We start from the raw sequence: 182028 nt of genomic DNA on the forward strand, positions 1-182028 counted from the left end.
TACGCATGGCACGCGGGCTGTTTCTATCCGCGCACCCGTGTGGGGTGCGACCAGCGCCAGGTGATCCTTGAGACCTATCAGGATCTGTTTCTATCCGCGCACCCGTGTGGGGTGCGACCGTGCCGCGTTGTCGCGCCGTTCGGTCGGGATGTCGTTTCTATCCGCGCACCCGTGTGGGGTGCGACCGGTGGCTTCCACCTGGCGCGCGGCTACGGTACCGACGTTTCTATCCGCGCACCCGTGTGGGGTGCGACGCCGGGCGCGCTGCACGTGCATGCGGTCCACGTAGTTTCTATCCGCGCACCCGTGTGGGGTGCGACCAGGCGTGCCCGAACCTGATCGCTGATCGTGAAGGGTTTCTATCCGCGCACCCGTGTGGGGTGCGACCGGCCCAGCGTGGCGTTGTAGGCGTGCAGGATGGAGTTTCTATCCGCGCACCCGTGTGGGGTGCGACCGTCGGGCAGCGTGTAGATGGCGGTGCTCTCGCGGGTTTCTATCCGCGCACCCGTGTGGGGTGCGACCCTGCTGGCCAAACTGGCCCACGACATCCGTCTGGTTTCTATCCGCGCACCCGTGTGGGGTGCGACCGGCCGCCGCTTACATCGCCGAACGCGAACAGGAGGTTTCTATCCGCGCACCCGTGTGGGGTGCGACGTGCTGACTGGGTGCGAACTGCGCCATTGTAGGGTTTCTATCCGCGCACCCGTGTGGGGTGCGACGAGATATAGGCTGGTGCGAGTCACGATGTGCGTCCGGTTTCTATCCGCGCACCCGTGTGGGGTGCGACGTCGTTGGTGCGGTCGATGGGCGTGGACATGTAGTTTCTATCCGCGCACCCGTGTGGGGTGCGACCACCGCATCTCGCGCTCCGAGCGCATCCGCATGCAGTTTCTATCCGCGCACCCGTGTGGGGTGCGACGTCACCTCAGGCAACACCGGCATCGTCTCGGAGGTTTCTATCCGCGCACCCGTGTGGGGTGCGACGCCAAGTACGCGGAAAATACAAGTGTTTCAAGTGTTTCTATCCGCGCACCCGTGTGGGGTGCGACGCGTTGTCGTAGGCGGTGCGCTCCGTCGTGACGCTGTTTCTATCCGCGCACCCGTGTGGGGTGCGACCCACAGCGCATTGGCACCACTGGCATCGGTGTTGGTGTTTCTATCCGCGCACCCGTGTGGGGTGCGACTGCAGGATGCGATCCTTGGCAGTGGCGCCAAGGGCGTTTCTATCCGCGCACCCGTGTGGGGTGCGACCACCTGCAGCTCGCGCCAGCCGCGCTGCCAGGCGGTGTTTCTATCCGCGCACCCGTGTGGGGTGCGACGCAGGATGCGATCCTGGGCAGTGGCGCCAAGGGCGTTTCTATCCGCGCACCCGTGTGGGGTGCGACCGTCGTGGCAAGCCTCCCCCCTTCCGAAAGCAGCCGTTTCTATCCGCGCACCCGTGTGGGGTGCGACCTGTTCCCAGCGCTTCACCGAAGCTTTATAGATGTTTCTATCCGCGCACCCGTGTGGGGTGCGACCCGGCGTAGCCGCGCGATTCGATGGTGCGGCGGAAGTTTCTATCCGCGCACCCGTGTGGGGTGCGACACCATTGGCCGATGCGTTGGCGCACTGCACGATGTTTCTATCCGCGCACCCGTGTGGGGTGCGACCGGGCGGTCGGCCGGCGTCAGCGCGTTGTCGTCGTTTCTATCCGCGCACCCGTGTGGGGTGCGACCCGGAGCCAGGCCCAACAGGTGCATGCACTCGTAGTTTCTATCCGCGCACCCGTGTGGGGTGCGACGTCCTGATGTCAGCGATACATAGGCCGAGGTGATGGCGTTTCTATCCGCGCACCCGTGTGGGGTGCGACTCCTTAGAACGAGGCGATGGCGCAAACCAGGGTGTTTCTATCCGCGCACCCGTGTGGGGTGCGACCCGGTGCCGGCGCGAACGAACAATTTGCGTCTCAATGTTTCTATCCGCGCACCCGTGTGGGGTGCGACCCGTAGCGGCGGCGCATCAGTTCGTCTCGAAACAAGGTTTCTATCCGCGCACCCGTGTGGGGTGCGACATCAGGCTCCAGGCGATGTCAGCGGGTCGGCGGTATGTTTCTATCCGCGCACCCGTGTGGGGTGCGACCTGCCCAGTGACGCAGAGGCCGCCGCTTACATCGCAGTTTCTATCCGCGCACCCGTGTGGGGTGCGACCAGGCGGAAAGGTACAGCCTGGGCTAGTCAAACGTTTCTATCCGCGCACCCGTGTGGGGTGCGACGAGCTGCGCCAATGTGTCGCGCGGCGCGGCTTCGTGTTTCTATCCGCGCACCCGTGTGGGGTGCGACTTCAGGGATCAGCCACGCGCCAGCGCAAGACTGGTTTCTATCCGCGCACCCGTGTGGGGTGCGACCCTTCCTGATGTGCACCGACATTTCCGAATCAGGGAGTTTCTATCCGCGCACCCGTGTGGGGTGCGACCTGAGGGCAAAATTTTTTGCCCATGAGCATAGATGTTTCTATCCGCGCACCCGTGTGGGGTGCGACTGCCATCGCGGATATCAAGCGCTGTGCAGGTGGAGTTTCTATCCGCGCACCCGTGTGGGGTGCGACCGCGCACCGCTGCCATCTGATATCAAACACAGCGTTTCTATCCGCGCACCCGTGTGGGGTGCGACCTGCAGAGTTTTTGAGATATCGGTGAGTCCGTCCTGTTTCTATCCGCGCACCCGTGTGGGGTGCGACCTGGCCTTGCGCCATGATCGATGCGGTCGCAGAGCGTTTCTATCCGCGCACCCGTGTGGGGTGCGACCTTCTTTCTCGAACCCCGCCAGCACCAAAGCTGCCGTTTCTATCCGCGCACCCGTGTGGGGTGCGACGGTCTTCCCACACTTCGGCCAGGCGGTCATTAATGTTTCTATCCGCGCACCCGTGTGGGGTGCGACTGCTCCAGCACCACGGGCATGGATTCATTGGAGAGTTTCTATCCGCGCACCCGTGTGGGGTGCGACGTGAGGCGGTTGGCTCCATTGCCGTTGCAGTGGTGTTTCTATCCGCGCACCCGTGTGGGGTGCGACCACTATGGCTTTTGATGGCATTTCATGGCCTAGAGGTTTCTATCCGCGCACCCGTGTGGGGTGCGACCCGCTTTATCCTAAAGTCTTGTTTGCCAAGACGGAAAACACCTGTTTGCGCGAAAAGCTTTCAAAGTAAGGTTCTCCGGGCTCTTCATGTGGGATGGGTTGGCAACATTCCTTCCACATCAGTTGCTTGCTGCAGCGCGATCCGAACGGGAGTTTCGCGTTCGCTAGAGGTTCGCAGTTTTCAAAGAACCAGTGGACCTTCCAGATCGAGTGTTGGCTTTGCGCCGATATGCTCGATTTTTCCCCGCCAATGGCTTCCCAGGTAGTAGAAGCGAAGGCTGTCCAGCTCGGGCTCGATGGTATCCATCAGCCGTTGCCTGATGCTCACCCATTGCGCTGGCTCGACATTCAGCTCGAATACCGAGAACTGCACGCGCTGCCCATAGTCCCGGCAGGCTTTGGCGACACGACGAAGCCGCTTTTGACCGCCATCGCTGCTGGTGCTCACATCGTAACTAACCAATACCAGCATGGCGGTCACTTCCAGAGGAAGGGAGGGTAGGCATCCAGATCACCGCGAAGATGGCGGGCCAATAGCTGGGCTTGTGTATAGGGCACCAGGCCGATGTCCACTTTCTCATCCAGAAATGAATGCAACAACTGCTCACGCTTACGCTCCTGGTAGGCGACAAGCACCTTCTTTCTGGCATCGTCTTTGAGCAATACGGCGCCATTATCCAGGTAGCGAAAATCGCGCTCAGCCAGTTGCTTGCGGTTGATCAGTGTAAGCGCGAGACGGTCGCCCAGGAGCGGGCGGAAGTTCTCTGCCATGTCCAGTGCAAGGCTGGGACGGCCAGGCCTGTCTCTATGAAGAAAGCCTACCGCTGGGTCTAGTCCCACCGTTTCCAATGCCGAGCGGCAGTCGTGGGTGATCAGGGTGTAGAGAAAAGACAGCACCGCGTTGCACGCATCCTTGGGTGGACGCCGGCTGCGCCCGTGAAAGCGCATGCGAGCTGAGCCCACACGAATGAGCTGATCGAACGCGCCGAAATAGATGCGTGCGGCGTCACCTTCGAGTCCGCGCAGGCTATCGGTGTCGGTTTCGCGCATCATGCGTTTGGGAATGCGCGTGAGACGTTCCACTGCTTGTTCGAGCGCCGGTTGGTCATCCAACTTTCCGGCATAGTCACGCAGGCCGCGTGCGAGTACGGCGCGCTGGCCGTGCAGTTTTCCTACAAGCATGTGCCGCACCAGTGTGGCGCAGTGCCCTGGCTGGTCGCTACAGCGATATTGCCTGCGCCGAAGCAAGACGTTACCCGATACCGGTCCTTCCACGCGGGCGAGGAAGCGCCCATGTTCGGTGAGGTAGCTGATACTGATGCCTTGTTCGGCACAAAACGCCATCAGTTGCGGTGAGATGGACATGCGCCCGATGCACACCAGGCTTTCCAGCATGTGCGCTGGAATCCGTCCGCGCTCTTCCCGGTCGACGCGCATGACGATATTGGCGCCGTCCTTGTGCAGCCAGGCGCCGTCGGTCGTGGCATAAAGGGTGTTGAGTTGACGTCGCACCTTAGTCCTCCAACTGGTCCTGCAGCCACTGGGCCACATGGTGGCCTCGACTCGCCCACTTGGGCTGGCACAGGTCGATGAGCGAGCAGGCATCGCAGCGGCGCGCGTCGTAGTCAGCGATGGGTGTATGTGCGCTTGCGAGCATGGCGCGAGTTTCACCGATGGTGGCTTCAGTGAGTTTCCGCAATGCCGGGTCGAAGCACACATCCTTGCGCCGTCGCGTCTGGCCGTAGAACAGCGCGCCCGCAGGTACCTCCTGGCCAAGCATGTGTTCCAGGCAAAGCGCCTGGGCGCATAGTTGTACTTCGTCGGCACGGTGCCTTTTAGGCCGTCCCCGCTTGTACTCGACAGGAAATGCCTGCTCCCTGCCATTGCCGGCATGAAATTCGACCACATCGGCGACGCCAGTGATGCCCAGCTCCGGCTGGAGCAAGGGCATGGCCGAGACGGTGCGAACGTTTTTGCGCGTTTCGCGCCGGTAACTGTCGGCGCGCTCGTGCAGCAGCCGGCCTTCGGCCGTGTGGCGGCTCTCGGCCCACTGGCGCTCGATGTGGATCAACGCACATTGGCGCGGACAGTACAAAAAGTGCTGGAGGGCGGAGATGGGGATCAGTTCGTCATCCATGACTTCGCCCTCCATGGCGATCAGATCAACTCTTTCACGCTGACGCCGCTGGGGATGCGCTCGCGTTCTATGCTGACGCGATAGTCGTCGAACGCGCGGGCGGGTGCATCGGACGAAGCGTCTTTACGCTCGACGGTCACTGCGTCGAAAAGTACATGAGCCGGCGCATTGCCCATCACGTTTTCGTGCTCGAACACTATCAGTTTGCGAGCCGCCATCTCGCCACGCGCCGCGGAGCGGTCATGCTCGAACAGGTTGCTCAGCGCGCGCCAGAACAGCGCGAGGTCGTCATCGGAAAAGCCGGTGCGTTCGGCGAGCTTGGCCGAGATGAAGCCGTGGGCGCGATAAAGACCATAGGGAAGGATGTGCTTGCGGCCCATGGTGCGCTCTTTTTCCAGATCGCGTTCGTTGGTGACGGCTACTCGTGTGATGGCGATTTCCATCGGCAGCACCGGCTCGATGGAGCTGGCAAAGCCCATCTGGACCGGGCCTCGCACCTGGCCGGCGTTGATCTCGGTGGTCATGACGGCGCCGAAGGCACGTACGTCGAAGAAGTTCTTGCACATCCACGCGGTCAGTTCGCGCGCCTTGGCCTCGTCCTTGGGCAGTTTCTTGGGTTGTGGCTCGATGTCCAGCGCGGCATAAGCCAGCTTGTGCTGGTTGTTGAGAACGGATTTTTCCTGCATGTAGATTGCATGGCCCGACTCGCCTTCCTTCTCCAGCGAAACGTAGTTGCGGATCTTGCGTTTGAGCGCGACGTCGGTGACCAGACCGCGATTGGTTTCCGGGTCCAGGCGGGGCAGGTTGCCGGCATCCGGGTCACCGTTGGGGTTGCCGTTGATGACGTCGAACAGATAGACGAATTCGTAGCGGTGGGTAATGGCGCTCATGCAATCTCTCCTTCGGATTCGGTGGCATCCTGCTCTTCGTTGCGGGCGAAGCGGGCCTGGGTCTGGTGGTAGTAGCCGATGGCGAACTGGCCTTGCGCTTCAATGCCAAGGCTGCGTGGAAAATGCGGGCCAAGCAGGTCGATGATCTGACCCAGCTCCTTTTCCAGCTTCACGGCCAGGCCGGCTTTATCCTTGCGCAGCTTGCTCAGGTGACTTTGTGTATTGCGCAAAAGCACCGGGAAAATGCTTGCCGGCGTGGCCGATGCGGCGCCGTAATAGCGGTCGCGAATGGTGGCGTTTATCTGCGAGCCCAGCGCGGCGCGCTGCACGTTTTCCAGTGTGGAAAAAAGCCGTCCCAGCAAATAGCCGGGCTCGGTGTTGTTCGTATCGAGACTCATGGGCGGTTCCCCTTTGTCGGTGGACTTTCCTTGTTCTTTGCCAAGACGCGCGTTACGCGCCAGAACGCCTTTGCACAGCGCCACGCGCAGTGGCGAGATGTTTCCGTCGGCGCGAAAACGCATGACGATGGCGGCGAGCACGCTTCGCGGATAGCGGGAACCGGTGAGGATGGCGCGCGCCAGCTCGCCGGCCAGCAGCGGAGAGACGTCCTCCTCCTTGGGTTTGCCCGCGTACTGGGGGGCGGTCTGCAGCGCCAGGTATCGAGGCGTCGGTTCGCGTCGCCATGCCGTCGGCACCAGCGCCAGGTCCTGGTAATGATCGGCCAGCCGCTTGGCGAACATGGCCAGGGAGCCGGTTTCCCAGAAGCGGATCGACAGGCGCGAGGCATTGGGTGCCAGGCCCAGCACGAAGATGCGGGTGCCGTCGCGCAGGTGCTCGCCCAGCTCCTTCAATGGCCGCATCTGGCGTACCTGCTGGAGTACTTGGTGCAATCGCTGCGTGGCCTGTTCGTCGGTTTCACCGGTGCCAAAGAGCGCTGCCAGCACGGCCTCGGCCGCCTCCGCTTCGGCCGGTTTGGCCGCCTGTGCCCAGAACACCACCGTGGTATCGCCGATCTGCATGCGCTGCTGGTTTGAAGCCTCGCGTCGCAACAGGTGATTCAGCACGGTGGTGTAGGCGAAGGCTGCCTGCACCGACACCGGCGCGTTTTCCCCCTGCTGTTTGCCGTAGGAGGTGAAGGCATCCAGGTTGAACGAGACAATCGAAGCGCCGGAACTTTGCGCCCCATTGACCCCCTTGATGGCCGGGTGCAGGCGTGCCAAGGGCGCTTGCTCGCCGGTGACCAGGCAGAGTCCTGCGGGGCTATCGGTCGATGCGGCCTGCTGCTGACTCCAGAGCGCGCGTGCGGTAGGCCTGTCGTGAAGGAATCGCGACTCGCCGGCCAGGCGGAACACCAGATTGGCGTCCAGCATGTTTTCGCCTTGCTCGACGAAGTGCGGATTTTCCTCGAACTGCTGGGGCGTCCAGCGTTCGAGAAAGGCCAGCAGAGCCTTCAGGCCGGCGTCGTCGCTGGTGGCAAGGGTGTGCTGGTGCATTCGCTTGAAGGCTTCATGCTCCTGCGCGCAGCGTTTGCTGCTGGCACTGACACCGAGTACGTAGCTGGTTTTGTCCCAGAGAAAGTTTGGCTTCACTGCCACGGTGCGCTTTTCGGGTTGCGGCACACTGAGCTGGCGTGGCTGCGGGTTCTTGCCACTCTGGTGATGCAGGTCGATCACGTCGGTGACATGACCTTGTGCATCCAGTTCGATGGCATAGCCGATCTTTTCCCGGCTGTAACCGGGTCGGGGAATGTCGGTATCGGGTGTGTCCAGCAGGCGTTGGTAGTACTCGTAAAGGGCGGTCAGGATCATGACCGCACCTGCTCGTCGTTGAAGGCGGGCACCGCGATCAGACCGTCGCGCATGTGGGCGCGGAAGAAGCGCGGCTCCATGCCGTTGGCAAAGTCGATATCGTGCAGCATCCAGCCCAGGTCGCGTTCGCCGTGCAGTGCAGGGTCGATGCCCGGCATGGCGGTGTCGTCGTCGATCAGGGCGAAGCTGGCCGCAAACTCGCGCGTGCCCATGCAGGGCTGCTGGAAGCACTGTCCGCGCCGGGCGCGACGGTTGAAGATGTCCAGGTGCTTGCCTTCCGTGTCGTCATTGCCGGCGCGAGCGGTGCGCTCAAAGTGCGCACCGATGACGTAACCCACGTCGCGCAGCACGGTGGATGCGCGTTGCTGACGGTGCTCCTCGACGTAGCTGACCAGAGCCTCGGTGCGGCCGGCCTTGATCGCCTTGCCGACACTGGCGGCCGAGAGCTTGTTGCCGACCTCGTTGCGCCGGATCGACTCGAAGCGGATGGGTTTGAGCACCTGGATGCTGTCGATGACCCAGCGAATGGCCGGCTTCCAGTGGATGGCTTCCAGGACGCCGCGTGCCGCCGATGGTGTGATCACATCGTAGGACACGCGTTCGACCTTCATCTCAGGTCGCGTGAAAAGCGCCCGTTCGCCCCAGATGTGGAGTTTGACACCGTAACTCATCCTTGTTCTCCCACCAACTTGAATCTCGGTTGATTGGCGCCCTCCAGAAAATCCAGAGGGCGCCTATTCCTTGTCATATTTGCTAGTAACTCACAAGTTTCTATCCACGTTTTCACAGCAGCGTTGTGATCAACTTTCCTAGCCAAGGCGAACCGACAACTAGTGCTATGAGAACGACTATCCAGAGCCACGCTGAGGGCTTATCGTGACTTTCAATGCTCAAGTTTAATCGCATTGAATAGCTAGACTTTTGCTCCTTCTGGGGCTCGCCCATGTCCGTGTCCTCGAGTCTGGATAGAGCGATACTAAAATTTCTTCTTGTGAGTTACAAGAAAAATAACTCATCTCATAGAACCAGTTGCTCCCCCGCTAGAAACTGCGGATTGTCCCAATGCAGCCCGAACCGGGGGTCGTACAGCCGCGGGTTGACCAGTTGCACGAACTGTTCGCCGTAACGCTCTGGCGCAATCGGCTCAATAGCATGGGCCTGCCAAAGCGCGTCGTAGGCCTTCTGGGGCACCTGCACCAGGCGCGTTTGCAGCTTGCGGGCGGCTGCCGGAGCGAAGGCCAGATCGCGCAGCACGCACTCAACGTCCGGGTCGCGTTCGCCGCTTTCCCAATCAAACGGCACGATGACCGGCCGCATGCCGGTCTTGATGATCTGGAACTGCTGGGCCAGGGTTTCGAAGGGAAGCCCCTCGTACGAGCAGCGCTGGATCATGCCGAGCAGGTCGCCGTCGTCCAGGGCGGCGTCACCCAAGCGGAAATACAGCTCCTGGAAGTAGGCGTGGACGGCGTCCAGCGACAGCAGGTCATCGCGGTAGGTTGGTTCGATGGCCTGGAAGGCTTTGGCGAATACCTGCAGTTGTCGCGGTGGCGCCCAGTCAGCATTGCCGGGACGAAACACCTGCACTTCGCTGGCCTCGACCGGCCATGTGCCCTCGCGGTTGCAGCGGCCTGCGGCCTGGGCAATGGCATCAAGGCCGGCTTCGGCGCGTAGCACCGTCGGTAGCGATATATCGACACCGGCTTCTATCAGGCTGGTGCTGATCAGGCGGCACGGCTGACCTTCATGCAGGCGCTGTCGAATGCACTTGAGCATCGCACTGCGATGCTGCGCGGTCATGAAAGTGGACAGATGGCATGCGCCGTCCTCTGCTTCGATGCGTTCAAACAGGTGCCGTGCGTGGCGGCGATTGTTGACGATGCACAGTACCTGCTTCCGCCCGCGCAATTGTTGTTCGAGCTGGACGTCGTCCAGCGTGCCGACATGCCGCGTGCTGACACGCCTGAACTGTCGGTACAGCGTGGGTGGGTCGGGGGCCAGTTCATGCACGTTGCCAAGCCCGCCCTTCAGGCCCTGGTCCTCGCGCAGGACGGGCTGGGTGGCCGTGCAGAGCACGATGCTGGCGCGATAGTTGAGCGCAAGTTCATCCAATAGGGCGGTGCAGGGGCGTAGCAAATCCAGTGGTAGCGTCTGCGCTTCGTCCAGGATGACCACGCTGTTGGCGATATGGTGCAGCTTGCGGCAGCGCGAGGGGCGGTCGGCGAACAGGCTTTCGAAGAACTGCACGGCGGTGGTAACGACCACCGGCGCATCCCAGTTCTGCATGGCCAGTTGCCGTTTTTCCTTCGATTGGCGCTCGATGTGCGAGTCATCGAAGGCGCTGTGGTGTTCCAGCACGGCGTCTTCGCCGAGCGCGCCGAAGGCGTCGCGGAAAACCTGCGCGTTCTGCTCGATGATGCTGGTGAAGGGGATCACGTAGATCACCCGGTCCATGCCGTGCGTAATGGCATGATCAAGGGCGAATGCCAGCGATGACAGGGTCTTGCCGCCTCCTGTAGGGACGGTCAGTGAAAACAGGCCGCGATCTCGGGTGGCCTGGGCACGGACATGACCAAGTATCTGGTGGCGCCTGCGCTTGATCTCGGTATCCGGGGTGAATCGTGGCTGGCCGAGATAGACATCGAGGTTTTCACGCAGTGCCTGCAGGCTTGGACCATGACCCACGGGGCGCGGCGCCTCGCCTTCCAGCGTCCGATAGAAGTTGTCGGTATCGATGAAGTCGGCATCGACAAGGCATGAAAAGATCATGCGCGCCAGCAAGGTAAGCTGGAACATCGCGCGTGATGGCCGTGGCGTGAAATGCCTCGGCAGGCTGAGTGTGCTGGGCAGGTCGATTTCCTGTTGCCAGTCGTCGAGCAGGAGAGGCAAGCCAGCCAGGTAATCGCAGGACAGTCGTTTGCTTAGCGCAGGGCGGTTTTCGCCGTTGATTCCATTGGCCAGACCGGCGTGATGGCCGGCAATGCCGTAGGCCAGCAGGTGCCCGTAGAGCGGATAACGATCGCGAGCGATTACAGCGCCCCACGTGGCGTGGTCCACTTTGGGAATCTCGCCGCGAAGCCGGTCCTGAAACCGCTGTGTGTATTTGCCAAGGTCGTGCAGACGGCCAGCCACGCGGGCCAGTTCCTCGCCGCCAAACGGAGCGGCAAAGGCGGCCGCGTAATCGCCGACCTGGATCAGGTGGTCTCGTAGCCGTTGCCAGTCACTGCGATCGCCGCGAGGCGACGAATGGGCATAGAAATCCATGTGCGTCCTTTCCCTGGGCTTTTTTTCGCTGATTCATTTCAGTCTCGCTTAAAGCTTAAGCACATTTGTTCTCATATGTTGAGCCAACGGTGGGCAGTCCTCTTCCGCCCTTGACCTGCGCGCGCTTCACCCCATGTATCGAAAACGTCACAATGGGGCGTTTTCATCTATGGCCTGTCCCGGTTGAGAGGGGGTGGTGCCGGCGCCGCGTGGGTTTCACGCCGGCTGCGGGCAGCGCGAGACGGGGCGGGCGCTTGCCTGCATCTGCGCCACGCACGAGAGGTTTTATCGATGTCCAAGACTCCGAAGATCATCTACACGCTGACCGACGAAGCGCCGTTCCTGGCCACGCAGTCGCTGCTGCCCATCATTGATGCGTTCACCGATTCGGCAGGTGTGGCGGTGGAGACGCGGGACATCTCGCTGGCCGGTCGCATTCTGTCGCAGTTCCCTGATGTACTGGCTGAGAATCAGCGCGTGTCGGACGATCTGGCCGAGCTGGGCCAGCTGGCGACCACGCCGGAAGCCAACATCATCAAGCTGCCCAACATCAGCGCCTCGGTGCCGCAGATGAAGGCGGCCATCGCCGAGCTGCAGAAACAGGGCTACCCGCTGCCCGATTACCCGGACGAGCCCAAGAGCGATGAGGAAAAAGACGTTCGCGCTCGCTATGACAAGGTCAAGGGCAGCGCGGTGAACCCGGTGCTGCGCGAGGGCAATTCCGATCGTCGCGCGCCGGCCTCGGTGAAAAGCTATGCACGCAAGCATCCGCATCGCATGGGTGCGTGGAGTGCCGATTCCAAATCGCACGTGGCCAGCATGAGCGAGGGCGATTTCTTCGGCAGCGAAAAGTCGGCCACGCTGGCCGAGCCGGGCAGCCTGAAGATCACCCTGCATGGCACCGACGGCTCGACCAAGGTGCTGAAGGACAAGGTGCCGGTGCTGGCCGGCGAGGTGGTCGATGCGGCTACGCTCAGCCGCAAGGCGCTGGCCTCGTTCATCGATGCGCAGATCGCCGATGCCAAGGAGCAGGGCGTGCTGTTCTCGGTGCATTTGAAGGCCACCATGATGAAGGTGTCCGACCCGATCATCTTTGGCGAGGTGGTCAACCGCTTCTACAAGGATGTGCTGGGCAAGCATGCCGAAGCGCTCAAGTCGGTCGGCTTCAGCCCCAACAACGGCATTGGCGACCTGTACGCGCGCATCAAGGATCTGCCCGAAGACCAGCGGAAGGCGATCACCAGCGACATCAATGCCGAGTACACGCAGCGCCCGAAGCTGGCGATGGTCAATTCGGACAAGGGCATCACCAACCTGCACGTGCCCAGCGACGTGATCATCGACGCCTCGATGCCGGCGATGATTCGCGATTCGGGAAAGATGTGGAACGCCTCCAACGAGCGCCAGGACGCCAAGGCGGTGATTCCCGATCGCAGCTATGCCGGCGTGTACCAGGCGGTGATCGAGGACTGCAAGGCCAACGGCGCGTTCGATCCGGCCACCATGGGCTCGGTGCCCAACGTCGGCCTGATGGCGCAGAAGGCCGAGGAATACGGCTCGCACGACAAGACCTTCCAGATGCCCACCGACGGTACCGTGAAGGTCACCGATGAGGCCGGCAAGGTGATCTTCGAGCACGCCGTGGAAGAGGGCGATATCTGGCGCATGTGCCAGGTCAAGGATGATCCCATCCGCGACTGGGTGAAGCTGGCCGTCAGCCGCGCGCGCGATTCGGATACGCCGGCGGTATTCTGGCTGGACGAGAACCGCGCCCACGACGCGCAGCTGATCACCAAGGTGAAAACCTATCTGGCCGATCATGACACCGATGGCCTGGACATCCGCATTCTGGCACCGGTGCAGGCCACCACGTTCTCGCTGGAGCGCATCCGCAAGGGCCAGGACACCATCTCGGTGACCGGCAACGTGCTGCGCGATTACCTCACCGACCTGTTCCCGATCATGGAGCTGGGCACCAGCGCCAAGATGCTGTCCATTGTGCCGCTGATGGCCGGCGGCGGCCTGTTCGAAACCGGTGCCGGCGGCAGCGCACCCAAGCACGTGCAGCAGTTCGTCGAGGAAAACCATCTGCGTTGGGATTCGCTGGGTGAGTTCCTGGCCCTGGCTGCCTCGCTCGATCACCTGGGCAAGACCTACGACAACGCCCGCGCCAAGCTGCTGGCCGACGCGCTGGACAAGGCCAATGGCCAGTTCCTGGACAACAACAAGTCGCCGTCGCGCAAGGTCGGCGAGCTGGACAATCGCGGCAGCCACTTCTATCTGGCCATGTATTGGGCGCAGGCACTGGCCGCACAGGACGACGATGCCGAGATGAAGCAGGTGTTCGGCAAGCTGGCCAAGACGCTGACCGAGAACGAAGCCAGGATCGTCGACGAGCTCAACGCCGTGCAGGGCAAGCCGGTGGATATCGATGGTTACTACCACGCCGATCTGGAGCGCGTGTCCAAGGCCATGCGTCCCAGCCAGACCTTGAACGACGCGCTGGCAACGCTGTCGCGCTCGGTGTAACGCGCTGCAGCTGATAGCCCGGCGCATATGCCGAGCTTTCATGTGACGGGCCGCCTTGAGCGGCCCGTTGCGTTTGTGCGTCAGGTTTTCGTGAGAGTGGGGCATGCAGGCGCTTTACTGGCGTGCTGTGCCGTGCCGCGGCGTTGCGCCTGGATGGTTGATTGCTGGTCTGTCGTGCGGGGTTGAGGGCGTCGTCTCTACCCATCCCCAGCCCTCCCCTGCGAGCAGGGGAGGGAGTCAGGGCCGAGAGGGGCTCTCTGCGGTGGCGCACCGGGGCAAGAAGGGCGCGGGTGATCGTTTGCCTGTCTGTGGTGTGAGGTTGAGGGGCACCTTCACCCCACCCCAGCCCTCCCCTGCGAGCAGGGGAGGGGGTCAGGGCTGCGGTCGGGCTCAAACTCCCCACGTCCACGTCCACGTCCACGTCCAAAGACCAAAGACCACTCCTCCCCCTGCTTGCAGGGGGAGGTTGGGAGGGGGTGAATGCTTGCGACGGTCTGTGTGTTCAGCCGGCTCACTACCTTTCCCCAAGCTCGCTTCAGGCTGTGGCGAGCCGGTGCATTTGCGAGGTCAATTGACGCGCTGCGGCAAGGCTGCCTGCCAAGCATGCGCTACATTGCGCGCTGTTGATCACGCCGAAGTGGAGAGGGAGATGAACAAGCGAACCCGTGCCGGCCTGCGTCTGGTCGGCGTGCTCGCGATGGGCCTTGCCGCGCCGTTGGCGCTGGCGGCGGCCTCCGCGTCACAGCCATGGATGAACCCCAAGTTTTCGCCGGACAAGCGCGCCGATCTGCTGGTGTCGAAGATGACCCAGGCCGAGAAGCTGCACATGATCCGCAGTTACTTCGGCAGCCCCGGTGGCCCGAAGGGCTTCCCGATGCCCAAGGGGGCGCTGGGTTCGGCAGGCTACGTGCCGGCCATTCCGCGCCTTGGCATTCCCGCGCTGCAGGAAAGCGACGCCGGTATGGGCGTGGCCAATCCGCACGGCGCACGCCCAGGCGATGGTGCCACCTCGTTGCCCTCGGGCCTGGCCACAGCCGCTACCTGGACGCCGCAGATCGCCTACAAGGGCGGCAAGATGATTGGCCACGAGGCTTGGAGCAAGGGTTTCAATATCCTGCTGGCCGGCGGTATCGATCTGGTGCGCGATCCGCGCAACGGGCGCAACTTCGAGTACGCCGGTGAAGATCCGCTGCTGGCGGGCGAAATGGTGGGCAGCTTCATCAAGGGCATCCAGAGCCAGCACGTCATTTCGACCATCAAGCATTACGCGGTCAACGACCAAGAAACCGCGCGTACAACTGTCAGCGCTGTCATCAGCAAGAAGGCGATGCGCGAGTCGGATCTGCTGGCCTTTGAAATTGCGATTGCCAAGGGTGATCCGGGCTCGGTGATGTGCTCGTACAACAAGGTCAACGGTGACTGGGCCTGCGAGAACAAGTACCTGCTCACCGATGTGCTGAAGGACGACTGGAAGTATCCGGGCTTTGTCATGTCCGACTGGGGCGGCACGCACAGCTCGGCCAAGGCGGTCAATGCCGGTCTGGATCAGGAGTCGGCGGGCGAGCAGTTCGACGACAAGGAATGGTTCGACAAGCCGCTGAAGCAGGACCTGGCCGATGGCAAGGTCAGCGAGAAGCGTCTGGACGACATGGTCCACCGCATCCTGCGCTCGATGTTCGCGGTGGGTCTGTTCGAGCATCCGCCGACCAAGCAGCCAGTGAATCGTGCGGCCGACAAGCGCGTCGCCCAGCACACACTGGAAGCCGGTGCCGTGCTGCTGCGCAACGAGCACGACACGCTCCCGCTCGCCAGCTCCACGGCCAGCGTGGCGGTGATCGGCGCGCATGCCGACAAGGGCGTGCTGGCCGGTGGTGGTTCGTCGGTGGTGGTGCCGTGGGGCGGCAACGCCGTACCGGGCCTGAAGCCGACCGAATGGCCGGGTCCGATCATGTATCAGCGCTCGGCGCCGATGGCGGCCATTGCCAGCATTGTCGGCAAGAGCAAGGTGCATTTCGCCGAGGGCGACGACATTGCCAAGGCGGTGGCTTTGGCCAAGCGCTCGAAGGTGGCCGTGGTGTTCGCGCAGAAGTGGGCGGGCGAATCTTTCGACTGGGTCAACCTGAAGCTCGATGACAACCAGGACCAGCTGATCGAGGCTGTGGCCAAGGCCAACCCCAACACCATCGTGGTGCTGGAAACCAACGGCCCGGTCGATATGCCGTGGCTGGACCAGGTCGGGGCCGTGCTGGAAGCCTGGTATCCGGGCAGCGGTGGTGGTCCTGCCATTGCCAATATCCTGTTTGGCAAGGTCAATCCGTCCGGTCGCCTGCCGGTGACCTGGCCGCGCAGCCTGGATCAGCTGCCGCGCAAGGATCTGCCCGGCGCCGGTGGCCATGGCACGCCTGACAAGAGCGTGGACTACAACATCGAAGGTGCTGATGTCGGCTACCGCTGGTTCATCGCCAAGGACAAGCAGCCGCTGTTCTCGTTCGGCTATGGCCTGAGCTACACGCAGTTCTCGCATGGCACGCCGAAGGTGGCCGCGCACGGGCACCAGGTGAAGGTGACTGTGCCGGTGCAAAACACCGGCAAGCGCGCCGGCGCCGATGTGGTGCAGGTGTACGTGAAGGCGCCGGGCGCCGATGCGCCGCACCTGGCGGGCTTCGACAAGGTATCGCTGAAGGCTGGTGCCAGCCAGGGCGTGACCGTGTCGCTGCATCCCAAACTGCTGGCCGAGTTTGATACGGCCAGTGATGACTGGCGCATCGCGGGCGGCGACTATCAGGTCTATGTCGGCAGCGATGCCGAGCACCTGGGGCAGCCAGTGAACGTGCATCTGGCTGCGGGCAAGCTGGCGCCGTAAGCGCTTGGGCGGGAGAGGGCTGAGGCGCTTTCTCGCTGTGTGGGGTGCAAGGCTTCACCCCCTCCCAGCCTCCCCCTGCGAGCAGGGGGAGGGGTTGTTAGTACCGAGGTGCTAGGGCTATGTCGCCGTGGCGGGTGGCTTATCGGCTGTTCCTCCACTGCCCGCGACGATTGGCGCATCGTTGGTGGCGACTATCAGGTCCATGTCGGCAGCGATGCCGAGCATCTGGGGCAGCCAGTGAACGTGCATCTGGCGGCGGGCGAGCTGGCGCCATAAGCGCTTGGGCGGGAGAGGGCTGAGGCGCTTTCTCGCTGTGTGGGGTGAGGCAAGGCTTCACCCCCTCCCAGCCTCCCCCTGCGAGCAGGGGGAGGGGTTTGATCGGTGGTTGGCTAGAGCGCCTGTACGGTGAACGCTTTCCCTGCGAGGAGCGTGATCGGTGTCGAGTTCGCTACTGGCGCAGTGTCTCCCTCCCCTGCTGGCAGGGGAGGGTTGGGGTGGGGTCGAAGCTTGCCAGGCAAGGTGATGCTTACCTCATCGACATGGCATTTCTTCGCCGACTCCGTATTGCAAAAAGCCGATGCCCCCGGTTGCTGAGGGCTGCAGGCATTTAGCCAAGCGCTATGTTGCAAGCGCCGGTGATCAAGCGCCGCCGCTGGCGCTGTTCAGTGCCTCGATGTCGCCTTCGTCCAGCTTCAGCTGGGTCGATTCGATCAGCTGTTCGAGCTGCTCCAGGCTGGTTGCGCTGGCAATAGGTGCGGTGATGCCGGGCCGGGCCATCAGCCAGGCCAGGGCCACTTGCACCGGCTGGGTGTCATGGCGCTTGGCCACATCGTCCAGCGCCCGCAACACACGCTTGCCGTGCGCGTTCATGTATTTGCCGACCATGCCCTTGCGCTGGCGACCTTCCAGATCGTCGTCGCTGCGGTATTTGCCGGTCAGAAAGCCGGCGGCGAGCGAGAAATAGCTGATCACACCCACTTTCCGCTCGCGGATCAGTGGTTCCAGGTCGGCCTCATAACCGGCGCGCTCAAGCAGGTTGTATTCCGGCTGCAGCGCCTCGTAGCGTGGCAGGTCTTCGCGCTCGGCAATATCCAGTGCTTCGTTGAGCTGTCTGGCGCTGAAGTTGGAGGCGCCGATCACGCGCACCTTGCCCTGTTCGATCAGCTCACCGTACGCGGCCAGGGTTTCGGCCTGCGGCGTGTTCTCGTCGAAGGCGTGCGACTGGTACAGGTCGATATGGTCGGTTTGCAGACGCTTGAGCGAGTCATCCACCGCAGCGCGGATGTTGTCGGCCGATAGCCCCGGGTGTGGCTCCCACTTGCCCACCTTGGTGGCCAGCACGATCTTGTCGCGCTTGCCGCTCTGGGCCAGCCATTTGCCGAGGATGGTTTCCGACTCGCCACCCTGGTTGCCGTCGGCCCAGCGCGAATACACGTCAGCGGTGTCGATCAGGTTGAAACCGGCATCGACGAACCGGTCCAGCAGCTCGAATGAGCGCTTCTCGTCGGCTGTCCAGCCGAATACATTGCCGCCGAAGGCCAGCGGGGCTACCGAGAGCTCGGATTTTCCAATCGTGCGCATGTCCATGGGGTGCCTCGTACATCCATCAGGGGAGGGCGCGTGGCGCCACAAGAGCTTCGATGAAAACAGCCGGCGTACCAGCGCACGCTGAATACATCGGCGCCACGCCGGTGTTGCGGGTGCACACGCGCTATCATGCGCGCGGCGGGTCAACATGGAAGACCCGCGCTTCCTTCGGACAGCGACCTATTTTTCGCGTCCGCCATGCTTCATTTATGTCGGGGTACCCATGACTTCAACCGCCATCCTGATCGACGGCGCCTTTTTTCTCGCCCGTTTTCGCAAGGTTTATGCCGATCGCGACGTCAATGACGCGCGCGCCGTGGCCAAGACCGCCTTTTCCATGGCCATCGAGCACATCAAGGCGCTGGACCGCCCCAAGGAAGCGCTTTACCGCATCTTCTTCTACGACTGCGCACCGATGGACAAGCGCTTCCAGCGCCCCATCAGCGGTGAGTGGATCGACTACAGCACCAGCCCCATGGCCGGCTTCCGCCGTGATCTGCACGACCAGCTGCGCCGCCAGCGCAAGATGGCGCTGCGCCTGGGCCGGCTGGCCGATCGCGGCGGCGAGTGGCAGCTCAAGCGCCACGTCTACGCGCCTTTGCACAACGCCGACATGGAGTGGGAAGACCTGCGCGATGAGCACTTCGAGCTGGACATGCGCCAGACCCAGGTCGACATGAAGATCGGCATCGACATCGCCTCGCTGGCGCACAAGCGCCTGGTCGACCAGATTGTGCTGGTGGCCGGCGATGCCGACTTCATTCCGGCCGCCAAGCTGGCGCGCCGCGAAGGTATCGACTTCATTCTCGATCCGATGTGGCAGGGCATTTCCAACGACCTGCATGAGCACATCGACGGTCTGCAGTCGGTGTGCCCTCGCCCCTACTGAGGGTGCCACCGCGAAGTGGCCGACTTCACGGCCGCTTCGCACCCGCATGGTAAATTGCCATGCGTGGGGAGAGCCGATTTGCGGCGTGGCACCAGGTGCGGCGCTGGAGGGATACCTAGCGATGAGACGAGTGATGCTTGCCGCGCTGGCCTGTGCTTTGGCCGGTTGTGGCCATGCGAAAAGCCAGGGCAGTGCCGAACACAAGGACGCGATGGCGGCTGCCGACAGCTCGGTGGCCGGTACCACGTCCGTGGCGGCGATGGCGAGTACGGCGCCGCTGGATCAGCCCGACGAAGTGGTGCCGCCGATGAGCGCGGCGCAGATGTCCGACCAGAAGCTCGATGACGTGCTGGCCGGTGCCTGGCGCCCGGCGTCGGACAAGGCGCGCGATACCTATCGGCACCCGCGCAAGACGCTGGCGTTCTTCGGTATCCGCCCGGACATGACGGTGATCGAGATCACCCCGGGGGGCGGCTGGTATGCGCGCATCCTGGCACCGCTGCTGCGCGACAACGGCCAGTACATCGCCGCCATCACCTCGCCAGTGTCCAGTGACTTTGCCGCCCGGCAGGCGTCGTCACTGCGCAAGCTGTTTGCCAGCCAGCCAAAGGTGTTCGGCAAGGCGCAGATTGCCCAGTTCGATCCGGCCACGCCCAATCTGGGCGCGCCTGATAGCGCCGACATGGTGCTGACCTTCCGCAATGTGCACAACTGGGTGCAGGCCGATCACGCAAAGGCCATGTTCAAGGCCTTCTACAATGTGCTCAAGCCCGGCGGCGTGCTGGGCGTGGTCGATCACCGCGCCGCGCAGGGTGCCAGCCTGGCCGACGTCAAGGGCAGTGGTTACCTGCCGCAGCCCTATGTGGTGAAACTGGCCACACAGGCTGGCTTCCAGCTGGACGGCAGCAGCGAGGTCAACGCCAACCCGAAGGACACCAAGGATTATCCCAAGGGTGTGTGGACCTTGCCGCCGACGCTGACGCTCGGCGACAAGGACAAGGCCAAATACCAGGCCATTGGCGAGTCCGATCGCATGACGCTGCGCTTTGTGAAGCCTGATACGGCGGCGCCCGCCGAAGCCGACAGCAGCGACGGCGCGTCGTCCTAGCCGCAGACAGCGTGTCAGGCACCAGGGCCGCGTAGCACGCGGCTTTGGCCCGGTTGCAGACCGTCCAGCGCATAGCCGCCCACGCTCGTGCGTATCAGGCGCAGCGTGGGCAGGCCAACGGCGGCGGTCATGCGGCGGATCTGTCGGTTGCGGCCCTCGCGCAGCGTGATGCTCAGCCACGCCGTTGGCACCGTCTTGCGAAAACGCACGGGCGGATCACGTGGCCACAGGTTTTCCGGTTCACCAGACAACGCTTGCACCTGCGCGGGCAGGGTCGGGCCGTCCTTCAGTGTCACGCCCTGGCGAAGTGCGTCCAGCGCGGCTTGGTCCGGAGTGCCTTCCACCTGCACCAGATAGGTCTTGGGCTGTTTGTGCTTCGGATCGGTAAGCCGGTGCGCCAGCGCTCCATCATTGGTCAGCAGCAACAGGCCTTCGCTGTCATGATCCAGGCGTCCAGCCGCATAGACGTCTGGAATGGTGATGTGGTCAGCCAGCGTCGGGCGTCCGTCCTTGTCACGGAATTGGCATAGCACGCCATAGGGCTTGTTCAGCGCCAGCAAGATCCGTTGCGAGGGCGCCGGGGCGGGCTTCCCGATCTGGCGTCGCCGGGGCGGACGTGCAGGCGCTGGCCGGCGTGGTGGCATCAGGCGTCCAGGCCGAAGAACACGCGTGCGGTGGCGGTGGTGTGTGCGGCGGTTTGCTCCGGCGTTTCGTTGCGATCGCGCGCCAGCTCCTCGCAGATGTGCTTTAAGAACATCGGCTCGTTGCGTCGATGCGACGGCTTGGGCCGTACCGTGCGCGGCAGCAGGTACGGCGAGTCGGTTTCGATCATCAGCCGCCCGCTGGGGATATCGCGCACAAACTCGCGCAAATGCGTGCCGCGGCGCTCGTCACACAGCCAGCCGGTAATGCCGATATGGCAGTCCAGGTCCAGGTAGTCGTACAGCGCCTCGCGCGTGTCGGTAAAGCAGTGCACCACAGCGGCCGGCAACTGGTCGCGGAAGGTCTTGAGCACGTCGCGAAAATCCGCATGCGCTTCGCGCTGATGCAGGAACACCGGCTTGCGCTTTTCCACCGCGATGGCCAGCTGCGCCTCGAACGCCTTGATCTGCACATCGCGGGGCGAGTAGTTGCGAAAGTAATCCAGCCCCATCTCGCCGACCGCGCACACTTGCGGTTCATCGGCCAGCTCGCGCAGCAGCATGTCGGTGTCGGCGTGATAGTCGATGGCGTGGTGCGGATGCACACCGGCGGTGGCGAATAGCCGTCCCGGATGCGCCCGCGCCAGCTCCAGCGCTTTCACACTGCCCTCGTGACTGGCGCCGGTGACCACGATTTCGGCGACGTTATGTTCGGCCGCGCGGGTCAGCACGTCGTTGAGATCGTGATCGAAACTTTCGTGGGTGAGGTTGGCGCCGATGTCGACAAGCTGCATGGGGTGGGGCGTCTTTTCGGGTGGGACAAGCGAGGTATTTTCGCAGTTTGGGGTGGGGTGTGCGAAGGGGTGTTGGTTTCCTTCTCTTTAAGGGCGGGGGCGTCGACTGGCTGGCATCGGTGATGCCAGGGGTTCCGAAAGCCTGCCGGCTTCCGGGTAACTTCTCTTTGCGTGCCAAAGAGAAGTCACCAAGAGAAAGCCCCTCCCACGGCGCCCTCCGGGTTCGCGAGCGTATTCCGGGAGTGCGCCGACAGCGCGTCCTGCGCTGACGACGCACCGGCCGGCGTCCCTGCCGGCCACCCTGCGGGCCTGATCCTCCCTACGCTCGCCGCCTGCGAACGGGAGTGGGGGCACACCGCAGCGTGGCCGATGAGTCGTCGTACTTTGGCTAGAACCATCGTCCTTCATGTACAGGTTAGCCACTGGAGATTGGGCTTCGACTGGCTGGCATCTGCGATGCCAGAGGTTCCGAAAGCCTGCCGGCTTCCGGGTAACTTCTCTTTGCGTGCCCAAAGAGAAGTCACCAAGAGAAAGGGCACCCGCCTACGGCGCCCTTCGGGTTCGCGAGCGCATTCCGGGGGTGCGCCGACAGCGCGTCCTGCGCTGACGACGCACTGGCCGGCGTCCCTGCCGGCCACCCTGCGGGCCTGATCCTCCACACTCTCGCCGCCTGCGAACGGGAGTGGGGGCACACCGCAGCGTGGTCGATGAGTCACCGCCAGCTGGCTAGAGCCACCTTTCCCTTTTCGTGGCAGTGGGCGCTGGCTGAAAAGGCCCGCAGGGTGGCTCGCAAGGAGGCGAGCCACTGGGTCGTCAGGGCAGGACGCCCTGTCGGCCAAGCCCGGCCAGCGACCACGGACCTTGCGCGCATTGTGCGCAAGGTGACACGAGGGGTGCATTCTTTTGGTTCGGTTTTCTTGTGCACGCAAGAAAATGAACCCGGCGGCCGGCAGGCCGTCGGAACCCCTGGCGCCTAATGGCGCCAGCCAGTCAAAGCGAATCCTTCAATATAGGACAGCCATTTCCCAGTTGCGCACAAGCATCATGGGCATGCCCACCCAAACCCAACAAACCTCCACCCGCTGTACCATTCCACCCCCATGAGCGCCCCGCATTTCCCCATCACCGACCTGTTGCCGCAGATCAGCACTGCGCTGGCCGAGGGCACGCGTCTGGTGCTGGAGGCGCCGCCGGGGGCGGGCAAGACCACGCAGGTGCCGCTGGCCTTGCTGGAGGCGCCATGGCTGTACGGGCAGCGCATCATCATGCTCGAACCGCGGCGGCTGGCCGCGCGGGCGGCGGCCGAGTTCATGGCGCGGCAATTGGGTGAAGAGGTAGGCCGGCGGGTGGGTTATCGCATCCGCTTCGAGTCCCGGGTCAGTGAGGCGACGCGTATCGAGGTGGTCACCGAAGGCATCCTGACGCGCATGCTGCAGGATGATCCGGAGCTTGCCGGTATCGGGTTGCTGATCTTCGACGAATTTCACGAACGCCACCTGGCCGGCGATCTAGGCGCGGCGCTGGCGCTGGATGTGCAGGGCGCGCTGCGCGAGGATCTTCGCGTGCTGGTGATGTCGGCTACGCTCGACGGCGAGCGCATTGCGCGCTGGCTGGATGCGCCGCGGCTGACCTCGCCCGGGCGCAGTTTTCCGGTGCGCATGGCCTATCCGCCGGCGCGCACGCAGGAAAGTCTGGAGGCCCACCTGGCACGTGTGACGCGGCAGGCGCTGGAAGAAAATGCCGGTGACGTGCTGGTGTTTTTGCCCGGTCGTCGCGAGATTGCACGCGCGCAGAAAGTGCTGGAGGCGCAGCTGGACCCCCACATCGAGGTGTTGCCGCTGCATGGTGAGTTGTCGCTGGCCGAGCAGCGCGCCGCACTGGCGCCGGGCGATGCGCAGAGCCGGCGTGTGGTGCTGGCAACCAACGTGGCCGAATCCAGCGTCACGTTGCCCGGCGTGCGCGCGGTGATCGATGCCGGCCTGGCGCGTGAGCCGCGCTTTGATCCCAACTCCGGTTTCACGCGGCTGGAAACGGTCACTATTTCGCAGGCTTCGGCCGATCAGCGCGCCGGTCGTGCTGGACGTGTGGCCGAAGGCACGGCGTATCGCCTGTGGCCGGAAAGCCGCCGGCTGGAGGCCTCGCGCATGCCGGAAATCGCGCAGGCCGAACTCTCCGGCCTGGCGCTGGAGCTGGCGGCCTGGGGGGACGCGGACCTGCCGTGGCTGGACGGGCCGCCCAGCGGTGCGCTGGCACAGGGGCGCGACTTGCTGCAGCGCCTGGGCGCGCTGGATAGCGACGCTCGCATCACCGCGTTGGGGCGGCGCATGCGCAAGCTGGGCGCCACGCCGCGTCTGGCCGCCGCGGTCGCGCAAGCGCCCGAGTTGATGCTGGCACTGATGGCCGATCTGCTGGCCATGCTGGATGCGCGCTCGCCGCTGCGTGGCGCCGATGCCTTCAACGATGATTTCCGCGTGCGGGTGGCCGCCTTGCATGCCTGGCGCGACGGCGGTGCGCGTAGCGCGCGTATGCATGGGGGCGATGCCGGCGCGCTGGCGGCGATCGAGCAGGCCGCGCGTGGCTGGCGTCGGCGGTTGAATGTCCGCAGCGCAGCCACCGGCACGCCGGATAGCCATCGCATCGGTGATCTGCTGCTGCACGCCTTCCCTGATCGCATTGCGCGCCAGCTCGATGGCCAGCCGTTGCGCTATCAGCTGAGCAATGGCCGTGGTGCAAGGTTGCACGAGCAGACCGCCTTGCTGGGCGAGCCCTGGTTGGTGGTGCTGGATCTGCAGCAGGCGCAGGGTGACAGTCTGATCCGTGCCGCGGCGCCGTTTGATCCGGCAGTGCTGGAGCGCGAGTTTGCCGCGCGCTTTCGGCGTGAGCGTGCGGTGCGGTGGAACGAAGCGCGTGCCGCGGTGGAGGCTTTCGAGGAGCAGCGCTTCGATGCGCTGCTGCTGTCGCGCCGCAGTGTGCCGGTCGGCGCCGAGGACGCCTTGCCGGCCCTGCTTTCGCGTATTCGCGAGCGCGGCCTGGACGTGTTGCCCTGGAGCGAGGCGGCGCGCCGCCTGCGTACCCGAGTGCAGGCGCTGGCCTCGTGGATGCCAGAAGCTGGTCTGCCGGACTTTTCCGAAGTGGCCTTGCTCGATTCGCTGGAAACCTGGCTGGCGCCGTATCTGGCCGGTGTGCGCAAGCTCGATGCGCTGGCGCCGGGCAAGCTATCGGAAGCCCTGGCCGCGCATCTGGATTACGCGCAGCGCCAGTTGCTCGACGCGCAGGCGCCCGAGGCGCTGAGTGTGCCCAGCGGCATGAGCCGCAGACTCGACTATGCCCCGGACCAGCCGCCGGTACTGGCAGTAAAGCTGCAGGAGCTGTTTGGCCTGGCCGACACCCCGCGTATTGCCGGGGGGCGCGTGCCGGTGACATTGCACCTGTTGTCACCGGCGGGCCGGCCGATGCAGGTCACGCAAGACCTGGCCGGTTTCTGGGAGCGCACCTATCCAGAAGTGAAAAAGGAACTCAAAGGGCGCTATCCCAAGCACCCCTGGCCGGATGATCCGTGGTCGGCCACACCCACGCACCGCGCCAAGCGACGCGGCACTTGAGCACGGTGTCGCAAGCTTAGTGCGGGGTCTTGCCGACCGTGCTCGGCACGGCCCCAAGGCGCTTTTTCTCGTGCTTGGCGGCGCGCTTTTCCTTCAGCGTCATGGCCGGTTTCTTCTTCTCGCTGCGTTTTGAATCCAGTCCCTTGCTCATGTCGCCCACCCACCGCTGTTGAGGTAAGCGCGAGTGTGCGCTTTTGCGTTGATGCTGGCGCAATGGCTCATGCCAAGATTCAGCTGGCGTTGGGTTTCGTCGGCCGGTGGGCCAAGCGATTGCCCACCGGCCGATGCGCGCTTAATGCGCGTGCTTGCCTGCAGGGCGGGCAGCCTCGGGCATGGCGGTGATAAAGCTGCCGGCGTTACCGGGAAATTCCACCGGGCTGGCAAAGCCATTGGCTGACACCGCACTGACGCCGAAGAAGCTGTTGTCGATGACGATGTCCTTCAGCGTGGCCTGTGTCGCGTTGCCGACCCAGCGATGGTGCTGCCACTGCGGCGCGGTGGTCTGGCGCCACCATACGCGGTAGCCGGCGGCGCCCGGGGAGGCGGTCCAGTGGATATGTGTATCCGGCTCTACTGCGCCCTTGATGCTGACATCGGTCGGCGGCGCCGGCGCCCATGCCATCGCCGCCATGCTGATCAGGTTGAGCCGGGTGACCTGCGCCAGATAGTCAAAATCCACACCGTCGATCACATCACCGTAGTGGATGCCATGTTCGGTACGCAGGTCCTGATGCTGGCGGGTGTAGTTCTCGTGCGCCTCGGTCACGCGAACGGCGGGGTAGCCGGCGGCCAGGAATGGCACCTGATCGCCGCCGCGTCCGTAGCGATCGGTGCGGTAGATCATCATCACGTGGAAGTTGGTGAGGTAGCGCTGGGCCAGGTCGGCCATGAAGCGCGCCACGTTGCGAGAGGGCGAGTCCACTTCGCCGCCGAAATAGCGCCGATAGGCGGCCTGCTTGGCCGTTTCCGTGCTCTTGGTGCCCTCGGAAAACACGCGCACGTGGGTGTTGTCGACCACGCCATCGATACCATGCGTGTTGCCGATGATGTCGTTGTTGAAATCGCTCTCGACCTGCCAGTGCTGCGCGCGCGCGTAACTTGCCATCAGTTTGCCGCCGTACAGGCCTTGCTCCTCGCCGGACAGCGAGGCGTAGACCACGGTGGCCGGGAACCTGTATTTGGACAGCACGCGGGCGGCCTCGATCACCGCGGCGGTGCCCGAACCATCATCGTCGGCCCCGGGGGCATCGGCGGTCTTGTTCATCACATCGGTGACGCGCGAGTCCAGATGCGCGGTGATGATGATCACGCGGTTGGGATCAGTTGTACCGCGCTGGATCGCGACCACATTCTCGATCCTGGTCGGTGTCGGCAGGCGCTCGCCGGTCACGGTGTGATGCGGCGTGACGATGGTCAGGCAGCCACCGCAGTCGGCGGAGATGGCTTCGAAGCGCGATTTCACCCAGTGCCGCGCGGCGCCGATGCCGCGCGTCCTGGAGGTGGTGGACGACATGGTGTGACGGGTACCGAAACCGACCAGCCTGGCGATGGTGGCATGCAGCTGGCTGGGCTGGACCTGGGCGGCAATGTGGCGCAACACCGGGTGCTCGGTGGGCGGCGGTGCAGGCGTTGGCGCATCGTCCTGGGCAACCACCGTGCCGGCGGTGCTTGCTGCCAATAGGATGCCGAGCAGGGTATGGCGCATGGACATGAATCTCCCCCGGGTGTGATCGATGTACTCACGATCATGACCGAAAAGCTTCATGCAATTGAAGTACCGTTCGCGCCAGCCGCGGAGGCCGGCGATGCGATCTTGGTCACAAAAGGCGCCTTGCGGCGTCGCGCCTGCTCAGGCCGTGATGGCGGACGGTGGCGGGGGCGGGCGTTGTCACGCATAGTAGTGCGGACAGGGACAGCACGCGCACGGCGTTACGGCGCTGGCGTGAATTAAAGCAATCACGATCGTCCGGCAGCGGGGAGGCTGAGTGGAATTGACGACGCATTCGCTGCGTCCTCAGATCGAGCGCATGCAGCGTGCCTGGCGGCGTTCGCCGGTGCCACGCTTTCTGGCCTGGTGGGGTGGCGAGCTGGCCGCCTGCTTGCCGACGCGCTGGCGTCAGGCCTGGCTGCGTGGACGATGCTGGCGCTATCTGCGCCTTGAGGCTTCGCACTGGCAGTTGTGGGCGCCGGCCGGTGATGTGCCGTTGCTGGAGCAGTCGCTTAATTCGGCGCCGGCGCTGCAGCAGGCGGCGCTGGCCGAAGCTTGTAGCGACGTGGATGCGGCCGATCTTCGCCTGATGCTGTGGCTGGCGCCTACGCAGGTGTTGCGTCGTCGCTTGCTGTTGCCAGAGGCCGCGTTGGAGCGTCTGAACCAGGTGGTCGGTTTCGAGATGGACCGGCAGACACCATTCCGCGCCCAGGATGTGTATTTCGACGTGCGCGAGGATGTCGGCCCCGCGCCCGATGGGCAGGTGGCGGTGGAGCTGGTGGTGACGCCACGCGTGCCGCTGGATGACGCCCTCGCACGACTGGCGGCGATGCAGGTAAAGGTGGATGCGGTCGACACCGTGATCGACGGCCGCCGCCTGGGTGTCAATCTGCTGCCGCCGGCGCAGCGGCCGCGACGCGCGCATCCGTGGCGGCGTCGCAACGGCTGGCTGGCGCTGGCGGTGCTGGTGCTGATCGTCGCCTGCATGGCGCAGTGGGTGCATAATCGTCGCCAGGTATTGGCGCAGATGCAGACCCAGGTCGATACGCTGCGCACCCAGGCGCGACAGGTGGCCACGTTGCGCCGTCGGTTGTCCGAGCGGGCGCAGGCAGCTGGCTTTCTGGCTCAGCGAAAGGCACGCTCGCCCACCGTGCTGGCGGTACTGGCCGACCTCAGCCAGCGCATTCCCACCGATACCTGGCTGGAGCGTTTTTCGGTCAGCGATGACGGTCGTGTCGGTCTGCAGGGGCAAGGTCCACAGGCAGCCGGACTGATCGAGCGCGTGAAAGCCTCGCCGTTGCTCGACGAACCCCAGATCCAGGGCTCCATCCAGAGCGATCCGCGCACGCACAAGGAGCGCTTCTTCATCGCCGCCCAACTGCATGACGCAGGTGCCGCCAAGGGAGGCGCCAATGCGCATGGGTCGCACTGAGCAGCGCCTGGCCGCCATCGGCCTGGCCCTGTTGACGCTGGCGCTGGCTTATCTGGCGCTGGTGCACTGGTGGTTCGTGGCGCCGCAGCAGGCCATCTCGGCGCAAATGCGCAGCCTGCGCGAGGATCAGCATCACTATCGCGCACTGATCGCGCAAAAGCCCATGCTGCAGCGGCGTCTGGCGGCGCTGGCCCAGGGCCAGGCGCGTTCCAGCGCGTTTTTGCCCGAGAACGATCCTTCGGCCGCTTCGGCCGGCCTGATGCAACATGTGGTGCAGGCGGTCAAACAGGTGGGTGGGGCCTGTGAGGTAACGCAGAAAATGCCCATCAACAGCGGTGACGACGATGGCGGCAAGCAGCCAGCCTACGTCGCCGTGACGGTGAACATCAGCCTGCGCTGCGGCATGCATCCGCTGAGCCAGCTTCTGTACCGGCTGGAATACGGCACGCCGGATCTTTTCGTGACCAATTTCAGCGCCTATCGCAACCCGACGCCGCGTGCCGATGGCAGCCTGCAGCCGCTGGAGGTGCAGTTCGCGCTCACCGGCTACGTGCGGCCCGCCGCCGGCGGCGCCAAGCACGCGTCGGAGGCTGCGCCATGAGGGCCGCCGATCACCGTCGTCTGACGCCTTGGCTGGCCATGGTCGTGGCCCTGGTACTAGCCTTGTTGGTGGCGTTGGTGCTGGGGTGGGGCCAGCAGGTCAGCTGGGACCGGGCACCGGTTGAGCCGGCCACGGGGGCACATAAGCCAGTCGCTTCCCGCGCCGCCACGTCGCCACCGCCGACCCGTTTCGCCGCCGCCTGGGAGCATCCGCTGTTCAGCGCCGACCGGCAGCCGCACGAGGCCACCGGTGGCAACGGTGAACATGTCAGTCTGGGCGATCTGGTGCTGACCGGCATCATCCTTACACCGGGCCTGCACATGGCACTGATGCACGATGCTCACGGCGACAAGGATGTGCGCGTGCGCGAAGGCGAAACCCTGCCCGACAGCGCCTGGCGGCTTAAGTCGCTGGCGGCCCGGCATGCCGTGTTCGTTGGCGGCGGACCGCGCACCGAACTGACCCTGAAGGTGGCCCATGCCGATGCCAGCGCGGGCCCGAAAGGCGACGCCGGACAATCGGCACCACCGCCGGTTCGTCCAGCGTCTGCCAGCAGCCCACCGGACGAGCACTTGCACCGTCCCGACGGCCATCCGCGGCCAAGCCGTGGCAAGGCCGATGCCGTGCTGCGTCCGCCGCGTCAGGGGCAATCACCGGCCGCATCCGGCGGCGCGTCAGTCACCGAACAGGCCCGGCAGGCCCGGCTCAAGCGACTGACCAAGCAATACCAGCAGCGCCATGGCCAGCAGGCCAAGGCGCATGCCAAGGGAGAGCACTGAAGATCATGCGTCACCTTTCCAGCATTCTGCTCAGCGCAGCCGTGGTCGTCCTGGCCGGCTGCTCGACCCTGCCGCAACCGCGCGATGATGGCGAGCTGCAACGCGAGGCCGTGGCTGGCACCCACTCGCCGCCTCCGCCGCCGATGAAGCTGCGCCAGCCGGCCGCGACCACGCCCGGCCAGGGTGGCCGCAGTGGCGAGGTACAGCGCGGCAGCGGCGTGTTCGTGCATGGTCAGCCGGCCGCGCGGCAGGCGGCGCAGGGCAAGGGCGCGGTGGTGTTCAATTTCGAGGATCAGCCCGTGCAGGCGGTGGTCAAGGCCATCCTGGGTGATTTCCTGCACGAGAGCTACGCCATTTCGCCGGACGTGAAAGGCACGGTCACCTTTTCCACCGCGCAGCCGGTGACGCGTCAGCAGGCGCTGCCGATTCTGGAAACACTGCTGTCCTGGACCGACAACGCCCTGGTCAACAAGGGCGGACGCTACGTGGTGCTGCCGTCAAAGAATGCGGTGGCCGGCAACCTGGTGCCCAGCCTGGGCGCGCAGCCGCCGCAGGCCGGCTTGCAGGCGCGGCTGTTCACGCTGCACTACATCGGCGCCAAGCAGATGCAGAAGCTGCTCAAGCCGTTTGCGCGCGATGCCTCCTTCCTGCTGGTCGACCCTGGCAGCAACACGCTGGTGATGTCCGGCACGCCACAGGAGCTGGCCAACTATCAGCGCACCATTCGCACCTTCGATGTGGACTGGCTCAAGGGCATGTCGGTGGGCGTGTACAACCTGCAGCGCGCGCACGTCGATGAACTGCTGCCGCAGCTGGAAAAGCTGTTTGGCCCCAAGGCCGACACGCCGATGGCCGGCATGCTGCGTTTCTTGCCGATCGAGCGCACCAACGCCATCGTCGTGATCAGCCCGCAGCCGGATTATCTGGACGAAGTGCACCAGTGGATCGAGCGCATTGACCGGGGTGGCGGCAACCAGCCGCAGCTGTACGTGTACGACGTGAAGAACGTGCAGGCCTCGGATCTGTCCGACTATCTCAACCAGATCTACAACGGCACCAAGCCGCAGTCCGATCAGGGCCAGGATCAGGGCGGACAGGTGGGGCCGGGTCTTACCTCCCATAGCATCGGCAGCGAGGACTCGAACGGCGATAGCACCAGCAAAAGCAGCAGTGGACTGGGTTCGGACACCAACGGCAGCAGTGACCGGGTGCAGTTGCCCCGCCGCCATGACTCGCAGAGTCGGCGCTCCGATGCCCAGGGAAGTGGCTCCCAGACGGGCATTCGCATCACCGCGGTCGATTCCAACAACCAACTGTTGGTGCGCTGTCGGCCGTCGCAATGGGCCGATATCCAGTCGGCCATCAAGCGTCTGGACACGGTGCCGCTGCAGGTGCAGATCGAGACGCGCATCCTGGAGGTCAAGCTCACCGGTGAGTTCAGCTTCGGCGTGCAGTGGTATCTGGAAGGCCTGATCGGCGGCACCGACAGTGGCAACACGCGCTCGTGGGGACAGCCGGGCAACGAGCAGGCCGGCGCGCTGGGCGGTGGCGGCACGGCGTTCAACAGCACCAACAGTGCCTTCTATTATTCGTTCATCAACAGCAACCTGCAGGCCGCGGTGCGCGCCATCGAGACCAGCGCCAACACCAAGATCCTGTCCGCGCCCTCGCTGGTGGTGATGAACAATCAGGAGGCCAAGATCCAGGTTGGCACGCAGGTGCCGGTCAACCAGACCTACATCACCAGCGGCATCAGCACCGGTTCCACCGGTGGCATCCAGAACCTTGGCAGCGTGGATTACAAGGACACCGGCGTGATCCTGGATGTACGCCCGCGTGTCAATCCCGGTGGTCTGGTCTATCTCACGCTGGACCAGGTGGTCAGCAAGCCCGGCGTCAAGGACCAGTTCGGCAACTTCCCCATCGACAAGCGCGAACTGGCCACGCAGATTGCCGTGCAGAGCGGCCAGACCGTATTGCTGGGGGGCCTGATCCAGCAGGACGAGGGCACCACCGATACCGGTATCCCCGGGCTGAACCATATTCCGGTGCTGGGCCGGCTGTTTGGCACTACCAGCCGCCACCGCAACCGCACCGAATTGCTGGTGCTGATTACCCCGCGGGTCATCAGTGACAGCGATGATGCGCGCACCATTACCGATGAATATCAGCGCAAGTTCGAGTCGCTGGCGCCCTTGCGTGGGCAGCAGCACGCCCATAAGACCGACAACAGGCAGTAGACTGTCGATGAACTAACCAGACTGGGGCTTGTCCCAGCCTGAAGGCGAGGCGCGCTCCAAGGGGGACGCGCGCCGCGGCGCCGGCATTGCTATGCTGGGCTGCGCGGGGCCGCCGCCGGTGGCTTCGATCGACACTCACCTCAAAACATATTTGGGAAAAGGTAAACGTATGTCCGTAGAACGCATGGTAGTGCTGGCCGCCGCGGCTGGCTTGTCCCTGGCGGCCGTGATGCCGGCGCAGGCGCAGCAGTCGCTCGGCGGCAACGCGGTGCCGGGCGTGTGCATGATGTCGCGCCAGGAAGTGATCGGTACTTCCAAGGTCGGGCAGGCCGCTGATGCGCGCCTCAAGCAGCTGGCCGAAAATGCCCGCCAGCAGCTGGACAAGGATCGTGAGCCGCTGCGCAAGGATATCCAGGCCTTCCAGTCCAAGGCCGGCTCCATGAGCGAGGCCGAGCGCAAGAAGCAGGGCCAGGCGCTGCAGGAGCGCATGCAGCACTTCCAGCAGAAGGCGCACGATCTGGGCGAGCGCGTGCAGCTGACGCGTGGCAAGGTGATGCAGCGCATCGGCAACGACGCCGAGCCGGTGGTGCAGCAGGTCTACAAGCAGCATCACTGCGGCCTGCTGCTGGATCGCGACTCGGTGCTCGGCGGCAACATGAGCCACGACATCACCGACGACGTGGTCAAGGGCCTGAACGCGAAGACCAAGACGATCTCGTTCAACCTCGAGCCGCTGCCGAAGAACAACGGCAAGTAAGCAAGCGCACGATGTCACAGCGGCGCGGGCCTTGCGGGCTCGCTCGCCGTTGAGGCATCAAGCGACAAGGGCCGCCGCGGTACTTCCGCGGCGGCCCTTGTTGCATCTGCAGGGAGCGCTCAGGCCGCGTCGGCGCGGCGGAAGGTCACCACCAGCACATCGCGCCAGGCCGGCTGCGTGGCATCGTGCGGCTCCACCGCGGTCACGCCGTGGTACACGCGATGGTCGTCGACCAGCGCCGCGTCGAACGGGTGGGTCAGCGTGAAGCTGCCCAGCGGCGTGTCGGCATCGCGATGGATGGTGGTGGTGCCCGAATCGATATTGTGGCGATCGATCAGCAGTACCAGCACGTAATCCACGCCGTCGCGGTGCATGCCTTCGGGCGTGGGCTGCCCCGGTTCACCCGGCCGCGCCTCGATACGGAACTGATGCACCTCCACGTGCCAGCGCGGCACCTCGGGCGCCAGCGCGCCGAACAGTCCGTGCGCGTAGCGCAGGATGGTCGCCAGACTCTGCCCCGAGCGCAGCGCCGGCTCGATCGGCTCGTACCAGCGTTCGATACCGCCGTTGAGGCGGTTGTAGTCCAGGCTCTGGTAATGCGGCTGGCGTGGCTGCTCCACCGTGCCGCTGTCATTGTCCACCGAGAACACCGCGTGGCGCCGGCGTCGGTAGCGCCCGCGGTCGGCCATGTAGGCGTCCACATACAGGTCGTTCCAGCTGTCAGTGAACGCGTTCCAGTCGTCCAGCGAGCCACATTCGGCCAGCGCCGCGCGCATGCGCGCGCCCTCCACGAACGCAAAGCCCTGCTCGCGCAGCGTGGTTTCCAGGTCGTCGGTGGCGTGCTCGATGGCGGACATGCGTGAGGCCGAGTGAAAGAGGTGGTGAGGGCAATATGGGGCGTACGCCACTCGCTTTCGAGGGCTTGCGATCCATCTTGCGCGGATACGGTGAGGTAGCAGTTGCCGCAGATCAATAAGTGATCCAGGCGACGCACTTAAGGTGAGCGTGTCTGAATTGGACGAGGCGGTCGGGTGAGTCGCAGGATGAAAATTACCGGTGTGCATGGCCGGCACATGTCACTCGCGATCCGGCGCACTCCTTGCCGTGGCTCGCGGCTGGGATTATCGCCAGGCGCCAACAAATGCGGCAGCCTGATGGCGTGCACGAGTCGCATGGCCGAGTGGTCTTGGATGCGTCGCGGTGCCTCCTGGCGTTTGTCCAGAGGGGATAGTGGTGAGCCTGGAGAAGCGGCATGAACGGTCCGCAGCCACGTATCCCCGTGTTGACCACGCGTCTTTCCGGCGATGCCGACGAAGGTGGGCGTCTGGATGCCGTGCTCAGCGCCGAGGATCTTCGGCGGCTGGAGGGCATTGCCAGTGTGCTGGAGCTGCCGGCGCGCAACCGCTTGATCTACGACCAGGGGCAGGCGGCCGAGGCGCTTTATTTCATCCAGCGCGGCATGGTCGCCACCAGTGTGCACGATGGCGACGGCAGCCGGCAGATCCTGGGGTTTCTGCGCTCGGGTGACCTGTTCGGGCTGGCCGAGCAGGGGCGTTACATCAGCGCGGCGCGCACGCTGACCCCGGCGCGGCTTTTCTGCCTTCCGCTGGCGCCGCTGCAAAAGTTGCTGCTGACCGACGCCCGACTGCAGCTGCACTTTCTGACCAAGGCCGCGCACGACCTTCGCATGGCGCAGCGACAGATGATCGTGCTGGGTCGGCACAGCGTGCATCGCCGCTTGGCGGCGTTCCTGCTGGAATTTCTGCGCCACGATGACATCTACGATGCCGCCGAGCAGCGCATTCGCCTGCCGATGAGCCGTACCGACATGGCCGATTATCTGGCCACCACGCCCGAGAGCGTGGCGCGTGCCTTCGCCGCCATGGAACGCGAGGGATGGATTCGCCGGTATGGGCCCAAGTCGATCCAGGTGCTGGATTTGCCGGCACTGATTCACGCGGCCAGCGTGTAGCCGAGCAAACCGCCGGGCAAATTTGATGTGTGTCAGTGCGCCCTGCGCGGGCCACTGCTAAAAGTGCGCGTTCGCCCCGCACGACTCCGCACGCACGCCATGCCGCATCAGTTGCCTGTTATCCAACGCTACCTTCGACCTGGGTGTTGTGACGCATGCGCGGCACCGGCATGCGCGCGTCTTGCGGGGCGCGGTTCGGGTCATGATGGCAGGGAGGTCGCACGCCGGTGTCGATGGCACAGCCGTTGAGTGAGCACACGGCACATCACGGCCGTCTTTTGCAGCTGGCACCGGGCGCACGCTTGTACCGCCAGGGCGAGGCCTGTGCGCATTACTTCATGGTGCTGGAGGGCTGGGTGGTGCAGTCCATGGTCACGCGCGACGGCGCCGTGCAGATTCTGGACTTTGCCGTGCCAGGTCACGTGCTGGGTCTGGCTTCCGCGACCGGACCGATGCGCCACACCGCGCAATGTTTGACGAAAGTTCGCGTGCGGGCGCATGCCAGCGCGCAGTTACCGCACATGCTGGGCAAGGACGCGCGCATCGGCCATCTGCTGTTGCAGGCGGCGTGCCTTAACGAGGCGCGCGCGCACCATCGTCTGGTGCACCTGGGTCTTCGCGATGCGCGCCAGCGTGTGGCGCAGCTGCTGGTGGACCTGTACGTACGTGTGACCGGGCACGCGCCTGTTCGTGCCGGCGACAGCATGGTGCTGCCGCTGACCCAGCGCCACATCGCGCAGGCCACGGGCCTTTCCGGCGAGCATGTAAACCGTACCCTGCGCCGGTTGCGCGAGCAGGGCGTGCTGCATTTCACCAAGCATCGCCTGCATGTACTCGATCCGCAGGCGCTGTGGGCGGTGGCCGGCCACGCCTGAGGCGTCGCCGGTCATGTATCGGCTTGTCTTACGAGCGCATGCCGATGCCGCGCTTGAGCAGCCACATGCCGAACGCGCTGAGCACCACAGCGAAGAACAGCATCACCGCATAGGCGACGCCGATATTGACGTCGGAGATGCCGAGCACGCCGTAGCGGAAGCCGTTGACCATGTACAGGATCGGATTGGCCAGCGAGATCGTGTGCCAGGGCTCGCCGATCTGGCTGATCGAGAAGAACACGCCGCCCAGGTAAGTGAGCGGGGCCAGCACGAAGGTCGGGATGATGGCGATATCGTCGAACTTCTTGGCAAATACCGCGTTCACGAAGCCGGCCAGGGCAAACACCATCGAGGTCAGCATCGCCGTGGTCAGGGTGATCAGCGGATGCGCGATGTGCAGGTGTGTGAACAGCAGCGCGATCAGCATCACCACCACGCCCAAGGTCAGGCCGCGCACCATGGCGCCAATGATGTAGCCGGCCAGAATCACCCAGCTGGGCATCGGCGAGACCAGCATTTCCTCGACAAAACGCTGGAACTTGGCGCCGAAGAAGGAGCTGGTGATGTTGCCGTAGCTGTTGTTGATGACGCTCATCATCACCAGTCCCGGCGCGAGGTAGGCCATGTAGGCGAAGCCGTGCACGGTGCCCATGTGGCTGCCGATTACGGCGCCGAAGATGATGAAGTACAGCGTCGAGGTGATCGCCGGCGGAATCAGCGTCTGCGACCAGATGCGCACGATGCGCATCACTTCGCGGCGCACGATGGTACCCAGCGCAACCATGTTCAGGGCGGCATTGCTGCTCATGCGCGGGCCTCCTTGTTGTTGTTCTCGACCAGACGCACGAAAAGCTCCTCCAGACGGTTGGCCTTGTTGCGCATGGATGTGACAGTGACGTTGATCTCGGTCAGTGCGGTAAACAGCGAGTTCAGATCATGGCCGCGGGCCATGTCCGCCTCCAGCGTGTGATCGTCCATGCGGCGCACCTTGATGCCGGTGACCTGCGGCAGCGATTCGGGCAGTACGCTGGTGTCCAGCACGAAGGTTTCCACGTCCAGCTTGGACAGCAGCGCCTTCATGGTGGTGTTCTCGACAATGCGGCCGTGATCGATGATGGCGATGTTGCGGCACAGCTGCTCGGCTTCTTCCAGATAGTGCGTGGTCAGGATCACCGTGGTACCGGCTGCGTTGATGCCGGTGACGAACTGCCACATCGAGCGGCGGATCTCGATATCCACGCCGGCGGTGGGCTCATCCAGAATCAGCAGCTTGGGCTCGTTCATCATCGCGCGGGCGATCATCAGGCGCCGCTTCATGCCGCCGGAGAGCATGCGCGCGGGCTGGTCGCGCTTTTCCCACAGGCGCAGTTCCTTCAGGTACTTCTCGGCGCGCTGCACCGCGATGCTGCGCGGAATGCCGTAGAAGCCAGCCGCGTTCACGCAGATGTCGAACGGCTTCTCGAACTGGTTGAAGTTGATTTCCTGCGGCACCAGGCCAATCAGCTTCATGGCCTCGCTGCGGTTTTCGCGGATGGACACGCCAAACACGCGGGCATCGCCGCCGCTGGGATTGACCAGCGAGGAGATAATGCCGATCAGCGTGGACTTGCCGGCACCATTGGGGCCAAGCAGGGCGAAAAAGTCGCCCGGTGCCACACGCAGCGAGACGCCCTGCAGCGCCTGCGTGCCGGAGCTGTAGGTTTTGCGGAGGTCATCAACCTCCAGCGCGGGGGTATCGGTCATAAGTGGCTTGTATCCAGAGTAGGCACAGGCGCGGCGCGCCGTGGGGCACGAAGCGCGGCGGGGACTGCATAAGTACAAGACGCCCAGCATCGGGGCGCACACGCCCGGTTTCAACGCGCGTGGTAGCCTTTTATTATAACCGGCCGGGCATGAGCGCCTTCATGTGCGGCCCAGAACTGACTGTTTCGTTGCCGATTACCTGCCTTATGCCCGAGCGTTTCAACCTGCGTCTTGCCGACAGTTTCATGCTGGCGCCCACCGTGCGTCACCTGGTGTTCGAGCGTGAGGACGGCCAGCCGTTCGCGTTCAACCCAGGCCAGTTCCTGCAGGTGCACTTTGCCTATGACGATGGCAAACCCACCAAGCGCAGTTACTCGGTGGCCACCGTCTCCGAGGACACCACCATCGAGCGCGTGGAGATTGCCGTCAGCTACGTGGAGGGCGGCGCCGCCACCAAGCTGCTGGGTGAGCTCGAGCACGGCCAGAGTGTGGAAGCCAGCGGACCGTACGGACGCTTTTGCCTGATGCCCAACGATGCCAACCAGCGCTACATTCTGGTGGCCACCGGCACCGGCGTTACGCCGTATCGCGCCATGCTGCCGGGCCTGGCCAAAGTGATGGCCGAGCGCGACGTGAAAGTGGTGCTGCTGTACGGCGCCCGCAACGAGGCCGAGCTCTTGTACGGCGAGGAATTCGAGGCCTTTGCCCGCCAGCATGCCAACTTCACCTTCCACGCCTGCTTAAGCCGCGGCGCACGCCCGGACCCGCGCGAAAGCGATCGCTTAGGCTACGTGCAGAGCGTGCTGCCGGAACTGGCACCCGATGCCGAAGGCGATATCGCCTACCTGTGCGGCAACCCGAACATGGTCGATGCCAGCTTCACTGCACTGAAGGAAGCCGGCCTGCCGGTGGCGCACATCCGCCGCGAGAAATACATCTCCTCGCGCTGACGCCTGCCGCTACGCAAGCCGCCATAAAAAAAGCCCGCCAACCGGCGGGCTTTTTGGTAGCCGGACGTCTGGCTTACTTTCCGCCCATGGCGCCCATCTTGCCCTTCAGGCACGAGGGCATGTGCCCCGAGGCCATCTGCTCCTTGGCCAGCTTCTGCATGTGCTGCTGAATCTCGTCGCGGTGTGCCTTCAGGAACGCGATGTTGTGCGCGCTGGCGGCGGGCGCCTCGTGATCCTTGAAGTACTCCGGGTGCTCCTGCTGCATCTGCCCGGCTGCGGCCTGCATCAGCGCCGCCATGCCCAGCACCATCTGCCGCGCGGTCAGGTTGTGGCGGGCCAGCATCGGCTTCACGCCCGGCTGTGCCTGGTACATCGACACCATCTTGTCCAACGACATGTCCTTGCCGCCCTGCGACATCACGCCGATCATGCTGAGGTTGCACGGATCCTTGGCAATGTCGTCCTGCGCAGCCAGGTACTTGTCCAGGAAGCCCTCGTTCAACTGAAAGTTCTGCACCGCCTTCAGGTCGGCCATCTGCTGTGCCGGCGGCGCGGCAAAGGCGGCCGGCGCGGCCAGCGCGGCGGCGAGCACAAGGCCCAGGGAAAGTCGTGTCATCAGGCGCATGGGTTGGGTTCCTTGTAATAGGTGGAGGCGCTAGCACCAGTACTCGTTCGGCGATCGCGCGACGGGCAGTCCGGGATGGCTGGCTTACAGCTTGCCATTTTTTGCTGGCGGGTGCGTTCATGGAAACGCGGGTCAATGATCAGCGGCGGCTACCGACCCAAAGCAGTCGTTTACGTCGTTGCGACAAAGGGAGCTATGAGCAGCGGGGCAACCCCGCGATGCTAAATCGTCTGACGCGTCTCACGCTATCGCACACAGCTCTCGCCCGGAACGATAAGGCCCTAGCCGATCAGGCTGGCGCCCGATCCGGTAACCTAATCTAGGAATCCAAAGCGAACCGCTACTAACAGCTGGGGACGTCGGGCCTTGAGTAATTCTGAAAATTCCAAGCTGGATCTTCACCTTCCGAGGCCGGCGATCAAGGCCGCCGCGATCCCTCGGCTTGGATACGAGTATCAGGATCTGGCTGGGATCGAGGTTCTGCTTAGACAGTATCGAGATCCAGCATTATTCAACTGGGTAAAGCTAGAGGCTGACGATAGTCAATTCAAGGCCCTCGACGATGTCGTTGCGGAAAGAGTCGACGGAACTTATGAATTTGTGCAGGTCAAGTTCACTGTCGACTCCGGGCGGTACGAACTGGACTGGGACTGGCTACTTCATAAGTCCAAGAACGGCACGTCTATGCTAGCCAAATGGGCAAAGTCGTTCGCTCGCGTGGCTGCAATGGGGACGATTCATTCTGCATGTTTGAAGACAAATCGCCCTCCATCCAGTGAGTTTCAAAAGTCCCTTATCGGCAACCGGGTTTCCCTTGAGAGGCTCGACAAGAACTTGCGGAAATCGCTAGAGGCCGAATGTGGCGGTGCTGCCGAGGCGAAACTCTTCTTCGACTCGTTCGACTTCTTGGGTGAACGGCCGGGATTCGATGAATACGAGCGACAGCTTCGTGACCAGATCGTGCCCGCAGACACCGATCCACTGGGTTGGTTCTATTTCCGGCACCACGTGAGAACGTGGGCGACGAGTAAGGATCAGCCCTCCCCCGGAGGAAAAATCCTGCGTGAGCACGTAGCGCAGGTAATCAACAAGCGGCGCCCCCAGCCACTACGTCAAGACTTTGTTGTCCCTGACGGCTACCTGCCTCCGAGTAGTACGTTCTACGAGACGATCCGAGGCCGGCTTAAAGATAACAATCCCCTCACTGTCCTGTGGGGTACGCCGGGTCGCGGTAAGAGCACATTTCTCAGTCATTTGACACTGCAGCTACAAGAGGAAGGCGCCGTCGTCCTGCGTCACCACTACTTCCTTCCGGCTGAGGATTCTGTATCTGATCGAACGTCGTTTACCGACATCGTTTCATCTCTCCTTGAACAGCTTCGTACGCAACACTCGGACGCTATGGATGGCGTATCCGAAGATGATCGAGAATTTCGGCGATCAATGGGAACGGCAGCTGAGAACCTAGCTAGAGAGGGCAAGCGCCTCTACATCGTTATCGATGGCCTTGATCACGTATGGCGTGACAACAAACGGGTGGATCAGCTAAATCATCTTTTCAACGAGCTCCTTCCGGTACCGCCGAATCTTAGCCTTATCGTTGGTACACAACGCGTTCCAGATGAGCAACTGCCAAGCAAGCTGCTAACACTCGTAACAGATGACGACTGGCAGGAAATTCCAGCTATGGAACAAGCTGTAGTCCATTGCTGGCTTAGTCACCTTGACCACGCCAGGCCGCTCCTGCTTCGCTTTGACCCTACCCCGGAACGCCGAAGTGAGTTGATAAGTGAGATTGCGGATGCGTTGTTCCAAATTAGCCAAGGGCATCCCCTGCATCTCATTTATGCCTACGAACAGTTGGTTCGATCCGGAACCGCTGTTTCGGCAGATGATGTGAATGCGCTGGACCCTTGTCCGGATGGTGATATTCGAACCTATTACAAAGGCCTTTGGGTCCGCCTAAGCGCGACCGCAAAGAACGCGCTGCACATGCTTGCCGGGTCGGGCTTCTATTGGCCCAGTCTGGGCATAAGACAGGTGCTTGGCGATTTCAGCGAGATCGATCACCTTCTCGAACCACGACGCTTCGGCATGGTGCCATTTCATTCGAGCGTGTTCGCATGGGTTCGGGAACGACCAGATCATGAGGAATCGCACGTTGCGCTCCTTCCCAAGATCGTTGCCTGGCTCGAGAGCGATGCACCCGAGTATTGGCGATGGGGCTGGCTATGGCTAACCAAGGCGCGGGCAGGCGACTTCGCCGACTTGCTTGCAGGAACGAATCGCGACTGGGTGATTGACTCTATGTCGAGCGGTTGGCCTTCGGAGCAAATTGAAGACATTCTGGCCGCGGCCGAAGAGAAGTGTTTTCTCGAAGGAGATCTTCCGGGGACTGTAAGGCGTCGCAGTCTAAAAATCCGAGTGTCGAATGGCCGAGGTTATCAGGCCCGAGACTTCCCACTATTTCTGGCAACTGCGCTGGCGGTTTCTGGGAACCGCCAGCAAACATACAATGCTATCGACGCACCATATGTGCTGTCTGACGCCGAGGTCGGTGCTATCGCGCGATTCGGTCCGAGCGACTTGCAAACAGAAACACTGCCAGAGAGCCTCAGTGAGCTTGCTCGCCGGATAAACACTTGGATCGCATTGCGCCATCGGCCACATGGAGAATTTACCAAGCTCATCGACCAGCTAATTTCTGTCAGTGCTCTAATGGAGGCTTCTGATGTTAACCGAGTTCTGCTTTTCATTCTCAGTTTCAAAGCACCGGAGCCATTCGTCGGCAAGTTAGTTAGCGCTTTGGGGAATGCTCGAAACCTGGCCGGGCTACAGCTTGTCATCAGCAGACTTGAGGGCGATTCTTGGGCGAAGCAACGAGCTCGTGTACTTGACGAGATCATAAGATTTACCGGCTTCAGTGGAACAGACGCACGCCAATTGATATCTGGCGCGGATGGATCGATATCCCCTTTTGCGGCGTATTGGTTCATCAGTCGGGGCCACGATTTACCATCTAAAGTTTGCCATGCCGATGTGCCAGCGGGACTAATTCGAGACCGTTACTCTTACGGGTTGCACCAAGAGCTGACCTGCTTTTTCTGCGAATCGTTTTGGTCTGCACTCTATGTAGCTTTGCGTGCAGCGGGCGCAGAGTACACGTTGATTCCACAGGATCTCGGAGGAGACCCCGGGTGGGCTCGTCTCGGTCTAAAAAAACTTGAGGAAATTGCGTCAAAGATCGCTACCGGCTTAACTACGCCGGATTTTGCGGCGGTGTATGACGGGTCCGCAGACCTCGCGCCCGTGGTGCACGGACCGTCGCCGAAGGAGGACTACTCGCAGTACATCGCCTTTTGCGAAGCGCTTCGTCGGATCTCTATCGACCTGCATCTAGTTACCAGCAATGGCGGCCGAGTAGCTGAGTTTACCCTCAGATCGGTTAGGCGTTCCCTACACTGGTCCGACGAAATTTGGGTGGCTCGCACAAGCGAATCTCGCATGCCAATTCTCGAGCCCGCCGCTGCCGCGGTGATGTTGGCGGATGAGGCCACTAAGCTCCAATTGACGGTCGTCGAATTTAACGAAAGATCGGAGCGATGGACGCTCTTGGCTGATGTGGCGAGACTTTATGGCGATACTAAACAGTCAGCATATTTGCGCCACGCAGCAGAATGTTTAGTTGGGTACGGATGGAGAAAGGATCTGGGTGCGCTTGAGGTCTTGGACGCTATCTCGACGGTGCACATGAAGGATGCGTCAACCACTCGCGACTGGCTAGAAACGGTGACGCCGATTGTCAATGTCATTACTGAGTTCACGGACGGCGATGAGACAAACCATGTCAGGTCAGAACTGATTGAAGTTGTAAGCAAACGGCTCCCGAGGTTTTTGCCAGCTCTTTTTGATCATCATATTGAGGCAGACGAGCACTCCTACGCAGATGAATGCTTCATCGAGTTCGTCGAGTCAATGGATCTCGAGCTGGAGGAGTCGAGGTCCATCGCTCGTACACTCGTCGACGCAAGAACGTTGAATGCGCTTGAGAAGCGCGCGGCAGGCGATGGCGTTGCACGGCGCCTTTTCGATGATCAGATAGCGTTTCTCGGTGGTCGCCCATCTCTTCCTAGGCGATACGAGGCGGACAATTCAGAAACCCGCCACGACAGTTCTCAAGAGCAAGACCCAACGTCGTTCGGTCCGGACGCATTTCCCGATGTTGTATCTGCAGCGGACGTCCTTGATTACAAGGAGCGGGGCGGGTTCATAGTTGCGTGGCTCAATCACTGTCGAGACCAAGGATTGGCAACGCGAGCGCTGCACAGCATTGGTGCCTACTTCGATAGTTCCGAGTCCACGTATGGTGCCGACATGGTCCTTGATGAGGCATTTCGAATCAGCCTAGAGGTTGAGGGTAAGGATGCGGCATATCCGTGGCTCGTAAAGGCCCACATTCACCGTCATGGGTGGCAGAGTTGGTACACGTCTGAGAAGGAGGCGTTGGCCCGACTCGAGCAAGCCGCCACGCACTACGCCGATCGCTGGTTTTCCTATATCCGCGACACGTCTTTACCAGCTCCCTATTTTCGGCGTCGTCGACACGGGCTAGTCATCGGCTACAAATATCTGGTGCGGTTCCTCGTCTTGGCTGGTCAGGTAGAGATCGCGAGGGACGTAACCAACGCGTTTGTGACGAACCTTGTCGAGGAAGTAAGAGAGCAGCCCATTCCGAGTACGCCCTGGTTCAAGCCCAATTCGGCTGAATTTCCGATGGGTTTCACGATGCTTCTCAAGAGATTGAAGTGGCCTGTGCCAATGGCTCGTTTCCGGGTTGCCAGGGAAATTCGGGGACTGTTGGAGAATGAGACAACGAGACCAACGGCTACGGCTGCTTTGCTGGATCATCTTGAGAACAGCAGGTATGAGTCAGAAACGTGCGAGATCCTCAACGTACTGATGCTTACGTCAGATGAAGCTCGCCCACCGCACAGCGTTGTCACGTCTCGAATCAAGCATCCCTCTATCCTTGCTGACTGCTTGCTTGAGCGCATGTATGGCCCCGGAGAGGCTAAGGGTGGCTGGGCTCGAACCTATTCCAACCAAGCGCCTGTTGATTTTGAGCCGAGCGACTATTTTGAGGAGCACAAGACAGCGCACGTACCACCGGTGTACCGCAATCATTTGGAGAAACTCCAGAGCCAGAGCGGATTCCCATTTGCTAAGCAGTGGGCATTTGAATGGGAAGCTATTTGCGAGTCACTTGGCACGCATTACACCCGCTATCCGTACTTCTTTGGCGACGTCGCTGAAGTTCGAGCGGGTTTAATGGGTCAGTACTGGCAAAGAATTCATGAAGCGTATCTCTCCGCCTATTTGAGAACGCTAGCGTTTGCCGTTTGCGAGTTGGGCTTACCGCAGCACTTTGCCGAGGGACTATGCTTCGAGATGATCCATGGAATCGACGGACTTCACGATCTGAATCCAATTTCGCGTCCGGCTTGGTTGGGTGATTTTCCCGAGCGAGCCTGCGTTGCCGAGGACGATTTAGAAGCTATCGCTCGTGATTTCATTAACCACGCCGAGTTCGACGGGCTGCGTCTCGTCTCGCTTACTACGCCAATCGCCTTCACTACAGCCAACTACGCCCGGCTTGAAATTAGCTCACATTTCGTATCACCGGATTTTGTGCCGAAACCCGACCCGTCCTTGCACGAGATGCCGCGTAATCTCCTGTGCGAAAGGTTCAAGCTTGAAGGGTGTTTGTCAGAACTGCCTCTTGAAGTGATCGAGACGAATGGTTTGTCTGGAACCGAATTTTCAGTCTGCGTCGAGCTAACACCGATTCCGTTTGGCTCTTGGCAAGGAGATTTTGTCGACTCCCCGTAATCTTGATCCAGGCATAACTGGAGGTCTCCGGGCAAACTAGCCCCAAGGAGACCGAAGATGCGCAAGAGCAAGTTCACCGAGAGTCAGATCGTCGCGACGCTGAAGCAGGTCGAAGGCGGCCGTCAGGTTAAGGACGTGTGCCGCGAGCTTGGTATATCGGACGCGACGTACTACGTGTGGAAGTCCAAGTACGGCGGGATGGAAGCGTCCGACATACAGCGGCTGCGCGACGTCGAGGCGGAGCACGCCAAGCTCAAGCGGATGTATGCCGAGCTGGCGATGGAGAACCACGCGCTGAAGGATCTCATCGCAAAAAAGCTGTAGACCCGGCGCACAAGCGCCCGCTGCTGACGTGGTTGATGGATCACCACGGCTGGAGCGAGCGTCGGGCTTGTTCGGCGATGGGACTGTCGCGATCAACGGCGCGTTACCGCCGCCGACCGGATCGGGACGAGAACGTGATTGCGCTGCTCGCTGAACTGGCGGAGCGGTTTCCAGAGCGCGGCTTCGGCAAGCTGTTTCAGCTGATCCGGCGCCGCGGCCTGGTGTGGAACCACAAGAGGGTGTGGCGCGTGTATTGCCTGATGCAACTCAATCGCCGCCGACGCGGCAAAAAGCGTGTACCGAACCGGCGTCCGATGCCCTTGGTGGCTGGCGAGCAGATCAACGCTAGCTGGTCGATCGACTTCATGTCCGACGCCCTGTGGGACGGGCGGCGCTTCCGGACGTTCAACGTGATTGACGACTTCAGTCGCGAAGCACTGGCCGTCGAGGTCGACCTCAACCTGCCCGCCACGCGTGTCATCCGCACGCTAGAGCGGATTGCGGCCTGGCGCGGCTATCCGGCCAAGCTTCGCCTGGACAACGGGCCGGAATTCATCGCACTGGCGCTGGCCGAATGGGCCGAGCGCAAAGGCATCATTCTGGACTTCATCGAGCCGGGCAGGCCCATGCAAAACGGCTTCATCGAGCGTTTCAACGGCAGTTTCCGGCGTGGCGTGCTCGACATGTACATCTTCCGCACACTCACCGAAGTACGTGAGCACGCGGAACGGTGGCTGGCCGACTACAACAACGAGATTCCCCACGACAGCCTCGACGGGCTCACGCCCGTCGAATTCCGACTTCAGAACGACCCGGCAACCTCTAATTTAGCTTGGCACTGATTTACGGGGAGTCGACAATTTGTTCAGCGCTGGGCTGAGAGTTCCCGAGCCCCGCGTGACCCCGGGTACAATTCGGTGCACTGGAGAGGCGACCGAACTAGTAGGACCTGAGGAAGTTGTCCTCTCGAGGACGGTGACTTGGAATGACCACTGGCGCCCTAACTATCCAAAGTGGGGCAACACAAGATGCGGAGTCGCCGCACTCATGGATTCCGACGCCCTCAATGCTGCGCAGGAAAGACTCGGCCGAAAGCTCGGCTGGTTCGTAACCTTGACTACTTGGCAGCGTGAAACCGAGTGGAAGGAATATTCGCCTCGCCGCAAGTTCGCGTACTTCATGGACGCCTAAACGTAGGCAAGGACACTTCGAAGTATCGGCAAGAATCGCGATCAAATATGTCGTTAAGAGGCTCGCAGTTCCCTTGGTACGAGAACAATTGTTGATACTTTCTCAAGTGTGTCGGGTTAGAGGCGACATGCACTAGGCTTTGAGTAGTGCGACGCTTTTGTCGTGAGCGTAACGGGCCAAATCAGATCGGACGTCCGCTTTTGGCCGATAGCGGACGTGGTACTCATCTACCAGCGGCAGATCTGATTAGTCGTGCTCTTGGCCGCGTCGCGGGCTACTCAAGATTTAGGCTCTGTCCGGCGCTGCAGGAGATAGCGTGTGTCCGGGGCACCCGCCTAGCTCTATTCGGCGCGACCCCAGGACTACCCCTGCACCTGCACGCGCGCCACCTGCGAACGCACTGATAGCACGTGTTTCCGCAGCTGCTCGACCTCGGCTGGCTCAATAAACGAGCCCTGGAGCGCCGCTATCGCAAGGTCGTACAACTGGAAAAGGTCCAGTTCCACGCCGTTCACTACCACTTCAGGCGGCTGAAGCAACCCCGCAGCAAGTAGTGCGTTGTAGATGGCGAGCACCGTGGCTGGCTCCCGCATACCCTCAAGGGATAACGCGGCGAAGGCTCGCAGCACGGAAGCATGGCCTGCCCACAACTGCAGTAGCTCGGCGGCATTGCGCTGAAACGCGTCGGAATCCGGTTCGCCTCCAGCTTTGGGAAGGACAGTCCGCAGGTGCTCCGTCGACCGCTGTCGTGCCCACAGCAGCCGCGTCCACCCGGGAACCTCCGGATCGATACGCCGAATGTCGACGCGGGTACGGGGGTATATCTGAGTTACGGCCTCCAGCGAAGCCTCCAGGCCACCCCGTGACGCAGGCGATCGCTCCGCATTGACGAGTTCGATGATGACCAAGTCGCCGTCGGATTCTCGATGCGCAACAGCGTCGAAGCGCGTATCAAGACCCGGGAACGCAACCTCGAACGAAACGGAATATCCCTCGCGCTCGTACTCGCGTCCGATCAGGCGCAGCTGCAGATCCTCGTAATCGCGCTTCACCACAGTGCCCACCCCGTCGACATATGCTGTTCCACCTTCACTGCTGTGGCGTGGTTTGCCGGTACAGCGGCGGCCCACGTGCCGGCCGCGATGTGGGCTGCCTTCACCAGCTCGAACGCCGCCCCAACGGGGACGACCACGCCAGCTCCAGACACGGGGGGAATGCGCTCCGCAAGCACCCGCAGCACGTCTTTGTCGTTGAGCAGCACAGGCGGGTTCATGCCATCGATCGTGTGCTTGATCCCGTTGTCAACGTCGATGTACTGCAAGGTGGCGGGGAAGAAGAACAGTTTGACGGTCGTGCGACCGGGGTATGGGCCGCCCACCCATGGGGGCAGCTTAGCGGCAACCGCCGCGCTCGCCGCGGCGTACACAATTGCCTTCCACGCGTGCTTCTTCGCGGACGTGCCATTGACTGACGACGGTTTGCCCACAGCCACAAAGGTAAGCGGCAACGACATAGCTTCGACTCCTGGCAGTGTTCGTGCGCCCGCTGAGCGACCTGAGCGCCCCCCGCGACCACCGTACCGCTCCCCACCGTTCCGCTCAAGGAGAGAGCCATCGCGACGCCGGTTTCGGTAAAACGGCTTGTGGACAAGGGAGACGCAGTATCGGAGCGGCGCGCCAAATTTTCCTTGGGCACACCGCGCTCTCTTTAGCGCTGCGTGGCATAGACTGATGTGCTGGCAGTGCCGAAGCCATCGTGCAGGCGTCGACCGAGGTCCGCTTCCGACCCAAAGCGGTCATTCTTGGCGTAAGCCGCGAAATATAGGCAGACTGCGACGACATCGGCTCATTGCACGGTTCAGGAGGAACCTGCCATGTATCTCAAACAAATCGAAGCCAAGAACTTCAGGTTGCTGCACGACGTCCAGTTGCTTCTGGAGGATCAAGCCACCGTTATCGTCGGACGCAATAACAGCGGCAAGACATCCTTAACGGAAGTGATGAAGCGCCTTCTGTCTGATGCCTCTCCCTCTTTTTCCTTGGAGGACTTCTCGTTCTGCTGCTACGACCAGTTCTGGAATTCCCATCTTCGAAAATCCGAGGGTGAGGACGAGGCGGAGATAAGGAAGATATTGCCTGTAATAGAAGTGCGCCTTCATTTTTCGTATGAACAGGACGAGCACCTTGGCCTCCTCAGCGAGTTGATTGTCGACCTCGAGCCCGAATGTACGCAGGCATTGGCCGTCGTCCGGTACGCACTCAAGGACGGGAAGCTGCCCGAACTGTTTGGAGACTTTGCGGAGACGGACGAGGACGCAAGACCAGACTTCTTTCGCCTCCTCCGCGACCGGATTCCCGCGCTTTACGAAACAACATTCGTCGCCGTCGATCCAAACGATGCGACCAACGAGAAGGTCATCGAACGGTCGACGCTGAGGAAACTATGCCTCGGCGGCTTCATCAGCGCACAGCGGGGGCTGGATGATGCAAGCCAAAAAGAGCGCGTGGTTATCGGCAAGGTGCTCGAAAACCTGTTCTCGACAGCCAAAAGCAACACCGACGACACGGACAACCACGCCATCGCCGAGGAGCTTGAGGTTGCGGTTAAGTCCATCCAAGAAAAGATGGGCGATGACTTCAACGAGAAGCTCGACCAACTGCTTCCCGCGCTGTCGCTATTCGGTTATCCGGGGCTCAATGATTCCAAGCTCCTGACCGAAACGACTCTCGACGTCGCCAAGCTCCTGACCAACCACACAAAAGTCCGGTATACCGGATCCGATGGGATTCATCTTCCCGAGGCCTATAACGGCTTGGGAACGCGCAACATCATTCTGATCCTTCTGCAGCTCCGGGAGTTCTTCAAGCTCTATCTTGCGATGGAGCCCAGGCCCTCGGTGCACCTTGTTTTCATTGAGGAGCCCGAGGTCCACCTGCACCCGCAAATGCAGGAAGTCTTCATCCGCAAGATCACGGAGATCGCATCGGCGTTCAACGAAGAAACCGGCGAATCGTGGCCCGTGCAGTTTGTCGTTTCGACCCACTCGTCACATGTCGCCAATGAGGCTCACTTCGAGACGATCCGGTACTTCCTGGCTTCCGCGGACGATAACGGCGCCATGAGCACCAAGGTCAAGGATCTGAGGAAGGGGCTTGCTGGAAAGCCTGAACCAGACCGCAGCTTCCTGCATCAGTACATGACCCTTACCCGGTGTGATCTCTTCTTCGCGGACAAGGCAATCCTTGTTGAGGGCACAACCGAAAGACTGTTGCTCCCAAGGATCATCCGAATGCTAGACAGAGACCTCGCGGAGGGAAAGAAGCTTAGTAGCCGGTATCTCTCCGTCGTCGAGGTTGGCGGCGCATACGCGCACATATTCTTCGACCTCGTCAACTTCCTTGAACTTCGGACCTTAGTCATCACCGACCTCGACAGCGTAAAGTCCAACGGTGCCGGGAAATTCGTCGCCTGCCAGGTGTCGCAGGGACAGAAGACGAGCAACGCCTGCCTGAAATCTTGGTACAGCAACAAAGACATCACTCCGGCGGAACTGTTAGCGGTCGGGGATGCCGCCAAGACCAAAAGTCGGCTGCGGCTTACTTACCAGTGTCCCGAAGCAGAGGCGGGACCTTGCGGCCGCAGCTTCGAAGACGCGTTCATGCTGGCCAACCCTGAGCTTTTCCCGTTGCCAGGGCCTAGCGATGAGGAGAAGGAAACCCAGGCGTGGGAAAGAGCGAGAGAGGAGAAGAAGTCCGCATTCGCACTTACGCATGCCCTATCGGAGAACGATTGGAACATCCCGCGCTACATCCGCTGCGGGTTGGCATGGCTCGCCGAAGGCGATCCGTCCCCTGTGCCCATCCCTCCTGGCGATGTTGGAGCGGCGGCATGAGTGCGGTGCCCGAGGCTAGCCCTGCACTGATTGCCGCACGGGAAGCGGAAGCGCTTGTCGCACAAAGCCTGCAGGATCATCGCAATTTCCTGCTCGAAGCCGGCGCCGGTGCGGGCAAAACCTATTCGCTGGTGGAAGCACTCAAGTACCTCATCGAGCATGAGGGCCCCAAGCTGCGCAGGAACCACCAGCGCATCGCCTGCATCACCTACACCAATGCGGCCACGGCAGTCATCAATAGCCGTATCGACAGCAACCCACTGGTCGTCGTCGACACCATCCACGCTTTCTGTTGGTCGCTGGTCAGGAGATTCCAGCCAGCGCTGAGGCCACTGATCGCGGTCATGCTGGAATGGGAAGAGAAGTTGGCCGAGGCTGACGGAATCGGTAGTCGGATCGTCGAATATGAACTCGGCCACCGCCGCGTCACCGCCGACGCCGTCACCTTGCACCACGACGACGTCCTAAGACTGATGGTCTCGCTGCTCCCGAACGTGAAGTTCCAGGCGCTTCTCGCGCAACAATACCCGTTCGTATTGATAGACGAGTACCAGGACACGGACGCCGCGGTAATGACCGGCATGAGTAAGCATCTGCTCGGACGCGCAACCGGCCCGATGATCGGTCTGTTCGGCGACCACTGGCAGCGCATCTACGACAAGACATGCGGCCACGTCACCCATGAAGCACTGACGGAGATCGGCAAGAAGGCGAACTTCCGCTCAGCGACCAGGATAGTCGATGTCCTGAACAGGATGAGGCCAGAGTTGCCACAAGCGGTAATGGACGAGGGTTTCGTTGGCTCGGCAATGGCGTTTCACACCAATGCCTGGCAAGGCGAGCGTCGATCCGGAGCGGGAGGCGGGCACTGGAGAGGCGATCTACCTGCCGATGTCGCCCATGCCTATTTGGCAACGCTAATCAAGAAGCTGGAAGGGGACGGTTGGGACCTGACTCCCCCGCGAACCAAGGTACTCATGCTCACCCATAACGTCTTGGCTTCGGAGCAGGGCTACGATTCGATCAGCAAGATCTTTTCCTATACGGATCAGTACATCAAGAAGGAAGATCCGCTTATAGCGTTCTTTTGCGACGTGCTCGAACCCGCTTGCACGGCTTTCCATCACAAGCGGTTCGGAGAAATGTTCTCGTTGCTGGGCGGGCCGGCGCCTGCCGTCTCTTCGCATGCGGACAAGTTCGCATGGTCCTCATCGATGGACGGCCTCATCAGGATCAGACTCGACGGGACCATAGGCCAAGTACTGGACTACATGCTCAAGCATGCGCGTCCGCAACTGCCAGACGCTTTGCTCGATGCGGTTCACGAGGCCGATGAATGGAATGGCGAAGAGGGGGGGGAGCCGCCACGCCGGGTCCGGCAGCTCCGGCAATTGCGGGATGTTCCCTACAAGGAAGTCATCGCCCTAGACAGGTTTATCGACGGCCATACTCCGTTCGCAACTAAGCACAGCGTGAAGGGTGACGAGTTCGAAAACGTCCTGATCGTTCTAGGGCGTGGCTGGAATAAGTACAACTTCGACCAATTCCTGCAGTGGTCGGCTGAGGGAGCCCCGGCCGGCAAGCAGGATGCATTCGAGAGGAACCGCAACTTGTTCTATGTGTGCTGTTCCCGCCCGACAACACGCTTGGCGCTGATCTTCACGCAGGAGCTTTCCGACGCCTCATTGGCGGTGCTCGACAACTGGTTCGACGGCGCAATGGAGCCCGCTCCTGCGCCACAGGAGGACTGACCACACAAAAAGGGGACTGAGGGAATTAAGTTTTTTCGAGCGACTGCTTCTGGCCGATTTCGGCCGTCTGCCGTTTGTGCTCTGCCGTATCTAGGGATAGAGAAGTGCCGCGTCATCGGCCTGTGAGCCTGACATGTGTGTCGGCGTGTGCCTGACGCGCTGTCGGATCAGACCTGACTCGGCGGCAGTGTCAGTGTGGCGTTGTGAGCGCTCGGCGTATGTAGGGCTAAGCCGATTCAAGAGGTAAGAGATGAGACGTTGCTTGCGGAGGGCAGCTGCTCTTAGTGCCTGGGTGCGGCATAGATCCGTGCCTACCAAACTCGTGCTCAGCGCTTTGCTTTTGCCTTCAATTGGCTTGCCATCTTTCGTTGATCTGCCGGCGACATGTTCGAAACGGCAAGAATGATATCTGCGAGCACGTCGGTGTCTGCCAGCAGCCAGGCCAACGGTACTCCAAGCTCCTTGGCGAGCTTGCCGGCCGTCGCGAAGTCAGGTTCAGAAGTTCCTAGTTCGTACCTTGTCACCCTGCTGGACACGACATCCTCCGAGAGCCCAATCCTCCTGCCCAGCTCGCGCTGAGAGATGTCCAATGCCAAGCGCGACTGCCTCAAGCGCTTGGTAAACATACTGCGAGGATCTGTTCGTGACATGAGCCTTGGAGAGTCATTCCTATGTGTACAGGATGACTTCCTGAGCCCTGAAATGTATGCTACATTATCTGTAGCATCAGTAAAGCGGCGCTGTTGTCGCAGTGATCGAACCGCCGCACGCCGACTTATGTACCTGGGCCTCGCTGCTTGCAGCGGCGCGTCGTTTTGCCCTTAGCGCTACATTTAATGTAGCTAATGATTGCTAGACGCCCGCTTTACAAGCGGGACCTGGGTGTATGCGAGGAACGGTGGGGAGGGGCGGTGACAGTGAGCAGGGCGAAGTAGCGATGTCGTCGATGGGGTTCTGCTCAGGCAGATCTAGCCCATGTCATGGCTGGCCTCGGAATCACCGAATCGGCAGGCCTAAAAAGCTAATCAAGGGGAGGGAGCGCAGCATGCGGACAAACACGTTACGAAGGTCCTTTTTTGTCACCACATTCGTGGTCGCCGTCGGAACCAGCGGGTGGGCGAGCGCGCAGGACACGGTTACAACCAAGGAACAGGGCAGGGCGCCAGCCGCGGGCACACAGAGCCATCCGCCCAGTGATGCACCGGCAGCGGCCTCATCGGCGCCGACGAATCTGCAGGTGATCACCGTCACCGGCACACGCATTCGCGGTGGGGTGACGCCATCGCCGGTGATCCGCATCGGCAGCGAGCAGATCAAGCAGGAGGGCTTCGCGGACCTGGGCGAGGTCATCCGCAGCGTGCCGCAGAATTTCTCCGGTGGGCAGAATCCCGGCATTGCGGCGGGCGCCACCGGCGGCGGGCAGGGTAACCAGAACATTACCGGCGGTTCGGGCCTGAATCTGCGCGGGCTGGGGCAGGATGCATCGCTCACGCTACTCAATGGCCGGCGCATGTCCTACGGCGGGTTCACGCAGATGGTGGATATCAGCGCCATCCCGGTGGAAGCCGTGCAACGCATCGAGATTGTGGCCGATGGCGCGTCGGCGATTTATGGCTCCGATGCCGTCGGCGGTGTGGGCAACGTGATACTGCGCCGGGATTTCAACGGCGTGACCGCAAAAGCGCGCTACGGTAGTGCCTCCGATGGCGGGCTGACCACACATGAGTACACGCTGGTGGGCGGCACCACGTGGTCCACGGGCGGGTTGATCGCGACATGGAAGCAAAGCAAGAACGATCCGATCTACGCCAGCCAGCGCGACTACGCCAAGCGCATGTACGCGCCTTCCACGTTGTACCAGGAAGGGCGCTTGCGCAGTGGCTTGCTCAGCCTGCATCAGTCGCTGGGGGATAGCGCCGAGTTGCGTCTGGATACCTTTCACACCCGGCGCGACATCTTCACCGACCAGGGCAACGCCACCAACTACGAGCACAACGCACCGAAGACGATCACCTCGCTGGTGTCGCCCAATCTGGATGTCTATCTGCCCGGTGACTGGACCATGTCCCTCGGCGGAAGTTGGGGGCGCGAGCACACCGATGTGCGCTACACCGTGGTGACGCCCGCCACCGGCCTGTCCACGCTCTCGCGCACCGGCTATCGCAACCGAAGCCGCGACTACGAGCTGGGCGCTGAGGGGCCGCTGTTTTCACTGCCCGGTGGCGAGACGCGGCTCGCCGTGGGGCTGGGTTACCGCAGCAATGCCTTTCAGGATCGCAACCTGATAAGCGGCTACACGCAGGTCGACGGCAAGGTGAGCAGTCGCTTCGCCTATGCCGAACTCAACATGCCGTTGATCGGGCCGGATCAGGGTGTGTCCGGCGCGCGGCGGTTCGAGCTGACCGGGGCCATCCGTGGTGAGGATTACGACAGCTTTGGTGGTGTCACCACCCCCAAGTTGGGGCTGCTCTACAGCCCCAATGCCGACCTGACGTTGAAGGCCTCGTGGGGCAAGTCGTTCAAGGTGCCCACGCTGTCGCAGCAGTACCTGACGCGCGATGCCTATCTGTTTCCTGCCGCCGCGCTGGGCGGGTCCGGCTACGCCCCGGACGCCACGGTGCTCTATCTCACCGGCGGCAACCCGAACCTCAAGCCGGAGCGGGCGCGCACCTGGAGTGCTTCGCTTGCCTTTCATCCCGAGGCGGTGAGCGGTCTGGAGGCACAGCTGAGCTGGTTCAGCGTGGACTACACCGACCGGGTGGTGCAGCCATTGGTGCCTGCCCAGGCCCTGAGCAACCCCGCGTTCGCCCCGTTTATTCAGCAGGCGCCTTCGGCGGCAGCGTTGGCACAGCTGCTACAGGGCTTTCGGTTTACCAATGCCACCGGGGTGCCCTACGACCCCGACAAGGTGGTGGCGGTGGCGCCCAATCTCTTCATGAACACCTCGCGGCAACGCGCCCGGGGGCTGGATGCCTCTGGCTCGTATCGGTTTGATTTGGCGGCGGGGCGCTTCACGCTGCGCGGCTCGGCCAGCTGGTTGCACAGCACGCAGAAAAATTCATCGGAGCAGCCTTCCTACGACCTGGCCGGCACATTGTTTTACCCCGCCAAGCTCAACAGCCGCGTGGGCGTGGTATGGCAGCGCGGTGGCTTCACGGCCTCGCTGTTTGGCAACTACAAGAGCGGGGTGACCAATACCGCCGATGGCAGCAAGGGGGCTTCGTTCACCACCTTCGATACCACGCTGCGTTACGACACCGGAGCAAGTGGCGATGCCTGGTCAGACGTGGCACTGGAGCTGTCCGTGCAGAACGTTCTCAATCGCGCCCCGCCGCTGTACGCGGTCACCTCGCGCACCTACGCGCCGTATGACTCGACCAACTACTCGGCGATCGGGCGCTATCTCAGCCTCTCCGTGTCCAAGCACTGGTGATGTCAGGCCGTCCACTGGCCCGCGCATCGCGGCGCGGGCGAAGGAGCGAGATCATGCGGTTTATGCGTTTACACGCGGTCGCCAGGCGGGTGCTGTTTGCATTTGCCTTGGTGACTGGCCTTACCGTCACCCAGCCAACGTGGGCGGTGTCGCCACGCCAGCTGGTGGACATGGCCGACTTCAGCCACCCGATGGTGTCGCCGGATGGCATGCGGGTAGCCTTTCGAATTACGCGGGCTTCCATCGCTCGCAATACCTACACTTCCACCTGGTATGTGCAGCCGATGGATGCGGCCACGCCGCCGCGCCGAGTGGGTGCAGGTGGTGTGCCCCTGCGGGACTCGGCAGGTATCGCGCTACCGGCCAGGGTTGCCTGGTCACCCGATGGGCGCTGGATCTATTACCGCGCACGCTTGAATGGACGGGTCGATGTGTGGCGTGCGGCCACCGATGGGCAGGGTGCGCAGCGCATGTCCACGGGTGACGCCAATGTGCGCGCATTCGCCTTGGCTGATGACGGCAAAGTGTTGACGTACAGCGTGGGTCCCACGCGCGACGCTGTCGCCGATGCCGAGCAGGCCGAGTACGACCAGGGTATTCGTGTCGATCGCTCCACGCCCTTGGGGCAGCCGTTGTTCCGATCGGGGTTCACGGGCGGCCGGTTGGCCACGCAACGTCTGGGGTTGATGTTCAACCGCGTGGCGTTGACGGCCCATATCCCCGATCGCTGGGAAGCCGTGGACCTGGCCAGCGGCAAGGTGCGTGATCTTGCGCATGCCGCACACGCCAAGCCGTCGCTGACGGTGGCGGACATCGTCAAACGGGTACCCCACGCGTGGAAGCTGGCGCAAGACCCTGCAAGCGGGCGTATTGCCGTGCTGACGCGAACGAAAGCTGCGACCGACCACCCACGTATCGGTCTGCTGATGTTGCCAAGCTTGCGTGCGAAGAACGTGGTCCCGTGCACGGCGGCGGCATGTACCGGCAAGGCGCTGAGTGACATCAAGTGGAGGCCGAACAGCGACGAAGTGATCTTCACGGTGACGCCTTACGACAACGGCTTTGGGCAATCGATCTATCGCTGGAATGTCCAGACTGGCGGCGTGCACCGGGTAGCGTTTTCCAAGGGCTTGCTTGCCGGCGAACGGCGTTGGGTACCGGGGCAGTGTGGTGTGTCTCGCACGGCGTTGGCGTGCGTGACGGCTACCGCCGCCCGTCCGCCGCGACTGGAGCGCATCGATCTGCGCACGGGCCAGCGAACGGTGATGTTCGATCCCAACAGGGTGCTGGCGGGTGATCTTGCCGATATCCATGCGCGGGTGCTGCGCTGGACCGATGCCAAAGGCCGAACATTGACCGGACAGTTCTATCCCGCGCACCGTGCCGGCAAGAGGCCACCACCGTTGTTCGTTACCTACTACCGATGCATGGGGTTCGCCCGTGGCGGTCCGGGAGATGAGTGGCCGTTGGCGAGCATGGCGGAGCAGGGGGTCTCCACGCTTTGTATCAATGCGCCGTCATTCTCGCCCAACGCGCGGCAGCGCTACGAGTTGGGACAAGCGGCCGTGGAGAGCGCCGTGCGGCAGCTGGCATCGGAAGGCCAAATCGACACGAACCGCGTAGGCATGGGCGGGCTCAGCTTTGGTAGCGAGGTGACCATGTGGGCGCTCATTCACTCGCATGCGATTGCCGCCGCGTCGATGGCATCGCCGACCACGTCGAAGCTGTACTACCTGCTGGGGCGCAATATCGGCAAACCCTTTCTTTCGTTGTTGCGATCCAACTGGCAGCTGGGCTCACCGGGTCAGACACCTAGGCAGTGGCGGCAGATTGCACCGACCTTGAATCTGGACAAGATTCACGCCCCGATACTGATGCAGTTTCCCGAGCAGGAGTACATGTTCTCGCTTGGCTATGCCATCCCGCTGATGCTCAGCCATCGTGCGGACCTGTACGTGTTTCCCAATGAGCCACACAACAAGTTTCAGCCTCGGCACAAGCTGGCGGTGTACGAACGGAACCTGGATTGGTTCCGGTTCTGGCTGCAGGGCTACGAGGACCCGGCGCCTTCCAAGCGCACACAGTACAAGCGCTGGCAGGCGATGCGAGAGGCTCTTCACCCGAGTGCGCATTGAAGAGCGCACCACCTAGGGTTGGTGGCGCACCCAGTTTTCGACCATGCACAGGTCGAACACCCTCAGGAAGGATTGGTCACGCGCTGGCAGGGGCGTAGCCAGAAAAGTACGGAGGGCGCGCTCATCCAACAGGCCCTGCGACCGCAGTCGGCCCGATAGAAGAAAGTCGGCAATCTGCGCCTTGTTGCGTTCGTAAACGGCACCCAGGTAGCTCATGTAGGTGGCCTTGCTCTGGCGGTTTGCCACGCTGGGCGGCAACAGGGTGGCGAACGCGGCTCGCGCGACCGCGCGGTTCCTGCCACCGTCGATCCACATCCAGCTGGGCGTGCGCAGACATGCCTCCATGACGGGCTGCGATAACAGCGGAAAGCGTAGCGGATGCTTGGTGCCGCGTGATGCCTGATCCTGGAACAGCTGGTTCCCGGCCAGATCGAAAATGCGCTCTCTGTCGCCGGGTAGCGCGTTGGCGGGCGCCGCAAACCATGGGTGCGCTTGCGGCTTCATGGATGCCACATCGGCGGCAAGGAACGTCGGGTCTGGATGGAAGGCGGAGGGTGGTGGCCGCCGCCGCTTGGCCAATGTGAGGCGCGCCGCCTTCCATAGGGTGCACTGATGCATATCGGCCAAGTCCCTTATGGCGGTAACAGCGCCCCTGAGGCCTTTCGTCTTCCACGCGTCAGCGGCGGGGGCCGCCGTGCGCAGATAGCAGAACACCGAGTCACCACCACCGCCCGAGTAATAGGCGGTGGCATCATGGCGTTCGGCGACCGCAGCCATGGTCTGGTCCACGGCGTATTGCAACGGGCCCACTGCCGGGGCTACGGAATCCGGGGCGGGCGCGAACTCGAAGCGCGCCTGGTCGAACGTCAGTTGTTCGGTATAAAGCGGAACCCCAAGTTGCGAGGCCATGGCACGGGCGTATGGCTGTTCATCCACGCCAGGCACCGGCGTGGTCAGGTTGCAGCAAATGATCCGGGCATTGCGATGGCGCAGGCATGCCGCGACGATGGATGAGTCCAGGCCACCTGATAACTCCAGCAACAGGGTGTCGTCCATCGCCGTCCACGCCTGCACGGCATTTTGGATGGCGCGACGCACCTGAGTCGCTGCGTCACGAAGGTTGTCGTAACGATGCTCGGGGCCAACGAAATCCCAAGGTGACCATAGCGGCCGTGTCGAGATATCGCCCCTGTTGATGCTCAGCGTGCAGCCGGGCAGCAGTTCGCGTACGTCGGCGAGTCCGGTGCGTGATGTCTTGATGCCGGGGTAGCCAAGGCGCTGGGCGATGAAGTCCCAGTCGATGCGCTGCTGGTACAACCGCGCGTCGACAGCCAGAGAGATATCGGAGGTGATGAAGCCGCCGCCCTCGCTGATGGCGTGGATGCACGACACATTGCCCGCGGCGGCAGGTGAGCGCGTCACCGTAATAGCATCCGGCTCAGGCGCATCGGGCTGGAGCAGGAGATAAGAACCCCAGAAGCGTTCCAGAATGCGCCTGCGAAGCTGCGCGGGTTCCTCTTCGAGGAATGCCGAGCCACTATCGACAGCCGCTCCATCCCTCGTGAAAAGGTGGCCCAGGAGCAGACCGCCGCCAGGCAGCGACAGCGTGGGCATGTGCTGCGTGACGAACAACGTCATCGCGCCTAACCGGTACCGCGCGCACAGGCCCTTCGTCTGCAGTGCGGCATAGAGGTGGGAAAAGGCCTCATCAACGTCGAGGCCGTCAGGGGGCAGGATGGCGAGGTAATGGCCGCGCATCAGATCACCCGTATCGGTGTATGGGCCAGCGCGTGCCCCAAGGCATCATTGAGAATCACGGTGCCGTGTTGCACCCAGCAATGCGCGGAGAACGGGTCCGCCGTCACGCCGAAGACCAGTTCGGCACGCACGTTGCGCCGCGCCAGAAACTTGGCCAGGGAGAGCGAGTCGAGAAGGCAGCAGGTGTCTATGGGCACGTACAATCGAGCGCGGCGGAAAATGGCCACTGCTTGCGTAATCTGCGTTTCGGTGCGCATCGGAGCGTCGGACGTATGTCTTTCGCGATAGTCCGCCAGCTTGCCGAGAATCGACTTCAGGCTCCGCGCTTTCAGTTGCAGCTGCGTGGAGACAACGATGGCCGTGGTCTCTGCCACCTCCACCACGCTTGCGCGCTGCGCGTGCATCATCGCGTCTTCAACGGCGCTGCTCATAGGCATTGTTACTTCCATGCGCGGCACGTCTTCGCTGTCGTCCGGCGCGTTGATCAGGATGTGTTGTTCGACCAACTTGCGAAGGCTGTTGTCCTGAGGAGGTCGGCCTTCCAGGTAATTGGTTAGAGCCGACTCCAGCGGCGGTGAAAGGCGGAAGTAGCGGTCGTTCTGGATATCGAGGAAGACCAAGTGATCATCAATCGTGCAGAACGACAAGTCACGATGTAGTCCAAGGCGCGTCATGTGCATCACTCCAAAAAAGAAGGCGCGCCTTTCGGCGCGCCTTGTGAGTCATGCGTCGGAGATGCCTTCCATCGGAACAGCACCGAAGTTTTCGGTGATCCCTGACAGCCCCTTGGTCTCGACGCTTGCAACGCCAAGCTCGATCACGTCTTCCGACGCGTTGGTGTGAATGTCGTCGTTGGTGTTCATGTCAGTCTCCTACTGTTGGCGTCATGGCAGCTCCATGACAGCGTCAACGTAGGATAAAAAATCTTTAATTATCAAATGATTGACTGATAATTAAACGTGCAGTGTGACGCCCGTCACGCCGTAGGCCGGCTGTGTGCGGGCTGTCGTTAGGGAGGTTTTGGAGGGGAAAGGTCAGTTACCGAAGCAATCATTGATGCCACGCTATGAGCAACTAACCCAGCTTCAAGCGCAAAGCCGGAATCGGCCAACAGGGGACAGCCGAGGTCTCAATCAAGAAGCAGTCATCGGACGAGCGTGTTGGCTAGATAACGGCGACAGAAGACGCGCCGGTCTAGTGAAATGCAAGGGGCAGCTGGTTCTGGCTATACTGGCTAGCGCAACAGGGGTCGAGTGCCGCAAAGTTACCGAAAAGTCAGAGGCGTGCCTTCTTCTAGCTGGCGCGGCGATATAAGTATATACAGGCCCACGGGGCCGTATATTCAGTGGTTATTGGGATGGAATCTGCGGAAAAGCGAATGCAAATATCTAAACCCACGATTCCATTAATACTTGTATTGACCGCAGTCTTGGTTGCATTCATTGCGATCATTGCGGCCGCTATCCGCCCGCTTACCAGCTTGGAAAACACCCTTCTTTGGGTGATTGCCCTGGCGCTAAGTTTTGTTGGCTCGTTCTATATCGGAAAGGAATCGGCTACGAGCGCGGCAAGGGAAATCATAAGGCCTCACGCGCGGTCGGCATTCCGGAGACTGTTTTCACTGTATCAGAGCTTATCAAGAGTCGGAATTGAGATATCAAAATCTAAGGACCCGCAGTCTCACGCAATTACCCTTGCCCGAATGGAGGCAATAGTTGTTGAGCAGCTTGCAACAGCAGACGATGCACTTGAAGACTGGTGCGATATCGTCCCAGATGAGGTTGAAGAGTTGCGCAGTAGGTTTGCCAGCCCTAGGGATGTCGAGGTGAAAAAGTGAGCGAGACTATAAGATCCAAGGTCGCACGCGTCCTAAATTCCAGAGAGATTGTGATTGCCGCAGGATCAGAACATGGCGTGAAGGCGGGCATGTATTTTGATGTCCTTGACCCTAAGGGCGAGGATATACGCGACCCGGATACCTTAGAGGTACTTGGATCCATAGATCGTCCAAAAGTACGGGTAGTGGTCACGAAGGTTCAGGAAAGATTGGCAGTGGCCTCTACGTTCAAAAAGGCGAAAATCAATGTTGGTGGGTCGGGCGAAGCATGGCCTTCGCTAAACTCTCTTGGTGCGCTTAGTCGATCATTAATGCCACCGAAGTACGTTACGAAGTACGAGACATTGAAAACCAACGAGAAGACTTGGGAAGACCTGAAGGAATCTGAAAGCTACGTAAAAACGGGCGACCCCGTTATTGAAGTGCAACAGGAAGTTGATCCGAGTGAAGTTGAAGAAATTAGCTAACGGTTCATTGCAACCAGCTGCTCCCAATGAACGGCGGCCTTGAGCTAGCGCAGCCAACTCAAAGGCGTCCGCTCAATGAGGGGCTGATGTAGATCCCGGCTATTCGGTAAGCGGATGGAGGATCTGAGAAAGAAACGGGAACTCCTGGAGACAGACGGCGTTGATCTGTCGCCGCAACACCGCATCGCCAGTCGCATGTTCTCCAAGGCAAAGATAGTAGTTCTTGCCGTGATGCTTTGCATAAATCAGCCACTCGCCGGTGAGCGCCGAATCCTGGACGAGCCTCTCCCAGTTGCTCACGACCGCGTCATATGCGATCCGCTCGCAGTCTTTCGCTGACAGGAATCTCTCCTTCCCGGAAGCCTCCGCTTCGGCTACCTGCTGCTCAAGCCACGGAAGGCCGTTCCTATGCATCCCCTTGCGTAGATTTCGCGCCATAGACGAAAGCCCATCCTGGAGATAGTGCTTGTGCCACAGCCCCTTGAGCGGGACGCGATCAAACTGTGTTTCGGACTTGAGGTTGCTTGCCCCACGGACCCCTTCCAACACTTCGATCTCTCGAACAACTTTGGCAGGATTTTGCGTGCGAGATTGCGCGCCTCCGAACAGGCCGAGCAAGAGCAAGAGGCTGTACCGCCCACGGGCGACTCGCTCCAGCCCGATAGACTCGCCGAAACGAAGTAGCTCTGGCGCCATGTCAGTGCCATCGGGTTGCCTTGCCGTGAACCAAAGAGTTCGCTCGGTCATATGGGTCCTGACGCGATGTCGTCCAGTTCCCCTACTGTAAGCGCGGAGAGCCCGGTGTGCATGCGTGACGACGCTCTGGTATTGGCAGCACCGCATCGGAGCAGAGGGCCACATGCTTGGTCCTTGCCGCTACATGCTGCCGTCCGCTTCGGGTCGTTCGCACCCGTCGAAGAACGGGGTCAGGTTCGGTTCCTGCAATGTCCGCTTTGGGTCGTTAGCTGCCAATCAATATCGGTAGCTCTTAGTGAAAGTCATCCATGCGCTGACTGAGCAGGTTCGCGATGCGTGGGGCGACTTGCTTGCGGTATTCATGGTAGCTGCGAAGCGCGGACTTCAACGCTGGAATATCGCTTGTCTGCCAGTAGGCCAGCAGCGGAGCCAGTTCTTCGCGGGCTTGCGTCAGTAGGTCTTGCTTGGCGCGGCGGATGGGGGCCAGCTGGTCGTTGGTTTGGCGAATGGCGCGTTGTAACGAGTGATGCGCGGTGGCGCGGGCGATGGCATCAAACAGCTGCCATGTTCGCTTGACCGGGTCGCCGTTGACGGACATCTCCGATATTCGACGCCTGTGGTCCACAGGTGCCAAATCCATGTCGCAGGCCATAAGCAGCAGGCGTTCCATCCAGTCGTAGAGATCGCTTAACGCGAACTCGTTGAGCATGGGGACATGAAGTCCGTCGCGCGCGTGGTCAGCCAACAGTCCTTCACCCAACAGACGGTACAGGGCCATTCGAACCGGGGTAGGGCTGGTGTCGAATTGAGAGGCGAGCGTGGCAGGATCGATGCGCTGGCCGGGGCTGTAAAGGCCCGACCGAAGGCCGCATTTGACCTGTCGATATACCAACATGCTTTTTGACTGGGCGGGGCTCATCGCGTGACTCCATGTCTGCGGATAACACCCTGTTCAAGAATGCGTCTCATGCAGGGTGTCACACAAACCAGCCTAATCGCTCTTTTTTGACTTAACCGCGAACTTCGTCACTTTCCTCTTCGCTATGGCGTATTGCTGTTTCCTCAGTCGAAGCAGTCGATGTCCTGACTTCCGTCGAGGAGTGCCTTACGTCCTCGTCCTCTTTAACACGCGTATAGCCGCGCGTTGTCCAGGCGGCGATCACGGTGCCGGCGACCATCAGCAGGGCGGCAAGGAGGAAGGCGGCGCCGGGCAGGTGCCAGGGCGATTGTGGCGCGATGGAAAAGGCGAATACCTGGGTGAACACCAGTGGGCCGAAGATGCCGGCGAAGCTGCCCAGGCTGGTGACCGCGCCTTGCAGGCGGCCTTGCTCGCGGGCGCTGACTTCGTGCGACATGATCGCCTGCATGGGCGGGGCGGAAAGGCCCCACAACGCCATCAGCGGAATCGCCAGCAGGAACACCCAGCCGATGCTGGCCAGGCCCATCAGCGCGAACGAGCCAACGCCGCAAAGCATGCCCCACAGCAATACGCGCCGCTCGCCGAAAATGGGCGTCAGGCGGCCGGTGAGCAGCGCTTGCACCAGGCCATCGCAGGCGCCCACCAACATCAACACGAAACCCACCGCCTGCGTGCCCCAGCCGTAGCGGTAGTCGCCGTACAGCACGAAGGTGGTCTGCAGCACATAGTGCGCCAGATAGACCAGGAACATCACCGCGGCCAGCCCCAGCACACGTGGGTAGCGGCGCAGCAGCTTGAGCGCGCCCAGCGGGTGCGCGCTGTGGAACTCGAAGCGGGGCGTGCGCTGCTCGCGTGGCAGCGATTCGGGCAGGATGAAAAAGCCGTACAGGAAATTGCAGGCCGCCAGCGCGGCGGCGGCCCAGAACGGCAGCCGCAGGTCGATGTGTCCCAGCCAGCCACCCAGGCCCGGACCCAGGATGAAGCCCAGCCCGAACGCGGCGCCCAGCATGCCGAACGCGCCCGAGCGCTTCTCGGCCGGCGTGATGTCGGCAATGTAGGCATTGGCGGTGGTGAAGCTGGCCGCGGTCATGCCCAGGATGACACGGCCGACGAACAGCAGCCACAGGGTCGGCGCCAGCGCCAGCACCAGAAAGTCAATGGCCAGGCCGGCGTTGGAAATCAGGATCACCGGACGCCGGCCGAAACGGTCCGACAGCGCGCCCTGCACGGGTGAGAAGGCGAACTGCACGATAGCGAACACGGTGGAGAAAATGCCGCCCCACCAGGCCGCCTTGGCAATGCCGCCGCCAATCAGTTGCTCGATCAGGTGCGGCAATACCGGCACGATCAGGCCGAATGCCAGCATGTCCAGCAGCACGGTGACGAAGATGAAGGCGAACGCGGCGTTGCGGCGCGCGTTACTTGGGGCGGGCTCAATCATGGCCGGGCATCCGGAAAGATTGCGCGCACCTTAGCGCACGTTGCCGCGCAGCGGCATGTCAGCGTGGTGGCGCGGCCAGTTCGCGGGCGTCCAGATAGCCATCGTGATTGGTGTCCTGGCGGTGGAACACGCGGGCGATGTCGGCCTGGCGCTGGCGGCGGGTGATCAGTGCGCCGCTGTGGTGACCGGGCGGCAGTTCTTCGGTTTCCAGAATGCCATCGTGATTGCGGTCCAGGCGATCGAAGCCGCGCATCAGCCAGGCGCTGTACTCGGCCAGGCTGACACGGCCGTCGCGGTTGGTGTCGAACAGGCGCAGGTAGGCGGTGGCGGTGCTCGGCGTCGCCCCTGATGCCGGCGCGCAGGCGATGGCGCCGGCCAGCAGCAAGCCCAGCAGCGCATTCATGTCAGGCCTGATCATGTGAATTTCCAAGCGCATCGTCGATGGCCGGATGGGCGGCGGCATGGCGGCGGGCGGCGTTGGATATTTCACACGACACCCGGTTGCGGCCCTCCAGCTTGGCGGTATACAGCGCCATGTCGGCACGCTCGATGATGCGGGTCAGTTCCCGGTCCCCTGGTTCCATCTCGGCCACGCCGATCGATACCGAAATGGGCAGCTGGCGCTCGTGCAGGGGCACCGGCGTGCGCGCCACCACGGCGCGTACGCGTTCGGCCGAGGCCATCGCCTCGTGCAAGGTGGTGTCCGGCAGCAGCACCAGAAACTCCTCGCCACCGACGCGACCGAAAATATCCTCGGCGCGCAACGCCTGGCGCATGTAGCGTACGCTTTCGACCAGCACCTGGTCACCGCCGCCATGGCCAAAGGCAGCGTTGATGCGCTTGAAGTGATCCACATCGATCATCATCACCGCGAAACTGCGGCCATGGCGCAGCGCACTGGCAAACAATGGACGGCCCAGCTCGAGTAGGGCCAGGCGGTTGTAGACATCGGTCAGCGGGTCGATGCGCGCCAGGCGGGCCAGGCGCTGTTCCACCGATTCGGCATACAGCATGAAGAACGCGAGCGAGGCGAACACGGGCTCGATGCTGGCATAGACGATGCCCGCCGTATTGCCCGGGGTGCTCACCATCAACGCCGTGGGCGCGTGGTGTGAAAAAGCCAGCTCACCCAGCCGCCAGAGCGTGGTGATGGCGCTTCCCAGCAGCACCAGAATCATCACCCGTTGCGCGCTTGAGCCGCCGCGACGCAGTGCATGCCGCATGGGCCACAGCAGCATGCCGGCGTAGAACAGCGTGGGCAGCAGCGCCAGCGCGACCCGCGCGCCGTATATCGGATCGGCCACCGCGAACCAGGTCAGCGCCAGCCAGGACACCAGCGCCAGTGCCGAGCACAGTATCGTGTGCGACGGCCGCGCGAGGATCAGGCGCATCGCGCGCACCGTCAGCACATACGAGGCCAGCAGCAGACCGTTGGCCAGGACAATGCTGAGCCAGCCGCTTATATGGCCGCGTCCGGCCGCCATCACCCATGCCGCGGCCTGCAGCAGCAGCACCATGCCCCAAAGTTTCAGGCCACGGCCGGCGACGCCGGTGTAGCGGCGCGTCGCCAGCACCACCACGGGCGCCATGACCAGCGCCTGCAGGGCGCCGAGCGCGGCCACGGTGCCCAGGTCCATTAACATCAGTGGGCCATTCCGTGCGCGGGAGTCATGCGTAATGTGGACTCAGTGGCGCCCGTCGATATCGATGAAGCGCAGGAACTCGGCGCGGGTGCGGGCATCGTCGCGGAACGCGCCCAGCATCTGGCTGGTGACCATCGACACGCCGCGCTTGTGCACGCCACGGGTGGTCATGCATTCATGGCTGGCGTCGATGACCACGGCCACGCCGCGTGGTTGCAGGGTGTCGTTGATGCAACCGGCAATCTGCGCGGTGAGCTTTTCCTGCACCTGGAAGCGACGGGCGAAGCCATCGACCACGCGCGCCAGCTTGCTGATGCCGACCACCTTGTTGTTGGGCAGGTAACCGACATGCGCGCGGCCAATGATCGGCGCCATGTGGTGCTCGCAGTGGCTTTCGAACTCGATGCCGCGCAGCACCACCATCTCGTCGTAGCCTTCCACTTCCTCGAAGGTGCGACGCAGGTATTCACCCGGATCGACGGCGTAGCCGGAGAACCAGTCGGCATAGGCCTTGGCCACGCGCTTGGGGGTATCGAGCAGGCCCTCGCGGCTCGGATCATCACCGGCCCAGCGCAGCAGCGTGCGCACGGCTTCCTCGGCCTGTTCACGGGTGACGGTGGCGGCGGGGTTGGACGAATCGCTCATGGGACATCCTTCATAACGTCACCGCCCATTGTAGCCGGTTGACCACGCTCCTAGGAGCGTGGGAGGCACAATCCAGGCGGCCGCCCTGCCGACGGCGCGATCCATGTTTGCGCCGTGCCTTGCCTCTTGGCGACGGCCAATCGTCGCGACGCCGTCCTCATGCAGCCCAGTTTTTGACCGGGTGGCTCTGTCGTCCAGGCGCTCAGGACGCTTCGTCGTCGGTGTCCGGTGTGGCGTCATCCAGCGCCTGGCCCAGCAGGTTGGAGGCATCATCGCCCGACAGTGATTCCACGCCGCGCAGCTTGCGCTCGATGGCGCGTGTGCGTACCCCGGCCGAGTCGATGGAGTTGCGCACCGTGTCCAGCTGCTTGCGGGTTTTCTCCAGCACGGTGCCGAACTTGCCGAACTCGGTCTTGACCGCGCCCAGCAGCTCCCAGACCTCGCTGGAGCGCTTTTCGATGGCCAGCGTGCGAAAGCCCATCTGCAAGCTGTTGAGCAAGGCATTGAGCGTGGTCGGGCCGGCCAGGGTGACGCGGTGTTCGCGTTGCAGCAGTTCGAACAGGCCGGGGCGGCGGATCACTTCCGCGTACAGGCCTTCGGTGGGCAGGAACAGGATGGCGAAATCGGTGGTGTGCGGCGGCGCCACGTACTTGCCGCGGATGGTCTTGGCCTCGTCGCGGATACGTCGCTCCAGCGCCAGCGCGGCGGCGCCGGCGGCCTCGGCATCGGCCGCTTCCTGCGCATCCAGTAGGCGCTCGTAATCCTCGCGCGGGAATTTGGCGTCGATGGGGAGCCAGACCTGACTGTCACGGTCGGCGCCGGGCAGGCGGATGGCGAACTCCACGCGCTCGGCGGAGCCTGGCACGGTGGCCACGTTGGCGGCGTATTGCTCGGCCACCAGCACCTGTTCCAGCAGGGCGCCCAGCTGTACTTCGCCGAAGGTGCCGCGCGTCTTGACGTTGGTCAGCACGCGCTTGAGATCGCCCACGCCGGTGGCCAGGCTCTGCATTTCACCCAGCCCGCGCTGCACCGCTTCCAGGCGCTCGGAGACCAGCTTGAACGACTGACCCAGGCGGGTTTCCAGGGTCGATTGCAGCTTCTCGTCGACGGTGGCGCGCATCTTCTCCAGCTGCTGCGCGTTGTCGGCCTGCAGCGCCTTGAGCTGGGCCTCCAGCGTGCCGCGCACTTCGGCCATGCGCTTTTCGTTGTGCTCACTGAGCGTGCCCAGGCGCTGCTGCAGCATCTCGCCGAACTGGCTGAGCGAGGCGCGGCTGTCCTCGCGGCCCTTGCGCGCATCCTCGGTGAGGCCGCCGCGCAGGGTTTCCAGGCCGCGATCGGTGCGTTCGGTCAGCTGCGCCAGGCGCTGGCCGAAGCCATCGATGCGTTCGCGCTGCTGCGCACCCATCGCATCCATCTGCTGCTGCACGTGGCCGCGAAACTGTTCGAAGGCCTGCGCCAGTTCGCCGCGACCGGCGCGCTGCTCGTCGCGCAACGTGCGCTCCAGACGCTCGTTGCTCTCGCGAAGATTTGCCAGCTGCGACGCCAGCGCGTCGTCCTTCTTCGGCCGCAACAAGGCGACCAGTTGCAGCAGCAGGCAGGTGGCGACCAGGGCGATCAGCACAATGACGGCGGTGGACATGCAAGGCTCCGGATGAATCTGGCCGCACAGTGTACGCCGCCGTGGTCTCAGATCATGCGCCGTCAGTGCGTGTGGCTGCTAAACAGGTCCGCGGGGTAGTGCAGATGCAGCACCGCACGATCGGCGTTGCCCGACGGGGGCGCATAGTCCATTGCCGTACAACCACCGGCCTGCTGGCGCTTGGCAGCCAACGCTGTCTCGGCCAGCAGTTGTTTGGCCAGGCGATCGCCAGATGCCTTGGTGTCATGGGCCGGCAAGGCCATGGCGATGGTCCAGCCATCGGTGCTGACGCCGCCATTCAAATCCGGCGGCATCGGCTGGCCGGGCTTCAGTGTCAGGATGCGCTTGTCGCGGCCACAGGTGCCGACACTTACCCATTGCAGCGCCGGCAGCACCTGCGTCAGGAGAGGCTGCACGAAGCTGTCGATGGACTGGCCGGCGGTGCTTTTGCCGTCGATGCGCACCTTGACGAAATACAGGTGATGCATGAACAGCAGCATGCGCGAACGGAAGGTCTGGCCGTCGCGTGACAGCGTCAGCGTGACCTCGCGGCCGGGCCAGTCGATGCCGTCGAGGTGGACGGGCGTCACCGCGCCAACATCGACGTGATCATAAAGCCCGGCCTTGACGAACAGGTGGCTGGCATCGACGAAGTGCTGCATGCCGCGACCCAGCACGGCGTCGGCGTCGCCATCGGCCAGCGGGTAGATGTAGATATCGGCATAGCCCAGCTGGTCATGTTCCCTGTAGCCATAGCGAAGCTGCACGCCACCCAGCACTTCCGGCTTCACCTGGCGGCCGTTCAAGGTGTCTGCCTGCTGATAGTTGTGCGTGGAAAGCAGGTGGTAGGGGCCCACCTGCCGCGGCGCCATGATATAGGTGTCCTCGATGGCGCCGGTGAGTGTCTTCGACTTGGTGGTATCGGAGCGGCCGGACGCGGAGGACATGGATGGCGCGCCTGGCGAGGCGGCGTGCGGCCGGGTAGGCGGCTGGCTGGCGCAGGCGGCCAACAGCAGCGAGAGCGCCGTGGCCAATGCCGTGCACCATTCCTTCCCTGGCATGATTTTTTCCTGTGAAGCTGAACATTCAGCTGAGCGTGACAGTGACTCTAGCGCAGTGCCCGCGCATGATGAAGCGTCTCAAGTACGCCACAAGGAGACATGCATGGAACACGCCTACGATTATGTGATTGTCGGCGCCGGCATGAGCGCCGATGCCGCCATCAAGGCCATCCGTGAGGGCGCGCCCGAGGCCAGCATCGCGTTGATCGGTGACGAGCGCGAGGCACCCTATCAGCGTCCGCCGCTCAGCAAGGATCTGTGGAACGGCGACACCGACGATGCCGACATCATGCTCGAGACCGAGCGCCAGGACGTGGACATGTATCTGGATCGCAGCGTGAAGCTGGTCGATCGTGCCGCGCACGGCCTACGCGACAGCGAAGGCGATCTGTTCCGTTACAAGCGCCTGCTGATTGCCACCGGCGCCGAGCCCAACCAGCTGCCGATCGAAAGCGACCGTGTGGTGCACTTTCGCACGCATGACGACTACCGCCGCCTGCGCGAACTGGCTACCGAAGGCCAACACGTGGCCGTGGTCGGCGGCGGCTTCATCGGCTGCGAACTGGCCGCCTCGCTGGCCGGCAATGGCGTCAAGGTGAGCTGGCTGTTTCCGGGCGAAGGCCCCGGCGCGGGGCGTTTCCCTGAGGGCTTGTCGGAGTTTCTCACCGGCTATTACCGCGAGCGCGGTGTCCAAGTGATGCCGGGCTCGCGCGTCAGTGGCGGCAAGGAAACCGACCATGGCGTCGAGCTGACGCTGGAGGATGAGCGCACGCTTGCCGTCGATGCAGTGGTGGCTGGGCTGGGTGTGACGCCGCGCACCGAGCTGGCCGAGGCGGCCGGGCTTCGCGTCGACGATGGCATCGTCGTCGATGCGCGTCTGCGCACGCAGGACCCGGACATCTGGGCGGCCGGCGATGTGGCCAGTTTCCATGCCATGGATCTGGGCCGTCGCATCCGTGTCGAGCACGAGAACGCCGCGGTCAGCATGGGCGCCCACGCCGGACGCGCCATGCGCGGTGAGGATGCCGCCTACACCGAGCTGCCGTTCTTCTATTCGGACCTGTTCGATCTGGGCTACGAGGCCGTCGGTGTGCTCGATACCGGCCTGGAGGTGGTCGAGGACTGGGCCGAGCCTTATCAGAAGGGCGTGGTGTATTACCTGGAGCGCGGCCGCGTGCGTGGCGTGCTGCTGTGGAACGTGTGGGAGAAGGTGGATGCCGCCCGCCAGCTGATCGCCATGCCCGGTCCGTTCGACGCCAAATCGCTGAAAGGGCGTATCGACAAGGGTTGAGTGTTTGCCGTCGCGTCGATCAAGGCTGCGACGCGGCGGCCTTCTCGCGCATGGCTTTCAGGAAGGCCAGCGCGCGGCGCTCACGCTGGCGCGGATAGCGCGTGCTGCGTACATCCACCAGCGCGTGCAGGGTGCCATCCTGCCAGCCCTCGAACACATCCGGATGAATATAGGATTTGCGGCACACGGCCGGCGTGTTGCCCAGCATTTCGGCCACGCGTTTCACCGCCGCGGCTATGGCGCGCTTGGCCGCATGCTCGGTGAACGGTTCCGGTAGCGGCGTGCGCGCCAGTTCCACCACTGCGCGCACGGTGCCGCCGAAGGTACGAAAGTCCTTGGCCGAGAACGGTTCACCCATCACCTGGTGCAGGTAATCGTTGACCTGGCCGGAGTCGACCGGCTGGCGTGCGCCGGCGTCATCCTGGTACTGGAACAGGCGCTGCCCGGGAAGACGTCGCAGGCGCTTGATCAGCCGGCGCAGACGCGCATCGTCCAGCGCCACCTCGCGGCTTTGCCCGCTCTTGCCACGAAAATGCAGATACAGGCGGCCGTGGCGCACCTGCACATGGCGATTGCGCAGCGTGGTGGCGCCAAAGGCGCCGTTGTCGCGCGCGTACGCTTCGTTGCCAATGCGGATCAGCGTTTCATCCAGCACCGCCAGGATCAGCGCCAATACCTTGTCGCGTGGCAGGCCGGGTTGTTTCAGGTCGCGGATCAGACGCCGGCGCAGCCGCGGCAGCGCCTGGCCAAATTCCACCACGCGGGTGAACTTGTCGCGTTCGCGCAGGCGTTGCCAGTGCGGGTGATAGCGGTACTGCTTGCGCTGGCGGGCATCCCGGCCGGTGGCCTGCAGGTGCCCGCGCGCGTCGTCGCAGATCCACACCTGCTCGTACGCCGGCGGGATGGCCAGGTCGCGGATGCGCGCCAGGGTTTCCTCATCGCGCACCGCATGGCCCGCGTCATGGCGGTAGGCAAAGCCTTTGCCGTGACGGCGCCGGCGGATACCCGGATCGGTGTCGCACACGTGAATCAGGTCGATCGGATCGGCGCTGCGGTCAGCGTTGGCCATGGACGCGGCTCGGATGCATGGAACTCATCCGCGCAGTGTGCGAATCGGCTGCGAATGCCTCGTGAAGCCTGAGCGCTGGTGCGTGCCGGCGTTCAGCCGACGGTGGCCTCAGCTGACGCGGCAGAACACGGCTTTCAGGTAGCGTCCTTCCGGCACGCTGGCCATCACCGGGTGATCCGGACCGGCAGACTGGCTTTCCAGAATCTGCACATCGCGGCCGGCCGACAGGCCCACCCGGCGCAACATTTCATGGAAATCCGAGGTGCTGACCAGACCGGTGCACGAGCACGATAGCAGCAGGCCGCCGGGTGCCAGTGCGTCCAGCGCCAGCCGGTTCATGGCGAAGTATTTCTTCAGCGCCTGGGTCACCTGGCGGCGATCGCGGGTGAGCTTGGGCGGGTCGAGCACGATGGCGTCGAATTGTTCGCCACGCTCGATGGCCGCGCGCAGCCAATCGAACATGTCGGCCGCCTCGAAACGGACCTGGACACCATTGGCCTCGGCATTGGCCTGGGCCACTTCCAGAATGGCCGGATCGGCATCCACACCGATCGCCGAGGCGGCGCCGGCGGCCATGGCGTGCACGGCGAAACCGCCGGCGTTGCAGCACAGGTCGAGCACGCGACGGCCGCGTGCCAGCTCGGCAAAGCGGCGCCGGTTGTCGCGTTGATCGGCAAAGAAACCGGTCTTGTGGCCCAGGCCTGGTGCGGCGTGGAAGGTCAGCCCATGTTCGTGCACCCGCGCCGGCGCCGGCGGCTCGCTGGCACGGCAGTCGAACGACTCCTGCTTTTGCACATGACGCTCGGCGAACGCGTACAGTGCCGCGCCCGGAAAATGCGCCAGCAGCGCGCTCTCAATCGCGTCGCGCAGGCGCCACATGCCGGCAGCGAAATACTCGATCACCAGCGTGTCGCCATAGCGGTCCACGACCAGGCCGGACAGGCCATCACCCTCGCTGTTGACCACGCGCCAGGCGTCGGACTGGGCATCCAGGTCCAGCATGTCGCGGCGCAGCGCCACGGCTTGGGCGATACGCGCGGCGATCAGTTCGGCATCGACCGGCAGCTGCGGATCGACGGTAAGTACACGCAAAGCGATGCGCGCGTGACCGTTCCAGAACCCGCGACCGACGAAGCGGCCCTTGGCATCGACGATGTCGACCACGGTGCCGGGCGGCAGGCGCGTGTCGCTCTTGCGGACCTGCGAGGACCAGATCCACGGGTGGCCGGGCAGGCGCTCGGTGGTCAGGGTGACGACGGGGAGTTCAGCGGGTGCGTTCATCGGGCCATTGTACTGGCCGCGTGGCGCGTTGTATCGCGCCACTGATGCATTTTCAGCGACGCAGACGCAGCACCAGCCAGGCGATCAGCGCGACCACGTTGATGCCGATGCGCGGCGTCGAGGGACCGGCGATGGCGGCCAGCCAGTGGTAGTCGGCCAGGCCGAAGCTGTAGACCAGGCCCAGCGGCTTGTGCACCAGCACCAACACGTTGGCGAAGGCGCCAGCATGCAGACTGTAGCTGAACCATGGCGTGGCGATCAGCGGCAGTTGCAGCAGTTGCGCCCAGCGTGACAGCCGCACGCCCGACTCGCGACCCTCGATCAGCAGCACGCCGCTGACCAGGATGAAGCCGAACGCCAGCGCGCCGAGAATGGCGATGATGACATCGGCGCGCATGCCCCATGGGTACAGCCGCTGGATCATGGCGGCCAGACCAAACAGGCCGCCGGCAATTTGCAAAATACCGATGACTCGGAACAACAGTTGGCGCATGCGCGGAAAACTCGTGGCAGCAGGGGCAGGCACCGCATGGTAGCCGGCCGTGACGGGCCCGGCGAGCACGGTGATGCAAAAACGCGCGCGGACTATTCAGCCGCGGCGCTGATCGCCGGGGCACCGGCACCGGTGGTGGGCGCCTGCGCGCGCGGCGCACCCATGTCGCCCATGCGCGCCTGGCGCCAGCGTCCGAAGCGGTAATACGCCACCGCCAGCAGCAGTGACACCAGTGAGCCCAGCGGAAAACTCCACCAGATGGCGTCGGCACCCAGGGTGTCATTCAGCGCCAGCGCAAACGGCACGCGTACCAGCCACAGCGCGATGGCCAGGATGATCAGCGGAGGCACCACCGCGCCGGTGGCGCGGACCACGCCAAACAGCACGAAGCTGGCGCCGAAGAACAGGAACGACCACACCACGATGGCGTTCAGATGCTGCGCGATGGCAATCGCCTGGCCATCGCCCGGCAGGAACACGCCCAGCGCGCCACGGTTGAACAGGTACACCACGGCCACCAGTGCGCCGGTCAGAAGCACGTTGTAGCCCAGCCCGATGGCGGTGATGCGACCGACCCGATCCCAGCGCTGCGCGCCGACGTTCTGCGCCGCCATCGAGGACACCGCGCCACCAATGGCCAGCGCCGGCATCTGGATATACGTCCACAGCTGCGAAGCGGCGCCATAGGCGGCAGTCACCTGCGAGCCGTAGGCGTTCACCAGACTGATCATCACCAGCGCCGAGGAAGAGATCACCACCATCTGCAGGCCCATCGGCAGGCCCTTGCCGACCAGGGCGCGCAGGATTGCCGGATCGGGCTTCAGGTAGTGCCATTGGCCGCGGTGCAGACACAGGAAATGCTTGCGCCGGTAAAGATGGATGATCAGCGCCAGCAGCGCGGTGTTCTGCGCGATCAGGGTGGCCGTGGCCGAGCCGGCGATGCCCAGCTTGGGCAGTGGCCCCACGCCGAAGATCAGCAACGGATTAAGGCCAATGTCCAGGGCCACCGACAGCAGCATGAAAAGAAACGGCGTGCGCGAGTCACCGGTGCCGCGCAGGGTCATGCCCAGAAAGCTGTACACATACATCGACGGCAGCGCGATGAAGATGATGCGAAGGTAGGCCACCGCCAACGGCTGCGCATCGGTCGGCGTGCCCATGGCCGCCAGAATGTGCGGTGTCAGCCAGAAGCCGGCGCCCATCATTACCACCGACAACACGGCGAAAAAGCCCAGGCTGGTGCCGACCACGCGCCGGGTGTGATCGGCGTTGCGCGCGCCTATCGCCTGTCCGACCAGAATGGTGTTGGCCATGCCGATGCCGAACATTACCCCGAGCAGAAAGAACAGCACCAGGTTGGCGTTGGAGCTGGCCGTCAGCGCCGCCTCGCCCAGGTAATGGCCGATCCAGATCGCATTGACCGAGGCGTTCAGCGACTGCAGCACGCTGGAGCCCAGAATCGGCAGCGCGAACAGCGCCAGGGTGCGCGCGATGGGGCCTTCGGTCAGGCGCTGACTGTGGCTGGAAGAGGGCATTCGGCATCCATTCTCGAGGAGGGATCAGTCGTCGTGAGCCGCCGTCGATCACGTGAAAGAGCATCATGCGGCAATTTTCACAATGTGTGCATTTTCCGCTTCGCTATAATTATGAACTGCGGGGTTCATGAATTAAATTAGGGAGCAATCTATGCGCTATCCGTTGTTGACGCGAGGCGTGGCTGCGCTGGTGCTGGGCATGGCGGTGGCGGGTTCGGCCCAGGCCGCGCACATCGACCTCAGTGCCGGACGCAGCATGACCTCGGACACCCGTTGGGCTGACGCGGTATTCATTGATGGTGTGGGCAACACCCGCGACTGGCGTGGCATCGACTGGCAACCGGTGGCGACCGCCGGTTGGATCAAGGCCCGTAACACCCACGAGGACAACCTCGACCACGACGTCTACATCGGCGCGGCAGGCGTGCGCCTGGTCAACTGGTGGCGGCGCGCCTTTTTCAGTTTCCAGCTGGGTGTGGCTGACGGCCGTACCGATGCGCTCAGCAGTGCCGGCGAGTTTGTCAGCACGCTGGGCTGGCAGGGCGACCACTACCAGCTGATGCTGCGCCACATCTCCAATGGTCATGTGTTCCACGGGCGCAACCTGGGCGAGACCATGGCCTTGGTCGGCGTACGCTTCTAGCCCACTGGTACTGCAGCACAAAAAAAAGCCCCGCCGAGGGATCGACGGGGCTTTTTTTGTGGCCATGGGCCGGGCTTCAGTGACCGGAAGCGGCCGGGCCTGCCGAGGCGATGAACGGCGGCTTGGCCAGCCACACCACACCGATCAGGAACAGGAAGATGATCGCCAGCGCCTGGAAGATGTCGTTGAAGCCCATCTGATAGCCCTGCTGGGTGATCATGCGGTTGAGCATGGCCGCCGCTTCCTGGGTGTGCCCGGCACCGCCGACACTACCCAGGAACTGCTGTGTGGCCACGTTGTAGCGGGTAATGTGCTCGGTCAGCTGGGCGTGGTGCATCACCGAACGGTGATCCCACATGAAAGTGGTGATCGAGGCGGCAAAGCTGCCGGCCAGCGTGCGCAGGAAGGTGGCCACACCCGAGCCCGAGGCAATCTCGCGCCCTTCCAGATCCGACAGCAGAATGGTCAGCACCGGCATGAAGAAGAACACGATGCCAAGGCCCATCAGCAGCTGCACCATGGCCACGTGGAAGAAGTCCACGTCCAGGTTGAAGTGCGCGCGCATGGAGCAGGTCACGGCCATCGACAGGAACGCGAACGAGGCCAGGATGCGCAGATCGAAGCGCGTCGCGTACTTGCCCACCAGCGGCGTCAGCAGCACCGGCAGCACGCCCAGCGGCGCGGCGGCAAAGCCGGCCCAGGTGGCCGTGTAGCCCAGGTTGCGCTGCAGCCACAGCGGAATCAGCAGGTTGATGGCGAAGAACGCGGCGTAGGCCAGCACCAGCGCCAGCGTGCCGGCACTGAAGTTGCGGTGCCGGAACAGGCGCAGGTCGACGATCGGATCATCGTCGGTCAGCTCCCAGATCAGGAAGATGATCAGGCCGATGGCGGCGACGATGCTCATGGCGATGATGAAGCTGGAATGGAACCAGTCGGCATCGTTGCCCTTGTCCAGCACCACCTGCAGCGCGCCGACACCGACTACCAGGGTGATCAGGCCGACATAGTCCACGCGTGGACGCTCGGTCTGTTCCGGCTTGGCCGCCAGCTGCGCGCCAATGACGATGCTGGCGAAGATGCCGATCGGCACGTTGATGAAGAAGATCCACGGCCAGGAATAGTTGTCGGTGATCCAGCCGCCCAGAATCGGGCCGGCAATCGGCGCGACCACGGTCACCATCGACAGCAAGGCCAGCGCCTGGCCGCGTTTTTCCGGTGGATAGATCGAGATCAGCAGGCTCTGCGTGATCGGGTACATCGGGCCGGCCACCGCGCCCTGGATGGCGCGGAAAACAATCAGCATGCCCATGCCCTGCGCCACGCCGCACATGAACGAGGTCAGCGAAAACAGCAGGGTGGCCCAGACGAACAGCTTCACTTCGCCAAAACGGCGGCTCAGAAAGCCCGTCAGCGGCAGGGCGATGGCGTTGGCCACCGCGAACGAGGTGATCACCCAGGTGCTCTGGTCGCTGCTCACGCCCAGGTCGCCGGCAATGGTCGGCAGCGACACGTTGGCGATCGTCGTGTCCAGCACCTGCATGAAGGTGGCCAGCGACAGACCGATCGTGGTCAGCGCCAGATTGGGGGGACGAAAATGGGTGCTCATCGCAGCAGTCGCTTGGAAGGGGTAAAGGGCACCGGCCCGCGTCGGGTGGCAACGCGGGCCGGTGAATCGGGCCGCAGTGGGGGGAGGGGCCTGCGGCCGGCAGCTTCTTCCGGTGCGAGGCGATCAGGACTTGCTGGCAGCGCGCTTCTTGGCCTGCTTTTCGTCCTTCACGTTCTCGTGGATGATCTTGTCGATCAGCGTGTTGGCCGCATCCAGTTGCTTCTGGTAGACGGCCGTGGTGAACAGCGGCTTGGTCGGCGCGGTGGTCGGCAGCATGGCGCCGTCCTGGTTGTGCAGGTTCACCGTGGCGGTCATCGACAGGCCAATGCGCAGCGGATGCTTGTCCAGCTCCTTGGGCTGGGTCAGCGCGATGCGCACCGGTACACGCTGCACGATCTTGATCCAGTTGCCGGTGGCGTTCTGCGCCGGCAGCAGGGAGAACGCGCTGCCGGTGCCCACGCCCAGGCTCTGCACCTTGCCGTGGTAGGTCACGTCACTGCCGTAAAGGTCCGACTCCAGCTCCACCGGCTGGCCGATGCGCATGTGCTCGAGCTGGGTTTCCTTGAAGTTGGCATCGACCCAGATCTGGTGCAGCGGCACTACCGCCATCAGCGCCAGGCCCGGCTGCACGCGCTGGCCGACCTGCACGGTGCGCTTGGCCACATAGCCGTCCACCGGCGCCACCATGGTGGTGCGGGCGGTATCAAGATACGCCTTGCGTACCTTGGCGGCAGCGGCCTTCACGTCCGGGTGCGAGGCGACCACGGTGTCGTTGACCAGCACCTTGCGGGTGTTGAGGTTCTGCTGCGCGCTGGACATGGCGCTTTCGGCCGCGGCCAGGGCATCACGGGCATGCGCCAGTTCCTCGCTGGAAATGGCACCGCTCTTGGCCAGGTTCTTGCGGCGCTCGTAGTCGGCGCGGGCCTTGTCCAGTGCCACCTTGCGTGCGGCCAGATCGGACTTGGCGCTCTGCACGTTGTTGTACAGACCCAGCACATTGCGCACGGTGCGCGCCAGATTGGCCTCGGACTGCTGCAGCGCCACTTCGGCGTCGCTGGGGTCCAGCTTGACCAGGGTCTGACCGGCGTGGACCAGGTCGCCATCCTCGGCGCCGATGCTGACCACGGTGCCGGCGATACGTGGCGTGATCTGCACGATGTTGCCGTCGACGTAGGCATCGTCGGTGTCCTGGTACCAGCGGCCTTCGACGAAGTACCACACGGTCCAGGCGATGGCGGCCAGTACGACCACGACCAGCAGACCGCGCATCAGCAGCTTGCGACGACCGGCGCGCTTGGTTTGGGCTTCGCTCTTTTCAGGCGAGGCGTTGGTGTTCTCGGTGCTCATGGGGCTGCCTCAGGAATGATCGGAAGAAGTGGAGGTGGGAGCGGCGTCGGCCTTGGGCTGATAGCCGCCACCAAGTGCCTCGATAAGGGCAATGGAGCGTTCGACCTGCTGCGACTTCAGGCTCGCCATGCGCTGCTGCGCGGTCAGCAGCTGCTGGCGCACGGTCAGCGCCTGCAGGTAGCTGCCGATGCCTGCCTGGTAACGCTCCTGTGCCAGTTGCCAGGCCTGGCTGGCGGCGTCCTCGGCCTGCTGCTGGGCAGCAATCTGCTGCTTCAGCGAATGCATGTCCGAGACGTCATCGGCAATGTCATTGAGTGCACCGACCAGGGTCTGGTTGTATTGCGCCACGGCCTCGTCGTACTGAGCATCGCGGTTCTTCAGGTTGGCGCGCAGCTTGCCGCCTTCGAAGATCGGCAGGCTCACCGCCGGCGCCACGTTGTAGAAACGTGCCGGCATCTGGAACAGGTTGGTGCCGCCACCCATGGCGATGAAACCGGCCAGGGCGCTGATGTCCAGATTGGGCATGAATTTGGTCTTGGCGGTCTTGATCTGGCCACGGGCGGCCTCGACACGCCAGCGCGCGGCGACCAGGTCCGGGCGGCGACCGAGCAGGTCGGCCGGCAGCTTGGACGGCAGCGCCACTTCGGCCGGTGTCAGCAGCTTCGGACGGGTGATCGACAAGCCACGGTCCGGACCCTTGCCCAGCAGTTTGGCCAGGGCGATGCGCGCCGCTTCCACTTCGCGCTTGGCGGCGGCCACCTGCTGACGCGCGGCGGCCACTTCGGCCTGTACCTGCTTCATCTGCAGCTGGCTGTCGATGCCGGCGTTGACGCGCTGGCTGGTGAGCTTGTGCACGCCCTGTGCGCGCTTGAGCTGATCCTCGGCGATGTCTTGGCTGCGAAACGCATAACCCAGCTGCACGTAGGCACTGGCCACGGCGCCGGAGAGCTTCAGGCGGGCTGCCTGCGCATCGATCCTGGCCGCGTGCACCTGGCCCACGGCCGCTTCATACGCCGAGCGTTTGCCGCCCCAGATGTCCGGGCTCCAGCTGAAGCTGCCATAGGCGTACTTGGCGATGCCGAAGTGACCGCCAAGCGGCTCGGGTACCACCGTGGTCGGAAGGTAGGTGCCGGCCACGCTGGCGCCGGCGTTGACCGTCGGCTTGAGACCGGCATCGGCTTCAAGCGCGGCGGCCTGGGCCTGCTGCGTGCGTGCATCGGCGGCGGCCAGGCTGGGGTTGTTGGCCAGCGCTTCCTTGATCAGCTGGTCCAGCTGCGGATCGCCCAGCGAGGTCCACCAGTCCTGGCTCGGCCAGGCCGCCGGCGACAACGTGACGCCAGCCAGGCTCTTCGAGGCGTGCAGCTGGCCCGGATCGGTCAGCGAGCCGGTGGTGTGCAGGCCGTTCATGCTGGCGCAACCGGAAAGGGCCACGGCCAGCGCTGCAGTGAGTGCTAGTGCGGAAGTTCGCATACGAATTGCCTAGGCGGAATGGGGTGTGTTGTCCGAACGCAGGGCACCCAATACGCGTCCGAGATAGTCCAGCAGACGCTTGCGCTCGGAGGGGTCCAGATCGCGTTGTGCGCGGTCGATCAGGTTCTGGTTGATGGTGTCCAGATGGCGCCACATGGCCTCGCCGGCATCGGTCAGCTCGATGCGCAGGGCGCGGCGATCCTGCGCATGCTTGTGCCGGCGCAGGTAACCCTTGTGTTCGAGCTGGTCGAGGATGCGGGTCATCGCGCCGCAGTCGTGCTCAAGCGAACGGGCCAGCTCGCTGGCACTCATCGGGCCCAGCGTGGCCAGTCGCTTGATCACCAGGAACTGCGTATGACGAAGCCCGACGCCGTCGGCGGCCAGGTCGCGCTCGAGGGCGCGCACCAGCTCGTGCTTCACCAGCCACAGCAGTACGCCGAAGCTTTCTTCCGGCGCGGTGGTGGAGGGTTCCGTGTTCATGGCCAAGGATTCTATTGCCGAAAATATAATTGTCAAGGCAAATATATCCTTGGATTGTTGCGCTGCAAAAACAGTGTGTTCCGCGTCCGGGTGGGCGCTCAGGCGGACTTGAGCGCCAGTTCGTCCTCGATCAGGGCGCGCAGCGCCGGATGGCGCACGCTCAGAAGATCGAACACGCCCAGCGCGCGCAGCACCGGCAACAGCGCCAGCAGGCGAGGTTCGAGCTGGCAGCGCTTGGGCTCGGGTGTGGCCGGATCGAGCATCAGCGCGGCGTAGGCGAGGAAGCGACCCAGCGCATCGCCGGCATCGGTGATACGGGGCGCATGGAATGTCTGTGTGTGGGACATACCGGACTCCACAAGCAGTGTGCGGCCCGGCGGCGCGTGGCATCCGGGCGGCGGGGGTTGAGGGAGGCGCGTGGCGGCGGCTGGCACCGTGGGGCACAGACTAGTGCAGGATTGCCGTGACCTGATAACGTCTTAAGGTCAATAAGTATCGAGAACCGGTCAATGGGCAACCATCAGGTATGGGCCAATATCGAGCGTGCCGATGGTCCGGCGCTGATTGCGCACGTATTCAACGAAAAGCTGATGCATGAAGAGACGCCCTGGCACACCCATGTGCGCGGGCAGTTCATCTACATCGATAGCGGGGTGGTACGTCTGCGTACCCGTTTCGGTGACTGGACACTGCCACCCCACCGGGTGGGTTGGATGCCTCCGGGCGAGGAACATACGGTGCGGGTGGATGTGGTTTCGCGTGGCTGGGGGGTGTTCGTGGCGCCGCAGGCGGCGTGCGATCTGCCGGAGCGGCCCTGCGTGCTGGGCGACAACCCGTTGATGCGCGAGCTGGTCTACCGTGCCAGCAGTTGGGCGTTCGAAGATGCGCTGGTGCCTGAGCAACAGCGCGTGCTGGCCGTATTGATGGATGAAATCCGGCGCGCACCGAGTGAGCCGCTGAGCTTGCCAATGCCTTCGGACCGGCGCCTTGCCCGTGTGACGCAGGCCTTGCTGATCGAGCCCGGTGACAACCGCAGCCTGGATGACTGGGCGCAGCAGGCCGGATTGTCGGCACGCACCATGACCCGGCTTTTTCGACAGGAAACCGGCTGCAGTTTCGGCCAGTGGCGTCAGCAGGCCCGGTTGACTCGCGCCGTGCAATGGCTGGCGGCAGGGCGTGCCGTGAGTGATATCGCCATCGATCTTGGGTATGAGAGTGTCAGCGCGTTCGTGGCCATGTTCCGCCGGCATTTCGGCATGGCGCCGGGGCGTTACGTGCGGGGTCTGGGACCCCATGCGCCCCTGCACGCGTTTGGCAGTGTCTCGGTGGAAGAGGCGCTACCTGCGTGAGCCACCTTTGCCGGGGCAAGCATGGCGCTTTGCGCGCTGCGACGGCGTGTCTTGCCTAAAGGCGCCGCGCTCATGCCATGCTTTGGGGCGGGCCGCGTGGCCGTGGTCCCTTTTCAAGGAGCAAGCATCCGTGATCAAAGCAATGCGTGCGGCGCTGGCCGTGCTGTGGCTGGCCATGGCGGCCGCCCCCGCGATGGCCGCCGATGGCCAGACGAAGGCTCAGGCGTTACCGGCGCCGGTGGCCGCGCTGGCTGCCAAAGGGGTGAAGATTGCCGGGCGCATGGCCGCGCCGGATGGTTTCCAGGGCTTTCTGGGCAACTATGATGGCCAGCCCGTGCCGGTATATCTGCTGCCCGGCGGCAAGGTGGTCAGCATTGGCAGTCTTTACGACGCCCATGGCAACGACCTGACCCAGGAGGCGCTGCGCAAGGCTGCTTCGCCCAACCTGAAAGCGGCCGACTGGCGCGCGCTGGCGCAGTCGCGCTGGTTCGCCATTGGCGCGCAGAAGCCGCGGCGCATCATTTATCTGTTTGTCGATACCGAGTGCGGCTATTGCCATCAGCTGTGGCAGAAACTCACGCCGTACCTCAGCGATGGCGAGATCCAGCTGCGCCTGGTGCTGGTGGCGATGATCTCGCCCAAGAGCGAGGGCCGCGCGGCAGCGATACTCGAGCACGACCACCCGGGCATGATGTGGGCTCGGCATGAAGCGGCCTGGGGGCATAGCCCGATTCAGCCGCTGAAAACCGTGCCGGCGAAAATCGCCGCCGATCTCAAGGCCAATGCCGCGCTGATGCATCACCTGGGCGCGTTCGGCACGCCGACGGTGGTGTACCGCCAGAGCGCCAAGCATCTGCGCCTGATCCAGGGGCTGTCCTCGCCGGCGGCGATCAAGCAGGTGTTCGGCGTGCAGTAACCGCTTGCGGTGAGATGTTTGGGAAACAAAAAAGGCGGCACCCGCGAGGGCGCCGCCTTTTTCATGAGCCGATGGCCTGCCGCTTAGTGCGCGGTCGGCTTGAAGCTGACGAAGCGCTCGAACAGCTCGTGGATGCGACGGTACTCGTCGTACCAGTCATCGGCGTGATGGAAGCTGTGGCGTTCCATCGGATACAGCGAGATCCAGAAGTTCTTCTTGTGCAGCTCGATGAAGCGCTGGTACAGGCGGATCGAGTCGCTGGGCATGACGTTGTTGTCGATCAGGCCGTGGCAGATCAGCAGCGGATCGGCCAGGTTCTTGGCGTACTCGATCGGCGAGGACACCTTGTAGGCCTGCGGGTCGATCTGCGGATCGTTGAGGATGTTGGCGGTGTACTCGTGGTTGTAGCTGGTCCAGTCCGACGGCGGGCGCAACGCCGCACCGGCGGCAAATTGGCCCGGCGCACGCAGCAGCGCCATTTCGGTCATGAAGCCACCGTACGAGCCGCCGTAGATGCCCACATGCTTGGGATCGACGTTGTAGTGCTTGACCATGTAGGCCTTGCCGTCGAGCAGGTCTTCAAGCTCCGGGTGGCCCATGTGCTGGTAGATGGCGGTGCGCCAGTCGCGGCCGTAGCCCTCCGAGGCGCGGTAGTCCATATCGATGACCACATAGCCTTCCTGCGTGAGCATGTCGTTGAACATCTGCTCGCGGAAGTAGTAGCTCCAGCCGCGGGTGACATCCTGCAGATAACCGGCGCCGTGCACGAAAACGGCCGCCGGATGCTTCACGTTCGGATTGAAGTTTTTGGGCAGGTAGAGCTTGGCCCAGATGCCGAAGTCGCCATGGCTGGACGGCACCTTGACGTACTTGGGCGCCACAAACTCGTCCATCACCTTCTTGTAACCGGGCTTGAGCGTATCGGTCAGCTCGTGCGCCTGGCCGCCGGCGGCATTGATGACCGCCAGCTGCGGGGGCGTGTAAGGCGTCGAATGCAGCACGGCGATCTGGCGGCCATCCGGCGACAGTTCAAAGCCGTCCAACGCCTGGAAGTGGGTCACGCGGGTGAGCGAGCCGCCGGTGGCCGGCAGTCGGTAGATGTCGTAGTCGTACGGCGTTTCCTTGTTGGTACGCACGTAGAACCACTTGCCGTCCGGTGAAAGCTGCGGATGGCTGACTTCGAAATGGCCCGAGGTCAGCTGACGCGTGGCGCCGCCCAGGGGCTTTTCGTACAGCTGCGAGAAGTTGCTGACTTCGGACAGGAACCACAGCGTGTGGTTGTCCTTGAGGAAGCCGAAATCGTTGAAGTTCCAGCTGATCCAGGCATCGTCGTGCAGATGGTTCTGCACGGCAAGCGCGTGCTTGGCGAAGTCGACCGTGGTCAACCAGCGGTCCTTGTTGTCGATGGCACGCAGCTGCACCGCGGCCTGGGCGCCGTTGTCACTCCAGACGATGGTGGCGTAACCGCTGCCTTCGGCAATGCGCACGCCACGGGTCTTGGGCGCATCCAGCGCGTCGGCCTCGGCATCGTGGCCCTGCTTGCGCAGCTTGGCCTGGGTCTGGGCGCGCAGCTTGGCCAGCGGGTCGGTGTGGATACCGGGCAGGGCATCCAGCGACAGGCTGTACTGATGATGGGTCTTCAGGTCCAGCAACTTGAGCTGCTGCGGCGCCGGGTCGTTGTGTCCGACGTAGGTGCGCGCATCCTCCGGCTTCACATAGCCCGAGCGGGTCACGTAATGGATGACCTGCGGCGACTTGCCGGCATCGTAGTTGGCCGACTGGGTGACCACCAGCATGTAGCGGCCATCCGGCGACAGCGAGGTGTCGACGATCTTGCTGTCCTTGCCCAGGTAGTACGGCTGCGCCGAGCGTGTCGGGTCGGCCTTGTCCAGCGCGCTGTCCTGCGCCTTCTGCGCATCCTCGTTGTGCTTGATCTCGCGCAACGTGGAGAACAGATGCATCTGCAGGCGCTCAAGCTGGTCCTGCTTGGCCTGGTCGGGATTGTCGGCGCTCTTGAGCTCGGCCACCGGGCTGGCAAGACCGTCGCGCAGGTTGTAGCTGTACCACTGGTTGCCGTCGCGGTATTGCAGGTTCTGGCCGCGCGCGCCCCACTGCGGCGAACTTTCGTTCTGCGGCGTGCGCGTCACCTGCATGACCTGGCCCGAGCTCAAGGTCTTGATGAACACATCGCCATGGCGGATGTAGGCGGCATGCGTGTGGCTGGCATCGAACACGGCCGGACCGCTGACGGTGTCGCGCTTGGCATCGCTGACCGCCATGGTTTTGCCGGTGGCCGGATTGACCTGGTACAGATCGCGCACCTGGCTGCCATCGCGCTTGAGCGAGTAGTAGATGGACTGGCCATCGGCCGACCAGTGCGGCTGCTCCACCGCAGGACCAATCCAGTCCGGGCTGGCCATGATCTGCTCCATGTTGAGCTTGGCCGCCCAGGCAGGGAGCGTGACCAGTGCCGCTGTGACGGCAAGGGCAATTCGACGCATGCGCATCTCCACAACGATAGGCAAAGTCCGAGGATACCTGAGCTGACCGGCACTTAAATGCCTCGTATGCCGAAAGTCAGGTGCGGGACAAGGCCGCCCGGCGCTAGGCTGTGACACCGACTTTTCAGACTTACGCGAGGCTTTGTCTTCATGCGTCACGTTCGATCCCTGCTTGCGATGGCCTGCACCCTGGCCGCCGCGCCGGTGCTGGCCGCTACCGTGCCGCCGCCGGCTTCGCCGCGCCATGACGTCACCGACGTGATTCATGGCACCACGGTGCACGACCCCTACCGCTGGCTGGAAAATGCCGGCAATCCCAAGGTGCAGGCATGGATCGCCAAGCAGAACGCACACACCGAGTCGGTGATCGGCGCCATGCCGGCCGGCAAGGTGTTGACCAAGCGGGTGCGCGAACTGGCCGTGACCTCGACCACGCGCTCCTCGCCGCTATTGGCCGGGGGCACGCTGTTCTACATGCGTGAAACCCCGCCGCAGCCGCAGCCGGTACTGGTGGCGCAGGGCTGGCCGCACGGCAAGACGCGCGTGCTGGTCGATCTCAACAAGGATGGCGGTAGCGTCGCCATCACCGGCTACTGGCCGTCGCCACATGGCCGTTACCTGGCCTACGGCACCGCCAAGGGCGGCAGCGAGCTGACCACACTGCATGTGCTGGACGTGAAAACCGGCAAGACCTTGTCGGACACGCTGCCCTGGGCCGGCGGTGGCACCACGCCGCAGGCCGTTGCCTGGGATGCCAATGCCCACGGCTTTACCTACGTGCGCTTTGCGCCGCCGCCGAAGGGGCATGAGGTCAAGCAGTTCAATGCCACGCTGGTGCATCACGTGCTGGGCCACGCCGCATCCAGTGACCGGGTCACCTTCGGCAAGGGCTATTCGCATGTGGCCGAATACCGGTTGCTCAGCTCGCCCGGTGCGCGCCATCAGGCGGTGCTGGCCAATATTGGCGATGGCGGTCCGGCCGACGTGTTCGTCAAGCACGGCGCGCACTACCGCCGCGTGCTTGGGCATGATGCCAATGTGCGCGAGGCTGCATGGATCGGGCAGAAGCTGGTGGTGGTGGCCTTCAAGGACGCACCGCGCGGCCAGCTGCTGAGCGTGGATGCCGATGGCCGCACCCAGGTGCTGCTGGGCCAGCGCGACGGCGCCATTCAGAGCGTGGCGCCGCTGGGTCAGGGCTTCGTGGTCACCTACAGTTCCGGTCCGGACTGGTGGGCCGAGCAGTTCGATGCCCAAGGCAAGGCGGTGCGTCACGTGCCGTTGCCGGCGCATGGCATCAGCATCGGCGGCATTGCCTCCGAGCATGGTTCCGATGAGGCGCTGATCACCTACGGTGGCTGGACGCTGCCCTCGCGCTGGGCCGAGTACGACGCGCGCAACGGCAAGCTGCATACGGTGTTCGAAGTGAAGCCGGCCTCCGATACGTACGACAAGATCGAGGTCAGTCGTATCAGTGGCACCTCGCGCGATGGCACCCGCATTCCGGTGACCGTGCTGTCGATGCCGGGGGTCGATGCCAATGGCAAGCGCCCGACCATCCTGTACAGCTACGGTGGCTTCGACATTCCGATCCGGCCCGGCTTCATCGGCGCGCGTCTGGCCTGGCTCGAGCACGGTGGCGTGCTGGCCTTTGCCAACATCCGAGGCGGCAATGAGGACGGTGAGGCCTGGCATCGTCAGGGCATGGGCGAGCACAAGCAGAACGTGTTCGATGATTTCTTCGCCGCCGCCCAGGCGCTGGAGAACGAACATTGGACCGATCCGGCGCACCTGGGCATTCTCGGCGGCAGCAATGGCGGCCTGCTGATGGGCGCCGAGCTGACCCAGCATCCGCGAGCCTTCCGTGCGGTGGTGGCCGAGGTCGGCATCTACGACATGCTGCGTCATGAAACCGCGTTCGCCAACGGCCAGTACAACGTCAGCGAATACGGCTCGATCGCCGATCCGGCGCAGTTCAAGGCGACCTATGCCTACTCGCCGTACTACAACGTCAAGAAGGGCACGGCCTATCCGGCCGTACTGATGACCACCGGTGCCAATGATCCGCGCGTGGCGCCGTGGCAGTCGCGCAAGTTCACCGCTGCATTGCAGTGGGCCTCCAGCTCCAAGCAGCCGATCCTGCTGCTGACGCGCATGAATGCCGGTCACGGTGTCGGTGCGCCGTTCAGCCAGCGCGTCGGCAACACCGTGCTGAGCCTGACTTTCTTCGCGCACGAACTGGGCTTGGATGTGAAGTAAGCATCGCCCTCGGCTGAACTTCGACAGCGGGCCGCTCGCGTTATGCTTGCGGTCCGTTTTTTTAAGAGAGTCGCCCGATGAGCGTACTGCCCTGCGTTGAAACCGAAACCGGCGCTTGCCCGACGCACAGCATTCTCTGGTTGCACGGCCTGGGCGCCGACGGCAACGACTTTGCGCCGATCGTGCCCGAACTGGTGGCGCCGGAATGGCCGGCGCTGCGCTTCGTGTTTCCGCATGCGCCGACGCGTCCGGTCACCGTCAATGGCGGCATGGCCATGCGTGCCTGGTATGACATCAAGGGCATGGACTTGGCCGACAAGCAGGATGCCCAGGGCGTGAATGCCTCGGTGACGCAGATCGAGGTGCTGCTGGCGCGCGAGATCGAGCGTGGTGTGCCTGCCGAACGCATCGTGCTGGCCGGTTTCTCGCAGGGCGGGGCGATCGCGCTGTCGGCCGGATTGCGTCATGACCAGCGCCTGGCCGGCATCGTCGCCCTGTCGACCTATCTGCCGCTGCACGAGACGCTGGGTGCGCACCTGGCCGAGGCCAACCGTGCCACACCAATTTTCTGGGGCCATGGCCAGAACGACCCGGTGGTGCCCTATGCGATGGGGCAGATGTCGCAGCAGTGGCTGGTCGGGCATGGATACAGCGTCGAGGCGCACAGTTATCGCATGGCGCATCAGGTCTGTGCCGAGGAAATCGCCGACCTGCGCTCCTGGCTGGGCGCACGGTTGCAGGCCGCTTGAGCGACAGCATGGGGTGCTTGGCGGTACGCTCGGCATGGCTGGCCTGCGGGGGCGGGCGGAGCTGACCGATGATGCGTGTCGCCAAGCGAGAAGATGCCGCGCTGCTGCCGGACTTTTGCCGGCTGCCGGTATTGTTTGCCTTGCTGCTGGTGGCCGGCATCACGGTTACCGTGATGCTCTTGGCGCCGGGCACGCGGCTGGATTTTTCCGGCTACAGCACCGCGGTGCTGTTTGCAGTCTGGTTGGCGCTGATCAACGCCGTGTTGCTGTGCAAGAGTCGGCCATGGCTGTTGCGCCTGCCGGGGCTTTGGCCGTACTTGGTCTGCTGGCTGGGCATGGTCCTGGTGGTGGCGGTGGCCAGCGCGCTGGTGTGGTGGCTGGACCGCGCTCTGATGATGGATCTGGCACCCGTGGCGTGGGCGCATTTCGTATTGGGCAATATGGCGATCGCGGCGCTGATAGGCGCGGCGCTGTTGCGCTATTTCTACGTGCTCGAGCAATGGCGCGCGCGCCTGGCCGCGGCCGCCCAGGCGCAGGTACAGGCGTTGCAGGCACGCATTAGGCCGCATTTCCTCTTCAACAGCATGAACACAGTCGCGGCGTTGGTACGCGTGGACGCTGCCGCCGCCGAGCGCACCATCGAAGACCTTGCCGACCTGTTCCGGGCCGCGTTAAGCAGTGACGACATGGGCACGGTGGGTGACGAGTTGGTGCTGATCGAGCGCTATCTGGGCATCGAGCAGTGGCGACTGGGGGAGCGCTTGCATGTGGAGCGCGACCTGGAGCGACTGCCGCGCCAGCATTTATTGCCACGCCTGTTGCTGCAGCCGCTGGTGGAAAATGCCGTGCATCACGGCGTGCAGCCGCGCCTCGCCGGCGGTTGCGTGCGCATGCGTGGGGGGGATGATGACGGCATGCTGTGGTTCGCCATTGACAATCCGCTGCCCGACGGCCCCACCGAGCCCGGATTGGGCCATGGCCTGGAGAGCGTGCGTCAGCGCATGCGGCACTATTACGGTGGCCGTGGCCACATGCAGGCTGGCCGCGAGCATGGGCGTTTCTGCGTGACGTTGCGCTGGCCACGCGATATCACGCCGCTCTCGCTTGACGGGTCGGCAGCATGAGTGACGTGCTCGGTGTGGTGCTGGCCGACGATGAGCCACTGGCGCGAGCCCGACTGGGCGCCTTGCTCGGGGAGTGCGAACAGGTCCAGCTGCTGGCGGCAGTGGCCGATGGCGAGGCGGCGCTGGCCGCCTGTCGCCAACATCAGCCGCAGGTATTGCTGGCCGACATCGAGATGCCGGGACTTCGAGGCACCGATCTGGCCGCCGAGCTGGCCGGGCTGATACCCGCGCCGCAGGTGATTTTCTGCACCGCCTACGATCAGCATGCCGCGCGTGCCTTCCAGCTGGGCGCCGCCGACTACGTGATGAAGCCGGTGCGACTGGAGCGGCTGCGCCAGGCGCTGGAGCGCGCGCGTCGCCTGTTGGCGCCGGTTGATGAGGCACCACCGGCGCTGTTTGCACAGCAGCACGGCGAAGCGCGACGCATCCCTATCGACGAGGTGCACTACCTGCTGGCCGGTGACAAATATGTCACCGTGCATCATGAGGCGGGCCAGGCTCTGACCGAGGCCTCGCTGCGTCAGCTTGAGCAGGCCCATGCCGGACAGCTGCTCCGGGTGCACCGCAATTGCCTGGTGCCGGTGGGCCGGTTGCGTGCGCTGGCCACGCTGGATGATGCGCGCGTGGTGGTGCGTATTGATGGCAGTGATTTCACGCCCGAGGTCAGTCGTCGCAATCTGGCGGTGGTGCGTCGGCATTTGCGCGGCTGATCACCGGCGTCGTTTGCGCCACAATGGCCGCATCTATTCGTTCCACCTGCAAGGAATCCCTAACCATGACTGTCGCCCCGCTGCGCATCGCCACCCGCAAGAGCGCGCTGGCGCTTTGGCAGGCCGAGCACGTGGCCGCGCTGCTGCGCCAGGCTCACCCCGAATTGACGGTGGAACTGGTGCCTCTGTCCACGCGTGGCGACGAGGTGCTGGACAAGCCACTGGCCAAGATCGGCGGCAAGGGTCTGTTCCTGAAAGAGCTTGAAGTGGCCATGCTGGAGGGGCGCGCCGACATCGCCGTGCATTCGCTGAAGGACGTGCCGGCCGAACTGGAAGAGGGCTTCGCGCTGGGCGCGATCCTGCCGCGCGCCGACGCCGCCGATGCCTTCGTCAGCAACCACTACGAGCGTTTCAGTGATCTGCCCGAAGGCGCCGTCGTCGGCACCTCGTCATTGCGCCGGCAGTCGCAGCTTCGTGCCCTGCGTCCGGATATCCAGCTGCGCGACCTGCGCGGCAACGTCAACACGCGACTGGCCAAGCTGGATGAAGGCCAGTACGACGCCATCATCCTGGCCTGTGCCGGTCTGGAACGGCTTGGTTTGGGCGAGCGCATCCGCTCGCGCATGCAGGCTCCGACCTGGCTACCTGCGCCGGGGCAGGCCGCAGTGGCGGTGGAAATGCGTAGCGGTGATGCCCGCGTGGCGGCGCTGCTGGCGCCGTTGCATGATGTTGACACCGCCACCACGGTCGGTGCCGAGCGTGCCATGAATCAGGCGCTGGGTGGCAACTGCTCGGTGCCGGTGGCGGCCTGGTGCGTGGCCGTGGAAGCCGGCATCACGCTATACGGCATGGTCGGCGATGTGCAAAGCGGGCGCCTGCTTCGCGCCCAGGCCAGCGCCGATGCTGGCACCGCCGCGGCACTGGGGCGTGAGGTGGCCGAGGACCTGCTGCGTCAGGGCGCGGCCCAGTTCCTGCCTGGCCACTGAACCGAGCCGCGCGCACGCGTTGCGCGGCGAGCTTTTTCAGGGACTCAACAAGCGAACGCCCCACCAGTCTGGCGGGGCGTTCGTCATGCTGGCGACCAGTCAGGCATGGCGCATGCCAGCTGCCGCGATCAGAAGTTGTACACAAGATTGGTGGTGTACAGCGTGTCGGTGTGCTTGGTCTGGTTGTCCACGTCGGAGTTGTAGCGCACCTGATAGGCCAGCTTCAGTGCCAGTTTCTGCGTCACCGTCACCGACATGCCCAGGTCATTCTGGATATAGGTGTTCTGCGAGCCGGCTTCGACCAGCAGCGTGTCTTCCAGGCTGGTATTGGCGGTCATGCGCAGCTTGCTGTTGACCAGGCTGCGGCCGATGACTTCGTCGTTGACCGGGGAGTGCACCTTTACCGACGTGCCATTGATGGTCTGGTAGGTGTCGGCCGGACGGTAGCGCTTGTAACCGGGGCCAATTTCGAACGACAGCTCGGCGCGGGCATTCTTCAAAGCGATATAGCCGTAGCCGATCGAGTAGGTGGCCTGCCACAGGTTGGAGCCGAAGTCATCGTGCTCGTAGCGGGCGGCATTGACCAGATAACTGCGCGGGTTGAACTTGTAGCCGATCGATGCGGCGCCATCGTAGCGGTTGGCCGTGGTCTGGAAATCGGTGGTGCCGTCATCGTTGGTGGTGTCGGCCTTCGAACGCAGGCCGGTCAGCGAGAAGGCGTTCTTCCAGCGCTCGTTTTCCTGGTTCAGACCAAGCTTGGCGTTGAGGTTCTCGGTATGCGAGTTGCCGTGGGCCGAAGCGAAGCCGAACTCACCGGAACCGGACCAGCCGCCGCTGGTGGCGTTGTCGGCGGCCGAGTCCTGGGCATGGACGGCGAACGGCAGGGCGATAAGCAGCGACAGGGGCAGGAGCAGGGCTTTGTTCATGGCATAAGGGCAGTGTGAGGAGGGCGTATGAACCGGCAGACGTTAAGTCATGCCGTTGAATCGATCGTGAATGCGACCCGGAGACTCAGGCTTGGGGCACGGCGCCACGGGTGTCATCGACCAGCAGCGCGCGCAGCGCCATGCCAGCCTGGCAGCTTATGGCCGAGGCCAGTGCCAGCGTGGCGCGTTCATCAAGCGTGCTGGCGATCACCAGCAGCATGCAGGGTACGATGAACATGAGTCCGGCGGCCAGCAGGCAGCCGGGGCCACGGCGCAGTAGCGCCGGGCCGACCGGCGGGTCCAGTGAAAGCAGGCCAAACGCCACACCCAGCAGCAGCAGGCCCAGCAGAGACAGATCCACGTGTCCCGAGGGCGAGGATGGACCCTGCAGGGCCAGACTCGCCCACAGCCACTGCCCACCCGAGAATAGCGCCCCCATCACCGCGCCTGGCCGGGGCTGCGTCGATGCCGGGGGGGCTCGGTTCGCGGCAGGTGCCGATGCCACCAGTAGGGTGAGCACGGCGCACGCCGTCATGGCTGCGGCGAACAGCCGGGTGGCCCAGAATTCGTTGCTGCCGCGGGCCAATCCGCCGACCGCCAGCATGGGAAGAAAAGTCAGCAGGCCGAGCATGGCGCCCAGCCCGGGACGTGCGCGCAGGCGCATCTGCCAACCGCCGATACCGGGAAGCGTAACCATACCGCCGAGCACGATCATCACCAGCCCCAGCCCCAGGGGCACCAGTACCTCGCCGCGGCCATTGAGGCGCAGGTTCAGGGCCAGCGCCGTGCCGACCAGCGCCCACAGGCCGTACCCGGTGGGCATCATCGTGAGCACGGCGCGGCGCCACGGCGCCATGGTCACCCCTTCAGGCACGGGGCGCACGGATATTGATGGGCAGGGCGGGTTGGGCGGGCAGGATCATCTCAACTCCGGGGTGTTTGACCGGCCAGTATGGCCACGGCGGAATGAACTGACCGTCACCTGCGCTTGAAGCTACGGATGGAACGGCCAGAGGATGGGAATCAGCCACATCGACAGCGCACAGAACAACGCGATCAGTGGGATGCCCACCTTCATGAAATCGGTGAATTTGTAGCGTCCGGCGTAGTACACCATGGTGTTGGTCGGATAGCCCACCGGCGTGGCGAACGAGGTCGCGGCCGCGAACGCCACGGCGACCACGAACGGGCGTGGATCGGCGTTCACCGCATGCGCCACCGAGGCGCCAATGCCCACCATCAGTACCACCGACGGGTTGTGCCCCATCAGCTCGGTGAGCAGGGCGGTCAGCAGATACACCATCAGCAGCGCGGCCAGCGGTCCGTGATGGCCGATCAGGCTCATGCCGGCGGTCACCACATTGTGCGAAAGGCCGGTGTTCTCGATGGCCGTGCCCAGCGGCAGGATGGCGCCGAGCAGTACGATGATTTTCCAGTCCATGCCTTCGTAGACGTCCTTGCGCCCGAAGCAGCCGGTCAACGCCATGGCCACGGCGCCGGCGATGGCGGCGATCGGGATCGGCATCCAGTGCAGGCCGGAAACGGCGATCACGGCAGCCATGATGCCCACTGCGATGAAGGCCTTGCGCTGGGTTGGACGGCCACCCTCGCGCTGGCTGAGCACAATCAGGTTCTCGTCGCTGCGCAGCTTGGGCAGTGCGGCCTCCTCGACCAGTACCATCAGCACGTCGCCGACCGCCAGCGAGACGTTGCTGAGCTTCTCGCGCAGGATGTGGCCGCGGCGATGGATCGCCAGCACGGTGGCGTCGTAGCGCCAGTTGAGGTCGGTCTCGGCCAGGCGATGGCCCTCGATCGGGCTGGCCGGCGCGATCATTACCTCGGCCAGCACGCGCGGGTGATCGTCGTTGCGCGCGTAGCGGCTTTCCGGCGCGCTGTGCAGGCCGGCACGATGCTGGAAATCCTCGATCTTGTCCCAGTCGCCGCGCACCAGCAGCACGTCGCCCTCGGCAATCTGCTGCGAACGCGGCGACCACATGCGCCGCTCGCCACGCAGCAGTTCCAGCGGATACACGCCGTACTGCTCGCCCAGCTTGGCCTCGCCGATGCTCTTGCCCAGCAGCGAGGAATCGGGCGTCACGCGCAGCTCGGTGACGTACTTGCCGATGTCCATCTGCTCGGGCATGTCGGCATTGATTTCCTTGGGCAGCAGCCAGCGTCCGACCAGCATCAGATAGGCAATGCCGACCACTGCCAGTACCGCGCCCATCTCGGTGAACTCGAACACGCCAAAGCCCGGCAACCCTTGCTTTTGCGCCAGTGAGTCAGCCAGCAGGTTGGACGAGGTGCCGATAAGCGTGCACACGCCGCCCATCTGCGCCGCGTAGGCCATCGGCATCAGCACGCGTGCCGGCGAGGTGCGCGTGCGCTCGCACACGCGCAGCGCCAGCGGCAGGAAGGTGGCGACCAGCGCGATGTTCTTGATGAACGCGCCCAGCGGCGCGATGGCCAGCATCAGCGCCAGCGACAGCAGCCAGGGCTTCTTGATGCGCATCAGCAGGCGGCTGAGCGGATCGAGGGCCCCGGAGCGCTCGATCCCCAGGCTTAGCGCGAACATCGCTGCCACGGTCACCGTGGCCTCGTTGCTGAAGCCGGCCAGCGCCTCGGCCGGCGAGACGATGCCAAGGATGACCAGAGCGGCCAGCGCAATCAGCGCCACCAGGTCGATGCGCACGCGTTCGCTGGCGAACAACGCCATGGCGATCACGATGACGGCCACAGTGGCCCAGGCTTGCCAACTCATACGATCCTCGAAAGGGCCGTGCGACCGAACCGTCGGCCACTTCACCCGAACCGACAGCATAACCGGTTGCGCCAGCGCGGTGCGCGCCCCTTGCGAGGTCGGTCGCTCGGCCGCATGCTAGCGGGCGATCGCCGCCGGCCCGCCGGGCGCGCGCGGTGCGGCCGCAAGGCGACAGCCGGCGCGGCCGTGACCAGCCTTCGAGGTGACCGATGGACCGTTACGAGCGCATTCTGACCCTGCACCGGCTGCTCAAGTCGGCGCGCTATCCGCTGCCATTGTCGCGGCTGATGGAGGAGCTGTCGTGTTCGCGTGCCACGTTGTACCGCGATATTGCCTTCCTGCGCGATGCGCTGGGTGCACCGATCGAATCGGCCGGTGGTGAGCAGGCCGCGTTCCGCTACGAGGTGGGTGAGGGCGAGCGTTTCGAGCTGCCCGGCCTGTGGCTGACCTCGGATGAATTATCGGCGCTGATGGCACTGAATGCGCTGATGGAGCGCTCCGACCCGGGCGTGCTGACCGGAACGCTGGCGCCATTCAAGGCGCGCATCGAGCGGCTTCTGTCCGAACAGGCTGGCGGCAGGGACGTACCTGTCGATCGCATACGCGTGGTGCCCTATGGCGCGCGAAAACTCGACCAGCACGTGTTTCGCATCGTCGCCGGCGCCGTGCTGGAACGTTGCCAGCTCGGTTTTCGCTATCGCGCCCGCACCACCGACGCCGAGTCGCGGCGTACAGTCTCCCCGCAGCGTCTGACCCACTATCGCGACAACTGGTACCTGGATGCCTGGGATCACGATCGCGAGGGCCTGCGCAGCTTCGCCATCGACCGCATGGCCGAGGCGCGCACGCTGGATGTGCCGGCGCGCGATATCGACGGCGACGAGCTGGACCAGGCGCTGGCCTCCAGTTACGGCATTTTTGCCGGCGTCCCCAAGGCCTGGGCCACGGTGCGCTTCTCCGCGCATGCCGCGCGCTGGGTGGCCGACGAGCACTGGCATTCGCAGCAGCGCGGCACCTGGCTGGAGGATGGCCGCTACGAACTGAAGCTGCCGTATTCCAATTCGCGCGAGCTGCTGATGGACGTGCTCAAGTACGGTCCGGATGCCGAGGTCATCGCGCCACTGCCGCTGCGTGAGGAGATGAAGATCCTGCTGCAGCTGGCGCAGGGTGTCTACCAGCAGCCGCCACGCCCCTGATCCCTCATCCCACGGACGAACTCAAGCCATGGCCGTGCATCGCAAGCAAAGCGTTCCCGTCAATGACGCGCCGCGTGCGCCGCGCGTAGGCATTGCGCTGGGGGCAGGCGGGGCCAAGGGGCTGGCACATATCGGCGTGATCGAGGAACTGGTCGAACGCGGCTTCGAGATCGTCTCCATCGCCGGCAGCTCGATGGGCGCGCTGATCGGCGGCATTCACGCTGCCGGCAAGCTGGATGTCTATAGCGACTGGGTCACCGCGCTGGCCAAGATGGATGTGTTGCGCCTGGTCGACTGGACGCTTTCGGGCGGTGGCTTGATCAAGGGCGAGCGCATCATCGAGACGCTGCGGGGTCTGGTTGGTGACACCAATATTGAGGAGCTGCCACTGGCCTATACTGCCGTGGCCACCGACATCGAGCGCCAGCGCGAAGTGTGGATGACCCACGGACCGCTGTTCGATGCCATTCGCGCCTCCATCGCCATTCCGACCATTTTCCGTCCGCACCAGCACAACGGCCGTCTGCTGGTCGACGGTGCCTTGCTCAATCCGGTGCCGGTAACGCCGCTGTTGCGCAGCGCCTGCGACTACATCATCGCGGTCAGCGTGGACGGCCCGGCCGAGACGGCTACGCCCGAGCGCGATGCTGACAGCACCCAGGACGCGGCCGGCAACGAGACGCATCGGCGTCGCTTCACCAACTTTGTCAGCAAGCTGATTCCGCACGGCGAGGAAAAGCCGCGCGAGCCCGGTGCCCTGAACCTGCTGATGCAGTCCATGGACCTGATGCAGGCCAACTTGGCACGGCTGCGTCTGGCGGCGTACCAGCCGGATCTGCTGATCGAGCTGCCGCGCAATGTGTCGGCCGCCTACGAGTTCTACCGCGCCCGCGAGCTGATCGAAATGGGCCGCCAGCGCGCGCGGGCCGCGCTGGCCGAATGGGCGCCGACGCCGCTGCCGGGCGTGGCGTTGCGTCAGCTGTGCGGTCCCGGCTGTGACGAAGGCGAAGCTGGGCAGCGTGCCGCGCCGCAGGCCGGTTAAAGTTCTTCTATGCCGGTGACCTTGGCGCGGCGCATCAGCCAGGCCACGCCACGCAGATCGGCAATGCCCACCAGCGCCCGGCCAAGGTTGGTGTACTTGGAGCTGCCGGCGTGGCGCGCGCGGTGGTTCACCGGTACCGACTTCACCTTCCAGCCCGCGCGCTGCATCAGTGCTGGCAGGTAGCGGTGCATGTGGTCGAAGTAGGGCAGGTCCAGAAATGCAGCACGCTCGAACAGCTTGATGCCGCAGCCGGTATCCGGCGTTTCGTCCTGCAGCAGACGGCTGCGCAGGGCATTGGCAAAGCGCGATCCCAGGCGCTTGCTGGCGGTGTCCTTGCGGTTGACACGCCAGCCGGCGAACAGCTTGTAGCCGGGCTCGGCGCGGTCGCGTTCGGCGATCAGGTTCGGGATGTCGGCCGGGTCGTTCTGGCCATCGCCGTCGAGCGTGGCGATCCAGCCGCCACGCGCGGCCTTCACGCCACTGCGCACGGCGGTGCTCTGGCCACTTTGCTTCAGGTGATGCAGTACGCGCAGTTCCGGGTGTTCGGCCTTCTGTGCGGCCAGCACCTGGCGGCTGTCGTCGCGGCTGTCGTCGTCGACGTAAATCACCTCGTAATCGACCTTGCCACGCAGGGCGGTGGCGATTTCGGCAAGCAGCGGCGGAATGTTGTCGCGCTCGTTGAATACGGGCACGACCACGGAAAGCTGGGGCATCGGGATGCATCTCGGGAAACCGGGGGCAGCGCCCATTATCGCCGATGCGGCCGATGTCTGCAGGTGGTGTGTAATGCGCACCGGAATCGGACGGTCTTAGCTTGGGCCGGTGCACGCCGGCGTCCATTTCCCAAGGAGAACACCCATGCAGACCCACAACATCGCCAAGGGCGCCCTGATGACCCTGCTCGCGGCCGGTGCCATGAGCGTGGCCGGTGGTGCCAGCGCAGCCGATTCGATGGGCCACGCCAAGACCATCAAGTGCTATGGCGTGAACGCGGCCTACAAGAACGACTGCCAGTCGCCGGGTCACTCCTGTGCCGGCCAGGATGCCAAGGCGCGCGATCCGAACGCCTTCGTGGCCATGCCGGCCGGCCTGTGCGCCAAGGTTGGTGGCAGCACCGAGCCGGGCAAGGCGGCGATGATGGACAAGATGGGCAAGTAAGCATGTCGGCACCGCTTGCCGGCGGTGTGCAGCCGGTCCCGGCCCGTGCCGGGATCGGGCTGCGCCCACCGCATTTCAACCATGTGCTCCAGGCGCGCCCGCCGGTGCCGTTCTTCGAGGTGCACAGCGAGAATTTCTTTGCCGACGGTGGCCCGTTGCTGGACACGCTGCTGCGTGTGCGCGAGCACTACCCGGTCAGCCTGCATGGCGTGGGTTTGTCCTTGGGTTCGGCCGATTGCATTGATCGCGAACATCTGCGCCAGTTGGCCACCCTGGTGACGCGCGTGCAGCCCGGACTGGTGTCCGAGCACGTGTGCTGGGGCGCCATTGGCGGGCGGCATTTCAACGATCTTTTGCCGCTGCCCTACACCGAGGAGGCGCTGGCGCTGATGGTGTCGCGCGTCGATCAGGTGCAGCAGGCGCTGGGTCGCGAGCTGTTGCTGGAGAATGTCTCCAGTTATCTGCGTTACACCCATGAAACCATGAGCGAATGGGAGTTTGTTGCCGCGCTGTGCCGCCGCAGCGGCTGCCGGCTGGTGCTGGATGTGAACAACATCTACGTCAATGCCATCAATCACGGTTTTGACGCCGATACGTTTGTGCAGGCCATCGCGCCGCAGATGGTGGGTGAATTTCATCTGGCCGGCTTCACTGCGAAGACGGATCTTGCCGTGCCGCTGCTGATCGATTCGCACAGTGCACCGGTGGCGGCGCCGGTGTGGGATTTGTATACGCGCGCCGTGGCGCGCCTGGGTGTGCATCCGACGCTGCTGGAATGGGATACCGATCTGCCGGCGTTTGCGGTGCTTGAAGCGGAAGCCAAGCGGGCGCAAGCGATCCTGGATGCCAGCGGCACCGGCGAGGTGGCGGCATGAGCCGCGGGCCTTCGCTGGGTCAACTGCAGTACGCCTTCGCCGCGATGATGCAGGACGATCTTGGGTCCCTGCCGGTGTGGGTGGCCGGCAACGGTCTGGAGCCGGTGGCGCGGCTTCGCGTCTATCGCCATAGCATTCGTGCGGTGCATGCCTCGGCGTTGGAAACCACCTTTCCGGCGTTGCTGGCCTGGGTGGGCGAGGCCTGTTTTGCCGACCTATGCGATCGCGTCGCGGCCCAGACGCCCAGCCGCAGCGGCAATCTGCAGCATTACGGCGCAGGCATGGCCGCGCAGGTCAGCGCCAGTGCCGTGTTGGCGACGTACCCGTGGCTGCCCGACCTGGCGCGCCTGGAGTGGCAGCGTCAGGCCTGCCTGCTGGCGCCGGACATGTCACGGGGGGATACCCGGCATTTGATGCGGGCACTGGCCGATGCCGAGGGTGATGTGCGGCTGCGCCTGGCACCGCACGTGCACGCCATGGACGTTGCGTATGACGTGCTCGATCTATGGCGACATGCCATCGAGCCCGGCCCAAACATGCCTTCCATTCGGCGCAGTGCCTGTGGCGTGGTGCTCTGGCGCGATGGCGGCCAGGTCGCCATGCAATCGGTGTCGGTGGCGACGGCGCGTGCTGTCTCGGCGCTGATCGAGGGCTGCGCCCTGTCACTGGCGCTGCAGCGGGCCGGTCTGGATGACGCCATGCCCATGCTGCAACTGCTGGTGGAAGGGCAATGGCTGGCCGACATCGAGCCGGTGTCCGATCTCCCCGTTCCTGGAGCGTGATGACATGCCCGACGCTACTTCGTTCAAGACTCCCCTGCGCGCCTGGCAGCGCGCGACAGGTGCCGCTGCTGGACTCGCCCCGTGGTGCCTGCTGGCCATGCGCGTGTTGGTGGCGCTGGCCTTCTGGCGCGCCGGGTCGGTGAAGCTGGCCGACCCTTCCGGCACGCTGTATCTGTTTACCGATGAGTATCACGTGCCATGGCTGGCGCCGGGGTTTGCGGCGGCGCTGGCCACCTGGACCGAGCTGGTGTTGCCCTGGTTTTTGGGTCTGGGGGCGGCCACGCGGCTGGTGGCCGTGGTGCTGTTTGTCTACAACATCATCTGCGTGGTGTCGTATCCGGCGCTGTGGCCGATGGGGTTCTGGCGCGGATTGGCGCATGGCCAGTTTGCCGATCACCAGGCCTGGGCGCTGATGCTGTTGGCGGTGATCGCCTGGGGGCCAGGGCGCTGGTCGCTGGATACGCTGCTGGCGCGGTGGTGGCAGCGTCGCACGACGTGACCAAAGCGCACCTGGGTGAGTTCATCGCGCAAAAGCCCACCCGTTTGTCGGGTGGGCCTTTTGTTGGGGGAAATGACCCGTCGCGACAAGGCCAGCGCCGCCGGTTCAGCGATGGAGGATTCAGGGTGCCTTGGGGGCCGCGCTTTCGCCATCATCCAGGCTGGCCGTGCGTGCCTCGACATGGCCCTCGATGGCCTGGGTCCAGGCGCTTGCCACGGCGCTGAAGGGGCGTGAGCTGCCACGGTCGGTCAGCATCACCAGCCCGCCATGCGGCATCGGGACTTCGCGGCCGACCCAGCCCTGGCGCTGGAAGTTGCGCACGTGTGACACCTGGCGGTGCGGGAAATACAGCACCACCACCGGCTCGCCATCGTGCCGCGTGACCAGATGCACCGCCTTGTAGGGTCCGACCATGCAGTCGTGCACATAGGTGGTGCCGGACGGCACCGGCCCGCGCAGGGCCACGCCACGACCGGCAAAGCCCATTTTCACCGCATGCGGCGTGAGCGGCTGGATCAGGTCCAGCGAGGCAATTTCCTCGGGCATGTGTGCTACCGACAGGGCCGGCAGCGAATGTGCGTCGTGTTGTTGCCAGGCATAGCCGCCCACGCCCATGGCCAGGATCAGGCTGGCGGCCACGGCCAGCCACGGCTGGCGACGCCGCCAGCGCTGTCGCTGCAAGGTGCTCTGGGCCAGCAGCGCACGTTCGGTCAGGCCCTCGGGCACGTCGATCTTGAGCGCGCCTTCGAGGCGATCCTCGAACTGCTGCGCGCGCTGCCAGGCGGCCTGGCAGGCGGCGCACTCGAGCCGGTGCGCCAGCATGTCGGCGGCCTGGCTGCGAGGTTCGGCGCCAAGGCGTCGGCGAAATTCAAGACAATCCATGGTCGGTTGCCTCCATGGGGTCATCCTGCAACAGGGTTTTGAGTTTCTGGCGGGCGCGGAACAGTTGGGTGGCAACCGCACCGGGCTTTTCGCCCAGTTCGGCGGCAATTTCCTCGCAACTGAAGCCGCCCAGCACCTGCATGGCCAGTGGCTCGCGGTACTTCAGCGGCAGCTGGCTCATGGCGGCACGAATATCGGCCGCCTGACCGTGGCGCTCGGGACTGGCCCAGGCGCCGTCGTCGGCCACGCGCACGTCGTCCAGCTCGATCGTGTCCAGGCGTTTGCGCTCGTAAAGACGTGCGTGCTCGCGGCGCAAAATGGTCATCAGCCACGGCTTGGCCGCGGCCGCCTCACGCAGGCTGTCCATGTTGCGCCAGGCGCGCAGCAGGGTTTCCTGCACCAGGTCTTCGGCCAGTGCCGACTGGCCGCATAGCCAGAAGGCAAAGCGGTACAGGTCACCGGCATGGGCGCGGGTCAGCGATTCAAACTGGCGTTGGCGTGGGCTCACCCTACGCAAGACCGGAAGCCGGCGCATCTCATTACACCCGGGAGAAGGGTTTATTTGACGTGGGCGAGTATGCCGTCCAGCTCGTCCAGGCTGTGATAGTGGATCACCAGCTTGCCCTTGCCGCCACGGCCGTGTGCCAGCTCCACGCGGGTGGCCAGACGTTCGGACAGGTCGCGCTCCAGCGACTGGATGTTGGCGTCCTTGGACGCTGCCTTGCCCTTCTTGCCGCCGGCCTCGCTCTGCGCGCGTCGCGCGGCCTGCTCCAGCTCGCGCACGGTCCAGCCCATGCGCGAGGCCTGCAGCGCCAGCGGGCGGGCAATTTCCTCGGGCAGGGTCAGCAGGCAGCGGGCGTGGCCCATCTCCAGCTTGCCTTCATCGAGCAGGGTCTTGATCGATTCGGGCAGGTCCATCAGACGCAGCAGGTTGGACACGCTGGCGCGCGAGCGGCCCACCGCTTCGGCGGTCTGCTGGTGGGTCAGGCCGAATTCGTCGATCAGGCGTTTGAGCGCCAGTGCCTCTTCCAGCGGGGTCAGTTCCTGGCGCTGGATGTTCTCGATCAACGCCATGGCCAGCACGGACTGCTCGGGCACGTCCTTGAGCAGGGCGGGAATCTCGGCCAAACCGGCGCGCTGCGCGGCGCGCCAGCGGCGCTCGCCGGCGATCAGCTCGTAGCGGTTGCGGCCAATCTCGCGCACCACCACCGGCTGGATAAGCCCCTGCGCCTTGATCGAGTCGGCCAGTTCGTCCAGTGCTTCCTCATTCCAGTGCCGGCGCGGCTGGTACTGGCCCGGCTCGATGGCCTGGATCGGCAGGTTGCGCAGTTCGCCTTCCTGGCGCGTGATGCTGCCGTTGTCGCTGTCTTCGTTGCCGAGCAGGGCATCCAGTCCACGCCCGAGTCCGCGTTTCTTCGCCGCCATGCCAGCTCCTATGGGGTGGTGACGGCCGCAGCCGCCTTGTTGCGTTCGCGACGGATCATTTCGCCGGCCAGGCCCAGGTAGGCGATGGCGCCGCGCGAGCCGCGGTCATACAGATTGATCGGCAGGCCATGGCTGGGCGCCTCGGCCAGACGCACGTTGCGCGGAATCATCGAGCGCAGCACCTTGTCGCCAAAGTGCTCGGTCAGCTGCGCCGAGACCTCGTTGCCCAGGTTGTTGCGCACGTCGTACATGGTGCGCAGCAGGCCTTCCAGTTCCAGCTTCGGGTTCAGGCGCTGGCGCACGGCACGCACGGTGTCGAGCAGGCCGGACAGACCCTCCAGCGCGAAGTACTCGCACTGCACCGGAATCAGCACGCCATCGGCGGCGGTCAGCGCGTTGAGCGTGAGCAGATGCAGCGATGGCGGGCAGTCGATCAGGATGGTGTGATAGCGCTCGCCCAGCTGAGCCAGCTGGTCGGCCAGGCGCGATTCGCGCGCGATCGCGTCCATCAGCTTGACCTCGGCCGCGGTCAGGTCGCCATTGCCCGGCAGCAAATCGAAGCCGGCCTCGGTGTGCACGATGGCGTCGGCGATCGGGGTTTCTTCCAGCAGCACCTCGCAGCCGTTGGGCTTGGTCTCGGCCTTGTCGATGCCCGAGGCCATGGTGGCGTTGCCCTGCGGGTCAAGGTCGACCAGCAGCACCTTGCGCTTGGCCTCGGCCAGCGCCGCGGCCAGGTTGACCGCGGTGGTGGTCTTGCCGACGCCGCCTTTCTGATTGGCAATGGCGATGATGCGCGTCATGGAGTCCCCTTGCCGTATGCGGTGGCCGTCGCGCGTGGCGCGCGCAGCGGCAAAGTCGAAACGATAGCCCAGCCGTCAGCGGTCGGGCCAGACGCAAAGCCTAGCACCGCCATCATGCCGCGCGTCGTTCCAGCACCACCAGGTGCCGTTCGCCGTCCACGTCCGGCACGCGCAGCGTGTGGATATCGCGCACGGCGAAGGTGTCCGGCAGGGCGGTCAGTTCCGCATCGGGCTGGCGGCCCTTCATGGCCAGCCAGGTGCCCCCCGGCGCCAGCAGGTGGCCGCCCCAGGCCAGCATGTCGGCCAGGCTGGCAAAGGCGCGCGCGGTAATGCATTGGTACTGGCCTTCGGCCTGTTCCACGCGCTGCTGCTTGACCTGCACATTGGGCAGCGGCAGCGAGCGCACGGCCTCGCGCAGAAAACGCGCCTTCTTGCCGTTGGTGTCGAGCAGGCACACCGCGCGTTCGGGCGCGGCCAGCGCCAGCGGGATGCCGGGCAGGCCGGCGCCGGAACCGATGTCGAGCAGGCTGTCGCCGCTGATGTAGGGAGCGATGCTCAGCGAATCGAGTAGATGGCGCGCGACCTGCTGCGCCGGATCGCGGATCGCGGTCAGGTTGTAGGCCTTGTTCCAGCGTTCCAGCAGGGCCTGGTAGTCGAGCAGCCGCTCGCGCGCCGCGCCGGGCAGTTCAAGGCCCAGCGCGGTGAGGCCAGCATCAAGTTGGCGGGAAAGCTGTTCACGCCCCATGGGGAGTTCATGCCGCGCCTGGCGCGGTTCGGTGTGCTGCGGGCCGACAAGTATCCGCATCGGCGGCCCGTAAATCCAGCGGTGCCCAAGCCGCAGGCGCCTGATGCCTGTCAGCGCGACCCCAGGTCGACGCGTGTCACCAGCAGGCCACGCGGTCGCAGCTGGGCGTTGAGCATATGCTTGAAGTGGTGTCCGCGTTGCGGCTGGGTCTCACTCGGTGTATGCGTCCACATCGTGTGCAGCTCGGTACCGATCAGGCGTTCGGCATCTCCGATGATCGCCGCTGCCTGCACCGGGTCCAGCACCTGCCAGTAGATGTGCGCATGCTGACCGTCGGGACCATCCACGCCCAGCGTGTGCCCGCCCAGACTGATTTTGTGGGCAATGCGCTCGGCCAGGGGCCAAATCCAGTGCACGCCGGGCATCAGCAAGCGGGGCGATGGCCGGCCGATGCGGCGTAGGGAGTAGACCTGCCCCTCCGGAATGCGACGCACGGATGCGGCGGCCAGAAGGCCCAGCACGGCAATCGCGACAATGAGGATGGAAGGGTCAATCATGGTAGGAAAATCCATGACTTGCGGTCGTTTATTCAGAACGCTTCGGGAAAAAGCATACAGCGCCCTGATGACAGTTGCATTAATTTTCTTTTAACGCCGCTTGCATGGGATGAAAAGTCCATGCCTGGCGCGTGGGCGTACGCTGGTGCTTCCTCATCGGCAATACCGAATCGGGCTTGATGTGGAGAGGGCGGATTTGTGATCGACGTCGCATTCGTCGAACCCCTCCACCGACGACGTCTGCCTGTCCGGGCTCAGGGCAAGCGGTCAGAAGGGGGAGACGTGGTATGGGAATAGCTGTTTGGTGGCGATGTCGGCTGGGCCAAAGGTCATGGAATGTATTTGTGTATTTGTGTTCTGATTCGATATGTTTTGCATAGCATTTTGGAAACGTTTACATTCGGACATTCCCAGAATCAGTCGTGAGCTGCGCCTACCGTGTCCGTGACCATCAAAGATGTCGCCAAGGCCGCCGGGGTCTCCGTGGCCTCGGTATCGCGCGCGCTCAATGGCCACGACAACGTCACGCCGGCCACGCGCGAACGCATCATGGCGATTGCCGCCGAGCTGCGTTACATGCCCAACGGGGCGGCGCGAAGCCTGATCACGCGTCGCACGCAGACAGTCGGTGCGCTGCTGCCAGACCTGCATGGCGCGTTCTTCTCCGAGCTGATCCGTGGTATCGACCTGGCTGCCCGTCAGCGCGGGCTGCACCTGTTGGTGTCCAGTTCGCACGGCTCGCCGGACGAGACTGGCGCCGCACTGCGAGCCATGCTCGGTCGGGTAGACGGCTTGCTGTTGATGTCACCGCATGCCGATGACGATTTCCTTGCCACGCACCTGCCGCCGGCGCTGCCGACGGTGCTGGTCAACACCTGGCTCGGCAATGGCCAGCACAGCTCGATCAGTGTCGACAACCATGGCGGTGCGGTGACCATGGTCGAGCACCTGGCGGGGCAGGGTTACACACGCATCGCCTTCATCGGCGGGCCGGCGCACAACTACGAGGCGCGCGAGCGCCTGCGCGGCTACCGCGAGGCCATGGCGCGCTGTTGCCCCGGTGTGGAGCCGCTGATCTATGCGGGTGACTTCACCGAGGAGGCCGGCCACGCCGCCGGCTGCCTGGCCGTGGCGCAGCGCCCACAGGCGGTGTTCGCCGCCAACGACATGATGGCCATCGGCTGCCTGGCCGCACTGCACGAAGCCGGTCTGCGCGTGCCGCACGACATGGCCCTGGCCGGGTTCGATGACATCCCGATGGCGCGCTACCTGACGCCGCCGCTGACCACCATGCGCATCCCGATTGCGCAGATTGGCGAGCAGGCGCTGCAGGATCTGGTGCTGGCCATCGATCCACCCGAGCACTTTGCCACCAGCGCACGTACCACACCGACCGAACTGGTGGTGCGCGCCTCCAGTGAAGCCGGTCGCGCCGACTGAAGCCGGCACGCGTTGGTGCGTTTTTACGTTCAACCCGTGTTGCTCGCCGTGTGTTGGCGGGCTGTAACGAAGCATCCGCCATGTCCGGTGTTTCCAAAGCGGTGTGTTGCCGCCGCCGTCCGTTGCGGGCGACGGCTGGCGTGTGGCAAGCCCAAAGCCTTGCCGCGCGCCGGGCTGTCGCGGTGTGGAGAGCCGCGATAGCGTTGCCGAAAGAGGGCGCAGAAACGGCGCGTCTTTTTCGGCACACATGTCCTGAAGAAACTCGCCCTGTGTTTGCATCGACAAAGGATCCGATGCCGGGGCACCGACCGTACCGAGAGTGACCGATGTCGTCAGTGATTCGCCGTTTTGTGCCCGTGGTGGCCTTTGCATTGACCGCGCTGGTAGGCACCAGCGCCGCCCAGGCCCAGCAGACCATGCCGGCCCATCCCGCCCCCGACGTGGGCGACCAGCCGCCGCCGGCCTCGCAGATGTGGACGCCGTTCCTGAGCGACCTGGAGCACCGCACGTTCCAGTTCTTCTGGGATACCACCAACCCGAAAAACGGCCTGGCGCCGGACCACTGGCCGAAGAAGTCGTTTTCCTCCATTGCCGCGGTCGGATTTGCGCTGACCGCCTACGGCATTGGCGTGGAGCGTCACTACATCACCCGCGAACAGGCGGTCGATCGCACCCTGACCACGCTGAAGTTTTTCGCCAATGCGCCGATGGGCACCAGCGAGGACAACGACACCGGCTACAAGGGGTTCTATTACCACTTTCTGGATATGGACACCGGCAAGCGCTACAACCGTGGCGTGGAGCTGTCGACCATCGACACCACGCTGCTGATGGGCGGCGTGCTGTTCGCGCAGAGCTACTACACCCACGACACGGTCAAGGAGCGCCAGATCCGTAAGTTGGCCGATCAGCTGTACCGTCGCATCGACTGGGCCTGGGCGCAGAACCACAAGCCGCTGGTATCGATGGGCTGGACCCCCGGTGGTGGTTTCATCAACCACGACTGGGAAGGCTATGACGAGGGCATGATGCTGTACGTGATGGCGCTGGGCTCGCCCACCCACCCGGTGCAGCCCGATGCCTGGACCGCCTGGACCAAGACCTACAACCGTACCTGGGGCATGTTCAACGGCCAGAAGCAGTTGGGCTTCGGTCCGCTGTTCGGTCACCAGTACAGCCAGGCCTGGATCGACTACCGTGGCATCCAGGACGCCTACATGCGTTCCAAGGGACTGGACTACTTCGAGAACAGCCGTCGCGCCACCTACTCGCAGCGCGCCTACGCCATGGCCAATCCGGCCAAGTTCACCGGCTACGGCAAGAATGTGTGGGGCCTGACTGCCTGCAACGGTCCGGCCAACGTGACCTGGGAGAACAACGGCGTGCGCCGTGTGTTCCACACCTATTCGGCGCGCGGTGTCAGCATCGTGCGTGCCTACGATGACGGTACCATCGCCCCGACCGCCGCCGGTGGCTCGATCGCCTTCGCACCGAGGATCGTGATCCCGGCACTGACCACCATGCACGACCGCTACGGCAAGTACATCTACGGCAAGTACGGCTTCTTCGATGCCTTCAACATGACCTTTCATGTGAAGCACGCCGAGCTCGGCACCGGCAAGCTGTACCCCGATTTTGGCTGGTCTGACACCAACTACCTGGGCATCGACCAGGGCCCGATCCTGCTGATGCTGGAGAACTACCGCTCCGACTTCGTGTGGAAGGTGATGCGCCAGAACAAGTACATCCGTCGCGGCTTAAAGCGTGCCGGTTTCACCGGTGGCTGGCTGGACAAGAGCACGCACTGACCGCCACGCCGCCGGTGTTCAGGCCGTATGCTTTGGGTCCATGACTTTACGGCACGGCCTGGGCGCGGACGCATGACGGTGGCCACTCGACACAGTTTCGTGCGACGCACGATCACGGTATGCATCGCCGTGATCGGCGTTGCGCTGCTGGGTGGTTGCCAACGCGCGGCGCCTGCTGCCGAGCAGGGCATCACGCTGCATTTCTGGGCCATGGGTCGTGAGGCCGATGCCGTGCGTCAGGTGATGCCGGCCTTCGAGGCCTCACACCCCGGCGTGCATGTGGATGTGCAGACGCTGCCGTGGGCCGGCGCCCATCAGAAACTGTTGACCGCCTTTGCCGGCGACACCACGCCCGACCTTTGCCAGTTGGGCAATACCTGGATTCCCGAGCTGGCCACGCTGGGCGCCCTGGCGCCGCTGGATCGGCAGGTGGCCGATTCCAGGGTGGTGCGGCCGGGCGATTATTTTCCCGGCATCTGGGACACCAATCGCCTGCACGGCACCTTGTACGGCGTGCCGTGGTACGTCGACACGCGGCTGTTGTTCTACCGCAAGGATCTTTTGGCGCGCGCCGGTTTTGCTCACCCGCCGCGCACCTGGGCCGAATGGGCAACCCAGCTGGCGGCCATCAAGCGCCAGGCCGGTCCCGATCGCTATGCCATCTTGCTGCCGACCAACGAATTTGAGCAGCTTGAATCGCTGGGTTTGCAGCAAAGCGAGCCGATGCTGCGCGACAATGGCCGCTACGGCAATTTCCGCAGCCCCGGCTTCAAGCGAGTGCTGGCCTTCTACGCGCAGATGTACCGCAAGCACTGGTCGCCGGTGGTGGCCAACACCGAGATTCCCAATGTCTGGGCGGAATTCGCGCGCGGTTACTACGCGTTCTACTTCTCAGGGCCATGGAATATTGCCGAGTTCAAGCAACGCATGCCCAAGGCGCTGCGCGACAAGTGGGCCACCGCGCCGCTGCCGGGTCCGCATGGGCCGGGCACCTCGCTGGCCGGGGGGTCCTCGCTGGTGATTTTTCGCGCCTCGGCGCACAAACGCGCCGCCTGGCAGCTGATCGAATACCTGTCCCGGCCGGCCGTGCAGCGGCGCTTCTATCAGTTGGTCGGTGACATGCCGCCGCGGCGCTCCAGCTGGGACAACTCGGCGCTGGCCGATGACCCCTACGCCAAGGCCTTCCGTGTGCAGCTCGAGCACGTGCGGCCGGTGCCCAAAGTGCCCGAGTGGGAGCAGATTGCCACCGAACTGCGCCTGGTCGGCGAGCAGCTGGCGCATGGCCAGTTGAACGTCGATCAGGCCGCCGACGAGCTGGACCGGCGCGCCGACCAGATTCTGTCCAAGCGGCGCTGGATGCTCGATCACGGGCGCACGCCATGAGGCGGCGCTGGGTGCCGTGGGTGTTCCTGACGCCGGCGCTGATCGTGCTGGGCGTGTTCTTTGCGTTGCCGGTGATCGGTGGCTTCATCCTCAGCCTGACCGATTTCGACGTCTACGCACTGGCCGACCTGCACAACCTGCGCTTCGTCGGTCTGGAAAACTATCTGGCCCTGTTGCGGCGCCCGCTGTTCTGGCGCGCGCTGGCGCACACGATGTACTTCGTGGTGGTGGGCGTGCCGCTGTCGATCATGGCCTCGCTGGGCGCGGCGTTGTTGCTGAACTCGAAACTGGCGCGCTTCAAGGGCTTTTTCCGCACCGCACTGTTTGCGCCAGTGGTGACCACGGTGGTGGCGGTGGCAGTGATCTGGCGCTATCTGTTCAATACCCGCTACGGCCTGGTCAATTACGCGTTGCACAGCCTCGGTGTGCAGCCGGTGGACTGGCTGGGCGATCCGCACTGGGCCATGCCGACCATCATCGCCTTCGCGGTGTGGAAGAACTTTGGCTACAACATGGTGATCTTCCTGGCCGGTCTGCAGGCCATTCCCACCGACCTTTACGAAGCCTCGCGTATTGATGGCGCCTCGCCCTGGCAGCGCTTCCGGCATATCACCTGGCCGATGCTGGGGCCGACCCTGGTGATGGTCGGCGTGCTGACCATGTCCGGCTATTTCCAGCTGTTTGCCGAGCCCTACGTGATGACCGAGGGCGGTCCGCTGCAAAGCACGGTAAGCGTGCTGTATCTGATGTACGAAGACGGCTTCAAGTGGTGGAACCTGGGCCTGGCCTCGGCCGTGGCTTTCATGCTGTTCGTGCTGATGTTCGCGGCCACGGCCCTGCTGATGCGTGCGGCCCGCAAGCGGGGGCTGGCATGAACCCGCGCGCGGCCCGCGCCGTCATCAACGGGCTGCTGGTGGGTGTGGCGGTAATCGCGCTGTTTCCGCTGGCCTGGATGCTGTCGGTGTCGTTCATGCAGCCGGGGGCGGCCAGCAGCCTGCCGCCGCCGCTGCTGCCCGCGCACCCGACGCTGGCCAATTACGCGCGCCTGTTCGGCTACGCCGGCATGGGCCGTTACCTGCTCAACAGCTTGGGTATCGCCACTGGCATCACGCTTTTGTCGCTGGCGATCAACCTGATGGCCGGCTATGCCTTTGCCAAGCTGCGCTTTGCCGGCCGCGAGGCGACCTTCCGCACTCTGCTGGGGGCGCTGGTGATTCCGGCGCAGGTGACCATGATGCCGCTGTTTCTGATGCTCAAATGGATGGGGCTGGTCAACACCTATGCCGGCGTGGCGGTGCCCATGCTGGTGTCGGTATTCGGTATTTTCCTGGTGCGCCAGTACGCGCGCGGCCTGCCGGATGAGTTGCTGGAGGCGGCGCGCATCGATGGCGCCAGCGAGGCGCGCATCTTCGTGCAGATCGTGCTGCCGCTGCTGCGCCCGATCGTGGTCACACTGGCCATTTTCACGTTCCTGGCCAGCTGGAACGACTTCATGTGGCCGCTGATCATCCTGACCGGGCAGGAGCACTACACGCTGCCGATCGCGCTGGCGGCGCTGTCGCGCGAGCATGTGCAGGATTCGGAGCTGATGATGGCAGGCTCCGTGGTGACCACCATGCCGGTGTTGGTGCTGTTTCTGGTGATGCAGCGTTATTACATTCAGGGCTTGCTGGTGGGCAGCGTGAAGGGCTGATGCAGCAACGGCCGCGCGAGGCAGCCGTTGTTGTATCTCAAAGACGAAAGCGCTTATCAGCCTGCCGCGGCGCGCCTGGGTGCCTGTTCGGGCGGCAGCAGCGAGCGGCCCGACTCGATCACGGCCATCGCGGCGGCGCCAAGCAGGCCGGCGTAGGGGTGGGTAATCACGCGCGTGCAGATCGATTGCACCGAGGCGCTGAGACGGCCCTTGGTGCCAAAGCGCTCACGGAAGGCGCCCTTGCGCAGCCATGACAGCAGCAGCGGCGGCATGCCGCCGGCCAGGTACACGCCATCCCAGGCGCCCAGGGTCAGGGCGACGTCGCCGGCCACGGCGCCGAACACGGCGCAGAACACTTCCACCGCGTGCACGCAGGTTTCATCCGAGCCTTCGTTGGCGCGGGTGGTGATCTGTTCGGGCGTGAGCTCTTCACGGCTGCGGCCATGGATGTCGGCCAGCGCTTCGTAGATGTTCTGCAGGCCGCGGCCGCAGATCAGGCGTTCGTTGGAAATGCGGTGACCGTAACGCTGACGCAGGTGCTCGCGGATCGCGGTTTCCTCGTCGTTCTCCGGCGCAAAGCCGGTGTGGCCGCCTTCGGTTTCCAGCACGTAGGGCTTGCCCTCGCGCACGATCAGGCCACCCACGCCCAGGCCGGTGCCGGGGCCGAGCACGGCGAAGTTGTGCGGACCCTGGCCGATCGGCGCCGGCGCGGCATCGCCGACCACTTCCAGGTCCGATTCGGTCAGCAGCGGCACCGACATGCTCATGGCGGCAAAATCGTTGACCAGTTTCACGCGCGCTATGTCGAGCTTGGCGGTGATGTCCGGTGCGGAGATCTTCCACGGGCTGTTGGTGGCGTGCACCTCGTCGCCGACGATGCGTCCGGCGATGGCCAGCACGGCGTGGCTGACCTGGGCGCCGGTGTCGCTCAGGTACTGGCGTGCGGCGTCGGCCAGCGAATCGTAGTCGGCCACACGGTAGCGCTTGATGCTGTCCGACAGCAGCGGGGCGTGCTGCGACGGCGCGGCAAGGGCAAAGCGGGCATTGGTCCCGCCGACATCGGCCAGGAGCGTATGCGACGAAGAGGAAGACGTCATGAACAAAACCGTATGAAAAGTTGCGTGGCGCCCCACTCAAGGGCAACCCAATTCCTTAGCTTACATCGACGGCGGCAGCGTTGCCTGCGTCGTGCGGCGGATGGCCGGTTCCATAGACCGGGCGGGCGCTGGCCAGGGCCGCGCCGTTGGATTCGATGATGGCCTGATAAAGATGCGAGGTGCCCTTGCGGGTACGCTTTTGCGTGGCGTAATCGACGTGCACCATGCCAAAGCGCTTGGCAAAGCCCAGCGACCACTCCAGGTTGTCCAGCAGCGACCAGCCAAAATAACCGCGAAGGTCCACGCCGGCCTCGATGGCGTCGTGGCAGGCCTTCAGATGCTTGATCAGATAATCCTGGCGCAGCGGATCGAACAGCACCGGCCCCTCCACCGTCGGCGGATCGTAGAAGGCCGAACCGTTCTCGGTGATATAGATGGCTGGATTGCCATAGCGCTCCTTCAGCCACACCAGGGTGTCGGTAAACGCAGGCGGGTACACCTCCCAGCCGGTGTCGCTGTAGGTGGCGCCGGGCTGGCGCACGGCGCTGGCGCGGGTCGGGTACTGATGCGGATCGTCGCGTACCACGGCGCGGGTGTAGTAGTTGAGGCCGACGAAGTCGATCGGCTGGGCGATCAGCGCCATGTCCTCGGCCGGCCAGTCGCGCCAGGCCTCGCCGAACACCTCGCGCAGCCCGTCCGGGTAGCGGCCGCGCAGTGCCGGATCCAGGTACTGGCGATTCATGTAGTGATGCGCGCGGCGCGTGGCGGCGCGATCGGCTTCGCTGTCGCTGGCCGGGTACTTGGGCTCGATGTTCACCACCAGGCCGATCTGATGCTGACCGACTTCGCGATAAACCTGCACCGCGCGCCCGTGCGCGCGCATCAGGTGATGGCTGGCGCGCGGGGTTTCGTACAGATTGCGATGCCCTGGCGCGAGCACGCCGTTGAGGTAGCCGCCATCGGTGACCACCCACGGCTCGTTGAGCGTGGCCCACAGTGGCACGCGGTCATCCAGCGCCTGAAAGCAGACGCGGGCGTAATCGGCAAACCATTCGGCACTGTCGCGGTTGAGCCAGCCGCCGCGGTCGTCCAGCGCTTCGGGCAGATCCCAGTGATACAGCGTGGCCATCGGCGTGATGCCGTGCTCAAGCAGGGTATCGACCAGGCGCTGGTAGAAATCCAGCCCTGCCGCGTTGACCCGGCCGGTGCCCTCGGGCAGCACGCGTGCCCAGCCGATGGAGAAGCGATAGGCGGTCAGGCCCATCTCGGCCATCAGCTTGACGTCATCGCGCATCCGCCGGTAGTGGTCGCAGGCAATGTCGCCGGTATCGCCGTTGTGCATCATGCCCGGCGTATGGGCAAAGCGCTCCCAGATGCTTGGTCCGGCGCCGTCGGCCAGCGGCGAGCCCTCGATCTGGTAAGCGGCAGTGGCGCAGCCCCAGAGAAAGCCCTCCGGGAAGGTATAGGAACGGGACATCGGCGACCTGACAGGCGGGAACTGTGCGAATCCGTGATGGAAACGATTACATGTCAGAATACCGGAGCCGGCCGGTGAATGCACTGCGCACTGGCGCCCGGCCGTCGCTGCGGGCAGCATGAAGCAGGCCGGTTTCGCTCGCGCGCCAGGCCATAGGCGGCGCGCGGCAGCAGCGGTTGGCACATCACTCGGAGGCTATTCCCCGCATCATGGCAAGCGTCAGTCTGGACAACGTGCACAAGGTCTACGACGACGGCCAGGTGGCAGTCGAGGAAGCCTCCTTCCACGTCGACAGTGGTGAACTGCTGGTACTGGTGGGCCCGTCCGGCTGCGGCAAGACCACGCTGCTGCGCATGATCGCCGGGCTGGAGGCGATGACCTCGGGCACGCTGAGCATCGGCGACACCATCGTCAACGAGGTCGAGCCCAAGGACCGCGACATCGCCATGGTGTTCCAGAACTACGCGCTGTATCCGCACATGAGCGTGGCCGAGAACCTGGCCTTCGGACTGAAATTGCGCGGGCATGGCCGCGAGGTGATCGCGCGGCGTGTGGCACAGGCGGCCGAGACGCTGGGTATTTCCGCGCTGCTGGCACGGCGCCCGGCACAGCTTTCCGGCGGTCAGCGCCAGCGCGTGGCGCTGGGCCGTGCACTGGTACGTGAGCCGGCGGTGTTTTTGCTCGATGAGCCGCTGTCCAATCTGGATGCGCGCCTGCGCACGCGCATGCGCGTGGAGATTGCCCGGCTGCATCGGCGCCTTCGCGCGACCATGATCTACGTCACCCACGACCAGGTCGAGGCGATGACGCTGGGTCAGCGCATCGTGGTGCTCAACGAGGGCCGCATCCAGCAGGTCGACACGCCGATGGCGTTGTACGAACGCCCGGCCAACCTGTTTGTTGCCAGCTTCCTGGGCAGTCCGGCGATGAATGTGTTCACCGGGGTGCTGAGCTGCCGCGATGATCATCATGCCGAACTGGTGATGCCTTCGCGCACGCTGGACCTCGGCCGCGTGCCGGCCGCTTTCAGCCATTGGCACGGCCGTGAACTGGCTCTGGGTTTGCGTCCCGAGGAGCTGCTGCCCGGTGGGGCGCCCCCCGGCCTGGGCGGGTTCGAGGCCTGGCTGGATGTGGTCGAACCGGTCGGCAACGAGGCCTTTCTCAACCTGAGCCAGGATCACGCACCGGTGGTCAGCCGCATTGCCGCGCGTCCGTTGCCAACCGCGCATCAGGCGCTGCACCTGCATTTCGATGCCGCGCGCCTGCATGTGTTCGATGCCGGCAGCGGGCTTCGCCTCAACTAAAGTCGAAGCCGATCCAGGGCGGCATGGCGCCGCATGGGCGTGGGGTCGCGGTGATGCGGCGGCGTACAATGGGTACCTTGGCGCCAAGCCTTCGCCAATGTTTCCCAAGGAGTCCCCATGAGCTACCCCGCCGTCCGCATGCGTCGCATGCGCAACGATGCCTTCTCCCGCGCGCTGATGCGCGAAACCGTGCTCAACGTGCAGGATCTGATCATGGTGGCCTTCGTCTGCGAGGGCGAGAACACCCGTCAGCCGGTGCCGTCGATGCCGGGCGTGGAGCGCCTTTCCATCGACCTTTTGCTGAAGCTGGCCGGCGAGGTGGTCGAAGCCGGCATTCCCGCGCTGGCCTTGTTCCCGGCGCCGGGCGAGGGCTGCAAGAGCGAGGATGCGCGTGAGGCATTCAATCCCAATGGCCTGTTCCAGCGTGCGGCGCGTGCGCTCAAGGAGGCCTATCCGCAGCTGGGCCTGATTGGTGATGTGGCGCTGGACCCCTACACCACGCATGGTCAGGACGGGTTGATCGATGACGCCGGCTACGTGATGAACGACGAGACCATCCAGGTGCTGGCCAAACAGGCGCTGGCGCAGGCCGAGGCCGGTATCGATTTCGTCGCGCCCTCGGACATGATGGACGGGCGCGTTGGTGCCATCCGCCGGGCACTGGACGAGCACGGCCATATCCGCACGCGTATCCTGGCCTATTCGGCCAAGTACGCCTCCAGCTTCTACGGCCCGTTTCGTGATGCGGTGGGTTCGGCCGGCAACCTGGGCGGTGGCGGCAAGCACACCTATCAGTTGGATGTGGGCAACGCCGACGAGGCGCTGCGCGAGGTCGAGATGGACCTGGCCGAGGGCGCCGATGCGGTGATGGTCAAGCCGGGCCTGCCGTATCTGGACATCGTGCGCGCGGTGAAGGAGCACTTTGCGGTGCCGACCTTCGTCTATCAGGTCAGTGGCGAGTACGCCATGCTCAAGGCGGCCGCGCAGAATGGCTGGCTGGATGAACGAGCCTGCGTGCTGGAGGCGTTGACCAGCATGAAGCGTGCCGGCGCCGATGCCATCCTCACCTACTTTGCGCTCGATGCCGCGCGCTGGCTCGGTGAGGCGCGCTGACCACACCGCGGCGGCGCATCGATGCGTCATGGGCGCATGACATAATCGAACGCGGGGCCTTTCGGAGCACAAACGCGTGCACTCGCATCATTTCCTGCAGTCAGCGGTGATCTTCCTGCTGGCGACGGTCGTTGCCGTGCCACTGGCCAAGCGTTTCCGCCTTGGCGCGGTGCTCGGCTACCTGCTGGCCGGCATGGTCATCGGCCCCTCGTTGCTGGGCCTGGTTGGCGATACCGAGCGGGTCGCACAGATCTCCGAGCTGGGCGTGGTACTGATGCTGTTCGTGATCGGCCTGGAGTTGTCGCCGCAGCGCTTGTGGGTGATGCGGCGGGCAGTGTTTGGCACCGGTCTGGCGCAGGTGGTGGTGTGTGCGGCGGCCATTTCCTGGCTCGGTCACGCCTGGGCGGGCATGGACTGGCGCGCTGCCGGCGTGGTCGGTGCCGCACTGGCGTTGTCGTCGACGGCGTTCGGGCTGCAGATTCTCGCCGAGCGCAAGGAGGCGGGCAGCGCCTACGGACGCCAGGGATTTGCCATCCTGCTGTTTCAGGATCTGGCGGCGATTCCACTGATCGCGCTGGTGCCGTTGCTGGGTCATATGGATGGCGGTCCGGTCTCGCCGTTTGACCTCGGCGCCATGGTGCGCGTGGTGGCGGCGATCCTGGCGGTGATGGTCGGTGGGCGCTACTTGCTGCGGCCGCTGTTTCGTGTGGTGGCGCGCACAGGCAGCGTCGAGGTGTCCACCGCCACCGCCCTGCTGGTGGTGATCGGCACCGCCTGGCTGATGGCGCTGGTGGGGGTGTCCAGCACGCTGGGGGCGTTCCTGGCTGGCTTGCTGCTGGCCGACTCGGAATATCGCCACGAGCTGGAATCGCATCTGGAGCCGTTCAAGGGCCTGCTGCTGGGGCTGTTCTTCATCAGTGTCGGCATGTCGGTGGATCTGGGATTGCTGCTGCGCGAACCGCTGCTGGTGCTGGGGCTGGTGGCTGCACTGATTGCGCTCAAGGCTGTGCTCATCTGGCCGCTGGGACGTCTGTTCGGACGCCTTGGCGCGGCCGACGCGTTGCGACTGACAGCACTGCTGGCCAGTGGCGGCGAGTTCGCCTTCGTGGTGCTGGACCTGGCCTGGCGCGATCACCTCCTGGCCGATGCACAGCGCCATGTGCTGGTATTGGCGATTACCCTGTCGATGGCACTGACCCCGTTGATGGTGGCCGGGGTCGGTTCGCTGCTTGGCCGGCGCAAGCCGCGCCGGCAGCCGGAGTTCGACCGCATCGAAGCCGATGCGCCACGCGTGATCATCGCCGGTTTCGGTCGCGTGGGTCAGATCGTGGCACGTGCGCTGCGTGCGCAGGGCATTCCTTTCGTGGCGCTGGAAAATTCCGTGGAACAGGTGGAGTTTTCGCGCCGCTTTGGCGGTACCTCGCTGTTCTTCGGCGATCCGGCACGGCCCGAACTGCTGCGCGCCGCACAGGCCGACAGCGCCGAGGTGTTCGTGCTGGCCACCGACGATCCGGAAGCCAATGTGCGCACTGCGCGCCTGGTGCGGCGCCAGTTTCCACATCTGAAAATCGTCGCCCGCGTGCGCAATCGCCAGCATGCCTTCCGGCTCATGGATATGGGCGTCGACGAGCCGGTGCGCGAAACCTTTGACGGCTCGTTGCGCATGACCGCCCAGGTGATGCGGGCGTTGGGCATGGACGAGCAGCGCGTCACCGCGCGCATCGATCGCTTTCGCGCCCACGACGAGAAACTGCTGCGTGATCAGCATCTGATCTACGACGACGAGACGGCGCTGGTTCAGACTTCGCGCGAGGCCTATCGTGATCTGCAGCAACTGTTCGAGGCCGACCAAGCACGCGAAGCCTCAGAATCATCAGGGACTTAGCGTGTGGCGTGGTGCGCCTCCAGACTGGACAGGAGCCTCCCCTCGGGTACACTCGGTCTGTCGAAATCGTAAGAACTTTCGATTTTCGATCGGATAGTATACAGTTCGTCAACACGCTGGGGGCGTGGGCCCACATGGAGACAGACATGACTGCTACAACCGAATTGCTCGACCAGTATCGTCAGGCCAAGGGCCTGAAGTCCGACAATGCCGCCGCACTGTCGCTGGGTGTGAAGCGTCAGACCATCAACAACTGGCGCATGCGTGGCTCGCAGGGAGAGCCGCACCTCATCGAACGCATGTGCGAAGCCCTGGAAATCGATCCGGCGCCGTGGTTGCTGCGCGCGTTGCGCGAGCAGTCGCACAATGCCAACAAGCTGGTCTGGGAACGCCTGACCCAGCGTCTGGGCTACGCCGCGGTGGCCCTGGTATCCGTTTTTGCCAGCAATGGCCTGCTCAGCGGCGACGGCCTGCTGGGTTCGGCACTGATGTAACCCACCGGCGAGGCCAGAAGTGCCTCACAGGTACCACCCCCTTGCCGCGTATGTAGAGTGGCCGGCCGACGTATCTCAGTCGGCCGGCTGGGCGGGCTGACGCAAGGTCTGCCGCACGCTGGGCACGGCGCCTACGCCGCCCAGCTCCACCGCAATGTCCGCAAATCCCACCACCTGCGCCACTTCCGCCGGCGTGCGTCCGAAGCTGTCGACGGCATGGCGGTCGGCGCCGCGTGCCATCAGCAGGCGGGCCGGCGCCAGCAGGGCGTGCAGGGCACAGGCGTGCAGCGCGGTGACCCCGCGCGCATCGGCATGGGCCGGGTCGGCCCCGGCATCCAGCAATACGGGAAGCAGGGCGCCCAGATGAGTTGCATCGCTGGTGGCCGTGCCCGGCGCCATGTGAGCCCCCAATAGGGTCAGCAGTGGGCTCAATCCCTGGCGGGTGATGGCATTGACCGGGACTTCGTGCTTGAGCAGCGCATCCAGCAGGCGGCGACAACGCAGGCTGTCGCGACTCTGGAAGCAGAACTGGGCCGCCACGTGCAGCGCATTCTGGCCTTGCTCGTCACAGGCGTCGGCCTTGGCACCGCGCTCGAGCAGCAGTTCGACGATGTCCGGATGACCCAGCGCCGCCGCCAACAGCAGCGTGGTACCACCGCCGGGCAATGCCTGTTCGGCGCATGCTTGTCGCTCAAGCAAGGCGGTTACCGCGTCGGCATGGCGTCCGTGCACGGCAGCGGCGAGCGGCGTGACGCCGGATTCGGCGGCCAGTGCGGTGTCAGCGCCTGCCTCGAGCAGCGCCTGGATGCAGTCGTGATGACCGCCGCCGCACGCGTGCAACAGGGCGGTGGCGCCATGGTTGTCACGGGTGTCGGGGGCAAATCCCAGCTCCAGCAGGCGCGCCACGGCCTCGGCGTCGCCGGCGGCGGCGGCCGCTGGCAGGTCGATGGCGTGCAGACGGCGGCGCGGTAGCGACCAGGCACCGGACCAGCGCAACCAGTGCTGCAACATGCTGTCGCCCATTGCCATGGCCAAGCCCAGAGCGGTCTCGCCCTGCGCGTCGGCGGCTTCCGGATCGGCGCCGTAGTGCACCAGCACTCGCACCGCTGGCGCGGCATCCGTGCCATGCAGCAGTGCCACATGCAATGCGCTGCGGCCATGGCCATCACGCAGATTGGGATCGGCGCCACGCTCGAGCAGGGTCTCGATCAGGTCCTGGGCACGCAGGCGGCAGGCCAGATGCAGGGGGCTGGCGCCTTCTTCGTCGACGCCGAACGGATCGGCGCCGGCTTCGAGCAGGTTCTGCAGCAGCGTCATTGCTGCCTCGTCGTCGGGCTGGCAGCTGCGTAGCGCGCGGGCGATGAGGCCAGCGCCGGCGGACGTTGCGCCTGCTTGGCGAAGTTGGCTCAGCGCCGCGACATGGCTGCCAAAGTCATCCAGCAGCCGGTCAAACAGACGCGTGCCGCAAGCCAGTCGTGCTTCGGCGTCCAGTCCGTAGCGCAACAGCCACAGGCGGGCCTGGTCGTGACTGGCGTCAGCCAGCTCCAGGTAGATAGCAGCCAGCGCATGGGCCGGCCAGCTCGCCAGCGCCTCGCGGAAGGTGGCCGCGGTGCTCCACTGGCGCTGTCGCAGGGCGTCGGCCAGGTGCCGTGGGCCGCGGGTGGCAGCGTCGGGGGACGGCGCGTCATCGGTTTCAGTATCCCTGGCATCGTCCAGGCTGGCCGGGCGCGGCGAATCGGGGTCCATGAGTGCGACCAGATCCCAGCGCCCGGTGGTGGCGGCGTGGTCGAGCGGGCTGCGGTCGTCGCCGCTGTGCGCATGCGGATCGGCGCCGTGCTCGATCAGCGCGCGCACCGTGTCCAGCCGCGCGCGGCTGGACTGGCAGGCCAGACTCAGCGCATCTCGACCATAGCGGTCGCGAAGATGCGGATCGGCTTTGGCGTCCAGCAGTGCCTGTACCACGCTATCGGCGCCGACGCGGGCCGCCTCCATCAGCGCGGTGTTGCCGTTGTGGTCGGCCAGGTCCAGGCGTGCACCGGCGGCGATCAGGCTGCGCACGATGGCCGCGTGACCTTCGCTGGCCGCGGCGATCAGGGCGCTGCGGCCCTGCGTATCGACGGCGTCGGGCTTGGCCTTGTGTTTGAGCAGCAGCTTGATGCCATCGATGTCGTCTTCCGGCCCGCTGGCGGCGCTGACCAGGGCCGGCTCGCCACCGCCTGGCGCGGTCGCGGCGCGATGCTCCAGCAGAAAGGCCGCCAGCGGCCAGTTGCCGGCGCGGCAGGCCGCACCCAGTGGTGACACGCCGTGCCGGTCGAGCGCATTGATGGGTGCCTCGGCATCCAGCAATACTGCGGCCACATTGGGTTCGGCGCTGAGTGCCGCGCCATGAAGCGGCGTGCGCCCGTCCTGGTCGGTTACGGTCGGGTCGGCGCCGTTGGCCAGCAGCATCAGTACCGCTTCCGGGCGGCCGTGATAACTGTCGCGGGTGGCGGCCAGCAGCGGCGTCAGTCCGCCCTGGGCACGCTTGATGTCGGCGCCGGCAGCAATCAGCGCGCGCAACAGGCGGGTATCGGGCAGCAGTGCCGCCAGCGTGGTCACCGGACGGCGATCACGGGCCTGCGCATCGGGTTGCGCGTTGGGGTCGGCGCCGGCTTCCAGCAGAGCCAGGGCGCGTTCGATATCACCCTGGCGCGCGGCCTCCAGCAGGGCGGCTGTATCGGCGCCGACATTGCGGGGCGGGCTCAGGTTTGGCGCGTCACCTGGCCCGCGGGGGTGTTCCCGGTCAGGTTCCGTCGCCGCCGGCTGCGCGGATGCGGCGGCGCTTGGCGTGCCTTCAGGCTCCTCTGTGTGGGCCGAGGAGTCGTGACCGTCGTGGGCTCTGGCGCCGCGGCGTTCGCACAGCATGACGCGAAGCGTGCGGTTGGCTACCACCAGACCGCCCAGTGGCAGCACCAGCACGCCGTAGAGGATCAGGCCGGCGGTACGCATTTCCTCGGGCAGCACGCCGTAGGTGCCGGTCAGGGCCAGGCCGCCGAAGGCCATCACCAGAAGGCTGAAGGCCGCCGGCAGGAAGTGCGTGAAGAAATGTTCTTCTGCCGAAAGATGGCGGGCGAAGCTCAGGCTGCGGCGCAGGGCGGTGAAAATCCATGAGCCCTGCTCCTGCGCTGGAAAGGCATCGTCCCAGACAAACACCAGTCCGAACACGGGCCACAGTCGCCACAGCACCCCCAGCGACACGGCCAGCGCGCCCGACAGCAGTAGTGCCGCGGTAAGCGTAGCGGCATGGGTCAGTACCACCAGTGGCCAGGCCACCAGCAGCAATACCAGTGCGGTATAGGCGGTGAACAGCACCATATGCGCCACGCCGCGGCGCAGCACCGTGTGCGTGAATCGCGGCTCTGGTTCGAAGCCGATCGCATGGCAGACCGCGGCCATGCTCAGCGAGTTGGCCAGCAGCAACGGGATCAGTACCAGTGGGTGCGTACCGAAGGCGGCCAGAGCCACGGCGACCAGGGCCGGAGCAAACCAGAGCAGGGACTTGAGGCGGGACGGCTGATGATGGTGCGGTTTATTGGGCGGCATGGGGCGAGTATACGAATCGATCACGGAATTTGCGGTAATGCAGCGTTAACCGGTGAGGCCGGCGTCATCGCCCGGGGGCAGCTGAAGGTGCCAGCCACGCTCGCGCAGGTTGGCCAGCACCGTGGCCGCGTCCTCGCGTGGCAGCTGGCGCTCGACGCTCAGATCGATGTCCAGAACGAAGCGAAGCTCGCCCACCAGCTGTGCCAGTTCGTCAGGCAGTGCCTGCGCGCCGTCGCGTTCGCGCAACCAGACGTAGGTGTCGGCCTTGCGGCGACTGGCAAATACATAGCACTGCATGGATTGTCTCCTTCCCGATCCGGGTACCGGTGCACGCTTCGCGCTGGCAACGACGTGCAAAACTGAAAGGGCGCGAGTGTAGGTGCAAACGCCCGCGCGCGCAGCCACCCTTGGCTTGGCTGTACGACCCGGGATCGTACGTTTATGCTGCGGTCGCACTTGCATCTGCGACATGTCGCGATCACAGTGCGGGCGCGGGCTTCAAACATACGTATGAATTGCTGTTTGCGGCCCGGCTACACCCGATTCCAAGCGATGTCTTTACGAAAAAACGCGCATGAGTGCAGGAGCAAGCGTGATGACCAAGACTTCCCAGATCCGCGGCCTGGCGCGCCCGCTCGCGCTGGCGGCGCTGACCGCGGCCGTGGCCGGCGCCCTGGCACTGCCGCAGCAGGCCCGCGCCAGTGCTTTCCAGTTGAAGGAAAACAGCGCCAAGGCGCTGGGCCGTGCCTTTGCCGGTTCGGCCGCGGCCGGTGACGATGCCTCGGTAGTAGTGAACAACCCGGCGGCGATGAGCCTGCTCAAGGGCACCACTTTCCAGGCCGACGTCACGGCCGTCAACTTCAGCGCCAAGTTCAGTGGCGATGCCTACGACTATGCCGGCCGACCTGTGTCTGGCGGCAATGGCGGCGACGCGGGTACCACCTTGCCGATACCGGCGTTCTTCATTGCCTCGCAGGTCAGTGACCGTGTGCATCTGGGCTTTGGTCTGAGCGCACCGTTCGGTTTCCAGACCGATTACCAGCATGGCTGGAAGGGCCGCTACCAAGCTCTGCGCTCGAAGTTCCAGTCGCTGGACGCGACCTTGTCGGCCTCGTTCGATGTGACCGACAACTTTGCGCTGGGCCTGAGCGCGATCGCACAGCGCACCAGCGCCGAGCTGACCTCGGCCATCAACTTCAACGCCGTGGGCATGGGCCTGGTGCAGCAGGGTGTGGCCGCCGGTGCCTTCACCCCGGCGCAGGGCCAGGCGCTGGCCGCACAGGTAGGTGCACTGGTGCCGCCGGGTACCGACGGCGAAGCCCGCATCAAGGGCGACGACTGGGCTTACGGCTGGCAGGTGGGTGGACTTTGGAAGCTGACCGACAACGATCGCCTGGCGCTCGATTATCGCGCCAAGATCTCCCACACCCTTGAGGGTACGGCCAACTTCAGTGTGCCACCGGCAGTGCAGGCGTTGCTGTCGAACCCATCCGTGGCGCCGTTGCTGGCCGCGTCCGGCGGTGTGCCGTTCACCCACACCACAGGTAACGCACCATTTTCCACGCCGGCGGTGGCCACTGCCAGCTACTGGCATCAGGGGCAGCGCTTCGGTTTTGGCATGGACCTGTCCTGGACCAAGTGGGATGAGTTCAAGAACCTCACCGTGCGTTACGGCAATCCGGCACAGCCGGATACCGTGCAGAAGTTCAATTGGCGCAACAGCTGGTTTGCCTCCGTGGGTGGCGAATACTACGCCACCGACAAGCTGACGGTGCGCTACGGCGTGGCCGTGGACAGCTCGCCGACGCATGCCGATACGCGTGATGCGCGCGTGCCCGATTCGACCCGCAAGTGGATCACCTTCGGCTTGGGCTATCGCCCATCGGACAAGCTTGAGCTCAACCTTGGCCTGGCCCATATCTTCGTCAACAAGGCTCACGTCAACGAAACCGACTCGACGGGCGACCGCCTGGTCGGCAGCTTCGATGACTCGGGCAACCTGCTTTCGCTGTCGGCCGCCTATCACTTCTGATCGCAGGCACCGTTGCGATTAAAAAAAGCCCCTCGCCAGATGCGAGGGGCTTTTGCTTTTATCCCGAGTCATGTCGCCCGGCGGGGCGACATGACGGGCAGACTCAGGCGCTAAGCGTCAGCAGGCTGGCGTTGCCGCCGGCTGCAGTGGTGTTGACGGTGAGCACGCGCTCGGTGATGAAGCGCAGCAGGTAGTGCGGGCCGCCGGCCTTGGGGCCGGTGCCGGACAGGCCCTCGCCACCGAACGGCTGCACGCCGACCACCGCACCGATCTGGTTGCGGTTGACGTAGCTGTTGCCCACCTGGATGCGTTCGGAGATGTATTCGGCGGTGTCCTCGACGCGGCTGTGGATGCCCAGCGTCAGGCCATAGCCGGTGTCGTTGATCTCCTTGAGCATCTTGTCCAGCTCGCTGGCCTTGTAGCGCACCACGTGCAGCACCGGGCCGAACACTTCGCCGCCGACATCGGACAGCTTGTCCACTTCGTATACGCGCGGCTCGAAGAAGGTGCCGTGGTCGGTGTCACCGGTCAGCGTGGCCTTGCACACCAGCTTGGCTTCCTTGTCCATGCGCTCGGCATGATCGACGAGCATCTTCATGGCGTCGTTGTCGATCACCGGGCCGACATCGGTGGACAGCAGTCCCGGGTCGCCCACCTTCAGTTCCTTGACCGCACCGGCGAGCATCTCCAGCACCCGGTCGGCCACTTCCTCCTGCAGGAACAGCACGCGCGTGGCCGAGCAACGCTGGCCGGCCGAATCGAAGGCCGAGTAGATCACGTCCTTGACCAGCTGCTCGGGCAGCGCCGAGGAGTCGGCCACCATCGCGTTCTGGCCGCCGGTTTCGGCGATCAGTGCGGCGATGGAGGTCTCGCGGGCGGCCAGCGAGCGGTTGATGGCGTGGGCGGTGCCGGTGGAGCCGGTGAAGGCCACGCCGGCGATGCGCTCGTCCTTGGTCAGGTTGGCGCCGACGGTGGCGCCATCACCCGGCACGAACTGCAGCACGTCCTTGGGCACGCCGGCATCGTGCAGCAGCTTGGCCATCTCGTAACCGATGATGGCGGTCTGCTCGGCCGGCTTGGCGATCACCGCGTTGCCCGAGACCAGCGCGGCGCTGATCTGGCCGGTGAAGATGGCCAGCGGAAAGTTCCACGGGCTGATGCACACGAAGACGCCGCGACCATGCAGGGTCAGCGTGTTGGTCTCGCCGGTGGGGCCGGGCAGTTTCTCCGGCTTGCCCATCAGGCGGCGCGCCATGGTCGCGTAATAGCGCAGGAAGTCCTCGGCCTCGCGTACCTCGGCAATCGACGCCGACAGCGACTTGCCGGCTTCGCGAACGCACATGGCGACAAAGCGGGCGCGGCGCTCTTCCAGCAGGTCGGCCGCCTTCTCCAGGATCTGCGCGCGCTCCTCGGCGCCGCGGCGGTCCCACTCACCATGGCAGGCCAGCGCGTTTTCCAGCGACTTTTTCACCGTGGCCTCGTCGGCGGCCAGCCACTTGCCGATATGGCGGCGGCGGTCGGACGGGTCGGTGGCGTCGATCCAGTCGCCCTCGCTCTTGGCGCCGGGCACCAGCGGCTCGGCGTTCCACGGGCCGGCTTCCTTGTTGACGGCCTCGGCGAGGCTGCGCAGTTCGTTGTCGTTGGCGAAGTTGATACCCATGGAATTTTTCCGGAGATCTCCGTAAAGCGTAGCCGGCATCGGAATGCGCGGATGCGGGATGGAATCAAAGGCGCGCACGGTCAGGCACGGGTCGGCGACCAGGTCGCTGATGGCGATGCGCGGGTTCAGGATCAGGTTGACGAAGCTGGTGTTGGCACCGTTTTCCAGCAGGCGCCGCACCAGATACGGCAGCAGTTCCTCGTGGCTGCCGACCGGCGCGTACACGCGGCACGGGATGTTGAGGTGCTTCTCACCGATCACCTCGTTGTAGAGATCCGAGCCCATGCCGTGCAGGCGCTGGTACTCGTACGGGCGGCCGTTGGCCATCTCGTACAGGGCCGAGATGGTGTGCGCGTTATGCGTGGCGAACTGCGGATAGATCAGCTCCTCGCCGGCCTCGAACATGCGCCGCGCGCAGGCCAGGTAGGACACATCGGTATTGGGCTTGCGCGTATACACCGGGTAGCCGGGCAGGCCCTGCTCCTGGGCACGCTTGATTTCCGAGTCCCAATAGGCGCCCTTGACCAGGCGCATGTGCCAGCGGCGGCCCACGCGGCGGGCCTGCTCGGCGACCCAGTCGATCACGAACGGGGCACGCTTCTGATAGGCCTGCACGACGATGCCGAAGCCATCCCAGCCATCCAGCGACGGGTCTTCGTAGACCTTGCCGATGACTTCCAGCGAAATTTCCAGGCGCTCCGATTCCTCGGCGTCCACGCTCAGCGCGATGCCGGCGGCCTTGGCGCGCTGCGCCAGTTCCAGCAGCTTCGGCGTCAGTTCCTGGTGCACGCGGTCGCGCTTGATGTGCTCGTAGCGCGGATGCAGCGCCGACAGCTTCACCGAAATCGAGGGGCCGTCGACCAGGCTTTCGCCCTTGGAGTGCTTGCCGATGGCATCGATGGCGTCGCGATAGGCCTGCATGAAATCGTCGGCGGCCTGCTGCGTGATGGCCGCTTCGCCCAGCATGTCGAAGGAATAGCGGTAGGCGCGGTTTTCCTTCTCGTGCGAGCGCTTGAGCGCCTCCTCGATGGTCTGGCCCATCACGAACTGCACGCCCAGGATGCGCATGGCCTGGCGCACCGCGCGGCGCACCACCGGCTCGCCGAAGCGGCGAATCAGGCTGTGCAAGGTGCCGTCGTCGTGCACGGTGGCCTTGTCGCGCACATGCACCAGGCGGCCGGTGATCATCAGGCCCCAGGTGGAGGCGTTGACGAACATCGACGTGCTCGAGCCCATGTGCCGGCGCCAGTCGGCATTGCCGAGCTTGTCGCGGATCAGGCGATCGGTGGTCAGCGCATCGGGAATGCGCAGCAGCGCTTCGGCCACGCACATCAGCAGGATGCCTTCCTCGGAAGACAGGTCGTACTGGCGCATGAACGCTTCGATGGGGCTCTGGTCGTCGGCCTTGGCGCGCACGCGCTTGACGATGTCACGGGCCCGCTCGACCACGCGACGGCGATCGTTGGGGCCGAACGAAGCCTGATCGAGCAGCTCGTGCACGGCCTCGGTCTCGTCGCGCAACCAGGCGGCGGTGATGTGTTGGCGAGCGCCGCTGGGTGCCGGCGGCAATTCTGGGCTGAGTATCGCTTGATTCACGGAGGGGCGGCTCTCAGGAGTGGGGACAATTGGCCGGCATTGTAGGGGCGCGCGAGCGGCGGGGCGATAGGGTGCCGTCGGGCGAGTTCATGAAGGTGTCGCGGGGGTGAACCCGATGCGGCATGTTGCCGCACATATTCAATACGGACGCGCATGCACGAAGCGGCGCTGATGGTGCGAGAAAGCGTGGCATCGCGCCGCGGATCAGTTGCCCGCCTGGCGTTGCAAGAACTATGATTGCCAAGTTGCAGGCATGCCGTGATGTCATGATCGTGCTCGAACCTGCCGCCGCTGGAGCCTCCTGCGTGACGATGTGGCTACGTCCAAATCGTTCGTTGAGTTATCGTGGGCTCAAGTGCTGGATCGGCGCGCTGGTCGGCGTGGTGCTCACTGTCGGTGTGCTGGGTGCTCATCAGGGGAACGTGTTCGCTCCCGTGTTTGCGCTGGCCGAGTCGGTGGCGCTGGTGGTGTCGCTGGGCGTGGTGTGGCGTTCGGGTGAGCGCGGGCAACGCATCACGGTGGATACACGCCAGGTCGAGGTGGAGTTTCTGCCAGGGCATGCCCGCACGTGTTTCCAGTCGTACTGGGTGCGCGTGCAGATGCTTCCCGGGCATCCGCACCGGCGCTTGATGCTCGCATCACACGGGCGTGAGCTGGAGGTCGGGGCGTTCCTGGTCGAGGATGAGCGCACCGAGCTGTCGAACAAATTGAAGAACCTGCTGGTGGAATTGACCCGCTACCAGCCGAATCAAGTCCAATCATTCCAGGGTGCAAGATGATGAAACGTGGCCTCATCAGGCGATCGGCAATGGCAGCGCTGGCGCTGGCTGGTGCGCTGTTCGGCAGCACGGTGTGGGCAAATCCGCACGACTGGCAGCTTTCCATGCCGCGCGGTGTCACGCCCATCTCGCACCAGGTGCACGGCTTGTACCTGGCCTCGTTCTGGGTCTGCGTCGGTATCGGCATCGTCGTGTTCGGCGCGATGATCTACGCCATGGTGCGCTTTCGCAAATCCAAGGGCGCGGTGGCCGAGAAGTGGAGCCATTCGACCAAGCTCGAGCTGATTTGGACCATCGTTCCGGTGCTGATCCTGATCGGCCTGGCCTGGCCGGCCACCCGTGTGCTGGCGCACATGGAGGACACCACCGGTTCGCAGATGACCGTCAAGGTCACCGGCTTCCAGTGGAAGTGGCGCTACGACTACGTCGACTACAACGGCAAGGCCATCGAGCACGTCGGCTTCATGTCGCGCCTGGCGCACAACAGTGACAAGACCCGCCAGCTCGACTCCGGGCTGGACCCGTACAAGGTCAAGGCCGCCGACGGCGAGAACGATTACCTGCTCAATGTCGATCACCCGCTGGTGGTGCCGGTGGGCGTGAAGATCCGTTTTGCCGTCACCGGCGGCGATGTCATCCACTCCTGGTGGGTACCGCAGCTGGGCTGGAAGATGGATGCCATCCCCGGCATCGTGAACATGGCCTGGGCCAAGATCGACAAGCCCGGTATCTACCGTGGCCAGTGCGCCGAGCTGTGCGGCCAGGATCACGGCTTCATGCCGATCGTGGTCAAGGCCGTGCCCAAGGCCCAGTTCGACAAATGGCTGGCCGCCAAGGAGCAGGCCGGCAAGGCCGCCGCGGCGCCGCAGACCGCCAGTGCCTCCATGGGTGCCGCTTCGGCGACCCAGGGCTAACCGATTTCGTTTACAGGCAAGAGGTGTAAGGTCATGGCGCACGCAGCCTCCCAGGACCACCACGACGATCACCACGACAAGCCGACCGGGCTTCGTCGCTGGGTGATGTCCACCAATCACAAGGACATCGGTACGCTGTACCTGGTGTTCGCGCTGATCATGTTCTTCATCGGCGGCGCCTTCGCGATGGGCATCCGCGCCGAGCTGTTCGAGCCCGGCATGCAGTTGATGCAGCCGTATTTCTTCAACGAGCTCACCACCATGCATGCGCTGGTGATGATCTTCGGCGCCATCATGCCGGCGTTCGTGGGTCTGGCCAACTGGATGGTCCCGATGATGATCGGGGCGCCGGACATGGCCCTGCCGCGCATGAACAACCTGTCGTTCTGGCTGCTGCCGTTCGCCTTCACGCTGCTGCTGTCGACCTTCTTCCTGCCGGGCGGCGCGCCCGCCGCGGGCTGGACCATGTATCCGCCGCTGGTGCTGCAGGGCGGTGATGGCGTGGCCTTCCTGATCTTCTTCGTGCATCTGTCGGGTATCAGCTCGATCATGGGCGCGATCAACATCATCGCCACCATCCTCAACATGCGTGCCCCGGGCATGGACCTGTTGAAGATGCCGATCTTCGTCTGGACCTGGCTGATCACGGCGTTCCTGCTGATCGCGGTGATGCCGGTGCTGGCCGGTGCGGTGACCATGCTGCTGACCGACAAGTACTTCGGCACCAGCTTCTTCAACGCCGCAGGCGGTGGTGACCCGGTGCTGTACCAGCATATCTTCTGGTTCTTCGGGCACCCCGAGGTCTACATCATGATCTTGCCGGCTTTCGGCATCATCTCGGAGGTCATTCCCACCTTCAGCCGCAAGCCGCTGTTCGGCTACAAGGCCATGGTCTACGCCACCGCGTCGATCGCCTTCCTGTCGTTCATCGTCTGGGCCCACCACATGTTCACCGTGGGCATGCCGCTGGGCGGCGAACTGTTCTTCATGTACGCGACGATGGTGATCGCGGTGCCGACCGGCGTGAAGGTGTTCAACTGGGTCACCACCATGTGGAAGGGCTCGTTGACGTTCGAAACGCCAATGCTGTTCGCCGTGGCGTTCGTGATCCTGTTCACCATCGGTGGCTTCTCCGGCGTGATGCTGGCACTGGCCCCGGCTGACTTCCAGTACCAGGACAGCTACTTCGTGGTGGCGCACTTCCACTACGTGCTGGTGACCGGCGCGGCGTTCGCGATCATGGCCGGTGTGTATTACTGGCTGCCCAAGTGGACCGGGCGCATGTACAGCGAAACGCTGGGCAAGTGGCACTTCTGGCTGAGCGTGATCTCGGTGAACGTGTTGTTCTTCCCGCAGCACTTCCTGGGCCTGGCCGGCATGCCGCGCCGCATCCCCGACTACAACGTGGCCTTCGCCAGCTTCAACATGATCAGCTCGATTGGCGGCTTCGTGTTCGGCGCCAGCCAGCTGGTGTTCGTGGCGGTGATCGTGCACAGCGTGTTCTTTGCCAAGAAGAAGGCGGCCGATCGCGTCTGGGAAGGCGCGCGTGGTCTGGAATGGACGCTGCCTTCGCCGCCGCCGTTCCACTCGTTCACCACGCCGCCGGTCATCGATGACAGCCAGCTGGCGCACGGCGACGTGTCCCACTGAGCCGCCCCAAGGCATCATCCATGAGCGAGCAGCGTCATCAGCATCCCCAGGGATTCGACCCGGCGGCACGCCGCCGGGGCGTTCGTCTCACCGTCACCATCTGCGTGCTGGTGATCGTGGGGTTGATGACCCTGTTGATTCTCCAGCACACCTGATTTTCTGCGGGGCCGGAAAGCCCCGAACGCGACACGGGACACCCACGCATGGCTCATCAAAAAGGCGTCTACTTCATCCCGCACAACAGTGTGTGGCCGATTGTGGCCGCGGTCAGCCTGTTCACGATGCTGTTCGGCGCCGCGCACTGGTTGAACGACTCGGCCGGCATCGGTCCGCCGATCTTCTTCTGCGGCCTGGCGCTGGTCATCTTCATGTTCTTCGGCTGGTTCGGATCGGTGATCCGCGAGTCGGTGCATGGCAACTACAACGGCCAGGTGGACACCTCGTTCCGCATGGGCATGATGTGGTTCATCTTCTCCGAGGTGATGTTCTTCGGCGCCTTCTTCGGCGCGCTGTTCTACGCCCGCATCTTCTCGGTGCCGTGGCTGGGCGGCGAGGGCCATGGCGCGTTCACCAACTACTTCCTGTGGAAGGGCTATACGTCCTCGTGGCCGACCAACGGTCCGGAAGGTATCGGTGGCGCGTTCCAGATCATGTCGCCGTGGGGCATCCCGCTGATCAACACGCTGATCCTGCTGACCTCGGGCGTGACCATCACCGTGGCCCATCATGCGCTGAAGGAAGGCCATCAGACCCGTCTGCTGATCTTCCAGGCCCTGACCGTGCTGCTGGGCGCGTTCTTCCTGTACATGCAGGCGCACGAGTACATCGAGGCCTACACGCACTTCAACCTGACGCTGCACAGCGGCATCTATGGCACCACGTTCTTCATGCTGACCGGCTTCCACGGCCTGCACGTGACGCTGGGCACGATCATGCTCATCGTGATCTGGTTCCGCTGCAAGAAGGGCCACTTCACCAAGGACAATCACTTCGCTTTCGAGGCGGTGGCCTGGTACTGGCATTTCGTCGACGTCGTGTGGCTGGCGCTGTTCCTGTTCGTGTATATCCTCTGATCCGGGCGTGGCGCGCCCTGTCGGTGCGCGCCACGCTTGTGGCCAGATGCAAGACGGCCCCTGGTCCAAGACTGGAACAGGGGCCGTTTTCTTGTCTGGGCACCGCGCGACAAGCGCGTATCATGGAGCCGGTGAAGGTGCGGCGATTCGCCGACTGGTCAGGCGCCGGTCACTTGGCGATGATGGCCCGTCCGTTGAGCGCTTGCGCTCAGCCGCCCACACCATGCGGGTGCAGCCAGCCCATGGCGATGCCAAGGATGACCATCACGATCAGCACCAGCGACAGGCCGATGCGGCGCGTCAGCGCCCAGGCCGTACGCCGCGACTGGCCACGATCGGTCATCATGAAGAACAGTGCCTGGCCAAGATTGAACAGCACCACGATCAGCATGATGACCAACGCGACTTTGTAGACGATTTCCACGTGAGAATCCTGATCCGAGTGCCCACATCCAGTATAGCCGTGACCATGGGTGGCCACAGGTGATGCGCCTGCGTCGCCCGTCGGTGTTCGCGGTGCTGCTTACCCTCGCCGGCGTAGTGTTATTCATACGGCTGGGCATCTGGCAACTCAACCGCGCAGTGGAGAAAGAACAGCTTCTGCGACGCTTTGCCACGGCCAACTCGGCACCCACGGTGCCTTTTTCGAAGGTGGCCGCCGGTGCGCCGGCGCATGCCTATCCGCACGTGTCGGTGGCCGGTCATTTTCTGCGTCATCATCTTTATGTGATGGACGACCAGGTGCTGGGCGACCGCGTCGGTGTGCAGGTGTACGCGCCGTTCGTGGTCAGCGGCGGCCAGCGCGTGGTGCTGGTGGGACTGGGGTTCCTGCCACGTGGAGGCAGTGGCAAGACGCTGCCATACATACCGCCGCTGCCGGACCACCGCATGACCCTGCACGGCCTGTACGTGCCGCCGCCGGCGCCGGCCCTGCGCATGGGGGGTAATCGCCTGCCGGATCAGAAACAGTGGCCCAAGACCATGATCTACATGGATCTTGGCGATATTTCCAAGGATCTTGGGCACCCCCTTTATCCGCGCCGGCTGTTGCTTGATCCCGATCCGGCGCAGCCGTACGTACGCAAGTGGACGCCCGGTGTGATGCCGCCGGCCCGGCATCGCGGTTACGCCTTCCAGTGGTTCTCTTTTGCCGCCGCTGCGGTGGCGATCTTTGTGATTTTGCACCGTCGACGCGACCCCAAGGACGCTTCCAAGTCATGAACGCTCCCACGCCGACCACCCCCGTGACACAACGCAATCGCCGCAAGCTGCTGCTGGTGGCGCTGGTCTTTCTGGCGCCGGCGATCATTGCCGTGGCGCTCGGTGAGCTGGGCTGGCGCCCGGGCACGCAGAGTTTTGGCCAGCCGGTGACGCCGCAGCGCAATTTCAAATCCGTGCGTGTCGACATGGCCAAAGGCGGCACCTGGGCATGGCGCGCCAAGACGCCGCAGATGACGCTGCTGGCGCTACCGGGTACCAGCTGTGCCGAGGCTTGTTTGCGTCAGCTGGCGCTGATGCGCAATGCGCGCGTGGCGCTCAACACCAAGTCCGGCCATGTGCGCCTGCTGTATTTGGGCTCGCCACCGACAGTGGCTGGCGCCAGCGACGTGATGCCGGCCTGGCAGATTGGACGCGATGCCAACGATGCACTGGCCAGCTTCCGCCCCAAGGGCGCGGACACGGTCGCCGCGCTGCTGGTCGAATCCAATGGCACGGCGCTGACCTACTATCCGGCCGGTTTTGACGCCAACGGGTTGCTCAAGGATCTCAAGAAGGTATTGCGTTGATGGCTCGCAAGAAGATGTCGCTGGCGGCGAAGCTGGCCTGGTTCGCCGCTGCGTTCGCGTTCTGCGTGGTGATGTTCGGTGCCTTTGTGCGTCTGTCCAATGCCGGACTTTCCTGCCCGGACTGGCCGACCTGCTATGGCCAGGTCACCTGGCCCGATCACGCCCACGCCATCGCCCAGGCCGATGCCGCCTTCCCGCACCGGCCGGTGGAACCGGGCAAGCCCTGGCGCGAGCAATTCCATCGCATGATCGCGGGTACGTTAGGCGTGATGGTGCTGGTGTTGGCGCTGATCGCAGTGTGGCGAAAGCGCTGGGCGCGCTGGACGGTAGTGGGCGCGGCGGTGGCGGCCGCCTGTGGCGTAGGCCTTTACATGGGCGGCGAGCGCATCGTTTCCTCGTTGCTGGCGGCGCTGGCAATCGCCTTGCCGTTGTTCGTCGCCGCGCGATTGCAACGCACGCCACCGTGGCGGGTGGCGGTGATCGCGCTGGCTTTGATCATCTTCCAGGCCATGCTGGGCATGTGGACGGTCACGCTGCTGCTCAAGCCGATCGTGGTGACAGGCCATCTGCTGGGCGGCATGACCACCTTCGCGCTGCTGGCCTACGTGGCGCTGCGCCTCACGCCCATCGGTGCGCCGGATGACCAGCATCGTCGCCTGCGCCGTTTTATCGCCGTGGGCATCGTGTTGCTGGCCTGCCAGATTTTCCTCGGCGGCTGGACCTCGTCCAATTACGCGGCGCTGGCCTGTGGCTACGGCAACGCGGCGTTCCCCGAATGCATGGGGCAATGGTGGCCGCAGACCAACTTCCATCAGGGCTTCGTGCTGTGGCGCGGGATTGGCGTCAACTACGAAGGTGGCGTGCTTGATCCAGCCGCGCGCACGGCGATCCAGATGGCGCACCGCATCGGCGCGCTGGTGGTGTTCTGCTACCTGGGCTGGCTGTCGCACAAGGTGGCGCGTGCCGGCTTGCGCACCTTTGCCTGGGGCATCGCCGTAACGTTGCTGGCACAGGTCGCGCTGGGTATCTCCAATGTGCATTTTGGCCTGCCGCTGCCGGTGGCCACCGCGCACAACGGCATGGCCGCGCTGCTGCTGTTCAGTCTGCTGGCGACACTGGCGCGCACCCAGCGCCGGCTCCAAGTGTCGTAAACTATACGGCCACCTGAAATTTTCGCGTGGCTCCCGCGCATTGCGCCGGGAGCCACGCCGTTTGTTGAGAGTTGTTTGTGAAACTGCATGCCGCCCGCTACCTGGAGCTGACCAAGCCGCGCGTTGTCGCGTTGCTGGTGTTCTGCGCCGTGATCGGCATGTTCCTGGCCGTGCCCGGCATTCCGCCAGTGGGCGGTTTGATCTTCGGCACGCTGGGTATCTGGCTGGCCTCGGCCTCGGCGGCGGCGTTCAATCATCTGATTGACCAGAAGATCGACCGCGTGATGGTGCGCACCGCGCATCGTCCGCTGGCCACCGGTCAGCTCAGTCCGCGCCAGGTGGCCATTTTTGCCACCTCGCTCGGCATCATCTCGATGCTGGTGCTGGTGCTGCTGGTCAATGTGCTGACCGCGGTGCTGACCTTCGCCTCGCTGATCGGATATGCGGTGATCTACACCGCGTATCTGAAGCGCGCCACGCCGCAGAACATCGTGATCGGTGGCCTGGCCGGGGCCTCGCCGCCCCTGCTGGGCTGGGCGGCTGTCACTGGCATGACCGGTGTCCACGACTGGGCCTATGCCTTGTTGCTGGTGTTGATCATCTTCGCCTGGACGCCGCCGCACTTCTGGGCGCTGGCCATCTTCCGTCGCGAGGACTACGCGCGTGCCGGTGTGCCGATGCTGCCTGTCACCCATGGCGTGACCTATACGCGCTGGCACGTGCTGTTCTATACCGTGCTGCTGTTCCTGGCCACGTTGTTGCCGTACCTGACCGGCATGAGCGGTCTGTTGTACCTGGGCGGCGCGGTGGTGCTGGGGGGCGGCTTCATCTATTACGCCATCCGCCTGCTCAACCCGCCGGACGAGCGCTTTGCGATGAAGGTGTTCAGCTATTCCATCGTTTACCTGATGGCGCTGTTCGCTTTCCTGCTGTTCGATCACTGGCTGGTCGATCCGGGCTTTGCGCAGGATGTGATGGTGCTCGGTCAGAATCTTCAGCAGCAGGCAGCTGCGCACTGACATTTGCCGGAGCTTCCCATGCGTCTGCTGGTGGTCGAGGATTCACCGAACCTGGGACGCGATCTGCGTGAAGCGCTGAGCCGCGATGGCCACGCCGTGGATCTGGCCCCCGATGGTCGTCAGGCGCAGCAGTTCCTGGCCGGTTACGACTATGACGCGATGGTGCTGGACCTGATGATGCCGCGGGTGGACGGCTGGGACGTGTTGCGCTGGCTGCAGGGACGTGGCGCGCGGCCCAGGGTGCTGGTGCTGTCGGCCCGGGATCAGGTCAGCGACCGGGTCCAGGCGTTGCACCTGGGCGCCGATGACTACATGGTCAAGCCATTTGCCTATGACGAACTGGCGGCCCGGCTGCTGGCGTTGGCGCGACGCAGTGTGGCGACCGATCCGGTGCAGAGGATCGGCCGGGTCGAGGTTGATCCGCGGGCGCGACTGGTGCGCGTCGATGGCCAGCCACTGGCGTTGACACCCAAGGAATACGCGTTGCTGGAGGCCTTGTGCAGCGAGCGGGGCCGGGTGCTGACCCGTACCACGTTGTTTGAGCGTCTGTACGATGCGCGTAGCGAAGCTTCCGACAAGGTGATCGAGGTGCTGGTCAGCACGCTGCGTTCCAAGCTGGCAAAAGCCGGCGTCACCGACCTGGTCGAGACCCGGCGTGGCTATGGCTATGTGGTCGTCTGAACTTAGCCCGCCTTCGATACGGCTGCGCCTGCTGCTGTTTCTTTGCACCGGGCTGGGCGTGCTGATGGTCGGGCTGTTCCTGCTGCTTGATCGTGGCGTGGACCGGCAGATCTACGGGCGCCTGGATCATGTGCTGGAGGCACGAGCCCACGCCATCGCGGTGCTTCTGGAATCGCATCCAGCGTCCGAGGCACTGGCCGAATTACAGGCGATGAGTCCGGAATACGCCGGCGGCGGGCATACTGATTTCCTGCAGTTGTGGAGTGCCGATGGCGCCACATTGCTGGCCTCGGGAAGCAATCGTGGGGGCAGGCTGACGCCGCCGGGCAAGGTGCCCGCCAATCAGCCGTATTTCTATGACCTTCGCCTTCCCGATGGGCATCGCGGGCGTGCGGTCGCCGTGCGCGTGGGCATCCAGGGCCACGCTGGCGACGCCATCCTGGCCGTGGCCGAGGAGCGCGAGCAGGTCGACGCACTGGAGCGCCATGTACATATCGCGCTGCTCAGCGGAGTGGTGGCGACGTCGCTGTTTGCCGTCCTGCTGGCGGTGCTGGCCGTGCGTGGCGGCCTGCGGCCACTGATGGCCTTTGGAAATGCCGCGCGGCGCGGTGGTGAACGCGTGAGTGTGCCGTTGGACCGCCTGCCGCGTGAGCTGCGTCCGCTGGCAGGCGCGCTCAATGACGCATTCGCGCGCCTGGCTCAGGCGTTGCACAGGGAGCGTCGGTTTGCCCGTGATGTCGCGCATGAACTGCGCACGCCGCTGGCCGAGATTCGCACCGCGGTGGAACTGGTCAGGCGCGATGTGGGTGGTTCGTCGACTCTGGACGGCGCGCTGGAGTCGACGCAGCGCATGCAACGCTGCATCGACGGCTTGCTGTCGCTGTCGCGCTATGAGTCGGGCATGCAGGAAGTGCAGCTGGAGCCGGTCGACCTGGCCGCGCTGCTGACGCGCTCCGTGCAGCTGGCCGCGGGACCGGCGACGCGGCGGCGAATCAGGCTGGAATGCCAGGCCCCCGCTGAATGCTGGGTGCAGACCGATCCAGCGCTACTGGAGCGCGTGATTGACAACCTGCTACTGAACGCCGCCGAACACGCCCCCGAAGACAGCGTGGTGGCGGTACACATGCGTGGCGTTGCCGACGCCGTGCGACTGAGCATCGGCAACCTCGCGCCGGCGCTGGAGGATGCCGACCTGCAACGGCTCGGCGAACGTTTCTGGCGCAAGTCGCCGGCACGCGAGGCGAGCGGCCATGGCGGACTGGGCCTGGCGCTGGCACAGGGCCTGGCCGCCCTGCTGCAGCTGCGGCTGTCGTTTCGTCTGGACCGCGGCTGGCTGTGGGCCGATCTTGAGGGCATGACACCGCTGGCGCTACCCGGCTGATCGTGCAAGCGCATCTTAAGGTCGTTCAAAGCTGATTGTTGGGATCCTCGCGTTCAGAACATGCGTTCGCGAGGTGTCTCATGCGCTCTTTCATGCTGGCCGGCCTGCTTCTGGTCTGTGCAGGCATCGCCACGGCGGCCGAATCATCCCTCAAACTCAGTTCCGCCCAGCGGCAGGCGCTGGGTATTCGTGTGGGTGCCATCACGTCGGCCAACCAGGTGCCGGTGGATGGCCTGCCGGCCATGGCGCGCGCGCCGCTGCATGAAAGTGCCGTGGTCACCGCGCCCTTCGCCGGCATCACCGTTGCGGTGTTGGCGCGTGAGGGCAACACCGTCAAGCGTGGGCAGGCGCTGGCGCGCATCCAGAGCCGTGAGGCGATGACTCTGGGCGCACAACTGGCGGCCGCGAGCGGCGACTACCGGGTGGCCCGGGCGCAGGCCGACCGCGATCAACAAATGCTCGACGAAGGCATCATTCCCGCCAGCCGGGTGCAGACGGTGATAGCGCGTCGTGATGCGGCCGCCGCGCGCCTGAGCGAGCTGCAGGCGGCCCGGGCGATGGCACCGCAGGCGGCCGGTGCCGCGGCGGGAACCTACGAACTGCGTGCGCCGCTGGATGGTCGCGTGATCGAGCGCAGCCTGCGCCTGGGCGAGCCGGTGGCCGCGCTGGCCAAGGCCTTCGTGGTCGCCCAGCCTGACAAGGTGATGCTGGAGATCCAGGTACCTGCGCGCTATGCCGGGCAGCTGCGCCCGGGATTGACGGTACGCGCCGGTGCCGGCGAAGGGGTGGTCAGCGAGGTCGGTGCCGCCGTCGATCGGGCCAGCCAGACGCTCCTGGTGCGCGCCGACATGCGTGGTCAGCAGCTGCTTCCCGGGCAGCAGACATCGGCCACCTTGCAGTTGCCGGCACCGCAGGACGCCTGGACATTGCCATCGTCGGCGATCGCCGAGCATGCCGGACAGCATGTGGTCTTTGTCGAGCGCGATGCTGGTTATCTGCGCGTTGCGGTCAAGGTGCTGGCGCAGACCGGCGATGGCCAAAGCGTGGTACAGGGTCCCCTGAACAAGGGCAGCCAGGTTGTCGTGGCCGGTGCCGGGGCGCTGAAGGCCATGCTGCTGGCGGGAGAGTGAGATGCTGCAGCGACTGCTCGGTTTCTCGCTGTCGCAGCGCCTGCTGGTGCTGCTGGGCGCACTGGCCATTATCGGTGCCGGTGTTTGGGCCTATTTGAAGCTGCCCATTGATGCCTATCCGAACATCGCGCCGACCCAGGTCAAGCTGATCCTGAAGGCGCCAGGCATGACGCCGGAGGAAGTGGAAACCCGCGTGGTGGTGCCGCTGGAGATGGAGCTGCTGGGCATTCCGCACGCGCAGATCCTGCGCTCGACTTCCAAGTACGCCATCGCCGATGTCACGCTCGATTTCGAGGAAGGTACCGACATCTACTGGGCGCGTCAGCAGGTGTCCGAGCGCTTCGCCGCCGCTGCCGGTGATCTGCCGCGGGACGTCAGCGGTGGCTTGGCGCCGATCGCCACACCGCTGTCGGACATGTTCATGTTCACCATCGAGGGCGGCGGACTGAGCCTGGCCGAACGGCGCACGCTGCTGGACTGGACCATCCGTCCGGCGTTGCGCACGATCCCCGGCGTCGCCGACCTCAATGCCCTGGGCGGCAAGGTACGCACCTTCCTGGTTACACCCGATCGTGCACGCCTGTCCGCCACTGGCCTGCATTTGCGCGACATCGTCGACGCGGTGATGCGCAACAACCGCAACGACGGGTCGGGTCGCCTGCGCGATGGCGATGACGCCTTGATCGTGCGCGCCCAGGGGGCGGTCAGCACGCTCGAGGACCTGCGTCGCGTGGTTGTCGCCAGCCGCGATGGCAGGCCGTTGCGCGTGGGTGATCTGGCGCAGGTCAGCTATGGCAGCCTGACCCGCTACGGTGCGGTGACCCGCGATGGTGCCGGTGAAGCGGTCGAGGGCCTGGTGGTGGGTCTGCGCGGCGCCGATGCCTCCAAGGTGGTCGATGCGGTGCGGGCACGATTGGACCAGTTGAAGTCGAGCCTGCCCGAGGGCGCTCGCATCGAGGTCTTCTATGACCGCGGTGCGCTGATCGAGCGCGCCGTGGATACGGTGCGCAGCGCGCTGATCGAGGCCACCGTGCTGGTAGTGATCCTGCTGCTGCTGTTCCTGGGCGACGTGCGCGCCGCGGTGGTGGTATCGCTGACCCTGCCGCTGGCGGTGCTGATCGCGTTCCTGATGATGCACCTCACGGGGCTCAGCGCGAACCTGATGAGCCTGGGAGGCCTGGCCATCGCCATCGGCCTGCTGGTCGATGCCGCGGTGGTGGTGGTGGAGAACACCGTCAGCCACCTGGTGCCCGGTCACGGCGTTGCTGATCTGCCCCGACTGCACCGCATCTACCGTGCGGTGGGCGAGGTGGCGCGGCCGGTGGTCGCCGGGATCGCCATCATCTGCCTGGTGTTCATGCCGCTGCTGACCCTGCAGGGCCTGGAGGGCAAGCTGTTCGGGCCGGTCGCGCTGACCATCATCTTCGCCCTGGCCGCATCGCTGTTGCTGTCGATGACGGTGGTGCCGGTGCTGTGCTCGCTACTGCTGCGCGAGCGTGCCCACGCCGAACCCTGGCTGATGCGTCAGCTCGAGCGCGGTTACCGGCCGCTGCTGGACTGGTCGCTGGGGCATGCGCGCTGGATGGGCGTGATCGCCGGCCTCGCTCTGGTAGTGGGCGCATTGGCCTATATGGGGACCGGCAAGACCTTCATGCCGACCATGGACGAGGGGGACTTGCTGCTGCAGCTGACCAAGCAGCCCTCGATCAGCCTGCAGGCCTCGCGCGACCAGGACATGGCCGTGGAGCGCGCGATCAAGCAGCGGGTCCCCGAGGTCGAGCACGTCATCGCGCGCCTGGGTTCGGACGAGCTGGGCCTGGACCCGATGAGCCTGAACGAGACGGACATGTTCCTTCAGCTCAAGCCGAAGAAGGACTGGCGTGTGCGCGACAAAGCCTGGCTGGAGGGCCAGCTGCGTGAGGTCATGAAAGACTTCCCCGGCGTCGAGTATGGCTTCACCCAGCCGATCCAGATGCGCGTCTCGGAAATGCTCACCGGCAGTCGCGGCGATATCGCCGTGAAGGTGTTCGGTCCGGAGCTGTCCACGCTCAACCGGATCGCCAACCGCATTGCGGCGATCCTGGGCAAGACCCGTGGCAGCCAGGACGTGATCGCGCAGACCCAGGAGGGCGTGCGCTACCTGCAGGCCCGCATCGATCGCCAGGCGGCAGGCCGTTACGGACTCGATGTCTCGGTGGTGCAGGACGAGTTGCGAGGCCAGCTCGAGGGGATGCGTGCCGGCACCGTGCTGGAGCAGCAGCGGCGGGTTCCGGTACTGGTGCGCGGCCAGTCGCGCCTGATGGACACCCCGGCGCTGTTCGAACGCATGAATCTGGCCACTGCCGACGGCAACCAGGTACCACTGGACCGCATTGCCACGCTGCAGGCGACTACCGGGCCGGTGCAGATCCGCCGCGAGAATGGCTCGCGCTTCGCGCTGGTTCAGTCAAATGTGGCCGGTCGCGACCTGGTTGGTTTCGTCGACGAGGTGCGTGCCGCCGTCCAGCGCGAGATCCATCTTCCGACCGGCTACAGCGTCACCTGGGGCGGTCAATTCGAGAACCAGCAGCGTGCGGCCACGCGGTTGGCCCTGGTGATCCCGATCTCGCTGGGACTGATCTTCCTGGTGCTGTTCTCCACCTTCGGCTCGATCCGGCAGGCGCTGCTGATTCTGTGCAACGTGCCGTTCGCGATGGTCGGCGGCATCGTCACGCTGTGGCTGTCGGGCCAGTACCTGTCGGTGCCGGCCTCGGTCGGCTTCATTGCGCTGCTGGGTATTGCCGTGCTCAATGGCCTGGTACTGGTTTCCTACTTCAATCAGTTGCGTGCTACCGGCATGACGATGGACGAGGTGGTGCGCGTAGGGGCGATGCGGCGCCTGCGTCCGGTGATGATGACCGCCTCCATCGCAGCGCTGGGTCTGGTGCCGCTGTTGTTCGCCAGCGGCCCGGGCTCGGAACTGCAAAAGCCATTGGCGATCGTGGTGATTGGCGGTCTGGTCAGCTGCACCGCGCTGACCCTGCTGCTGCTGCCCACGCTGTTCCGCCGTTTCGGCCAACCGCGCCAGGGCAAGGAGTAAGTCATGAGTCTTGATCTGAAACGGCTGACCGTATTGGCACCGCGTGATCTGGAGGATGTATTGCTGGCTGCCGTGCTGGAGATGCGGCCGGCCGTGCCTGGCTTCACCTCCACGCATGTCGCCGGACACGGCGAGCACTTCGACGGCGCGCGGGTGCAGGAGCAGGTTCGTGGTCGCATCGACCGCGCCATGATGTGGTTGGTACTGCCCGCCGAGGACGTTGAGCGGGTACTGGTGCAGCTACGCGCACGCATGCCGCATCCCGACATTGTGTGGTGGGTGGAACCGGTTGAGTCGATGGGGCGGCTGATATGAAACAAGGCATCGTTCTGATCATCCTGTTGTTGCCGATGCTGCCGGCGGTCGCGGTTGAGTCTCCGGCGTCGACCCCCGCCTTGCCGCCACCCGAGCTGGTGCTCGACGTGATCGAGCAGACGCCCGAGGTGCAGGCCGCGGCAGCGGCACTGGCGCGCGCCGAGGCCGAATCCCGTCTGCGCCAGGTTGGCTCGCACGAGGCCCAGCTGACCGTTGTTCCGCAACGTCGTCGCATCGAGGGGGGACGCACATTCAACGAATGGGAGGCCGATCTCAGCCGGCCGCTGCGCTGGCCGCACAAGGCAAGGCTGGACCGGGAGATTGGCGCGGCCGGGACCGAGGCGGCGCGGTTGATGTTGGCTGACGCCCATCATGCCGGTGCCCGGCGCCTGCTCGGCCTGTGGTCGGACTGGCAGCGCGCCCGCGCGGCTGCGATGCAGCAGCACGCCCAGGTGGATATCTGGCAGCGCGACCGCAGGGCCATCGCGCGCCGGGTCGAACTGGGCGATGCCGCCCGTCGCGACCTTCTCGCCGCCGATGCCGCGCTGGCGCAGGCGCAAGCTGCGGCGATGCAGGCCGACGCCGATGCGCAGATTGCCGAGCTGGCCTTGCGCAGCACCTTCCCAGGCCTGCCTCTGCCCGAACGCGTGCGCCTGGGCGACACGCCACCTCCGTTACCCGGCACTGACAGCCACTGGTGGCAGCTGATTGTGTCGCGCAGTCACGAGATAGGTGCGGCCGACGCCCAGGCCCGTCAGCGCGAGGCCGAAGCCCGGCGTGCGCGTGCCGACCGGCTGCCCGATCCCACCGTGGGGGTTCGGGTACTCAACGACCTGGGCGGACGTGAGCGCGCGGTCGGTCTGGTGCTGAGCATTCCCATCGGGGTGCGTCAGCGTGGTGCTCGCGCCGCAGCCGCCGGCGCTGATGCGCTGGCCGCCCAGGCCGAACTCTCGATGGTGCGCCGTGACATCGAGCGCGCCGCCCGTGAAAGCGTGGCGCGGGCGCGTGCCGTGCATGCCATCTGGTCGAGTCGCCGGCAGGCGCTGGCGGCGGCGCGGGCCAGTGCGGCCAAGGCCGAGCGAGCCTACGCGCTGGGTGAAAGTGGTCTGGCCGAACTGCTGGCCGCGCGTCGTATCGAGCTGGAATCGGTGTTGTCCGAGCGTCGCGCCGCGGTCGATGCCATCGAGGCGGTGGCGCGCGTGCAGGTGGATGCGCACGAGCTGTGGCACCACCATACCGGTGGCTCCGACCCCGACGAGCACGAGCGGGGCCGAATCGGTCTGCCTGATCTCTAGGTCTTCGTCACGGTGCCGGCGCTGTACTGGCGGGCATAGCGTTGCGCGATCACCGCGCAGACCATCAGCTGAAGCATGTGAAACACCATCAGCGGCAGCACCAGTGCACCCATGGCCTGCCCGGCGAAGATCACCCGGGCGATCGGTATGCCGCTGGCCAGGCTTTTCTTCGAGCCACAGAAGAAGATCGCGATGCGGTCCTCGCGGTCGAAGCCGAGCCGGCGCGAGGCCCACAGGTTGATCACCATTACCGCGGCCAGCAGCAGCGCCGCCATCACCAGCACGCCCAGCAGTGCTGATACTGGCGTGTGTTGCCACAGGCCCTTGACCACCGCCGCACTGAAGGCGGTGTAGACCACCAGCACGATGGTGCCGTTGTCGCTGAACTTGAGCAGGCCACGATGGCGCTCGACGAAAGCGCCGGTCCACGGTCGCGACAGATGCCCCAACGTGAAGGGCAGCAGCAGTTGCAGCACGATATCCATGGCGCCCTGGGCGGAAATGCTGCCCTGACGAGAAAGCAGCAGGCCGGCCAGCAGGGGCGTCAGCACCAGGCCCACCAGGCTGGAGATCGAGGCGCTGACCACCGCTGCCGGCACGTTGCCGTGGGCCATCGAGGTGAAGGCGATGGAGGACTGCACCGTCGAAGGCACGCAGCACAGGAACAGGAAGCCGGCCAGCAGCGAGGGTGTCAGCAGCAGTTGGGCGAGCGGGCTGCCGATCACGCCGAGCAGGGGAAACAGGGCGAAGGTGCAGCTGAGCACGGTCAGGTGCAGGCGCCAGTGCGTTGCACCGGCCAGTACCGCCTGGCGCGACAGCTTGGCCCCATGCAGGAAAAACAGCAGCGCAATGGCGACATCGGTGAGGATGTCAAAGCCATGCGCCCAGCGACCGCGGCAGGGCGCCAGCGAGGCCACCCCAATGGTGGCCAGCAGCGTCAGCGTGAAATTGTCGGGGCGCGCGCGGCGGGCCAGGGCAGTCAGTTGCATCCGTGCATTCTAAGCAGCGCTGCGCCTTGGGTATAACTGGACCAAAGCCGTGGAGAGGGAGGCGACATTGAACACATATCCGCAAGGCCCACAAAGCGATGCACACCGCTTGCGCAAAGGTGACGTAAAGACCTTGTTGCTGGCGTCGCTGGGCGGAGCTTTGGAGTTCTACGACTTCGTCATCTTCGTCTATTTCGCCGGCGAAATCGGACAGCGCTTCTTTCCCGCCGATACGCCGGACTGGCTGCGTTTGCTGCAGGCCTATGGGTTGTTCGCCGCCGGCTATCTGGCGCGGCCGCTGGGCGGCGTGGTGATGGCGCATTTTGGCGATCGCCGCGGTCGCAAGCGCATGTTCACGCTCAGCGTGTTCCTGATGGCGTTGCCGACGCTGGCGATCGGTCTGCTGCCGACTTACGCGGTCATTGGCATGGCCGCGCCATTGGTATTGCTGATGCTGCGCGTGCTGCAGGGCATCGCCGTAGGGGGCGAAGTACCCGGCGCGTGGGTGTTCGTCTCCGAGCATGTATCGGCCGCGCGTACGGGGCTGGCGTGCGGGCTGCTGACGGCCGGGCTGACCGCCGGTATCTTGCTGGGCTCGTTGTTGGCTGCGGCGCTGCGGGCGGGGATGGACGAGGCTGCTCTGCTGGCTTGGGGCTGGCGTGTGCCGTTCCTGATCGGCGGCGTGTTTGGTTTTCTGGCCGTGCTGTTGCGGCGCTATCTGGCCGAGACGCCGGTGTTTGAGGAGCTGCGCCGTCGCAAGGCACTGGAGCAGGGGCTGCCGCTCAAACGCGTGATCCGCGAGCATCGCCGCGCGGTGGTGATGTCGATGGCGATGACCTGGATGCTGACTGGCGCCATCGTGGTGATGATCCTGATGCTGCCGACGCTGGCGCAAAGTCTGTTCTCGGCCGACCTGCATGGCGCCAATACGCTGGCTACATTGAGCCTGACCATGGGGTGCGTGTTCGTCGGACTTTGCGTGGACCGGTTCGGGTTGGCGCGTAGTGTGGTGGTAGGCGCGCTGGCGCTGGCCGTCAGCAGCCTTTGGCTGTTCGCGGCACTGGCGCGCGGTGCTCCAGCCGGTGTGCTGGATGGCCTTTATGCGCTGACCGGCTTGAGCGTCGGCGTGGTGGGCACGGTGCCGGTAAGCATGGTGCGGGCCTTTCCGGCGCCGGTGCGCTTTTCCGGCCTGTCATTGGCCTATAACGTGGCCTACGCCATCTTTGGTGGCCTGACGCCGCTGGCGGTGTCCTGGTGGGCGCACGCGCAGCCTTACGCGCCGGCCTGGTATGTCGCCGCGCTGGCGCTGATGGCGATGGTGCTGGCGCTGGCCGGTACGCTGCCGTCCACGCCGCTGTCGAGACGTGTCTCGGGCATCGTATGCTGAGGCGAGTTTTTGGCGTTGCAAGGCGGTGGTATCGGGCATGAGTGTGGTGATCACAGCGCTGGTGCTGTTGCTGACGGTGGCGGTGTCCGGCGCGGTGTTGCGCATGCTGCCGTTCAATCTGCCCAAGCCTCTGGTGCAGATCGGGTTGGGTGCGATGTTGGCGCTGCCGTGGTTTGGCCTGCATGTAACACTCGATCCTGAGCTGTTCTTTTTGTTGTTTGTGCCGCCGCTGTTGTTTGCCGATGGCTGGCGCATGCCCCGGCGCGAGTTCATTCGTCTGCGCGTGCCGATCATGGCGCTGGCCCTCGGATTGGTTCTGGTCACCGTGGTGTGCGTGGGCTATGTGGTGCACTGGTTGATTCCGGCGGTGCCGCTGGCGGTGGCCTTCGCGCTGGGTGCGGTGCTGTCGCCCACCGATGCGGTGGCGCTGTCGGCCATGACCGGTGGCCAGCGCATGCCCTCGCGACTGATGCACATGCTGGAAGGCGAGGCCCTGATGAACGACGCCTCGGGCCTGGTGGCGCTTAAGTTTGCCGTGGCCGCGGCGCTGACCGGCGTGTTCTCGCTGCGTCAGGCCAGCATCAGTTTTGTGCTGATCGCCGTCGGCGGTCTGTTGTGCGGGTTTGCCGTCACCTGGATGTTTGCCCGCACGCGGCGCTGGTGGCGTGGTCGCGATGAAGACCCGCCCAGCCACGTCGCGCTGTTGCTGCTGCTGCCGTTTGCCGCCTATCTGTTGGCCGAGCACCTGGGCGTATCCGGCATCCTGGCGGCGGTCGCCGCCGGCATGACGGTGAACCGTACCGAGCTGACCCTGATCGGTGCCGATACACGGCTGCATGCTGGCAGCACCTGGGCCATGCTGGAGTTTGTCTTCAATGGCATGGTGTTCGTGTTGCTGGGCCTGCAACTGCCGGGCATTGTCGCGCATGCGCGCGTGGACGTCTTGGCCGTCGGCGGGCATGCGTTGTGGCAGCTGCTGCCGTGGGTGGCGGCGGTGATGGTGGTGCTGGTGCTGCTGCGCTTTGCCTGGGTCTGGCTGATGTTGCGTCTGGTGTTGCTGCGCGCGGCGCGTCGGGGTACCAAGCGCCCGCGGGTCGGGCCCAGGCTGATCGCGGCGACCACCCTGGGCGGGGTGCGCGGCGCCATTGCGCTCGCCGGCGCGTTGTCGCTGCCGTTGTGGCTGCCGGGCGGCGCACCGTTGCCGGCGCGTGGTCTGGTGGTATGTCTGGCCGCCGGCGTGATCTTGTGCTCGCTGCTTCTGGCGGCGCTGGGTCTGCCGCTGGTGCTGCGTGGCCTGAAATGGCCGCGGGAAGACCCGGCCGAGGCCGAGCTGCGCGAGGCGCGACGCCTGTCGGCACGCGCCGCGGTGCGTCGCATCGAGGCGCTGGAGCCGCCGCAGGAGACCGAGCGTGCCGCCTTGCATGCCGAGGTCTGTGGTCGGGTGGCGGCCAGCTACCGGCAGCGCTTGCGGGCCCAGGGCGATGCCGGCGAGCAGGCGCGCTGGGCGCAGGGGCTTGAGCAGGCCGTGTGGCTGGCGGCGTTTCGTGCCGAACGCGACGAGCTGCTGCGCCTGCGTCGGCGCATGCGCATCAACGATGAAACCGTGCGCACGCTGATGCGTGACATCGATCTGGCCGAGACCGCGCGGCGCACGCGTGCCGCGCACTAGGCCGCGCGCTTAGTCCCCTTCATCCTGGCAGCGCAGGCGCCGCTTGAGATAGATGCCGGCCACGATCAGCACGATGGCGCCCAGCGCCACCCACAGGCCGGTCTGACCGCGATGGATCCACTTCATCAGCCAGGCATGGTTGTCGGCACCGAAATACCCCAGATACACCCATATCGGCACGCTGATCAGCGCAGCCAGCCCGTCCAGCGCGACAAAGCGCACGATGGAAACCCGGTGCGTCAAACCGGCGCTGACATACACCGCGGTGCGCATGCCGGGCAGAAAGCGCGCGGTGAACAGCATGCGGTTGCCGTAGCGCTCGAACTTGCGTTGTGCCGAGGCATAGCGCTCGGGCGTGATCAGCCAGGCCACCGGCCGCCAGTCCAGCATGCGCACGCCAAAATGATGGCCAAGCATGAACATGGTGGCATCGCCAATCAGCACGCCGGCCATGGTTACACCGAACATCACGTGCACATTGGCGTGGCCAAGGCCGGCAATGATGCCGCCGGCGACCAGGGTCACGTCCTCGGGAATCGGCACGCCCATGCCGCACACCAGCAACGCCATGAACACGGCGGCATAGCCGTGGTCGGCAAAGAAACTCACCAGGCGTTCCAGCAGGTCCATCAGCAGTCCGGGGCGCAGTCCGGGCGGGAGCGGGCGATCATCCCATGAATGCGATGACTGCCGCAGCCGCGTGGATGCCGGACAGGGTGCCTCATGCAGCCGAACCCGCGTCGGCGTGCTTGCTCGACAGCAGCACACGCAGTTCGGCCTTTTCGGCATCGCTCAACGGGCCCTCGGCGCCACGTGCCTGCAGGGCGGCGATGCGTTGCGTGCGCGCCTGGCGCTGCATCTGTTCCAGCGCGCCAAGAAATTCGATGCGTTGGGCATCGGCATCGCCGACCACATCGGCCACCGCCAGCTTTTGCAGGGCGCCGTATTCGGCGCGTTCGGCAAAGTGCTCGAGCAGGGCACCGGTGCGGATATCCGGGCGCTGGCCGATCACATCCAGCAATTCGGCCAGCAGCTGCACGCCGGGTTTGTCAAAGCGCAGGAACGCATAGGGCTTTTCCACCGCTTCGGCCAGCGCCGGTTGCGCCAGCAGCAGGGCGATGGCGCTGCGCACCAGGCTGCGTTTGACGCTGGCCTGTTGCAGCGGGCCTTGCCGCCGGGCCGGCGCGGCTTCGAACACGGCGCGCGCACCGGTTTGCTTTTCCAGCTCCTGCGCCATCAGGTCGCGGAAGGCGCCGTCGGGCAGCTTGGCGATCAGTGGCCGCGCGCGTTCGGCCAGACGCGCGCGGCCATCCAGGCTGCGCGTGTCGACATCGCGTGCCAGTTCGGCAAAAAAGTAATCCGAAAGCGGTGTGGCCTGATCCAGGCGCTGCTCGAAACCGGCCTGGCCTTCCTTGCCGACCAGCGAATCGGGATCTTCGCCGTCGGGAAGAAACAGAAAATAGGCCTGGCGGCCATCGCGCAATTTCGGCAGCACCGACTCCAGCGCCTTCCAGGCCGCATCGCGGCCGGCGCGGTCGCCGTCGAAGCAGAACACCACGTCGGGGGCGGTGCGAAACAGCACATCGGCGTGATCGGGCGTGGTCGCCGTGCCCAGCGTGGCCACGGCAATGGGCAGACCGGCCTGATGCAGCGCGATCACATCCATGTAGCCTTCGACCACCACCAGCCGCGTCAGCTTGCGGTTGGCCTGCTTGACCTGCCACAGGCCGTAAAGCTCGCGGCCCTTGTGGAACAGCGGGGTTTCCGGCGAATTGAGGTATTTCGGGCCATCGCCCTCGACCAGGCGCCCGCCAAAGGCAATGACGCGGCCGCGGCGGTCGTTGATCGGGAACATCAGTCGCTCGCGGAAGCGGTCATAGCGCTTGCCGCGCTCGCCCTCCGAAAGCATGCCGGCCTGTTCCAGCAATTTGACCCGCGCCGGCGTGGTGCCCAGCCGACGCAACAGAAAATCCCACCCGGCCGGCGCCCAGCCGATACGAAATGCCTCGAGCGTCTCATCGGAAAGACCACGGCGATGTGCGTAGTCGAGTGCGTCGGGTTGACGTGTCAGCGCCTGTTGATACTGCCCGGCGGCGGTATCGAGCAGCTGGTAGAGGTCGGTGCGATCCTCGCGTGGGGCGCGCTCGCGACCGCCTTCGCGCACCACCTGCATGCCCACGCCCTGGGCCAGTTCCTCCACGGCATCGGGAAATTCCAGATGTTCGTAGTCCATCAGGAACTTGATGGCGCTGCCATGCGCGCCGCAGCCAAAGCAGTGATAGAACTGCTTGTTGGGGCTGACGTAGAACGAAGGCGTGCGCTCGTTGTGGAAGGGGCAGCAGGCGGTCCACTCACGCCCGGCCTTCTTCAACGGCACGCGCTGCCCGATTACGTCGACAATGTCGACGCGGGCGAGCAGGTCGTCAATAAAGCTGTCGGGAATCAGGCCGCGCATAAGACCGATAGGATGCCATGCCGCGCGGCGCGGGTGTCGATCCGGCGCGCCATGGAGTGGCGGCGCCGGACCGTACCCTTGGGGCGGCTAGGCCATGTGGAACACGCCTATCACGCCAAGCAGCACCAGCACGAACAGCACCAGGAAGATAAAGAACAGAACCTTGGCGATACCCGCGGCCGCACCGGCCACCTTGGTAAAGCCGAGCGCGCCGGCAATCAGCGCGATGATGGCAAAAATAATCGCCCACTTGAGCACAGGTCTTCTCCGTTCGAGCCGCGAAGCGCGGCGACGGGCCCATTCTCACGGGGTTTCAACGGGCGCGTAAATGGCTGTGGCGACAGCCATTCAGGCACCAAGACGGCATGGTGAGCGGACAGTGAAAACGCGCCGCGTTCAGCTCAACCGAGCTTTCACCTTTTTCGACACCTCGGCCATGTCGGCCCGGCCGGCCATGCGCGGCTTGAGCTGCGCCATCACCTTGCCCATGTCACGCGCGGAGCTGGCGCCCGATTCGGCCAAGGCTGCCTCGATCAGCGCATCGATTTCCGCCTCGGTCAGCGGCGCCGGCAGGTAGGTTTCGATCACCACGATTTCGGCGCGTTCGGTGTCGGCCAGGTCCTCGCGGCCGGCGGCCACGTATTGCTCGACCGAGTCGCGACGCTGCTTGAGCATCTTTTCGAGCACGACCAATACCTGGTCGTCGCCCAGTTCGGCGCGTTCGTCGACCTCGCGCTGCTTGATGGCGGCGTTGATCAGGCGGATCACGCCCAGGCGCGGCTTGTCGCCGGCGCGCATGGCCGCCTTCATATCGTCGGTCAGACGCTGCTTCAGACTCATGGCTGATGACTCCACAAACGACAAACGCGAAAAGCCGGCGCCTCCCCGCAAGGTGACGCCGGCCCGCGTGTGCCTATTCGGACGAAACCGCCCGTAAGCGACGAAAAGCGATCAGTACAGACGCGTACGACGCGCGTTTTCGCGCGACAGACGACGCAGATGACGCTTCACCGCAGCAGCACGCTTGCGCTTGCGCTCCTGGGTGGGCTTTTCGTAATACTCACGCTTGCGGGTTTCGGCCAGCACGCCGGCCTTTTCGCAGGTACGCTTGAAGCGACGCAGTGCGAGTTCGAACGGCTCGTTCTCGCGGACTTTAACGCTGGGCATGAACACTCCACTTGGTAAACTGGCCCGTCTATATTCGGGCGAGCCGCGAATTATAACGGGATGCTTGTGGAAAATTCAAAGCCTGTGTTGGGGGTCGAATCCTCCTGTGACGAAACCGGTGTGGCGCTGTACCAGCCGGGCCGTGGTTTGCTGGCCCATGCGCTGTATTCGCAGGTAGCCCTGCACGCCGAATACGGCGGCGTGGTGCCGGAGCTGGCCAGTCGCGATCACGTGCGCAAGTTGATGCCACTGGTGCATCAGGTGCTCGATGAAGCCGGCCTCACCGCGGCCGATCTGGGCGGCGTGGCCTACACCGCCGGGCCGGGCCTGGTCGGCGCGCTGCTGGTCGGTGCCTCGGCGGCGCGGGCCATGGCCTGGGCGCTGGAGGTGCCGGCCATTGGCGTGCATCACATGGAAGGCCACCTGCTGGCGCCGCTGCTGGAGGAAAACGCTCCCGAGCCGCCATTCGTGGCGCTGCTGGTCTCCGGCGGGCATTCCATGCTGGTGGCGGTGGAAGCGATTGGCCGTTATCGCATTCTGGGTGACACGTTGGACGACGCCGCCGGTGAGGCCTTCGACAAGACCGCCAAGCTGATGGGTTTGCCGTACCCGGGCGGGCCGGCGCTGGCCCGGCTGGCCGGCGAAGGGCGCGAGGGCATGTTCCGTTTTCCTCGGCCGATGACCGACCGCCCCGGCCTGGACATGAGCTTTTCCGGCCTGAAAACGCAGGTGTTGCTGGCCTGGCAGGGCAGCGATCAGAGCGATCAGACCCGCGCCGATATTGCCCGTGCTTTCCAGGAAGCCATTGTTGAGACACTGGTGATCAAGTGCCGCCGCGCGCTGGCCGAAGCCGGTGCCAAACGCCTGGTGATTGCCGGCGGCGTCGGCGCCAACCGCTTGCTGCGTGCGCAGCTGGCCGAGGCGGGCGAGAAGGAAGGCTTCCGTACCTATTTCCCGCGGCTGGAGTTCTGTACCGACAATGGCGCCATGATCGCGTTGGCTGGCGCCATCCGTCTGGCCGCCGGTCAGCAGCAGGGCCCGTCCATCGAGGTGCGCCCGCGCTGGAGTCTGGAAGCGCTGCCGGCGGCCTGATCGGCGTGTGGCGCTGCTAGACTTTCGCGTTTCCCCTTCAAGCGTTCCGAGGTTTGGCATGGATATCGTCTTCATCGAGAAACTGCGCATCGACACGGTGATCGGCATCTACGACTGGGAGCGCCAGATTCGCCAGACCGTGCAGCTGGACCTGGAAATGGCGCACGACAACACCGCGCCGGCAGCCACCGATTCGATTGACGATGCGCTCGACTACAAGGCGGTATCCAAGCGCCTGATCGCCTTTGTTGAGGCTTCGGATTTCGGCCTGGTGGAAACCCTGGCCGAGCGCTGCGCCGAGATCGTGCGCCATGAATTCAACGTGCCGTGGTTGCGCCTGAAGCTGCGCAAGCCCGGTGCCGTGCGTGGCTCCAAGGCGGTTGGTGTGCAGATCGAGCGTGGCACGCGGCCGGCCTGATGGCGCGTGCCTATCTGAGCCTGGGCTCCAACATCGAGCCGGCCAAGCATCTGCGCCAGGCGGTGGCCGCGCTGCGCGAGCGTTTCGGCAAGATCACGCTGTCGCGGCTGTATCGCACCGCCGCGGTGGGCTTCGAGGGCCCGGCGTTTCTCAACGCCTCGGCGGCGATCGATACTGAGCTTTCGCCCGAGGCGCTCGATGCCTGGCTGCACGCACTGGAAGATGCGCTGGGCCGACGCCGCGACGGGCCGCGTTTTTCCAGCCGTACGCTGGATATCGACCTGCTGCTTTACGACGACCGGGTGCTCAAAGGGGCAAGCCACCTGCAGCTGCCGCGCCCGGAGCTGGCCGCGCAGGCCTTCGTGCTCGGCCCCACCGCCGAGATTGCGCCGCAGCTGGTGCATCCCACCGACGGGCGCACATTGGGGGCCATGTGGCAGGCCATGAACGCCGCCGATGCGCTGGTGGCGGTGCCTTGGGACAGCGCCGACTGATCAGCCGGTGGCCGAGCGGCCGCCGTCGACGTAAAGCACCTGGCCGGTCATGTAGCCGGCGCCCTCAAGCAGAAACTGCACGGTCTCGGCGATGTCGTCCGGCGTCCCGGTGCGGCCCATCGGTACGCGCGCCAGCAGCGCCTGTTGCGCGGTCTGGCTCTTGCCTTCCTCGGGCCAGCAGATGGCGCCGGGGGCAATGGCGTTGACGCGAACATCAGGGGCCAGCGCGGTGGCCAGGCCACGGGTCACGGCAATCAGTGCGGCCTTGGAGGCGGCATGGATGATGCCGTCCGGTTGCGGATGCTCGGCGTAGTAGTCGGCCAGATTGACGATGGCGCCGCCGCTGTCGCGCAGCGCCGGCGCCGCCTGCTGGGCCAGAAAGAACGGCGCCTGCGCATTGGTCGCCAGCAGCGTGTGCCACTGCGCGACGGTGGCGCTGGAAAGCGGTGTGTCGAAGAACGCCGAAGCGTTGTTGATCAGGCCATCGAGCCGGCCAAAACGCGCCAGCACCGCCTCGATCAAGGCCTTGGGTGCGCTCTCGTCCTCAAGATCGGCTTGCAACATCAGCGTGGAACCGGTGCGCGCTGCCTCCAGCTCGTCGACCAGTGCCTGCATGGTGTCGGCCGAGTGCCGGTAGTGCAGCGCCAGCGTGTAGCCGGCCGCATGCAGCCGGTGCGCGATGGCCGCACCGATGCGCCGGGCGGAACCGGTGATCAGCACCACGCCTGCGTCTTGTCGATCGGTTTTTGGACTGCGCTGCACGGGGTGGCTATGCTCCGGTGGTTTGGATAAAGAGTGTGTCGCCGATCGTGGATCAGATCAAAGCGATTGTTGAAATCGACTGGGTGCAGACGGTGCTGGGCGCGCTGGCGCTGCTGCTGGTGGCCAAGCTGGCCGATATAGTTGCCAAGCGCGTGCTGCTGCGCGTGGCGCAGACCGTCAGCCGGCATACGGTATGGACCTGGGACGATGCCTTCGTCGAGCATGGCGTGTTCAAGCGCCTGGCGCAGATGGTGCCGATGCTGGTGATCCAGTTCTGCGTGCGTTTCGTGCCGGGCATTCCGGACAAGTACGACGCCATGGTGCGCAACGTGGCGTTGGCGTTTACCGTGTGGTTTGGCGTGCTGGCCGTCAGCGCCATGCTGTCCTCGGTGGAGACGCTGTACGCCAACACCGTCCACGGGCGCATGCGCTCGATCAAGGGCTACGTGCAGCTGATCAAGATCGTGCTGTTCCTGATCGGCATCATCGTGGTGATCTCGGCACTGGTCGATCGCTCGCCGCTGCTGCTGCTGTCCGGCTTGGGTGCGATCTCGGCGGTGCTGCTGCTGGTGTTCAAGGACACCATCCTCAGCCTGGTCGCCAGCGTGCAGATTGCCTCCAACGACATGCTGCGCGTGGGCGACTGGATCACCATGCGCGAGTTCAATGCCGATGGCGATGTCATCGACATTGCCCTGCACACGGTGAAAGTGCAGAACTTCGACAAGACCATCACCACTATTCCCACCTGGCGGCTGATTTCCGATTCGTTCCAGAACTGGCGCGGCATGCAGAACACCGGCGCGCGGCGTATCAAGCGCGCGCTGTTTCTGGATACCGGCAGCGTGCGCTTCCTGGATGATGAGGAAGTGCAGAACCTTCGCCGTTTCCGCCTGCTCGACGACTATCTGGTGAAAAAGGGCGAGGAGCTGTCGGACTGGAACGGCCAGCTCGATGAAGGTTTTGGCGACAAGGTAGTCAATCGCCGTCGTCTGACCAATCTGGGTACGTTCCGGGCCTATGCGCAGGCCTACCTGGAGCACCACCCGCGGGTTGAGCACAAGCTCACCGCGATGGTGCGCCAGCTCGATCCGGGGCCGACCGGCGTGCCGCTGGAGATGTACTGCTTTGCCGACACCACCGACTGGGTCACCTACGAGGGTATTCAGGGCGACATGTTCGATCACCTGATTGCGATCCTGCCCGAGTTTGGCCTGACCGTGTATCAGCAACCGTCGGGTACCGATATCCGCCTGGCGCTGGCCAAGCCGGACAAGGCGCTGCCCGACAGCGTGCACGAAGGTTCGGAAGAGTCGGCCGGCGCCGGCTGAGCGCGGCGCCGGCCAGCTGCGTAGAATGGCCGGCGACATCAACGCGTGGGGAGTGGGGACATGTCACGTTGGTCGCGTAGCTGGAGCCTGGTGCAGGCCAGCCTTGCGGTGCTGAAAAGCGATCGCCGGCTGCTGCTGTTTCCGTTGTTGTCGGGTATCTGCAGCCTGATCGTGGTGGCCAGCTTCATCGGCCCGATCGCCGCCTCTGGCGCGTGGCGGCACATGGATACAAGCGCTGGCGGCTGGGACGGCGTCTCGTATGTGGCGCTGTTCGTGTTCTACCTGCTGCAGTACACGGTGATTTTCTTCTTCAATACCGCGCTGGTGCTGGCGGCCATGGCCAGGCTGGAAGGGCGCCAGGCCAGTTTTGGCCAGGCGCTGCGCGAGGCCACCGGCAAGCTGCCGCAGATCCTGGGTTACGCGCTGATCGCGGCCACCGTCGGCATGCTTCTGCGCGCGCTGGAAGAGCGCCTGGGACTTTTGGGCCGAATCGTCATCGGCCTGCTGGGTGCGGCCTGGTCGGTGGCTACCTTCCTGGTGGTGCCGGTACTCGCTTCCACCAACGAAGGCCCGATCGACGCGGTGCGCCACAGCACGGCGCTGCTCAAGCGCACCTGGGGCGAGAACCTGATTGGCCGCTTCGGCTTCGGGCTGGCGTTCGGCGTGGCCATCTTCGTGTGGGTCATGCTGTCGATGCTCGCCGTCATGACCACCGTCAACCTGCACTGGCCGTGGCTGACCGGCGCCATGATCGGCATCGCCGTGCTTGGCTTCGTGCTGCTGGTGCTGTTGCAGTCGACACTGCAGAACATTTTCGCGCTGGCGCTGTTTCGCTATGCCGAATACGGCGAAACCGACAACGGTTTCGATGGCGCGCTGATGGAAGGCGCGTTCAACCCGCGTCGGCGCTGAGCCGGGTCACCGCTTCGGGTGATTCGGGGTGCTCGCCCACGGCCTCGACCATATCGGCCTGCACCTCGGTGTCATCATCGTTGAACAGCGTGATGGCGGTTTTGGCCACCTGCTGGGTGTCGTAGCGCGCGTACCAACCCACGCCAACGGCGCCGATCAAGGGCAGCCAGCGCGAGACGCCGCGGCCGATGGCGCGCCGTGACAGGTGCAGGCCAATGTGCCGGGCCACACGTTCGATGCCGATGACCGTGGCGCGGCGAAACAACAGGCGGTCGCCGGCGCGCACCAGCAGGTCGCGCACTGCCTGCGCAGCGGTGTGGCGGAACAGGCAGTACAGCATCTGCTCGCGCCCCAGCGCGGCCTGGCGCCCATACACCGCGGCGATGTCGGCCACCATCTGCGCCTGGATACGCCACACCGCCACCAGTTCCGGCAGTACCGTGAGCCAGCCCAGCGGGCCGGGCGGCAGCGACAGCGAGCCGGCGGTGAGCGCGGCGCGGTGGGCGGCGGCGTCGGCAATGGCCTTGGCCTGCACCGCCGGCGAGCCTTCGCCGGGAGCGTGAGCACGCGGCACAGTGCCGACAAAGTCGAGCACGGCCTTGCCCAGCGTATCGGCCGGCGCCTGGCGTCGGGCCTGGATCTGTTGCGAGCGGGCAGTCATCTCAAGTGGCATCCTTCGGGTCGATCACCCTGCCACCATAACGCGTTGGCGTGTGAATGCGCCGGCAACGGCATTTGACCGTTCCGTTATCCTTGGGTGTTGTCCTTACCGTTTTTCGCATGCGCCGCGCGCGCGTGCTGCTTGCAGGAACGCCATGCGCATCGAACTGCCCGAACCCAGCGCCGAGGAGCGCGAACACTCCGCCCGTCTGGCCCAGCTGTTGAGCGAGGAAATGGCCAGCGAAGGGCCAATGCCCTACGCGCGCTTCATGGAGCGCTGCCTGTACGCGCCGGGCCTTGGCTACTACAGCGCCGGCAAGCCCAAGTTCGGCGCCGCCGGCGACTTCATTACCGCGCCGGAGCTGGGCAGCCTGTTCGCGCAATGCGTGGTGCAGGCGCTGGCACCGACGCTGCGCGCGCTGGGGAACGCGGATTTTCTGGAGCTGGGCGGCGGCAGCGGCGCCTTTGCCGAGGCCGCGCTGCTGGCGCTGGCCGAACTGGGCACGGTGCCCGAGCGTTATCTGATTCTCGAGCCCAGTGCGGATCTGCGCGAGCGCCAGCGGCTGCGCTTGGAGGCGGCGTTGCCGCCCGCGCTGATGGCACATGTCGATTGGCTGGATCGCCCCTCCGAGCAGCCATGGAAAGGTGTGCTGTTTGCCAACGAGGTAATCGATGCGCTGCCGACCACGCGCTTCACCCTGCGCGACGGCGAGGTCATGGAGCAGCACGTGCACATGGGCGAGGACGGCCGCTTCGGTTGCCAGGATCGTCCCGCCGACATGCTGGTCAGCGCGGCCGTGCGCCACCTGGAGCGCGATCTGGAACGCCCGTTTGCCGATGGTTATCGCTCCGAGGTGCTGCCGCAACTGCCGTTCTGGATGCAGGCGGTCGCCGGCACGCTGGAAGCCGGTGCGATGCTGTTTGTCGACTACGGTCATCCGCGCCAGGAGTATTACCGCGAAGATCGTGAGGACGGCACCCTGCGCGCGTTTTATCGCCATCGCGTGCATGGTGACACGCTGGCCTGGCCCGGGCTGCAGGACATTACCGCTTCGGTCGATTTCACGGCGCTGGCCGAGGCCGGCAACAGCGCCGGCTTTGCCGTGGCCAGCTACCTGCCACAGGCACAGTTCTTGATTGCCGCCGGTCTGCAGCAGGCGTTCGAGACCGGTTATGCCAACGCTCCGGACGAGGCCGCGCGTTATGCGCTGGCCCAGCAGGTCAAGCACCTGACGTTGCCGGGAGAAATGGGCGAGCACTTCCAGGCCATGCTGTTTGCGCGTGGTATCGAACCGCACGCCTTGCACGCCGACGTGCTGGCCGCCGACCAAGGTGGGCGGCTTTAAGCGTCGCTGGCGGGCGCGCGGGTCAGTGATGCCTTGAGCTCGGCGATGGCCTGTTCACGCGCGCCCTGCATGGCCTGGCCGATGGCCGGGCCGCGCAGGCCCTGTTCGACGAAGGGCTGGGCGGTGACGCCGGCGGCGGCGACGCGCGCCTGACGCAGGTAGTCGGCCTGCGGGTAGGCATCATCCTGATGGCCCAGCCGGCCGCGCTTGTCGGCCTCGCAGGCGGCGAGAAACGTGTCCAGCCGGGCGGGGCGGCGCAGTGCGTCCAGCCGCTCCAGCAGGCGCAGCACCGTCGCCGGTTTCAGCTCGAAGGCGCGATGTGCGTTGAGGTGATCCCGGCACACATGCTCGGCCAGCGCGGCGTGTTCGGAAGGCACCTTGAGCCGTGCGCAAAGCGCCCGTAGCGGTGCGATGCCGGCCTGTTCGTGGCCGATGTGGCGCGGCAGCACATCGGCAGGCGTCAGCGCCTTGCCCAGGTCGTGCGTGAGCGCGCAGAACGCCACCAGGTCATCGCCGGCGGCCAGTTGCGCGGCGGCATCAAGCACCATTTCCTGGTGCACGCCGGTGTCGATCTCGGGATGGAACTCAGCCCGTTGCGGCACGCCGTAAAGCGCATCGATCTCGGGGAACAGCACTGCCAGCGCGCCGCAGCGGCGTAGCACTTGCAGAAAGGCCGAAGGGCACGGCTCGGCCAGCGCCTTGCGGGTTTCGGCCCAGACGCGCTCAGGCACCAGGTGGTCGACTTCGCCATCGGCGACCATGCCCTGCATCAGCGCGCGGGTGTCATCCGATTCGGCAAATCCCAGCGGCGCGTAGCGCGCGGCAAAGCGTGCCAGACGCAACACGCGCACGGGGTCTTCGGCAAAGGCGGGCGAGACGTGATGCAGGCGCCGGGCCGCGAGGTCTTGCTGGCCGCCGAACGGATCGATGATGGCACCGTTCTCGTCCTCGGCCATGGCGTTGATGGTCAGGTCACGCCGCTCCAGATCCTGTTCCAGCGTGACGTTCGGATCGGCCTGGAAATCAAAGCCGTGATAGCCGCGGCCGGTCTTGCGCTCGGTGCGCGCCAGCGCGTATTCCTCGCCGGTGTCTGGATGCAGAAAGACCGGGAAATCCTTGCCCACCGGCTTGAAGCCGCGTTCGAGCATGATCTGGGGCGTGGCACCGACGACCACGAAATCGCGGTCGGTAACGGCACGTCCCAGCAGTTTGTCGCGGACCGCGCCGCCGACCAGATAGATACGCATGTGGGCGATTGTGCCATGTGCCCGGCGTGATTTAAGTGCGCGCTGGCGCGAGGGGGCGGTCAGCATGGTCTGCCGCCAGCGGCCTGTCCCCGGCAATCAGTCCGCATCAGTGGGGCGCGCCCGGTACCTGTTCAGCGCCGGCCTGGTGATATGGCTCAACGGCCGCCACTACCCAGCAAGCTGGCCAGCATCGGCTGGAAGTGATGCGGGGTGATGCCCAGCGCGGCCAGGCCGTCGTGGCGTCCCACCGAGTCGGTACGCAGCGACAGGAAGTTGTCCAGCGACATCGGCTTGCCGGGCAGCAGGCCGGCCACTTGCGCCTGCAGGCGGCCCAGGCTGTCGGGCAGGCCCAGAATCAGCCGATGCATGTGGCCGGCTTCGGCCACCATGCGCACGATCTGTTCCAGCGTGAACACGTCCGGGCCGTACAGCTCCAGTGTGCTGCAGCGGCTGATGCGCGAATCGGCCACCGAGCGCGCGATGGCGGCGGCGACATCGCCGGCATACACCGGCGCCATGCGTGACTGCGGGCGCGCCAGCGGCAGCACCGGGCTCAGTTTCAGCAGCTTGGCAAAACGCGTGACCAGGCCATCGCCGCGGCCGAAGATCACGCTGGGCTGGTAGATAGTCCAGATCAGGTCAGAGGCCTTGACCCGAGCCTCGGCCTCACCGCGCGTTTTCAGGTAGCGCGACAGTCCCTGGCCGGCCTTCAGCGAGCTCATCTGGTGCAGGCGCGAAACTCCGGCGCTGTTGCAGGCGGCGATGACGTGCTCGGTCAGTTCCACGTGCGCGCGCTGAAACGTGGCGCGGCCGGTCTCGTTGAGAATGCCGACCAGGTTGATCACCGCATCGGCACCGGCGAAGTGTCCGGTCAGCGCCTGGCGGTCGTAGACATCGGCGCTGTGCATGCGCACGCCGGGCAGCACCGCCAGCGCGCGCTGGCGATTGCGATTGCGCGAGAGCAACAGCAGCTGGTGTCCGTCGGCGGCCAGACGCGGCACCAGATAGCTGCCGACAAAGCCGGTGGCGCCGAGCAGGACGATGCGCTTGGGTTTCATCAGGCCGGGTGCTCCTCAGGCAAGTTCCAGCACAATCTTGCCGATATGGCCGCCGTTTTCCAGCAGACGGTGGGCCTGGCTGGCCTGCTCGAACGGCACGCGGGCATGGATCAGCGGCGCAAACTCGCCCGCGTCCAGTCGTGGCCACACCTGGTGACGCAGCTGGTCGGCAATGACCGCCTTGGCCTGCGCCGATTGCGGACGCAGGGTGGAGCCGCTCAGGCGCAGGCGCTTTTGCATCATGGTCATCAGGTCCAGCGTGACCTCGCGCCCATGCTGGGTGGCGATCTGTACCAGCCAGCCCTCCGGCGCCAGCACTTTTAGATTGCGCGCGAAATAGTCGCCACCAATCATGTCCAGCACCACGTCGACTCCGCGCCCTTGCGTGGCCTGGTCGATCACCTGGACAAAGTCCTGGTCGCGGTAGTTGATGGCCTGCGCGCCGAGCTGGCGGCAGCCATCCAGCGTGGTCTGGCTACCGGCGGTGGCGAAGGTCTTGACGCCGAACGAGCGCGCCAGCGTCAGCGCCGTGGTGCCGATACCGCTGGCGCCGCCGTGCACCAGCAGCGACTGGCCAGAGGCCAGCTGCGCGCGCATGAACAGGTTGCTCCACACCGTGAAATAGGTTTCTGGCAACGCGGCGGCCTGCGCCCAGTCCAACGGCGCCGGCTTGGGCAGACACTGGCCGGCCGGCACGCACACGTACTGGGCATAGCCTCCGCCGTTGCACAGCGCGCACACGGCATCGCCGAGCTGCCACTGGCTGACGTTGTCACCCAGCGCGTCGATCTCGCCGGCCACTTCCAGGCCGGGAAGGTCCGAAGCGCCGGGCGGCGGTGGATACTTGCCGGCACGCTGCATCAGGTCGGGCCGATTGACGCCGGCCGCACGCACGCGGATGCGAACTTCACCGGCGCCGGGCGTGGGCCGCTCGCGTTGTGCGGGCGTCAGTACGTCCGGGCCGCCGGGGCGGCTTATCTCGATCACCTGCATGTCAGTCACGATCGCCTCCTTGTCATTGCGCGCCGCCAGTGGCGGCGGGACGGTGCGGGCCACTGGCCGCTTGCGGGGCCGGGTCCGGCGCCGGGCAGCGCACCGGTTTGTGCACACTGTTCGGGCCCGGCGGCTGATAGGGCTGGCCAAAGCGCGGCATGCGTGCGCTCAGGGCGCTGGCGTAGCCGTGCAGGCGCCAGTCGTAGATCACGCTGAAGGCCATCACCCTGGCCACATAGTCGCGGGTTTCGTGAAACGGAATGGTGGCCACGAATACGTCCGGCGGCAGATCGCCACGTGCGGCCAGCCACTGGTCGACGCGTCCCGGGCCGGCATTGTAGGCGGCACTGGCCAGCCACGGCGCGCCGTTGTAGCGCCCGGCCATCTGCGACAGATAGTGCGTGCCCAGTGCAATGTTGGTGCGTGGGTTGTACAGATCCTGCCCGCCGCCGTAGCCGATGTTGTAGCGACGCGCGACCAGGCTGGCAGTAGAAGGCAGCAGCTGCATCAGTCCACGGGCGTCGGCGCCCGAATGCGCATCGGGCATCCAGGCACTCTCCGCGCGCAGAATCGCATAGGCCCAGGCCGGATCGATGCCGGCATCGGCCGATTGTTCGGTGACGCCATCCTGGCGCGCCAACGGAAAGCGATAGCGGTAAAGATGCAGCGCATCGCCGGAGCTGAAGGTGAATATGGCCCGATCGTACCAGCCACGCTGATAGGCCAGATGCGCGGCCAGGCGCTTGGTGTCGGTGCTGGCATCATCCAGCGCGCGGTTCCACTCGCGGCGTGCCTGCGGCAGCAGGTCCACGGCGAAAAGCTCGAAGGCCCGTTCCAGACCGGGGCGCTGCAGCAGGCTCTGCTGGGCCACCGGGCGGTCATCCAGGCTCAACGGGCAGATCGCGTAGGGTCTGCCGGCACGGTCGGCGGCCAGGAAGCCATAGTAGGTGGCCTGTTCGGCCAGCTGGTCAAACGCCTGTGTGGCCTGGGACGAGCGGCCCAGCTTGGCCAGGGCGCGAGCACGAAAGTACTGCCATTCATCGTCATCGCGAAGATCGGCCGGCATGGCGTTGATGGCCGCCAGTGCAGCCTTCCAGTTGCGTCGCGACAGCGCCACGCGGGCGCGCCATTCGCGGGTGGCATCGGTTTGCGCCGCCGCCGGCAGGGCTTCCAGCCGGTGCAGGGCGTTGTCGGAAAAATCAGTGGCCCGGAACAGCGCCAGGTCCGCTTCGATGCGGTGGCGCTGCTCGGCGCTGAAGCCAAAACGGTGGCGCAGTTTCTTCCAGGCGGCATCGGCCTGGTCGCTGTCGTGGCGCGCCATCGCGGTCATGGCGAGCGTCACCGCCTGGCGGTTGTGGGCGGTGTTGGGCCAGCGCTGTGCGGCGGCCAGGGCGCGTGAAGGGTCTCGCACACCCAGCGCCAGGTGCTCGGCCGAGGCGCGGTCGGCCTTGGGCAGCCAGCGCGCCAACGAGGCGATGGTGCCGCCGCGGCGCGCTTCGGCGGCGGCCTCGATGCGTGCCCACAGGCGCTTGCGGGTCAGCAGCCCGTGCGCCTGCGCCCAGGTTTGCACCGGGTCGCAGGCATTGGGCAGCGATGGCTTTCTCCACAGCTGGGCCAGGTCGCGGTCGAAGCTCAACGACTGGCCGGCGGCCAGTTTGGCCTGCAGCGCATCACAGGCCAGCGTGTCGCCAAGCCCGGGGCGGTACATGGCACGAAAATCGCCCCAGTCCTTGCGCCGGGCCAATTCATACAGGTAGCTGCGGCGCAGGCGCTGTGCCGGAATCATATCCGGGTAGCGGGCCATGTAGGCTTTCACGCGGGCCGGCGAAGCACTGCGCAGATCATGCCGGATCGCGGCCGCTTCCAGGTACGGATACAGCGGATAGTCCTTAAGCCCGCTGGCGGCGGCGCGCCAGGCATTGCCACCTTGCGACCGGGCCATTTCATAGGCCTGCTTGAAGGCGCTGCGTTGCGCGTCACGTGTCATCGGCGCTGCCACCGCCGCGCTGCTCAGCAACAGACACATCCATGCCATGCCCGTGCGACGGGCCCCTTTGCTCCACTTCATGCCGATCCGGGTCGCTTGCCTGCAAATACGTCAGCGTAACGGCTGCTGGCCGTACCTGAGCTGTATCGAAAATCCGACGTTCTTTGTGCGGTTTACCGCGTTCGAAGGACGCAGTTTCGCATGTGTGAGAGAAACGCATTCCAAGCTTGCAAGTAAACGTTTTCTTTATATTTAAGTTTTTGAATTTATTTAGAAAGAAAGCGTCCTTTCGTGATCTTCACCTTTGCTGCAGTGCAAATTGACAGCGCTATCATTCGCGCCCATCTTCAGCCTGTAGACGTTGTGAGCCAGATCACAGAACGCCGCCGCCGGTGACTTTGGATCGGGCCGGTCGAATCGATTGCACAACGCCTCGGGGTGGCTTTTTGCGTTCCACAAAAAGCATCTGTCAGGCCATGACTGTGGTGTCCACGCCGTCGGTGATCGGCAGGACACCGGTCAGGGGATCCAGGTCTGCCGGATAACGTTGTCACATTGAAGATCACGTGGCCGTTCCACGTGACTCATGCCCCCTGTGTGGGGCAAGAGGGGAGAAAAATGAGCATGATCCGCAGTGAAACTTCACGCCTGCAGCGTACTCTCGCGCGCAACCGTCTGGCGGTGGCGTGCATGGGTGCGTTGCTGCTGGCCGCGTCGGGCAGCGTGTACGCCGCCGATGGCACGCAGGCTGCCAGCCAGAACGCCGGCCCGCAGGCGCAGGTGCCGACCAAGGCGCAAAGCAAGGCAAGCAAGAAGAAGAAAAAGCAGGCCGCGCAGAACCTCGCCGCGGTCACCGTCACCGGCATTCGCGGCAGTATCGCCAACTCGCTGGCGATCAAGCAGAACGCCAGTGATCTGGTCGAAGTGATTTCGGCCGAGGATATCGGCAAGCTGCCCGACGCCAGCATCGCCGAAAGCCTGTCGCGCCTGCCGGGCCTGGCCACGCAGCGCGGTACCGATGGTCATGCCAACGAGATTTCCATCCGCGGCCTGGCACCCAACTTCACCGGCACCACCATCAACGGCCGTGAAGAAGCCACCACCGGTGAAAACCGTGGCGTGCAGTTCGACCAGTTCCCGGCCGAGCTGATCAATGGCGTCACCGTGTACAAGACGCCCGATGCCTCGCTGGTCGGCCAGGGCCTGGCCGGCACCGTGGATCTGCACACCATCAAGCCGCTGGACTACAACGGCATGAAGATGGTCGCCAACGTGCGTGGTGAGCGCACCAGCAACGGCAAGCTGATGGACGGTGTGGGTGTCAGTGACACCGGCCATCGTGCCAGCTTCTCGTTCATCGACCAGTTTCTCGATCACACGCTGGGCGTGGCCGTGGGTGTTGCCCAGCTCGACTCACCTTCGCAGCAAAAGCAATACCAGTCCTGGTGGTGGAGCGTGGACAACGGCCCGGCCGGTGTCGACCAGAACTGGGGCGGGCCGCATACGCCGGGCTTGCCGGACAACGTGATTTCACAGGAAGGCATGCAATTGCGCGTGCGCTCCACCGATCAGGTGCGCGACGGTCTGATGTCGGTGATCCAGTGGGCACCCAATGACTGGTACTACTCCTCGCTGGATCTGTTCTACTCCAAGTTTGATCGTCGTGCGCACCAGACCGGCCTGCAGTGGTCGTCCAGTCCGTACGATGGAGTGACCTATGACAACCCGGGCACCACGGCTGCCTCGCCTTACCCGATCGTCACCTCCGGCACGGTGAACAACATCGCGCCGATCATGCAAAACGAGTACACCCGGGAAAAGGACCACTTGTTCTCGGCCGGCTGGAACAACGAGTTCCACATCAATGACAACTGGACGGTCACCACCGACCTTTCCTACTCCAGTGCACGGGTGGCGTTGCACGATGCCTATGCCTTTACCGGCCTGCCGGATGGCCAGCTGATGAGCGTGGGCTTTGGTGTGCCGTCGGGCTATGACTATCCCAACTTCAACCCCTCGGTAGACCTGTCCGACCCGGCGCAGGTGGTATTCACCGATCCGGACAAATACGGCTACAACGGCCGTGCCGAGTTCGATCACCAGAAGGATGAGATCAAGGCGTTTCGCCTGAACGTCAATCGTCAGCTGGGTGGCATCTTCGACAGCGTCGATTTCGGCTTCAACTACTCGGATCGCACCAAGACCAAGCGCGCCGACGTGTTCTTTGCCTGGCTCAACGGCAACGGGTCCACTGCCGACACCTACGATCCCAGATACAGCGTACCGGTGGAAAGCTCCGCCCTACTGCCGGCGACCTCGCTGGGCTACGGCGGCATCGGCAACATCCTCAACTATGACGTGTTGCAGGCGATGTCGGATCAGTTCTACCTGACCGCACGCAATGGCCAGAACGACTACAACCGCAACTACTCGGTCGAGGAGAAGGTGCCGCTGGGCTATGTGAAGTTCAACATCGACACCATGCTCGGTGACATGCCGCTGACCGGCAACGCCGGCGTGCAGATGATCCACACCATCCAGTCGTCCAAGGCGCTGCAGACCAACGGCGACAGCCTGGCCGGCTCACTGTATGGCCGTTACGCCTACAACAACGTGCTGCCCAGCCTGAACCTGAAGCTGGCCATGCCGTATCAGCAGTTCCTGCGCTTTGGCCTGGCCAAGGAGCTGGCGCGCGGGCGCATCGATGACGAGAAGATCGCCTCCTCGGCCGGTGTGTACGAAGTGCAGGACGGCCCGGCCGCCGGTCAGGTGCTGTGGTCGGGCAGCGGCGGCAATATCAGGCTCAAGCCCTACGTGGCGGTGGGTGCCGACCTGCAGTATTCGAAGTACTTCGGCAAGGCCAGTTATGTAGCGATGGATGTGTTCAAGAAGAACCTGCTGAACTACATCTACACCAACACCGTGGTCAACTACGATTTCTCCGGCTACACCAACGACAACCCGACCCTGACGCCGTCCAGCACCACCGGCTCATACACCACACCACAGAATGGCACTGGTGGCATGATGGAGGGCCTAGAGTTGTCCGGTGCTATCGAGGGCGACAAGATCAGTCCGGTGCTGTCAGGCTTCGGTGCGCAGGCCAACTTCTCGCTGACCAACTCGGCCATCCCGCAGAGCACCATTGCCTCGATTCCGGGGGCGCCATCCAGCCTGCCGGGCCTGTCGCGAAAGGTGGCCAACCTGGCGCTGTATTACGAGGCCCACGGCTGGCAGATCCGTGTGGCCGAGCGTTATCGCTCCAGCTTCACCGGTGAAGCGGTGGCACTGTTCGATCAGCTGGGCTACACCAAGGTGCTGGCGAACAAGGAAACCGACTTCCAGGCCAGCTACGACTTCTCCGGCGCGCGAACCAAGGGCTTGTCGGTGGTGCTGCAGATCAGCAACCTGACCAACGAGCCGTACAAGACCGAGCAGATTTCCGGTCTGCCCGACGGGGAGAAGGTCGGACTGCCGCTGGAGTACGACACCTGGGGCCGTACCGTGCTGTTGGGTGTGAACTACAAGCTGTAAGTGATGCAAGCGAGCCGGGCGCGCTGAGACAGGCGCCCGGCCGCTTTCGTTTTTGCCGCCAGCATGCTGCCGGTCTTGCCCGGCCGCGCGCCATGTTGCGGCCTGACGCTGCCTATTGGAGTTGCCGTGCCGTTGTTGTCCCGAGTTTCGCGTGTGCTGTTGCCGGCAGTACTGGCCGCCTCTGTGATCGGTGTGCAGGCTGCCGATGCGCCACTGGTGAAAGCCTGGTTGACGGTGCCGGCTGGTACCCAGCGCCTGAGCCAGGTGGCGGTGCAGTCTTCGTCGAAGGCGGCCGGCGCCGTTGCCATCGACGTGGATACCGGCACGCGTTATCAGCGCATGATGGGCTTTGGTTCGTCCATCACCGATGCCAGCGCGCAGCTCATGCAGACGGCGCTTTCTCCGTCTCAGCGTGCCGCGTTCCTGTCGCGCATGTTTACGCGCAAGGACGGCGGGCTGGGGCTCAGCATGACGCGCATCACGCTGGGCGCGTCGGATTTTTCCACCCACGACTACAGCTTCGACGACATGCCCAAGGGGCAGGCCGATCCGACGCTGGCACATTTTTCCCTCGCACCCGATCACCAGTATCTGATTCCGGCCATGCATGCGGTGCAGGCCGTGCAGCCGGCGCTTCGCACCATCGCCTCGCCGTGGAGCGCACCGGGTTGGATGAAATCGAGCGACAGCCTGATCACCGGACACCTTTTGCCCAAGTACCAGTCGGTGTTCGCCAATTACATGATCAAGAGCGTGCGTACGCTCCGACAGGCCGGCGTGCCGGTCTGGGCGATCACGCTGCAGAACGAGCCGGCCTTCGAGCCGAAGAATTACCCGGGTATGCGCATGCCGGGCAAGACGCGCGCGCAGGTCATCGGCAAATACCTGGGGCCGCGTATGGCCGCCTCGGGGCTTCATACCGAAATCCTGGACTGGGACCATAACTGGAACCACCCCGAACAGCCGCTGACGGTGTTGCGCGATGCGCGTGCCTCCAAGTATGTGGCGGGTGTGGCCTGGCATTGCTACGAGGGCGATCCGGTCGCCCAGTCGCAGGTGCACGACAAGTTTCCGCACAAACAGGTGTTGATGACCGAGTGCGCCGATGGCGAGTGGGAGCCGGCCAAGAGCGGCGGCGCGGTGTGGCTGGCCGACCGCGTGGTGCTTGAGCCGATTCGCCACTGGGCGCAAGCGATCGTGCTGTGGAACCTGGCGCTGGACCCGCAGCATGGCCCGCACCTGGGCGGGTGCGACACCTGCATCGGCACCGTCACCATCGATCCGGCCAATGGCCATGTCACGCCGATGAACGGCTACTACGCGTTGGGCCACTTCAGTCGCTTCGTGGTCAGGGGCGCGGTACGCGTCAAATCCAGTCGGGCCGCGCACGGCGTGGCCAACGTGGCGTTTGTCGATCCGGACGGCACGCGCGTGCTGGTGGTGATCAACCGCGCCAAGAGTCAGCGCAAGGTGCAGGTGGCGCAGGGCGGCACGCACTTTGGTTTTGCCATGCCGGCGCGCAGCCTGGCCACGTTTACCTGGAGCGATTGAGCCGCGCCAGCTGCACGCCAGCTAAACGCTGAAGCGGCGCAATGAACAAGATGGCCGCCGGGTCATGCCGCGGCCATCGCCGCACGCCTATGCTTGGGAGCTTATGCGTGCCTGGACTTTTCCCATCCGAATGCGTCGTCTGATCGTATTGGCCGTCATGCTGGTGGCGGCGCTGGCCAGCCTCGGCTACTGGGCCTGGCTGGGTCGTCCGGTGTCGATGCCCGACGCGCCCAGCGCGCGCGTGGCCTGTGTGTCATACACGCCGTTTCGCCGGCCCGGTGAATCGCCCGATCAGCCGGGCGCGTTTGTCTCGCCGCGGCGCATTGCGCATGACCTGAAGCGCCTTTCCACGCGTTTTGACTGCGTGCGCACCTATGCCCAGGGCATGGGCCTGAGCGCCGTGCCGCGCATCGCCAGGCGCTTTGGCATGAAGGTGCTGATGGGCGTGTGGCTGTCCGATGACCGCCAGGCCAACGCCAGCGAGGTGCGCCAGGCGATCGGTACCGCACATGCCAATCCTGGTGCCATCCGCGCCATCGTTGTCGGCAACGAAGTATTGATGCGCGGGGAGCTTTCGCCTGGACGATTGGTGGCCTATATCGATCAGGTGCATCGCGCGACCGGACTGCCGGTGACCTATGCCGATGGCTGGACCTTGTGGCAGCAGTACGCGCACGAGGCCGGGCTGGTTCATGCCGTGTCGTTTGTGACGGTGCACATTCTGCCGTACTGGGATACCGATCCGGTGCCGGTGAATCGCGCCGTGCACTATGTGGCCGCCATCTACGCGCGCATGCAGCAGGCCTTTCCGAACAAGCGCATCCTGATTGGTGAGACCGGCTGGCCCAGCGAGGGCAAGCCACGCCGTGGCGCGGTGCCAAGTCGCGTCAGCGAGGCGCGCTACGTGCGTCGCTTCCTGCGCTTTGCCGATGCGCATGATGTGTCCTACAACCTGATCGAATCGTTCGACCAGCCGTGGAAGCGGGGGCTGGAAGGCACCGTTGGTGGTTACTGGGGGCTGTTCGATAGCCATGCCGACCCCAAGTTTCCACTCAAAGGCCCGGTGGTGGAGGTCGCGCGCTGGTGGCAGGGTTGGTTGGGGGCTGCGGTGGTGGCGCTGATTTTTGCGGCGCTGGGTGGCGGCGGCTTGCGGCAACGGACGCTGGCGGCGTTGGCGGGCCTGACCACGGGCGCGGCGCTGGCGGCCTCGATACGGCAGATGGGGCATGCCTTTGTCGGCCCGTGGCCCTGGCTGCTGGGTGGTGTGGCGCTGCTGGCCGCGTTGGCCACGGCGCTGGCGACGGCGCGAGAGCTGGCGGCCTGGTGCAGCAATGCGGCCAGGGGCCACCGGCACGCGCCTTGGTTGGCCTCGCCACAGGCGCATGCGCTGTGGCTGCTGGCGCTGAGCTATGTGAACCTTTTGCTGGTGTTCGATGGCCGCTATCGCGACTATCCGATCGCCCTTTTCATCGTGCCGGCACTATGGCTGGCGCTGTGCACGCTGGCCGGTCGCAGCCGTGGGCTCGATCGCGTCGAGACGCGCCTGATGGCCGCATTTGCGGCACTGAGCATGGTCGTGGTGCTGTGGCGTGGCCATGGCGCCAACGCCGAGGTCTGGATGTGGGCGCTGTGCAACGGCCTAATGATCAGCCCGTGGTGCGCCGGCTACCGCGCCGACCTGGCAACGCGCCAGGCCAAGCACGCCCAGCAGCACCGCCACCGCGCCGGGCTCGGCGTGGTAGAGCACCATCGCCATGACGCCGCTGACAGCCGCCAGCCAGGCAACGGAGGCGCGGCGCCATAGCAGCAGCCCCAGGGCCAGGCCAAGCGACAGCCAGATCACCGGACCTTGCGTCATCCACACCGCAGCGCTGCGCACATGGCAGGGCACGCTGGCGCCGTGCGTGAAGCAGTGCTGGGTGAAGCGTGCATTCTCGATCCAGCCGGTGCGCAGCCAGACCAGGGCACCGGTCCAGGCGGCCAGCCCCAGCCACGGCCACAACCGGCGCGCGCGCATCAGTGCGCGAACAGCCGCACGGGAATCCGGACTTCGGCCGCCAGCGGCAGATGGTCGGAGAACGCCTCAGCCAGCGTCCATTGCCGCAGCACCTGGATATCGGCCGAGGTGAAGATGTGGTCGATGGCACGCTGCGGACGCCAGCTGGGGAACGTCGGTACCGGTTCGGCCGGCGGCGTCAGTGAGGTACGCGCGAACAGGCGCTTGAGCTCGGGGCTGGTGATCTCGGTGTTCAGGTCGCCCATCAGCACCGCATGCGGATGCTCGCTGAGCAGCTCGCCGATGAAGCCCAGCTGGCGATCACGCGCCGCCGGCCCCAGCGACAGGTGCGCCACGGCCACCACCAGCGCCTCGCGGCCCTTGCCGAAGCGCGCCAGCATCACGCCGCGCCCGGGAATGCGCCCGGGCAGCGGGTAGTCCAGCACCTCGGTCGGCTCGTGGCGACTGATCAGGCCATTGGACGAATGCGCCAGACGCGCCACCGGGCGGTTGGGCTGATGGCTCCAGTACGGCATGCCGGCGGCATCGGCCAGGTACTGGGTCTGGTTGCGAAAGCCCGAGCGCAGGCTACCGGCATCAGCCTCCTGCAGGCCGACCACATCGAAGGCCGACAGCTCGCTGGCCAGCTTGTCCAGATTGGCCTGTTTGGCACGAGTGGGCAGCACACTGGCCCAGCTGCGCGTGATGTACTGGCGGTAGCGCTGCACACTGGCGCCGGCCAGGATGTTGCAGCTGAGCAGCTTCAGCGTGGTTTGCAGATCGTCCGTGTCGGTCATGAGGCAGTGTATGGCAAAGGGAAGCGCCGGTACCCGCAGCGGGGCACCGGCGATGCCTATTAGCCTCCGGCCTTGGCCTTGAGTTCACGCTGAATCAGCCAGCGCGTGAGCTTGAGCAGGTCGTCCGGTTCCAGCGCGGCGGTGCGGTATTTGCCGTTGATGATCATCGTCGGCGTGCCGTTGACCCCCCAGTCGCGCACCAGCTTGTCGTCGCGCTTGAGCAGGGCATCGGTGCGCACCGAGTTGGCCGCGGCCATGAATTTGGCGCGATCGACGCCTTCGCGGGCGTAGAAATCGGCCAGATCATCCAGCGAGTTGAGCGGATAATGCTGGTCGAATTTGGCGTGGAAGAGCGCCATGTGCGTCTTGTCCAGCACCCCCAGCTCCCTGGCGGCATAGAAGGCGCGCGCATAGGGTTCCCACGCCGGGCTGAAGTTGGCCGGCACAAAGTGGAAGCTCACGCCCTTGGGCAGCGACTTGCGCAGCTTTTCCACATCCGGCGCGAACATGTCGCAGTGGATGCAGCCATAGGAAAACACTTCCACCACCTCGACCTTGCCCTTGGGCGAGACACGTTCGGGGTGGTCGATCTTGAAGTACTGCTGGCCTTGCGTGTACGGGGCGTTGCTGTCGGCGGCGGCGCAGGCGCTGGTCGCTACCAGGCACAGCATCAGCAGGGCAATGCGCTTGAACATGTGAATACGAACTCCTTTGCGGCGGCTGACCTTACTGGCCGGCCGCCTCCTTGCGAACCAGGTACTGGGCCAGTTCGACGGCCTGGGCATAACCGCCAGCGCTCTGGATGTCGAAGCGGTATTTGCCGTCGACAATAAAGCTTGGCGTACCCTGGACACCGTAGGCCTTCACCAGTTCATCGGCGCGCTTCATTTTCAGGTTCACGCTGAAGGAGTTGGCGACCCCCACGAAGTCGCTCTTCTTGATGCCGTACTTGGTGTAGAAGGTGGCGATCTTGTTGATGTCCGGCCACTCGGACTTGGGCTTCAGGGTGCCGGTGGCCAGGTTGTACGAGCCGACCGAACCATCTTTCCAGATCGCATCGAACATCGCATCGTAGGTCTTGTCGGCCACGCCCAGCGCCTTGGCCGCATAGTAGGCGCGCTGATAGACCGGCCAGTTCTCGTCGGGGCGGAAGGCGGCCGGCAGGTAGGTCATCACCGCGCCGTCGGGCAGGCTCTTGGCCATCTGGTCGACCGTCGAGTGCGCGTGGTAGCAGGCCGGGCAACCGTAGGAGAACACCTCGGTGACGTTGATCTTGCCCTGCTCGATGACCGGCTGCTGCGGCTGGATCAGATAGTAGTTGGTGCCCTCTACCCACTTGCCGTTGTCGTGGAACGGCTGGGCGGGCTTTTTCGGTGCCGGCGACGTGCTGGCCTGGGCATCGTTCTGGGCCGCGCTGGCCGAGGAGCTGTCAGTGGCCGGCGCGCTGTTGGTACTGGCCGTGCTGGCACTGGCCGGTGCCTTGGCGGCGCTGCTGGCCGGCGCCGGCGTGGCCGCGGCTTGCTGGGTGGTGGTGGCCGGCGTGGCCGGTGCGCTGGTGTCGGACGAATCGCCCTGATGTGAGCTGCAAGCGGCCAGGGCCACGGCGGCCAGCAGGACAGGGAGGCGTTTGAACATGGGTCAACCTAAGAGTCGTGCAATGGGGAAGGGAAGGCAGGCGGCCTCAGGGCGCCGCGCTGCCGGTGGTTTCATTGGGCGCCGGGCCGTGCAGGCCCTCGACATAGCTGGACACGGCGGCGATTTCCTCGGCGCTCAGGCGCTGCGCAATCGCCGGCATGATCTTGGCGTGGGCATCGCTGCCCCAGCTGGTGCCATCGTGCCATGCCTTGAGCGTCGCCTGGATATAGTCCGCGTGCTGGCCGGCCAGCTGCGGGTAGGGCGCGCCAGGGTTGCCGCGTCCGTCCGGACCGTGGCAGGCCATGCAGGCCGGCACATCCTTGCTGGCATCACCCTGGCGATAAAGCGTCTCGCCGGCCTTAACCAGTTTCTCGTCGGCCACGCCCGGGCGTGAGGTCTGGCTGGCGAAATAGGCGCCCACATCGTGCATGTCCTGCTCGGACAACTGCGCGGCAAAGCCCAGCATGATCGGATTCTGTCGTACGCCGTGCTTGAAATTCTCAAGCTGGTTGACGATGTAGTGCTCGCTCTGTCCGGCCAGCTTGGGGTACTGGGCATCGGTGGAGTTGCCGTCCGGGCCGTGGCAGGCGCCGCAGACGGCGGCCTTGGCCTGGCCCTTGGCAATGTTGCCGGAAAGCTCGCCAGCGGCATGCGCCGGTGCCTTGGGGGCGTCCTTGATGGGCCCGGCCGCATTCTGTGCGGTGCCCAGCGCAGACGCGGTAGGGCTGGCCGCAGCCGCGCTGCTGGCGGTGGTGGCGGGTGTCCCCTTGCTGGTCCCTGGGGTGTCCTGCGCCATGGTCGTGCTGCTGGCGCCGAGGCTGGCTACGGCAAGGGCTACGAACCACGAAACACGCATAGATACTCTCCGAGTCAGGTTGCTACGGCCGAGCTATCGCAATCGATCGATTATTACCACGCTCAGGAACACGGTCAAACCGGCGGCGGGCGTGGCTTCCCCTGGTGCCATGGCAGGGTGCCACGGCGATGGCGGCGCGCCTAGTCGTGCGACCCGATGACGCACGCGGCGGCTGCAGCGGCGCGCCGGCTCGGCCATACTTGGCACCTTCACCGATCAGGTCGCGCGGCCCAGCGCCGTGGCGACCGTGTCCAAGGTAGCCAATTTCAATGAGTGCCAATCCCCTGCAGCGGGCCGAGTTCGTGCTGGCCGCGCATCGCATCCACCAGTTGCCGGACGATGTCGGCGCCGAAGTGGCCTTCGCCGGGCGTTCCAACGCCGGCAAGTCCAGCGCCCTGAATACGCTGACCGGGCGCAACGGCCTGGCGCGCACCTCCAAGACGCCGGGCCGCACCCAGCTGATGGTGGCGTTCGAGCTCGATGAGAGCACGCGCCTGATCGATCTGCCCGGCTACGGTTACGCCAAGGTGCCCGAAGCGATGCGCGAGCATTGGCGCCACGAGATCGACGCCTATCTGCATCGCCGGCGCAGCCTGCGCGGGGTGGTGCTTCTGGCCGATATCCGCCACGAGCTGAAAGAGTTCGATCGCACGATGCTGACCTTCTGCCACGAGATCGGTCTGCCGTGCCACCTGTTGCTGACCAAGTCGGACAAGCTGTCGCGCGGCGCGGTGGCCAAGTCGGTGGAGGCAGTGCGCAAGCTGGCCCGTCAGCAGGGCTGGAGCGCCACCATGCAGGCGTTTTCCTCGCACGATGGCACCGGCGTGGAAAGCGCGCGCGAAACCGTGCTGGGTCTGCTCGCTGGCGAGCCGCGTCCGGCGCTGTGAAGCGGTGTCCGGCCGGACGCCCCGAGCTTAGCCGTCGATAGCGGCCAGGAAGGCGCCGCAAAGCGCCTCCATGCCCAGGCGGTCGTCCTCGTCGAAGCGGTTGGGCAGTGGGCTGTCCACATCCCACACGCCCAGCAGCTGGCCATCGGCGCGGCGCAGCGGCACCACGATTTCCGAACGCGAGGCCGCATCGCAGGCAATGTGGCCGGCGAAGGCGTGCACGTCGGCCACCAGCTGTGTCGCGCCGCTTTCGGCGGCGGTGCCGCATACGCCACGGCCCAGCGGAATGCGAACGCAGGCCGGTTTGCCCTGGAACGGGCCGACCACCAGCTCGGTGCCGTCGTAGAAATAGAAGCCGGCCCAGTTGATGTCGGGCACTTGCCCAAACACCAGCGCGGCGAAGTTGGCGGCATTGGCGATCAGGTTCGGCTCGTCCTGCATCAGGCCTCGCGCCTGCAGCAGCAGCTCTTCATACAGCTCGGCCTTGCTGGCCGCGGCGATGGGCGTGTGATCGAACATGGCGGTGTCTTCGGGCTGGGGTGGGACGGCAAGGCCCGGTATTATCGCGCGTTTGATCCGTTTTGCGTGGGACAGTACATGAGCGATCGGCATGACCATCCGGAGCACGGCGCATGAGCGCGCCGTGCGTTTTCATCGCCGGCACGGATACCGGCATCGGCAAGACCCACGCCAGCGTCACATTGATGTACGCGCTGCGCGAACACGGCCTGCGTGTGGCAGGCATGAAGCCGGTGGCCAGTGGCTGCGATGAGACCGCCGATGGTCGTCGCAATGCCGATGCCCTGGCGTTGCAGGCAGCCGGCTCGCCGATGCCGGCCTACGCCAAGGTGAATCCGGTGGCGCTGCGCGCGCCGGTGTCGCCGCACCTGGCCGCCGAGGAAGAAGGCGTCGTCATCGACCTGGAGGCGCTGTATGCCGGCTACCAGGAACTGACCAGCCGCTATGAAAGCGTGGTGGTCGAGGGCGTCGGGGGCTGGATGGTGCCGCTGGGCGATGAGCTGATGGCCGGCGAACTGGCGCGTCGCTTCGAGCTGCCGGTGATTCTGGTGGTGGGCCTGCGCCTGGGCTGCCTCAACCACGCCCTGCTCAGCGCGCGCGCGATCCAGGCCGACGGCGCCCGCCTGCTGGGCTGGGTCGGCAACCGCATCGATCCGCACATGGACATGGTCGACGCCAACGTGCGCACCCTGCAGCGGATGATGCCGGTGCCGTGCCTGGGCGAACTGCCGCACGGGGAGTCGCCGCTCAGTGCCGCCCGTCACATCAGCGCCGCCGCCGAGGCGGTGATCGCCGCTGCCAAGGCTTGAGCTCGCTTTAAGCCGGGGCGCGCTAAGCTGCGCGCCTTGGCTATGAGAAAAGGAATCGGGCCCATGAGTACCCGTCAGCGCTACTACCTGAGCATTGATGATCTGGCCGCCGCGCGCGGCGAGGACGCTGAGCTGGCGTTCGATGGCAAGAGCCCGCAGGCACTGGGCCAGGCCGTGCAGTCGGCGTTGCAAAGCGATGCCCTGTTCGAGCGCTGGCGTGCCAAGCAGCCCGAGCCCGATGAAGTGGACCCGGCGTTGGCGCCGGTCGATCCGCAGGCCCAGGCGCAAGCCAGCCAGGCCGATCTCAAGGTCGACCTGACCGTGACCACCACGCTGCCCATGCGCGTGCTCAAGCATCGCTTGGGGCTGTTGCTGGGCCCGCACTGGCGCCTGCACGACGTGCGCACGGCCTGATTTCTCACCCCGCACGCTCACCCCTGCCGAAAGTCATGGTCGCTTGGCCGTGACGCCCGGCGGCGGGTAAAGTGATTTTTTCGCGTTCAACGTTTCGACGGCGCGGCGCATAAGGCGCTGCGCCACCACCACACGAAGGGGACATTCCGCGATGTACCGGATCCGCACGCTTTCCATGGCGGTGGCCGCCACTTTTGCCCTGGCTGCCTGCTCGCACTCCTCGCCGGAGAACAAGTCCGCGCCCGCCCCGCAGGCCAGCGCACCGGCCACGGCGGCCAGCAGCGCCGATGCTGCCAAGCAGGCCAACCCGTTCTTCCAGGCCAGCACGCTGCCGTTCCACGCGCCGCCGTTCGACCGCATCAAGGACAGCGACTTCCAGCCGGCCATCGAGAAGGGCATGGCCGAGCAGATGGACGAGGTCAACAAGATCGCCAACAACCCGGCTGATCCCACCTTCGACAACACCATCGTGGCGATGGAGAAGTCCGGCCAGCTGCTTAACCGTGTGTCGATGGTGTTCGATGCGCTGACCAGCGCCAACACCGATGACACGCTGCAGAAGGTGCAGGAAGAGGAAGCGCCCAAGCTGGCCGCCCATCACGATGCCATCTATCTGAACGCCAAGCTGTTCAACCGCGTCAAGACGCTCTACACCAAGCGTGACTCGCTCAAGCTCGACCCCGAGCAGAGCAAGCTGCTGACCGTGTACTACAACGACTTCGTGCATGCCGGCGCCAAGCTGTCCGATGCCGACAAGTCCAAGATGCGTGACATCAACAAGCAGCTGTCGACGCTGACCACGCAGTTCACCAACAAGCTGCTGGCCGGTACCAAGGCCGCCGCGCTGGTGGTGGACGACAAGTCCAAGCTGGCCGGCCTTTCCGACAACGAGATCCAGGCCGCCGCGCAGGCCGCCAAGGATCGTGGCCTGGACGGCAAGTGGGTGCTGCCGTTGCAGAACACCACGCAGCAGCCGGCGCTGGCCGAGCTGAGCAACCGCGACGTGCGCCACGAGCTGTTCGAGCACTCCTGGACGCGCACCGAGCAGGGCGGCGCCAACGACACGCGTGACACCATCTCGCAGATCGCCAAGCTGCGTGCCGAGAAGGCGGCGCTGCTGGGTTACCCGAATTTCGCCGCGTACAAGCTGTACAACCAGATGGCCAAGACGCCCAAGACCGTCGAGGACTTCATGGACAAGCTGGTGCCGGCGGCCACCGCCAAGGCACGCGACGAGGCCAAGGAGATCCAGGCCGAGATCAACAAGAGCGGCAAGCACTTCAAGCTTCAGCCGTGGGATTGGGAGTACTACGCCGAGAAGGTGCGCAAGGCCAAGTACGACCTCAATGAAGACCAGATCAAGCCGTATTTCGAGCTCAACAACGTGCTCAAGAATGGCGTGTTCTACGCCGCGCACGAGCTGTACGGCCTGACCTTCAAGGAGCGCAAGGACATTCCGGTGTACAACCCGGATGTGCGCGTGTTCGAGGTGTTCGACAAGGACGGCTCGCCGCTGGGCCTGTTCTATTGCGACTACTTCAAGCGCGACAACAAGGCCGGCGGCGCCTGGATGAGCAACTTCGTCGGCCAGTCCAAGCTGCTGGGCACCAAGCCGGTGATCTACAACGTGGCCAACTTCACCAAGCCGGCCCCGGGCCAGCCGGCGCTGCTGACCTTCGACGACGTGACCACCATGTTCCACGAGTTTGGTCACGCCCTGCACGGCTTCTTCGCCAGCCAGACCTACCCGACGCTGTCGGGCACCAACGTGGCACGCGACTTTGTCGAGTTCCCGTCGCAGTTCAACGAGCACTGGGCGCTGCAGCCGCAGGTGTTCAAGCACTACGCGGTCAACTACAAGACCGGCAAGCCGATGCCGCAGGCGCTGGTCGACAAGATCAAGAAGTCGGCCAAGTTCAACCAGGGCTATGCGCTGACCGAGCTGCTGGCAGCTGCCGAGCTGGACATGCAGTGGCACACCATTCCGGCCGATGCGGCCAAGAAGGACGTGGACAAGTTCGAGGCCCAGGCGCTGAAGACGACGCATCTGGACCTGTCCTACGTGCCGCCGCGCTACCGTTCCAGCTACTTCCTGCACATCTGGGGCAACGGCTACGCGGCCGGTTACTACGCCTACCTGTGGACCGAGATGCTCGATGACGACGCCTACCAGTGGTTCAACGACCACGGTGGCCTGACCGCCAAGAACGGCCAGCGCTTCCGCGACATGATCCTGTCGCGCGGCAACACCGAGGACCTGGCCAAGATGTTCAAGTCGTTCTACGGCAAGGACCCGGACATCAAGCCGATGCTGAAGAACCGCGGTCTGGTGCCCAGCAAGTAAGCGACTGGCCATCACCTGTGGTGACACGAAAAAAGGCCCGCCATTCGGCGGGCCTTTTTCTTTGCCTTGGCGCACCGGCGTGGTTTACGCCACGGTGCGCCGGCATCAACGCATCGGCGTGCTTTAGTAGGCGAAGGCTTTGAACACCGGGTCCACCGAGCCGTTCCATTCGCCGTGGAACAGTTCCAGCTTGCGTTCGGCCGGCGTCTGGTTGGCCTGGGCGAACTCGATCAGCGGCTCCAGGTAGATCGTTTCATCGGCGCCATTGGCATTGAGCTGGGCCCGGCGCTTCAGGCCGTGGCCGGCAATCTTCAGCGTTTCCAGTGCCAGGTCGCACACGGTGCCGTTACGGAACGGCAGTTTCAGCGCGTGCTTGGGCACGCCATCGCGCAGGGCGTTGCGTTCGGCCATGGAGAAATCCTTGACCAGATCCCAGGCCGCATCCAGCGCGTCGTCGTCGTACAGCAGGCCAACCCACAGCGCCGGCAGCGCGCACAGTCGGTTCCACGGCCCGCCATCGGCGCCGCGCATTTCCAGGAACTGCTTCAGGCGCACTTCCGGGAACACGGTGGTCATGTGGTCGGCCCAGTCGCGCAGCGTCGGCACCACGCCGGGCAGCTCGTCCAGCGTGCCGTCCATGAAGCGACGGAAACTGCGACCGGAAAGGTCGATCAGCTGGCCGTTCTGGATCGAGAAATACATCGGCACGTCGAGCATGTAGTCGACCCAGCGCTCGTAGCCGAAGCCATCCTCGAACACGAAGTCGAGCATGCCGGTGCGGTCCGGATCGGTATCGGTCCACACGTGCGAGCGGTAGGAGAGGTAGCCATTGGGCTGGCCGTCGGTAAACGGCGAGTCGGCAAACAGCGCCGTGGCGATGGGTTGCAGGGCCAAGCCGACACGGAATTTCTTCACCATGTCCGCCTCGGAGGAGAAATCCAGATTCACCTGCACCGTGCAGGTGCGCGTCATCATGTCCAGGCCCAGGTCGCCGCGGGTGGGCATGTAGCGGCGCATGATGCCGTAGCGGCCCTTGGGCATCCACGGCATCTGCTCGCGCTTCCACTTGGGCTGAAAACCCATGCCCAGGAAGCCCAGACCCAGCGGATCGGCCACCGAGCGCACCTCGTCCAGGTGCCGGGTCACCTCGCAGCAGGTCTGGTGGATGGTTTCCAGCGGCGCGCCGGAAAGCTCCAGCTGGCCGGCGGGCTCCAGCGTCACCGAGGCGCCGTTGCGCGACAGTGCCACCGGCTTGCCGTCCTCGGCGGCCACCTGCCAGCCATGGCGCTCGGCCAGACCTTCCAGCAGCGCGCGGATGCCGCGCTCGCCTTCGTACGGCGGCGGCGTCAGGTCATCCAGATAGAAGCCGAATTTTTCGTGCTCGGTGCCGATGCGCCAGGCCTCGCGCGGTTTCTCACCGGCAGCGATGGACTCGACCAACTGGTCGCGATGGGTAATCGACGTGGTTTTCGCGGCGCTGGGAATCGACACCGGGAGATCCTTGAAGAGGCAATCGGGCGAAGATGGGGACGTGCTCGGGCAAATGGAAGGGGCGGCGCGCGCCCGCATCCATGCCGATGGCTCATGAGCGCGGTGCGTTGACCGCGGCCAGGCGGCGCGCGTCCTCGCCCCAGCTGGGCGCGTCGGCAATGGCGTCCAGCACCTGCTCGGGCTCATCGACCAGCTGCCACATGGCCGCATGTTCGGGGTTCATGAAGCGCTCGGCGATGATGTGCTCCATGAAACGCACCAGCGGCGTGTAGAAGTTGCGCGTGTTGAGCAGGATCATCGGCTTGAAGTACAGCGCCAGGCGCTTCAGCGTCATCGCCTCGAACAACTCCTCCAGCGTGCCGCAGCCGCCGGGCAGGGCAATCACCGCATCCGAATCGGTCAGCAGGCGATGCTTGCGCTCGCGCATGTCCTCGACCAGCTGCAATTCGGTCAGGCCGGGGTGGCCCCACTCCAGGTCGGCCATGAAGCGCGGCAGGATGCCGATCACCTCGCCGCCGGCCGACAGCGCACCATCGGCCACCGCGCCCATCGAGCCGCGCGAGCCGCCGCCGTAGACCAGGGTATGGCCGGCTTCGGCAATCAGTGCTCCCAGGCGATGGGCCGCTTCACGGTAGCGGGCATCGGCATGGTCGGAGGAGGCGCAGTAGACGCAAATGCGCATGGGCGTGATATCCGTCGGCAGGGTGTCTGCCGGTCATTATCGCGCCTATGCCGACAGATGCACGCCGTGCGCGCGAGCGGCGACGGATTTAGTGCGCCGGACAACGCAGCCGGCGTACCAGCGCCGGATCAACGCCCTGTTTTTGCGCGATGCTGGACACCGTGGGAATCGGTCGGCGTCCCAAGGTGCGCGCTCTTGCCGGCATAAACTGATCGTCGTGGCAGCTGTCGGCGCCGTGTCTGAGCACAGGTATGTCTTGTCGCTTTACGTCGCGTCACCACGCTCGCGAGACCGAGGGAGTTGCAGCGTAGAGATGTCGTCGTCGCCACTGCTCGATCACGGCTTAGCGTGCGAGCTGACACAGGTGCTGAGTTTGGGCGTGCGTACAGGCGCGCTTTTGCGCAGGTGCCACCGTTTGCGTAATCGATGAGGCGGCTGACACCCAGGCCAGGGGCGAGAAAAAAATCACCAGCGCCATATTCCATCCTTGTCGCATGCTGACCGCCGTATCCGTTTGGCTGTGTTCCCAAGTATGCCTTGGTGATGATCAGACATAAAAAAAGCCGGCACAATGAACTGACCCCCAGAAGTTGGACATCGATCCAACCTCTGGGGGTTTTTCATGTCCAAATACGACACCAAGTTCAAG

152 protein-coding genes and 1 CRISPR repeat array (1 of these 153 cut by a window edge) are annotated in these 182028 nt (G+C 64.5%); of the genes, 77 read left to right on the plus strand and 75 right to left on the minus strand.

All coding sequences use genetic code 11. The annotated features are described in order from the left end of the window. A CRISPR array of direct repeats spans positions 1 to 3114; the repeat unit is 32 nt; unit sequence GTTTCTATCCGCGCACCCGTGTGGGGTGCGAC (it extends 1582 nt beyond the left edge of the window). Between the two features lie 180 nt (positions 3115 to 3294). From cas2 to HBF24_RS11355, 7 genes are all read right to left on the minus strand, one after another. Continuing rightward, positions 3295 to 3585 carry a CRISPR-associated endonuclease Cas2 gene (gene cas2, locus HBF24_RS11325; protein WP_167172956.1) on the minus strand — a complete coding sequence of 97 codons (291 nt, stop codon included), beginning with the start codon at positions 3583 to 3585 and terminating at the stop codon, positions 3295 to 3297. Between the two features lie 5 nt (positions 3586 to 3590). After that, positions 3591 to 4625 (minus strand): type I-C CRISPR-associated endonuclease Cas1c, encoded by a 1035-nt coding sequence (cas1c, locus tag HBF24_RS11330; protein WP_167172958.1) that lies wholly within the window; start codon positions 4623 to 4625, stop codon positions 3591 to 3593. A 1-nt stretch (position 4626) separates the two neighbouring features. After that, a complete protein-coding gene (gene cas4, locus HBF24_RS11335; RefSeq protein WP_167172960.1) occupies positions 4627 to 5250 on the minus strand; it encodes a CRISPR-associated protein Cas4 in 624 nt (207 codons plus the stop codon). Between the two features lie 20 nt (positions 5251 to 5270). After that, complete coding sequence (gene cas7c, locus HBF24_RS11340; RefSeq protein WP_167172962.1) at positions 5271 to 6140, minus strand: type I-C CRISPR-associated protein Cas7/Csd2; 870 nt, start codon at positions 6138 to 6140, stop codon at positions 5271 to 5273. After that, positions 6137 to 7948, minus strand: a complete 1812-nt coding sequence (gene cas8c / locus HBF24_RS11345) for a type I-C CRISPR-associated protein Cas8c/Csd1 (RefSeq protein WP_167172964.1) — start codon at positions 7946 to 7948, stop codon at positions 6137 to 6139. Before cas8c ends, cas7c begins: the two co-directional genes overlap by 4 nt. Further along, on the minus strand, positions 7945 to 8619 hold the full coding sequence (gene cas5c, locus HBF24_RS11350) for a type I-C CRISPR-associated protein Cas5c (protein ID WP_167172965.1): 675 nt from the start codon (positions 8617 to 8619) through the stop codon (positions 7945 to 7947). Before cas5c ends, cas8c begins: the two co-directional genes overlap by 4 nt. Before the next feature lie 346 nt (positions 8620 to 8965). Further along, positions 8966 to 11209, minus strand: coding sequence for a CRISPR-associated endonuclease Cas3'' (locus HBF24_RS11355; protein ID WP_167172967.1), 2244 nt, complete (start codon positions 11207 to 11209; stop codon positions 8966 to 8968). A 291-nt stretch (positions 11210 to 11500) separates the two neighbouring features. Between HBF24_RS11355 and HBF24_RS11360 the strand changes: the two genes are divergently transcribed. Together HBF24_RS11360 and HBF24_RS11365 are read left to right on the plus strand one after the other, a co-directional pair. Further along, positions 11501 to 13738, plus strand: a complete 2238-nt coding sequence (locus tag HBF24_RS11360) for an NADP-dependent isocitrate dehydrogenase (RefSeq protein ID WP_167172969.1) — start codon at positions 11501 to 11503, stop codon at positions 13736 to 13738. 649 nt (positions 13739 to 14387) lie between these two features. After that, positions 14388 to 16601 carry a glycoside hydrolase family 3 protein gene (locus HBF24_RS11365; RefSeq protein WP_206064298.1) on the plus strand — a complete coding sequence of 738 codons (2214 nt, stop codon included), beginning with the start codon at positions 14388 to 14390 and terminating at the stop codon, positions 16599 to 16601. Between the two features lie 639 nt (positions 16602 to 17240). Here HBF24_RS11365 and HBF24_RS11370 read toward each other — a convergent pair. Further along, a complete protein-coding gene (locus HBF24_RS11370) occupies positions 17241 to 18188 on the minus strand; it encodes an aldo/keto reductase (RefSeq protein WP_167172971.1) in 948 nt (315 codons plus the stop codon). A gap of 223 nt (positions 18189 to 18411) precedes the next feature. Between HBF24_RS11370 and HBF24_RS11375 the strand changes: the two genes are divergently transcribed. Together HBF24_RS11375 and HBF24_RS11380 are read left to right on the plus strand one after the other, a co-directional pair. Further along, entirely contained in the window at positions 18412 to 19077 is a 666-nt protein-coding gene (locus HBF24_RS11375; protein WP_167172973.1) for an NYN domain-containing protein, read from the plus strand. A 259-nt stretch (positions 19078 to 19336) separates the two neighbouring features. Next, positions 19337 to 20185: a methyltransferase domain-containing protein gene (locus HBF24_RS11380; RefSeq protein ID WP_240922519.1), complete on the plus strand. Its 849-nt coding sequence runs from the start codon at positions 19337 to 19339 to the stop codon at positions 20183 to 20185. A 14-nt stretch (positions 20186 to 20199) separates the two neighbouring features. Here the strand turns inward: HBF24_RS11380 and HBF24_RS11385 are convergent, their stop codons facing one another. Both HBF24_RS11385 and HBF24_RS11390 read right to left on the minus strand, forming a co-directional pair. Then, the gene (locus HBF24_RS11385; protein ID WP_343162761.1) at positions 20200 to 20748 is read right to left on the minus strand and encodes a pseudouridine synthase; all 549 of its coding nucleotides are present in this window, start codon (positions 20746 to 20748) and stop codon (positions 20200 to 20202) included. An 80-nt stretch (positions 20749 to 20828) separates the two neighbouring features. Continuing rightward, positions 20829 to 21620, minus strand: a complete 792-nt coding sequence (locus HBF24_RS11390) for a TatD family hydrolase (protein ID WP_167172976.1) — start codon at positions 21618 to 21620, stop codon at positions 20829 to 20831. 1100 nt (positions 21621 to 22720) lie between these two features. On the opposite strand from HBF24_RS11390, the gene hrpB reads away from it, so the two are divergent. Next, positions 22721 to 25222: an ATP-dependent helicase HrpB gene (hrpB, locus tag HBF24_RS11395; RefSeq protein ID WP_167172978.1), complete on the plus strand. Its 2502-nt coding sequence runs from the start codon at positions 22721 to 22723 to the stop codon at positions 25220 to 25222. Positions 25223 to 25238: 16 nt separating this feature from the next. Here the strand turns inward: hrpB and HBF24_RS17420 are convergent, their stop codons facing one another. Both HBF24_RS17420 and HBF24_RS11400 read right to left on the minus strand, forming a co-directional pair. Beyond that, positions 25239 to 25373: a hypothetical protein gene (locus tag HBF24_RS17420; RefSeq protein ID WP_277344546.1), complete on the minus strand. Its 135-nt coding sequence runs from the start codon at positions 25371 to 25373 to the stop codon at positions 25239 to 25241. A 141-nt stretch (positions 25374 to 25514) separates the two neighbouring features. Beyond that, the gene (locus HBF24_RS11400; RefSeq protein WP_343162755.1) at positions 25515 to 26933 is read right to left on the minus strand and encodes a M28 family peptidase; all 1419 of its coding nucleotides are present in this window, start codon (positions 26931 to 26933) and stop codon (positions 25515 to 25517) included. A 274-nt stretch (positions 26934 to 27207) separates the two neighbouring features. Here HBF24_RS11400 and HBF24_RS11405 point away from each other — a divergent pair, with 274 nt between their 5' ends. From HBF24_RS11405 to HBF24_RS11425, 5 genes are all read left to right on the plus strand, one after another. Further along, positions 27208 to 28362, plus strand: a complete 1155-nt coding sequence (locus tag HBF24_RS11405; protein ID WP_343162756.1) for a PilN domain-containing protein — start codon at positions 27208 to 27210, stop codon at positions 28360 to 28362. Next, positions 28349 to 28963 carry a type II secretion system protein GspM gene (gene gspM, locus HBF24_RS11410; protein WP_343162757.1) on the plus strand — a complete coding sequence of 205 codons (615 nt, stop codon included), beginning with the start codon at positions 28349 to 28351 and terminating at the stop codon, positions 28961 to 28963. Before HBF24_RS11405 ends, gspM begins: the two co-directional genes overlap by 14 nt. Continuing rightward, positions 28960 to 29742 (plus strand): general secretion pathway protein GspN, encoded by a 783-nt coding sequence (locus HBF24_RS11415; protein ID WP_167172982.1) that lies wholly within the window; start codon positions 28960 to 28962, stop codon positions 29740 to 29742. The genes gspM and HBF24_RS11415 overlap by 4 nt, the downstream gene beginning before the upstream one ends. A gap of 5 nt (positions 29743 to 29747) precedes the next feature. Continuing rightward, entirely contained in the window at positions 29748 to 31982 is a 2235-nt protein-coding gene (gspD, locus tag HBF24_RS11420) for a type II secretion system secretin GspD (RefSeq protein WP_167172984.1), read from the plus strand. Positions 31983 to 32151: 169 nt separating this feature from the next. Next, entirely contained in the window at positions 32152 to 32739 is a 588-nt protein-coding gene (locus HBF24_RS11425) for an OmpH family outer membrane protein (protein WP_167172986.1), read from the plus strand. A gap of 119 nt (positions 32740 to 32858) precedes the next feature. Here the strand turns inward: HBF24_RS11425 and HBF24_RS11430 are convergent, their stop codons facing one another. After that, positions 32859 to 33596 carry a 2OG-Fe dioxygenase family protein gene (locus HBF24_RS11430; RefSeq protein ID WP_167172988.1) on the minus strand — a complete coding sequence of 246 codons (738 nt, stop codon included), beginning with the start codon at positions 33594 to 33596 and terminating at the stop codon, positions 32859 to 32861. Between the two features lie 395 nt (positions 33597 to 33991). Between HBF24_RS11430 and HBF24_RS11435 the strand changes: the two genes are divergently transcribed. Together HBF24_RS11435 and HBF24_RS11440 are read left to right on the plus strand one after the other, a co-directional pair. After that, complete coding sequence (locus HBF24_RS11435) at positions 33992 to 34711, plus strand: Crp/Fnr family transcriptional regulator (RefSeq protein WP_167172990.1); 720 nt, start codon at positions 33992 to 33994, stop codon at positions 34709 to 34711. Between the two features lie 233 nt (positions 34712 to 34944). Beyond that, on the plus strand, positions 34945 to 35586 hold the full coding sequence (locus HBF24_RS11440) for a Crp/Fnr family transcriptional regulator (protein WP_240922520.1): 642 nt from the start codon (positions 34945 to 34947) through the stop codon (positions 35584 to 35586). A gap of 28 nt (positions 35587 to 35614) precedes the next feature. Here HBF24_RS11440 and HBF24_RS11445 read toward each other — a convergent pair whose 3' ends face one another. Together HBF24_RS11445 and HBF24_RS11450 are read right to left on the minus strand one after the other, a co-directional pair. Then, positions 35615 to 36394, minus strand: a complete 780-nt coding sequence (locus HBF24_RS11445; protein WP_167172994.1) for an ABC transporter permease — start codon at positions 36392 to 36394, stop codon at positions 35615 to 35617. After that, positions 36391 to 37329 carry an ABC transporter ATP-binding protein gene (locus HBF24_RS11450; protein ID WP_167172996.1) on the minus strand — a complete coding sequence of 313 codons (939 nt, stop codon included), beginning with the start codon at positions 37327 to 37329 and terminating at the stop codon, positions 36391 to 36393. The genes HBF24_RS11445 and HBF24_RS11450 overlap by 4 nt, the downstream gene beginning before the upstream one ends. A gap of 206 nt (positions 37330 to 37535) precedes the next feature. Between HBF24_RS11450 and HBF24_RS11455 the strand changes: the two genes are divergently transcribed. Continuing rightward, the gene (locus HBF24_RS11455) at positions 37536 to 38279 is read left to right on the plus strand and encodes an FAD-binding oxidoreductase (protein ID WP_167172997.1); all 744 of its coding nucleotides are present in this window, start codon (positions 37536 to 37538) and stop codon (positions 38277 to 38279) included. A gap of 73 nt (positions 38280 to 38352) precedes the next feature. On the opposite strand, the gene HBF24_RS11460 is transcribed toward HBF24_RS11455, so the two are convergent. Then, positions 38353 to 38904 carry a hypothetical protein gene (locus tag HBF24_RS11460; protein WP_167172999.1) on the minus strand — a complete coding sequence of 184 codons (552 nt, stop codon included), beginning with the start codon at positions 38902 to 38904 and terminating at the stop codon, positions 38353 to 38355. Between the two features lie 366 nt (positions 38905 to 39270). Here HBF24_RS11460 and HBF24_RS11465 point away from each other — a divergent pair, with 366 nt between their 5' ends. From HBF24_RS11465 to HBF24_RS11475, 3 genes are all read left to right on the plus strand, one after another. After that, complete coding sequence (locus HBF24_RS11465) at positions 39271 to 44793, plus strand: ATP-binding protein (protein WP_167173001.1); 5523 nt, start codon at positions 39271 to 39273, stop codon at positions 44791 to 44793. A 57-nt stretch (positions 44794 to 44850) separates the two neighbouring features. Continuing rightward, positions 44851 to 45959, plus strand: a protein-coding gene (locus HBF24_RS11470; protein ID WP_167173002.1) for an IS3 family transposase whose coding sequence is annotated in 2 segments (ribosomal slippage) — positions 44851 to 45112 and positions 45112 to 45959 — 1110 coding nt in all. Because the reading frame shifts where the segments join, the coding sequence is not laid out codon by codon here. A 205-nt stretch (positions 45960 to 46164) separates the two neighbouring features. Next, positions 46165 to 46308 carry a hypothetical protein gene (locus HBF24_RS11475; protein WP_167173004.1) on the plus strand — a complete coding sequence of 48 codons (144 nt, stop codon included), beginning with the start codon at positions 46165 to 46167 and terminating at the stop codon, positions 46306 to 46308. Between the two features lie 362 nt (positions 46309 to 46670). Here HBF24_RS11475 and HBF24_RS11480 read toward each other — a convergent pair whose 3' ends face one another. Further along, positions 46671 to 47360 carry a hypothetical protein gene (locus HBF24_RS11480; protein WP_167173006.1) on the minus strand — a complete coding sequence of 230 codons (690 nt, stop codon included), beginning with the start codon at positions 47358 to 47360 and terminating at the stop codon, positions 46671 to 46673. Further along, positions 47357 to 47821 carry a hypothetical protein gene (locus tag HBF24_RS11485; protein ID WP_167173008.1) on the minus strand — a complete coding sequence of 155 codons (465 nt, stop codon included), beginning with the start codon at positions 47819 to 47821 and terminating at the stop codon, positions 47357 to 47359. The genes HBF24_RS11480 and HBF24_RS11485 overlap by 4 nt, the downstream gene beginning before the upstream one ends. Before the next feature lie 360 nt (positions 47822 to 48181). On the opposite strand from HBF24_RS11485, the gene HBF24_RS11490 reads away from it, so the two are divergent. Further along, on the plus strand, positions 48182 to 50200 hold the full coding sequence (locus tag HBF24_RS11490) for an ATP-dependent endonuclease (protein ID WP_167173010.1): 2019 nt from the start codon (positions 48182 to 48184) through the stop codon (positions 50198 to 50200). After that, positions 50197 to 51951 (plus strand): UvrD-helicase domain-containing protein, encoded by a 1755-nt coding sequence (locus HBF24_RS11495; RefSeq protein ID WP_167173011.1) that lies wholly within the window; start codon positions 50197 to 50199, stop codon positions 51949 to 51951. The genes HBF24_RS11490 and HBF24_RS11495 overlap by 4 nt, the downstream gene beginning before the upstream one ends. A 326-nt stretch (positions 51952 to 52277) precedes the next feature. On the opposite strand, the gene HBF24_RS11500 is transcribed toward HBF24_RS11495, so the two are convergent. Next, positions 52278 to 52577 (minus strand): helix-turn-helix transcriptional regulator, encoded by a 300-nt coding sequence (locus HBF24_RS11500; RefSeq protein ID WP_167173013.1) that lies wholly within the window; start codon positions 52575 to 52577, stop codon positions 52278 to 52280. A gap of 611 nt (positions 52578 to 53188) precedes the next feature. On the opposite strand from HBF24_RS11500, the gene HBF24_RS11505 reads away from it, so the two are divergent. Together HBF24_RS11505 and HBF24_RS11510 are read left to right on the plus strand one after the other, a co-directional pair. Then, positions 53189 to 55384, plus strand: coding sequence for a TonB-dependent receptor (locus HBF24_RS11505; protein ID WP_343162758.1), 2196 nt, complete (start codon positions 53189 to 53191; stop codon positions 55382 to 55384). 53 nt (positions 55385 to 55437) lie between these two features. Beyond that, positions 55438 to 57519 (plus strand): Atxe2 family lasso peptide isopeptidase, encoded by a 2082-nt coding sequence (locus HBF24_RS11510; RefSeq protein WP_240922496.1) that lies wholly within the window; start codon positions 55438 to 55440, stop codon positions 57517 to 57519. Between the two features lie 12 nt (positions 57520 to 57531). Here HBF24_RS11510 and HBF24_RS11515 read toward each other — a convergent pair whose 3' ends face one another. From HBF24_RS11515 to HBF24_RS11525, 3 genes are read right to left on the minus strand one after another with little or no spacing between them, the layout of a single operon-like run. Continuing rightward, positions 57532 to 59277, minus strand: coding sequence for an asparagine synthase C-terminal domain-containing protein (locus HBF24_RS11515; protein ID WP_167173018.1), 1746 nt, complete (start codon positions 59275 to 59277; stop codon positions 57532 to 57534). Beyond that, complete coding sequence (locus HBF24_RS11520) at positions 59277 to 59951, minus strand: lasso peptide biosynthesis B2 protein (RefSeq protein WP_167173020.1); 675 nt, start codon at positions 59949 to 59951, stop codon at positions 59277 to 59279. The genes HBF24_RS11515 and HBF24_RS11520 overlap by 1 nt, the downstream gene beginning before the upstream one ends. Before the next feature lie 48 nt (positions 59952 to 59999). Next, positions 60000 to 60140 (minus strand): benenodin family lasso peptide, encoded by a 141-nt coding sequence (locus tag HBF24_RS11525; protein WP_167173022.1) that lies wholly within the window; start codon positions 60138 to 60140, stop codon positions 60000 to 60002. Positions 60141 to 60634: 494 nt separating this feature from the next. Here HBF24_RS11525 and HBF24_RS11530 point away from each other — a divergent pair, with 494 nt between their 5' ends. Continuing rightward, on the plus strand, positions 60635 to 61114 hold the full coding sequence (locus tag HBF24_RS11530; protein WP_167173024.1) for a hypothetical protein: 480 nt from the start codon (positions 60635 to 60637) through the stop codon (positions 61112 to 61114). Continuing rightward, complete coding sequence (locus tag HBF24_RS11535) at positions 61111 to 61581, plus strand: hypothetical protein (RefSeq protein WP_206064299.1); 471 nt, start codon at positions 61111 to 61113, stop codon at positions 61579 to 61581. Before HBF24_RS11530 ends, HBF24_RS11535 begins: the two co-directional genes overlap by 4 nt. A gap of 99 nt (positions 61582 to 61680) precedes the next feature. On the opposite strand, the gene HBF24_RS11540 is transcribed toward HBF24_RS11535, so the two are convergent. The 8 genes from HBF24_RS11540 to HBF24_RS11575 form a co-directional block, all read right to left on the minus strand. Further along, positions 61681 to 62328: a hypothetical protein gene (locus HBF24_RS11540; RefSeq protein ID WP_206064300.1), complete on the minus strand. Its 648-nt coding sequence runs from the start codon at positions 62326 to 62328 to the stop codon at positions 61681 to 61683. 241 nt (positions 62329 to 62569) lie between these two features. Next, on the minus strand, positions 62570 to 63196 hold the full coding sequence (locus HBF24_RS11545; protein WP_167173025.1) for a GntR family transcriptional regulator: 627 nt from the start codon (positions 63194 to 63196) through the stop codon (positions 62570 to 62572). 91 nt (positions 63197 to 63287) lie between these two features. Beyond that, positions 63288 to 64637 carry a TCR/Tet family MFS transporter gene (locus HBF24_RS11550; RefSeq protein ID WP_167173027.1) on the minus strand — a complete coding sequence of 450 codons (1350 nt, stop codon included), beginning with the start codon at positions 64635 to 64637 and terminating at the stop codon, positions 63288 to 63290. A 58-nt stretch (positions 64638 to 64695) separates the two neighbouring features. Next, positions 64696 to 65055, minus strand: a complete 360-nt coding sequence (locus HBF24_RS11555; RefSeq protein ID WP_240922497.1) for an EF-hand domain-containing protein — start codon at positions 65053 to 65055, stop codon at positions 64696 to 64698. Continuing rightward, positions 65042 to 66280 (minus strand): GGDEF domain-containing protein, encoded by a 1239-nt coding sequence (locus tag HBF24_RS11560; RefSeq protein ID WP_167173029.1) that lies wholly within the window; start codon positions 66278 to 66280, stop codon positions 65042 to 65044. The genes HBF24_RS11555 and HBF24_RS11560 overlap by 14 nt, the downstream gene beginning before the upstream one ends. 42 nt (positions 66281 to 66322) lie before the next feature. Beyond that, positions 66323 to 66925: a GTP cyclohydrolase I FolE gene (folE, locus tag HBF24_RS11565; protein ID WP_167173030.1), complete on the minus strand. Its 603-nt coding sequence runs from the start codon at positions 66923 to 66925 to the stop codon at positions 66323 to 66325. Positions 66926 to 67127: 202 nt separating this feature from the next. After that, a complete protein-coding gene (rmuC, locus tag HBF24_RS11570) occupies positions 67128 to 68564 on the minus strand; it encodes a DNA recombination protein RmuC (protein WP_167173032.1) in 1437 nt (478 codons plus the stop codon). A gap of 62 nt (positions 68565 to 68626) precedes the next feature. Continuing rightward, complete coding sequence (locus HBF24_RS11575; RefSeq protein WP_167173034.1) at positions 68627 to 69625, minus strand: hypothetical protein; 999 nt, start codon at positions 69623 to 69625, stop codon at positions 68627 to 68629. A 103-nt stretch (positions 69626 to 69728) separates the two neighbouring features. Between HBF24_RS11575 and HBF24_RS11580 the strand changes: the two genes are divergently transcribed. Further along, complete coding sequence (locus HBF24_RS11580) at positions 69729 to 70916, plus strand: FAD-dependent oxidoreductase (protein ID WP_167173036.1); 1188 nt, start codon at positions 69729 to 69731, stop codon at positions 70914 to 70916. Positions 70917 to 70935: 19 nt separating this feature from the next. Here the strand turns inward: HBF24_RS11580 and HBF24_RS11585 are convergent, their stop codons facing one another. The 4 genes from HBF24_RS11585 to HBF24_RS11600 all read right to left on the minus strand — a co-directional run bounded on the left by HBF24_RS11585 (position 70936) and on the right by HBF24_RS11600 (position 75294). Further along, entirely contained in the window at positions 70936 to 71985 is a 1050-nt protein-coding gene (locus HBF24_RS11585; protein WP_167173037.1) for a DNA topoisomerase IB, read from the minus strand. Positions 71986 to 72093: 108 nt separating this feature from the next. Continuing rightward, on the minus strand, positions 72094 to 73266 hold the full coding sequence (locus HBF24_RS11590) for a class I SAM-dependent rRNA methyltransferase (protein ID WP_167173039.1): 1173 nt from the start codon (positions 73264 to 73266) through the stop codon (positions 72094 to 72096). Between the two features lie 52 nt (positions 73267 to 73318). Continuing rightward, on the minus strand, positions 73319 to 73759 hold the full coding sequence (locus tag HBF24_RS11595; protein WP_167173041.1) for a hypothetical protein: 441 nt from the start codon (positions 73757 to 73759) through the stop codon (positions 73319 to 73321). A 92-nt stretch (positions 73760 to 73851) separates the two neighbouring features. Further along, on the minus strand, positions 73852 to 75294 hold the full coding sequence (locus HBF24_RS11600; RefSeq protein ID WP_167173043.1) for an MATE family efflux transporter: 1443 nt from the start codon (positions 75292 to 75294) through the stop codon (positions 73852 to 73854). Between the two features lie 151 nt (positions 75295 to 75445). On the opposite strand from HBF24_RS11600, the gene HBF24_RS11605 reads away from it, so the two are divergent. Continuing rightward, entirely contained in the window at positions 75446 to 75937 is a 492-nt protein-coding gene (locus HBF24_RS11605) for a lipid A 3-O-deacylase (protein ID WP_167173045.1), read from the plus strand. A 76-nt stretch (positions 75938 to 76013) separates the two neighbouring features. Here HBF24_RS11605 and HBF24_RS11610 read toward each other — a convergent pair whose 3' ends face one another. From HBF24_RS11610 to HBF24_RS11630, 5 genes are all read right to left on the minus strand, one after another. Further along, entirely contained in the window at positions 76014 to 77543 is a 1530-nt protein-coding gene (locus tag HBF24_RS11610; protein ID WP_167173047.1) for a DHA2 family efflux MFS transporter permease subunit, read from the minus strand. Between the two features lie 123 nt (positions 77544 to 77666). Beyond that, positions 77667 to 78890, minus strand: coding sequence for an efflux RND transporter periplasmic adaptor subunit (locus HBF24_RS11615; RefSeq protein ID WP_167173048.1), 1224 nt, complete (start codon positions 78888 to 78890; stop codon positions 77667 to 77669). 9 nt (positions 78891 to 78899) lie between these two features. Further along, positions 78900 to 80360, minus strand: coding sequence for an efflux transporter outer membrane subunit (locus HBF24_RS11620; RefSeq protein WP_167173050.1), 1461 nt, complete (start codon positions 80358 to 80360; stop codon positions 78900 to 78902). A gap of 9 nt (positions 80361 to 80369) precedes the next feature. Then, the gene (locus tag HBF24_RS11625) at positions 80370 to 80840 is read right to left on the minus strand and encodes a MarR family transcriptional regulator (RefSeq protein WP_167173052.1); all 471 of its coding nucleotides are present in this window, start codon (positions 80838 to 80840) and stop codon (positions 80370 to 80372) included. 98 nt (positions 80841 to 80938) lie between these two features. After that, a complete protein-coding gene (locus HBF24_RS11630) occupies positions 80939 to 81187 on the minus strand; it encodes a hypothetical protein (protein ID WP_167173054.1) in 249 nt (82 codons plus the stop codon). A 162-nt stretch (positions 81188 to 81349) separates the two neighbouring features. On the opposite strand from HBF24_RS11630, the gene HBF24_RS11635 reads away from it, so the two are divergent. Both HBF24_RS11635 and dsbG read left to right on the plus strand, forming a co-directional pair. Beyond that, a complete protein-coding gene (locus HBF24_RS11635) occupies positions 81350 to 82189 on the plus strand; it encodes a helix-turn-helix transcriptional regulator (protein WP_167173056.1) in 840 nt (279 codons plus the stop codon). 130 nt (positions 82190 to 82319) lie between these two features. Then, complete coding sequence (dsbG, locus tag HBF24_RS11640) at positions 82320 to 83105, plus strand: thiol:disulfide interchange protein DsbG (RefSeq protein ID WP_167173058.1); 786 nt, start codon at positions 82320 to 82322, stop codon at positions 83103 to 83105. An 83-nt stretch (positions 83106 to 83188) separates the two neighbouring features. Here the strand turns inward: dsbG and HBF24_RS11645 are convergent, their stop codons facing one another. After that, positions 83189 to 85606 carry a prolyl oligopeptidase family serine peptidase gene (locus tag HBF24_RS11645; protein ID WP_167173060.1) on the minus strand — a complete coding sequence of 806 codons (2418 nt, stop codon included), beginning with the start codon at positions 85604 to 85606 and terminating at the stop codon, positions 83189 to 83191. A gap of 150 nt (positions 85607 to 85756) precedes the next feature. Between HBF24_RS11645 and HBF24_RS11650 the strand changes: the two genes are divergently transcribed. The 5 genes from HBF24_RS11650 (at position 85757) to hemC (ending at position 91431) form a co-directional block, all read left to right on the plus strand. After that, positions 85757 to 87862 (plus strand): prolyl oligopeptidase family serine peptidase, encoded by a 2106-nt coding sequence (locus tag HBF24_RS11650; protein WP_167173062.1) that lies wholly within the window; start codon positions 85757 to 85759, stop codon positions 87860 to 87862. Positions 87863 to 87939: 77 nt separating this feature from the next. Beyond that, a complete protein-coding gene (locus HBF24_RS11655) occupies positions 87940 to 88611 on the plus strand; it encodes a dienelactone hydrolase family protein (RefSeq protein WP_167173064.1) in 672 nt (223 codons plus the stop codon). A gap of 68 nt (positions 88612 to 88679) precedes the next feature. After that, on the plus strand, positions 88680 to 89735 hold the full coding sequence (locus HBF24_RS11660) for a histidine kinase (RefSeq protein WP_167173065.1): 1056 nt from the start codon (positions 88680 to 88682) through the stop codon (positions 89733 to 89735). Beyond that, positions 89732 to 90445 carry a LytTR family DNA-binding domain-containing protein gene (locus HBF24_RS11665; protein ID WP_167173067.1) on the plus strand — a complete coding sequence of 238 codons (714 nt, stop codon included), beginning with the start codon at positions 89732 to 89734 and terminating at the stop codon, positions 90443 to 90445. The genes HBF24_RS11660 and HBF24_RS11665 overlap by 4 nt, the downstream gene beginning before the upstream one ends. A gap of 65 nt (positions 90446 to 90510) precedes the next feature. Beyond that, on the plus strand, positions 90511 to 91431 hold the full coding sequence (hemC, locus tag HBF24_RS11670; protein WP_167173069.1) for a hydroxymethylbilane synthase: 921 nt from the start codon (positions 90511 to 90513) through the stop codon (positions 91429 to 91431). Between the two features lie 128 nt (positions 91432 to 91559). Here the strand turns inward: hemC and HBF24_RS11675 are convergent, their stop codons facing one another. The 3 genes from HBF24_RS11675 to HBF24_RS11685 form a co-directional block, all read right to left on the minus strand. Further along, positions 91560 to 92357: a DUF481 domain-containing protein gene (locus tag HBF24_RS11675; protein WP_167173071.1), complete on the minus strand. Its 798-nt coding sequence runs from the start codon at positions 92355 to 92357 to the stop codon at positions 91560 to 91562. Between the two features lie 85 nt (positions 92358 to 92442). After that, entirely contained in the window at positions 92443 to 93213 is a 771-nt protein-coding gene (locus HBF24_RS11680) for a hypothetical protein (protein WP_167173073.1), read from the minus strand. Positions 93214 to 93351: 138 nt separating this feature from the next. Further along, positions 93352 to 95118 (minus strand): SLC13 family permease, encoded by a 1767-nt coding sequence (locus HBF24_RS11685; protein ID WP_167173075.1) that lies wholly within the window; start codon positions 95116 to 95118, stop codon positions 93352 to 93354. A 209-nt stretch (positions 95119 to 95327) separates the two neighbouring features. On the opposite strand from HBF24_RS11685, the gene HBF24_RS11690 reads away from it, so the two are divergent. Continuing rightward, entirely contained in the window at positions 95328 to 96314 is a 987-nt protein-coding gene (locus tag HBF24_RS11690; protein ID WP_167173077.1) for a YafY family protein, read from the plus strand. A gap of 28 nt (positions 96315 to 96342) precedes the next feature. Next, a complete protein-coding gene (locus HBF24_RS11695; RefSeq protein ID WP_167173079.1) occupies positions 96343 to 97356 on the plus strand; it encodes a patatin-like phospholipase family protein in 1014 nt (337 codons plus the stop codon). Here the strand turns inward: HBF24_RS11695 and HBF24_RS11700 are convergent. Beyond that, positions 97353 to 98075 (minus strand): glycosyltransferase, encoded by a 723-nt coding sequence (locus HBF24_RS11700; RefSeq protein WP_343162762.1) that lies wholly within the window; start codon positions 98073 to 98075, stop codon positions 97353 to 97355. The genes HBF24_RS11695 and HBF24_RS11700 overlap by 4 nt on opposite strands. Positions 98076 to 98214: 139 nt before the next feature. On the opposite strand from HBF24_RS11700, the gene HBF24_RS11705 reads away from it, so the two are divergent. The 4 genes from HBF24_RS11705 to HBF24_RS11720 are packed head-to-tail and all read left to right on the plus strand — an operon-like array spanning position 98215 to position 100670. Further along, positions 98215 to 98514 (plus strand): DUF2282 domain-containing protein, encoded by a 300-nt coding sequence (locus tag HBF24_RS11705; protein WP_167173083.1) that lies wholly within the window; start codon positions 98215 to 98217, stop codon positions 98512 to 98514. A gap of 2 nt (positions 98515 to 98516) precedes the next feature. Beyond that, positions 98517 to 99389, plus strand: coding sequence for a DUF692 domain-containing protein (locus HBF24_RS11710; RefSeq protein ID WP_167173085.1), 873 nt, complete (start codon positions 98517 to 98519; stop codon positions 99387 to 99389). Further along, positions 99386 to 100171 (plus strand): DNA-binding domain-containing protein, encoded by a 786-nt coding sequence (locus HBF24_RS11715; RefSeq protein WP_167173087.1) that lies wholly within the window; start codon positions 99386 to 99388, stop codon positions 100169 to 100171. The genes HBF24_RS11710 and HBF24_RS11715 overlap by 4 nt, the downstream gene beginning before the upstream one ends. A gap of 4 nt (positions 100172 to 100175) precedes the next feature. Beyond that, entirely contained in the window at positions 100176 to 100670 is a 495-nt protein-coding gene (locus HBF24_RS11720; RefSeq protein ID WP_167173089.1) for a DoxX family protein, read from the plus strand. Between the two features lie 120 nt (positions 100671 to 100790). Here HBF24_RS11720 and HBF24_RS11725 read toward each other — a convergent pair whose 3' ends face one another. The 6 genes from HBF24_RS11725 to HBF24_RS11750 all read right to left on the minus strand — a co-directional run bounded on the left by HBF24_RS11725 (position 100791) and on the right by HBF24_RS11750 (position 105079). After that, entirely contained in the window at positions 100791 to 101552 is a 762-nt protein-coding gene (locus HBF24_RS11725) for a DUF3379 family protein (RefSeq protein WP_167173091.1), read from the minus strand. Continuing rightward, positions 101539 to 102060, minus strand: a complete 522-nt coding sequence (locus HBF24_RS11730; protein ID WP_167173093.1) for a sigma-70 family RNA polymerase sigma factor — start codon at positions 102058 to 102060, stop codon at positions 101539 to 101541. The genes HBF24_RS11725 and HBF24_RS11730 overlap by 14 nt, the downstream gene beginning before the upstream one ends. Before the next feature lie 50 nt (positions 102061 to 102110). Further along, the gene (locus tag HBF24_RS11735; protein WP_167173095.1) at positions 102111 to 102977 is read right to left on the minus strand and encodes a ParB/RepB/Spo0J family partition protein; all 867 of its coding nucleotides are present in this window, start codon (positions 102975 to 102977) and stop codon (positions 102111 to 102113) included. Positions 102978 to 102985: 8 nt separating this feature from the next. After that, positions 102986 to 103777 (minus strand): AAA family ATPase, encoded by a 792-nt coding sequence (locus HBF24_RS11740; protein WP_167173096.1) that lies wholly within the window; start codon positions 103775 to 103777, stop codon positions 102986 to 102988. Positions 103778 to 103889: 112 nt separating this feature from the next. Continuing rightward, on the minus strand, positions 103890 to 104522 hold the full coding sequence (gene rsmG, locus HBF24_RS11745) for a 16S rRNA (guanine(527)-N(7))-methyltransferase RsmG (RefSeq protein WP_206064302.1): 633 nt from the start codon (positions 104520 to 104522) through the stop codon (positions 103890 to 103892). Positions 104523 to 104632: 110 nt separating this feature from the next. After that, entirely contained in the window at positions 104633 to 105079 is a 447-nt protein-coding gene (locus tag HBF24_RS11750; RefSeq protein ID WP_167173100.1) for a hypothetical protein, read from the minus strand. Positions 105080 to 105517: 438 nt separating this feature from the next. Here HBF24_RS11750 and HBF24_RS11755 point away from each other — a divergent pair, with 438 nt between their 5' ends. The 5 genes from HBF24_RS11755 to HBF24_RS11775 all read left to right on the plus strand — a co-directional run bounded on the left by HBF24_RS11755 (position 105518) and on the right by HBF24_RS11775 (position 111403). After that, positions 105518 to 106519 carry a LacI family DNA-binding transcriptional regulator gene (locus HBF24_RS11755; RefSeq protein WP_167173102.1) on the plus strand — a complete coding sequence of 334 codons (1002 nt, stop codon included), beginning with the start codon at positions 105518 to 105520 and terminating at the stop codon, positions 106517 to 106519. A gap of 326 nt (positions 106520 to 106845) precedes the next feature. After that, positions 106846 to 108327, plus strand: a complete 1482-nt coding sequence (locus HBF24_RS11760) for a glucoamylase family protein (RefSeq protein ID WP_240922498.1) — start codon at positions 106846 to 106848, stop codon at positions 108325 to 108327. Between the two features lie 144 nt (positions 108328 to 108471). Further along, positions 108472 to 109710 (plus strand): sugar ABC transporter substrate-binding protein, encoded by a 1239-nt coding sequence (locus HBF24_RS11765; protein WP_240922531.1) that lies wholly within the window; start codon positions 108472 to 108474, stop codon positions 109708 to 109710. Next, entirely contained in the window at positions 109707 to 110585 is an 879-nt protein-coding gene (locus HBF24_RS11770) for a sugar ABC transporter permease (protein WP_167173106.1), read from the plus strand. The genes HBF24_RS11765 and HBF24_RS11770 overlap by 4 nt, the downstream gene beginning before the upstream one ends. Further along, the gene (locus HBF24_RS11775; RefSeq protein WP_167173108.1) at positions 110582 to 111403 is read left to right on the plus strand and encodes a carbohydrate ABC transporter permease; all 822 of its coding nucleotides are present in this window, start codon (positions 110582 to 110584) and stop codon (positions 111401 to 111403) included. Before HBF24_RS11770 ends, HBF24_RS11775 begins: the two co-directional genes overlap by 4 nt. 56 nt (positions 111404 to 111459) lie before the next feature. Here the strand turns inward: HBF24_RS11775 and glk are convergent, their stop codons facing one another. Together glk and HBF24_RS11785 are read right to left on the minus strand one after the other, a co-directional pair. Next, complete coding sequence (glk, locus tag HBF24_RS11780; protein ID WP_167173110.1) at positions 111460 to 112500, minus strand: glucokinase; 1041 nt, start codon at positions 112498 to 112500, stop codon at positions 111460 to 111462. A 55-nt stretch (positions 112501 to 112555) separates the two neighbouring features. After that, positions 112556 to 113977, minus strand: coding sequence for a GH1 family beta-glucosidase (locus HBF24_RS11785; RefSeq protein WP_167173112.1), 1422 nt, complete (start codon positions 113975 to 113977; stop codon positions 112556 to 112558). Between the two features lie 209 nt (positions 113978 to 114186). On the opposite strand from HBF24_RS11785, the gene ugpC reads away from it, so the two are divergent. From ugpC to HBF24_RS11805, 4 genes are all read left to right on the plus strand, one after another. Then, positions 114187 to 115281, plus strand: coding sequence for a sn-glycerol-3-phosphate ABC transporter ATP-binding protein UgpC (gene ugpC, locus HBF24_RS11790; RefSeq protein WP_167173114.1), 1095 nt, complete (start codon positions 114187 to 114189; stop codon positions 115279 to 115281). A 117-nt stretch (positions 115282 to 115398) separates the two neighbouring features. After that, positions 115399 to 116394, plus strand: a complete 996-nt coding sequence (gene hemB, locus HBF24_RS11795) for a porphobilinogen synthase (RefSeq protein WP_167173116.1) — start codon at positions 115399 to 115401, stop codon at positions 116392 to 116394. A 76-nt stretch (positions 116395 to 116470) separates the two neighbouring features. Continuing rightward, positions 116471 to 118279, plus strand: coding sequence for a monovalent cation:proton antiporter-2 (CPA2) family protein (locus HBF24_RS11800; RefSeq protein ID WP_167173118.1), 1809 nt, complete (start codon positions 116471 to 116473; stop codon positions 118277 to 118279). A gap of 146 nt (positions 118280 to 118425) precedes the next feature. Then, a complete protein-coding gene (locus tag HBF24_RS11805) occupies positions 118426 to 118773 on the plus strand; it encodes a hypothetical protein (RefSeq protein ID WP_167173120.1) in 348 nt (115 codons plus the stop codon). 75 nt (positions 118774 to 118848) lie between these two features. Here the strand turns inward: HBF24_RS11805 and HBF24_RS11810 are convergent, their stop codons facing one another. Further along, positions 118849 to 122379, minus strand: coding sequence for an ankyrin repeat domain-containing protein (locus tag HBF24_RS11810; protein WP_343162759.1), 3531 nt, complete (start codon positions 122377 to 122379; stop codon positions 118849 to 118851). Between the two features lie 21 nt (positions 122380 to 122400). Beyond that, positions 122401 to 122652, minus strand: coding sequence for a YcgL domain-containing protein (locus tag HBF24_RS11815; protein WP_167173122.1), 252 nt, complete (start codon positions 122650 to 122652; stop codon positions 122401 to 122403). A 298-nt stretch (positions 122653 to 122950) separates the two neighbouring features. On the opposite strand from HBF24_RS11815, the gene HBF24_RS11820 reads away from it, so the two are divergent. Next, positions 122951 to 124387: an outer membrane protein transport protein gene (locus HBF24_RS11820; protein WP_167173123.1), complete on the plus strand. Its 1437-nt coding sequence runs from the start codon at positions 122951 to 122953 to the stop codon at positions 124385 to 124387. Between the two features lie 103 nt (positions 124388 to 124490). Here the strand turns inward: HBF24_RS11820 and putA are convergent, their stop codons facing one another. Beyond that, positions 124491 to 127643, minus strand: coding sequence for a bifunctional proline dehydrogenase/L-glutamate gamma-semialdehyde dehydrogenase PutA (putA, locus tag HBF24_RS11825; protein ID WP_167173125.1), 3153 nt, complete (start codon positions 127641 to 127643; stop codon positions 124491 to 124493). A gap of 311 nt (positions 127644 to 127954) precedes the next feature. On the opposite strand from putA, the gene HBF24_RS11830 reads away from it, so the two are divergent. The 5 genes from HBF24_RS11830 to HBF24_RS11845 are packed head-to-tail and all read left to right on the plus strand — an operon-like array spanning position 127955 to position 132059. Beyond that, positions 127955 to 128422, plus strand: coding sequence for a DUF2244 domain-containing protein (locus HBF24_RS11830; protein ID WP_167173259.1), 468 nt, complete (start codon positions 127955 to 127957; stop codon positions 128420 to 128422). A gap of 29 nt (positions 128423 to 128451) precedes the next feature. Next, the gene (coxB, locus tag HBF24_RS11835) at positions 128452 to 129336 is read left to right on the plus strand and encodes a cytochrome c oxidase subunit II (protein ID WP_240922499.1); all 885 of its coding nucleotides are present in this window, start codon (positions 128452 to 128454) and stop codon (positions 129334 to 129336) included. 33 nt (positions 129337 to 129369) lie between these two features. Continuing rightward, positions 129370 to 130986 carry a cytochrome c oxidase subunit I gene (gene ctaD / locus HBF24_RS11840; RefSeq protein WP_167173129.1) on the plus strand — a complete coding sequence of 539 codons (1617 nt, stop codon included), beginning with the start codon at positions 129370 to 129372 and terminating at the stop codon, positions 130984 to 130986. A gap of 20 nt (positions 130987 to 131006) precedes the next feature. Continuing rightward, on the plus strand, positions 131007 to 131141 hold the full coding sequence (locus tag HBF24_RS17430) for a hypothetical protein (RefSeq protein WP_277344543.1): 135 nt from the start codon (positions 131007 to 131009) through the stop codon (positions 131139 to 131141). Between the two features lie 48 nt (positions 131142 to 131189). After that, positions 131190 to 132059, plus strand: a complete 870-nt coding sequence (locus tag HBF24_RS11845; protein WP_167173131.1) for a cytochrome c oxidase subunit 3 — start codon at positions 131190 to 131192, stop codon at positions 132057 to 132059. A 208-nt stretch (positions 132060 to 132267) separates the two neighbouring features. On the opposite strand, the gene HBF24_RS11850 is transcribed toward HBF24_RS11845, so the two are convergent. Further along, positions 132268 to 132483, minus strand: a complete 216-nt coding sequence (locus HBF24_RS11850) for a twin transmembrane helix small protein (protein WP_167173133.1) — start codon at positions 132481 to 132483, stop codon at positions 132268 to 132270. Positions 132484 to 132545: 62 nt separating this feature from the next. Between HBF24_RS11850 and HBF24_RS11855 the strand changes: the two genes are divergently transcribed. The 10 genes from HBF24_RS11855 to HBF24_RS11900 all read left to right on the plus strand — a co-directional run bounded on the left by HBF24_RS11855 (position 132546) and on the right by HBF24_RS11900 (position 143897). Beyond that, positions 132546 to 133280 carry an SURF1 family protein gene (locus tag HBF24_RS11855; RefSeq protein ID WP_206064303.1) on the plus strand — a complete coding sequence of 245 codons (735 nt, stop codon included), beginning with the start codon at positions 132546 to 132548 and terminating at the stop codon, positions 133278 to 133280. Next, positions 133277 to 133846 carry a hypothetical protein gene (locus HBF24_RS11860; protein ID WP_167173137.1) on the plus strand — a complete coding sequence of 190 codons (570 nt, stop codon included), beginning with the start codon at positions 133277 to 133279 and terminating at the stop codon, positions 133844 to 133846. The genes HBF24_RS11855 and HBF24_RS11860 overlap by 4 nt, the downstream gene beginning before the upstream one ends. Next, positions 133846 to 134997, plus strand: coding sequence for a COX15/CtaA family protein (locus HBF24_RS11865; RefSeq protein WP_167173138.1), 1152 nt, complete (start codon positions 133846 to 133848; stop codon positions 134995 to 134997). The genes HBF24_RS11860 and HBF24_RS11865 overlap by 1 nt, the downstream gene beginning before the upstream one ends. A 77-nt stretch (positions 134998 to 135074) precedes the next feature. Next, a complete protein-coding gene (cyoE, locus tag HBF24_RS11870; protein ID WP_167173140.1) occupies positions 135075 to 136016 on the plus strand; it encodes a heme o synthase in 942 nt (313 codons plus the stop codon). 18 nt (positions 136017 to 136034) lie between these two features. Beyond that, entirely contained in the window at positions 136035 to 136697 is a 663-nt protein-coding gene (locus HBF24_RS11875) for a response regulator transcription factor (protein ID WP_167173142.1), read from the plus strand. Next, positions 136684 to 138078, plus strand: a complete 1395-nt coding sequence (locus HBF24_RS11880) for a histidine kinase dimerization/phospho-acceptor domain-containing protein (protein ID WP_167173144.1) — start codon at positions 136684 to 136686, stop codon at positions 138076 to 138078. Before HBF24_RS11875 ends, HBF24_RS11880 begins: the two co-directional genes overlap by 14 nt. An 80-nt stretch (positions 138079 to 138158) precedes the next feature. Next, positions 138159 to 139208, plus strand: a complete 1050-nt coding sequence (locus HBF24_RS11885; RefSeq protein WP_167173145.1) for an efflux RND transporter periplasmic adaptor subunit — start codon at positions 138159 to 138161, stop codon at positions 139206 to 139208. 1 nt (position 139209) lies between these two features. Then, positions 139210 to 142287 carry a CusA/CzcA family heavy metal efflux RND transporter gene (locus tag HBF24_RS11890; protein ID WP_167173147.1) on the plus strand — a complete coding sequence of 1026 codons (3078 nt, stop codon included), beginning with the start codon at positions 139210 to 139212 and terminating at the stop codon, positions 142285 to 142287. Positions 142288 to 142290: 3 nt separating this feature from the next. Beyond that, the gene (locus HBF24_RS11895; protein WP_167173149.1) at positions 142291 to 142602 is read left to right on the plus strand and encodes a DUF3240 family protein; all 312 of its coding nucleotides are present in this window, start codon (positions 142291 to 142293) and stop codon (positions 142600 to 142602) included. Then, positions 142599 to 143897 (plus strand): TolC family protein, encoded by a 1299-nt coding sequence (locus HBF24_RS11900; protein WP_167173151.1) that lies wholly within the window; start codon positions 142599 to 142601, stop codon positions 143895 to 143897. The genes HBF24_RS11895 and HBF24_RS11900 overlap by 4 nt, the downstream gene beginning before the upstream one ends. On the opposite strand, the gene HBF24_RS11905 is transcribed toward HBF24_RS11900, so the two are convergent. Further along, on the minus strand, positions 143894 to 144886 hold the full coding sequence (locus HBF24_RS11905; RefSeq protein ID WP_167173153.1) for a bile acid:sodium symporter family protein: 993 nt from the start codon (positions 144884 to 144886) through the stop codon (positions 143894 to 143896). The two genes, HBF24_RS11900 and HBF24_RS11905, sit on opposite strands and share 4 nt — an antisense overlap. Positions 144887 to 144995: 109 nt before the next feature. Between HBF24_RS11905 and HBF24_RS11910 the strand changes: the two genes are divergently transcribed. Both HBF24_RS11910 and HBF24_RS11915 read left to right on the plus strand, forming a co-directional pair. After that, positions 144996 to 146273: an MFS transporter gene (locus HBF24_RS11910; protein ID WP_240922501.1), complete on the plus strand. Its 1278-nt coding sequence runs from the start codon at positions 144996 to 144998 to the stop codon at positions 146271 to 146273. A 37-nt stretch (positions 146274 to 146310) separates the two neighbouring features. Continuing rightward, positions 146311 to 147942: a Na+/H+ antiporter gene (locus HBF24_RS11915; protein ID WP_167173157.1), complete on the plus strand. Its 1632-nt coding sequence runs from the start codon at positions 146311 to 146313 to the stop codon at positions 147940 to 147942. Positions 147943 to 147951: 9 nt separating this feature from the next. Here HBF24_RS11915 and HBF24_RS11920 read toward each other — a convergent pair whose 3' ends face one another. The 5 genes from HBF24_RS11920 to rpsU form a co-directional block, all read right to left on the minus strand. Further along, positions 147952 to 148572: a DedA family protein gene (locus tag HBF24_RS11920; protein WP_167173159.1), complete on the minus strand. Its 621-nt coding sequence runs from the start codon at positions 148570 to 148572 to the stop codon at positions 147952 to 147954. Between the two features lie 91 nt (positions 148573 to 148663). Continuing rightward, a complete protein-coding gene (gene dnaG / locus HBF24_RS11925) occupies positions 148664 to 150397 on the minus strand; it encodes a DNA primase (RefSeq protein ID WP_167173161.1) in 1734 nt (577 codons plus the stop codon). An 87-nt stretch (positions 150398 to 150484) separates the two neighbouring features. Continuing rightward, a complete protein-coding gene (locus tag HBF24_RS11930) occupies positions 150485 to 150655 on the minus strand; it encodes a DUF1328 family protein (protein ID WP_167173163.1) in 171 nt (56 codons plus the stop codon). Positions 150656 to 150793: 138 nt separating this feature from the next. Continuing rightward, positions 150794 to 151237 (minus strand): GatB/YqeY domain-containing protein, encoded by a 444-nt coding sequence (locus HBF24_RS11935; protein WP_167173165.1) that lies wholly within the window; start codon positions 151235 to 151237, stop codon positions 150794 to 150796. A 111-nt stretch (positions 151238 to 151348) separates the two neighbouring features. Beyond that, positions 151349 to 151564: a 30S ribosomal protein S21 gene (rpsU, locus tag HBF24_RS11940; RefSeq protein ID WP_167173167.1), complete on the minus strand. Its 216-nt coding sequence runs from the start codon at positions 151562 to 151564 to the stop codon at positions 151349 to 151351. Positions 151565 to 151624: 60 nt separating this feature from the next. On the opposite strand from rpsU, the gene tsaD reads away from it, so the two are divergent. From tsaD to folK, 3 genes are read left to right on the plus strand one after another with little or no spacing between them, the layout of a single operon-like run. Further along, positions 151625 to 152656, plus strand: a complete 1032-nt coding sequence (gene tsaD / locus HBF24_RS11945) for a tRNA (adenosine(37)-N6)-threonylcarbamoyltransferase complex transferase subunit TsaD (RefSeq protein ID WP_167173169.1) — start codon at positions 151625 to 151627, stop codon at positions 152654 to 152656. 58 nt (positions 152657 to 152714) lie between these two features. Continuing rightward, positions 152715 to 153074 (plus strand): dihydroneopterin aldolase, encoded by a 360-nt coding sequence (gene folB / locus HBF24_RS11950; RefSeq protein WP_167173171.1) that lies wholly within the window; start codon positions 152715 to 152717, stop codon positions 153072 to 153074. Continuing rightward, a complete protein-coding gene (gene folK, locus HBF24_RS11955) occupies positions 153074 to 153568 on the plus strand; it encodes a 2-amino-4-hydroxy-6-hydroxymethyldihydropteridine diphosphokinase (protein ID WP_167173173.1) in 495 nt (164 codons plus the stop codon). Before folB ends, folK begins: the two co-directional genes overlap by 1 nt. On the opposite strand, the gene HBF24_RS11960 is transcribed toward folK, so the two are convergent. After that, positions 153569 to 154330 (minus strand): pteridine reductase, encoded by a 762-nt coding sequence (locus tag HBF24_RS11960; protein ID WP_343162760.1) that lies wholly within the window; start codon positions 154328 to 154330, stop codon positions 153569 to 153571. 47 nt (positions 154331 to 154377) lie between these two features. On the opposite strand from HBF24_RS11960, the gene HBF24_RS11965 reads away from it, so the two are divergent. Together HBF24_RS11965 and HBF24_RS11970 are read left to right on the plus strand one after the other, a co-directional pair. Further along, complete coding sequence (locus HBF24_RS11965; RefSeq protein ID WP_167173175.1) at positions 154378 to 155661, plus strand: mechanosensitive ion channel domain-containing protein; 1284 nt, start codon at positions 154378 to 154380, stop codon at positions 155659 to 155661. Between the two features lie 60 nt (positions 155662 to 155721). Beyond that, positions 155722 to 156573 (plus strand): DUF6159 family protein, encoded by an 852-nt coding sequence (locus HBF24_RS11970; protein ID WP_167173177.1) that lies wholly within the window; start codon positions 155722 to 155724, stop codon positions 156571 to 156573. Here the strand turns inward: HBF24_RS11970 and HBF24_RS11975 are convergent. Further along, complete coding sequence (locus HBF24_RS11975; protein ID WP_240922503.1) at positions 156554 to 157234, minus strand: hypothetical protein; 681 nt, start codon at positions 157232 to 157234, stop codon at positions 156554 to 156556. The two genes, HBF24_RS11970 and HBF24_RS11975, sit on opposite strands and share 20 nt — an antisense overlap. A gap of 154 nt (positions 157235 to 157388) precedes the next feature. On the opposite strand from HBF24_RS11975, the gene HBF24_RS11980 reads away from it, so the two are divergent. Continuing rightward, positions 157389 to 158579, plus strand: coding sequence for an SAM-dependent methyltransferase (locus tag HBF24_RS11980; RefSeq protein ID WP_167173179.1), 1191 nt, complete (start codon positions 157389 to 157391; stop codon positions 158577 to 158579). Here the strand turns inward: HBF24_RS11980 and HBF24_RS11985 are convergent. From HBF24_RS11985 to HBF24_RS12000, 4 genes are all read right to left on the minus strand, one after another. Next, entirely contained in the window at positions 158576 to 159826 is a 1251-nt protein-coding gene (locus tag HBF24_RS11985) for a multifunctional CCA addition/repair protein (protein WP_167173181.1), read from the minus strand. The genes HBF24_RS11980 and HBF24_RS11985 overlap by 4 nt on opposite strands. Positions 159827 to 159981: 155 nt before the next feature. Further along, positions 159982 to 160884 (minus strand): complex I NDUFA9 subunit family protein, encoded by a 903-nt coding sequence (locus tag HBF24_RS11990; RefSeq protein WP_167173182.1) that lies wholly within the window; start codon positions 160882 to 160884, stop codon positions 159982 to 159984. Positions 160885 to 160899: 15 nt separating this feature from the next. Continuing rightward, a complete protein-coding gene (locus HBF24_RS11995) occupies positions 160900 to 161877 on the minus strand; it encodes an NAD(P)H-quinone oxidoreductase (protein ID WP_206064316.1) in 978 nt (325 codons plus the stop codon). 22 nt (positions 161878 to 161899) lie between these two features. Then, complete coding sequence (locus tag HBF24_RS12000) at positions 161900 to 163945, minus strand: transglycosylase SLT domain-containing protein (RefSeq protein WP_167173184.1); 2046 nt, start codon at positions 163943 to 163945, stop codon at positions 161900 to 161902. Between the two features lie 537 nt (positions 163946 to 164482). On the opposite strand from HBF24_RS12000, the gene HBF24_RS12005 reads away from it, so the two are divergent. From HBF24_RS12005 to HBF24_RS12015, 3 genes are all read left to right on the plus strand, one after another. Continuing rightward, positions 164483 to 167398, plus strand: coding sequence for a TonB-dependent receptor (locus HBF24_RS12005; protein WP_167173186.1), 2916 nt, complete (start codon positions 164483 to 164485; stop codon positions 167396 to 167398). A 126-nt stretch (positions 167399 to 167524) separates the two neighbouring features. Further along, positions 167525 to 168949 (plus strand): glycoside hydrolase family 30 beta sandwich domain-containing protein, encoded by a 1425-nt coding sequence (locus HBF24_RS12010; protein WP_167173188.1) that lies wholly within the window; start codon positions 167525 to 167527, stop codon positions 168947 to 168949. Between the two features lie 130 nt (positions 168950 to 169079). After that, positions 169080 to 170753, plus strand: a complete 1674-nt coding sequence (locus HBF24_RS12015) for a glycoside hydrolase family 17 (protein ID WP_206064305.1) — start codon at positions 169080 to 169082, stop codon at positions 170751 to 170753. Positions 170754 to 170965: 212 nt separating this feature from the next. Here HBF24_RS12015 and HBF24_RS12020 read toward each other — a convergent pair whose 3' ends face one another. The 4 genes from HBF24_RS12020 to HBF24_RS12035 are packed head-to-tail and all read right to left on the minus strand — an operon-like array spanning position 170966 to position 174233. Further along, on the minus strand, positions 170966 to 171742 hold the full coding sequence (locus HBF24_RS12020; RefSeq protein ID WP_167173190.1) for an endonuclease/exonuclease/phosphatase family protein: 777 nt from the start codon (positions 171740 to 171742) through the stop codon (positions 170966 to 170968). Between the two features lie 59 nt (positions 171743 to 171801). Beyond that, positions 171802 to 172437 (minus strand): thiol:disulfide interchange protein DsbA/DsbL, encoded by a 636-nt coding sequence (locus HBF24_RS12025; RefSeq protein ID WP_167173192.1) that lies wholly within the window; start codon positions 172435 to 172437, stop codon positions 171802 to 171804. A gap of 31 nt (positions 172438 to 172468) precedes the next feature. Next, on the minus strand, positions 172469 to 173377 hold the full coding sequence (locus tag HBF24_RS12030; protein ID WP_167173194.1) for a thiol:disulfide interchange protein DsbA/DsbL: 909 nt from the start codon (positions 173375 to 173377) through the stop codon (positions 172469 to 172471). Positions 173378 to 173423: 46 nt separating this feature from the next. Further along, positions 173424 to 174233, minus strand: a complete 810-nt coding sequence (locus HBF24_RS12035; protein ID WP_240922505.1) for a c-type cytochrome — start codon at positions 174231 to 174233, stop codon at positions 173424 to 173426. A 269-nt stretch (positions 174234 to 174502) separates the two neighbouring features. Here HBF24_RS12035 and yihA point away from each other — a divergent pair, with 269 nt between their 5' ends. Beyond that, complete coding sequence (yihA, locus tag HBF24_RS12040) at positions 174503 to 175120, plus strand: ribosome biogenesis GTP-binding protein YihA/YsxC (RefSeq protein WP_167173196.1); 618 nt, start codon at positions 174503 to 174505, stop codon at positions 175118 to 175120. Between the two features lie 27 nt (positions 175121 to 175147). Here yihA and HBF24_RS12045 read toward each other — a convergent pair whose 3' ends face one another. Continuing rightward, positions 175148 to 175639: a GAF domain-containing protein gene (locus HBF24_RS12045; protein WP_167173198.1), complete on the minus strand. Its 492-nt coding sequence runs from the start codon at positions 175637 to 175639 to the stop codon at positions 175148 to 175150. A 113-nt stretch (positions 175640 to 175752) separates the two neighbouring features. On the opposite strand from HBF24_RS12045, the gene bioD reads away from it, so the two are divergent. The 3 genes from bioD to dcp all read left to right on the plus strand — a co-directional run bounded on the left by bioD (position 175753) and on the right by dcp (position 179206). After that, positions 175753 to 176448 (plus strand): dethiobiotin synthase, encoded by a 696-nt coding sequence (bioD, locus tag HBF24_RS12050; RefSeq protein WP_167173200.1) that lies wholly within the window; start codon positions 175753 to 175755, stop codon positions 176446 to 176448. A 63-nt stretch (positions 176449 to 176511) separates the two neighbouring features. Next, complete coding sequence (locus HBF24_RS12055; RefSeq protein WP_167173202.1) at positions 176512 to 176862, plus strand: hypothetical protein; 351 nt, start codon at positions 176512 to 176514, stop codon at positions 176860 to 176862. Between the two features lie 151 nt (positions 176863 to 177013). Next, positions 177014 to 179206 carry a peptidyl-dipeptidase Dcp gene (gene dcp, locus HBF24_RS12060; RefSeq protein ID WP_167173204.1) on the plus strand — a complete coding sequence of 731 codons (2193 nt, stop codon included), beginning with the start codon at positions 177014 to 177016 and terminating at the stop codon, positions 179204 to 179206. Between the two features lie 123 nt (positions 179207 to 179329). Here dcp and HBF24_RS12065 read toward each other — a convergent pair whose 3' ends face one another. Together HBF24_RS12065 and HBF24_RS12070 are read right to left on the minus strand one after the other, a co-directional pair. Beyond that, positions 179330 to 180697, minus strand: coding sequence for a glutamate--cysteine ligase (locus HBF24_RS12065; protein WP_167173206.1), 1368 nt, complete (start codon positions 180695 to 180697; stop codon positions 179330 to 179332). Positions 180698 to 180788: 91 nt separating this feature from the next. Further along, positions 180789 to 181379 carry a TIGR00730 family Rossman fold protein gene (locus tag HBF24_RS12070; protein WP_167173208.1) on the minus strand — a complete coding sequence of 197 codons (591 nt, stop codon included), beginning with the start codon at positions 181377 to 181379 and terminating at the stop codon, positions 180789 to 180791. Positions 181380 to 182028: the final 649 nt, after the last annotated feature.

The organism is Oleiagrimonas sp. C23AA (genome assembly GCF_011759385.1).
Taxonomy (GTDB): Bacteria; Pseudomonadota; Gammaproteobacteria; order Xanthomonadales; family Rhodanobacteraceae; genus Oleiagrimonas.

Coding starts and splice junctions, on each gene's coding strand:
- cas2 (WP_167172956.1), bottom strand. CDS start 3,585: ATGCTGGTATTGGTTAGTTACGATGTGAGCACCAGCAGCGATGGCGGT.
- cas4 (WP_167172960.1), bottom strand. CDS start 5,250: ATGGATGACGAACTGATCCCCATCTCCGCCCTCCAGCACTTTTTGTAC.
- cas7c (WP_167172962.1), bottom strand. CDS start 6,140: ATGAGCGCCATTACCCACCGCTACGAATTCGTCTATCTGTTCGACGTC.
- cas8c (WP_167172964.1), bottom strand. CDS start 7,948: ATGATCCTGACCGCCCTTTACGAGTACTACCAACGCCTGCTGGACACA.
- cas5c (WP_167172965.1), bottom strand. CDS start 8,619: ATGAGTTACGGTGTCAAACTCCACATCTGGGGCGAACGGGCGCTTTTC.
- HBF24_RS11355 (WP_167172967.1), bottom strand. CDS start 11,209: ATGGATTTCTATGCCCATTCGTCGCCTCGCGGCGATCGCAGTGACTGG.
- HBF24_RS11360 (WP_167172969.1), top strand. CDS start 11,501: ATGTCCAAGACTCCGAAGATCATCTACACGCTGACCGACGAAGCGCCG.
- HBF24_RS11365 (WP_206064298.1), top strand. CDS start 14,388: ATGAACAAGCGAACCCGTGCCGGCCTGCGTCTGGTCGGCGTGCTCGCG.
- HBF24_RS11370 (WP_167172971.1), bottom strand. CDS start 18,188: ATGGACATGCGCACGATTGGAAAATCCGAGCTCTCGGTAGCCCCGCTG.
- HBF24_RS11375 (WP_167172973.1), top strand. CDS start 18,412: ATGACTTCAACCGCCATCCTGATCGACGGCGCCTTTTTTCTCGCCCGT.
- HBF24_RS11380 (WP_240922519.1), top strand. CDS start 19,337: ATGGCGAGTACGGCGCCGCTGGATCAGCCCGACGAAGTGGTGCCGCCG.
- HBF24_RS11390 (WP_167172976.1), bottom strand. CDS start 21,620: ATGCAGCTTGTCGACATCGGCGCCAACCTCACCCACGAAAGTTTCGAT.
- hrpB (WP_167172978.1), top strand. CDS start 22,721: ATGAGCGCCCCGCATTTCCCCATCACCGACCTGTTGCCGCAGATCAGC.
- HBF24_RS17420 (WP_277344546.1), bottom strand. CDS start 25,373: ATGAGCAAGGGACTGGATTCAAAACGCAGCGAGAAGAAGAAACCGGCC.
- HBF24_RS11400 (WP_343162755.1), bottom strand. CDS start 26,933: ATGTCCATGCGCCATACCCTGCTCGGCATCCTATTGGCAGCAAGCACC.
- gspM (WP_343162757.1), top strand. CDS start 28,349: ATGGGTCGCACTGAGCAGCGCCTGGCCGCCATCGGCCTGGCCCTGTTG.
- HBF24_RS11415 (WP_167172982.1), top strand. CDS start 28,960: ATGAGGGCCGCCGATCACCGTCGTCTGACGCCTTGGCTGGCCATGGTC.
- gspD (WP_167172984.1), top strand. CDS start 29,748: ATGCGTCACCTTTCCAGCATTCTGCTCAGCGCAGCCGTGGTCGTCCTG.
- HBF24_RS11425 (WP_167172986.1), top strand. CDS start 32,152: ATGTCCGTAGAACGCATGGTAGTGCTGGCCGCCGCGGCTGGCTTGTCC.
- HBF24_RS11430 (WP_167172988.1), bottom strand. CDS start 33,596: ATGTCCGCCATCGAGCACGCCACCGACGACCTGGAAACCACGCTGCGC.
- HBF24_RS11435 (WP_167172990.1), top strand. CDS start 33,992: ATGAACGGTCCGCAGCCACGTATCCCCGTGTTGACCACGCGTCTTTCC.
- HBF24_RS11440 (WP_240922520.1), top strand. CDS start 34,945: ATGGCACAGCCGTTGAGTGAGCACACGGCACATCACGGCCGTCTTTTG.
- HBF24_RS11445 (WP_167172994.1), bottom strand. CDS start 36,394: ATGAGCAGCAATGCCGCCCTGAACATGGTTGCGCTGGGTACCATCGTG.
- HBF24_RS11450 (WP_167172996.1), bottom strand. CDS start 37,329: ATGACCGATACCCCCGCGCTGGAGGTTGATGACCTCCGCAAAACCTAC.
- HBF24_RS11455 (WP_167172997.1), top strand. CDS start 37,536: ATGCCCGAGCGTTTCAACCTGCGTCTTGCCGACAGTTTCATGCTGGCG.
- HBF24_RS11460 (WP_167172999.1), bottom strand. CDS start 38,904: ATGCGCCTGATGACACGACTTTCCCTGGGCCTTGTGCTCGCCGCCGCG.
- HBF24_RS11475 (WP_167173004.1), top strand. CDS start 46,165: ATGGATTCCGACGCCCTCAATGCTGCGCAGGAAAGACTCGGCCGAAAG.
- HBF24_RS11485 (WP_167173008.1), bottom strand. CDS start 47,821: ATGTCGTTGCCGCTTACCTTTGTGGCTGTGGGCAAACCGTCGTCAGTC.
- HBF24_RS11490 (WP_167173010.1), top strand. CDS start 48,182: ATGTATCTCAAACAAATCGAAGCCAAGAACTTCAGGTTGCTGCACGAC.
- HBF24_RS11495 (WP_167173011.1), top strand. CDS start 50,197: ATGAGTGCGGTGCCCGAGGCTAGCCCTGCACTGATTGCCGCACGGGAA.
- HBF24_RS11500 (WP_167173013.1), bottom strand. CDS start 52,577: ATGTTTACCAAGCGCTTGAGGCAGTCGCGCTTGGCATTGGACATCTCT.
- HBF24_RS11510 (WP_240922496.1), top strand. CDS start 55,438: ATGCGGTTTATGCGTTTACACGCGGTCGCCAGGCGGGTGCTGTTTGCA.
- HBF24_RS11515 (WP_167173018.1), bottom strand. CDS start 59,277: ATGCGCGGCCATTACCTCGCCATCCTGCCCCCTGACGGCCTCGACGTT.
- HBF24_RS11520 (WP_167173020.1), bottom strand. CDS start 59,951: ATGACGCGCCTTGGACTACATCGTGACTTGTCGTTCTGCACGATTGAT.
- HBF24_RS11525 (WP_167173022.1), bottom strand. CDS start 60,140: ATGAACACCAACGACGACATTCACACCAACGCGTCGGAAGACGTGATC.
- HBF24_RS11530 (WP_167173024.1), top strand. CDS start 60,635: ATGGAATCTGCGGAAAAGCGAATGCAAATATCTAAACCCACGATTCCA.
- HBF24_RS11540 (WP_206064300.1), bottom strand. CDS start 62,328: ATGACCGAGCGAACTCTTTGGTTCACGGCAAGGCAACCCGATGGCACT.
- HBF24_RS11545 (WP_167173025.1), bottom strand. CDS start 63,196: ATGAGCCCCGCCCAGTCAAAAAGCATGTTGGTATATCGACAGGTCAAA.
- HBF24_RS11550 (WP_167173027.1), bottom strand. CDS start 64,637: ATGATTGAGCCCGCCCCAAGTAACGCGCGCCGCAACGCCGCGTTCGCC.
- HBF24_RS11555 (WP_240922497.1), bottom strand. CDS start 65,055: ATGATCAGGCCTGACATGAATGCGCTGCTGGGCTTGCTGCTGGCCGGC.
- HBF24_RS11560 (WP_167173029.1), bottom strand. CDS start 66,280: ATGTTAATGGACCTGGGCACCGTGGCCGCGCTCGGCGCCCTGCAGGCG.
- folE (WP_167173030.1), bottom strand. CDS start 66,925: ATGAGCGATTCGTCCAACCCCGCCGCCACCGTCACCCGTGAACAGGCC.
- rmuC (WP_167173032.1), bottom strand. CDS start 68,564: ATGTCCACCGCCGTCATTGTGCTGATCGCCCTGGTCGCCACCTGCCTG.
- HBF24_RS11575 (WP_167173034.1), bottom strand. CDS start 69,625: ATGCCAGGGAAGGAATGGTGCACGGCATTGGCCACGGCGCTCTCGCTG.
- HBF24_RS11580 (WP_167173036.1), top strand. CDS start 69,729: ATGGAACACGCCTACGATTATGTGATTGTCGGCGCCGGCATGAGCGCC.
- HBF24_RS11585 (WP_167173037.1), bottom strand. CDS start 71,985: ATGGCCAACGCTGACCGCAGCGCCGATCCGATCGACCTGATTCACGTG.
- HBF24_RS11590 (WP_167173039.1), bottom strand. CDS start 73,266: ATGAACGCACCCGCTGAACTCCCCGTCGTCACCCTGACCACCGAGCGC.
- HBF24_RS11595 (WP_167173041.1), bottom strand. CDS start 73,759: ATGCGCCAACTGTTGTTCCGAGTCATCGGTATTTTGCAAATTGCCGGC.
- HBF24_RS11600 (WP_167173043.1), bottom strand. CDS start 75,294: ATGCCCTCTTCCAGCCACAGTCAGCGCCTGACCGAAGGCCCCATCGCG.
- HBF24_RS11605 (WP_167173045.1), top strand. CDS start 75,446: ATGCGCTATCCGTTGTTGACGCGAGGCGTGGCTGCGCTGGTGCTGGGC.
- HBF24_RS11610 (WP_167173047.1), bottom strand. CDS start 77,543: ATGAGCACCCATTTTCGTCCCCCCAATCTGGCGCTGACCACGATCGGT.
- HBF24_RS11615 (WP_167173048.1), bottom strand. CDS start 78,890: ATGAGCACCGAGAACACCAACGCCTCGCCTGAAAAGAGCGAAGCCCAA.
- HBF24_RS11620 (WP_167173050.1), bottom strand. CDS start 80,360: ATGCGAACTTCCGCACTAGCACTCACTGCAGCGCTGGCCGTGGCCCTT.
- HBF24_RS11625 (WP_167173052.1), bottom strand. CDS start 80,840: ATGAACACGGAACCCTCCACCACCGCGCCGGAAGAAAGCTTCGGCGTA.
- HBF24_RS11630 (WP_167173054.1), bottom strand. CDS start 81,187: ATGTCCCACACACAGACATTCCATGCGCCCCGTATCACCGATGCCGGC.
- HBF24_RS11635 (WP_167173056.1), top strand. CDS start 81,350: ATGGGCAACCATCAGGTATGGGCCAATATCGAGCGTGCCGATGGTCCG.
- HBF24_RS11645 (WP_167173060.1), bottom strand. CDS start 85,606: ATGCGTCGAATTGCCCTTGCCGTCACAGCGGCACTGGTCACGCTCCCT.
- HBF24_RS11650 (WP_167173062.1), top strand. CDS start 85,757: ATGCGTCACGTTCGATCCCTGCTTGCGATGGCCTGCACCCTGGCCGCC.
- HBF24_RS11655 (WP_167173064.1), top strand. CDS start 87,940: ATGAGCGTACTGCCCTGCGTTGAAACCGAAACCGGCGCTTGCCCGACG.
- HBF24_RS11660 (WP_167173065.1), top strand. CDS start 88,680: ATGATGCGTGTCGCCAAGCGAGAAGATGCCGCGCTGCTGCCGGACTTT.
- HBF24_RS11665 (WP_167173067.1), top strand. CDS start 89,732: ATGAGTGACGTGCTCGGTGTGGTGCTGGCCGACGATGAGCCACTGGCG.
- hemC (WP_167173069.1), top strand. CDS start 90,511: ATGACTGTCGCCCCGCTGCGCATCGCCACCCGCAAGAGCGCGCTGGCG.
- HBF24_RS11675 (WP_167173071.1), bottom strand. CDS start 92,357: ATGAACAAAGCCCTGCTCCTGCCCCTGTCGCTGCTTATCGCCCTGCCG.
- HBF24_RS11680 (WP_167173073.1), bottom strand. CDS start 93,213: ATGGCGCCGTGGCGCCGCGCCGTGCTCACGATGATGCCCACCGGGTAC.
- HBF24_RS11685 (WP_167173075.1), bottom strand. CDS start 95,118: ATGAGTTGGCAAGCCTGGGCCACTGTGGCCGTCATCGTGATCGCCATG.
- HBF24_RS11690 (WP_167173077.1), top strand. CDS start 95,328: ATGGACCGTTACGAGCGCATTCTGACCCTGCACCGGCTGCTCAAGTCG.
- HBF24_RS11695 (WP_167173079.1), top strand. CDS start 96,343: ATGGCCGTGCATCGCAAGCAAAGCGTTCCCGTCAATGACGCGCCGCGT.
- HBF24_RS11705 (WP_167173083.1), top strand. CDS start 98,215: ATGCAGACCCACAACATCGCCAAGGGCGCCCTGATGACCCTGCTCGCG.
- HBF24_RS11710 (WP_167173085.1), top strand. CDS start 98,517: ATGTCGGCACCGCTTGCCGGCGGTGTGCAGCCGGTCCCGGCCCGTGCC.
- HBF24_RS11715 (WP_167173087.1), top strand. CDS start 99,386: ATGAGCCGCGGGCCTTCGCTGGGTCAACTGCAGTACGCCTTCGCCGCG.
- HBF24_RS11720 (WP_167173089.1), top strand. CDS start 100,176: ATGCCCGACGCTACTTCGTTCAAGACTCCCCTGCGCGCCTGGCAGCGC.
- HBF24_RS11725 (WP_167173091.1), bottom strand. CDS start 101,552: ATGGATTGTCTTGAATTTCGCCGACGCCTTGGCGCCGAACCTCGCAGC.
- HBF24_RS11735 (WP_167173095.1), bottom strand. CDS start 102,977: ATGGCGGCGAAGAAACGCGGACTCGGGCGTGGACTGGATGCCCTGCTC.
- HBF24_RS11740 (WP_167173096.1), bottom strand. CDS start 103,777: ATGACGCGCATCATCGCCATTGCCAATCAGAAAGGCGGCGTCGGCAAG.
- rsmG (WP_206064302.1), bottom strand. CDS start 104,522: ATGGGGCGTGAACAGCTTTCCCGCCAACTTGATGCTGGCCTCACCGCG.
- HBF24_RS11750 (WP_167173100.1), bottom strand. CDS start 105,079: ATGATTGACCCTTCCATCCTCATTGTCGCGATTGCCGTGCTGGGCCTT.
- HBF24_RS11760 (WP_240922498.1), top strand. CDS start 106,846: ATGTCGTCAGTGATTCGCCGTTTTGTGCCCGTGGTGGCCTTTGCATTG.
- HBF24_RS11770 (WP_167173106.1), top strand. CDS start 109,707: ATGAGGCGGCGCTGGGTGCCGTGGGTGTTCCTGACGCCGGCGCTGATC.
- HBF24_RS11775 (WP_167173108.1), top strand. CDS start 110,582: ATGAACCCGCGCGCGGCCCGCGCCGTCATCAACGGGCTGCTGGTGGGT.
- glk (WP_167173110.1), bottom strand. CDS start 112,500: ATGACGTCTTCCTCTTCGTCGCATACGCTCCTGGCCGATGTCGGCGGG.
- HBF24_RS11785 (WP_167173112.1), bottom strand. CDS start 113,977: ATGTCCCGTTCCTATACCTTCCCGGAGGGCTTTCTCTGGGGCTGCGCC.
- ugpC (WP_167173114.1), top strand. CDS start 114,187: ATGGCAAGCGTCAGTCTGGACAACGTGCACAAGGTCTACGACGACGGC.
- hemB (WP_167173116.1), top strand. CDS start 115,399: ATGAGCTACCCCGCCGTCCGCATGCGTCGCATGCGCAACGATGCCTTC.
- HBF24_RS11805 (WP_167173120.1), top strand. CDS start 118,426: ATGACTGCTACAACCGAATTGCTCGACCAGTATCGTCAGGCCAAGGGC.
- HBF24_RS11815 (WP_167173122.1), bottom strand. CDS start 122,652: ATGCAGTGCTATGTATTTGCCAGTCGCCGCAAGGCCGACACCTACGTC.
- HBF24_RS11820 (WP_167173123.1), top strand. CDS start 122,951: ATGACCAAGACTTCCCAGATCCGCGGCCTGGCGCGCCCGCTCGCGCTG.
- HBF24_RS11830 (WP_167173259.1), top strand. CDS start 127,955: ATGTGGCTACGTCCAAATCGTTCGTTGAGTTATCGTGGGCTCAAGTGC.
- coxB (WP_240922499.1), top strand. CDS start 128,452: ATGGCAGCGCTGGCGCTGGCTGGTGCGCTGTTCGGCAGCACGGTGTGG.
- ctaD (WP_167173129.1), top strand. CDS start 129,370: ATGGCGCACGCAGCCTCCCAGGACCACCACGACGATCACCACGACAAG.
- HBF24_RS17430 (WP_277344543.1), top strand. CDS start 131,007: ATGAGCGAGCAGCGTCATCAGCATCCCCAGGGATTCGACCCGGCGGCA.
- HBF24_RS11845 (WP_167173131.1), top strand. CDS start 131,190: ATGGCTCATCAAAAAGGCGTCTACTTCATCCCGCACAACAGTGTGTGG.
- HBF24_RS11855 (WP_206064303.1), top strand. CDS start 132,546: ATGCGCCTGCGTCGCCCGTCGGTGTTCGCGGTGCTGCTTACCCTCGCC.
- HBF24_RS11860 (WP_167173137.1), top strand. CDS start 133,277: ATGAACGCTCCCACGCCGACCACCCCCGTGACACAACGCAATCGCCGC.
- HBF24_RS11865 (WP_167173138.1), top strand. CDS start 133,846: ATGGCTCGCAAGAAGATGTCGCTGGCGGCGAAGCTGGCCTGGTTCGCC.
- HBF24_RS11875 (WP_167173142.1), top strand. CDS start 136,035: ATGCGTCTGCTGGTGGTCGAGGATTCACCGAACCTGGGACGCGATCTG.
- HBF24_RS11880 (WP_167173144.1), top strand. CDS start 136,684: ATGTGGTCGTCTGAACTTAGCCCGCCTTCGATACGGCTGCGCCTGCTG.
- HBF24_RS11885 (WP_167173145.1), top strand. CDS start 138,159: ATGCGCTCTTTCATGCTGGCCGGCCTGCTTCTGGTCTGTGCAGGCATC.
- HBF24_RS11890 (WP_167173147.1), top strand. CDS start 139,210: ATGCTGCAGCGACTGCTCGGTTTCTCGCTGTCGCAGCGCCTGCTGGTG.
- HBF24_RS11895 (WP_167173149.1), top strand. CDS start 142,291: ATGAGTCTTGATCTGAAACGGCTGACCGTATTGGCACCGCGTGATCTG.
- HBF24_RS11900 (WP_167173151.1), top strand. CDS start 142,599: ATGAAACAAGGCATCGTTCTGATCATCCTGTTGTTGCCGATGCTGCCG.
- HBF24_RS11905 (WP_167173153.1), bottom strand. CDS start 144,886: ATGCAACTGACTGCCCTGGCCCGCCGCGCGCGCCCCGACAATTTCACG.
- HBF24_RS11915 (WP_167173157.1), top strand. CDS start 146,311: ATGAGTGTGGTGATCACAGCGCTGGTGCTGTTGCTGACGGTGGCGGTG.
- HBF24_RS11920 (WP_167173159.1), bottom strand. CDS start 148,572: ATGGACCTGCTGGAACGCCTGGTGAGTTTCTTTGCCGACCACGGCTAT.
- dnaG (WP_167173161.1), bottom strand. CDS start 150,397: ATGCGCGGCCTGATTCCCGACAGCTTTATTGACGACCTGCTCGCCCGC.
- HBF24_RS11935 (WP_167173165.1), bottom strand. CDS start 151,237: ATGAGTCTGAAGCAGCGTCTGACCGACGATATGAAGGCGGCCATGCGC.
- rpsU (WP_167173167.1), bottom strand. CDS start 151,564: ATGCCCAGCGTTAAAGTCCGCGAGAACGAGCCGTTCGAACTCGCACTG.
- tsaD (WP_167173169.1), top strand. CDS start 151,625: ATGCTTGTGGAAAATTCAAAGCCTGTGTTGGGGGTCGAATCCTCCTGT.
- folB (WP_167173171.1), top strand. CDS start 152,715: ATGGATATCGTCTTCATCGAGAAACTGCGCATCGACACGGTGATCGGC.
- folK (WP_167173173.1), top strand. CDS start 153,074: ATGGCGCGTGCCTATCTGAGCCTGGGCTCCAACATCGAGCCGGCCAAG.
- HBF24_RS11970 (WP_167173177.1), top strand. CDS start 155,722: ATGTCACGTTGGTCGCGTAGCTGGAGCCTGGTGCAGGCCAGCCTTGCG.
- HBF24_RS11975 (WP_240922503.1), bottom strand. CDS start 157,234: ATGACTGCCCGCTCGCAACAGATCCAGGCCCGACGCCAGGCGCCGGCC.
- HBF24_RS11980 (WP_167173179.1), top strand. CDS start 157,389: ATGCGCATCGAACTGCCCGAACCCAGCGCCGAGGAGCGCGAACACTCC.
- HBF24_RS11985 (WP_167173181.1), bottom strand. CDS start 159,826: ATGCGTATCTATCTGGTCGGCGGCGCGGTCCGCGACAAACTGCTGGGA.
- HBF24_RS11990 (WP_167173182.1), bottom strand. CDS start 160,884: ATGAAACCCAAGCGCATCGTCCTGCTCGGCGCCACCGGCTTTGTCGGC.
- HBF24_RS11995 (WP_206064316.1), bottom strand. CDS start 161,877: ATGCAGGTGATCGAGATAAGCCGCCCCGGCGGCCCGGACGTACTGACG.
- HBF24_RS12000 (WP_167173184.1), bottom strand. CDS start 163,945: ATGAAGTGGAGCAAAGGGGCCCGTCGCACGGGCATGGCATGGATGTGT.
- HBF24_RS12005 (WP_167173186.1), top strand. CDS start 164,483: ATGAGCATGATCCGCAGTGAAACTTCACGCCTGCAGCGTACTCTCGCG.
- HBF24_RS12015 (WP_206064305.1), top strand. CDS start 169,080: ATGCGTCGTCTGATCGTATTGGCCGTCATGCTGGTGGCGGCGCTGGCC.
- HBF24_RS12020 (WP_167173190.1), bottom strand. CDS start 171,742: ATGACCGACACGGACGATCTGCAAACCACGCTGAAGCTGCTCAGCTGC.
- HBF24_RS12025 (WP_167173192.1), bottom strand. CDS start 172,437: ATGTTCAAGCGCATTGCCCTGCTGATGCTGTGCCTGGTAGCGACCAGC.
- HBF24_RS12030 (WP_167173194.1), bottom strand. CDS start 173,377: ATGTTCAAACGCCTCCCTGTCCTGCTGGCCGCCGTGGCCCTGGCCGCT.
- HBF24_RS12035 (WP_240922505.1), bottom strand. CDS start 174,233: ATGCGTGTTTCGTGGTTCGTAGCCCTTGCCGTAGCCAGCCTCGGCGCC.
- yihA (WP_167173196.1), top strand. CDS start 174,503: ATGAGTGCCAATCCCCTGCAGCGGGCCGAGTTCGTGCTGGCCGCGCAT.
- HBF24_RS12045 (WP_167173198.1), bottom strand. CDS start 175,639: ATGTTCGATCACACGCCCATCGCCGCGGCCAGCAAGGCCGAGCTGTAT.
- bioD (WP_167173200.1), top strand. CDS start 175,753: ATGAGCGCGCCGTGCGTTTTCATCGCCGGCACGGATACCGGCATCGGC.
- HBF24_RS12055 (WP_167173202.1), top strand. CDS start 176,512: ATGAGTACCCGTCAGCGCTACTACCTGAGCATTGATGATCTGGCCGCC.
- dcp (WP_167173204.1), top strand. CDS start 177,014: ATGTACCGGATCCGCACGCTTTCCATGGCGGTGGCCGCCACTTTTGCC.
- HBF24_RS12070 (WP_167173208.1), bottom strand. CDS start 181,379: ATGCGCATTTGCGTCTACTGCGCCTCCTCCGACCATGCCGATGCCCGC.